Below are 226969 nucleotides of genomic sequence, written 5' to 3' on the forward strand. Positions count from 1 at the left end.
ACGTCGATCACGACGAGCGGCAGCTCGGTCATGACGGCCAGGCCGATGGCCTCGCTCTTGAGGGCCAGGCCCGGGCCGGAGGTGCTGGTGACACCGAGTGCGCCCCCGAGGGAGGCGCCGACCGCTGCGCCGATGGCGGCGATCTCGTCCTCCGCCTGGAATGTGGTCACGCCGAGACCACGGTGCTTGGTCAGCTCGTGCAGGATGTCGGAGGCGGGGGTGATCGGGTACGTCCCGAGGAACACCTCGAGCCCGGACAGCTCACCGGCGGTCACCAGACCGTAGGCCAGCGCGGTGTTACCGGTGATCTGCCGGTACGTGCCGACCGGCAGGTCCGCCTTGGCCACCTCGAACGTCGTCGCGAACGTCTCGGTGGTCTCGCCGTAGTTCCACCCGGCCTGGAAGGCGAGCAGGTTTCCCTGGGCGACCTGCGGCTTCTTGGCGAACTTGGTGCGCAGGAACTCCTCGATCCGCTCCACCGGCCGGTTGTACATCCACGACAGCAGCCCGAGCGCGAACATGTTCTTCGCGCGCTCCCCGTCCTTGCGGCTCAGGCCGGCCGGCTCCACCGCCCCCACCGACAGGCTCGACATCGGGACCTGGTGGACCACGAACTCGTCGAGGCTTCCGTCGTCGAGCGGGTCGGCGGCGTAGCCGACCTTGGACAGGTTGCGCTTGGTGAACTCGTCGGTGTTGACGATGACGGTGCCGCCCCGCGGCAGATCGTCGATGTTCGCCTTCAGTGCCGCCGGGTTCATCGCGACGAGGACGTCCGGTCGATCACCCGCGGTGAGGATGTCGTGGTCCGCGATCTGGATCTGGAACGACGACACCCCCGGCAGGGTGCCCTGGGGCGCCCGGATCTCGGCGGGGAAGTTGGGCTGCGTCGCGAGGTCGTTGCCGAACGCGGCCGCCTCGGAGGTGAAGCGGTCACCGGTCAGCTGCATGCCGTCACCCGAGTCGCCCGCGAAGCGGATGACGACTCGTTCCAGCTTGGTGGTGTTCGCGTCCGTTGTCATGGATTCCTGCCTCTGGTCCGCATTCTGCCCCTACGGGGCTTCCTTCACGAGTTGCTTGGCCAGCGAATCGAAGATCACCTCGGTCGAGCCCTCGTAGATCCGCATGGGACGCGCCTCCCGGTAGAGGCGTTCGAGCTTGCCGCCGCGCACGAGCCCGAAACGACCCATGATCTGCACCGACCGGTCGACGACGCGAGCTGCCGCCTCGGTCGCCCCGACCTTCGCCATCGACGACAGGTGCAGATTGGCGCGGGCATCGCGGGCCGAGGCGGCGGCCGCGCGGTAGGTCAGCGAGCGGGCCATCTCGATGTCGGTCCAGCAGGAGGCGAGGTGCTCGGGCACCGACCCCAGGCGCGCGAGGCTGACACCGAAGCCCTCCCGGGACTTGGCATGGGCGACGGCCTCGTCCAGCGCGGCCTGGGCCACGCCGACGGCGGCGCCGGCCACGGACACGCGGAACGTGGCGAGGGTGGCGAGGACGAGCGCGAAGCCCTTGCCCGGTTCCCCGATGCGGTTGCCGACCGGGACCTCGACGTTCTCGAGGATGACGTCGCTGAGCACGTGGGGCGCGATGATCTGGTGGGGGTGCTCGATGCGCAGGCCGGGCGCGCCGGCCGGGACCAGCACGAGGGAGTATCCGTCGCCCTCGCGGGCGAGGATGCTGTAGAAGTCAGCGTCGCCGCCGTTGGTGATGAAGGACTTGTGGCCGTCGACGACGAGCTTGCCGTCGCGCTCGACGACGGTGGTGCTGAGGGCCTTGAGATCGGATCCGACGTGCGGCTCGGTCAGGCCGAGCGCGGCTACCGCCTCGAGCCGGGCCACCTTGGGCAGCCACTCCGCCTTGAGTTCCTCGGACCCGCCGACACTGATGCAGTAGCTGCCGATGCCCTGCATGCCGAACATGGAGTCGAGGTGGGCGGACTCGGCGGCGAGGGCCTCGCGCACAATGGTCACCGCGAGGGAATCGACCTTCTCGAAGCGGCCACCGTAGGCGGCCGGCACGACGACCTCGGTGAGACGGGACGCGGTCAGCCGCTTGCGGACGTCCGGGTCGAAGCTGTCCGCCTCGTCGGCACGCGCGGCGATGTCGGCACACTCGGCTGCGAGGGCGCGAGCTTCCCGCTGGAGGTCGAGGTATCGCTGCGGCAGGGCGAACAGGTCCTGCTGGTCGTCACTCACCTTGTACTCCGTTCTGGCGATGCGTCCGCTCACCGGAGGCGCCACGGCGCTGTGACTCGGTGCGGTCTCGGCCATTGTCGTGAACTGGATCACTATCCGCTAATCTATGATCACAATAGCAAGGAATTGGGTACCGTCAACCAGGACCAGCGGAGGAATTCGATGACCGATTCAACGACCGGCCGGACCCGCCCGGGGTTCGACCCCACGCGCGCGTTCGATCTCACCGACCGCACCGCGATCGTCACCGGCGGCAGCCGGGGCCTCGGCCGCGCCATGGCGTTCGGGCTGGCCCGGGCCGGCTGCGACGTCGTCATCGCCAGCCGTGACCTGGCCTCGTGCCAGGCCACCGCCGACGAGATCACCGAGGAGACCGGCCGCAAGACGCTCGCGCACTCGTTCCACGTCGGCAGGTGGGAGTCGATCGAGGAACTCGTGGACGCGGCCTACGACCACTTCGGGAAGATCGACGTACTGATCAACAATGCGGGCATGTCCCCGCTGTACGACAGCCTCGACACCGTCAGCGAAACGCTGTTCGACAAGGTCGTCGGAGTGAACCTCAAGGGTCCGTTCCGGCTCGCGGCACTCGTGGGAACCCGCATGGCGCAGGGCGACGGCGGATCCATTATCAACATTTCCAGTGCCGGGTCCGTCCACCCCAGGCCCGATATCCTGCCCTACGCCGCCGCCAAGGCCGGACTCAACGCCGTTACCATCGGCATGGCGCACGCGTTCGGTCCCACGGTGCGCAGCAACGCGATCATGGCCGGTACCTTCCTCACCGACGTGAGCAACTCCTGGGACATGGAGGCATTCTCGCGGCGGGCGCAGAGCTTCGCCGCCAAGCGCGGCGGCCAGCCCGACGAGATCGTGGGCGCGGCCCTGTACCTCGCGAGCGACGCCTCGAGTTTCACCACCGGTTCCATCGTCACCGTCGACGGCGGCCACCCCTGATCCGCCCGGAAGGACAAGACATGACCACCGCCACCACCGCCGTCACCCAGCAGCGCTTCCAGCTCGCCTACGGCGACTGCGACGCCGTCGGCATCTCGTACTTCGCGATCAACTACCCGTGGATGGAACGGACGTACAGCGTCTGGCTGCACTCGTTCGGCCTCGACAGCCACACGATGCTCGACACTATCGGCGTCTACACCGTGGGCCTGAAGTCGGAGTGCCAGTACCTCACCAGCTGCGAGGTGTTCGACGAATTGACCTGCACGGTCGTCCTCGACCACCTCGGTACCACGTCGTACGCGCTCGGATTCGACTTCCAGCGCGGCGACGAACTCGTCGCGCACGGCAAGATCACGTTCGCCGTGCGAGGCGCGGACGGGAAGAAGGCGCAGATTCCCGAGCGACTGCTCGCCGCCCTCCACACGCTGGAGCCACCGAAATCGGCTTGATCACCGTCGCTTCCGGAAACGGGCGTCCACTCCTCAGGGGTGGGCGCCCGTTCCCGTCGAGAACCCGTTTCACCAATCCATTGACATCATTCAGATCGTATTTATAGTTATCAGCACTTAGTGATCCGGATCACTTCCCCCCTCCGGCCCCAGACCCTCGGCGGAGCGGCACGACCCCGACCGGTGCCTGCCGGCACCGATCCTGCTCGACCCCTCGATTCGACGATCAGGAGATTCCAGAGTGACCGCAGTCGAACCCCGCCCCACCGCCCCCGACATCCTCTCCCCCGAGTTCCTCGCCGACCCCTACCCGTCCCACCGCGTACTGCGCGACCACTACCCCGCCCTGCGCCACGAAGCCACGGAGAGCTACCTCATCAGCCGGTACGCCGACTGCGCCGAGGCCTTCCGCAGCCCGAAGTTCTCCAGCCGCAACTACGAGTGGCAGCTCGAGCCCATCCACGGGCGCACCATCCTGCAGATGGAAGGTCGCGAGCACTCGACGCATCGCGCGCTGCTCAACCCGTTCTTCCGCGGCAACGGACTCGAGAAGTTCATGCCGGCCATCACGCACAACGCGGCCGACCTGATCGGCGGCATCGTCGCCCGCAACGCCGGCGAGCTGCTCGGCGAGGTGGCCGGACAGGGCGAGGCCGAACTCGTCTCCCAGTTCACCAGCCGATTCCCCATCAACGTCATGGTCGACATGCTGGGACTGCCCAAGAGCGACCACGAGCGGTTCCGCACCTGGTACTTCTCCATCATGGCCTACCTCAACAACCTGGCTGGGGACCCCGAGATCAACGCCGCCGCCGAACGTACCCACGTCGAGCTGCGGGAGTACATGCTGCCGATCATCCGCGAACGACGCTCCGGCGACGGCGACGACCTGCTCTCGCGCCTGTGCCGTGCGGAGGTCGACGGCGAGCAGATGTCCGACGAGGAGATCAAGGCCTTCGTCAGCCTGCTCCTCGTCGCCGGTGGTGAGACGACGGACAAGGCCATCGCCAGCATGATCCGCAATCTCATCGACCACCCCGACCAGATGCGGGCCGTCCGCGAGGACCGCAGTCTCGCCGACCGCGTCATCGCCGAGACGCTGCGCTACTCCGGACCTGTCCACATGATCATGCGCCAGACCGAGGACGAGGTGCAGATCGAGGACTCGACCATCCCCGCGGGGGCGACGTGCATCATGATGCTCGCGGCCGCCAACCGCGACGAGCGGCACTTCTCGAACCCGGACGAGTTCGACATCTTCCGAACCGATCTCAACGTCGATCGGGCCTTCAGCGGTGCGGCCAACCACGTGCAGTTCATCCTCGGCCGGCACTTCTGCGTGGGCTCGATGCTCGCGAAGACGGAGATGACCATCGCGCTGAACCTCGTGCTCGACACGATGGACTCGATCGAGTACCAGGACGGCTTCGTCCCGCGCGAGGAAGGCCTGTACACGCGCAGCATCCCGGAGCTCCGCGTGAAGTTCGAACCGACGGGCGCCCTCGGCTGAGACCGGCCACCCCGAGCACAGCCCTCGGCGAGATCCGCGAAACGGCCGGTCGTCCGCATAAGCGAATTACTTACGCGGACGACCGGGACCGTCGCGGATCGGAAGTCCTTACTGCAGGGTGTAGTCCGTCAGTACCCGTCGGCCCGGCGTGAAGGTGGCCGGGATGCGCTGGTAGCCGGTGTTCACGCCCTGTCGCGGGTAGGGCTGCAGCGCGTCGTAGTCGACCTCGTAGTCCGGCATCCGTTCGAGCACCTGGCTGATCAGCGCGTGCGACATGTAGCGGCCGAGATGCGAACCGGCGCAACGGTGCACACCGATACCGAAGGCGGTGTGCCGGTTGGGCCATCGTTCGATGTCGATTTCGTCGGGCTTGTCGAACAGCTCCGTGTCCCGATTGGCGGAAGCCCAGGACAGCAGCACCCGGTCGCCCTTGCGCATGGGGCAGCCGTGGAACTCGACGTCGTGTGTCACGGTGCGGGCGAGCGCCTGGGTCGGCGAGAAGTACCGCAGGAACTCCTCGATGGCGTGATCGAGGAGATCGGGATGGTCGGCCAGCCGCTGCCGCACGTCCTTGTGGCGGCTGAGCCAGACCAGCGAGTTGCTCACCAGGGAGGCGGTGGTGCCGACGCCACCGGAGATGAGCAGGTCGACGATCGCGAAGACGTCGTGATCGTTCATCGGGCTGCCGTCGACCTCCTGCTGGACGAGGTAGCTGATGATGTCGTCCTTCGGGGCCGCGCGTCGTTCCGCGATGGTCTGCTCGATGCGGCCGGCGAGGTACGGGAAGTCGACCTCGACCGCATGGGTGTGTTCGGGGGTACCGGGGATTCCGGCGAGCACCTGGAAGTGGGCATTGGAATAGCGGCGCCACTCCGAGACGTCGAGGCCGAGCCACTCGACCGTGACGATGGAGGGCACCCCGATGACCGACGTCAGGTCGCACTCGCCGCTCTCGATCACGCTGTCGATGAAGCCCGCGACGTGCCGGTCGATCGTGGGCTTCATCTTCTCGACGGCGGCCGGCGCACTGACCGGGTTGACGATCCTGCGGTACTTGCGGAACTCCGGCGGATCGAGCTCGATCGGAATGTGGTCGTGGTGCGGGGTTTTCGGGATCACCACGGACAGTCCCTCCCCGCCGTACTCGCTGCGCGCGGAAGAGAACGTCTCGTCGTCGCGGGCGGCGTCGAAGACCGAGCTGTAGTCGGAGAGCACCCAGTAGCCGCCGTGGGCGGGAGTCCAGCCGATCTTGACGGTTTCCCGGATCTTCCGGTATGACTCGGCCGGGTCGGCCGAGTGCTCGGGGGAGTTGTGGTCGAAGTGGACGACCGGGCAGCGGGCGGGGCTTTCCATCGTGCGTTCCTTCCGAGTCGGGATTCGGCGGCGAGCCGGAGGTCTAGGTCTTGGCGAGCAGCCCGGCGTCGATGGGCAGCACCACGCCGGTCACGTAGCGGGCCTCGTCCGAGGCCAGCCAGACCAAGGCGTTGCTGATGTCGACGGGCTCGACCCAGGGGACGTCGAGCTCGTTGCGCCGGCGGCAGTGGTCGACGATGTCCGCCTGCGTCGGCGATTCAAGGTCGGGGCGGTAGATCCGGTACATGGCGTCGTTCTCGATCATATCCGTGCGGACGGTGCCGGGGTTGAGGGTGTTGACCCGGATTCCGTGCTCCCCCAGCTCGTTGGAGAGGGTGCGCATGAGGCTGACGACCCCGCCCTTGCTGGCGGCGTAGTGCCCCAGATTGCGACTCGCCCGGATCGCCGCGACGGAACTGGTGAGCACGATCGCGCCGCCGGTGCCCTGCTCGATCATGCGGGGGACGACGGCCCGCACGGTGTGGAAGACCCCGGTGAGGTTGACGTCGATGACGTTCTGCCACTCCTCGTCGCTGAGGTGCCAGGTGGGGGTGAAGCTCACGATGCCGGCGTTGGCGCTGACGATGTCGATGTGCCCGAACTCGTCGACGGCGTCGGAGACGAGCAGGTCGAGGGCCGCCTGGTCGCGCACGTCGACGACGCGGGACAGGCAGCGACGGCCCGCGGCCTCGACGAGGCGTCCGGTCTCGGCGAGGTCGTCGGGGGTGGCGAGCGGGTAGGCGACCGTGTCGATGTCCTTGCAGGAGTCGAGGATCACGACGTCGGCGCCTTCCTCCGCAAGGCGGACGGCATTCGAACGTCCCTGCCCCCGTGCGGCGCCCGTGACCAGCGCGACCTTCCCGATTACTCGACCCATTTCCGATCTCCTCTTCTGCTCGGATTGTGACGAAGAGCACCTTAATGCTTATCATCATTATTAGCTAGCGCACCCACTAGGTCCGAAGGTCCCCGATCGTCGGACACCTACGTCCCGCGCCGGAACAGGTTCCGGACCCGCGCGCACAACAGTCAGACGCAACAGCAACTGCTGTCGCGTCTGACCGGAAAGTGCGCGGGTGTTCGGCGGGTCCGCCCGCCGAATGTCACACCGTCGTCGGCTCCATCAGGATGCCGTCGGGTTCGGGCGGGGATCCGGCCGCCCGCGCCGCGGCCCGGCCCGCCCGGTAGCCGAACACCAGTGCCGGACCGAGCGTTCCGCCGGCTCCGCCGTACACCATCCCGGTGGGGGCCGCCATGACGTTGCCCGCGGCGAACAGTCCGGGGATGACGCGATCGTCGACGTCGAGGACCGCGCCGTCGGCGTCGGTGCGCGGGCCGCCCTTCGTGCCGAGCGTGCTGCTGTGGATCTGCACCGCGTGGAAGGGCCCCCGCGCGACCGGCCCCAGGGTGGATTCCACGCCCGGGTACTTGTCCTTGTCACCGACGAACCCGTCGTACACGCTCTCCCCGCGGTGGTACTCGCTGTCGTGGCCCCGGCGCACGTCCTCGTTCCAGTGGGCCACCGTCGACTCGAGCGCGTCCGCGGGGACCTCGATCCGCCGCGCGAGATCGGCGAGGGTGTCGGCACGCACCACCCACTCGGGCACTTCCGTACCCGGCGCGGCCCCGAACGCCCCGTACTTCTCGACATGGTCGGCGTCGAAGATCAGCCAGCAGGGCTGGTTCGGATAGTCGAAGTCGTGGGCGTCGAGATGATGGAACGCGCCGCCGAGGGCGTTGTAGTTGGTCGCCTCGTTGGTGAACCGGCGTCCGTGCCGGTTCACCATGATCGAATGCGGCGCCGTCCGCTCCCGGTGCACGAGCTGAACCGCCTGCGCACCGTTCGCCCGTTGCCCGGGCAGTACCGCGACCGGAGCCCACCAGGCCTCGCGCATGTTGCCGAGCTGCGCGCCGACACGCATCGCCATGCGCAGACCGTCCCCGGTGCACGTGGGGACCGTGGCCGGGTGCGCCAGCGGCCCACGCAGGAAGTCGCGCCGCAGACGCTCGTCCCATTCGAAGCCACCGGTGGCGAGGACGACGCCGTGCTCGGCGCGCACGTCGTGCAGACCGCCCCGCCCCTCGAACCGCACACCCGTGACGCGGCCGGACTCGTCCTGGATCAGCCGCACGCCGCGCTCGCCGGTGTGCACCGCGACGCCCTCGTCGAGACAGCCCTGGAGCAGGGCCGCGACCATGCCACGCCCCAGACCCTCGACACGGTCGTGCTCACGCTGCTCCCGTACGTCGGACGGAAGGTGCCCGGTGCCGCCGCCGATGGGGGTCTCCGCAACCGTCATCCGGCGCGGGACCCCGACGAGCTTGTCCTCCCATCGACCGAGGTCGATGAAGCTGAACAATTCGGGCTCCAGCGAGCGTCCGCCCTCCGGCATGCCGCCCGGCCGCTCGGGGTGGTAGTCGGGATACCCGGCGACGAGGCGCATCTTCAGCGGTGTGGTGTCGAGCCAGTCCAGCAGTTCGGGAACCGTGTCGACGAAGGCCTCGGCGAGTTCGGGCAGGATCATCCCGTGCGACAACGACTCGAGATAGGCGAGGGCCCCCTCGCGCGAGTCGGCGATCCCCGCCTCCCGCGCGTACCGATTGTTCGGCAACCACGCCACGGCGCTCGACAAGCACGTGGTGCCGCCGAGCAGCTCGCCCTTCTCGAACACACCCACCCGGGCTCCGCTCCGGGCAGCCGACAACGCGGCGCACAGTCCGGCGGCGCCGCTGCCGAGCACGACGACGTCGTACCCGTCTGTTTCTTCGTTGTGTTGCATCGCAATCCCTCTCTCGGGTGGTTCAGTCGACGACGGCGGACGGACTCGGCCGGCGCCGTCCGTCCTGCTCGGCGGGACGCGGGGCCTCGGGTGCTGTCGCAGCTGTGAGAACCGTCCCGTAGGCGGTGGTGGGTGTCGCGTACCGGACCTCGAGCCGGCGTTCACCGAAGTACCAGCGGTCGTCCCGTCGGACGTAGCGATCGTGGTACCGGAGGGCGAGGATGCTTTGCACGCCCGCCTGGGCGAACTCGACGTGGCAGGGCACGACGCCGCGTGCTGTGTCCTCGCCGGTGAAGTCCACCGTGCCGGGGTGCGGGGTGTGCACGCTGAGGCCGTCGTAGCCGTCGAGCGCGGACTGCACGTAGGCGACGATCGCGTCCCGGCCGCGCAGCGTCTCGGTGAGACCGCAGAATGCGGCGTCGGGCGCGTACAGGGCGGCCAGCGTCGCCATGTCGTGGTCGTCGACTGCCAGCGCGTACCGCGCCGCCAGCTCCCGGATCTCGAGGACGTCCGCCGTCCGTCGCGGGTGGCGGTCCCGGGGGTCGTGCATGCCGGATCCTTCCGTCGCGGAGTGCATGTCGGGTCCTGCCCCTACTTCACCAGTGCGCCGGCGTCGATCGGCATCGTGATGCCGGTGACGTAGCGGGACTGGGTTCCGGCGAGGAACAGGACGGCGTTGCTGACGTCGTCGGGCTGCACGAACGGGACGTCGAGGGCGTGCATGCCGTGCAGCAGGGGTTCGACCTGTTCACGGGTGGGCTGCGCCTCGTCCGGCAGGAACAGCTTGTAGATCGCATCGTTGAGCAGCATCCGGGTTTCGACGTTGGTCGGCAGGACCGCGTTGACGCGGATGCCCTCGGGGCCGAGTTCGTTGGCGAGGCTGCGCATCACGCCCAGCACGCCGTGCTTGGCAGCCGCATAGTGGACGTTGTTCGGCAGCCCCTTGAGTCCCGCGATGGAACTGATCAGCACGATGCTGCCGCCACGGCCGCCCGCTCGCAGGTGCGGGACGGAGACCTTCACCGTGTTCCACACGCCGGTGAGGTTGATGTCGATCATGTCGCGCCAGATCTCGTCGGTGAGATCCTCGACCGGATAGCTACCGGCGATCCCCGCGTTGGCGACGACGACGTCGAGGCGCCCGAACCGCTCGACGCCCGCCGCCACGGCCTTTGCGACCGCTGCCGAATCCCGCACGTCCGCTTCGGAGGCGACGATCTGCCTCCCCTCGGCCTGCACCAGTCGGACCGTCTCGTCGAGGTCCGCCCGGGTGGCCATGTCGTACGGGGCACCTTGCACCGGCGCGCACAGGTCGAGGGCGATGATGTCGGCGCCTTCCCGGGCGAGGCGCACCGCGTGGTTGCGTCCCTGCCCCCTCGCCGCACCGGTAATGAATGCAACCATGCCGTCGAATCCCACGGTGTAAGCCTTTCCCTCGGTGTTTGGTTCGCATCCCGGACGGCCTGGTCGTGACCTACCGGCGGCGATCACCGGTGGCGCACTGCGCCGGGACTGCGCGAAGACAGCAGCGGAAGAAATCTGTGCATATGATTATGCTCACACCACACCCCGGGGCGTCAACGGCAGAGCCCGGAAAGTTTGCCGGCCGGAGCGACCACTCCGGCCGACAGTCGAGCACCGTTCCCTCAGTTGCGATTTCGCAGATCGTCCGCAGCGCGGGCCTCGCGGCGCCGGCCCGGGGTGAAACGCGCGGGGATGCGCTTCCACCCCGGATTGACCGCCTGATGCGGGAACGGCACCACCTCGTCGTGCAGGATCTCGTAATCCGGCATGCGGACCAGGATCTGGCCGAGCAGCTCGAGCGACAGGGCGCGGGCGATGTGCGCCCCCGCGCACCGGTGCACACCCATCCCGAACGCCGTGTGCCGGTTCGGCCACCGCTCGATGTCCACGGTGTCCGGGTCCTCGAACGCCTTCGGGTCGCGGTTCGCCGACGCCCAGCCGAGGAGCACGCGGTCGCCCGTGCGGAAGTCGTGCCCGCGGAACTCCACGTCCCGGGTGACGGTGCGGGCCAGCGCCTGCGTGGGTGAGAAGACCCGAAGGAATTCCTCGATCGCGCGCGGCAGCTTCTCCGGATGCGCGGCCAGGGTGCGGCGCAGGTCGTGGTGGCGGTCGAGGTACATGAGCGTCTGGCTGACGAGGGAAGCGGTGGTGCCCACGCCGCCGGAGACGAGCAGCTCGGCGATGGCGAACACCTCGTCGTCCGTGACCGGCCGGCCGTCCACCTCCGAGCCCACGAGACGACTGAGCACGTCCTCCCGCGGAGAGGTGCGCCGCTCGGCGATCGCGGCACGCAATTGTGCTTCCATCCAAGGAAACTCGACGGCGATCGCGTGCTCGAACTCCGGTGTTCCCGGTCGGTCCGACAGCGCGGCGTGATGCGCGTGCGCGTACCGTTCCCAGTCCTCGGGAGGCAGACCGAGCCAGTCGATCGTCACCACCGCGGGAACACCGATGACGGTTGCGAAGTCGCACTCGCCGTCCTCGATCACCTCGTCGAGGAACCGCGTCGTGTACTTCTCGATCACCGGCCGCAGGTGCTCGACCGCCGCCGGAGCGGTGAGAGGGTTGATCAGCTTGCGGTACTTCCGATGTTCCGGAGGGTCGAGTTCGACTGGGATGTGGTGGTTCACCGGCGTCTTGGGGATGACGGTGGCCAGGCCCTCGCCCCCGTAGGGGCACCGCGCGGACGAGAAGACCTGATCCTCGCGGGCGGCCTCGAAGACGCCCTCGTAGTCGGTGAGTACCCAGAAGCCCCCGTGCCCGGCGGACCGGATCACCGGTCCCGCTTCCCGCAACCGCCGGTAGGAGGCGACCGTGTCCTCGGCGTGCGACGCCGAGTTGTGGTCGAAGTCGAGTACCGGACAACGTGGTTCGAGGCCGCGATCGTCGTCCGTCATCGTGCTTCTCCTGTCGGGCCGGGGTGCGGGACCGCCGAGTGTTCCATCACGGCACGGGCATCGACCGGCACGATCTCGCGCATACCCGGAACGATGTCCCGGCCGAGATCGTCGAGGTACGCGACGACGTCGTCGGCCGTCATGTCCGGCCACTGGGCCCGGACGATCACCGGATCGACGGGCACCTGCGCCGCGAGCGTGCGCAACTGGTTGAGACAGTCGTCGGCGGTGCCGATGATCGCCTCCTTCGCGGCAACCTGCCGGAACCTGTCGGTGAGAGCGCCGGCATCGCGTGTGGCCAGTTCTCGCTGGGCGTAGGCCAGGAGACGGTCCCGTGCCATGAATTCGAAGCGCCGGAACGCTTCTTCGGTGGTGGCGCCGGGAACGATCTCGCGGCGCAGCGGATGCCGCGCGACCGGGGGCCGTCCGTGCCTGCGCCGGGCCGCCGCGTACACGCCGAACATGCGATGCATGTCCTCGGTCTGCGTCTCCGGTGTCACCGGCCACGCGTCCCCGAGCCGTGCGGACCGTCGGACACCCGAATCCCTCAGCGCGCCGATCCAGATCGGCGGATGCGGGTCCTGCCAGGGGCGGATGTGGGTCTTCACGCCGTCGAGCCGCCAGAACTTGCCGTCGAAATCGACCTCGTCCTGCGTCCACATCATCCGCACGATCTGCAGCGCCTCGTCCATCATGGCGAACCGCTGATCGAAGTCGACACCGAAGGCGGTGAACTCCTCACGCCGGTACCCCGCGCCGGCGCCGACGATGAGATTGCCGCGGGTGAGGATGTCGAGGGTGGCGAGTTCCTCGGCGAGTGCGACCGGATGGAACAGCGGTACCTGCACCACCATCGTGCCGATCTTCACGCCCGGATCCAGTTCGGCCGCGATCCGGGCGAGCGTGGGGATCGGCTGCAGCCAGCGCAGGTTGCCGTAGATGTAATGGTGGCCCATCACGATGTAGCGCACACCGTTGCGTTGCGCCGCCTCGACCTGTCGCAGGAGTCCGTCGAGATGTTCGCGCGGCGACAGCGTGGTGTGCACGTCGCCGAGGATCACACCCAGGTCCATGTCTTCCTCGCTTCCGCAGGCGGCTCGAGAAGCCAGTTCCGCAGCTTCGCCTTGGCGACCTTGTTCAAGGTGGCGCGCGGGAACTCCGGCACCAGATGGATCTGACGGGGCCGTTTGAAGTCGGACAGCAGTTCGGCACACACCCGGTCGATCTCGGCGGGCAGGTCGCCGGGCGCGGCACCGTCCGCGATCACGAACGCGACCGGGACGTCGCCGAGCATGCGGTCCGGTTTCGCCACGACGGCGACCTCCCGGACCCCCGGCACGGTGGCGACCACGCGTTCGACCTCGGCGGCGGCGACGTTCTCCCCACCGACCTTGAGCATGTCCTTGGACCGCTCGACGAACCAGTACTGTCCGGACCGGTCCTGGCGCACCCGGTCGCCGGTGCGGAACCACCCGTCGGTGGTGAAGGCCGCGCGGGTGGCGTCGTCGTCGTGGAGATAGCCCGCGAACAGGGACACCCCCGGTGTACCCCGCACCCACAGCTCCCCCACCGTGCCCGGTTCCACGGGACGACCGTCGGCACCGACGACGGCGACGGCGTATTCGGGCGCCGCACGTCCCATCGTCCCGTCGGAGTCGGGATGCGCCAGTTCGCTGACGACGGGGTGCGAGACGGTTTCCGTCATGCCGAACCAGCCCGTCGTGCGGATTCCGCCGGCCACCGACCGCTTGGCCGCGCTGCCCGACCAGTGCCGGTAGGTGTGGTCGGGCGGGACCGGTGTGCCGGCCAGGGCGCGGAGCATGAACGACACCACCGACGCCCACGTGCACCGGTGCCGGAGGGAGACGTCCCAGAAACGCGACGCGGAGAACTTCGGCGTCAGCACCGCGGTGGCGCCGGCCCACAGCAGTCCCAGGAAGGAGTACCCCAGGGCATTGGTGTGGAACAGCGGCAGGGTGATCAGCCCGACGTCGGTCCCGCGCAGACCGGCGTGGGCGGAATTGACCTGTGCGGCCCACAGGCAGTTGGCGTGTGTCCAGACCACGGCCTTCGGTCGCGCCGTCGTCCCGGAGGTGTACTGGATGCTCGCGGGTGCGAGCGGATCGATGGACACCGGTGCCGGCGCCGCCCCGGCTCCGCAGAGCTGGCCCAGAGCACAGGTCGTCCCGGTCGGCGCCGGGCACACCGCGGACGGGACGGCGAGACTGTCGGTGCCGCCGGACGCGGCGATCCACTCGAGCCCGGGCATGGCGTCCCGAGCGGTCTCCGCCAGACCGGTTCCGGCCAGCGCGGCGCGGGGGGCACAGTGCCGGTCGTAGTAGGCGAGTTCGTCGACGCTGCTGCGGGTGTTGAGGCACACCGCCACCGCTCCGGCCGACACGATCGCTGCCCATCCGACGAGGAAGTCGGGGCAGTTGTCCATCAGCAGCACCACCCGGTCGCCGGGTGCGATGCCGCGTGCCTGCAGTCCGGCCGCGAGCCGATCGACCGCGGCGCCGAATTCCGCGTAGGTCCAGCGCTGCGCCCCGGCGCCGGTATGCGGCTCCCAGACGAGGAAGGTCTTGTCCCGCCGGTCGGTGCGCCACCGGTCGAGCAACCACGGCACCGTGCGGTCGCCGGTGTACGCGCCCGTTGCGCTGCCGGTCGGCAGGCCGTCGAGGATCGGGTATGCGGGCGCCCGCGGGGTCGTCGGCGATTCGGGCGTCATGCCGGCACCTGCCAGTTCAGGTGCTTGACGCGGAAGAACTCGAGGAATCCGTCCTCGCCCATCTCGACGCCGGTGCCACTGCGTTTCGATCCGCCCCACGGCACGTCGGCCCGCATCGGGCCGCCGCCGTTGATCGCGACGGTGCCGGTGTCGAGGCGTCGAGCCACGGCCACCGCCTCCGCGTGGTCACCGAAGACGCTCGCGTTGAGCCCGTACGGCGAGTCGTTGGCGATGGCCACGGCCTCGTCGACATCCCGGTACGGCAGGACCACCGCGACGGGGGCGAACAGTTCCTCCCGGGAGATCTCGGCCGAATTGTCCACGCCCGTCACCAGGGTGGGTGGCAGGAACCAGCCCTTGCCCACCGGCCGCTCGCCACTGACCGCGATGCGGCCCCCGGCGGCGACGGTGCGGTCGAGGCAGCCCAGCACGCGGGCGAGGTGCTCGGCGGAGATCAGCGGACCCACCTCGGTGCGCTCGTCGGACGGGTCGCCGGTCGGCACCCGTTCCTCGATGAATCCGGCGGCCAGATCCAGGAATTCGTCGATCCGATCGTGTGGCACGAGGATGCGCGTGGTGGCACCGCAGCCCTGGCCCGCGTTGCGGCAGAACCGCAGGATCGACGGCCCCACGGCGGTGGCCAGGTCCGCCGACGGGAGCAGGATGTTGGGGGACTTGCCACCGAGCTCGAGGACGACCTTCTTGTGGGTGGCCGCGGCCTGCGCCATCACGGTCGCGCCGACGGCGGAGGATCCGGTGAAGCTCACCATGTCGACGCCGGGGTGCGTGGTGAGCACTTCACCCACGTCCGCTCCGCCCGGCACCAGGTTCAGCACACCCGGCGGCAGACCGGCCTCGGCGGCGAGATGCACGAAGGCCAGCGCGGACAGTGTGCCCCGCGGCGAGGGCAGCAGCACGACGCTGCAGCCGGCGGCGAGCGCGGGTGCCACCTTCCACGAGATCATGTTCAGCGGGTAGTTGTACGGGACGATCGCCGACACCACCCCGATCGGTTCGCGCAGCAGCAGGCTCTCGGACGAGACGGCACCGCGGATGCCGGGCAGCCGCTCCTGGTAACCGCCGCGGGGACCGCGCAGCGCCGCGTCGGCGAACCACCGGAAGTTGATCGCCGGCTGCGCCACCTGCAGGGTGCGAGCCAGACCGACGGGCGATCCGACCTCCCGCACGACCAGCTCGGTGAGCTGATCGGCGTGCTCGTCGATCAGATCCGCCAGCCGCCGCAGGACACCGGCGCGCTGCTCGGGGGAGGCGGCCCGCCATTCCCCGGCATCGAAGCTGCGCCGGGCGGCCGTGATCGCGCTGTCGGCCTGTGCCCGGTCGGCGCCCGTCCACCGGGCCAGCGCCTCCTCGGTGGCGGGATCGACCGATTCGAACGTCGCACCCCGCCCGCTCTCCCATCCGCCCCCGACGTGCACGGACGGACCCTGGGACGCCCGGGCGAACAGATCGTCGATCATCGCTTCTCCTCGCGTCCGGCTACATCGATGTCGAGAATCAGGGACTGGTAGGACTTTCCGTGCGGATCCACCCGAAGGGACTTGGAGACACCACCCGCGAGCGCGCGGGTGAGGACGAAGTTCAGGCAGCAGTTCACCGGAATCTCGTAGCGGATCACCTCACCCTGGACGAGATCACCGAAGGCTTTCGCGACGACGTCCTCGGTGAGCACCGACCGGAGCCACTCGTAGTCGGCGTCGTCGTGCGGGAACACACAGATGTTGCTGGTGTCGCCCTTGTCGCCGGAGCGGCTGTACGCGACGTCACGAAGTTTCATGCGGTGGTCACCTCCACGGACAGGGGGACATCGCTGCGGGGCAGCAGCGCGGGGGTCACGACGATGGCCGGGACGACCGAGGTCACCACCCCGCCTCCGCCCGCGGGACCGAAGTACAGGTATTCGACCTCGTACGCGGCGGCCTTGGCGACGTCGGGATCGAGCGCACGTGCCGCGAGCCGCAGCCGGACCTCGGCCGGCTCGCCGCCGGCGATGCGATCACCGAAGAGGGTGTTCACGCCGTGCAGCTCGATCCGCAGCTCGTCGATCTGCGCCCGGATCGGTTCGAGGCGCCGGCGCACGATCTCCTCGGCGCGGCGGGCGCGGTCGACGCAGCCCGGGCCGCCGTAGGAGATCTCGGCGACGGCCTTGTAGCCGAGGTCGACGCCGACGAGCACCTTGAGGGTGTCGGGGCGGGCGGAGCCGCGGGCGCCGGACAGGCGCACCCGGTCGGGTCCGGCCTGTTCGATCCGGACGTCGCTGAAATCGGCGGTCACGTCGGGCGTGAGATAGCGCGTGGGATCGTGGATCTCGTAGTAGAGCTGGGTGCGGGTGGTGCGCAGGTCGACGGCCCCGCCGGTGCCGTCGAGCTTGGTGACGATCAGCTCGTCGTCGTCGATCTCGGCGAGGGGGAAACTCAGGTTGTGGGGATCGGGGACGACCCGGTAGGGCGGGTCCTCGAAGTTGCCGCCGGTGCTGTGGACGCCGCACTCGAGCAGGTGCCCGGCGAGGGTCGCGGTGCCGACGCGGTCCCAGTCGTCGAGCGCCCATCCGAGCTCGTGGCAGATCGGCCCCACGAACAGGGAGGGGTCGGCAATCCGGCCGCCGAGCACGATCTGGGCGTCCTGCTGCAGGCAGTCGACGACGGGGTCGGCCCCGATGTAGGCGTTGGCGGAGACGATCCGGTCGGCGACGGCCCGGGTGGTGGTGTCGAGTTCGGGGAGTGCGACGTCGGCTTCCGTGACGGCCGCCCGCACGTCGTCGCCGCGGATGATGCCGATCCGGGTCCCTCCGAGCCCCAGGGCGCGGAGGTTCGCGGCGAATTCGGCTGCGGCGGCGTCGGGATTGGCGGCACCGAAGTTGCCGACGACGCGGCCTCCCGATTCGAGGAAGCGGCGCAGGATCGGCACCAGGGCGGAGATGCGCTCGTCCTGCCCGGTCGACGGATCGCGCAGGCGGCGGATCTGGGCCAGGGCCATCGTGCGTTCGGCCAGGCAGTCGAAACCCATGTACTGCACCCGGCCGCTGTCGGCCATGGCAGCCGCCGTCTCGAGGCGGTCGTTGGCGTAGGCCGACCCCGAACCGATACTCAGATGCATTGCTACCTCGTCTCGTTGCGTGCGTCGGCGAATCCGGAGCGCGCGTGTGACCGGAATCCGCGCACGCTGTGTCGTGAGCGGATTCCGGTTCACCGCATCGATGTCGAACCGGGACGGCGGCTCTCAGGGCCGGCCGATCACCCCCGCCTCGGCGAGCGCCGCGAGCTGGTCCCCGGTGAGCCCGAGCCGGTCCGAGAGCACCTCGGCGGTGTGCTCACCGATGGTGGGCACCCCGTCGTAGTCGGGGCCGTCGTAGCTGCCGAGGTGCAGCACCGGTCCCGGCATCAGCACGCCCTTCATGATCTCGTTGCCCGTGATCTCGACGAGGGTGCGTTCCTGGAAGTGCGGGTCGGCGACGACGTCCGCGGCATCGTTCACCGGCGCGCTGACGACCTCGAACTTCTCCAGGGTCTCGAGCACGCTCGCCCGCGGCATCGAGCCGACCCATTCCTTCACCATCGCCTGCACCTCGTCGTTGTGCTCGAGACGCGCGGCGTTGGTGGCGTAGCGGGGATCCTCGATGATCTCGGGCCGTCCCATCGCGGCGAACAGCCGCTTGGCGATGCCCTGGTTGGACGCCGCGATGGACAGGAAGCGCCCGTCCTGGGCCTCGTAGATGCCGCGTGGCGACGCCGCACCGGTCGCGTTGCCGATGCGCTGCTGGATCTCCCCGAGCGCGGTGTAGCGCAGGAACATGTCGCCGATGATGAACATCAGCGGCTCGTACAGCGCGACGTCCACGACGTCGCCCTGCCCGGTGCGTTCCCGCTTGTACAGCGACATTGCCACGCCCATCGCGGCGGACAGCCCGGCGATGGAATCGGCGAACCCGAACGGCGGGGAGGTCGGCGGAGAGTCCGGCCAGCCGTTGACGTGGGCGAACCCGCTGGCCGTCTCGGCGACGGTGCCGAAGCCCGGCAGGCTCCGGTTGGGCCCGGTCTGCCCGAACCCGGACACCCGGGCCAGCACCAACCCCGGATTGTCCGCGCTCAGCACGTCGTAGCCCAGGCCCCACTCCTCGAGCCGGCCGGGACGGAACGACTCGACGACGACGTCGACCTCGGCCGCGAGCCGGCGCACCAGGTCGCGGCCTTCCGGCGAACGCAGGTCGATGCCGAGGGACTTCTTGCCGGCGTTGAGCCGGGAGAAGCCCAGCGACAGCCCCTCCTTCTGCGGAACCCACTGGCGTGCGAAGTCGCCGGTCGTCGGATCCTCGACCTTGACCACCTCGGCACCGAAGTCGCGGAGCATGCGCCCCGCGGTGGGGGCGGCATACATGGTGCCGAGTTCGAGCACCTTGACGCCCGCGAGCGGGCCCGCAGCGGATGCGTTCATCGTCGTCTCTCCTAGCCTTGTCGTCCGATTCGGCCCGGCCGAATGCGATACTGCCGAATGCCCTGCCGGCGAATCAGATCCGCCACTGGATGTGCTTGACCTCGAGGTACTCGCGCATCCCCCACTCGCCGAGTTCACGGCCGACGCCCGAGCGTCCGTAGCCGCCGAACGGGGCGTCCGGGCGCATGGCGCCACCGCCGTTGATCCACACCGTTCCGGCCCGGATCTTCTCGGCCACGCGGCGCGCCTCGACCGGGTCGTCGCACCAGACGTTCGCGGCGAGACCGAAGGGGGTGTCGTTGGCGAGGCGGATGGCCTCCTCGGTGTCCTTGAACGGCAGGATCACCGCGACGGGGCCGAAGATCTCCTCCTGCACCGCACGCGCGTTGTGCGGAAGGTTGCCGAGCAGAACCGGATTGACGAACCAGCCCTTCTCCGGCAGCGGCTTGGTCACCTCGAGCAGCTTCTTGCCGCCCTCGGCCGCCGCGCCGTCGATGAAGCCCTGCACGCGGTTCTGGTGGTCGGGCCGGATCATCGGGCCGATGTTCGTCGCACGGTCCCAGGGGTCGCCGACGACCATCTGGTCGAAAGCCGACGCACCGGCCTCGAGGAACTCGTCGTAGACCGAGTCGTGCACCAGCAGCCGGGCGAGGGCCGCGCAGCCCTGCCCGCCGTTGCGGGACCAGCGCAGGTGCATCTCGACGGCGATCTTCTGCACGTCGACACCGGGCAGCACGATGTTCGGCGACTTGCCGCCGAGCTCGAGGGTCACCCCGGCCAGGTTCGCCGCGGCCTGCTCCATGATCTTGGCGCCCACCCCGTCGGAACCGGTGAAGGACACCCGGTCCACGCCGGGATGCGAGGACAGCCGCTGTCCGACGTCCGCGCCGCCGATGACGACGTTCATCACGCCCGGCGGCAGGCCGGCCTCGCGGATGAGATCGCCCAGGAACAGGGTGGTCAGCGGGGTACGCGGGGACGGCAGCAGCACCACGGTGCAGCCGGCGGCGAGCGCTGCGCCGAACTTGAAGATGGCCAGGTTCAGCGGGTAGTTGTAGCCGGTGATCGCGGCGACGACACCCACCGGCTCGTACACGACGTCGCTCATCGTCGGCACCGGCTTGTCGTACTCGCCGAGATGGACGGTGCGGTCGGTCTTCGCCGCCTCGGCCGCCCACCGCAGGTGCTCGTCGACGGCCATCTTGACCTGCAGGTACTCGGCGAGCGAGACCGGCGTGCCGACCTCGTTGACGATCGAGGGCAGCAGCCGGTCGGCGGCCTTCTCGAGCACGTCGGCGAAGCGGTGGATGTGGCGGGAGCGCTCCTCGCCGCTCAGGGCCGACCACGCCGGGAAGGCGGCGCGGGCGGCGGCGACGGCGTCGTCGACCTGGTCGGTGGAGGCGCCGCCGACGGTGGCGATGACCTCCTCGGTGGCCGGGTTGTAGACGTCCCACGTCTCACCGGCGGGCTCGACCTCCCGGTCGCCGATCAGCAGGGTCCGGGTCTCGGGAACCCAGTCCTTCAAGGGGAATTCGGTTTCGGGCGCTGCAGTCATCTCAGGCACCTTCCTCGGTGGTGGGGCGCTTGGCCATCAGGCCGACGCGCTCGAGCAGGCAGACGAGTTCGTCGCGCTGGTTGAAGCCGCGGTGTTCGAACCACACGATGCCGCTGTCGGTGCGGCTCTCGGATTCACGCTTCTTCAGGATGGTGGTCTCGGCGCGCAGGGTGTCGCCGTGGAAGACCGGATTCGGGAACTTGACCTTGTCGTAGCCGAGGTTCCCGAGGGTGGTCCCCATGGTCAGCTCGGGAACGTGGAACGCGCCGATGAGCGCGACGGTGAACAGGCTGTTCACCACCCGCTGCTTGTGGATCGTCGTCTTGCAGAACTCCTCGTCGAGGTGCAGCGGCTGGATGTTCATCGTCAGCGAGGTGAACATCACGTTGTCCATCTCGGTGACGGTGCGGGTCATCGAGTGCTTGTAGTGCTTCCCGACCTCGAACTCCTCGAAGTACAGACCGCGCATCACCGTTCACCTCTCCGTAGGATCGCCTCGGCTCGGTCGAGCCATTGAATTGCCTTGTCGTAGTGGGCCTTGTCGATGTGCAGGCCGCGGTACCGCAGCGCGCCGACGCCCTCCGCCTCCGCCTTCTCGTAGGCCTCGGCGAGTCCGCGGTAGAACTCCAGATCCTGCTCCGACGGGCTGAACACGTCGTTGACGGTGGCCACGTGGGAGGGGTGGATGGCGATCATCCCGCGGAACCCGAGCTGGCGGCCGCGCACCGCGAACTCGCGCAGCCCGTCCAGGTTCTCGAGATCCTCCCACAGGCCGGTCAGGGCGTGGATGCCGGCCTCCCGGCAGGCCAGCAGCACCCGGCTGCGCAGGTAGAGCGTCTCGTGCCCCTCCGGGGTCCACTCGTAGCCGACCTCGCGGGCGATGTCGGCGTGCTCGGCGGACGGACCGATCATCGCCCCGACGCGCGGCGACGCGGTGGCCACCTCGAGGCAGTTGTGGATGGCGCGCACCGTCTCGACCGGGACGATGTACTCGAGCCCGTCGACGCCGTTTCGCAGCTCGAAGTGGTCGAGCAGGGCGTCGTAGCGCAGGACGTCGGTGGCCTGCTCGATCTTGGGGGCGAAGATTCCGGTCAGTCCGGGCACCACGACCGCCTCGAGATCGGCGCCGGTCAGCCGGGTGGCGAGCGGGTTGACCCGCACGAACAACCCGACTTCCCGGTTCGTTTCACGCACGCGGGCGATGGATTCGGCGACGGTCGCGCGGGCCGCCGCCTTCTCCGCGGCGGGCACCGAGTCCTCGAGGTCGAGCACCACGCAGTCGGCGCCGGCGGCGATCGCCTTGTCCACCCACTTCGGGCGGTGCCCCGGGACGAACAGGATCGAACGATACGGCTGCACGTCGCCCTCCTAGTAGCTTCGCGGCAGGCCCAGCACGTGCTCGGCCGTGTAGTTGAGGACCATCTCCTGGCTGATCGGCGCGATCCGCATGAGGCGGGCCTCCCGGAAGTACCGCTCGACGTGGAACTCCTTGCCGTACCCGAAGCCACCGTGGGTCTGCAGGGCCACGTCCGCGGCGTAGAAGCCGGCCTCGGCGCACAGGAACTTCGCCGCGTTCGCCTCGCGGCCGCACGGCAGTCCCTGGTCGACCATCCACGTCGCCTTGTCCAGGACCGCCTCGGCGGCGTCGAGCCGGATGCGCGCCTCGGCGAGCTGGAACGCGATGCCCTGGTTCTGCCCGATGGGCCGGCCGAAGACCTCGCGCTGCTTGGCGTAGTCGACGCCGCGGCGCAGCGCCGCCTCACCGATACCGAGCGCGGCGTTCGCGGAGATGACCCGTTCGGCGTTGAGGCCGCCGAGGATCGTGCGGAAGCCGTGCCCGACCTCGCCGACGACGTCCTCGTCGGCGACGAACAGCTCGTCGATGAACAGTTCGTTGGTGTCGACGGCGTTGCGGCCCATCTTGGGGATCGGCCGGATCTGCACCTTGCTGCGATCCATCTCCGCGAACATCAGCGTCATGCCGGCGGTGCGCTTGGCGTTCTCGTCGCGGGGGCTGGTGCGGCACAGCAGGAGCATGCGCTCGGCCTCCTGCGCCTTGGTGATCCACACCTTCTTGCCGGACACCAGCCACCCGCCGTCGACCTTCTTGGCGAAGGTGCGGATGTTGGTGGTGTCCGTGCCGGCGTCCGGTTCGGTGACGGCGAACGAGGTGTGCAGCTCACCGGTGACGACGCGCGGCAGGTACTTGCGCTTCATCTCCTCGGAACCGTGGTGGATGATCGGCTCGAACCCGAAGATGCCGATGTGCACCGCGCTGCACCCGCCCATGCCGGCACCGGACGCGGCGATCTCCCGCTCGACGATCGCGGCCTCGGTGACGCCGAGGCCGCCGCCGCCGTACTCCTCGGGGACGGTCAGGCCCATCCAGCCGCCCTCGGCCATGGCGTTGTAGAACTCCCACGGGAACTCGTGGGACTCGTCGTGCTCGGCCCAGTACTCGTCGGGGAACCGCTTGCACAGATCGTGGATCCCCCGCCGGATCTCCTCGTGCGTCTCGTTCTTGCTGTAGTCCATCTCGGTTGCCTTTCCCGGCCGTCAGACCGCAGGAACCGCGGTGCGGTCGCTGTCGGAGACCGCGGTGCGGTCGTAGGTGTCGGGGGTGATGCCCTCCTCGCGCAGGACCGCCTTGCGGACCTTCTCCGACGGCGTCTTCGGCAGTTCGCCGACGAATCGAAGGTAGCGCGGGATCGCGAAGGCCGGAATCCGGCCGTCGCACCAGGCCAGGATCTCCTCCGGGCCGACGTCACCGGTGCCCACCACCGTCGCGAGGACCTCGTCCTCACCGCCCTCGACGTCGGCGGGGACACCGATCACCGCGCACTCGACGACGGCCGGGTGGCCGAGGACCGCCTGCTCGATCTCGTAGGAGCTGATGTTCTCGCCGCGACGGCGCAACGCGTCCTTGTAGCGGTCGACGAAGTAGAACCAGCCGTCCTCGTCCTTCTTGAGGGCGTCGCCGGTGTGGAACCACAGGTTGCGCCACGCCTCGAGCGTCTTCTCGGGCATGTTGTAGTACCCCATGCTGCACGTCCACGGCTGCACCGGACGCACGAGCAGCTCACCGACCTGGCCGACCTCGACCTCGCGGTCCGTCTCCGGGTCGACCAGGCGGATGTCGAACCACTCCGAGGCGGCGAGTCCCGCCGCGCCGGCCGGCCGGGGCACCCCGTAGGGCGCGACGATCGGTGCGCAGGTCTCCGTGAGCCCGAACGCGTCGACGAACGCCTCGATGCCGTAGCGCTTCTTGAAGTCGTCGACGATCGAGGACGCCGTGGGCGCCGCGTAGACGCAGCGCAGGCGGTTGTCCAGGTCGTTCTCGCGCGGCGGCTGCTTCCACGCGAAGTCCATCATGACGCCGACGAAGTTGGTGACGGTGACGTCGTCGTCGCGCACGTGGTCGATCCAGCGGCTCGCGCTGAACTTCGGCCGCACCACGGCCCGCGCCCCGGCGACAAGTGCGGGATAGACCGCCATGAACTGGGCGTTGCCGTGGAACAGCGGGGTGGTGGTGAGGTAGGTGTCCTCCCGGGTCAGCCGGGTGAAGCACACCACCTCCTGCGCGAAGAAGTACAACTGCGAGTTCGGCATGGCCACGCCCTTGGACGGGCCGGTGGTTCCGGAGGTGAAGAAGATCGCCCCGAGATCCTGGGGCCGGGCCTGCGGCAGCTCCTGCACCGCACCCGATTCCAGCGTCTCCCACGCTTCGGCGTCCCATCCGTGGGCGCGCAGCAGTTCGACGGCGCGGTCCCGGCTTCCGGTGCCCGAGTCGATCACCCAGAACTTCTCGATGCCGCGCGCGTGCTCGGCGATCGTCACGAAGCGTTCGGCGTAGGTGTCGTCGACGACCGCCCACCGTGGCTCGACGGTCACCACCTGGTGACGGAGGAACTCACCCTCGTAGTTGGTGTTGATCGGCACCTCGACGAGCGCGCCGACGGCCGTGGCGAACCAGGAGCGCACGAGCTGGGACGAGTTCTGCGCCATGATGACGACGCGGTCGCCCTGCTGCGCACCGGTCCGGTACCAGGTGCTCGCGATCCGCTCGGCGGAGGAGAGCATCTCGGCGTAGGTGAAGCGCCGGTTCTCTTCCGGCGTGACGAGGAACTCCGAATCCGGCTGGGACGCAGCGTACGTGCGCAGCACGTGGTTGAGTGTCCACTCCTCCGGATCGGTGAAGGTCGGTTTCAGATCGGTGTAGGTCTGCATCAGGACAACTCCCGGTTCGCGGGGATCGCAGTGATCGACGGAACGATTTCCTTGCCGAGCCGGGCGATGGCCGCGATGGTCTCGTCCGCGTCCATCGTCGGCCACTGCGGACGCATCAGCAGCGGATCGACCGGCATGGTGGTCACCAGGTCGGTCAGCTGCGCGACGACCTGCTCGGGATCACCGACGACGGCGTGACTCGACACCGCCTTGGCGAACTCGTTCTCGAGGTCGGTGCCCTTCATGACGTCGAGGCCCTTGTTCGCGTAGGTGAGGTAGCGGCCTTGCGCCACCCGCGCGTATTCCTGCATCGCCTGCTCGCGGGTGTCGGCGACCAGCACGTTGCGCCGCAGCGGCTGGGGGCCGAATTCCTTGCCGCGTTCGGCGAAGAGATCACGGACGACCCGGAAGCGTTCGAGCACTTCCTCTTTCGGGGTCTCCGGGGGCGTCGCGTAGGCGTCACCGTACTTGCCGGCGCGGCGGACACCGCCCATCGCGTGCGCACCGATCCAGATCGGCGGGTGCGGATCCTGCACGGGGAACAGGTGCGGCTTCACACCCTCGAGCTGGAAGTACTTGCCGTGGAAGGTGACCTCTTCTTCCGTCCACAGCTTCTTCATGATCTGCAGCGACTCGTCGAACCGCCCGGCGCGCTGCTTGAACGGGATACCGAGGTAGTCGAATTCCTCGGGCCGGTAGCCGAGCCCGGCACCGAAGATCAACCGGCCCTCGGTGACCACGTCGAGCGTGGCGATCTCCTCGGCCAGCATCACCGGGTGGTACAGCGGCGCGATCATGATCTGGGTGACGAGCTTGACGTTCGGCTCGACGTGCGCGGCGAGGCGGGCGAGCAGCGGGACGGGCTGCAGCCACCGCAGTTCCCCGTAGAGGAAGTGCTGACCGATCGCGATGTATGTGAAGCCGTTCTCCTGCGCCGCATCGACGATGCGCAGGACATCCTTGAACTGCTGTGCGGGGCTCACCGACTTCGGAACGTCGCTGAGCAGCAAGCCGACCTGAACCATGGTCCTGTCCTCCCGGTCGAAGTGGTCGTTACTGAGCGGTGAGTCCGCCGTCGACCGGAATGGTCACGCCGGTGATGTAGCTGGCATCGTCACTGTTGAGGAAGGCGATCACCGAGGCGATCTCCTCCGGCTGCGCGCCCCGGCCCAGCGGGATGGTGGCGACGAAGTCCTTGGTCAGAGCCGAGACATCGGCGCCGGGCTCGCGGCCGAAGAACTGCGAGAGCATCGGGGTGACGACCTGCCCGGGGCAGATGACGTTGACCCGGATGCCGTCCTTCGCGCCGAGCAGGGCGAGGGAGCGGCCGAAGGGGACGAGCGAACCCTTCGTCATCGAGTAGATCGGGCTGAAAGGCGAACCGATGAGTGCCGACGTCGACGACGTGAGCGTCACCGACCCCTTGCCCTCGGCCTTCTTCAGCAGCTCGAACCCGAGCGTCGTGGAGTAGTACGCGCTCTTGACGTTGACCGCGATGTTCTTCTCCCACTGCGCGTCGTCGACGTCGAGGCCGCCCGGGCCGGGCATGCCGACCTGGGCGTGCAGTGCGTGCAGGACTCCGTGGTCGGCGTCGATCTTGCCGAACAGCGAGCGGAGATCGGCGTTGTTCGTCGCGTCCACCCGCATCGGAGTGGCCTGACCGCCCTCGGCCCGGATCTCCTCGGCGACGGTGACCGCCCCGTCCTCGGACAGGTCGGCGACGTACACGTGACCGCCCTCCTGGGCGATGCGATGGCTGATCGCGCGGCCCATGCCCGAACCGCCACCGATGATCGCGGCGATACGTCCCTCGTAACGACCCAGCATTTCGTTCACCTCGTTCTCGATAAGTTCTTCGTTGATGTGCAATGTCAGGCGCGCTGATCGAACGTGCGGCCCAGCAGTTCGGAGACGATCCGGGTGCGCTGCATGGTCGGCGTGCCGCCGGCCAGTGCCCATCCGTGCGAATCGCGGTGCAGCCGCTCGATTCCGAACTCCTCGGTGTACCCGTTGCCGCCGTGCAGCTGGATGGCCATGTCGGTGACGCGCTTGGCCATTTCGTTGGCGGTGCACTTGGCGAGGGAGACCTCGAGCGGATCGGGCAGGCCGTCGGTGATGTTGGCGACCGCGCGGTCGCGGAGCAGGCGAGCGGCCTCGACCTGCAGGACCATGTCGGCCAGCGTCATCTGGACGGACTGGAACTCTACGAGCGGCTTGCCGAACTGGTAGCGCTCCTGCACGTAGGTGATGGTGCGGTCGAGCGCCTCCTGCCCGATGGCCAGGCTCATGGTCGTGTTGCCCAGGCGCTCGATGGTGAACGCGCCGAACAGCTTCCGGAAGCCACCGGCCTCCGCGACGATGTTCTCCTCCGGGACGACCACGTCGTCGTAGAAGATGTCGGCCGAGGGGATCCCCCGGAAGCCCATGAGCTTCTCGCGCGCGCCGTAACTGATGCCGGGCCGGTCGGCCTCGACGAGGACCGCTCCGATGCCCTTGGCGCCGGGGGCGTCGCCCATGCGGCAGTAGGTGAGGTAGACGTCGGCCTCGCTGCCGTTGGAGATCCACCGCTTCATGCCGTTGACCACGACACCCTCGTCGGTGCGCACGGCCTTGGTCGTCATGTCGGTGGCGGCGGAGCCGGCGTCGGGCTCGGAGATGGCGACCGCCATGGTCTTCTCCCCCGCGACGATCTGCGGCAGGAACGTCTTCTTCTGGTGTTCCGTGCCCAGTCGGGCGATGGCCTGAGCCGGTCCGGTGTTGGATTCGAAGATCTGGAAGGCCGCCGGCCGGCAGACCTTGGCGAACTCCTCGATCACCGCCAGGGCGTGGGACAGCGGAGCGCCGGATCCTCCGTATTCCTCCGGCAACGAGATGCCGAGGTACCCCAGCTCACCGAGGAAGCGGCGCTCGTCGTGCGGGAAGGCGGTGCGTTCGAGATCCCACTGCGCAGCCTTCGGTGCGTAGCGCTCCCGGGCTACGGTCGCCGCGGCCGCACGGATGTCCCGGAGCTCGTCGTCGACGTGCGCTTTCGCCATGTCCCCACCTTTCTGTGTTCATCATTAACCTAAAGCGCCCGCCAGATGTGGTCAAGGTCACTCAGTTCGATGACTCACATACTAACCATGATAATGATTAAGAGGCAACGGGTTGTCTCACAGCTTCCTCGCGTCGCGCCCCTTCGCGGAGCGCCGCCCCCTTCCCTGCCGGTACGTCATGATGTGTAATACATCACAATCGTTATCATTATTCAGGGAGGTCACATGACGACCGTCGATCCGCGTCCCGGCACTCTCGAGGAGCTGGCTCACCGCCTCACCCGCCTCGAGGACCGGGCCCGCATCCAGGACCTCGTCGCCGCCTACGCCATCGCGGTGGACGATCACGACATCGAGACGCTGCTGTCGCTGTTCACCGAGGACGGCGAGTTCGAACGGGCCGGCTCCGTCGCCCACGGGCACGAGGAGATCCGCGAGTTCTACGTCGCCGCCATGGACAGGTACAGCCTGACCCTGCACTCCCCGCTCAGCGACCAGATCTGCGTCGAGGGCGACACTGCTCGCGGATTGCTCACGGGCAGAGCCGAACTCGCCCTCGACGGCACTCTCGTGATGGCCGCCTACCGGTACTCCGACGAGTACGTCCGCGACCGGGACCGATGGCTGTTCCGGCGACGGAGCCTGCGGTTCATGTACGCCGTGCCGTTCGAGAAGATGAACGCGGGATTGTGCACGACCGAACGCATCCAGTGGCCCGGCACCCACCCCCAGCGCGCCGACTTCCCCGAAAGCCTGCCCACCTGGTCCACCTACCGGTGAGCCGCGGTGTGATGCACGCCATATCGAGCGCCTGACCGTGGTCTATAGTAACCATCATCATGAATTAGTCCCGCGAGTGGAGGAGAGCCCATGACCCGCGCCGTCATCGTCGATGCCGTCCGGTCCCCCGTCGGCCGGGGCAGAGCGCAGGGCGCGCTGGCCGGCGTGCACCCCAGCGATCTGCTCGGCCAGGTCCTGGCCGGGTTGGTCGCCCGCAACGACCTCGACCCCGGCCTGATCGACGACGTCGTCATCGGCTGCGTCAACCAGTCCGGCGAACAGTCCGCCACACCGGGCCGGCAGGCCCTGCTCGCGGCCGGATTCCCCACCCACGTGCCGTCGGTGACCGTGGAACGCAAATGCGGCTCCGGCCAGCAGGCGATCGACTTCGCGGTCCAGGGCATCGTCGCCGGCGCGTACGACATCGTCGTCGCCGGCGGCGTCGAATCGATGAGCCGGGTCCCGATGGGATCGGCGGCCATGGGCAAGGACCCGCACGGGCCCGCCGTCCGCGAACGCTTCCCCGATCTCGTCCCGCAGGGCATCGCCGCGGAACTCGTCGCGCAGAAGTGGGCCCTGAGCCGCGCCGAACTGGACGAGTACTCGGCCCGCTCGCACGAGCGCGCCGCACATGCGCGTGCCGCCGGATGGTTCGACGATGAGATCGTCCCCGTCACGACGCCCACCGGAGTGGTCACCGCCGACGAGACCATCCGCGAGGGCACCACCGCCGAGCGGCTCGCCGGACTGCCCGCGGCCTTCGGCACCGACACCTGGCGTGAGCGCTTCCCCGACCTGGATTGGAAGGTCACCGCGGGCAACTCCTCGCAGATCTCCGACGGCGCGTCCGCTCTGCTGATCATGTCCGAGGCGAAAGCCGCCGCCCTCGGTCTGCGCCCGCGGGCCGCGATCGTGGCCTCCGCGGTCGTGGGTGACGATCCCACCCTCATGCTCACCGGCCCCATTCCCGCCACCGAGAAGGTCCTCGCCCGGGCCGGACTGTCGGTCGCAGACATCGCCGCCTTCGAGGTCAACGAGGCGTTCGCGTCCGTCCCCCTCGCCTGGCAGCGCGAGATCGGCGCGTCCGACGACGTCCTGAACCCGGTGGGCGGCGCCGTCGCCCTCGGACATCCGCTGGGCGCGTCCGGGGCCCGGCTGGCGACCACGCTGATCGGCCACCTCGAACGCACCGGCGGCCGCTACGGCCTGCAGACGATGTGCGAGGCCGGCGGCATGGCCAACGCAACGATCGTGGAACGGCTCTGAATTCCTCACGAAGACAGGAGAAGTCATGGACATGACCAACGGATCGGCGGTCGTCACCGGCGGGGCCTCCGGCCTCGGCCTGGCCACCGTCAAGCGCTTCGTCGGCCTCGGCGTGCCGACGGTGATCCTCGACCTGCCCACCTCGGACGGGGAGGTCGTCGCCAAGGAACTCGGTGAACTCGCCGTGTTCGCCCCGGCCGACGTCACCGATCCCGACGCAGTGAACCGCGCGCTAGACGCGGCCGAGGAGCGTGCTCCCCTGCGCGCCGTCGTGCACTGCGCCGGCCGCGGCGGCACCGTCCGCGTCGTCGAGAAGGACGGCACCCCCGGCTCGCTCGACATGTACGAGAACCTGATCCGGATCAACCTGATCGGCTCGTTCAACGTGCTGCGCCTGTCGGCCGCCCGGATGGTGAACAACGAACCCGTCGACGGCGAACGCGGCGTCGTCGTCCTCACCGCGTCGGTCGCGGCGTGGGAGGGCCAGATCGGCCAGATCCCCTACGCCTCCGCCAAGGCCGGAGTCGTCGGCATGACCCTCGTCGCCGCCCGTGACCTCGCCCGGAAGCTGGTGCGGGTCAACAGCATCGCCCCCGGCACCTTCGACACGCCGATCCTGTCCCGATTCTCGCAGGAGATCCGCGACGGTCTCGCCGCCCAGACCCCGCACCCCGCCCGTCTCGGGCAGCCCGACGAGTACGCGAAGCTCGCCCTGTCGATCGTGGACAACGCGATGATCAACGGCGAGACGATCCGCATCGACGGCGCGATCCGCATGCAGCCCCGATAGGAGACAGACATGGACACCCCCGTACACGTCGAACAGTCCGACGGCGTGCAGATCATCACGATAAACCGGCCCGAGGTGCGCAATGCGATCGACACCGAGACCGCCGTCGCGATCGCTGCCGCCCTCGAGGAACTCGACGCCCGCGACGACCTCGTCGCCGGCGTCGTCACCGGTGCCGGGAAGACCTTCTGCACCGGCATGGACCTGAAGGCCTTCCTCGCCGGCGAACGCCCCTCCGTCGAGGGTCGCGGCTTCGCGGGCATCACCGAGAAGTCCTCCGACAAGCCGATCATCGCGGCGGTCGAAGGGCACGCCGTCGCAGGCGGTTTCGAGATCGTACTCGCGTGCGACCTCGTCGTCGCGTCGGAGACCGCCGTCTTCGGCCTGCCGGAGGTCAAGCGCGGCCTGCTCGCCGGGGGTGGCGGTCTGCTGCGGTTGCCGCGCAAGGTTCCCCATCAGCTCGCCGTCGAATGGAGCCTCACCGGCGAGTACTTCACGGCGCACACCGCGTACGAGGCGAAGCTGCTCAACCGGCTCGTCCCGGAGGGGCAGGCGCTGACCGAGGCCGTCGCGCTGGCGAAGGCGATCGCGAAGAACGGCCCGCTCGCGGTGCGCGCCACCAAGCAGATCATCGCGCAGGCCCGGGACTGGTCCAACGACGAGGAGTTCGAGCGCATGCGCGAGATCTACGAGCCGGTGCGTTCCTCCGCCGACGCGAAGGAAGGCGCGCTGGCGTTCAAGGAGAAGCGCGAACCGGTCTGGCAGGGACGCTGACCGAACGACACGGGGCCCGGGGATTTCTCCCCGGGCCCCGTTCGTGTTCGTGCCCCGCAGTTGGACCGAATGTCACATCGCGTCGATCAGATCGACGCGATGTGACATTCGGCCACAACAAGAGTCAGGCCGACGGCTTCGACACGACCACCTCACGGCTGCCGTCCCATTCGACGAGCACACCCGGGGTACGCATGTCGTGGCCCTCGAAGGTGATTTCGCCCTGCGCGCCGTCGAACCCTTCCGCGGTGACCTGCTCGAGGCCGCGCTGGATGTCCTCGCGGGACGCGCCGCCGGACGCCTTGATCGCCCGTGCCAGCAGCCAGGCAGCGTCGTACCCCTCGGCCGCGTAGTTCAACGGGTCCTCGTTGTACTTCGCCCGGTACGCCGCGACGAACTCCTGGGACGACGGTGCCGGCTGGTCGAGGGTGAAGTTGGCGGTCCAGAACATGCCGGCTCCGTCGGCGCCCGCCGGGACGAGGTTCTTCGCGCCGGCGCCGGTCTGGCCCAGCACCGGTCCCGTGTAGCCGGCCTGACGCAACTGCCGCATGGCCGTGGCGTTCTGGGCGCCGGTGAGCAGCATCGCCACCGCGTCGGGCCGTTCCCCGGCGATCTTCGTCGCCGAGGACGCGAAGTCCTGGGTGGTGTTCTGCACGGACGTGGTCGAGACGATCTCGTACCCGTGCTCGGACTGCCCCTCGGGAAGGTTCTTCTCCGCCATCTCCGCCAGCGCCGGGTTGGCGGCGTTGAACAGCACGCTGACCCGCTCGACCCCGAGGTCCTCGAGGTGGGCCAGGGAGGTGCCGATGTGTGTGGTCTGCGGCGGCGTCGCGCGGAAGGTGTAGTCGCCGCCGAGCACACCGTCGCTGGCGGATTGGGTGTAGACGGTCGGCAGCTTCGCCCGGTCCACGATCGGGGAGATCGCGATGGCCTGAGCGCTGGAGATGCCACCGAGCAGCGCGCTGACCGACCGGTCCGCCGTCGCCTCGGTCGCCTGGCTCACGGCGGTCTGCGTGTCGCTGGCGGCGTCCCGGCTCTCGAGCACGAGGGTGGAGTCGCCGAGGAATCCACTGCTGTTGACCTGTTCGACGGCGAGTTCGATGCCCCGGAACTGGGGCAGGCCACCGAAGGCGGTCAGACCGGTCTTGTCGGTCACCGAGACGATCTTGATCTCGGCGGGCATCTCGCCGGACCCGACGGTCCCGCCGCCGCCCGACCCGCACGCGGTGGTCAGGGCGAGGCCGGCGACACCGGCGAACGCAGCGACGGCAATACGTTTGTTCTTCATTCTCTTCCGTTCTCGGTTCAGTTGTCGGTTCCGGTCAGCGCGGCTTCACCGAGGAAGGCCAGCACCACCGACGAGTGGTTGCGTGCCTCGTCGACCGGCCCGGAGTACACCGATTCACCGCGGTTGACGACGACGACGTCGTCCGCGATCCGCATGCCGGCATCGGCGTTCTGCTCGACCATGAGAACGCCGATGCCCCGGTCGGCGATGGTGCGCACGCTGGCCATGACCCGGTCGACCACGGCGGGGGCCAGCCCCATGGACGGCTCGTCCATGAGGATGTACTCGGGCTGCGACATGAGGCTGCGGCCGAAGGCGAGCATCTGCTGCTCGCCGCCGCTGAGCAGACCGGCGGGTCCGGACTGCCGCTCCTCCAGAATGGGGAACATCTCGAACACGGTCCGCATCGATTCCTCGCGGGCCTTCTTCGACGCCACCAGGCCACCGATCTTGAGGTTCTCGTGCACGGTGAGCGAGCCGAACACCTTGCGGCCCTCGGGCACCAGCGAGATGCCTCGCTTGAGGATCCGGTGGGCGGGCCATCCCTTGATCGACTCACCGTCGACGAGGACGTCGCCAGAGGTAGGCGTGGTCAGGCCTGCGACGGTGCGCAGGGTGGTGGTCTTGCCGGCGCCGTTGGCACCGAGGACGAGCGTCACCCGGCCCGGCCGCGCGGTGACGGACACCCCGCGTACCGCACTGACCTTGCCGTAGTCGACGTGCAGATCACGAATCTCGATCATCGTTGTCCTGCTTTCCGAGATAGGCCTCGCGCACCGCCGGATCGCGCACCACGTCGGCGGGGGCACCGGAGGCGATGAGCTGTCCGGAGTTCATGGCGAACAGGTGATCGCAGACGTCCACCATCATCTGCACGTCGTGTTCGACGATCAGCTGGGTGAGTCCTTCCGCACGCAGGTCGGACATCAGCCGGCCGATCTCCTCGCGTTCGAAGCGATTCATGCCGGCGGTGGGTTCGTCGAGCAGCAGCAGCTTCGGCGACATCACGATCGCGCGGGCGATCTCGACCCGGCGCTGCAGACCGTACGAGAGCTGACCCGGACGCAGCTTCTCCTTGCCGTCGAGCCCGGTGCGTTCGAGCGCGGTGTGCACGGCCGCCTCGGCGGCGTCGCGCTCGGTGCTGTCGACCCGCCGCCACCACCGTCGCGGTCCTGCGATCAGGTCGTGCCCGAGCTGGACGTTCTCGTGCACGGTGAGATCGTCGAGGAGGCGGACGGTCTGGAAGGTGCGTCCGATGCCGAGCCGGGCCACCTGCTCGGGCCGGACACCGGAGAAGTCCCGGTCCTCGAAGAACATCGATCCGCGGGTCAGGGGCGTGAGCCGGGTGACGGCGCCGAGCAGGGTGCTCTTACCCGAGCCGTTGGGCCCGAGGATTCCGGAGATCAGACCGCGCTCGAGACCGAGGGTGATGCCGTCGACCGCCTTGATGCCACCGAAGTGGACCGCGAGGTCCTCGACGCGCAGCACCTGATCCGGAATCCGCCGGCCGGGAATGCCCTCGTGGGGAACGGCTTCGGTGGTCATCGCGATTCTCCTGTCGGGGCGGAGTGGGCGCCGGTGCCCGCGAGTTCGGCACCGAGTTCGGCGGCGGCCTCGTCGTCGGCGGCGTCGGCGCGACGTTCCGCTTCGGCCTCGTCCTCGAGCGCCGCGCTGTCGCGACGGGCAGTGCGGCGACGGTACAGGTCGGTGACGACGCCGGTGATGCCGCCGGGCATGAAGATCGCGGCGATGGCGACGATGATGCCGTAGACGATGCTCTGGTAGGTGCCCACCTGCTCCAGCATCACCGGCAGCCAGGTGAAGATGAGGGCACCGATGAGCACGCCGAGCCAGGACCGGGAGCCACCGACGATGATGATCGTCAGGGCGAGCACGATCAACGGGAAGCCGATGTTCTCCGGGGCGATGGCCGTCATCATCAGGATGTTCAGGGCGCCACCGAGCGCGCCGAGCACACCACTGATCACGAAGGACATCCGGCGGTAGCGGGCGACGTTGACACCCATGGCCGAGGCGAGTTCCGGGTCTTCGCGGACCGCCTCGATGCGCCGGCCCATGCTGCCGCGCTCGCTGAAGATCATCGCTGCGACGACGACCGCGCAGACGACGGCCAGGTGCGGGACGGAGATCTCCGGGGTGGTGAGCACGCCGAACAGGCCGACCGAGCCACCGGTGAGTTCACCGCCGTTGTGGGCGACGACGGTGACGATCATGACGAACGCGACGGTGGCCATGGCCAGGTACAGGCCGGTGAGACGTTGCAGGATCAGCGAGAGCAGGTATCCGGTGACCGCACAGATCGCGACGATGGCGGCGGTCGCGGAGATCGCGTCGAATCCGTAGTGCAGCACAAAGATCGCGGTTCCGTAGGAACCCATGCCGTAGAACGCGGCGCCGGCGAAGGAGAACACTCCCATCCGGAACTGGATCTGAATGCTCAGGGCGAGCAGCAGGACCGTGAACGTGCTCTGGATGAGGACGATGTTGGAGAAGTAGAAGTCGCTCATACCCGTCGCACCTCCTTCCTTCCGAAGATGCCCTGCGGCCGCAGCAGCAGAACAGCGAGGATGAGGCCGAAGCCGACGGCGTCGACCCAACCGCCCCCGGTGTAGCGGAGCACCAGGACCTCGGAGAACGCGAGCACCATGGCACCGAGTGCGGCGCCGCCGGTACTGCCCACACCACCGAGGATGATGATGGCGAATGCCTTGATGAGCAGGGTTTCACCGCTCTCGGCCGTGATGGCGCCGAGGTTGTAGGTGAGCAGGGCGCCGGCGAGACCGGCGAGACCGCCCGACACCGCCATGGTCAGCAGCGACAGCTGGCGCCGCTTGACGCCCATGAGTTCGGCGGTCTCCGAGTCCACGCCGATGGCCCGCAGGGCGAGACCGTGGCTGGTGTTCTTGAGCCAGAAGGAGATCGCCAGCGTGAGGATCAGGGCGCAACCGAGCACGATCAGCCCCGTGCTCGTCAGTCGCAACCCCCCGATCGTGTAGACCGACGTCTCGTAGGAGCTGCCGACGAAACCGAACGGCTCGCTCAGCGTGCGGAACTGCACGATCGCCACTGGGATGGTGCCGATACCGATACCGCCGATGAGGATCTGCAGTTCGGCCGTCCGCTGGTTCTTGGCCCGGCGCAGGATGGGCTGGAACGCGAAGACGTCGATGGCCGCCGAGAGCGCCGCGCCCACCACGACGGAGATCAGGCAGACGGTGACGAGCCCGAGCCCGACGTGGGAGACGATCTGGGAGGCCACGAACGCGGAGAACATGAAGATCCCGCCGTGGGCGAAGTTGAGGATGTCGATCGTTCCCCAGGAGATGCTCATTCCCAGGCAGAAGAGCAGGTAGATGGAGCCGAGCACGAGTGCGTCGATCACCAGCTGTGACATGACCCCTGCCTTCCTCCGGCCGGGTTGCCCCGGTGACTGTGCGATGTTCCGGTCATTCGTCGAACTCCTTGGTGCACGGGTGCGGTGAGGTCCGCACTATTCCGCCGATTCCTGGCCGTCGAGCAGCACTTCTTCCGTGCCGTTCCATTCGACGAGCACGCCGTCGACGCGCATGTCGTTGCCTTCGAAGCGCACCGGCCCGAGCGCGCCGTCGAAGCCCTCGGCCACGACCTGCTCGAGACCGCGCTGCAGGTCGTCGCGGGACGCACCGCCCGAGTTCTTGGCCGCGTGGGCGAGCATCCAGGTCGCGTCGTAGCCCTCGGCCGCGTAGTTCAGCGGGTTCTCCCCGTTGTACTTGGCGCGGTACGCCTCGACGAACTGCTGGGACGTCTCGTTCTTCTGGTGGAAGCTGAAGTCGGTGGCCCAGTACATTCCCGCTCCCGCGGCACCCGCCGGGGCGAGGTTGCCCGCGCCGGCGGCCGGGTTGCCGACGACGGGGCCGGTGTAGCCCGCCTGGCGCAGCTGCGACATGGCGGTGGAGTTGCCGGCACCGACGAGCAGGACGATCACGGCGTCGGGGTTCTCACCGGCGATCTTCGTTGCGGTGGTACCGAAGTCCTGGGTCGTGGCCTGGACGGAGGTGCTCGACAGGATCCGGTAGCCGTACTTGTCCTGGCCCTCGGGGATCGTCTTCTCGCCGAGTCCGGCGAGCGTGACGTTGCCCGCGTTGTAGAGCACGCTGACGGTCTCGGCGCCCTGCTGCTGCAGGCGCTCGAGTGCCTTGACGAAGTAGGTCTCCATCGGCGCCGTCGCGCGGTAGGTGTAGTCGCCGATGACGACACCCTCGCTGCCGGACTGGGTGAAGATCGTCGGCAGCCCGGCGCGTTCCACGAGCGGGGCGATCGCGACGGCGTGGGCGCTGAGGACCGGGCCGAGCAGGGCGCTGACGCTCTTGTCGGTCAGCGCCTCCGTGGCCTGGCTGACGGCGGTCTGTGTGTCGCTCGCCGAATCGCGCTTCTGCAGAACGATCTTCGAATCCCCCAGGTAGTTCTGGTCGTTGATCTCCTCGATGGCGAGTTCGATGCCCTTGAGCTGACTGTTCCCGACGTAGGCCGTGGTGCCGGTCTGGTCGGTCACGGAGACGACCTTGATCTCGGCCGGTAGATCACCGTCGGCGACGGTGCTGTTCCCCCCGGAACTGCAGGCGGCCGCGAAGAGGACGCCGAACGCGCTCGCAGCGCCGAGCAGGCGGCGCCGGACTTTCCGGTCGACTCGAGACATGTGTGCACCTTCCGGTCGAATGATATGCATCATTAGTCGTGATGCCCGTCACAGTAGAGCCACGTGCGGGAAAAGTCCAGAGTTCGATCCGAACATGCGCAGGAATTATCGGCGGGTGGGGACGGCCACGGGAGGCACGGCGACGGCCGGTGCCCACCGCCCCCGCCCTGCTGCCGCGACGGTCACGCAGAACAGGACGAAGATCGTTACCGCACCGGCGGATCCGTAGGAGTAGCCCCACGCGGACGACAGGGCGCCGGCCACCAGGATCATCACCGCCGCGAAGCCGTACGACGAGCATGCATACAGCGACGTGCTCCTGCCCTGCTCCACCGGCGTCATCCCGGCGGTGAGCAGGATCAGGCCCTGCGCATAGGCGAATCCCTGTCCGATGCCCCACAGGAAGCTGCCGGCCAGCACCGGCCACAACGTGTGCGCGAGGAGCCCGGCAGCGACGAGCACACCGCCGCCGGCGAGCAGGAGCAGGCACAGGCCGGGCCCCGGGGCGCGGCCCACGGCACGGGCGACGTAGGGACCCAGCCAGGCAGTGACGAGCAGGATGATGGCGGCGAGGACACCGATCACCAGTAGCTCGGAGCCGATCCCGTCCCGCAACGCCGACGGCAGCACGCCGACGGCGATACCGCCGACGGTCCAGCCGGCCGCGCCCAATCCGTAAGCGGGTAGCGCGTTCCGGGACGACCCGGGGTCCGCCCGGGGTGGGAGAGGCCCGGGGGGCCGGGTGGGTTCGTCGTGCCGGAGCGCGGAGAGCCGGCGCCTGCTGCGCCACAGGGCGGCGGCGAGCAGCAGTCCCGAGAGCACGAGCGAGACGGCATGCAGCCGGTAGATGAGCACGGTGGGTTCCGGAAGCAGCTGGGCGACGGTGGCCGCGGCGATCAGACCGAGGAACGAGCCGGCGATCGCGCCGGTCGCCGCGAGGGTGCGGCCCGCGTCACCACGCGCCGCGACGGCCAGCGTCGCGGCGGATCCCGTGGCGAGCCCGACGCACGTTCCGGTCAGCGCGCGGCCGACGAAGAGCAGCCAGGCGGTGTCCGCTCCGGACCACAGGGCGACGTCGCCGAGCAGCCCGACGACGAGCGCTCCGGGCAGCACGGCCCACGCGAACCGCCCGAGCGAGGTCCGGCTCACGAGCAGGAACATCGACACCAGGGCGACGAAGTACGTCACGAAGAGGGCGGCCAGCACGAACGGGGACAGGCCCAGATGGTCCTCGTACAACGGGAGGATCGGCCCCGGAATGTTGGATCCGACGACGGCGAAGGTGAAGGCCGCCGCCACTGCGGCACCGAGGAGCACCGAACCCCGGCCGGGACGATCCGCCCGGACCGCGATCATGCCCGTACGGGCAGACTCTTCACCAGCGGGGGATCGTAATCGGTCTTTCCGATCTTGGAAGCGCCGCCCGGAGAGCCGATCTCGACGAAGAAGTCGGCATTGATCTGCGTGTAGTCGGCGCGGTCCTCGGGGACGTCGTCCTCGAAGAAGATGGCCTCGACGGGGCAGACCGGTTCGCACGCGCCGCAGTCGACGCATTCCTCCGGGTTGATGTACATCATCCGGCCGCCCTCGTAGATGCAGTCCACCGGGCACTCTTCGATGCAGGCCTTGTCGAGGACGTCGACACAGGGCTCGGTGACGGTGTAGGTCACGGCGCACTCCTCCGATTCGATGACTGCGTGATTTAAGTCATAATCATATTCATTGATTGATCGGTGTCAATGGGTGTCGGCCTCGAGTGCCTCGACGACCGGCCGGCGACGCATCACCGCGACCCCCGCTCCGCACACGCACGCCAGGAAGAACCCACAGAAGGCGTAAGTCGCGGGACGCAAGCCGATTCCGTCCGCCAGGAACCCCAGACCGAGGATTCCCGACCCGACGGTGGCGTATCCGGCGAGCCACACCATCGACACCACCTCGGCGGTCCGTCCCGCCGGGGCGTACCCGCGCGCGAGGGTGAGTCCGGCGAGCTGCGCCAGGCTCTGGCCCAGACCCGCCGCGATCGCCGCCACGACGATCACGGGCACCGAGGCGGCGCCGACCGCGACGGCGATCAGCACCGCAGCCAGCGCGGACACCGAGAGTCCCACCACCGCGACCCGGTAGATGCTCATCCGCCGGACGAGGAACTGGGCCGAGGCACCGGCACCGAAGACGACGAACGACACCGCCCCGGCCAGGGTGCGACTGTCGTTGCCGAGCAGGTCGGCGATCAGCGCCGGACCGAGGGAGATGAACAGCCCTGCCAGCGCGAAGGGGCTGCCGGCCACGGCCATGGCCAGCACGACGGTGCCCGCGATCTCCCGCGGGATACTCGGCAGCTGCACCCAGCGCCCGCCCACCCTGGCCGAGCGACCGCCGACGGCGGTCAGCGGTATCACTGCTGCCGCCAGCGGAACGATCAATACGAGGAAGACCAGGCGGGTGGGTGCCGGTGCCACGTCGGCCAGCACCCCGGAGAGCAGCGGTCCCACGGCCGACCCGGCGACGGGTGCCGCACTGGCGTACAGCGCGGCGCGGCCTCCGCGGCCGGGGCCGAACGCGTCGGCGATCGCCGCCGATCCCGCCGCGCCGAACGCCCCGGAGGCGAGGCCGATGAAGAACCGGCCCGTCTCGAGCCAGAGCGGCGTGCGGGCCGTCGCGAACACGAGGCAGGCCACGATCGCGAGGCCGAGCGCCGGCAGCAGCACGGCCCGTCGCCCGAACCGGTCCGACGCCCGGCCGCCGAACACCAGCGCCACCACCGATCCGACGATGTAGCTCACGAAGATGAGGCTGACCGTGCTGGGCGGAAACCCCATCTCTCGCTGCCACACCACGTACAGCGGAGCCGGGGCGTTGCTCGCGGCGAACACGAGGAACACCGACGCTGCGATCCACGACGGCCGGGCCACCCGGCGCCTTTCCAGAATCCCGACCGACACGCGGCCTCCCTATTGATATGAATGATTAACCTAGAGAGTGGCACATTCCCGGCCCCCGTGGAGCGAATTGCCGGACCGTACGATGGCGGACTCCGACAGAAAGGTGCCGTACGTGGACCCCGAGGCCGACCCGTCCACACCGCTCGAGTCCTTCACCTCAGCCGTCCGCGCCGGCTGGCATGCTGTCAGCTCGGTGAGCGAACCCGCGCCGGCCGTGCTCGTCGTCCTCACCGCGGCCGTCGCGCTGGCGCTGGTGTCGGTGCGCCCGCTGTGGCTGGTGACCCGGCACGTGATCACCCAGGCCCACGAAGGCTCGCATGCGCTCGTCGCCCGGCTCGTCGGCCGGCGGCTGGCAGGCATCCGCCTGCACAGCGACACCTCGGGTGTGACCGTGTCCTCCGGCAATCCGCGCGGGCCGGGCATGATCGCGACCGCGTTCGCGGGGTACACCGGCCCGGCCGCGCTCGGGTTCGTCGCCGCGACCCTCCTCACCACCGGACGGCCCGCGGCGGTGCTGTGGTCGGTGCTCGCGGCCCTCGCCCTGCTGATCCTGTTGATCCGCAACTTCTTCGGATTCGTCTCGGTTCTCGCGGTCGGCGCGGTGATCGGCATCGCCGCGTACTACGGCGACGAACTGGTGCGCTACACCGTCGCGTACCTGACGACCTGGGTACTGCTGTTCGGTGCCACCCGGCCGGTGCTCGAACTGGCACGCACCCATCGGCGCGGCCGCGGGCAGGGTTCCGACGCAGATCAGCTGCGATGGCTCACCCGCGTACCGACGGCCGTGTGGATCGTGGCGTTCGCGGTCGTCACGCTCGGCACCGCGGCATACGGCACCGCACGGATCGTCGCGGCGCAGGTGCCCTGATCACGGTTCGAGTTCGAGCGCCACGGCCCGCACCGGCGCACCGTCCGCGCCCTGCAGCCGCAGCGGGAGAAGACTGATCAGCGGATCGGGAAAGTCGACGAGTTCGAGGTTGCACAGGTTCTCGCACCCGACGCCGCCGGCCTCGGCGACGAGCCGATGCGCGGAAAAGTCTTCTCCCAGAGCGGAGTCGATGCTCGGGGCATCGAGAGCGATGGTGTGCACGCCGCGTTCGAGCACCCACCGGCACGCATCCTCCGACAGGTAGGGATGCTCGAAATACGTGTCGGTGCCGTAGTGCTCGGCCCAGCCGGTATGCACGAGGACGATGTCGCCGGGCCCCGGTTCCGGCCCGCCGGCGAGGTGCCGCGGCGTCACGGCGGTACGCGGCGGCAGGCCCCGCACGTCCAGGACGACTCCCCGGCCGACGAAGCGGCCGAGGGGAACCTCGTCGATCGGTGCGGCCCCGGCGCGCATGTGCAGCGGCGCGTCGACGTGGGTTCCGGTCTGCGACCCCATCTCGATCCGTAGCAGGTTGTAGCCGTCGCGCTCGAGTGTCGCGTGCGGGCTCAGCACCGGGACGGGGTCTCCGGGATAGACCTGGGTGTCGCCGGAGACGGTTCGGCTCAGGTCGACGATCCGGCGCACGCGCATGCGCCGATGCTAGACCGAGTGCGATCGTGACCGTCGATACGTCGCAGCTCGGGCGCCGGTCCCGGACCGCCGCGCAAGGTGCGTTACCGCGCGGGTCGCAGATGGTGCCGGTCGGCGCGGTCGATGGTCACCGCCGCGACGAGCACACCGACCACGACCCCGACGAGCGTGTCGGCGATCCGGCTCATCGCGATCTCCGGGCCCAGGTTCTCGCCGAGCCCGGTGAGCAGCAGTGCCATCGCGGTCACCGCAACGGACGTCGCGGCATAGTTCTTCATCACGTACAGCTCGGCGACGACCTGCAGCACCACGATCGCCAGCGCGTACGGCCAGTAATCCAGGGACAGCGCGATCAACGCCGCCGCCAGCACGGCGCCCGCGACGTTGCCGAGCAGACGCTGGATCGCCCGCTGCACCGTCTGCCGGTAGTTGACGCCCTGCAACGCGGCCATCGCCCCCATCGTCGCCCACAGCGGGTGGTGCAGACCCGCCGCGGCGGCGAACCAGCCCGCCAGGAGCGAGGCGAGGAGCACCCGGGCGGCGCCGACGAGGATCGCGCGGTCCCGCAACCTTGGGACGCCCTCACGCACGAATCCGACGGGCCGTGCGAGGACGGGTGTTCCGGTCCCGTCGACACGGGGAATGGCGATGTCGCGCCGGACTCTCCGAAGTTCGACCTCGAATCGGGCGAATTCGGCCACCCGATCGGGCACGGCGTCGGACTCGGCCTCGTCGACGACCGTGCCGGCGGCGGCGAGCAGCGCGAGGAGTTCGCGGGTGTGTGCGTCCGCCCGACGGGAGCCGAGCGCGACGACGTCGTGAGCCCGGGAGATCGCGGCGCGGGCGCCCGGCACCGCGCAGTGGCCGTCGCGCTCGATTACCGAGACCGCCGCCAGGGCGCGGGCGACGGCGATTCGCGCGGGCCCGTGCGGGTGATACAGGGCGGGAACCATCGAGATCACCCATCCCACAACCACTCCCACAGACGCGGCAACGACCGCGTCCCGTACGTCCGTGGCGGTGCGCGCGAATCCGGCTGCGCCGGCGGCCGCGAAGACCAGGATGACCGGTCCCGGCCCGGACAGCCGGAAGGCCCCCAGAACCCAGAAGGCGAACCCGGCCGCTACCGAGAGCGCCGCAATCTGCATCCCCATCGGCACCGTGGCCGCGCCGACACCGGCGCCGAGTGCGACGTAGCCGACCACACCGAGTCCGACCATCGCCATCTTTCCGGCCAGTCGCGGATAGGGCTCGTAGCGTCCGAAGGCCGAGGCGAGCGCGCCGAGGGCGGCGAATCCGGCCAGGTGTGGCAGGTGCAGGAGGCCGCCTCCGACGAGCGCGACGAGCACCGCCGATCCCACGCGCAGCGCAGGCGCCACGGTGGCGTCGGCACTGCGGAATTCGAGCGCCTCGCGCCACGCGGCAGGCGACAGCGAATGCGCGAGCGCGGTCGTCGAGTGCCTGAGACGGTTGTGGTCTGGGATCGGGAGGGAGGGGCGCACCTCTCCAGCGTAGATATTTCAGAGATAAAGTAAATGTGAATTGAGTGTGAGACTCCTCGCTAGGATGGACCCATGTCGGACACCGCCCAGCCCGAGGACTTCGTGGACCACGTTCGGCTCGGCTGGGCCGAGACGCACCCCGGCTTCGACACCCGCCCGATCGACGTCATCGGCCGTATCACCCGGATCAGTTCCCTCGCCCTCTCCCAGCTCGACCGGGAACTCGTGCCGAGCGGTGTCACACGTCCCGAGTTCGAAGTGCTGTGCGCGCTGGCGCGCAGCAACACGCCTCTGCGTGCCAGCGAGGTCACGTCGGTCACCGGGTTGAGCGGCGCCTCCACCACCAAGCACGCCGACCGTCTCGTGGGGCTCGGGCTGGTCGAGCGCCGGCGTTTCGAGCGCGACGGCCGCGTCGTCCTGCTCTCCCTCACCGAAGCGGGCCGCGCCGTGGTCGACGCCGAGTTCCCCCGACGCGTCGAACGTGAGCGCCGCATGCTCGACGGCTTCACCGACGACGAACTCGACACCCTCACCGCGCTGCTGCGACGACTCACCCGCGCAGTCGAGGACCACACCCGGCACTGAGGCGGGCCGTCAGGGCATCTCGACCGTCTCGGCACGCTCGATCTCCCCGAGCGCGCGACGCAGGTACACGCCCGGGTCCGCCCGGCGGGCCGCCAGCAGGTCGGCCAGCACGACCAGGCCGGCCTGCAGGTACTCGTCGGGACGAGCCTTCGGTGCGTCGGGATCCGACACCCCGAGGGTGCCGGTGAGCACGGCCACCACCGTGTCCGGGTGCAGCGACGGCAGCCACGCCGCCCCCGTGCGCGCGCTGCGCTCGAACACCGCCTGCACGTCCTCGCCGGCCAGGCCGTCCGGGTGCAGCTCCTCGAGCAGCTCGCGCATCATCGTCGCGTGCACGCCGGCGACCTGCTCGTACGGCAGCGCTACCAACTCGGTCGTCGCGTCCTCCCAGGCCGGGACCGACCGCGTCCGGGCGGCGGCGAGCGCCACGCTGGTGTGCTCCGCGATTTCCCGCGCGAGCTGCGGCCAGTGCGTGGGCCACACGGTGTCCTCCTCGGGTCGCCGATGCTCCCGGCGAGCGCCGGCGCGTCACGACGAGCGTGCCATGCCGCACCGACACGGTCAGCCGACGCGGCGCTGCAGTTCGAGCGCATCCCAGGGCGCGTAGCCCTTGATGTCGTTGTCGAAGTACACGTACACGTCGCGCCCCTCGGAGCGCCAGCCACGGACCCGCGCCGCCCACTCGTCCAAGGTGTCGGGGGCGTACCCGCTCGCGTACAGCTCGGTGTCTCCGTGCAGTCGCACGTAGACGAAATCGGTGGTGGCCTCGGTCAGGAACGGGAACCGCCCGGCCGTGTCGGCGACGACGAGGGCGACGCCGAGCCGGGCCAGCAGTGCCGCCGCGTCCGGGTCCGTGAAGCTCGGGTGCCGCACCTCGAGCGCGTACCGGAGGGGCCGATCCGCCTCGGTTTCCGTCCACGCCCGATCGTCGGGAACCTTCTCGGTGTGGCGCACGGCGAGTGCCGCGGCCTCGGTCGTCGAGGCAGGCAACCGCTCGACGAACGCGGCGAGCCGCTCCGGCTCGAATGCCAAGGAGGGCGGCAGTTGCCACAACACGGGCCCCAGCTTCGGGCCGAGGGCGAGCACCCCGGACGCGAAGAAGTTGGCGAGGGCGTCGTCGACGTCGACGAGGCGCTTCATGTGGGTGACGTACCGGCCGCCCTTGACGGCGAAGACGAACCCGTCCGGTGTCTCGTCCCGCCACCGCAGGAAGCTCGACGGCCGCTGCAGCGCATAGAAGGTGCCGTTGATCTCGATCGATCCGAACCGCTCCGCGGCGTACTCGAGTTCGCGGCGCTGCACCAGCCCCGCCGGGTAGAAGTCACCGCGCCATTCGGCGTACCGCCAGCCGGAGATCCCGATCCGCACCTGAGCCATCGCTCCACGGTAACGCTCGTCACGACTGGGAATCGGATCGTCATTCGGCAGGCGGGGGGAACCGTACGGGCCTACGCTGTGCCCGAACTACGAGACCGCATCCTAGGAGTGGCCGTGTCCGAGAGAGCGTTCACCGCAAACGATCAGTTCAGTCCCCTGTTCAAACAGATGTGGTGGTTGGTGCTGATCCGGGGCATCCTCGCCGTGTTGTTCGGTGTCGTCGCCCTGGTGTGGCCGGGGATCACCGTCTGGGCCCTCGTGGTGGTATTCGGCATCTACGCCATCGTCGACGGCGTCGTACTCGTCTACCACTCGATTCGCGACCGGGCCCGCCTCGACGGCTGGGGCTGGTGGCTCGCGATGGGCCTGGTCTCCATCGCCGCCGGCATCGTCGCCCTCGTCTGGCCCGCGGCCACCGCACTCGTGGTGCTGTACATCATCGCGTTCTACGCGATCCTGTTCGGCGTCACCGGCATCATCGGTGCGCTGAGCTTCCGGAAAGTCCCGAACTCGGGATGGGGATGGTCGCTCTTCGCCGGCATCCTCGCGGTTCTGTTGGGTGTCGTGCTGCTGATCTTCCCCGGCAGCGGGATCATCAGCCTCATCTGGCTGTTGGGTATCTACGCCATCCTCTTCGGCGTGCTGCTGATCGTCGTGGCCTTCCAGGTCCGGAAGGTGGCGAAGGAGGCCGGGCTCGTGTGAGCCCGGCCCCCCGGGGCCGGCGGCGGGACTGTGTCAGGCCGCATCCTTCAGCCGGCCCCACGCATGCCAGCGGTCGATCTCGATCCAGGCACTGACCCGCGGCCGGTTGCGCACCCCGTAGGGCGTGCCGGTGTAGTGCCGCGCGACGCGGTCGATGTCGGTCAGCTCGGGGTCGTCGACGAACTCGACGACCCGTCCCTGGAGGCTCACGTGCGTCACCCAGTCCGCCGGGTCCATCGCGCTCAGGCTGACCCGGGGATCTCGGCGCAGGTGCTCGAGCCGCTTGCGCTCGGCGTCCATGTTCACCAGGATCCGGCCGTTCTCGAACAGGTACCAGGTGGGCACCGACACCGGATGTCCGTCGGCCCGCACCGTACTGATGGTGGCGTAGTTCGGCTGAGCGAGCATCTCGGCGACGGCCTGCGGCAGCGGAGGTCTGGGCACGGCAGTGGTCCTCTCGTCGGAAAGGTCGGGCGGTTCGGTCACGAACCTACGCCGGTTCGGGGCGAAACCGCCCCACGAGGGCGCGAGCGGGTCGACCATGGAGGGGGCACCGAGCCCGGCCGTGGAATGGCCCGACAGCCGAGGAGTCGAGAACATGCCGAAGTACCTGTGGCAGGTCACCTACACCCCCGAGGGCGCGCAGGGTCTGCTCTCCGAGGGTGGTTCCGTCCGTAGTTCCGCCATCACCGAGATGGTCGAGAGTGTCGGTGGCAGCGTCGAGTCCGTGCACTTCGCGCTCGGCGGGCACGACCTCTACGTCATCGGGGACGTGCCCGACGATCTCGCCGCGGCCACGCTCGAGTTCCGCACCCGTGCGTCGGGTATCGCGCGTTCCGTGCCGATCCGGCTGCTCACCCCTCAGGAGATGGACGACGCGGTGCATCGCAACGCCGCGTACCGGACGCCGGGGCACTGAGCGGGACCGAGCGGGACGCTCGCTGACGGTCGGATCGCCGGGTCAGAGCAGGTCGAGGAACAGACGCGCGGCGGTGGAGGACGGGGCCGGGTCGCGGCACACCAGCGCCAGTGTGCGGTGCGGCGGCCCGGGCCGCAGTCTGATGCGGTGCAGGCCGCTGCGTCGCGCGATCGGTTCGGGGATGACCGCGACCCCGAGACCGTGGCGGACGAGATCGAGCAGGCGGTCCATGTCCCCGACGCGGAACGTCACGTCGCGGTGCACGCCCGCGCGGACGAACAGCGCATCCACGGTGGTCTGCAGTCCGGTGCCGGCCTCGAATTCGATGAACGGGTACGGCTGCAGCCCGGCCGGATCGGTCTTCGCGACGGCGGCCAGCCGGTGGCCGGGTGCGACCACGGCGACCAGTTCTTCGGTGTAGGTGCGCAACGCGACGAGCCCGGGCGGCAGCGGACGCGCGTCGAGGGCCACGAACGCCAGGTCCAGTTCTGCCGTGACGAGGGCGTCGAACAGTTCGGTGGTGGTCGCCTCTCGCAGGGCCACTTCGATACCCGGGTGGGCGCGGTGCAATTGCGCGAGCAGGGACGGCAGGTCCGCGGCCCGGAATGTCTGCACGGTACCCACCGCGAGGGTGCCGGTCGCACCGCTTTCCAGTCTCGCCACGGCTGCGCGGGCATCCGCGGCCTCGCGTAGCAGCCGCTGCGCGTAGGGATAGAGGGTTCTGCCCGCCGCGGTCGGGAGCACCGACCGGGTGGTGCGCTCGAACAGCGACGCCCCGAGTTCGTGCTCGAGCGCGCGCACGGACGCACTGAGCGCCGACTGCGACAGGTGCACCGACTCGGCGGCCCGGGTGAAGTGCCCGTGCTCGGCGACGGCCACGAAGTGCCGCAACTGCCGTAGTTCCATTCATCGACTCTATCGCTCGGATTCATCGATTCATCCCGTTGGACACATCAATGCCGGGGCTCGCAGGATCGGTGCCATGCAGTCCCCGTCCACCGGCGCCCCGACCGCCGACACCGCGACCACGCGCATGCCCCGCCGGCTCGTCGTCGCGATGGCCTTGGCCTCCGGCCTGGTTGTGGCCAACAGCTACTACGCCCAGCCGCTCGTCGGCGCCGTCGCCGACAGCCTCGACGCCTCCACCACACAGGTCGGATGGGTGGTCACCGCGGGCCAGATCGGGTACGCCGTCGGTCTGGCGCTGCTGGTGCCGCTGGGCGACATGGTCGAACGGCGGCGGCTGCTGCGACGCATGCTCGTGCTCACCGCCGCCGGCCTGCTGGTCATGGCCTGGGCACCGAGTTGGCAGATCCTCGCAGTCACGGCCGTGCTCGTCAGCACCGGATCGGTCGTCGGCCAGATCCTCGTCCCGTTCGCCGCATCTCTGGCCCGGGACGACGAACGCGGACGTGTGATCGGAAACGTGATGACCGGCCTGCTGCTCGGCATTCTCCTCTCCCGCGTCGTGGCGGGCCTGGTGGCCGAGATCGCCGGGTGGCGAGCGGTGTTCGTGCTGGCCGCGGTGCTGATGCTCTGCACCGTGCTGCTGGTGCGGACCCTTCCGGTCCTGCCCCCGGCGACCACCGCCGGCTACCGCACGGTGCTCGCCTCGGTGGTGCACTTGATCCGCGACGAACCGGTACTGCGCAGCCGGATCGCCTACGGTGCCCTGACCTACGCCTCGTTCGGAGTGTTCTGGACCAGCGTCGGCTTCCTGCTCGCCGGGCCGGGGTACGGGTGGTCCGAGGCCCGCATCGGGATCTTCACCCTCGTCGGGGTCGCCGGCGCGCTGGCAGCACGGACGGCCGGCATCTTCGCCGACCGCGGCTACGCCCGCCGGCAGACGGGGCTGTTCGTCGCGGTCACCGCGGTCAGCTTCGTGTTCCTCGCCTTCGGCGAACACCACGTGCCGGCACTCGCGGTGGGCGTCGCCCTGCTGGACCTGGGTATCCAGGGAACGCACATCAGCAACCAGAGCCTGATCCAGCCGTTGCGGCCCGACGCCCGCAGCCGCCTCAACACCGCGTACATGACGTCCTACTTTCTGGCCGGCGCCCTCGGCAGCGCGCTGTCCACGGCCGCCTACCTCACCGGCGGATGGCTCGCGGTGTGCGTCCTCGGAGCGGTCTTCCCCACTGCGGGTTTCGCCCTCTTCGCCGGGGAACACCTGATGCAGCACCGGCGCACCCCGGCCGCGGAGACACGCGGTGACGGAGACACGCGGTGACGGAGACCCGACGGAGGTACGGAGGCAATCGGGTCCGGACGCGTGAGACTGTGCCTCGCAACGTGATCCGTCGCCCTCGGTGGGCAGCCTTCAGCTCGAGGCGGGACGATCGCTCAGTACCAGCCGGCACACGTCCTCGACGTTGCGCAGCGCCTCGGCGAATCTGATGCGATCCGTCGTCCACAGGACCAGCGAATTGAGCATGGTGCTGCCGATCGCCAGCGAGGCCAGCCGTGCCCGCTCGGCCGGAATTCCCTCCATCGCTTCGAGGACGGCCGAGCGGTTGACCGCCGACCGCTCGACCAGTGTCTCCACCACATACGGATCCCTGCAGGTCTGCAGCTCGACCTCCAGGCGGGCGAAGTACGGGCCCCGTTGGAACGCCTTCATCTGCCGCACGTACAACCGGACGACGCGCTCCACCACATCCCCCGCCCGGGCGTCGCGGTCGGGGCGGCGCCGGCGCTCGGCGGCGAGCCGCTGCGACAGGCGGTCGTTCCATGCCGCCATCGCGGCGGCGAGCAGTTGCGGCTTGGCCGGGAAGTATCGGTACAGAGTGCCGAGCGCCACCCCGGAACGCTCGGCCACGTCCCGCATCTGGATGCTGTCGGGACTCGTCTCCTCGAGCATCTCGACGACGGTCTCGGTGATCCGGCTGCGTCGCCGCAGTTGTGCGGGGGTCATGTCGTCCGGGCTCATGGGGACACCGGCGGCTGCGGAACTCACCTGCGCAGACTAGCGCGGCTCCGCGGCAGCGACGACAGGGTCACAGAGGGCGGGCCGGTCGGTCACCGTAGCGGCGTCGAGCGCCCGTGTGAAGCGTCGGTAGAGCGAGCATGATCCCGCCCCCAGGTCCCGGTCAGCGGAATAGAATCACGTTCTTTTATTCGTCGTCGTATACATGGAATATGCAGCTGAGCCACTTCTGTATCGGCGAGGAGGGACCGATCCCTTCCTCGACAGAAAAAGAATCTGATTCTATTGTGCCGACCGAGCGGCAGGATCGGTCGCCGCGGGGTGGACCACGCTGCAGGAACAGTCCGCACCTGCGCGGACCCGTCGCACCGGCCCGTGGGACCGGCATCCATCGAAACGAGGAGACGTTGTGAGCGACACCGACCTGACCGGCCGCACGGCCGTGGTGACGGGAGCCGGGTCCGGCCTGGGCCGGGCCGAGGCGCTCGCACTCGCCGAACGGGGCGCAGCCGTCGTCGTCAACGACATCGGAGCTGCTGCACACACCGTCGCCGCCGAGATCGAGGCGCGCGGCGGCAGGGCGATCGCCGTCGAAGGTGACGTCGGGGCCTGGTCGATCGGCGACCGCCTCGTCGACGCGGCTGTCGAACAGTTCGGCAGCCTCGACGTCGTGGTGAACAACGCGGGCATCATCCGCGACGCGATGCTGGTCAACATGACCGAGGAGAAGTGGGACGAGGTGATCCGCGTGCATCTGAAGGGGCACGCGGCGCTGACCACCGCGGCGGCGAGATACTGGCGTACGGAGTCGAAATCGTCGGGCGCCCCGGTGTACGGGCGGCTGATCAACACCACCTCGGAGGCGTTCCTCTTCGGCGGGGCGGGGCAATCGAACTACGCCGCCGCCAAGTCCGGAATCGTCGCTCTCACCCTGGCAGCCGCGCACGGACTTTCCCGGTACGGGGTGACCGCCAACGCGATCGCGCCGAGGGCGCGCACGGAGATGACCGCGCACGTCTTCGACGAAGACCCGTCCGGATCGGCCGTCGACATCCTGGCCCCCGAGCGGGTGGCGACCTTCGTGGCCTACCTGGCGTGTCCGGCGGCGAGCCGCGTGAACGGTCAGGTCTTCGTCGTCTACGGCGACATGGTGGCGCTGATGGCTCCCCCGACGGTGGAGAATCGATTCACCGCCGGCTCCGGGGTCTTCACCCTCGACGAACTCGACGCGCAGGTCTCCGGGTACTTCGCCGACCGCCCCGCCGACCGGACGTTCTCCGCCCGCAGCGTCGCAGCCCTGGACACCACCGGCGTGCGTACCAAGCTCTCGTGACGGCACCGATCGTCATCCGGCGGCGCCGCCGCGCCGGCCCGCGTAGCGCACCAAGCAAGTGCTAGGTAACGTGAGCCGAAGGAGGTCAGACCTTGACTGTGATGCGTAGTGACTCGATTCCGGTGTCGGACATGCCGCGTGAGCAGCGCCCCAGCGTGGCGGAGCGGTTCACCCAGATCCTCGACGTGTTCACATCCGGTCCCGACCGGATGTTCCTCGAGGAGATCACGGCCGCCACCGGACTGCCCCGCTCGACCGTCTTCCGCCTGCTGACCCAGCTCGTCGACCTCCACTGGGTCGAACACGACTCCCGCGGATACGGACCCGGGCTGCGGATGCAGACGATGGCCCGGCCCCGGGACTACTCACAGCTGCGCGCCGCGGCCGCGGGGATGCTCAACGACCTGCAGATCGGCACCGGCGGGGTCGCGCACCTGACGGTGCTGGAAGGCTCGTCCGTGTACTTTCTCGACCGGATCGGGGGCGCGGCCAGCGCGGGCATCCCTTCCCAGGTCGCGGCCCGGCTGCCGGCCGAGAGCACCGTCAGTGGACGGGCACTGCTCGCCGGCCTCGAGCCGGAGCGGGTCGACGCTCTCATGACGGCCGGGCCGCACGTCCGGTCCCGCGCCGATCTGTCGGCACTGCACGACCGTCTGAACCGGGTGCGCCAGCGGCAGGGCCTCGCGTTCGTGCCCGGCCACTCGTGCCCCATGTCCATCAGCGCGGTCGCCGCACCGGTCGTCGGCCCCGACGGCGTCGTGGGCGCGATCTCGGTGGCGTGCCGCGGAACGGTCGAACTCGCCCACATCGCACCGATGGTCTGGGCCGCCGCACGCCGCACCTCGCGGATGCTCACCCCCGGCCGCTCCGGTTCCACCGCGCGGACCCGCCTGGCGCACCGAACACGTGTGGGTGTCGCGAACTAGAACGCGACGGCGCGCCGGACGTCGTCCGGCGCGCCGCGAATTCACTTTTCCTGCATGCTGTTCCGTCGACGGAACCGGTCATTCCTCGACGCGGACGAACACTCCCCGCGCCTCGACCGTGCGCTCACCGCGGCATTCGATCCAGCCCTCGGCGACGGTCTTCCGGCCCTCGGTCTCGACGATCCGCGAATACAGATCCAGCGGCTCGTCGAGCGGCGTGCGGCGCAGGTAGCGCAGGTCGAGCGACGCCGTCAGCGAACGGCTGCCCCGGGCCTGCATGAGGGTGCCGAGCATGCAGTCCAGCAGGTGAGCGCTGAACCCGCCGTGCACGCTGTCGGGCGGACCCTCGTGCAGGGCGTTCGCGACCAGCCGGGCCCGCGCCTCGTCCGCGCCGAAGTGGATCTCGAGCGGAATGCCCATCGGGTTGTGGGTGAACAGCGCCCACGGCTCGCGCCCACCCGTGTCCCGGGACCGCGACGGACCGTCGAACGGGGGACGCAGCACCCGCGAGCGCGGTCGCACGCCGAGGGTCTCGGCCAGTTCGGCGATCGTTGCGCGGGCGGCGCGGACGGTCTCGGCGTCCGCCGTCGTGGTCGCCGCGGCCAGCATCAGCGCGCGAGTCGCGGCGACGAGTTCCGCGGACGCCTCCCGCAGGTCCGCGGGCACATCGATGGTGCGGGTCATCGGGAGTCCTCTCCGGCGATCCGGCGCGTGAGCGCCGGGCCGATGCCGGCGTCGGTGACGAGCGTCGGGCGCCCGGGATGCGTCATGCGGGTGCCCCGATCCTGGGTGCAGACCCGAGGACGTCGCCCAGCTCGGCCGCGGTGGCGTCCGCACCGCCGAGGCTGAAGCACAGCTGCCGTCCCCACAGGAAGTAGCGGTGGATCGGGTAGTCCACGTCCGCTCCGATACCGCCGTGCAGGTGCTGCGTCGCGTGCACCACCCGCAGACCGCCTCGCGACGCCCACCATTTGGCGACGAGGACCGCGGATTCGGCCTCCTGCTCCCGTCCGGCGTCGAGCAGCCACGCCGCCCGCCGGGTGGTGAGCCGGATCGCCTCGGTGTCGAGGTAGGCGTCGGCGGCGCGCACCGCCACGGCCTGATTGGTCGACAGCGGCCGACCGAACTGGACTCGCTGCGAGGTGTATTCGGCCGTCGTCTGCAGCGCCTGCGCGCACACGCCCAGCTGCACCGCCGCGAGCGCGAGCTGGATCCGGCGGCGCACCCAGGCGACCGTCTCCGCGCCGTCGCCCGGCAGACGATCGGCCGCGGGCACGACGACGTCGTCGAACCGGAGGTTGGCGAAGCTGCCGCGGTCGGTGGCGGCGACCGGTTCCACCGTGACGCCGTCCGCCCCGGTCGGTATCACTGCGACGGCGAGCGATCCGTCGTCGCACCGGACCGGCACGGTCGTGGCGGCGGCCACGGCCGCGGCGGGCACGCCGGCGACGGTTCCGCTGACGACCAGGTCGTCGCCCTTGCTCACCGCCGACAACGAGGTGAGTTCACCGTAGGGTGCGTCGAACGCGGCGACGACCGGTCGGGAGCCGTCCACGATGCCGGGCACCAGCCGTTCGACCTGCTCGGCCGTGCCGAACCGAACGATCGCCGACGCGGCCGCCGTCACCGACCACAGCGGCACCGGCGCCACGTGCCGGCCCTGCTGCTCGAGCACGGTGATCAGGCCGAGCAGACCCATCCCGGCGCCACCGGACTCCTCCGGCACCGCGATGCCGAGCAGACCGGCGTCGGCCAGGGCGCTCCACAGCTTCGCGTCGAAGCCGCCCTCGTTCTTCTCCACCTCGACGACCCGCTCGACCGGCGCGAGCTGCCGGAAGAGCTGGGACGCCAGGTCCTGCACACTCGTCAGGCCCTCGTCGAGTTCGAAATCCATGTCAGCTCCTCGTGCTGGTGGGGGCGTCGGTGCGGCGACGGGCGGCGAGCGTCATGCCGAGGCACTTGGCGGCGACGATCTCGCGCATCACTTCGTTGGTGCCGCCGCCGAAGGTGTTGTTCTGGGCTCTGCGCGCCAGGGTTTCGACGCGCCCCTCGACGACGGCTCCGGGGCTGCCGGGCCGCAGCAGGCCACGGACGCCGAGGATCTCCTGCATCTTGCCGTAGGCGGTGACGACCGCCTCCGTCCCGAAGATCTTGGCAGCGGCGGAGTCTCCGCCGCCGAGCGTGTTCGCAGCGACGTCCGCGACGAGCCGGAGGTTGACGAGATCGGCGGCGCTGAGCAGTGCGTACGTCTCCGCCAGATTGGTGCGCACCCAGGGCAGGTCGTAGACGGTCCCGGCGCCCAGGGGCTCGGACTGCGCCCAGGCGAGCACGGCGTCGTACAGCTCGTTCGCGATGCCACCGCGGGCCGCGAGCGCGACCCGCTCGTGGTTGAGCTGGTTGGTGATCAGGCCCCAGCCCTGGTTCAGCTCGCCCACGACGTTGGTCAGCGGCACGCGGACGTCGTCGTAGTAGGTGGCGGAGGTGCTGATGCCACCGACGGTGTGGATCTCGGTCACCGAGAACCCGGGCGCCGACGTCGGTACCAGCACCACCGAGATGCCCTGGTGCCGCGGCGCGTCCGGGTCGGTGCGGACGGCCAGCCAGATCCAGTCCGCGTAGACGCCGGCGCTGGTGAAGATCTTGTTGCCGTTGATGACCAGTTCGTCGCCCTCGATGCGGGCGCGGGTCTGCAGCGAGGCGAGGTCGGTGCCCGCGTTCGGCTCGGTGTAGCCGATCGCGAAGATGAGTTCACCGGCCAGGATCGGCGGCAGGAAGAAGTCCTTCTGCGCCTGGGTCCCGTGCTTCATCAGCGCCGGCGCGACGGTGTTGAGAGTGACCAGCGACAGCGGTGCGCCGGCGCGGATCACCTCGTCGTAGAACACGTACAGGGCCTCGGGATCCTCTCCCCGCCCGCCGTATTCGGTGGGCCAGCCGAGACCGAGCCACCCGTCGCGGCCCATCCGTCGCAGGATGCGGTCGAACACGGGTCCGCCCTCGGTCTGGTCGACGAGGGCGCGCCGGTCGTCGTCGTCGATGATCTCGGCGAAGTAGTTGCGTAATTCGGTGCGGAGCCGACGTGAATCGTCGGACAGTTCCGGGTGCATAGCCCCTCCAGGTGGATGTGGTGTGGTCGGTGTCAGCGCGGCAGTCCCAGCACGCGACGGGCGATCACGTTCAGCTGGATCTCGATGGTGCCGCCGCCGAAGAGCACCGCGGGCAGACCGAGGTGGTCGAGCATGTGTCCGTCGTCGTCGGCGGCGCCGAGCGGACCGAGCAGCGAGACCAGCCCGCGCGAGCCGTCGCGTTGGGCGAGGGCACTGAAGACCTTCTGCACGCTGATCTCCGCCCCGGCGTCGAGACCGGACAACCGGCGCAGCACGCTGCGCAGGTTCATCGCCGACAGGGCCATCTCACGGCCGGTGTTGCGGCCGAGGACGCGCAGTGCTTCGTCGCGGGCGGCGGCGTAGCGGCCCGACTCGACGACGTCGCGCACCCGTGCGGCCGCACCGTGCGCGAGCTGTGCGCCCATGCTGAGCCGTTCGTTGGCGAGGGTGGTCACCGCGAGACGCCAGCCCTGCCCCGGTTCCGAGACCAGGCAGTCGTCGGGGACGAAGACGTCGTCGAAGAACACCTCGTTGAACTCCGCCCGCCCGGTCGCCTGCCGCAGCGGTCGCACGTCGAGCCCGTCGCTGCGCATGTCGACGAGGAAGTACGAGATGCCCTCGTGCTTGGGCGCATCGGGGTCGGTGCGAGCCAGGCAGATGCCCCAATCCGCCTCGTGCGCCATCGAATTCCACACCTTCTGTCCGGTGAGGACCCAGCCGCCGGCCACCTTGCGGGCGCGGGTGGACAGCCCGGCGAGGTCCGAGCCGGCGCCCGGCTCGCTGAACAGCTGGCACCAGACGATCTCGCCGCGCAGGGTGGGGATGACGAAACGCCGCTGCTGGTCCTCGGTGCCGTGCCGCAACAGGGTGGGCAGGGCCCACTCGCCGATGACGGTGGTCGGCAGTTCGAGGCCGCGGCGCGCGAATTCGTCTGCGATCACGGCCTGTTCCTGCGGTCCGGCCGCGAGGCCGTACGGCCGGGGATAGTGCGGCGCGACAAGTCCGGCCTCGGCGAGCCGGGCACGACGTGCCCCGCCGCGTGCCGGCGCCCAGCCGTCGCTGCGCACCGCATCGTCCGGCAGTGCCCGTACTTCGTCGAGGACGGCACCGACCTGCGCACGCAGCTCCGGTAGCGCATCGGCTTCGACGAAGGAGAAGTCGCGCTCGCCGGACAGCGCGAGCTCACCGAGCCGGCGCGCCCAGACGTCCTCCGGACCGGCGACGGAGGCGATCGACAGTGCCCGTCGCCAGTACAGGTGCGCGTCGTGTTCCCAGGTGAATCCGATACCGCCGAGCAGGGTGACGCATTCGAGCACCACGTCCACGGCCGCCGGGACGGCCGTCAGCCCCGCCTGCGCTGCCGCGAGACGCTGCTGCTCCCGGTCCTGCCCGACCGACCGGGCGGCGTCCCACGCCGCCGCACGGGCGATCTCGCTGCGCACCAGCATCATCGCGGCCTTGTGCTGCACGGCCTGGAAGCTGCCCACGGGTCGGCCGAACTGGTGGCGGTTACAGACGTGGTCGACGGCGGTGTCCAGCGCCCACGCCGCGATTCCGGCGGCCTCGGCGCCGAGCACGGTGTTGACGATCAGCTGCACGTCGTCGTCGGCGATCGCCGGGAGCAGGTGCTCGGGTGTGATCGCCGCTGCGGACAGTCGCAGTCGTCCCACCGATCGGGTGAGGTCCACGCCGTCGGCGGTCTCGATCTCCCCGGCGGTGGGTGGGAGCCGGAACCACACGGGTGCGCCGTCGGCGGTGGCGCGCACGATCACCTCGTCGGCGCCCGGCAACCCGAGCACCGGCTCGGAGACACCGGTGACCGTCCATCCCTGTCCCGACGCGGTCGCGACGAGGCCGGGGGTGGTGACGGCGGCGCCGGTCGCGCCCTCGGCGAACCGCCGCAGCAGGTCCGCGACGAGACCCTCGGGCGGGAGGGTGGCGACCAACGCCCCGGCCAGCACGGTCGGAACCCACGGGCCGGGAACGAGGGCGCGGCCGAACTGCTCGGCCACGACCGCGAGTTCCGGCAGTCCCGCCGCACCGCCGCCGTGCTCCTCGGGCAGGTGCAGGGCGTGCAGGCCCTGCGCGACGCACGCATCCCAGAGCTCCGGCCGCTTGCCGGCCGCCAGGTCGGCGAACGCGGCGCGGGTGCGCTCGATCGGGGCGTGCCGACGGGCGAGCCCCGCGACGGCGTCAGCGAGGTCGCGGTGGTCGGCGTCGAGTGCAATGGCCATGACCTACATCCGTTCCAGGATCATGCACGTGGTGGCGGCGGACGCGCAGATGGCGATCATCGCGACCTGCCGGTCCCGCCGTTCGAGCTCGTCGATTGCGGTGGCCAGCAGCCGGATTCCCGTCGCGCCGGCCGGGTGACCGAGGGCGATGGCACCGCCGCCGACGTTGAGCACGTCCGGGTCGATCTTGTGCACCTCGGCGAACGACATCGGCACGGCCGCGAAGGCTTCGTTGACCTCGAACAGGTCCACGTCGGCGACCGTCATCCCGGTGCGGTCGAACAACGTCTGCGCCGCGGCCACCGGACCGTCGAGCATGAACTCGGTGTCGCCGCCGATGACGCACTGCGCGAGCAGCCGGGCCCGCGGTGCCGCGCCGAGTTCTCGTGCCCTGTCCTCGGACATCAGGATTGCGGCGCTCGCCCCGTCGGACACCTGCGACGAGGTGCCGGCGGTGTGCAGGCCGCCCTCGATCGTGGGACGCAACCGCGCGAGCGCCTCCGGGCTGGTCTCGCGCAGTCCCTGGTCCCGGGCGACGGTGGTGCCGCCGTCGCCCGGGACGGCGACGGGGATGATCTGCCGGTCGAACCACCCGGCGTCCCAGGCCGCGCGCGCCCGCTGCTGCGACCGCAGGCCGAACGCGTCGAGGTCCTCACGGGAGAAGCCGCGGTGCCGGGCGATGCGGTCGGCCGCGGTGTACTGGTCGGGGGTGTCCACCGACCACGACGCCGGTCGCGGGGTGCCGGCGCCGGTGCCGACCTTGTAGGTGAGCGGGACGCGCGACATCAGTTCCACGCCGCACGCCATGCCGACCTCGAGGGTGCCGAGCGCGATCTGCCCGGCGACGAGATGCACCGCCTGCAGCGCGGTGCCGCACTGGGCGTCGATGGTGGTGGTCCCGGTGTGGGAGGGCAGACCGGCATGCATCCACGCGGTGCGGGTGATGTTGCCGAACTGCTCGCCGATCGGGGTGACACACCCGCCGACGGCCTGCTCGACGAGGGCGGCGTCGAGGCCGAGCCGGTCGAGCACGCCGCGTTGCGCGAGACCGAGCAGCTCGGCGGCGTGCAGGCCGGAGATCCAGCCGTCGCGCTTGCCGAAGGGAGTGCGTGCGGCATCGACGATCACGGGTTTCATGCGGGTACCTCCGGTCGGGTCCACTGTCGGTTGCCGAGCCCGAATTCGTCGACGAGGCCGAGACCGTCGGAGCTGCGGCCGGTGAAACGGGACGACACGGCGATCACCGCCACTTCGCGGCGAACGCGTGGATCGCGTCGGTCACGCGGGTGACTTCCTCATCGGACAGCCCGTGGCTCATGCCGAGCGTCATGCCGCGCTCGAACACCGCATCGGCCTCGGGCAGGCCTTCGTCCGGCACGCGGTGCTCGACGCCGGCCATCATGGGATGGCGGGTGATGTTGCCGCTCCACACGGTTCGCGTGTCGATGCCCTGCGCTTCGACGAACTCCTGCAGGTCGCTGCGGGAGAACGGGGCGTCGGCGGTGACCGTGACGGGATAGCACAGCCAGGCGGTGTCGAGGCCGTCGGTTTCGACCGGCGTGCGGAAGAATTCGGGGTAGGCACCGTATGCGGCGGTGAATTCCGCGAAGGTCTTGCGGCGCCGCTCGTAGTTCTGCGCGAGCTTGTTCAGCTGCACGACGCCGTAGGCGGCGCCGAGTTCGGACGGTTCGAAGTTCCACGGCAGCAGATCGAAGATGAAGTCGTTGTCGTAGTCGACCCCGTCCAGGTCCTCCCGGAAGACGCGTCCACCGCCGTTGCCGAACAGGTTCGGCTCGGAGCGACGTCCCCAGCGGCGCAGCAGAAGTGCACGATCACGGGTCTGTTCGTCGTCCATCATGACCATGCCGCCGGTGCCGGCACACGTGATGATGTGGGCCATGGAGAAACTGGTGACGCTCAGGTCGGCGCGCGCACCGGTAGGGGTGCCGTGCAGCCGTGCGCCGAGGGTGTCGCAGGTGTCCTCGACGACCTTCAGGCCGTGCCGGTCGGCGACGGCCCGGATCGCGTCCCAGTCGGGGCAGTTGCCGGCGAGGTTCGGGATGAGCACGGCGCTGGTGCGGTCGGTGACCATCGCCTCGATCTTGGCGACGTCGACATTGAACGTGTCCGGTTCGACGTCGACGAAGACCGGTGTCAGGCCGGCACGCACGAGGGGCGCGACGTCGGTGGAGAAGGTCAGCGGCGAGGTGATGACCTCGCTGCCCTTCGGCAGGTCGAGCAGCTCGACGGCGAGGTACAGGCCGGAGGATCCGGAGTTGCACATCACGCCGTACTGCTTCCCGGACAGCTCGGGGATACGGCGTTCGAGCTCGAAGACGTTCTTGCCGATGCGCAGCCCCTGATGGCCGCTGCGCAGGACGTCGACCACCGCTCGGATTTCGTCCTCGCCGTGGGTGGCGCGGGCATAGGTGATGCGTTCGGTCATGTTCGGACTTCCTCTGAATGGGTGGTCGGTCAGTTGTCGGTGGAGAGCACGAGTGCGCTGTGCGGCACCGGGGAGCCGCCCGTGACCAGGACGTTCGCCACGTCCTTGCCGGGCTGGTTCACCGACGTGCCGCGGATCAGGCGCACGCCCTCGGCGATTCCGTTGACGCCGTGGATGTATCCCTCGCCGAGTTGGCCGCCGTGGGTGTTGACGGGCAGGCGGCCGCCGAGTTCGAGGTTGCCGTCCGCGATGAAGTCCTTGGCCTCGCCGCGGCCGCAGAACCCGTACTCCTCGAGTTGCAGCAACACCATCGGAGTGAACGCGTCGTAGAGGATCGCGGCGTCGATGTCGTCCGGATCGATACCGGCCTGATCCCACAGCTGCCGTGCCACCAGCTCGACCTCGGGCATCTCGTCGATGTCCTCGCGGTAGTAGCTGCTCATGGAGATCTGCTGGGGTCCGACGCCTTGCGCGGCGGCGGAGACGACGGCCGGCGGGTGCGGCAGGTCGCGGGCCCGCTCGGTGCTGACGATGACCAGGGCCTGACCGCCGTCGCTCTCCTGGCAGCAGTCGAGGAGCCGCAACGGATCGGCGATCATCCGGGAGTTCTGGTGGTCGTCGAGGGTGATGGGCCGCTCGTAGAACCAGGCCCTGGGGTTGACGGCGGCATGCTTGCGCGAGAGCACGGAGATGCGGCCGAAGTCGGCGCTGGTCGCACCGTACTTGTGCATGTAGCGCCGGGCGAGGAACGCCTCCTGCTGGGCGGGAGTGAGCAGCCCGTAGGGATTGATCCAGTTGCGGTATTCCTGGTCGGTGTTGGCCGTGTAGGCGAACGGCGGCGGCCCGGCGCCGAACCGGGTGCCGGAGCGTTCGTTGAAGGCCCGGTAGACGACCACGACGTCGGCGACGCCGCTCGCGACGGCGAGCGCGGCCTGCTGCACGGGTGCGCACGCGCCACCGCCACCGTGCGGGATGCGGCTGAAGAACTTCAATTCGGGGATGCCGAGTGCGCGTGCGACCGCGATCTCCGGGTTGGTCTCCATCGTGAACAGCGCGAAGCCGTCCACCTCCTCGACGCCGATCTGCGCGTCCTCGAGTGCGGCGAGCACGCTCTCGCAGGCCAGCTGCCATTCGCTGCGCCCGGAGTTCTTGGAGAACTCGGTGGCGCCGATACCGGCGATCGCTGCCTTGCGGGCGAAGCCCCCGCCGGGAATTGTCCTGCCGCTCATCGTGTCTGTCCTTCGTACGGTGCGACGGTGACCTCGGCGGTCACGTGCGTTCCTCGGGCGTTGCGGCCGAGCACCTCGACGGTGACGGCGCCGGCGTCGACGCGGGTCACCGTCCCGGTCAGACGCATGGTGTCGCCGGGAAAGTTGGGGACGCCCAGCCGCAGTGCGACGCGGCGGATGCGGGCGGTCGGCCCGGCCCAGTCGGTGATGTACCGGTCGACGAATCCGTTCGTCGAGTTGATGCTCATGAAGATGTCGGGCGTGCCGCGCTTTTCGGCTGCGCCCGGATCGTGGTGCACGTCCTCGAAATCCTGGGAGGCGATCGCGGTGGCGACGATGGTGCTGCGATCGAGCGGTAGGTCCAGTACCGGCAGTTCGGTGCCGACGGACACGGCCGGCAGGCTCATGCGGCACCTCCGCCCGGCAGGCGCAGCTGCGGCAGGATCTCGCCGTGTGCGTGCTCGGCGAAGCCGACCTCGAGCTCCATGCCGATCCGCAGCCGGTCGTGCTCGACCCCAGCGATGTCGGCGACGATCCGGATGCCCTCCTCGAGGTCGATCAGCCCGACCGCGAGGGGATAGTCGAAGGACGGGTCCTTCGGGTGGTGGATCACGGTCCAGCTGTGCAGGGTGCCCCGCCGCGACGACTCGACGGTGTCCCACTTGAAGGAACGGCATTTCGGGCACGCCGGTCCCGGCGGATGCCGGAGTGCGCCGCAGTCGCTGCAGCGCTGGATCTCGAGCCGGCCCTCGCGGGCGGCGGCGAACCAGAATTCGTTGTCCTGGGTGACAGTCAGCCTGGGAACGGCCGTCATCACGCCTCCTCGGTGGTGTTCGGGTCGAAGCGGAGCAACCGGAATCGCTCCTCGACGAGCAGTTCGCCGTGCTGGTTCTCGTAGCGCTTGTGCAGGGTGACGAAGCAGCCGCGGCCAAGGCCGGTGCGTTTGACCGGGGAGATCGACTCGATGGTGAAGTGCGCGGTGACGTGGTCGCCCGGGACGAGTTCGCGGTGGTAGTCCTGCTCGACGTTGGTGGCGACCACGGAGGTGAAGCCGTGCCGGTCCAGCAGTGTCATCAGTTCGGAGTAGGCGAAGTCCTCGGTCCGCCCTTCGGCACGCAGCCGCTGCACCTCACGCCAGCGCCGGTAGCCGGCCATCACCCACGTCGAGATCATCGCGGGCGGGCACACCACGTCCGGTCGTCCGGTGGCGCGGGCCGCGTCCCGGTCGACGTAGACGGGGTTGCAGTCGTCGTGGGCCTCGACCCAGTTCCGGATCATCGCCTCACCGACGGCGTACCGGGCCACCCGGGCGGGCTCGGCCTCCCGCCCGACGTACTGTTCGAACTCCCGTTCCAACTCCTGTTCCAGCGTCGGCACGTCCGCACCACCTTTCTTGAGCAAGCGCTTGGTGCAGTACGGTAGGCGCGGGTGCCCCGCCGGAACTGCCCGTTCCCACTCAGTTGGAACGGACGGCAGAAAACTCGAGCCGAACGGGCGAAACGGAAGGAGAAGTGGCCATGACGTCGGACCGACGCGACGAGATCATGCGGCTCGCGGCCGAACTCTTCGCAACCAAGGGGATCGCCCCCACCACGGTCCGCGACATCGGCGAACGCGCGGGAGTGTTCTCCGGCAGCCTCTACCACTTCTTCACATCGAAGAATGCGATCGTCGCCGAGATCCTCAGCGGCTTCATGGCCGACATCGACCAGCGCTTCCGGCGCGTGGTGGAGACATCGACGAGTGCCCGCGAGACGGTGCGCGGCCTGATTCGGCAAACTCTCGCCGTGATCGAGGAACATCCCCACCCGACCGCGATCTACCAGCAGAACCGGCAGTACCTGCGCGACAACGGCCTGCTCGACGTCGTCGACGCGCCGTCACGCACGGTGCGCGACTACTGGCTCACCGCCCTCGCCGCTGGTGTCGCCGACGGCAGCTTCCGCTCCGACATTCCCGCCGAGGTCTTCTACCGCACCGTGCGGGACACACTGTGGGCGAGCATGCACTGGCCGGGACGCGACGACTACACGACGGACGAGTTCACCGACCTGCTCGTCGCGCTGTTCTTCGGGGGCTTCGCCGAGGAGAAATGACGCCGTGTTCGCGGGCGTGGTGCTACGCCCCGTCGGGCCGGGCCGACGGCGCCGGCGTCCCCGCCTGGGCATCCAGGAGCGCGTCGATGCTGCCGTCTCCCAGCCCGAGTTCCGCCAGCACCTCGCGGGTGTGCTGCCCGTGCTGCGGCGCCGGGCGCGCCCCGGTGTACGCCCCGTCCCAGCGCAACGGGGAGCGCGCCGTCGGTACCGCACCGACGCCGGGCTGTTCGACGCGCTCGATGACGGCATACTCGCGGGCGGCCACCTCGTCCATGGTCCGGTACGGCGCCCACAGCACCCGGCTGCCGGACAGTTCCTTCTCGATCTCGGCGAGCGTGCGCGCCGCGAACCACGGACGCAGGATCGCAGTGATCTCGTCCCGCGCGGCGTAGCGGTCGCCCTCGTCGGCGAATCGGAGCCCGCGATGCCGTTCGAGCGCCGCGAACACCTCGGCGGTGCCGGTGACCTCGACGAGCCCCCGCCACTGGCCGGCGGTGAGGCCGACGACCATCACGGCACGGCCGTCGGCGGTGGCGAAATCCGACCCATAGCTGCCGTAGAGCGCGTTGCCCTGCCGCTCCCGGCCGGCCCCGCGGTCCTCTGCCTCGGCCAGCCAGCCCATGCTCGCGACCGCGGACACGGCGACGTCCTCGAGGGCGAGTTCGAGGTAGGCGCCCTCGCCCGTGCGGTCGCGCCGCCGCAGCGCGGCGACGATGCCCAGGGCCGCCTGCACCCCGGTGAGCAGGTCCCAGGCCGGTAGCACGTGGTTCACCGGGACGGTCCCGTCGACGGGTCCGGCCATCAGGGGCAGGCCGACCGCGGCGTTGACGGTGTAGTCCACGGCGGGCGAGCCGTCGGCGTTGCCGGCGATGTGCAGGTGGATCAGGTCGGGCCGGCGCGCGGTGAGCACGTCGTGTGCGAGCCAGGACGCGCGAGCCGCGTTCTCGAGCACGATGCCCGCCTCGGCGATCAGGTCGGTGACGACGGCGCGGCCGTCGTCGCTGCGCAGATCCACCGCGACGGACCGTTTGGCCTGGTTCAGGCCCGTCCAGTACAGGCTGGCTCCCGACTCCGCGAGGGGCCAGCGACCACCGTCGACCGCGCCGCCGATCGGGTCCACGCGGATCACATCCGCGCCGAGTTCGGCGAGGATGCGCCCGGCGGTCGGGCCGGCGACGAAGCTGGACAGGTCGACGACGCGGACCCCGTCGAGCGGCCGGGTCGTCATGCGACCCGCTCGAAGATCGCCGTCAACCCTTGCCCACCGCCGATGCACATCGTCTCGAGGCCGTATCGTGCTCCGCGGCGGTCGAGTTCGCGCAGCAGCGTGGCGAGGATGCGCACGCCTGTCGCCCCCACCGGGTGACCGAGCGAGATCCCCGAGCCGTTGACGTTGGTCCGCTCGAAATCGGCTGCCGTGAAGCCCCACTCGCGGGTCACCGCGAGCGCCTGGGCGGCGAACGCCTCGTTGAGTTCGACGAGGTCGATGTCGGCGAGCGTGAGACCGGCCCGCTTCAAAGCCTTCTCCGTCGAGGGCACCGGTCCGATGCCCATTTCGGCCGGGGCGACGCCGGCCACCGCCCATGTGACCAGCCGGCCCAGCGGTCGCAGCCCGAGCCGCTCCGCGTGGGCGCGGGTCGTGACGAGACACGCTGCGGCACCGTCGTTCTGACCGCTGGCGTTGCCGGCGGTCACCGTCGCCTCCGGGTCCTGTGCCGCCATGATCGGCCGCAGCTTCGCGAGGGTGTCGACGGTGGTGTCGGCCCGCGGGTGCTCGTCCCGGTCGACGACGCGGTCGTCGCCCCTGCGCTGAGGCACCGACACCGGCACGATCTCCTCCGCGAACACCCCGGAATCGATCGCCGCCACCGCACGCCGGTGCGACTCGACCGCCAGCTCGTCCTGTTCGCGACGACCGATCCCGTACTTGCGGCGCAGGTTCTCCGCGGTCTCGAGCATCCCGCCCGGGACGGGATGGTTGCGCCCACCGGCGGTGACGCGGCCACGGGCGAGCCGGTCGTGCAGCGCGGCCGGCGCGCCCTTGGCGCCCCACCGCATCGATTCGGTGTAGTACTCGGCGCGGCTCATGGATTCGACGCCGCCGGCGATCACGACGTCGGCCACGCCCGTCTGCACGCGCATCGCGGCGTCGAGCACGGCCTGCAGCCCGGAGCCACACCGCCGGTCGAGTTGCAGGCCCGGCACCGTCACCGGCAGGCCCGCGTCGAGCGCGGCGACGCGGCCGATCGCGGGGGCCTCCCCGTTGGGGTAGCACTGCCCGAAGATCACGTCGTCCACCGACTCCGGGTCGATCCCGGTGCGGGACAGCAGCTCCGAGATCACGCGGGCGGCGAGGTCGGTGGCGGGCACGTCGACGAACACCCCACCGTACCGGCCGACGGGCGTGCGCAGGGGTTCGCAGATCACCACGTCGCCGGCGGTCGCATCAGTTGTGGTCATGTCGGAAGTCCCTTTCCCGGTCGGTCCAGTCCTGCGCCCACTCGCGCAGCTCCACGGCACGGATCTTGGTGCCGTTGCCGCCCACCGTCGTGGGCATCGCCTCGATGACGTGAATCGCCGCAGGCACCTTGAACGCGGCGAGCGTCTCGGCACACCATGCCTTCAGCGACGCCGCATCGAAGTCGGTCGGGTCGTCGTCGGTGGGGACGACGAAGCCCACGGCTCGGGTGTAGCCGCCGTCGCCGGTGATGCCGACGACCTTGGCCGTCCGCACCCCGGGGTGCTCGGCCAGCCGGTGTTCGATCTCGGCGGGGTCCACGAGAAATCCCCGCAGCCGCAGCACGTCTCCCATCCGGCACACGTAGGTGTAGCCGCCGTCGCCGGTCGCGACGGCGAGATCGCCGCTGCGGAACCAGCCGTCGGCGGTGAACGCGCGCGCGGCGGCGTCCGGGTTGCCGAGGTACGCGTCGACGACGTTGGGGCCACGCAGTTGCAGCTCGCCCTGCTCGCCGTCCGGCAGCACCCGGTCGTCGAGCGGGTCGGCGATACGCACCCGGATCGCCGGATCGACCGGCCGGCCGCCGCCGTTCCAGCGCACCGCCTCCGGGTCGTCGTCCGACCAGAGCAGGGTCAGCGCGAACACCTCGGACGAGCCGAACACCCCCGAGGTGTGGGCGGCGAACTCGTCACGGGCCCAGCGGGCGATCTCGTGGGAACGGCCGAGGAAGTCGGCGATGCCGAGCCACTTCAGCGCGGACAGGTCGGCGCGCACCTCGCCGTGCCACGTGTCGTACAGGCGCCCGAACAGGTCGTCGCCGCCCACCACGTGCGTGACGTGCACGTGCTCCATGCGGCGCAGCGTCGCCGCCGCGTCGAAGACCGGTTCCATGAGGAGCGTGGCGCCACCGGCGAGGGCGGCCATCGCGGTGCTGTAGCCGAACACGCCGGACACCGGCAGCACGCACAGCGCGACGTCGCCGGGGACGACCCGCATGACCGCGGCGTCCGCGCGGGCATGCCGCACCACCGCGGAGTCCCGGTGCGCCGCGAGTTTCGGGGTGCCGGTGGAGCCGGAGGTGGTGAACGCGACGGCCAGCGGATCCGCCGGATCGTCCTCCGCCCCGGCCGGGGTGGGTAGGGCGGTGTCCGGGGTGCCCGGCGCGCGCACCCCCCGGGTGTCGCCGCTGCCCGCCCACCAGCAGCCCGCACCGAGATCGAACCCCGTGGGATCGCCGGCGTCGCTGCCGGGGCCGCCCACGACGGCGACCGCGGGGGGCGGCACCGTCGCGGTGCCCGCCGCGTCGCGCAGGGTGCCGAACAGGTCGAGCCCGTGGAAGCCCGCCGCGACGGCAACGACCGCGGGCCGCGCGGCCGTGAGGATGTGGGCCACCTCCCCGGTGTTGTAGCGGGTGTTGACCCCGATGACGTGGGCACCGAGCGCGGCGGCCGCGAACTGCCAGACGAGCGCGTCGGACCAGTTGGGGAGCAGGACGGCGACGCACCGGCCGCGTTCGACGCCGACGGCCTCGAGTTCGGACCGCAGTGCCTGTGCGCGGCGGCGCAGCTCGGCCCGGCTGCAGGGCAGCAGCCGGCCGTCGGCGGCGTCGTAGGTGGCCACGGCGTCCGGATCTGCGGCGACGAGGTCGTCGAGGAAGGGGGCGAGCCCCGCGGTGGTCGTAGCGGTCACGACAGCACCTCCGCGGTGGCGGCTCGCAGGTCGGTCAGCCACGAATCGGCGAGGCCGGCGAAGTCGTCGACCTCCTCCATCGGGTAGTGACCGATGCCGTCGAGCCGGGTGAACCGGGCGCGTCCGGGAGAGATCTCGTTGATCCGTTCGGCGAGGTCCGCGACGGCATCCGCCTCGAGCCACGGGTCGTCCGATCCGACGACGAGGTGCAGGGGGCAGGTCAACTGCGACAGGCGGTCGCGGACGTCGTGGGTGCCCCAGCCGATGAGGTCGGACGAGGAGATCTCGGGGTCCTCCCGCTTGTGCATGAGGGCGATCCGGTGCGCCGTGTCGGCGGATACCGAGCGCCCGACGGAGGCGAGGGTGCCGAGGTAGGTGCGTTCGGCACGCGACGGCCCGGCGACGTCCTCGAGTTCGCGCCGCAAGCCGGCGACGTTGACCCGGCCCGGAGCGGCCTCGGCCTCCATCGCGACGGCGCCGGCGAGCGGCCGGTCCGGCCGGGTGGCGAGTTCGAGGGTCAGCTTGCCTCCGATGGAGCAGCCGAGCACGTACGGCCGGTGCACGTCGAGCGCGTCGAGGAGGGCGCCGAGCCAGTCGCCGTAGGTGGTGAGGCTGGTGACCGGTCCGGCCGGGGCCGGTTCGGAGCGGCCGTGGCCGGGCAGGTCGGGTACGAGGACGCGGTAGCCGCGGACGGCGAGGTCACGGGCGACGTGCCGCCACTGCACCCCGCTCTGGCCGGCGGTGTGGAGGCACAGCACGGTGGGCAGCGGGTCGGCGGCGGGAGTCCCGTCGGGGGTGACGATCTCGACGAATCCGAGGGCTCCGTCGATGTCCAGGTAGCGGGCCTCGATCATGAGCGGGCCTTTCTCGCGACGGCACGGGCGTGGCCGATGATCAGGTTCAGCGGCTTGGTGAGCCGGAGGTACTCGTATCCGTCTCCGGTGGCGGAGAATTCGCCACCGATCGCGCGGCGCATGAAGTCGTCGCGCTCACCGAGGATCAGGTCGGCCCACAGGTGGTCCGGTGCGACGAACGTGAAGGTGGCTCCGTGCGGGGTGCGGCGGGTGACGTCGACGATTCGGCCACGGTAGATCCGCAGGTGCACCTCGCGGTCGCCGCTGCGCAGGCCGACGGTGCCGTCCCAGGTGGCCAGCGACGACGCGAAGGCCGGATCCTCGGTGAGGCTGTCGCGCAACAACTCTCCCCACGCGGGGGTGCAGAACTCGAGTTCGGTGGCGGTCGCGGCGGGCGAGTCGAGCTGCCAGGTCTCGGTCCCCTCCTCGCGGACGGCGCCGGTGGCGTCGAGCACGCGGACGAACCGCTCGGCGGTGGTGCCCGCGACGCGGGTGACGACGGCCTCCGACCGGATCCGGTCCACCGCCGTGACCGGCGCGATCGCCGTCCAGCGCAATCCCGTGCGGTGTGCGGCCGGCACACGCGGGGTGAGCAGCTCGGCGGCCACGGTGCCGAGGGCGAGCGTGCCGCTGGAGAGGACGATTCCGGACTCGCAAAGCAGCTCGGAGGCCATCCGGACGGGACTGGCGGCGCGATCGCCGACGCGGACGGTGTGCGAGGTGGTCACGGTGGTGCTCATGCGGTTTCCGGCCTTCCGAGCAGCTCGTCGGAGATGATGCGCATCTGGATCTCGCTGGTTCCTTCGAAGATCTTCGTCAGGCGGGCGTCGCGCCAATGTCGTTCGACCTGGAAGTCGGTGGTGTAGCCGGCGCCGCCGTGGATCTGCACCGCCTCGCTGGTGACCTGCTCGGCCATCTCGGTGGCGACGAGCTTGCACATCGACGCCTCGAGCGAGCAGCGGCGTCCGGTGTCGATGTCGGTGGCGACGGAGTACATGAGCTGGCGCGCCGCCTCGATGTCGGCTGCCATCTTCGCGATCTTGAACCGCAGGTGCTGGAAGTCGCCGATGGGACGGCCGAACTGGCGCCGGGTGTGCACGTAGGCGATCGAGTCCTCGAGGGCTGCGCGGGCAAGGCCGATCGCGCGGGCGGCGGTGTGGGCCCGGCCGACCTCGAGCCCGGAGACGGCGAGGTAGAAGCCTTTTCCTTCCTCGCCGAGCATCTTGTCGGCGGGGATGCGGAAGTTGTCGAACGACAGTTCCCAGGTGCTCCAGCCGAAGTAGCCGATCTTGCGGACCTTGGTGCCCGAGATCCCCTCCGGGAAGACGCCGCGCTGCTTCTCGACGAGGAACGCGCTGATTCCCCGGTGCGGCTTGGCCGGATCCTTGCGCGGATCGGTGCGGGCGAACAGCACGAGGTAGTCGGCCTCGTCGGCGTAGGTACACCACATCTTCGTGCCGTTGACGACCCATTCGTCGCCGTCGCGGACGGCCCGGCAGGAGATGTTGGCGACGTCGGAGCCGGCCTCCGCCTCGGACAGCGCGTACGCGCCGAGGTATTCGCCACGGGCCACCTTCGGCAGCAGGGCGGCCTCCTGCGCGGGGGTGAAGCCGCCGCCCATGCCGTTACCGCGGGCGAGCAGCCCCGACACGCTCATCCAGGCCCGGGACAGTTCCTCGGCCACCAGGCAGTACTCGAACACGCCGAGGCCGAGGCCGCCGTGCTCCTCGGGGATCATGATGCCGAAGAACCCGATCTCGGCCATCTCCTTCTTCAGCGAGTCGGGGATGGTGCCCTGGACCGGGTCGAGTTCGTTGGCGACGGGCAGCACCTTCGTCATGGCGAAGTCGCGGGCGAGGTCGCGGATGGCGAGGCGCTCTTCGGTGAGGTACCGCGGGGTGTCGGTGCGCGGCTGCGACGGCCGGTGGGTCATTGGGGACTCCCTCGATGAACCAGTATCTGGTCATTAACGCTTGTTCACCCAGTAGAGCATGACGCCGCCCACACGTCAACGGCCGGTTCAGGACGGGCGGTAGCCGAGCAGATTGAGGGCGTAGCGGCCGTAGTCGTCGGCCACCTCGGTAGCGCTCAGCGGTCCGTCGGGCCGGAACCACAGCGGGATCCCGGCACACATCGTCAGGACGGCGGTCACCGCCTGGTGCACGTGCGGGACCTCGAATATTCCCAGTTCAACGCCTTTTTCCGCGATGTCGACGAACAGCTGCTCCTGGGCGTCGCGCGAGCCCACGACCCGCTTGCGGTCCACCTCCCCCAGGTACCGCAGCTCGGTGTTCGCCACCAGGCACTCGCGCGGGTTGCGGGCGGTGAACAGCGCATGCGCCACCACGGCCGTGCGCCATTGCTCGGCGGGATCGGGACCGGCCTTGCGCAGGGCGGTACGCGTGGCGGTGAACTGCTCGTCGCTGGCCGCGCGGAGGATCTCGACGAGCAGTTCCGACTTGTTCTCGAAGTGGTTGTAGACATTGGCGGCGCTGCAACCAGCACGATTGGCGATCGTACGCATCGTCGCACCGTGGAAACCAGCCGCGAAGAACTCGTCGAGCGCCGCGTCGAGGATCCGGTCGCGGACGCCCACCAAGGCCGTGCCCGATCGAGTGTTCATGAGGTGCAGGGTAGAGGCCCGGGTCGGGACCAGCAAGAAGTCCGTCTTGACGCTGCCATTGCGCTCCATTTATGGTCCACCTCACATGAACATGCGTTAACCACTTCATCGAAGGACGCGCTGTGACCACCCTCCCCGACATCACGCTCGCCGAGCGGATCGCCCGCCTCGAGGACCTCGAGGCGATCCGCTCGCTCGACGCCCGCTACTGTCGCCATCTCGACGACGGCGACTGGGACGCCCTGATGGACCTGTTCACCGACGACGGCGAGTTCGACGGCCTGTCCCGTCCCCGCGGCAAGGCCGAGATGCGCGAGTTCTTCGCCGGCCTCGCCGCCGGCGGACTCACGACGTTCTGGCACTTCATCACGAACATGGAAATCGACCTCGACGGCGACCGCGCCACCGTGCGGTCGTTCCTGTGGCAGCCCTGCGTCACCGACGGCACCCCCGCGATCGCCGCCGGGCGCTACACCGACGAGGTGGTCAAGGTCGACGGCCGCTGGCGCTACCGCGTCAAGCAGGTCCGCTTCCACTTCTTCGGCCCCCTCGAACAGGGCTGGGACGAGAATCTGTTCGCGCTCGAGACGGCGCGGCGTGCGGCGGTGCGACCGTGACCGAACTGCGCACGCAACCGACCTGGAGCGCGATGCTCGCCCTGCCCGAGGTCGTCGAACTGCGCCGTCGTCGGCGCACCGTCACCAACTCCCTCGGCGGCCTCGCCATCGCCCTCTTCGCGTCCTTCCTCGTCGGCTTCGCCTACTTCCCCCACTTCCTCGGCGAGACCGAACTGCTCGGAGTCCCCCTCTCGCTGTGGGTCGTGTTCTCCCAGTTCGCCGGGACGTGGGTCCTCGTCTACGCCTACTTCCGGCTCACCCGCACCTACATCCAGCCCGCCGCCGACGCGGCCGTCGCGGCCGTCCTCGAGAACCAGGAGCGTGCGGCATGACCGGCGACGCCGACTACCTCGCCATCGCGATCTGCGCGGCGGTGATCTCGCTGACCCTGTGGGTCACGTTCGCCGTGTCCCGGCGGGCCCGCAGCGCCGACGGATTCTTCGCCGCCGGCCGCTCGATCTCGAGCTGGCAGAACGGTTTCGCGATCGCCGGTGAATTCATTTCGGCCGGAAGCTTCCTCGGCACCACCGGCCTGATCTTCTACAAGGGTGTCGACGGTGCGGTCATCCTCTGCACCTCGGTGATCTCGTTCCTGCCCGTGCTGTTCCTGCTCGCGGAGAAGATGCGCAACGTGGGCAAGTACACCCTCGCCGATGTGCTCGTGTTCCGCACCGAGGCACGCAGTGTGCGAGTCGTCGTGGCGCTGAGCACCATCGCCACCGGCACCTTCGTGTTGCTCGCGCAACTCGTCGCGGCCGGGGTGCTGCTCGAGTCGGTCTCCGGTATCCCGTTCTGGCTGTCCGTCATCGTCGCCGGCACCCTCATGGGCATCTACGTCTTCGTCGGCGGCATGCTCGCCACCACCTGGGTGCAGGTCATCAAGTCCACGATCCTGTCGGTCCTCGCGATCGTCGTCGGCCTGGGCATCCTCGCGCAGTTCGGGTTCAGCTTCCCGAAGGTCCTCGACACCGCGACCGATCACGCGGTCGCGGGCGAGGCCGTCCTGTCCCCCGGCCTGATCTTCGGGCAGACCAGCGCACTGAACCTCGTCTCGTACTCGCTGGCGTTCGCGCTCGGCACCGCAGGCATGGCGCACATCCTGATCCGCTTCTTCACCGTCCCCGAGGCGAGCACCGCACGACGCTCGCTGGGCTGGACCGTCGCGCTGTGCAGCATGTTCTACCTGATCGTCATCGTGATGGGCTTCGGCGCCGCCGCACTGCTGGGCGACGGGGGCGCCGATCGCATCGGCGCCGGGGGCAACCTCGCGGCGCCCGTGCTCGTCACCGAACTCGGCGGGGGCGTGGGCACGATCGGCGGCTCGATCGCCCTCGCGATGGTCGCGGCGGTGGCCTTCGCGAGCATCGTCGCCGTCGTCGCCGGCGTGGTGATCTCCGCCGCGGGCACCTTCGCCCGCGACATCTGGCCGGCGCTGACCCGCACGCCGCCGGTGGACGAACTCGACGTCGCGGCCCGCACCCGCGAGGAGAATGCGCAGGCCCGCGTCGCCCGGTTCGGTGCCGTCGCATTCAGTGCCCTCGCGATCGGGCTGACCATGCTGATCGGCGACGACACCAACATCACCTACTTCATGGGCATGGCGTTCATGGTGGCCGGCAGCGCCCACCTGCCGTCGCTGGTGCTCAGCCTGAACTGGCGGCGCTTCAACAGCACCGGCGCCGTGTGGGGAATCCTCACCGGCCTGATCTCGACCGTCGTCAGCCTCATGTTCACCGAGGCGCTGTGGCTCGGCAGCGGGCCGGCACCCCTGACGATCCAGCTGCCGGTGATCGTCACCATGCCGCTCGGCCTGGCCGCGTGTGTCGCCGGTTCGCTGATCGGTGAGAAGCGGCGCGGGCGCACCGCACACGAGGACGAGAAGTTCGCGGAGATGCTCGTGCGCGCCGAGACCGGCATCGGGGCGGAGGTCGCGACCGCCCACTGACGACGACGGGCACCCGCACTCGGCAGATGCGAGTGCGGGTGCCCGTCATGTCAGGGCAGGTCGAACAGCGTCGGATGGTCCTGCTGCGCCTGCTGCGCGAGCACCGCGCCGTGTCTCTCGCACATCTCGCGGGCGATGTGCTCGGGGCACGCGAGTTCACGACCGATCTGTTCCCAGTCCCACCCGGACGCGTGCAGTTCCCAGGCGACGCGGCCGTCTTCGTCCCAGAGTGCCGACATGGGCCGATACTGCTCCCGGAAACCGCGAGCACCAAGGACATCCGACCGCGTGTCGCCGATCGCCGCGATTCGGCGGCGACCCCGCGCCCGAAAGTGCTTCCTGCGCGCGTGAGAACGCGCGCAGGAAGCACCGCGGCGCGCGACGACCCGGCTAATCGAAGGTCATCCCCGCGTCGGCGCCCTGCTGCCTGGTGGTGTTCGCGCCGTCGAGGGATTCGCGGATGATGTCGGCGTGGCCGCTGTGGTGAGCGGTCTCCCGGATGATGTGCAGCAGCACCTTCCGGGCGCTCCACCACTGTCGCTCCGGGGCCCACGGTGCGGTCGGCAGCGGCACCTGCAGGTCGAGGTCCTCGAGGCCGGCGACGAACGTCTCCGTCTCCTCTGCGATCGCCTCGTACCGTTCGAGCAGTCCGGCGACGGTGTCGTCGTCGCGCATGAAGTACTGCTCCATCGCGGACTCCAGGTCGAACTCGGCGGTGTCGTCGAGCGTGCGGATGGTGTCGATCCAGTGCTGTTCGGTGGTCGCGACGTGCCTGAGCAACCCACCCAGGGTCAACTCGCTGACGGTGCTGCGGGTGCGGGCCTGCTCGTCGTCGAGGTTGCGGAGGGTGATCAGGAACGTCTTCCGCTGTTCGGCCAGGATGTCGAGGATGTCGGCGCGTTCCCCGGTCCGCTCGGTCATCTGGTGTCCGCCCTTCGTGAGGTCGATTCTCCTGCTACGACGACGGTAGGCGGGATTGCGGACGACTTCGGTCCTCGATAGCGATCAGGTGGCGAAGAAGACCGCGCCGGTCACCGGGACGAGGGTCAGGAACAGGACCGACAGGACGAACAGCGTGATCGTCAGCTTCCGGTTCCATCCGCCGCGGGTTCCGCTCGCGGCGAGCACGAAGAGCACGAATCCGATGCAGATGGACACGATGCCCACGATCACAGGTGTCTCGATCATCTGCTCATCATCGCGGAGGGCCGCACCCGGCGCCGACGGGGGCGGCGCCGGGGACGGCGACGTCCCCGGCGGCACCTCTGCTCAGCCCGGACAGTGGATGGTCACGTGGCCGCATTTGACGGAGGCGCTCGTGGTTGCGGCGTTCGCGGCGCCCGCGGCGCCGAGGAGGACGGTGAACAAGGTCGCGGCCAGCGCGACGGTGGTGCGAATCCGGATGTTCATGGCAGCCTCCTGGGACGGTGTGGGAAGGTCCTCCATCGTCGGCCGCAGTCCGGGTACTCGACAGGCACCCTGCGGTGCCTGTACGCCCACCCCGACACGCGGCACCGAGCGCAACCTGGCCAGGCGCCTTCGGCCTGCAAGCGGTTGCGCAAAGCTTGACAAAGCGATGTAACCGCTTGCACAGTGGGTGGACCCCACCCCGAGGAGAACCCATGGCGACGCTTCGTGAGGTCGCGGCGCGCGCCGGCGTCTCGACCGCCACGGTCTCCCGCGTGTTCTCCCGACCGGAAGCGGTCAGTCCCGACACCCGCGCGAAGGTCTTCACCGCCGCGGAGGCGCTGTCCTTCACTCCGAACCCCACCGCCCGCTCGCTCGCCCTCGGTCGCACCCACAACCTGGGCTTCCTCGTCCCCGACATCCGCAATCCCGTGTTCGGTCCCGCCGTCGAAACCGCGCAGGACCGGGCGCGCGAGCGCGGCTACTCCCTCTTCGTCGCGGCGGGCGAAGGACGGTCCGCCGACGAGCTCGACCTCGTCCGGGCGATCGCCCGGCAGGTCGACGGACTGGTGCTCATCGCTCCGCGCATGTCCGACACCGACCTCGAGGATCTCGCACGGGTCACCCCCGTCGTGCTCGTCAACCACACCTGCGGGGAGCTGCCCGCCGTGCTGCTGACCTCCGACGAGGGCATGTCCCAGGCGGTGGACCACCTCGCCGACGCCGGGCACACCGCCGTCACGTACCTCGGCGGTCCCGACTACTGGCTCGCCCAACGGCGGCGCCTCACCGCCTTCACCACGGCCTGCGCCGCCCGGGGCATCGCCAGCACCGTGCTCGGTCCCCTCGAACCCGACTTCGTCGTCGCGGGCCGGAACGCGGCGGACGAACTGGTCCGGACCGGCACGACGGCCGTCGTCGCCTACAACGACCAGGCCGCCGTGGGCCTCATGCAGGGCTTCGCCGAGCACGGACTGCGTGCGGGCCGCGACTACTCGGTCGTCGGATTCGACGACTCGTGGCTCTGCGAGATGACCTCGCCGCCGCTGACCACCGTGCATCTGGCATTCGACGACGCCGGCGTGACGGCAATCGATCTGCTGTGCGACGTCCTCGACGGTAAGACCGCACTAGACGCCGGACCCGTGGAACTCGCCACCCACCTCGTCGTGCGTTCGAGCACCGTGACCGCCGGCCTGCCCGTCGGCTGACAGACCGTTCCGGGGCGTTGTTCCGGAACACGCAGAAAGCGAAGGAGATTCGTTCATGACCTCGGTGCTCGTACTCAACGGCCCCAACCTCAACCTGCTCGGCACCCGAGAGCCCGGTGTGTACGGCGCGCAGACCCTCGAGGACGTGGAGACCCTGTGCCGCAACGTCGGCAAGGAACTGGGCGTCGACATCGACTTCCGGCAGTCCAACCACGAAGGCGTCCTGATCGACGCCCTCCACGACGCCGGCGCGGCGGTCGCCCGCGGGGAATCCCTGGGCGTGGTGTTCAACGCGGGTGCCTACACGCACACCTCGGTGGCCCTGCACGACGCGATCAAGGGCGCGCACGTGCCGCTCATCGAGGTGCACATCTCCAACGTCCATGCCCGCGAGGAGTTCCGCCACCACTCCTACATCTCCCCGGTCGCCTCCGGGATCATCGTGGGCCTCGGCGTCGCCGGCTACGAATGGGCACTGCGCGCGCTCGTCGCCCAGCGCACGACCCAGGCGTAACCGGCGCCGTCACCGGTCCTCTCGCGCGCGTGACCCGCAGCGAGCCGTCCGTGCCGATACCACCGGGGCGAACCCGCCCCGGCGCATCGGTCCCCGATTCCGCGCCCGCCCGCACAGGCGGCCGCTGTGGAGGAACCCGACCATGACCCACCCCCGACCCGGAACCAAGCGCGCCAAGGCAATTGCCACGGTGTGCCTGTCCGGCACCCTCGAGGACAAGCTCGTCGCCGCCGCCCACGCCGGCTTCGACGGCATCGAACTGTTCGAACCCGACCTGATCGGCTCCCCGCTCACGCCCGCGGCAGTGCGCGAGCGCTGCGCCGAACTCGGGCTGAGCATTCCGCTGTATCAACCGTTCCGCGACTTCGAGGCCGTCCCGGCCGACATCCACGCCCGCAACATGCGCCGCGCGCGGCACAAGTTCGACGTGATGGAACAACTCGGCACCGACCTCGTGCTGGTGTGCTCGTCGGTCTCGCCACACACCGTCGACGATGTCGACCTCGCCGCCGCGCAACTGCGGGAGCTGGCGGACGCGGCGGCGCAGCGCGGCATGCGGATCGCCTTCGAGGCCCTGGCGTGGGGCCGCCACGTGAACACCTGGCAGCGCTCGTGGGAGATCGTGCGCCGAGCCGATCATCCGGCCCTCGGCCTGTGTCTCGACAGCTTCCACATCTTCTCCCGCACCAAGGACGTTGCCGGGATCGCGGACATCCCGGGCGAGAAGATCTTCTTCCTGCAGCTCTCCGACGCACCGGAGATGGACATGAACGTCCTGCAGTGGAGCCGCCACTACCGGGTGTTCCCTGGCGAGGGCGAGTTCGATCTCGTCGGACTCGTCGCCCACGTCCTCGCCGCCGGCTACACCGGCCCGCTCTCGCTCGAGGTGTTCAACGACGTGTTCCGCCAGTCGGCCCCGGTGCCGACGGCGATCGACGCGATGCGTTCGCTGCTCGATCTGGAATTGCGCCTCGACGGTGACCCCGAACCGGTGCAGGTGCGCGGGCACGCGTTCACGGAGATCGGAACCCCGCCCACCGCCGCGGAACCGGTCCGTGAGGCTCTCGCCGCGCTCGGCTTCACGCACTCGGGACAGCACCACAGCAAGCCGGTGGAGCTGTGGGAACAGGGGGACGCGCGCGTGCTGGTGAACACCTCGAACCCGGCCCACAGTGCGGCCGACGGCGCCGCCGTCACCGCCCTCGGGATCGAGGTCGCGGATGTCGGCGCCGTCTCCCGGCACGCCCACGAGCTGCTGGCACCTCAGCTGGCGCGGGTCGTCGGGCCGGGTGAGGCACCGTTGTCCGCGGTGGTCTCCCCGGACGGCACCGCCCTGTTCCTCTCGGCGGAAGCAGACGGTACCGCCGACTGGCGCAACGACTTCCGCCCCACCGGCACGTCGCCGGCCAGGACGGTGGGCGTGCGATGCACCGAGTACGTCGCACTGACCCAGGCCTACGACCGCTTCGACGAAGCCACCCTGTTCTACCGCTCGGTGCTGGGCCTGAACGATGCCGAGGCGGCCGAATACGCCGGGCCGTTCGGTCTGGTGCGCAGCCGCGTCCTGGCCGCGGACGGTTTCGAGGTCGGCCTCATCGCGCCCGTGCTGCGGCGCGGGGAGTGGGCGCCGGGGGTGCGGCACCCTCAGCACATCGCGTTCGGGGTCGACGATGCGGTGGAAGCGGCACGCACCCTGCATGATTCGGGCGCCCCGGTGCTGGAGATCCCCGCCAACTACTACGACGATCTGGATGCGCGGCTCGCTCCGGATCCGGAACTTCTTGCCGCCCTTCGGGAGTACAACGTGCTCTACGACCGGGACGAGGACGGCGGCGAACTGTTCCAGGTGTTCACCAGGGTCGTCAGCGCGCGGGTGTTCTTCGAGCTGGTGCAGCGGCGCGGCGGCTACCGGGGTCACGGCACCGTCAACGCACCGGTCCGTATGGCCGCGCATGCGGCCGCGCGACGCTGAACGCCGCTACCGGACTTCACCCATCGCCTGCGCCAGCGCCTCCAGGGTCTGGGCGCTCGTGTAGCGCGGCTGCCAGCCGAGCTGTGTCCGGGCCTTCGTCGTGTCCATCACGACGGACGTGCGGCCGGTGTGGATCCACTCGACGAGCGAGGGCAGGAACGGTAGCCGCGCCACCACGGCCGACGCCGCCGTCGCGACCGCGGCGGGGACGCGGACCGGCTGGGCACCGAGCGCGGTCGCGACGTCCGACAGCGACACCACCCCGTCACCGGCGATGTTGTACGCGCCGGGCGGCCCGTCGGACGTCACCGCCGCGCCCACGGCACTCGCCACGTCGTCGTGGTGCACGAGCTGGAGCGGGTGACCCGGGTCCGGGAACAGCGGCGGTGGCAGCGGCAGGGCACCCGCGGCCTTCCGCACGGCTCCGGGCAGGTGCTCGGCGATCTGCCGCCACGGCATGGCGTCGGCCAGGGCGGTCGCGTTCGGTCCCGCGACGATGCACGGCCGCAGCACGAACACCTCGAGATCCGATCCGCGGGTGACCTCGTCGAGGACGCGCTCGAGTTCGGCCTTCTGCTCCGAGTAGTAGTGCTCGTGCGAGCCGCGGGTGGGCACGTCCTCGGTGATCGGGGTCGGATTGTCCGGGTGGTAGCCGTATGCGGCGACGGACGAGGTGTACACGAGGCGTCGTGGCCGGGCCGCGGCGACCGTCGCCTCGAAGACGTTGCGGGTGCCCGCGATGTTGATCCGGTGGCTCTCGGCCCGCGAACCCATGATGACGAACGCCAGGTGCACGACGACGTCGGCCTCCGCGACCAGGGCGTCGACGGCGCCACGGTCGAGGATGTCTCCCTGCCGGTACTCGGTCTTGGTCCACCCCTGCGCGGCGGGGTCGAACGGGCTTCGTGCCATGCCGAGGATCCGGTCGATGCGCGGGTCCTGTTCGAGGGCCGCGACCGCGGCTCTGCCGATCTCGCCGGTGGGTCCGGTGACCGCAACTGTCGTGCCCATGAGAATCCCCTCGCTCGTGCCGTCGCCGGTGCGACCCGTACCGCGTTCCCGGGCCCGTCGGGGAGCAAACCTCCGGTCCGGCGCCTGCTATTAGACTCTCCGCCACCGTGGACAGGGGGCGAATCGTGGGCGACGGCGGATCGACGCAGATCGGCGACGGGGTGTGGGCGTTCGTGCGGGCACCGGGCGGCTGGGGCGAGGCGAACACCGGTCTCGTCGTCGATGCGGGCACGGCGTCACTGGTCGTGGACACTGCCTGGGACACCCGCCTGGCGCGCCGGATCGCAGAGGCGCAGCAGCCGCTGGTGGCGCGGGCACCGATCACCGAGGCCGTCAACACCCACTCCGACGGCGACCACTGGTGGGGCAACGACACGCTGCCCGCGACGACCCGCATCACGACCAGTGCGGCCGCGCTGCGCGGCATGCGCGAGGATCTGCCGCCGGCCGCGGTGGCGACGCTGGCGACGGCGGGCCGGTGGCTGGGCGCGGTGCCCGGCCGGATCGGCGCCGCGGCCGCCTACATGCGCCGGGTGCCGGGCGGCGCCCACCTGCCGTGGCGGTCGCCCCGGCTGCCCGACCACACCTTCGACACCGATCTGCGGCTCGAGGTGGGACAACGTCCGGTGATGCTGGAGCGTCTCGGGCCGTGCCACACCGCCGGAGACGCGATCGTGCACGTGCCGGACGCCGGCGTGGTCTTTGCCGGTGACCTGCTGTTCGTCGGCTCGACGCCGATTCTGTGGCACGGACCGCTGGAGAACTGGATCGCCGCGATCGATCGGCTGCTGGCCCTGGACGCCGACGTCTACGTGCCGGGCCACGGGCCGCTGTGCGGACCGGACGAGATCCGCGAGTTGCGCGCCTACTGGGTGTGGCTCGAGCAGGCCGGCCGGGAACAGTACGCGCGCGGTGCCGGGCCGCTCGAGTCGGCCCGGCAGTTGGTGCGCGACCCCGAATTCGTCCGGTGGGACGACTGGATCCATCCGGAGCGGATCGTCCTGAGCCTGAGCACGCTGTTCCACGGGTGGGGCGGGCATCCCCCGGCGCCGCCCACCGTCGTGCGGCGGGCCGGGGCGTTCGCCGACGCCGAGACGCTGCTGCGTGAGTTGTTTTCGACACGGTGAGGATCCCGTAATCGGTGCGGACGCCGGGGTGTGTCGGCATGGCTACTTCCGGCCCGGCGCCCAGTTCATGCCCCAGCCGTAGGCGCGATCGAGGTCGGACTGGCTGCCGTCGACGTATTCGACGAGCCGCGAGACGCTGATCTCGCGGCCGGTGTTCTGCAGCATCGCGATGGCACAGATCCGTGCGCCGTTGTTCGGCGAGTCGAGACGCACCTCGATCTGCGGCCCGGAGGGCGGGGTGAGGGTGACGACGCCGTCCACGGCAGCCCAGTTGGGGGCGCCCTCGTAGATCATCGCGAAGATCAGGATCCGGCGGAATCGCTCGGGTTGTCCCAGGTCGATTCGCATGGTCTCACCGGCGGAGACGGCACCGGTCCGGTCGTCGCCGTCCAGCGCGACGAACGGAGGTTTCTGCAGCGCACCGAAGCTGTTGCCGAGGGCCTGGACGACACCCTTGGAGCCGTCGGCGAGCTCGTAGAGACAGCCGAGGTCGAGGTCGACGCCGCGGGCCGCCGCGCCGCCGGTGAGCTTGGCGAGGAATCCCTTTTTCGGTGGGGTCGGGGAGCCGGCCTGTGACCAGTTCAGGTTCACCAGGGTGATCCCGCTGCCGGACTTGGCGAGATCGACCGTCGGAGCAGCCTTGGTGAGACTGATCTTGCTCAGGCCGACTCCGCCCTTGCCGTCGCCGGGGTTCTTCGGGGGCCGGGTGTAGTCGATTGCCATGGATGGAACCTTTCCCTGAATACGAAGATGGGAACCTGCGATCACTCGAACCGATCGCAGGTTCCCATCGATGTCGTGCGGTCAGGCGGCGACCGACGCCTTCGTCTCCTGACGATTGCGCCGGATGCTGCTGGCGAACGCGGCGCCGATGAGCGCGACCCCCACCAGGCCCGTGATGATCTCGTTCACGTGATGGCCAATCGAGTACAGCAGGATGAACGCGAGGGCACCGATCGCCCAGTGCGCGCCGTGCTCGAGGTAGCGGTACTCGGACAGGGTGCCCTTGCGGACGAGGAACACCGTGATCGAACGGACGAACATCGCGCCGATGAAACCGAGGCCCAGGGCGATGATGATCGGATCGGAGGTGATTGCGAATGCGCCGATCACGCCGTCGAAGGAGAACGACGCGTCGAGCACCTCGAGGTAGAGGAACAGGAAGAAGCCGGCCTTGCCGGTGGCCTTGGCCAGCTGGCTGGGCCCGCCGGTGGTTTCTTCCTCACCTTCCTCGGGGATGTGGAACATCTCGCCGAGGCCGTTGACGGCGATGTAGGTGATCATGCCGAGTACGCCGGCGATCATCACCGTGGAGACCTTGTCCTCAGGGGCGAGGATCGTGGCGGTCAGCACGAGCAGCACCGACGCGACGACGACCTCGAGTTGGTCGAGCTTGCCGGCCCGCGCGAGCGGACGCTCGAGCCACGCGAGCCACTTGATCTCGCGTTCCTCGAAGATAAAGTTCAGGAACAGCATCAGCAGGAACATGCCGCCGAAGCCGGCGATCTGCGGGTGTGCTTCGGTGATGATGGTCTCGTAGCTGGGGCTGCCGTCGGGGAAGTACGCGGCGTCGTTCGGCGGTGGGTTCAGGGCGAGGTCGAGTGCCTCGACAGGACCGAGGCCGGAAGCGATCCACACGATGAGCAACGGGAAGATCAGCCGCATACCGAACACGGCGATGAGGATGCCGATGGTGAGGAAGATCTTCTGCCAGAACTCGCTCATCCGCTGCAGCACGGTGGCGTTGATGACGGCGTTGTCGAACGAGAGGGAGACCTCGAGGACGCCGAGGATCGCGGCGAGGAACAGTGCCTGGGGTCCGCCGTAGAGGAAGGCGACCACCAGGGACACGACGGTGACGGCAAACGATATGCCGAAGATGCGCAGAACCACGAAGCGTGGCCTTTCTGTCTGGATCGGGCGGTGCAGGGTGGTTACTGCAGCAAACTATCGGTGACCCAAGGAAAGCGGCCCCCGGCGACGAAGCCGGGGGCCGGATCCGGGGTCCGGAGAAACGTCAGACGTTGACGCCGTAGTCACGGGCGATGCCCGCCAGGCCGGAGGCGTATCCCTGGCCGATGGCGCGGAACTTCCACTCCGCACCGTGCCGGTACAGCTCCCCGAAGACCATGGCGGTCTCGGTGGACGCGTCCTCCGAGAGGTCGTAGCGGGCCAGTTCGTTGCCGTTGGCACGGTCGACGACGCGGATGTAGGCGTTGCGGACCTGACCGAAGGACTGGCTGCGGGAGTCGGCGTCGTAGATCGAGACCGGGAAGAAGATGCTCTCGATGTTCGCCGGCACGGCGCTCAGGTCGACGTTGATGACCTCGTCGTCGCCCTCGCCCTCACCGGTGCGGTTGTCGCCGATGTGCTCGATCGAGCCGTCGGGGGACTTGAGGTTGTTGAAGAAGACGAAGTGCTGGTCCGACACGACCTTCTTGTCACCGCCGGTCGCGATCGCGCTGGCGTCGAGGTCGAAGTCGGCACCGGTGGTGGTGCGGATGTCCCAGCCGAGGCCGACGGCCACGGCGGTGAGGTTCGGCGCTTCCTTGGTGAGGGAAACATTGCCGCCCTTGGTCAAGCTGACGCCCATGCGGGGTCCTTTCGATCTGTCGGTCCGGACGAGGTGCCCGGGCGGGCACGCCCGATTTGCGCGTGTCCCACCACCCTAATAGCTGTTCCGCGCCCACGCCCCCGCGCTCCGCACGCACACGGGGCGGAAAGGCGCGGACCAGTACCATTCGGGGCGTGGCGAGCCGATGGACGCGCCGCCTCTTCGGGGGTGGGAGCACCGACGATCCGGTGGCGCTGCGCGCCTACGACGCGATGGTCGCCGCGTTCCTCGACATGGACCGGCGCCAGTCCGTCGCCGAGGCCGGGGTCACGGCCTCGCACGAGCTCACCCCGCAGCGCGGCCTGCGGCGGGAGTGGGAACCCGTCCGTGAAGCGTGCTACCGCGCGGCCGAGACGTACCTGAACCTCTCCCGCACCGAACCGTCCGATCCGCTCGCCCCCGCCCCGGCCTACGAACAGGCCCTGCAGCAGATCGGTCTCGCCACCCGCACCCTCGACCAGTTCTACGAGCGCCACCGTGCGCACCTCGAGCACTCGGTCGCGGTGGCCCGGACCGTCCCGCAGCTCGCCCGGCAGGTCCGTACCGAGGCGCAGGCCGCGGCGGCACTGGTGACCGCGCCCGAGCAGGCGGCCTACGCCGACTACCCGTCCGTGCGGGCCGCGGCGGACACACTCGACGCGGAGATCCGGGCGCTCGATGCGGCCGGGGGAACCGGAGCGGTCCGAACAGCGGCACGCCGGACAGAGGAGGCGGCGACGGCCCTGCGCCGCGCCCTCGCGCAGGCACCGGACCGAGCCGAGTCCGCCCGGAAGGCCGTGGCATCGGTCACAACCCGGCTGTCGGCGGTGCGCACCCGTGCCGAGAGCCTGGCGCCGGCGTTCTCGGCGCTGCTGCGCGAGTTCAACGCCGCCAGCTCCGCCGACCTGGCCGGCAACGAACGCGCCGCCCGCGAGTTCCTCGATCGGGCCGACGCCGACGTGTCCGCTGCGCGAACGGCATCGGCCGCGAACCGGCCCGAACAGGCGCTCGAACTGACCGCGGCGGCCCGGGCATCCCTCACCCAGGCCGAGCGGTACGTCGACGCCGTCACCGACCGGCTGTCGGTCCTCCGCGAGGTCCGCCGTGATCCGGCCGCGAAGGTGGAGCAGGTACGGTTCCGTCTGCGCGACGCGCAACAACTCGCGGTCCAACGGGGGTTGACCGCAGAATGGGGCTCGGTGCTCGACGCGCAGCTCGATCGGATCGACAGGGCAGTCGGTTCGCTCACCGGAGTACACCCCGACTACTGGGCGTACGTTCGGGAGCTCGACGCCGTTTCGCGCTTCATCGCCGGTGTGGTGCAACGAATGAGAGGACGAACGGACGAGGTATGAGTGGGGGATCCTTCACCGACATGCGCACGATGCATCATTTCCACCACCTCGACGACGCGGCCCGGGACACCTTGTTCCTGCATTTGCCGCGACCGTTCTCCGATGCCGACGAGCGTGAACGGCTCGCCGTCGCGCTCGGGGCGACCCTGTACGTGCCCGCCACCCGCACGGATCTCGCCCCCACGATCGCGCGCCGCAGCGGGGAGGGCGTCGCCTCGATGGTGATCGACCTCGAGGACGCCGTCGCCGACCACGAGGTCGAGGACGGCCTGCGCAACGCGGTCGCCACCCTCGACGCACTCGCCGGCACCGCCGCCTCGACGATGCTGCTGTTCGTGCGGGTGCGCACCCCCGACGGTGTCGACCGCATCGCCGACACGCTGGGCCCGGGCGTCGCCGCGCTGACCGGCTTCGTCCTGCCCAAGTTCACCGCGGCCTCGGGGCCGGCGTTCCTCGACGCCGTGGCTGCGGCGTCCGAGCGCCTCGGCAAGCACCTGTACGCGATGCCGGTGCTCGAATCCGCCGAGCTGGTGCACCGGCAGACCCGTGACGGCGAGCTCCAGCAGATCGCCGCGCTCCTGGCCGGGCACCGCGACCGCGTGCTGGCCGTGCGGATCGGCGCCACCGACATGTGCGCCACCTTCGGCATCCGCCGCGACCGCGACCTGACCATCTACGACGTGCGGGTCGTGGTCGACGTCATCGCAGACGTCGTCAACTACCTGGGCCGCACCGACGGCACCGGATTCGTCATCACCGGTCCGGTCTGGGAGTACTTCGCCGATCACGAGCGCATGTTCCGCCCGATGCTGCGGGCCACCCCGTTCGCCGAGCACGACGCGGTGCTGTTCCGGCAGCAGCTCGTCAGCCGGGACCTCGACGGCCTGCTGCGGGAGATCGCCCTGGACCGGGCGAACGGCATCCAGGGCAAGACCGTGATCCACCCCTCGCACGTGGCGGCCGTGCACGCGCTCTCCGCCGTGACGCACGAGGAGTACCACGACGCGGTCGACATCCTCGGCGGTGACGCGGGCGGCGTACAGGCCTCCGGATACCGCAACAAGATGAACGAGCGGCGCCCGCACCGCACCTGGGCGGAGCAGACGTTGCTGCGCGCGTCGGTGTTCGGCGTCACCAACAAGGGAGTGACTTTCGTGGACCTGCTGACGGCACTGGTGGACCGGTGATCACCGGAGTGCGACCGCCCTGGGCGACGGAACGATTCGGGCTCGAGCTGCAGCACCTGGCGTCGGCCACCGGTGACACCGTGCCGGACCTCGTCGTGCCGGGACTGCGCCGCAACCCCCGTCGCGCGCACCTGCTGGTCTCCACGGTCCTCGGCAAGCACCTCCCCACCGAACCGGCCGCGGTGATCGACGCGGGCGACCGGCTCGGTGATCTCGTCGCGGACCTGCTGGGTCCCGCCGCGTCCGATGCGGTGGTCCTCGGTTTCGCCGAAACCGCAACGGGACTGGGCCATTGCGTGGCGAGCCGGCTGCGGGCACGCTGCTACCTGCACTCCACCCGGCGCGACGTGCCCGGCGCCGGCACCTTCGCCGGATTCGAGGAGGGGCACTCGCACGCCACGTCGCACCTGCTCCAGCCGACGTCGCCGGAGCTGTTCGCGAACGACGCGCCGCTGGTCCTGGTGGATGACGAGATCTCCACCGGGGCAACCGCGGTCGACGCCATCCGGTCCCTGCACCGGCACAGTCCCCGCACCCGGTACGTCGTCGCATCGCTGGTGGACATGCGCACCGCCGGACACCGTCGCGCCGTCGCCGAGGCGGCCACCGGGCTCGGCGTCCGCATCGACCACGTGAGCCTGGCGACGGGGCACACCGTCCTCCCCGACGGACTCACCGAGCGGGTGGGCGAGCTACCGGACCCGGACCTGAATCCGGTTGCACCGGAACGCGGAACGTACACCTTCGTCACGCTGCCGTGGCCGGCGGTCGTGCCCGACGGCGGTCGGCACGGGTTCCTGCGCACCGACACCGCGGCCTTCGACACCGCGATCGACCGCGCCACCGACGCCGTGACCACCGCCTTGTCGCCGGGACGGCCGGTCGTCGTCGTGGGTCACGAGGAACTGATGTACCTGCCGCTGCGCCTCGCCGACGCGCTCGCCCGCAGGGGCGTCGCCACACGATTCCAGACCACCACCCGCTCCCCCGCATACGTCCGGGACGTGCCCGGCTACCCCCTGCGTCGCGGATTCACCTTCACCGCACCCGAACCGGACGACGTCCCGCGCTACCTCTACAACGCGCGGTGGCCGGAGGGGGAACGCGCACAGCTGCTGCTCGTGCTCGACGCTCCCGCCGACACCGACCGTCTGCGTGCCGACGGGGGGCTGCTCGACGTGCTGACCGCCGCCGGGGAGGACGTCGTCGTGGCCGTCGTGCCCGCCACCGATCCCGCCGTGCTGCGCGCAGACCGGGAGGGACGATGACGACCCCGTTGACCGGGCCCGGCTTCGGCTCCTACGCCGCGGACGAGGTGAGCTGGCTCCTCAAGGACCTCTCGCACGTCGCGCTCGAGGCCGACGTCGCCGAACGCGAGCGCCGCATCCAGGCGGGCCTCGCCCACTACGCCGAGTCGCTGCCGATCGAATACCAACCCGATGCCGCCTACCGCGAACTGTTCGACAAGGTGCTCGCCGCGACGGCGGGGCGCCTCGCCCACGCCGTCGGTACCGTCACCGAACTGCTGCTCGCCGAACGGGGCCGGGACCTGACGCTCGTATCGCTGGCCCGCGCGGGCACTCCCGTCGGGATCCTGATCCGCCGATGGGCGCAGCGGCACCACGGGCTGAACCTGCCGCACTACGCGGTGTCGATCGTGCGGGGCCGTGGTATCGACTTCGCCGCCCTCGACCACGTGACGGCACGACACGATCCGGCCTCGGTGGTGTTCGTCGACGGCTGGACCGGCAAGGGCGCCATCGCCCGCGAACTCACGGCGGCCCTGGCCGAGTACCGGACCGCGGGCGGCCCGGAGCTTTCCGACGACCTCGCCGTGCTCGCCGACCCCGGGTACTGCGTGCGGACCTACGGCACCCGCGACGACTTCCTCATCGCCTCGGCGTGCCTGAATTCCACTGTATCCGGACTGGTTTCACGCACCGTCCTCAACGACACCCTGATCGGCCCGGGCGAGTTCCACGGCGCCAAGTTCTACGCCGAACTTGCCGGCGAGGACGTCTCGGCGGTCCTCCTCGACACCGTGGCGGCCGAGTTCGGCGACCGGGAGGCCGCGGTCACCGCCGCCGGGAACATCCTGCATTCCGATCGCACCCCCACGTGGGCGGGCTGGGAGTCGGTGGAGAAGGTGCGGGCCGAGTGCGGCATCTCCACTGTCAACTACGTCAAACCCGGTGTCGGCGAGACCACCCGGGTGCTGCTGCGGCGCGTGCCGTGGCGGGTGCTGGTCCGCGAGGCCGACGCCGAGGAGCACGCGCACATCCGGATGCTCGCCGCCGCCCGCGACGTGCCGGTGGACGTGGTTCCCGACCTGGCATATTCGTGCATGGGCCTGATCAAGGATCTGCCGTGACCACCACCCTCGTCGCCACCGATCTCGACCGCACGATGATCTACTCACGCGCCGCGATGGGCGAATCACCTGTCCCCGACGGCGATCTGGTGTGTGTCGAGCACTACGACGGCGCACCCCTGTCGTACGTGACCATCACATCCGCGCAGCGCCTGCGCGACCTCACCGCGGCGGCGGTGGTGGTGCCGACCACCACGCGCACCCCGGAGCAGTTCCGGCGCATCGACCTGCCCGGGGCGCCGTGGCGGTACGCGATCGCCAGCAACGGCGGCATGATCCTCGCCGACGGGGTGCCGGACGCCGGGTGGCGACGAACGGTGGACACGGCCGTGCGCACCGAGGGCGCCGGACTCGACGAGGTCACCGCCGAACTGCGCCGCCGCATCTCCGACGACTGGGTGCACAAGTTCCGGGTCGCCGACGAGCTGTTCTGCTATCTCGTGATCGACGTCGCCGCGCAGCCCGTCGGCTTCCTCGACGAATGGGACCACTGGTGCCGGCGCCGCGGATGGAACGCCTCCCAGCAGGGCCGCAAGCTGTACACGATGCCGTCGGCGGTGTGCAAGAGCCGCGCGGTCGCCGAGGTCCGCCGACGTCTGGTCGACGACGGCACGCTCGTTCCGGACGCCGTCGTACTGGCCGCCGGGGACGGCGCGCTCGATGCCGAGATGCTGACCGCCGCCGATGCCGCGATCCGGCCGCGCCACGGCGAACTCGAGGCGCTGGACTGGCGGCACCCGACGGTGGCGGTGACCCGGCAGGCGGGGATCCGGGCCGGCGAGGAGATCCTCGCCTGGTTCGCCCGATCCGCCCGGATCGAGACGGCTTCGTACAGTGGCAGTGACGCTCAACCATCCCCGAGACAGAGTTTCCAGTAACAGTGAGGACCCCACCCGTGCCCGTATCTCTCGCCAAGGGTCAGAACGGCCCCCTCACCGCCGCCGACGTCGTCGTCTCCCTCGAGCTGACCACCCCGGCCGACCTGTCCGCGCTGCTGGTCAAGGCCGACGGCAAGGTGCGCTCCGACGCCGACTTCGTCTTCTTCAACCAGCCCACCGGGCCCGGGGTGCGGCTCGTGCCCGGCGCACCGGGCCAGGCCGCCTCGCTGGCCGTGTCGCTGAACCAGGTGCCGGCGGACATCGACCAGGTGCGCGCGGTCATCACCCTCGACGACGCGTCGAGCAGCTTCGGCCGTTTCGCCCCGCCGACCGCGCGGGTCGCCGACACCGCGGGCAACGTCCTCTACGAGTACCGAGTCGACGGACTGAGCAGCGAGTCGATCGTGATCGCCCTCGAGCTGTACCGGCGGCAGGGCTCCTGGAAGGTCCGGGCCGTCGGCCAGGGCTACGCGGGCGGATTCGCCGCGCTCGTGACCGACCACGGCGTGAGCGTCGACGACGCGCCGGCCGCTGCCCCGCAACCGGCTCAGCCCGCACCTCCGGCCGCGCCGCCCGTCCCGCCGACCTACTCCACACCGCCGGCTTCCGCCCAGCAGCCCTACCCGCAGCCGGCTCCGCCGCAGCCGTACGTGCAGGCCTCCGCACCGCAGCCGGCGCAGGACGCCCAGCCCGAGGTCAGCCTCACCAAGAGCCGTCCCGTCAGCCTCGTCAAGGGCCAGAAGGTCACCCTCCGCAAGGAGGGCGGCGTGGCCCTGACCCACCTGCGCATGGGGCTGGGCTGGGATCCGGTCGCGAAGCGGGGGCTGTTCGGCAATCGCGCCGCCGACATCGACCTCGACGCGTCGGCCGTGCTGTTCGCCGACCAGAACCTCGTCGACGTCGCGTACTACGGACAGCTGCGGTCGAAGGACGGCTCGATCCAGCACCAGGGCGACAACCTCACGGGCGAGGGCGCCGGCGACGACGAGGTCGTGCTCGTCGACCTCACCCGGGTGCCGGCCCACATCACGACGGTCATGTTCATCGTCACCTCGTACAAGGGCCACACCTTCGAGCAGGTCGCGAACGCCTTCTGCCGGCTGGTGGACGGCACCAACAACGCCGAGCTGGCCCGCTACACCCTGCAGGGCGGTATGCCGTTCACCGGCATGGTGATGGCCAAGGTGTACCGGCAGGGGCAGGACTGGAAGCTCCAGGCCATCGGCGAGGGCATCCAGGCCAAGCACCCCGGTGAGGCCGCGCCGCAACTCGGCCGGTTCCTGGTGTCCTGACGGGGAGCTGCACGGCGCTGGGGCACTGAGCTCCGGGGCCGAACCGGACATCCGCGCGGGGTTGTGCTTCTTGCGCGCGTCCGTCGGTACCCGCGCAAGAAGCACTTCTGCGCGCAGGGACAGTCGCCCGCTGCCGACCCCGACATAGGCACTCGCTATCGGTCGCTGTGGATCTTGGACTTTGTTCCGCCGAGGCGGCGGTGATCGACTGATCGGGCACGGCGGGCCCGGCATCGAGGCGCTCGCCGAACGGAACGAGGAGTGTGATGTGAGCGGTCTGCACCTTCCGCAGCGGGTCCGGCAGCACGCGGCGGAACGGCCGGACGCACTCGCACTGACCTGCGGCGACACCACCGTCACCTTCGCCGAGCTCGACGGGCGCACCAACCGGGTCGCGACCGCCCTGAACGGGCTGGCCCGGCGTGGCGGGCGGATCGGGGCCCTGCTGCGCATGCGACTCGAGGCCGCCGAGACGTTCGTCGCCTGCGGCAAGGCGGGGCTGGTGTTCGTCCCCCTCAACTGGCGACTCACCCCGGCGGAAGCCGCCCGCATCGCCGAGGACGCGGATCTCGACGTGCTCGTCGTCGAGTCCGGGTTCGCCGCGGCAGCCGAGGCGATCCGTGCCGCACTGCCCGGCCTGCCCGTCGTCCTCGTCGACGCCGAACCCGGCGACGATCTGCTGCCGGGGGCCTGGACGTGGCAACGGCTCGGCGACAGCGGCACGGACGACGACCCCGGCCGCGGCGACGACCCGGACACGGTCCTGTTGCAGCTCTACACCTCCGGCACCACCGGCACGCCGAAGGGCGTGCTCATCACCCACCGCAACCTCCACAACGACGCGGAGGGACAGCGCATCTACCACTGGCAGAGCGACTCGGTGGCACTGAACGCGATGCCGCTGTTCCACATCGCCGGCGCCGGCTGGCTGAGCACCTGCCTGTCCGCCGGGGTGCACACCGTCCTGCTCGGCGAGTTCCATCCGCGCACCGTCGCCGCGCTCGTCGAGCAGCACGGCATCACCCACGCGTTCCTGGTGCCCGCGACCGTGCAGATGCTGCTCGACCTGCCCGAACTGGACTCGTTCGACCTGTCGAGCCTGCAGTTGATCTTCTACGGCGCCTCCCCGGTCACCCCGACGATGCTGCGGCGCGCCGTGCACACGCTCGGGTGCGGATTCGTCCAGCGCTACGGGATGACGGAGACGAGCGGCTCCGTCACCGCGCTGCGCGTCGAGGACCACGACCCGACCGGTCCGCGGTCCTACCTGCTGCGCTCGGCGGGCCGCCCCATGCCCGGCGTGGAGCTCGCCATCCGTGACGTCGTGACCGGTGCGGACCTGCCGGTCGGACAGTCCGGCGAGATCGTGTGCCGCTCCCGCCACAACACGTCCGGCTACTGGCGGCGCCCGGAGGAGACCGCGGCGCTGTTCACCGACGACGGGTTCCTGCGCACCGGCGACGCCGGTCACCTCGACGAGGACGGCTACCTGTTCGTCACCGACCGGGTGAAGGACATGATCATCACCGGCGGCGAGAACGTCTACCCGATCGAGGTGGAGTCGGTGCTCGCCGAGCATCCCGCCGTCGCCGAGGTCGCCGTGATCGGAGTGCCCGATCGCAAGTGGGGCGAGGCCGTCACCGCCGTCGTCCGGTTGGCCGACGGTACCGCCGCGCCGGACGAGAACGAACTGGTCGCGTTCACCACCGGCCGGCTCGCGTCCTACAAGAAGCCGCAGCGCGTCCACTTCGTCAGTGAGCTGCCGCGCAACGCCAGTGGCAAGATCCTCAAGCGCACGTTGCGCGATACTCTCGCGGAGGAGGTCTCGTGACCGCGATCGAGGTCGTCGGCGTCGTGCAGCAGGAGGCGTGGCGGCGTGGCGAGCTGCCGCCGGTCGAGCAGGTCCGGCCCGGGCTGTGGTCGATTCCCGTGCCCATGCCGAACAATCCGCTGCGCTACGTGCTGGTCTACGCGTTGGCGCTGCCCGACGGCCTGGCCCTGATCGACGTCGGCTGGGACTCGGAACAGTCCTGGCAGGCCCTCGTCGACGGGATCCGGCAGACCGGGCACGACATCACCGAGGTCCGGTTCGCGGCGATCACCCACCTGCACCCCGACCATTTCGGCCTGGCACCGCGGCTGCGCGAGGTCAGCGGAGCCGCGCTGGCGATGCACGCCGCCGACGCGTCGCTGCTCGGCCACCACACCGCGACGGACCGGGAAGGGTACGCCGCGTCGTGGGCCCGGCAGCTGGCCCGGCTCGGAGCGCCCGAGGAAGTCCGATCGGGCGAGGTCATGGAACTGGTCCGCTTCGGGCCGCGCGAATCACTCGACGTGGTGCTCGACGACGGGACACCCCTCGACCTGCCCGGCTGGGATCTGCGCGCCGTGTGGACGCCCGGCCACACCCCTGGTCACCTGTGCTTCGTCGACGACACCCACGAACTGGTGTTCAGCGGCGACCACATGCTCCCCCGCATCAGCCCCAACATCTCCACCATCCCGGGTGAGCTGCCGAATCCGTTGCACCGCTACCTGCTGTCGCTGCACGCCACCGTCGGCCTGCCCGACGGTGAGGTCTTCCCCGCGCACGAATACCGTTTCCGCGGTGTCGCTTCCCGCGCGCAGGGGCTGCTCGGCCACCACGAGGAACGGCTGGACGAGATCGCCGACGTCGTGTCCCGGCATCCCGGCTCCACGGCATGGGAGGTCTCCACCCGGATCTCGTGGTCCCGGCCGTTCGAGACGATGTCGCCGCGGCTGCGCCGGCTCGCGGTGCGCGAGACCGACGCCCACCTGCTGGTTCTCGCCGACCGGGGAGTGGTCACCGGATGCGGCACCGATCCGGACCGCTGGGCGCCGGCCGTGACCACCCCCGTACGATAAGCGAGTGGACCTTCACCTCATCACCTACTTCGTCGCGGTCGTCGACCGAGGTGGGATCACGAAGGCCGCCCAGTCCCTCTACATTTCGCAGCCGTCGCTGTCGCAGGCCATCCGGACCCTCGAACGTCGGCTCGGCACAACCCTGTTCGACCGCACCGGACGCCGGCTCACACTGACCGAGGACGGACGCCGGCTCGACGTAGCAGCCCGCCGGATCCTCGCCGACGTCGAACGGGCGAAGGCGAAGGTGGCCGCGGTACGCGAACTCGTCTCGGGCCGCGTCGACGTGGTGACGTACTCGTCGTTCTCCTTCGATCCGATGATCGAGCTCGCGCGCCGCTTCCGTGACCGCTACCCGCACATCCTGGTGCGGATCGTCGACGCGGACGGCCCGGGCGGCGTGCACACTGCGCTGCGACGCGGGGAAGCCGAGATCGGGGTGACCGACCTGTCCGTAGAGCACGCCGGCATGATCACCGTGCCGCTGTTCGAACAGGAACTCGTGCTCGCTCTCCACCACGACCTCGCGGCCGGCCTGCCGGACCCGGTCCCGCGCGTCCGTGTGCGGGACGTGCCGCTCGTCGTCGACGTCGGTGATCGCACCAACGCTGCGAAGGCCGGCGAGTTGCTTGCCGAGAACGCCGCCAACGTCGTCGTCGACTGCGCCCACCCGGCGGCGACATGGGAGCTGGTGTGCCTGGGCACCGGCGCCACGGTGGTGCCCCGGCCGGTGGCCGAACAGCAGATGCCCACGGTGACGGTGCGGCCCCTGGAGCCGCCGCTGACCCGGCCGGTCGGGTTGGTGCTGCGTGCGGGTGAGCCGTCGCCGGCCGCGGCGGCGTTCCTCGAGGTCGCCTCGACGCTGCGACAGGGGGCGTAGGACTGTGGATTTCCGGCAGGTGGAGTACTTCCTCGCGGTCGTCGAGAACAACGGCATCAACGGGGCCGCCGCCGCGCTCGGCGTCGCACAGCCGACGGTGTCGCAGGCGCTGCGCAGCCTCGAACGCGAACTCGGCGTCGAGCTGTTCCACCGCATCGGCCGCGGTATGGTCCTCACCGCGGCCGGCCGCAGCCTCGTCGGCCCCAGCCGGCAGATCCTGCGCGACGTGACTGCCGTCGAGGAGTTGCTGACCACGTCCGACGGCGCGGTGGCGGGCCGGCTCGACATCATGGCGTTCCCGTCGCTGTCCGTCGGTCCGCTGGTGGAGCTGATCGCCCGGTTCCGGCGTGAGTATCCGAAAGTGGCGGTGCGGCTGTCGCCGCTGCGCGACGAGGAGCAGGTCGCGTCGTTGATTCGCGACGGCCACTGTGAGTTCGTCGTCGCGCACCTGCCGCTCGAGGGCGGTGACGGGCTCGAGGTGATCGAACTCGGCGAGCAGGAGTACTGGCTGGCGTTTCCGCCGGGATTCGAGGTGCCCGACGGCCCGATCCACCTGTCCGAACTACCGGACATTCCCATGGTGTTCGCGCCGACCGGCGCCTCGATGGTCGACGCGGTGGAATCGGCGCTGCGGGCGGCCGGCGCCCGTCCGGAGATCTCCGTCCTGGTCGGTCAGCGCGAGGTCCGGCTGCCGATGGTGGCGGCCGGACTCGGCGGGTCGATCGTGGACCGGGTGCCGGCCGAGGCCGCCGGGGACCGGGTCGTGGTGCGCGCATGCGAGCCGCGGCTGGCGCGCGCCTACGGCCTCGCCTTCGACCCCGCATCCCTGTCGGCAGTGGGTCAGGCGTTCGTCGACCTGGTGCGTCGGCGCTGACGCGCCGGTGTGTCCTTCGGGCGGCCCTGACAACCCAAAGGACACACCGGCGGCTACGCCGCCTTTTCGAACACCGCGGCCAGGCCCTGGCCGCCGCCGATGCACATCGTCTCGAGGGCGTAGCGGCCGTCGCGGCGGTGCAGCTCGCGGGCGAGCGTTGCCAGCATGCGGCCACCGGTCGCACCGACCGGGTGGCCCAGGGAGATGCCGGACCCGTGGATGTTGGTGCGCTCGAAATCGGCTGCGCCGAACTTCCATTCGCGCGTCACCGCCAGTGCCTGCGCCGCGAAGGCCTCGTTGAGCTCGATCACGTCGACGTCCGCGAGGGTGATGCCGGCCTTGGCGAGGGCCTTCTCCGTGGCCGGGACCGGGCCGATGCCCATGATCTTCGGCGCCACCCCGGCCAGCCCCCAGGACACGACCCGCACCAGCGGGGTCAACCCCAGCTCCGCGGCCTTCGCCGGGGTCGTGACCAGGCACATCGACGCTGCGTCGTTCTGGCCGCTGGCATTGCCGGCGGTGACCGTCGCCTCGGGGTCCTGCTTGCCCATGATCGGCTTCAGCTTCGCCAGCGACTCGACGGTGACGTCCGGGCGGGGATGCTCGTCGGTGTCGATGACCTCGTCGCCGGCGCGGGTGGTGACGGTGACCGGCACGATCTCCTCGGCGAGGATGCCGTTCTTCTGCGCGGCGACGGCGCGGGCATGGGACGACACGGCGAGTTCGTCCTGCTCGAGTCGGCTGATGCCGTAGTCGCGCCGCAGGTTCTCGGCGGTCTCGATCATGCCGCCGGGCACCGGGTAGTGGCGTCCGCCCGCGGTGGCGCGGGCCCGCACCAGGCTGTCGTGCATCTGCACACCGCTGCGGGCACCGCCCCAGCGCATGTCGACGGAGTAGAACGAGGCGTTGCTCATCGATTCGGCGCCGCCGGCGACGACGACGTCGTTGTCACCGTTGCCCACCTGCAGCGCGGCCTGGATCACGGCCTGCAGTCCGGATCCGCAACGACGGTCGATATGCATGCCGGGCACCGTGATCGGCAGGCCGGCGTCGAGCGCGACGACGCGGCCGATGGCAGGGGCCTCGCTGTTTCCGTTGCAGTGACCGAGGATCACGTCCTCGATCGCGTCGGGGGCGACCCCGGTGCGGTCGAGCAGACCCTTCAACGCGGCCACACCGAGGTCTACAGCGTTGAGGGACTTGAACATTCCGCCGTAGCGACCGATGGGGGTGCGGACCGGCTCGCAGATGACGACTTCGCGCATGACGACCTTTCGGGAGAGGTGAGTTCCGGAACTCACATGAATCGACCGCCGGTGACCTCGAGTACCGTGCCGGTCATGTAGGAGGACATGTCGGAGGCGAGGAACAGCGCCACGGACGCGATCTCGGACACCTCGCCCGGTCGGCCCATGGGAATCTCGCTCATCTTCTGATCCCACGCCTTCTGCGGCATGGCCTCGGTCATCGCGGAACGGATCAGACCCGGCTGGATCGCGTTGACGCGCACGCCGTGGTGCGCCATCTCCTTCGCAGCCGCCTTGGTCAGGCCGACGATGCCTGCCTTCGCCGCCGAGTAGTTGGTCTGACCGACCATCCCGACCTTGCCGGAGAGCGACGAGATGTTGACGATGGCGCCGCGCTTGGACTCGCGCATGATCGCCGACGCCTTGCGGGTGCCGTGCCAGGTGCCCTTGAGGTGCACGGCGATCACCAGATCGAAGTCCTCCTCGGTCATGGTGCGCATCGTCGCGTCGCGGGTGATGCCGGCGTTGTTGACGACGACGTCGAGCGAGCCGAACCCGTCGACGGCCTCCGCGAGGAGCGTGTCCCACTCGTCCGCGTTCACGACGTCGCACCGCACCGCGCGGGCCACGTCGCGGCCACCGAGCTTCTCGGCGGCCGCCGTGGCGGCGTCGAGATCGAGGTCGCCGAGGACCACCCGGGCGCCGGCGTCGACGAACTCCTGTGCGATTGCGAAACCGATGCCCTGAGCGCCTCCGGTGACGACGGCGGTTCGGTTCTCCAGCAGTGACATGAGGTTCCTTTCGCACGAGCCCGCCCGGTCCGGGGACGGCGGGAAGGCACCGATGAATCGAGGTCGCGGGCGACGCCCGTCGGCTGATACTCCGAATCATAGCGAGAGGAAAGGTGATTCGACCCCGGTGGATTCATCGACAGTGCCTATGTGGCGATGGGGCGATTCGTATTGGACACCCGCGGTCCCGGAGCCGATGGTGGTTTCATGACAACCTCGACTGCGATGCCGGCCACCGAGGTGGACGACGACGACTTCCAGGAAATCCTCGCCCAGACCCGCGCATTCGTGCGCGGCGTGGTCGTGCCCCGCGAACAGGAGATCGCCGACGCCGACGCGATCCCGGACGACATCCGTAATGCCGCCAAGGAGATGGGCCTGTTCGGCTACGCCATCCCGCAGGAATGGGGCGGTCTGGGCCTGAACCTGATGCAGGACGCCGAACTGGCGATGGAACTGGGCTACACCACCCTGTCGCTGCGTTCGATGTTCGGCACCAACAACGGCATCGCCGGGCAGGTCCTCGTCGGGTTCGGCACCGACGAGCAGAAGCAGCAGTGGCTCGAGAAGATCGCCTCGGGTGACGTCGTGGCCTCGTTCGCCCTCACCGAGCCCGGCGCCGGCTCGAACCCGGCCGGGCTGCGCACCAAGGCCGTGCGCGACGGCGACGACTGGGTGATCACCGGCGAGAAACGCTTCATCACCAACGCCCCGCTCGCGAACCTGTTCGTCGTCTTCGCCCGCACCCGCCCCGCCGACGCGGACGGCACCGGCATCGCGGTGTTCCTCGTACCGGCCGACACGCCCGGGGTGCAGGTGGGCGCCAAGGACGCCAAGATGGGCCAGGAGGGGGCCTGGACGGCGGACGTGCACTTCGACCAGGTGCGGGTGCCGGCCGCGGCGCTGGTCGGCGGCAGCGAGGACGTCGGGTACAAGGCCGCGATGACCTCGCTCGCCCGCGGGCGGGTGCACATCGCGGCCCTGTCGGTGGGGCAGGCCCAGCGTGCGCTGGACGAGTCGGTGGCGTACGCGGCGACCGCGACGCAGGGCGGTGCCGCGATCGGCAGCTTCCAGCTGGTGCAGGCGATGCTCGCCGATCAGCAGACCGGGGTGATGGCCGGGCGGGCGCTGGTGCGCGAGGCGGCGCGGGCGTGGGTGGAGAACACCGACCGGCGGATCGCGCCGTCGGCGGCGAAGCTGTTCTGCACGGAGATGGTCGGCAAGGTCGCCGACCTGGCGGTGCAGATCCACGGCGGCACCGGCTACATGCGGGAGGTGCCGGTCGAGCGGATCTACCGGGACGTGCGGCTGCTGCGCCTGTACGAGGGCACCAGCGAGATCCAGCGCCTGATCATCGGCGGCGGACTCGTCAAGCAGGCCCAGCGCGGCTGACCCGCACCCGTGCGTGGTTCTGGTAGCCAGGGCTGCCAGAACCACGCACGGGCAGCACGACCACGCCGTGCGTGTTTCCGGTAGTCGGTACTACCGAAAACACGCACGGCGATGGTGGTTCAGTGCGTGGCTGCGGACTGCTCGAGGCGCGTCCGCAGGTCCGTCTTGAGGACCTTGCCTGCCGCGGAGGTGGGCAGGGCGTCCACGAGGACGATCTCGCGAATCTTCTTGTAGGGCAGGACCTGCTCGGCGACGAACGCCATCAGCTCGGCCGCGTCGGGATCGGTTTCCGGTAGCGGCACCACGAAGGCGACCGGTTCCTGGCCGACGCTGCCGGCCTCCCGGCCGACCACCGCGGCCGTCGACACCGCCGGATGGGACACCAGAATCTCCTCGAGCTCACGCGGATACACGTTGTAGCCCTTGTAGATCAGCATGTCCTTGGCGCGATCGCAGATGTAGACGTAGCCGTCGGCGTCGCGGTAGGCGATGTCGCCGGTGTCGAGCCAGCCGTCCACGTACTGCTGGGCCGTGATCTCGGGATGGCCGAGATAGCCGTCGGTCACCTGCGGCCCCCGGATCCACAGCTCGCCGCGCTCGCCGTCACCGAGGACGACGCTCGGATCGCCCTGTGCCCGGATCTCGAGCTCGGTGTCGAAGAGGGGCAGGCCCACACTGCCGAGACGGTAGGCCGACCCGACGACCAGCGGCATGGCGGTGACCACGCACGTGCCCTCGGTCAGGCCGTACCCCTCGGCCACACGGGCGTTCGGGAACGCCACCTCCAGCGCCTCGAGCGTGACGTGATCGATCGGCGCCGCACCCGACGACACGACCCGCACCGACGTGGTGTCACGGCGTGCGACGTCCGGATGGGTGGCCAGCGCATGCCACATGGCCGGGCTGCCGGTGATGTAGCTGACGCGGTGCCGCTCGACGAGCTCGAGCATGCGCGCGGGGTCGAATCGGCCCGCGAGCACCTGGGTGAGGCCGCACAGCAGCAGGAACGACGTGTTGATCAGCGCGTGGGCGTGGAACAGCGGGGACACGACGACGGTGGCGCCCTCGCCGGGGATCACCCCGTGCACGTCGAGCCCCTCGATCGGGCGCAGCGCGACCAGCCCGTCACCGGTGGTGACGACCTGGTGGGCGGCCCGCCAACCGCACATCTGGGTCACGTTGGCGACCACGTTGCGGTGCAGCACCCGCACACCCTTGGAGATGCCGGTGGTGCCGCCCGTGTAAGCCAGATGCGCGACGTCCGTTCCGGCGACGTGTGCCGGTGTGAACGCGGTGGGCTGTCCGGAGAGGAAGTCGTCGAACCGCACCACGGCCGCGGACGTGGGCGGTGCGGACACCGGGTCGTCGGATGCCACCACGATCGTCGCGACGGTGGTGCCCGCGGCGGCGCCGAGCAGCACTCCCAACTGCTGCGTCTGGGTGACGGCCGCGACGGCGCCGGTCTCCTCGATCTGCTTGCGCAGACCCGGTTCCGGTTGCAGCGGGTTGACCAGCGTCACGGTAGCCCCGGTGCGTAGCGCGCCGTAGTAGGCGACGAGAAACTCGATGCAGTTGCCCACGTGCATCAGCACCACGTCGCGCGGAGCCACACCGGCCGCCGTCAGCGCGGAGGCGAACTGCGCGGACCGCTCGTCGAGCTCGCGGTACGTGCAGGTCCGCTCGCCGTCGACGACGGCGGGGCGGTCGCCGTACAGGGCGGCCATGCTCGGCGCCCACACACCCATCGTCACGTCCGGGTAGGTCAGGGACAGGGCGGGCACGTCGGTGCTCATCGTCGCCACCTCAGCGCGGGGCCATGCGGATGGCACCGTCGAGTCGGATGGTCTCACCGTTGAGGTAGCCGTTCTCGAGGATGTTGGTGGCCAGCCGGCCGAACTCGTCCGGGCGGCCCAGGCGCGCCGGATTCGGCACGGTCTTCTCGAGCGAGGCCCGCACGTCGTCGCGCAGGCGGGCGAGCAGCGGGGTGTCCATGATGCCCGGCGCGATCGTGTTGACCCGGATGTTCTTGCTCGCCAGGTCGCGGGCGGCGACGACGGTCATGCCGACGATGCCGGCCTTGGACGCCGAGTAGTTGATCTGGCCGATCTGGCCCTCGAACGCCGCGACGGAGGCGGTCATGACGATGGCACCGCGCTCGCCGTCGACCGGTTCGAGTGCGGCCATGCGCTCGGCGCCGAGGCGCAGCGCGTTGAACGACCCGATGAGATTGAGGCGGATCACGAACTCGAAGTCCTCGAGCGAACCGGCCTTGCCGTCCTTCTCCAGGACCCGCATCCTGCGGCCGGCGCCGGCGCAGTGCACGAGCCCGCGCAGACCGCCGCGCTCGTGCGCGACGTCCAGGGCGGCGGCGAACTGCTCGGCGTCGGTGACGTCGGCCGCGGCAAACGTCGCGCCGTCACCGAGGGAGCTCGCGACGTCGGCTCCCGGTGAGCCGGGCAGGTCGATGAGGGTGACGGTGCCGCCGGCGTCGAGGACGCGGCGAGCGGTGGCCAGGCCGAGACCGGAGGCGCCGCCGGTGATCGCGACGGAAAGACCCTTCAGTTCCATATCTTTCGTTCCTTTGCGTGAAGTGCGTGTCAGAGCAGTTCGAGAATGGTGGCGTTGGCCATGCCGCCGGCCTCGCACATCGACTGCAGTCCGTACCGGATACCGTTGTCGCGCATGTGATGTGCCAGTCGAGTCATGAGGACCGCGCCGGATCCGCCGAGCGGGTGTCCCACGGCGATGGCGCCGCCGACGGGGTTCAGGCGCGCGTCGTCGACGCCGGTCTCGGCCTGCCACGCGAGCGGAACCGGTGCGAACGCCTCGTTGATCTCGAAGGCACCGATGTCGTCGAGCGACAGGCCCGAGCGGTCGAGCGCCTTCTGGGTCGCGGGGATGGGTCCGGTGAGCATGATGACCGGGTCGTCGGCGGCGACGACGGCGGTGTGGATGCGCGCCATCGGCGTCCATCCCTGGGCGGCCGCGTACTCGCTGGTGGTGACGAGCAGAGCTCCCGCGCCGTCGGAGATCTGCGAGGAGTTGCCGGCATGGATCACGCCGTCCTCCTTGAAGACCGTCTTGAGCTTGGCGAGCGATTCGACACTGCCGCCGCGGCGGATTCCTTCGTCCGCGGTCAGCCCGGCGATCGGCGCGAGCTGCCCGGTGAAGGCTCCGGCGTCGGTCGCGGCGGCGGAGCGCTCGTGCGAACGCAGCGAGAACTCGTCGAGGACGGTGCGGGACAGGCCCCACTTCTCGGCCATCATCTCGGCGCCCACGCCCTGGCTGAAGCCGTCGACGCCGAACCGGTCGAGCACCTCCTTCGGGAAGTGCTCGCCGTTCTTCGCGGCCGTGCCCATCGGCACCCGGCTCATCACCTCGACGCCGCCGGCGATCACCACGTCGTTCTGACCGGACAGGACGGTGGCGACGGCGAACGAGACCGCCTGCTGGCTCGAACCGCAGGCCCGGGTCAGCGTGGTGGCCGGAACCGTCACGGGCCAGCCGGCGGCGAGCACCGCCGAGCGGGAGACGATGCCGGCCTGCTCGCCGACCTGGCTGACGCAACCGAAGATCACGTCGTCGACGGTGCCCGGATCGAAACCGACCCGCTCGGCCAGCGCCGTCAGCACATGCGCCGACAGGTTCACGGGGTGGATCTCGGACAGGGCGCCGCCCCGGCGTCCGATCGGGGTGCGGACGGCATCGACGATCACGGCATCGCGCATGGGTGGATCCTTTGCAGTAACGGGAGACGACGACCGGCCGGGTGGTGGCCCTCGATATCGAGTCGATCACGCACCCGGCCGGTGGGGAAAGGACATTCGGTGGATGGCTCCGTTAGGCGGAAGCTATGCCTTCGCGGTGGCCTCGGACCGGATGATGGCGCGGTCGCGTTCCGGGTTCGCGAAGATCAGGACGAGGATCGCCGCGACGATGCCCAGCGCACCGATGACCTGGAAGGCGGTGGCGTAGCCCTCGGCCGCGGTGGCGGCGTTGTCGACGAGCACACCGGTGCCGTAGGGGGCGACCAGGCCGCCGACGGCCATGAGCGCGAGGAACACGCCCATCGTGCCGGCGGTCTGCTGCGGCGGGCACAGCTCCGAGATCGCGGCGTTGATCAGGGGGAAGACGATCGCACCGAAGCCGTAGCCGATGGACACGGCCGCGACCGCCAGGCCCGGGGTGCCGATGCTGGGCAGGAACACCAGGACGGAGCCGCAGATCAGGACGCCGATGCCCGGGACGATGATCCGCACGACGCGGGAGCGGTAGCCGCGCTGCGCGAGCCGGTCGGTGACCGAGCCGGACGTGACCATCAGGAACAGGCCGACGATCGACGGCAGGGCGAACATCGAACCGGCCTGCAGGGCGCTGTAGCCGAGCCCCACCTCGAAGTAGGAGGGCAGCCAGGTCAGCACGACGGTGGTGAGCGCGTAGACGACCATGATCAGGACGACGCAGCTGAGGAACGTGCGGGTGAGGAAGATCTTCCTCCACGGCACCGACGGCTCGGTGGAGGCGGCGCCGGTCCCCTTCTTCACGGCCGTCGCGGTGAACGGGCCTTCCTTCCAGCCGGTCAGCCACGACGCCATCCACACGGCCCCGAGGATCGACAGGGTGATCAGGGCGGCGCGCCAGCCCCACTGGACGGTGATGTAGGCGAGGATCGGGGCGAGAGCGATCTTCGCGACCGACGCCGAGCCGGCGAGGAACGCGCCGGGCAGACCGCGCTTGGCCGGGGGATGCCAGGAGTACGCGGCGGTGTGCATGAGGGCGGAGCTGGGGCCCTCGGCCAGGCCGAGCAGCATGCGGGTGACGATCAGCATCACCAGGCTCGCCGAGACGACCAGCGGCAGCATGACCACCGACCAGGCGGCGCCCAGTGCCAGCAGCGCCCACCGCAGGGTGAGGTACTTGTTCAGGGGGCCGGCGAGGAAACCGCCGAGGGTGAAGGTCACGAAGAACAGGGAGCCGACCAGGCCGATCTGGGAGGAGGACAGTCCCAGCTCGCGAGCGAGCGGCTGCGCGATGATGCCCAGCACAGCCTTGTCGGCATAGTTGACGACGTACAGGAAGATCACGAGGCCGGTCATGCCCCACGCCTGCTTGCCGCTGACGAGTGAGGTAGCCCCCTTCGGCGGGGCGCCGTGCGCTGCGTCGTGCGAGATTTCGCCAGTGGTCACCGGAGTGTCCCCTTAATGGCTCGAAGGGATGTGTCGATCGGACGGTGCGTCGTCGATCGAGAGATGTGCACCGATCAGGCGCTCGGGATCCATTCAACGTGGTGTAGGTCACTGAAGCAATGTCCCGTCGGTGAATCGACCGATTGCCGCTGCCTATGGACTTCCAGCGGTTCGAACAGGGCCATTGACGGCCGCTAACCGACCTATAGCCGAACGGTGTTGGTCCTACGTTCCGATAGTGCTGCATATTTGGCCGTACAACTTCGTCGGCGCGTTCCGGGCTCCGACGTCCGGGCGGATGAGGACAGGCGACATGAACCCCACTGCTTCCATCGACGGGCTCCCCTCGTCCACCGCGCCCCTGGCCGGGGTACGGGTCGTCGAGGTCTCGAGTTTCATCGCGGCTCCCCTGTGCGGCATGACGCTGGCGCAGCTCGGCGCCGAGGTCGTGCGCGTCGACCCGATCGGCGGGGCCGCGGACTACCACCGGTGGCCGGTCACCGACGACGGCGAATCGATCTACTGGGCGGGCCTGAACAAGGGCAAGCGTTCGTTCGCCGCCGATTTCCTGGATCCCCAGGCGCACAATCTGATCCGGGATCTGATCACCGACGCCGGGGTGCTCGTCACCAACGCCGCCGGGCGGGACTGGCTGGACTACGACAGCCTCGCCGCGATCCGTCCCGACCTGATCCACGTGCAGGTCCTCGGCCGGGCCGACGGCGGCTCCGGCGTCGACTACACCGTCAACGCCGCCGCGGGCTTCCCGCTCGCGACCGGTCCGGTCGGGCACGCCGGTCCGGTCAATCATCTGCTGCCGGCGTGGGACCTCGCCTGCGGTCTCTACGCCGCACTGTCGGTGGCGTCCGCGGTGCACCGCCGCGAGGTCACCGGCGCCGGCGCGAAGATCGTGCTGCCGCTCGAGGACGTCGCCCTCGCCACCGCCGGCAACCTCGGCTATCTCGCCGAGGCCCAGCTCGGCGGGCCCGAGCGCGACCGGATCGGCAACTCGGTCTACGGCACCTACGGGCGCGACTTCACCACCTGCGACGGCGTGGCCTTCATGGTCGTCGCGCTGACCCCGCGACACTTCCGGGACCTGACCGAGCTGACCGGCACGACTGTCGCCGTGGGCGCGCTCGAATCCGCCCTGGGCGCCGACTTCCGCGACGAGGGCGGCCGCTACCGGCACCGCGAGGTGCTCGACGCACTGTTCGCCGTGTGGTTCCGCGAGCACACCGCGGCCGAGGTCGAGGCCGCCCTCGCGGGCACCTCGATCCTGCACGAGCGGTACCGCACCTTCGCCGAGATCGCGAAAGACCCTCGCGTGACCGCCAACCCGATGTTCCAGTACGTCGACCAGCCCCGTGTCGGCGGGCACCTGGCCCCCAGCCTGCCGATGTCGTTCGACGGCCACCACCCCGCACCCCGTCCGGCGCCCGCCAACGGCGACGACACCGCCGCCGTTCTCGCCGAGCACCTGGGTCTGACGCCCCAGGAGATCGATCGCCTCGCCACCGACGGGACCATCCGGGTGCCCGCCGGAACCCTCCCCGCCCTCGAGAAGGACCTCGCCGTATGACCCGCCTCGCCCAGACCCTCGGCCTGACCGAGTTCCAGACCGAGATCCTCGCCACCGTCCGGCAGTTCGTCGACCGCGAGATCATCCCGAACGCCCAGGAACTCGAACACTCGGACACCTACCCGCAGGACATCGTCGATGCGATGCGGGAGATGGGCCTGTTCGGGCTGATGATCCCCGAGGAGTACGGCGGACTCGGCGAATCCCTGCTCACCTACGCGCTGTGCGTCGAGGAACTCGCCCGCGGCTGGATGAGCGTGTCCGGGGTGATCAACACCCATTTCATCGTCGCCTACATGCTGCGTCAGCACGGCACCGTCGAGCAGAAGAACTACTACCTGCCGAAGATGGCCACCGGCGAGACCCGCGGCGCGTTCTCGATGTCCGAACCGGAACTGGGCTCGGACGTCGCCGCGATCCGCACCAAGGCCAAGCGCGACGCCGACGGCGACTACGTGATCAACGGCCAGAAGATGTGGCTGACCAACGGCGGCAGCTCCACCCTCGTCGCCGCCCTGGTGCGCACCGAGGAAGGCGCCGCCAAGCCGCACGAGAATCTCACCACCTTCCTCGTCGAGAAGCCCGCCGGCTTCGGCGAGGTCGTCCCCGGCGTCACGATCCCGGGCAAGATCGACAAGATGGGCTACAAGGGGATCGACACCACCGAGCTGATCTTCGACAACTACCGTGCGAAGGCCACCGACGTCCTCGGCGGCGCCCCGGGTAAGGGGTTCTACCAGATGATGGACGGCGTCGAGGTCGGCCGCGTCAACGTCTCCGCCCGCGCCTGCGGCGTCGCGATCCGCGCGTTCGAGCTCGCCGCCCGCTACGCCCAGCAGCGCACCACGTTCGGCAAGCCCATCGCCGCGCACCAGGCGATCTCGTTCTCCCTCGCCGAGATGGCCACCAAGGTCGAGGCCGCCCACCTGATGATGGTCAACGCCGCGCGGCTCAAGGACTCCGGCGAGCGCAACGACGTCGCCGCGGGCATGGCGAAATATCTCACCAGCGAGTACTGCTCGGAGGTCACCCAGGCCAGCTTCCGCATCCACGGCGGCTACGGCTACTCCAAGGAGTACGAGATCGAACGGCTCATGCGCGAGGCACCGTTCCTGCTCATCGGCGAGGGCACCAGCGAGATCCAGAAGACGATCATCAGCAAGGGCGTGCTGCGCGAATACGCGTTGTAGTCCCGATTCAGCTGTAGTCCTGATTCATCCGAGACCCGAGGAGACCGACCGTGCAGCGTACGGTGTTCGACGAAGACCACGAAGCGTTCCGCAAGACCGTCCGCGACTTCATCGCGAAGGAAGTCGCCCCCGTCCAACACGAGTGGGAGGCCGACGGCCATCCCCCGCGTGACTTCTACCGTCGCCTCGGCGAACTCGGCATCCTCGGTATCCAGGCACCCGAGGAGTACGGCGGTGGTGGCGAGTCGTCGATCAAGTTCAACGCGGTCGTCGCCGAGGAGGTCGCTGCAGCCGGCGCGTCGTTCGGCTCCTACTCCGTGCACACGAATCTGATCCTGCCGTACCTGATGGAGTACGGCACGGACGAGCAGAAGCAGCGCTGGCTGCCCGGATTCTGTTCCGGCGATCTGATGTTCGCGATCGCCATGACCGAACCAGGCACGGGATCGGACCTCGCGAACATCTCGACGACGGCGAAGCTGTCGGAGGACGGCAGCCACTACGTCGTCAACGGCGCGAAGACGTTCATCACCGGCGGTGTGCTCGCCGACCGCATCCTCACGGTGTGCCGCACGGCCCCGTTCGACCCGGAGAACCGGCGGGCCGGGCTGTCGATCCTCGTCGTCGACACCACCACCGAGGGGTTCGCCGTCGGCCGCAAGATCGAGAAGATCGGCCTCAAGACCTCCGACACCGCGGAACTGTCGTTCACCGACGTCCGGGTGCCGGTGCAGGATCTGCTCGGCGAGGAGGGCAAGGGCTTTTCCTACCTGACGCACAACCTCGCGCAGGAACGTCTGACGATCGCATTCGGCGCATCCGCCACCGCGGCCGCCGCCCTGCAGCACGCACTCGCATACACCAAGGACCGCAAGGTGTTCGGCAAGCCGGTCGCCGCGTTCCAGAACACCAAGTTCGTGCTCGCCGAATGCTCCACCGAGTTGCAGGCCGTGCAGTTGATGGTCGACAACGCCCTCGAGCTGCACGACCGCGGAGAGCTCACCGTGCCGGATGCGGCACGTGCCAAACTGTTCAGCACCGAAGCCGCCGGCCGCATCATCGACAAGTGCCTGCAGCTGCACGGCGGATACGGCTACGTCCTCGAATACCCGATCGCGCGGCTCTACGCGGACACCCGCGTCAGCCGCATCTACGGCGGCACCAGCGAGGTCATGAAGACGATCATCGCCAAGGACCTCGGTCTCTGACCCCACGCACACAGGATCCGTGCGGTGAACCGGAATCCGCCCACGTCACGGCGTGGGCGGATTCCGATGTTCCGAGCGAATTCTGCTGTGCGGCTCAGCTACTCGACGGTCGCGGCGGTTGGGACCCGGCCCAGTACGGCCCCGGCCGCCGTGATCAGTTGCTCGAGCCAGACGTCCGTGCCGACCGCTCGGCGCAGCGGCTCGTTCGGCAACTCGATGCTCACCGGCAGCCCCTCCGGGAGGGCGGACCAGATCGCCCGCAGGTCGATGCCTCCCGACCCCGGCACCAGGCGCTCCTCGCGGGCGTGCCGGATCAGCTCCGCGTGGTCACGCGGGGCGGGAACCGAGCCGTCGCACATCTGGGCATAGTGCAGCCACTCGCGCGGTATCGCGGCCAGGTCCTCGAGCGACGTGACCGAACGCGCGACGTGCAGCGCGTCGACGAGGACGCTGCGGGCCGGGCCGTCGGCCTGCCCGACGATCTCCACCGCGGTCTTCGCGTCGGGAACCGCCGTCCACGGCATGAATTCGAGGCTCGCGACGATGCCGTAGGAGGCGCACAGTTCCGCCAGCCGCGCGTACGAGTCGGTGAGACGGCGGCGGTCGCGGTCGTCGCCGCCGACGAGCACCGCCTTCGCCCCGAGCCGGGCCCCGGCCTCGAGCAGCGGCACGTACGCCGTCGGGTCGAAATCCGGTCCGATCCGGATGATCTCGAGATCGAACACCTCGACCGGAGAATCGTTCAACCGCCGGACGAGCGCGGACAGCGCGGCGTCGTCCTCGTGCAGTGGATAGGCGGTGGTGCCGGGCGCTGCGGGCAGCAGACGCAGTCCGATCGTGTCGAAGCCGTGCCGCTCGGCGAGGTCGACGTGCTTCAGCGGCGGTGTGTCGAGGACGGTGAGGGCGGCGAGGCCGAGTGGGGTGCTCATCGGGTGGCTCCTGTGGTCGAGGCGAGTCGGCGTCCGGTCAGGTAGCCGAAGGTCATTGCCGGGCCCAGATTGATTCCGCCGGAGGGGTAGTGGCCGCCCATCACGCTGGACTGGTCGACACCGACCGCGAACAGCCCGTCGATCGGCCGGTCGTCGCCGTTCAGCACCCGCGACGACGAGTCGGTGACCAGGCCGGCGAACGTGCCGAAACTGCCCGGGACGACCTTGACGGCGTAGAAGGGACCGCGTTCGAGCGGGGCGAGGGACGGGTTCGGCCACGGGTTGTCCGCGTCGCCGGACTTGACGTTGAACGGTGTGGTGCCACGGCCGAATTCGGGATCCTCCCCGACCCGGGCGCTCTCGTTGAACGCGGTGACGGTCTTCTCGAGCCCGTCCGGGTCGACGCCGATCTTCTCCGCGAGGTCGCGGATCGTGCGCCCCTTCGAGAGGTATCCGGATCGTAGGTAGGGCCAGGTGGGGATCGGGAAGGGCTTGGCCATGCCGAGCGGGAAGTACCGCAGGTACTGCTGGTCGGCGATCAGCCAGGAGCACACCTCCTCGCCGTCCGGCACCTGTTCGATCATGGCCAGGGTGTAGTCGTGGTAGCCGAGCGCCTCGTTGACGAAGCGGCGCCCGTCGGCGAGCACCCCGATGACGCCGGGCTTTCCGCGGTCCAGGATGTGCGGGAACACCCCCTGCCTGCCGTTGCGGTAGCGGACCAGGGAGACGGGACAGTACGCCACCGGTGACGCGAGGGAGCGGTCGAGGCGGCCGCCGACGGATTCGCCCAGTGAGATGCCGTCGCCGGTCGTCGTCGGCGGGGTGAGCGTCCAGTGTTCGCGTCCGGTCGGAGTCCGCGGGAACAGCTCTCGTCGCCGGTCGATGTCGTGGGTGAACCCGCCGGTGGCGAGGACGACACCGCGGCGGGCGGACACGGTACGGGCACCGCCGGGACCGTCGATCCGGACTCCGGTGACGCGCCCGGACGGGTCGGTGACGAGTGCGGTGGCGGCGGTGGCGACCCGGATGTCGACGCCGGCGTCGAGGGCGGAGCGCAGCAGCCGGCCCACGAGTGCGGTGCCGTTGACCAGTTGCTGGCCGCGGTGCTCGGTGGCGAGGTCGAGCATGTGGGTCGAGACCCGTCGTGCACAGTGCACGAACGCGCGGCCGGAGCGGGTCGAGTGCAGGAAGGCCTGCAGGTCCGGGCCGGCCATGATGCCCATGCCGAGGAACGAGGTCTCGTACAGCTGCCGTCGCAGCAGCGCGGCGACGTCGGGTCCGAGGCGGCGCAGGCTCACCGGCTTCGGCGCGACGGATCGGTGTCCCGTGCCCGCGCCGGGCGTGTCACCGTGGATGTCGGCGATGGCGGCACCGGGGACGAACTGCAGCGCCGTGTGACGTTCGAAGAATTCGACCATCGCGGGGGCGCCGTCGAGGAAGGCATCCACCTTGGCGGCATCGAACTCGTCCCCGAGCCGGTGTTCGAGGTAGCGGCGCGGTTGCGCGCGGTCCTCGTGCACACCGTCGGCGTGGGCGAACAGGTTCCGCGGTGTCCACATCCATCCACCCGACCAGGCGGTGGCGCCGCCGCACACGTCCGCCTTCTCGACGACGAGCACGGAGGCGCCCCCGTGGGCGGCAGCCACAGCCGCGGACAGCCCGCCGGCACCGGACCCGACGACGACGACGTCGTAGGTGAGGGATTCGGACACTGTGGCGGGGTTCATCGGGGCTCCTTGCCGGATGGGACGAGGGTGGGTGCGGGCGAGAGTTCGACGACTCTGCCGGTGCGGGAGGATTCGTAGATCGCGGCGACGACGGCCAGTGAGGCGCGGGCGTCGCGACCGGTCACCGCGGGCCGGCGACCGGTCAGCACCGCCTCGGCAAAGTCCTGGACCTGCAGGGTGTGGAAGTCGGTGAGCCCGGCGTTGATGTCGCGGACGTCGAGGTTGGCGTCGACAGCCGGCGAATACGGAGACCTCAGCTCCACCTCACCCGGCACGGTCCACAGCTCGTTGACGCCCTCCCGCCCCTCGGGGAACTCGAGGACGCTCGCGATCGCCCCGGTTGCGCCGATCACCGTGACGCGGTTGCCGAGGTTGTGGCCGGCGCCGGTGGTGGCGGTGATCGTCGCGGTGCCGCCGGAGGCGAACGAGACGACGGCCGAGGCAGTGTCCTCGGTTTCGATGTGCTCGCCGTGGAAGCGGGTGCCGACGAACCCGCCGACGCGGACGGGCTCGCCCATGAACCACTGCAGCATGTCGATCTGATGGACGGCCTGCGTCATCAGGACGCCGCCGCCGTCGGTGTCCCACCGCCCGCGCCACGCGTCGGCCGAGTAGTAGCGGGACGGGCGGTGCAGGAGCACCGACACCTCCCCGAGAACGGGCACGCCGAGACGGCCGTCCTCGATCGCCGCCTTGATGCGGCGGGCCGCGGGCCAGAATCGGCGCTGGAACAACACCCCGAAGGTGATGCCCGCGCGGTCGGCGGCCGCGATCATCCGGTCGGCCGCGGCCACGTCCACCGCGATCGGCTTCTCGCACAGCACGTGGATCCCGGCCTCGGCCGCGGCGACGACGATCTGTTCGTGCACGGGGTGCGGGGTGCACACGGTGCAGGCGTCGAGGCCGAGCCCGAACAGCTCGTCCACCGATCCGACGGCGTGAGCGATACCGTGCCGGGCAGCGAAGGCGCGGGCGCGCTCCAGGTCGGGATCGCAGCACGCGACGACCTCGACGCCGGGCACCTGCTGCAGCGCGTGCGCGTGGTTGCCCGCGATCTTTCCGCATCCGACGATGCCTGCGCGGAGGGCCATCAGAAGTGTTCCTCTCGTTCGACGTCCCGGGCTGCGGCTTCGCCACGGTCCAACCGGTTCAGCGCGGCGACGTCCGCTGCCGTGAGTGCCACGTCGACGGCGGCCAGATTCTCGGCCTGGCGCGCCGGATTCGCCGACCGCGCGACCGGCACGGCGCCCTGCGCGAGGTGCCAGGCCAGCACGACCTGCGCACGGGTGCAGCCGATGCGGTCCGCGATCGAGGCGACGGCGGGGGCCGCGAGCACCTCGCCGCGGCCGAGCGGGCTCCACGACTGCGTGAACACGCCGAGTTCGTCGTTCGCGCGGCGGACGGGCAGCCGGGCCAGCGACGGGTCCATCTGGATCTGGTTGACGGCGGGCGCCTCCCCGGTCTCGGCCACCACCTTGTGCAGGTGGTGACCGAGGAAGTTGGACACCCCCACGTAGCGCACGAGCCCGGCGTCGCGGCACTCGAGCATGGCCTCGAACGCCGCGGCATACCGGTCGAACCGCGGCAGCGGCCAGTGGATCAGGAACAGGTCGAGCCGCTCGAGGCCCAGGCGCTCGAGGCTGCGTTCCACGGCGCCGCGGACGTCCCCGGACACATGGTCGCTGCCGCGGAGTTTCGTGGTGACGAACAGGTCCTCGCGGGGCACGCCGCAGGTGGCGAGGGCGGCACCGACGGCGTCCTCGTTTCCGTAGATCGCGGCCGTGTCGATCAGCCGGTAGCCGGCCTCGATGCCGGTGAGCACGGCGCGGGTGGCGTCGGGCCCGACGAGCGGCCAGGTGCCCAGGCCCAGGCGCGGCAGTGCGGTGCGGACGGAATCGGGCGCGGGTGCGGTGGTCTCCGCGCTCATGCGCCGGCTCCCACGCGCGAATCGGCGGCCTCGGTGATCCGGACGGCGACGTCGGCGGCGGTGACGAGCGCGGCCTGGATCGATCCGCCGTCGCCGCTCGCGTCGCCGACGCAGTGCACGCCGAGGCGGGGCTCGAGCCGGCGCAGATCGGCCAGCAGGTCGGTGCGCGGCTCGATGCCGTGCGAGACGAGCAGCTCACCGGGTGCGGCGACGGTGCGTTCGCGCCCGTTCGTCGAGACGACCACGTGCTCGGGTTCGATCCGGGTGACGATCGACGACAGGTGTGTGGTGAGGCGTTCGCTCGCCGCGAGCCGGGGCAGCAGGACGATCTTCGCCCGGCGGCCGACGTCGTGCGCGATCGTCTCCTGGGGGCCGATCAGCACGACCGTCGTCCCGCGCCGGAGCAGATCGTCGGCCACGGCCGCGGCCTCCCGGTCGGCACCGAAGATCGTGATCGCCTCGGGCGCAGGGTCTCCGGAGGCGAGAAACTCCCGCACGTCGCGGATCGACCGGGTGTGGGCACCGGGGATGTCGATCGCGGGTCCGCGTCCGCCGGTGGCGAGCACCACCGCGTCGAAGCCGAGCGGCGCCAGGGTCGCGGCGTCGACCCGAGTGCCGGTGTGGCAGGTGACGTCGAGGTCGGCCAGTTCGTCGCGGTACCAGTCGACGATCCGGTGGTACTCCGGGTACTCGTGCAGCCGGGAGGCCAACGCGAAGTCGCCGCCCAGGGTGTCGCGCTCGTCGTAGAGGTCGACGCTGTGGCCCGCCAGGGCGAGCTCGCGCGCTGCCGCCGTACCGGCCGGGCCGCCGCCCACGACGGCGACCCGCACCGGGGTCCCGGCCGGTTTCGTCGGCTGCTCGAGCTCGCGGCCGACCCAGGGGTTGACCGAACACGGAATCGGCCCTGCGGCAAGGTTGTCGATGCAGAAGTTGCAGGCGATGCAGGGCCGGTAACGACCCCCGTCCAGCGCCCGGTTCGGGAAGTCCGGGTCGGCGTGCAGCGTCCGGGCCAGGCTCACGAAATCGGCGCGGCCGGAGGCGATGATGTGTTCCGCCGTCTCGGGGGTGTTGATCCGGCCGGCGACGCCCACCGGGATGGCGAAGTCGCGGGCATACGGTTCGGCGTAGGGGGCGAGCAGACCGCGCTGCCATTCCCCCGGCTGGATGATCCACTGCCCCGACTCGTAGTTGCCCGCCGAGACGTCGAGGAAGTCCAGCCGGTGCGTGTCGACCGCGTCGATACGCTCGCGGGTCGTCTGCGCATCGAGCCCGCCGTCGACCGCCTCGAACGCCGAGAAGCGCAGTCCCAGAGCGATACCCGGTGCCATGGTGCGGACCGCATCGATGACCCGGTTGAGGAACAGTGCCGGGTCGGCCCACTCGTCGTCGCGGTGGTTGTATGCGGGCGAGAGGAATTGGTGGATGAGATAGCCGTGGCCGCCGTGCAGGGAGATCACGTCGACGCCCGCCTCCGCGCAGCGCGCGGCGGCCTCACCGAAACACTCGACGATGTGCTCGATGTCGTCGCCGTCGAGTTGCTCGGGCATCTCGCCGCCGACCACCGCGCACGGAATCGGGGTGGGGGCCACCGGGACGAACCCGCTGACCGCTCCCTGCGCGGTGCGGCCACCGTGGTTGAGTTCGACCCCGAGCAGCGCGCCGTGCGCGTGCACCGCCTCGGCGAGCCGGGCGATGCCGGGGATGCGGTCGTCGACGTCGACCCCCATCTGCCGGATGCGGCCCTTGCCGTCGGCCCGCACATAGCTCGCCTCGGTGAAGACGAGCGCGGCACCGCCGGCGGCACGTCGTTCGAGATAGGCGATGTAGGCGTCGGTCATCGAGCCGTCGGGTTCGCAGTAGTTGCGTTCCATCGGCGCCGACACGAAGCGGTTGCGCAACCGGACGGGACCCATGTCCAGGGGCCGCGCGAACGCGGGGGTGGTGGTCATCGTGCCTCCTGGTGCGTGGCGAGGACCTGGTTCGACAGCAGCTCGTCGAGGTGACGTCGCATGCGGTCCGCGTCGGGGTCGATGCCGGTCAGCAACGCGAACGTGTCGGCGGCCTGGGCGACGAGCATCTGTCCGCCGTCGAGCACGTCACAGCCGAGAACCGCGGCGGCGGAGATCAGTTCGGTTCGGATCGGCCGGTAGACGATGTCCGCGACCCACAGCCGGGGGTGTAGGGCAGCGACGTCGAACGGCGTTCCCGAGTGGCCGACCATGCCGATCGGCGAGGCGTTGACCACCCCGGTGCACGTGCGCAGGGCGGCCGGGATCGCCTCCACCGGCAGAGCCGTGGCCCGTGTCGAGGGGAAGGCGGCCGACAGTCGTGCGCAGACGTCCGCGGCGCGAACGGTGTCGACGTCGGCGATCCGCAGGTCCGCGACACCCGCGGCGGCGAGCGCGTACGCCACGGCCGAGCCGGCGCCGCCCGCACCGACCAGCACGACCGCATCCAGCGCGGCGGCCGGCAACCCGCGCCGCAGCGCCGTGAGGAATCCGCTGTGGTCCGTGTTGTGGCCGATCAGGCGCCCGTTCCGGACGACGACGGTGTTGACCGCGCCGAGCAGACGGGCGTTGTCGGACAGATCGTCGAGGACCGGCAGGACGACCTGCTTGCACGGGTGGGTGATGTTCAGCCCGGTGCAGCCGTCGGCGACGGCGGAGCGCACCAGGTCCCCGGTGCGTTCGACGGGTACGTTCTCCGCCTCGAGGTCGAGCAGTTCGTAGCGGTAGTCGGTCAGGCCGAGTGCGGCGGCCTCGCGCTCGTGGAGGGCCGGCGACAGGGACGAGGCGATGCCTGCCCCCACGAGCCGGATGCGGTGGCGGGCGGTGGACGGGGTCACGGTTACTCCTACGGGATGGGACGGGCCGTGGCCCCGGCGCCTCGGGCGCCGGGGCTCGGTTGCCGGTCAGACGTCGCTGCGGACGAGTTCCTGCGCCGGTCGCGCCACTGACGCCGGGCGAGACTCGCCCAGGTCCTCGGTGCGGGTGCGGTAGGTCTCCGGCCCGGTGAGGGCGGCGATCGACGACAGCACCGCGAAGCCCAGGCACATCCAGGCGACCGGGGTCCAGTTGCTGGTGTCGCCCGCCGAGAGCAGCTGCGCGACGGCGGGGGTGAATCCAGCGACGAGCAGACCGAGCATGAGGCTCACGGCCATGCCGGTGTAGCGCACCCGCGCCGGGAACTGCTCCGGGAAGTAAGCCGGGTAGACACCGTTCGGCATGGCGTAGAAGAAACCGATCAGAACGATTCCCGAGGCGAACACCATTGGCGTGCTTCCGGTTCCGATGGCGTGGAAGAAGACGAACACCATCGCGCCGGAGCCGAGGGCACCGAACACGAACACCGGCTTGCGGCCGATCCGGTCGGCGAGCAGCCCGGCGACGGGCTGGCTGAGCACCGCCACGAAGTTGGCGGTGGCGATCGCCCACAGCATCGTGGAGCGCTCGAAGCCTTCGACCTGCACGGCGTAGGCGAGCGCGAAGACGTTGACGATCGTGTTGATCATGGCGAACGTGGCGCTGAGGCTGATCCGCACGACGGTGCGCCAGTGCGACCGGAACATCTCGACGACGGGGAGGGCGGCGGTGTCGCCGTTCTCCTGGAGCTCCTCGAACACCTCGGGTTCGTCGAGCTTGCGGCGCAGCCACACCGCGACCACCGTGACGACGATGCTGAGCCAGAACGGCACCCGCCAGCCCCACGAGTAGAGCGCCTCGTCGGGAAGCGACGCCACCGGGATGAACACGAGGCTCGAGATGACGATGCCGAACATGATGCCGCTCATGGTGAACGACGTGAAAAACGAGCGCCGGTTCGCCGGGGCGTGTTCGAGTGTCAGGGACGACGAGCCCGGGGATTCACCGCCGGCCGACAGGCCCTGCAGCAGGCGCAGCAGCACCAGGATCACCGGTGCGGCGATGCCGATCTGTTCGTAGGTGGGCAGGCAGCCGATCACGAACGTGGCGATGCCCATCAGCAGCAGGCAGGCCAGCAGGGCGTTGCGCCGGCCGAACTTGTCGCCCCAGTGCCCCCACAGCACCGCGCCGAGCGGGCGGGCGATGTAGGCGACGCCGAGGGTGCCGATCGACAGCAGCGTCGACGTCGCTCCGTCGCCGGGGAAGAAGATCTTCCCGAAGACGAGCGCTGCGGCGGAGCCGTAGATGAAGAAGTCGTAGTACTCCAGGGTGCTGCCCAGGAAACCGGAGATGGCCGCCCGGCGGGCGTTCTCGTTCGGTCGTCCGTCGGGGCCGGCAGCGTGTGTGTTCGCCATGGCGTTCCTTTCGTCCCAGGATCCGACGGACGCCGAGTCGGCCTTCGGTGATGGCCCTCACAGTCGCCGGAACGGAACGAGCCTGACACGCCGCACTATGCAGCGTCCAACACTGAAAAAGTCTCAGATAAAGACGATTGTCGTCTCAATTGGGGGTGGGAAGGATCTCCTCGGCGACCCGCAAGGCGACTTCGAGCGCCGGGGACACGCGGCGCGGTGACCAGCCGATCCCGTGGTGCATGTAGACGGATTCGTCGGCGAGAGGGACGAAGACCGTGCCCGGCGGCGTGATCGTCGCGATGCTCGACGTCATCAGCGCCACTCCCACACCGGCCGAGACGAGCACCAGGATCATGTACGGGTCGGTGATCTCCTGGACCACGCGCGGGCGGAATCCGGCGTCGAGGCAGGCCCGCATGGCGCTCTCCTGCAGGGCCGACCCCGCCGACAACGGCGTGGTGATGAAGCCGTCGTCCGCGAGGTCGTGCAGGTCGATCTCCGCCTCCCCGGCGAGCGGGTGGTCGGAGGGCAGCACGGCGCCGAACGACTCGCGGCGGATCAGCCGGGTGGCCACCGCCGTGGACTGGACCGGCAGCCCGACGAACGCGAGATCCAATGCGCCGCTTTCCAGTTGGGTGACGGCCTCACGGGTCATGATGCGGCCGACGAGATCGAGTTCGATGTCCGGGTACCGCTGCCGCAGCGCCCGCGTCAGCGGGGGGAGCGAAATATGGTTCAGCACACCGGTGAACCCGATCTTGATGCGGCCGTACACTCCGCCGGCGGACGCGCGCGTGGCCTGTCGTGCCGTCTCGACGCTTTCGAGAATGTGGTAGGCGTGGGGCAGGAAGGCATGCCCCCCGGCCGCGAGAGCGACACTGCGCGTATTGCGTTCGAACAACGGCACACCGAGGTCCTTCTCGAGCTTGCGCACCGTCTGGCTCAGCGGCGACTGCGCCATCTGCAAGCGGGCGGCCGCCCGCCCGAAGTGCAGTTCCTCAGCGACGGCGACGAAGGCCTGAAGCCAGCGGATCTCCATCTCGATCCCTCCGGGGACTTGACGGCTGCGCCTACAGCCGTATATCCAGATCCATACATGGTGCGTCGTCGATTGTTTCGATTTCGCACATGGATTCAGACTACTACCGGCACACCCGCGAGGAGCGAGCGCATGGTGACCTATCCCTCGGGCACGACCGCGCTCGTCACAGGCGGGGCGAGCGGAATCGGTGCGGCCTGCGCGAGGCGGCTGTCCGCCGAAGGCATCCGGGTCGTCACCGCCGACGTCGCGGACGGTGCCGACGAGCACGTCGACGTCACCGATCCCCAGGCCGTCGACCGGCTGCGCGCACGCCTGGGGCGGGTCGACATCCTCGTCAACAGCGCCGGGGTGGTGGGTCCGTCGGCCCCGCTCGTCGACACCGCCCTGACGGACTGGCAGCGGACGTTCCGCATCAACGTCGACGGCACGTTCCTCATGTGCCGCGCCTTCGTGCCCGCCATGATCGACGCCGGCTGGGGCCGGGTGGTGAACCTGGCGAGCATCGCCGCCAAGGACGGCAACCCGAACCAGAGCGCCTACTCCGCGTCCAAGGCCGCGGTGATCGCGCTGACGAAGTCGCTCGGCAAGGAGATCGCGACCACCGGGGTGCTCGCCAACGTGGTTGCGCCCGCGGCGGTGGAGAGCCCGATGAATGCCGGAACGGATCCGGCGATCCTGGCCCGGTCGCAGAGCCTGACGCCGATGGCCCGGATGGGCCGGCCCGACGAGATCGCCGAACTCGTCGCCTGGCTGTCCTCGGACGCGCTGAGCTTCTCGACCGGCGCCGTGTACGACGCGAGCGGCGGCCGCGCGTCGTACTGACGGATGCCGCGTCCAGCGGGAGCTTGTCGTCGGGGCTACTCGGCCGGTGCCGCGGTCACGGTCCGCTCGGCGCGACCGGTTGGCCGACGCCGAGCGGACCGCGCAGCGAACTCCCGCGTCTCAGACCAGCGGCCAGCCGGTGTACTGCTCGGCGATCAGGGTGCGTCCCGCGACGGAGCGGGTGACCGCGTCGAGCTCGGCGTCCTGCCGCTTGTTGTCGAACGGGCTGTTGCCCGGGTGGGTGTGCAGCATCGACGACATCCACCACGAGAAGTGCTGGGCCCGCCACACGCGCGGCAGGACCTCTTCGGTGTAGCCGTCGAGCCGGGCGCGGTCGCCGCGGGCGAGGTACTCGTCCATCGACCGGGCGAGCACGAAGACGTCGGCGACCGCGAGGTTGAGGCCCTTGGCGCCGGTGGGCGGCACGGTGTGCGCGGCGTCGCCGGCGAGGAACAGGTTGCCGTGCTGCATGGGTTCGCACACGAAGCTGCGGAACTGCAGGATCGACTTCTCGAAGATACGGCCGTCCTTGATCTCGGCACCCTCCCCGTCGACCCGGGCGTGCAGTTCGCTCCAGATGCGGTCGTCGGACCAGTTCGCGATGTCGTCGTCCGGATCGACCTGCAGGTAGTGCCGCTGCACATCGGCGGTCCGGGTCGAGACGAGCGCGAAGCCACGCTCGTGCCGCGCGTAGATCAGCTCCTCGGACGAGCGCGGCGCCTCGGCGAGGATGCCGAGCCACGCGAACGGGTACTGACGGAAGTGGTCGGTGCGGATCTGCGGCTCGGGGATGAGACCGCGGGTGCTGGTGCGCGAGCCGTCGCATCCAGCGACGAGCCGGGCATCGAGACGCTGCGGGTTGCCCTGCGGGTCGGTGTAGGTGAGGTAGGGCCGATCGGTGAGGTGATCGTGGACCTGCACGTCGGAGACCCCGAAGCGGATGTCGCCACCGTCGGCGAGGCGGCGCGCGATGAGATCCTTGTTGACCTCGTGCTGTGGGTAGACGGTGACCGCACGGCCGACGAGTTCGTCGAACGCGATGCGGTGTCCTCGGCCGCCGAAACGGAACTCCACGCCGTGGTGCTCGTACCCCTCGGCCTTCAGCCGGTCGCCGACCCCGGTTTCGACCATCAGGTCGACGGTGTTCTGCTCGAGCACGCCCGCACGGATGGTGGCCTCGATGTCCTCCCGGGAGCGCGCCTCGAGCACGACGGACTCGATGCCGCGCAGATGCAGCAGGTGCGACAGCATCAGGCCGGCAGGGCCGGCGCCGACGATCGCGACCTGGGTGCGGGACTCGCTCATGGGAAGACTCCTCGGAAACGGGGACGATCGGTGATGCCCCTCACTGTCCGGGAGGAAGGACCACGTCGTCACCCCCCGCTTTCACTCACCGAAAGACGGCTTTCAGGTCAGCCTGCGGGAGATGCCGCTGGCGGCGGCCCGCATCGCCGGGATCAGCGGCGCGGCATCCGCCTCGACCGACACCACCACCGACACCGCGGCGACGACCCGGCCCGAGCGCTCCCGGATGGGCGCCGCCATCGCCATCGTGCCGACGTTGAGGTACTCACGGGCGATCACGACACCGGTCCGCCGGATGTCGTCGAGCACCCGCCGCAGCCGGGACTCGTCGACGATCGTGGCGGGGGTGAACCGTTCGAGTCCGGCATCGAGCACCTCCTGCAGCAGCTCCGGCCCGCCGTGGGCGAGCAGCACCAACCCACCGCTCGACGCGTGCAGGGGCAGCCGGCCACCGGCCCGGCCGACGACGGGCACGGCACCGCGCGCCGAAAGCCGCTCCACGTACAGGGCCTCGAGTCCCTCGCGGACGACGAGTTGCACGTTCTCCCGCGTCGCGTCGAACAGGTCCTCGAGATAGGGCATCGCCACCTGGCGCAGACCGTGAGCCCGCGGCGCGAGGGCACCGAGTTCCCACACCCGCACCCCGATCTGGTAGCTGCCGTCCGCCCGGCGCTCGAGAGCTCCGGCGTCGACGAGCTGACCGCACAACCGGAACACCGTCGGCAGGGGCAGTCCGGTCCGGCGGCTCAGTTCCGACTGGGTCAGGCGCGGCCGTTCGGCGGTGAACGCGCCCAGCACTGCGAAGGCACGGCCGAGCAGGGACCGGTCGGGAGCATCGGGCACGCATACATTGTGGAGTGTCCGCGCCACCGGGCGCCGAGCCGGAAGGGCGAACCGGCGGCCGAGCGTCTATCGTCTTGCCGCATGCGACTGGTCGAGAAATCGAAACGGGTCATAGAGGCGCACCTGAACAACACCAGTGTCCGGGCACTGTCGGGGTCGATGGTGGCGTACGAGGGCCAGGTGCAGTTCAAGTCGGCCGGGTTCGGCGGGGGCGAGGGCGTGCTGGCCGGACTGCGCCAGCGGGCCACCGGGGAGGGCCTGTCGCTGATGGAGTGCAGCGGCAACGGCGTGGTCTATCTCGCCCACCAGGGTCAGGACGTCACGGTGCTCGAGTTGAACAACGAGACGCTGCAGGTCGAATCGGAGCAGCTGCTCGCCCTGAACGGCAACCTCGGCACGAACGTCACGTTCGCCGGGGTGCGCGGCAACATGAGCGGCCAGGGCCTGTTCACCACGACGGTCACCGGGAGCGGGCAGGTCGCGCTGCTCTCGGCCGGCGGTCCGCTGATCCACCTCGAGGTATCCCCGCAGTATCCGCTCGTCGTCGACCCGGACGCGTTCGTGTGCGCGAAGGGACAGCTGAGCCAGTCGTTCGTCACCGACGTCTCGTGGCGCACGTTCGTCGGGCAGGGCAGCGGCGAGGCGTTCTCGCTGCGGTGGGACGGCATGGGCGTCGTGTCCATCCAGCCGGCGGAGCGGTGAGGGAGAGCATGTTCTCGAAGATCAACGGCAAGGTCGTCAAGGTCGATCTGAACCAGTCCGGTCCGGTCGTCGCCCGCCGCGGGGCGATGCTGTTCTATACGGGCATGGTGCAGTTCGCTCCGCACCAGGTGCCCGGCGCCGGCGGGATGCCGGGCATGGGCGGGATCGCCGGAATGGCGGGACGGATGATGCAGGGCGAGCACGAACGCACGATGCTCGCGCAGGGCAACGGCGTCGTCCACTACGGCTTCCGCGGCCTCGAGGTGCACGTGGTGGACCTGTCCGCCGGCGGTGATCTGCGGGTGGAGGCGTCGCGGCTGCTCGGGTACACCGCGAGCCTGCAGAGTTCGGTGGTGTCGATGTCGGCGCCGCCGGCGGGCGGTGGCGGCGGGGGTGGCGGCTTCCTCGGCGCGCTGCGCAACGCCGCGACGGGCATGGTGACCGGCAGCGGCATGTTCACCACCCAGCTGTCGGGGCGCGGCACCGCGGTGCTGCTCGGGCACGGCGGCTTCCTCGAACTGCAGGTGGGCGGTCCGGCCCCGGTCGTCGTCGACCCGCAGTCGTTCATCGCCGCGTCCGGATCGGTGCGGACGGAACTGAAGTCCGCCATGAGCTGGCGCAACGCCGGCCGCAGCGGCGGCGAGGGTCTTCAGCTCGAATGCACCGGTCAGGGCATCGTCTACGTGCAAGCGTCCGAGGAGAAACTGTGAGCGTCGTCCTCAATCCCTCTCATCTCGTCGGCAGCGACAACCTGCCCGGCAATCACTACGCCTTCTGCATCGACCTGCAGAGCCCGTGGTTCCTGTCCAAGGGCGCGATGATCGCCTACTACGGGCAGGTGCAGTTCACCTCGCTCACGCACGGACTGCAGGGGCAGCTGCTGCAGATGGTCGCGCATCAGTTCTCGGCGCCGCTGTACATGGGTGACTACGTCGTCGCCGAGGGGTACGGGAAGCTGATCCTCGGCGACCGGGGCTACGACATCAACTCCTACGACCTCGACGACGGCAATCTGACCATCCGGGCCGCGAACCTGCTCGCGTTCGAGCCGGGGCTCTCGCTGAACCAGTCGATCGTGCCGGGCTTTCTCACCCTGATCGGGACGGGCAAGTTTCTCGCCTCGTCGAACGGGCCGGTGATGTTCGCCGAGCCGCCCCTGCGGGTCGACCCCGAGGCGCTCGTCGGTTGGGCCGACTGCCCGTCACCGAGCCATCACTACGACGAGGCCTGGGTCAACGGCTTCGTGGCCGCCGGAGCGCGCATGTTCGGCGTGCAGTCCGGGGAGGAACGGCAGTTCGACTTCACGGGCGCGGGGACCGTGCTCATCCAGTCCAGCGAGAAGGTGATCGACGACAGCGCGGTCGTCCGGACCATCGAAGGGCAGCTGCCCGGTCTGACTCCCGGTGGTCTGCAGCGGATCAACCAGGTGGTGGCGTCGCAGTTGCAGTCCCAGCAGCACTGAGCCCGGGCGCCCTGGGTCGGGACTGGGTACTTGCCCGGGGCGCCCACCGCCGGACTGTGACTACCATCACAGGTAAGCCACACCTCATTGAGGTAAGGTTTGGTGAACCTAAGTAGTACGTCCAGGAGGGTCTCGATGATCGTCTGCAGCTGCCACGCTCTCTCGCACCGGCACATCGAGGCCCACATCGCTGCCGGTGCGCGCTGCACACGCGAGATCGGGGCGGCCTGCCGCGCGGGCACCGACTGCGGACGCTGCGTCCGGAATATCTCGGCGATCGTTCGCGCATCCCGCGACCGGGATGAGAGGATCGAACTCGAGACCGCCGTCTAGACCCAATACCCGGCGGTCGATCCGCGTTCGGTCCCCGGGAGGCGCCATGAAGGGCGACAAGAAGGTCATCGAGTACCTCAACGAGCAGCTCACCGCCGAGCTCACGGCGATCAACCAGTACTTCCTGCACTCGAAGATGCAGGACAACAACGGTTGGACGAAGCTCGCCGCGCACACCCGCGCCGAATCCTTCGAGGAGATGCGGCACGCCGAAACCCTCACCGACCGGATCCTGTTCCTCGAGGGCCTGCCCAACTACCAGCGCCTCGGCACGCTGCGGCTCGGTGAGACGGTCAAGGAGATGTTCGAGGCCGACCTGCAGGTCGAGATCGAGGCCCGCGACCGGCTCCGCAAGGGCGCCGAGTACATGCGCTCGGTCCACGACATCACCTCGGCCCGCATCTTCGAGGAGATCCTCGCGAACGAGGAAGAGCACATCGACTACCTGGAGACCCAGCTGGGCCTGCTCGAGCAGCTCGGCGAACCCCTCTACATCTCCGTGCACGTCTCACCGCCGGAGTGAGCGACAAGCGCGTCCCGATCGACAAGCAGACCCGCCCGGTGTACCGGGCGCAGATCGCGGTCGCCCAAGCGATACGCCAGGCCACGGCCGACGCCGGACTCGGGCGTCGGCTCGTGGAGCTGGTGAACATCCGCGTCTCCCAGATCAACGGCTGCGCCTACTGCCTGGACGTGCACGTCCGGGACGCCCTGCGCGAGGGCGAGACCACTCAGCGGCTGGCGGTGTTGCGGGCCTGGCGGGACACCGACCTGTTCAACGAGCAGGAGCAGGCCGCCCTCACCCTCGCCGAATCGATCACCGAGCTGCCCGACAGTCGTACCCAGGACCGGGACTACGCCTTCGCCCGCGCCCGCCTCACCGAGGACCAGCTCTCCGCGATCGCGTGGGTGGCCGTGGCGATGAACACGTTCAACCGGGTCTCCATCGTCAGCCGGCACCCGGTCCGTCCCCCGCAGGAGTGACGCCGAACTGATTTCCTGAGCAACCATCCGGTTATCCTCGACTGATGACGAAGACCCGGTGGCTCAGCGACGACGAGCAGCGCACCTGGCGCGCCTACCTCGACAGCACCCGTCTGCTGATGAATGCCCTGGACCGGCAGCTCACCCGGGACTCCGGCATGTCCCTCACCGACTACGAACTGCTGGTCGCGCTTTCGGAGGCCCCCGGCCGGCGGCTGCGCATGCGCGCGCTCGCCGACGCCGTCGTGACGACCCGCAGCGGCGTCACCCGCGCGATCAGCCGCCTCGTCGACGCCGGCTGGGTCCGGCGCGTCGAATGCGACGAGGACAAGCGCGGCACGCTGGCCGAACTCACCGACGCCGGCGCCACGAAGCTGGCCCAGGCCAGTCCCGGGCACGTCGAGGCCGTACGCTCCTACGTGTTCGACCTGCTCGGTCCCCAGGACGTGACCCGCTTCGGGGACACGTACACCGCGATGCGCACGCACCTGCTCGAGAACACCTGAACAGCCGGAGGAATGCCATGAGCGAACCGTCCGTCGTTGCCGTCCACAATCCGCAGCAACAGCGTTACGAACTGCGCGACGGCGACAACGTCGTCGGCTACACCCAGTACCACTCCGACGGCGACGTCCAGCTCGTGTTCGACCACACCGAGGTCGACAACGCCTACTCGGGCCGGGGCCTGTCGAGCACGCTCGTGCGATTCGCGCTCGACGACGTCCGCGCCCGCGGGAAGCGCGTCGTGGCGATCTGCCCGTTCGTCGACGGCTTCATCGACAAGCATCCCGAATACAAGGATCTCGCCGACTGAGACCCGACGCCGGGCACCACCGCATGCCGCCCCCGCCGGACTTCACCGCCGTCGCCGCCACCCTGCGACGCGCGGGGTGCGTGTTCGCGGAGGACGAGGCCCGGCTGCTGTTCGACGCCGCCCGGACGCCCGGCGACCTCGCCGACTCGGTTCGCCGGCGCGTGGCCGGCGAACCGCTCGAACACGTTCTCGGCTGGACCGAGTTCCGCGGCCTGCGCATCCACGTGGCCCCCGGGGTCTTCGTCCCGCGCCGGCGCAGCGAGTTCCTCGTCGACCGCGCCGTCGCGCTCGCCGTGCCCGGCGCCGTCGTCGTCGACCTGTGCTGCGGGTCCGGAGCGCTCGGTGCCGCCGTGGCGGCGGCCGTCGCCGAGGTGGAACTGCATGCGGCGGATCTCGATCCGGCGGCGGTGCAGTGCGCGCGCCGCAATCTCGCCGCGCTCGGCGGTCACGTGTACGAGGGCGACCTCTACGACCCGCTGCCCGCGGGGCTGCGCGGGCGCGTCCACCTTCTGCTCGCGAACGTGCCGTACGTCCCGACGTCGGATCTGGCGCTACTGCCCGCCGACGCCCGGGAGCACGAAGCCCGCATCGCTCTCGACGGGGGCGCCGACGGACTCGACGTGCTGCGCAGGGTGGCGGCCGCGGCCGGGCGATGGCTCGCACCGGGCGGGCATCTGCTGGTCGAGTCGAGCGAGCAGCAGGCCGACGGGATCGCCGCATGCTTCGACCGCAGCGGGCTGACCCCGCAGGTGGTACACAGCGACGACGACTTCGCGACCGTCGTCGTCGGCACCGCGCCGCGCTGAACCCGGCTCACCCGGCGCGCACGGCGCGGTTCAGACGGCGCGCACGGCGCGGTTCAGACGGCGCGCACGGCGCGGTTCAGACGGCGCGCACGGCGCGGTTCAGACGGCGCGCACGGCGCGGTGCCTGCGCACGGCGTCGCGGTTCGCGCATCGCGGCGAACAGTACCGCTGCCGCCCGTTCCGGGAGGTGTCCGCGTAGACGTGATCGCACTCGTCGAGGGCGCAGCGGCCGAGTCGGTGCATGCCCCGGCCCACCAGGTGCAGGGCCGTACCGACAGAGATCAGTGCCTCGAGCACCCCGGCGAGCGACTGCTGATCGTCCCGGTAGTGCAGGTGCCAGCCGTCGCCCGCGTGATTCGTCATCCGCGGATATGCAGAAGCGGCGGCCAGCATCTCGTTGACGAGCGCGGCACGCTCGGCGTCACCGGTCGCGTCGACGACGCCACACCAGCGCACGAGCATCGCCTCGACGTCGCGCAGGTCGCCGGCACCGACGGGAAAGTCGATCACCAGGCCCGCTTCGAGGCAGCGGCGCACCAGCGCGTCGACGGTCGCGGGTGGGTCGTTCACCAGATCCGCGGCGAGGCGCACGGCGTATTCGCCGTAAGGGTTGAGATGCATAATGTCATTACATCACGCTGGGTGGCATGCAGACATCCCACAGCCACCACTGGACCGAGGTCTCCCGCCACCCGACGAGCGAAGGCATCGTGCGATACCAGCGCTGCGCGTGCGGCCGCTGGCGCCTGCTCTCGACGCTCTCAGTCCCCGACCCGATCGGCGTGTCCGCAACGGTCCCGGTGACCCGCCGAGCGTGAAACCCGGCGCCTCGCGGAGGACAATCGCCTCCATGACCGAGCGCAAGCGGCCGGACATCACCTTCGAGTCGTGGATCGAACGCCAGATCCGCGTCGCGCAGGAGCGGGGCGACTTCGACAACCTGCGCGGAGCGGGCAAGCCGATTCCGCACCGCAGCGACGACGAGCTGTGGTGGGTCAAGGACTACCTGCGCCGGGAAGGACTCTCGACCGAGGCCCTGTTGCCACCGCCGCTGCAGCTGCGCAAGGAGGTCGAGCGGCTGCGCGACACCGTGCGCGACGTGCCCACCGAGACGGCGGTGCGGCAGATCGTCCGGGAGCTGAACCGGCGAATCGTGGACTGCCTGCGCGCACCGAGCGGTCCCCTGGTTCCCATCCACCGAGTCGACCCGGAGGAGGTGGTCCGGCAGTGGGCCACAGATCGGGCGGAGCTGCGGTCGCAACGGGCCGAGCGGGCTGCGGCGGCGGCCGCAGCGCTGCGTGAGTACACCGCCGAGCCGCCGCGTCGACGCTGGTGGCACCGCATCCTGGGGATCCAGCCCGCCGGAACCTGACGACGCGCGGGACAGCCTTCTTCGGAGCCGCACAGCCGCGCACTTCGCAGCCGTACGCGACAGCGATCGTCGGTGCGTATGTCGATTCGTGTCGCGGGTACGAGTCCCGATCCCGACACGTTGCCAGCAGACTGCCAGGAACGTCCCAAGATCCCTCGAGCGTCACCGGCTGTACTGGTCCCGTTCGCATCGCGTTCCCCGCAGCGCAGTTCGCCGACGAGAGGCCGGGTTCCATGACAGTGTTCGACCGATTCCGCACGTCCACCCCGCAGGACATGCCCCCGACCGACGCCGTTCCCACCGCACCGACGGGCTACCGGCAGACCGCCGGTAGCCTGCATGCCTTCAACCGCTACGAGATCAAGTACTTCGTCGACGAACTGAAGGTTCCCGACCTGCGCCGGGAACTCGCGGCACGGATGGACACCGATCCGTATTCACCCCACGGCGGGTACCCAGTCACCTCGCTCTACTACGACACGCCGGACCTGCGGTTCTACTGGGAGAAGATCGAGGGCCTGAGATTCCGGCGAAAACTGCGGATGCGTCTGTACGGCAACCCTTCCGAATGCACCGACGACACGCCGGTGCACATCGAGGTCAAGCAGCGCGTCAACCGGGTCACCCAGAAGCGGCGCATCGCGATGCCGTACGGGACGGCGCAGCGCTGGCTCGACGGACGGCAGGAGATCGGCTGTGATCCCCCGCAGCGTCCGTTCGTCCACGAGGTGACGACGTTGATCGGCAACCTCGACCTGCGACCGATCGTGACCACGGGATATCTGCGGGAGGCGTTCGTCGGCCGCGAGGCCGACCTCGGCCTCCGAGTGACGATCGACCACAAGGTGCACGGCCGCGACCGCGATTTCGGCTTCGCGTCGGGAGCGCAGAACCGGTTCGTCGTGCCGCCGAAACTCGCGATCGTCGAACTCAAGGCCAACGAGCGCGTTCCGTACTGGGCGACCGATCTCACTGCCCGCATGGACATGTCGGTCGTCCGCGTCTCGAAGTACTGCCAGTCCGTCGAGGCGTTCGGTCTCGCGCCCCGTTCCCGGTTCGGCGCTCCCGGACTCGTTCTGCCGCAAGGCTTCGACGGCCGTGTGCCGACCGGCCTCCTCGAGACCACGACGACGGTGCCCTGACCTGCCGCCCTGTTCCCGTCCCTACACCGAACCAGGACTCTCATGAATTTCGACCTGCAAGACCTCAGCGGGACGTTCACCACGTTCGACATCATCGTGTCGCTGTCACTGTCGTTCGTCCTCGCCTCGATCATCGGCTGGGTCTACCGGCACACCCACAAGAACGTCTCCTACAGCCAGTCCTACGTGCAGACCCTGGTACTGGTCGGCATGGTGATCGCGCTGATCATGCTGGTCGTCGGCTCCAACATCGCCCGCGCGTTCGCACTCGTCGGCGCCCTGTCGGTGGTTCGGTTCCGCAACGCCATCAAGGAAACTCGCGATGTGGGCTTCATCTTCCTGGTGATGGCCGTCGGCATGACCACCGGCACCCGCTTCTACCTGCTGGCGATCGCCGCGACGATCGCGATCTGCCTGGTGCTGCTGATCATGAGCAAGTTCAACTGGTTCGAGCTCGACGTCCGGCGCCAGGTCGTCAAGGTGCAGGTACCGCCGGAGCAGCAGTACAGCGCGATGGTCGAAGACGTGCTCGTCCGGTACTGCACCGAGTTCGAGCTGGTCTCCACCGAATCCGTCCGCTCCGGGGCGCTGACCGAGTTGTACTACACCGCGCAGCTGAAGAAGGACGCGAAGCCGAACGACCTGATCTCGGCCCTGAGCGCGGTCAACACCGGTCAGCGGGTGACGGTCCTGACCGGCTACGACCAGACGGACATCTGATGGGCGGGACGCCGACCGGCGGACAGCCGCCACCGCGACGACGGCTCCGGCACCGGATCCCGGTGTCGTTACGACAGCACTGGAAACTTCTGGCGGTGTTCGTCGCGTTCGTGACGATCCTGGCGACCGTGTTCGGGGCGACCCGCATCCGGCCGTACCTCACCGGCGACCCGACGATCATCGCCTCGGAGATCACCGACAACATCACCGGCACGGTGGACCTGTTCGACGCCTCTGTTCCGCACGAACTCTCGGTCGAGATCACCGACGCGGAGTACGACGAGATGATCACCGCTTTCCAGAGCACCGGCGAGAAGAAGTGGGTCACCGCCGACGTCACCCTCGACGGCACGCTGATCACCGACGTCTCGGTACGATTGAAGGGCAACTCCACCCTGATGGGATTGCGCGGCACCGATACTCGCGTCGGCGGTCAGGGCGTCGCACCACCGGCGGGGCTGGAGCTGCCCGAAGGATTCGAGCCGCCGGCCACGGGCGGCATGTCGCAGGCGACCGCGGACGATCCGACGTCGCTGCCGCTGCTCGTCAGCTTCGACGAGAACGCCGACGGCCGCGCCTACCAGGGCATGACCGAGATCTCGGTGCGCCCCGGTTCGCCCGTGCTCAACGAGGCGATGGCCCTGTCGCTGACCGCGGAGACCGAGCAGCCGACACAGCGTTACGCGTACACGGTCTATTCGGTCAACGGCAGCGCCACCACCACGCGCCTGCTGCTCGAACATCCCGACGACACCTATGCGAACTCCCTGTTCGACTCCGACGGCTATCTGTACAAGGCGGATGCGTCGTCGCGGTTCGAGTATGTCGGCGACGACCAGTCGGACTACGCCGACCAGTTCGAGCAGATCAACGCGGTCGGGACGGGGAACCTGCAGCCGATCGTCCGCTTCCTGGAATGGCTGGATTCGGCGGGCGACGAGGAGTTCGATGCACACCTGTCGGAGTGGGTGGACGTGGACTCGTTCGCGCGGTACGTCGCCACACAGAATCTGCTCGTCAACGGCGACGACATGAGCGGGCCGGGCCAGAACTACTACCTCTGGTACGACCTCGGGACGGGCAGGCTCTCCGTCGTGTCGTGGGACCTGAACCTGGCCATGCAAGGTGATGCCACGACCGGCCCGCACGACACCGTCTCGATGGGCCCCGGAGCGAGGGGCGGCGCCGGGCAGGACGGCCGCGGTACCCCACCCGCCGGCGTCGGCGCGGTGGCTCAGCCGCGCGCGATGCCCTCGGACGCAGCCGCGCCCCCGGGAGATGGCCGGATGCAGTCCGGCAATGCGCTGAAGACACGGTTTCTCGGATCCGATGCCTTCACCGGCGTCTACGAGGACGCCTACCGGGAACTGTACGACCAGATGTACGGCAGCGGACGCGCTCTCGAGATACTCGACACCCTGGTCGCGACCGTTCCGGTGAGCGACGGGCTCCCGGCCGATTCCCTGCGATCGAGTGCAGACTCGATGCGGTCCTGGATCGAGCAGCGCACCGCTGCGCTCGCGGAGCTGCGTGACAGTTGAGCTGCGTGACTGCTGAGCTGCGTGACTGCTGAGCTGCGTGAGTGGGGACCGGCCGAGGCATGAGAGGCGGGCCGCGCGGTGCGGCCCGGTTTCACAGCCGGACCTCAGGAAGGTCTCAGCGACGGCCCAGTCCGTGCCGGCATTCTGGAGACGGCAGAATCGATCGCGAACCTGTTCGCGGGGAAAGGAATCGTCATAGCCGCTTCAGCTCCGACGGTCTCCCGCCTGGCACATCCGTCCGGGCGCGACACCGGTGCCGTCTTCCTGATGGTCGGTGGCATTCCCGGAGCGGGTAAGAGCACCCTGCTTCGCCGGATCGAGCACGACATCCCGGGTCTGACCGTTCTCGATCCCGAACGCCGTGCCGAAGGCCTCGCCGCCGCGCTTCCGCCGGACCTGCCGTATCGCCGGTATCGGCCACTCGTCCATCTCATGCACACCCTCGACGTGGTGCGCACTCTGCTGGCCGGACCGCACCGGAGCGAAGGGCCTGTGGCCGTTCACGACACCGCCACACGCAGCCGCCGACGCGACTGGACGGCTCGCCTGGCGCGGCGGCGAGGCTGGACGCCGGTGCTCGTCTTCCTCGACGTACCCCGCGATGTCGCGCAAGCCGGGCAGCACGCTCGCGGGCGCGTTGTGAACGAGTCGTCGTTCGCGCGGCACTGGCATCGATGGACCGTTCTGCGATCGCACCTCACCGACGAGGACGACGCCACGGCCGGGAGCCCGTGGGACCAGGTCGTCGTCACCACCCGCGACAATGCGAAGAGCCGAGTGTTCGACGTGCTGACACAGGACGAAACGGTCCCCTGCGGGCTCGGCGGCGGATCTCCGGTACCGCAGTGACATCGACACCCCGGTGACCGGTGTCTCCGACGCCCCGACCGGGGCGTACCGGACTACTCTTCGTCGGAGATCGATGATCGGCGATCCGAGGGGTGGCTCATGGCAGGTGCGATCGGGCAGTCCCTGCCGATTGCGGTCGGCCTGCTGCTGGCGGCGATGCCGATGGTGATGCTGTCGGTGCTCTTGGTCACCAAGCGGCCGCTGCGCGTCTCCTACGCCTTCGTCGGCGGCTGGTTCGCGGGTCTGCTCGTGGTAGGCGCCGTGGTCATCGCGGTGGCGGATGTGATCATGCTGTCCGACGAGCCCACCTGGTGGGCCGCTGCTGCGAAACTCGTGCTGGGAGTCGTGCTGGTCCTCCTGGCCGTCCGGAAGTGGTACTCGCGGCCGCAGCCGGGCGAGGAATCCACCGTGCCCGGATGGATGGCGGCCGCGCAGACCATGACCGCTCGACGGGCACTGGCTCTCGGATTTCTGCTTGCAGCGGCGAATCCGAAGAACCTCGCCCTGGTCGCAGCCGGCGCAGTGGTCATCGCGGACGCGACTGCGCGCGTGCACGAACAGATCGTGGCGCTGATCGTCTTCGCGGTCGTAGCCAGTCTGGGGGTGGCTGCCCCGCCCGTGGTGCGCGGCGTGTTCGCCGACCGTGCCGACCGGGCGCTCGCGGTCACCGACGAGTGGATGACCCGCCACCACACGGTGATCATGGCGGCAGTACTTCTGATCCTCGGCCTGATCCTGATCGGCAACGGGATCGCCGGGCTGTGAATCGGACGGCGGAGAAGCGCGGCCGACGAATCTATCGGTAGTTATGGTCGACTATGGAAATCTTCAGATAAGTCGCCATAAGTCTCTATACTCGGCTCGTGGACCTCGAGCTCAATCCGTTCAAGCCCGGCTCCGGCCTGCGGCCGCCGGCGCTCGAGGGGCGTGACGAGCAGATCGGGGCGTTCGAACTCCTCGTCGCCCGCAGCAAGCGGCAGATCTACGACCGCGGACTTATTCTGTCGGGTCTGCGGGGGGTCGGGAAGACGACCCTGCTCAACGCTCTCGTCGAGCACGCCGACCGGCAGGGGTGGCTGACGATCGCCCTCGAGGCGCGACCCAGCGAGGCCGGCACCAGCGCGGTCCGCGCCAAGCTCTCCCAGGAGCTGACCGTCGGACTGCGCCGTTACAGCCGCAAGCACCGGATCCAGCATGCGATCGACCCGCTCATCGACCTCGCCCGGGGTTTCTCGCTCGGTCTCGGCCTCGGACCGGCCACCGCGAGCTTCTCCCTCGACCAGCGTCCGGCGGCGACCGGGGACATCGACCTCGACCTCGAGGAACTCGTCGAGGCGATCACCGCCGAACTCCGGCCGAGATCCAGTGCCTTCGGATTGTTCGTCGACGAGATGCAGGACCTCGACTCCGACCTGCTGTCGGCGTTGCTCGCCGTCCAGCACCGGGCGAGCCAGCGGGAATGGCCGTTCTTCCTCGTCGGCGCCGGACTGCCCAATCTTCCCGCGGTCCTGGCCGGCAACCGCTCGTACGCGGAGCGTCAGTTCCTCTACAGCACCATCGGCCCCCTCTCGCCGGTCGCCGCCGCCGACGCCCTGCGGATCCCGGTGCACCGCCAGGGCGGGGACTTCACCGACGACGCCCTCGCCGTGCTCGTCCAGGCCAGCGGAGGCTATCCTTACTTCCTCCAGGAGTTCGGGAAGGCAATCTGGAACATCGCTCCGCACAGCCCCTTCCAGCTCGAGGATGCCGAGCTCGCCGTCGAGGTGGGCCGCCGTCACCTCGACGAGGGATTCTTCCCGTCGCGCTGGAACCGGGCCACCGACCGTGAGCGCCGGTATCTCACCGCACTCGCCGCGGCCGGCGAGGAGGCACCCCGGTCCGGAAAGGTCGCCCAGCTGATGGGCTCGACGGCCACCGGTGTCAGCGACGTCCGCAACTCGGCCATCCGCAAGGGCCTGATCTGGGCGCCGGAGCACGGTCGCATCGCCTTCACCGTCCCGGGTATGGCCGACTTCATCCGCCGCCAGCCGGCGGAGTAACCGGGTCACCGGCCCCGCTCGGCCACCATCCGGTCCACGGCGCGCACGCTGAGTACCTGGTCCAGCGCCATGGAGGCGCAGCCGATCATCCCGGAGCGATCGCCGTGCGACCACGGCAGGATCTGCAGGGCACGGGTGGCGACGGACACCGCATCGCGATAGAGGGTCTCGCGCAGTCCGGCGACAAACACGTCGTAGGCCTCGGCCATGTCGCCGCCGACGACGAGCACCGCCGGGTCGAGGAGGTTGACGGCGCCGGCGATGACCTCGCCGATCCGCCGGCCGCTGTCGCGAATCATGCGGCGCGCCTCCGCATCTCCGCCGACGGCGAGGGCCACGACGTCGCGGATGTGGGTCACGTCCCGGCCCTGCTCCTGCAGGTCACGGACCAGCGCCCAGCCCCCGGCGATCGCCTCGACGCAGCCGACGTCGCCGCAGCGGCACAGGACGCCCTGCGCCGCAGCGGTCTTGGTGTGCCCGATCTCGCCGGCCGCGCCCACCGCGCCGCGCTGCAGCACCCCGCCCGACACGATGCCCGCCCCGAGGCCCGTGGATGCCTTGATGAGGAGCATATCGTCGAACTGCCTTCGCTCGCCCAGCCTTTCGGCGAGAACCATGACGTTCGCGTCGTTGTCGACGAACACCGGTGCGTCGCCGAGGTCCGCCAGGAACGGCTGCAACTCGACACCGTCCCAGCCGGCCATCATCGGCGAATCCAGGCTGCAGCCGCGGACCGTGTCCACGGTGCCCGGCAGGCTCACCCCGATACCGACGGTGCGGGGGGCGCCGGGACCGAGCGCGTCACGCAGGTCGGCGAGGTGCGCGGCCACCTTCGGCATCAGCTCACCCGGGCTCGCCCCGATCTCCTGCTCGAGGTCCTCGGTGCGGAGCAGTTCCCCGGCGAGATCGCAGACGGCGAGCTGGGTGCGGCTGCGGCCGATCGCGACGACGAGCACGATGCCCGCCCCCGCCCCGAAGGTGAGGGTGAGGGGCGGGCGCCCCCCGGTCGAGGGCCCCTCCTCCGTTTCGACGACGAGGCCGAGGTCCTGGAGCGCCGCGACCCGGGCCGCGACGGCGGTGCGGGAGAGCCCGGTGTGGTGCCCGATCTCGCTTCGGGTGGTCGCGGCGCCGGCACGGACGAGGGCGAAAACCTCGCCCGCTGTGGCGGGCGCGCTGGAGGATCGGCTCATATCGCCATTGAACCAAGGAAACGCACTCGAGAGCGCCTGGCGCCGCGGCAGGACGCCGCACCCCGGCGAACTTTGTTCTTAGAAATGCGTAAGTTTGTTGTTTCAGTGCGGAAGATGCTCTACGGTTGCGAGTGACAGCCCTCACCCCCTCATTCGGGAGGACAAGCCATGTCACCCGCCGCCCCCTGTACCGTCGTCGTCTTCGGCGGCACCGGCGATCTCGCCGTCCGTAAGCTCCTGCCCGCCCTCTACCTGCGCGATCGGGACGGCCAGCTGCCACCCGGCAGCCGGATCGTCGGCGCCGCACGCGCCGGCCTCGACACCGACGGCTACCGCGACAAGATTCGCGGCGAGCTCGCGCGCTTCGTGCCCGCTCCCCTGCTGGACGTCGGCACTCTCACCCGGTTCCTGGACCGCCTCGACTACGTGAGCCTCGACTTCGCAGGCGGGGACGACTGGTCCGCCCTGCACGACGTCCTGACCCCGGACTCCGTGCGCGTGTTCTACCTCGCCTGTGCTCCTTCGCTGTTCGGGCCGATCTCCCATCACCTCGCCCGGCACGGACTCGTCGAACCGACCTCGCGGGTGGTGCTCGAGAAGCCCATCGGCCGCGACCTCGCCTCCGCCCGCGCGATCAACGACGCGGTCGGCGAGGTGTTCGACGAGTCGCAGATCTTCCGCATCGACCACTACCTCGGCAAGGAGAGCGTCCAGAACCTGCTGGTCACCCGGTTCGCCAACACCCTGCTCGAGCCGCTGTGGAACTCGACGTGGATCGACCACGTCCAGATCACCGTCTCCGAATCCCTCGGCGTGGGCACCCGCGGCGGCTACTACGACACCTCCGGCGCGCTGCGCGACATGCTGCAGAACCACCTGCTGCAGGTGTTGTGCCTGGTGGCGATGGAACCGCCGACGATCGTCGACCGCGAAACGGTGCGCGACGAGAAACTGAAGGTGCTGCAGGCACTGCGGCCGATGACGGCCGACGACGTCGAAAGATTCACGGTGACCGGCCAGTACGGCCCGGGACTCGTCGACGGCGGTGCCGTGCCCGGGTATCGCGACGAGGTGGAGAACCCGGACAGCCGCACCGAGACCTTCGTCGCGGTGCGCGCGGAGGTGCGCAACTGGCGCTGGGCCGGCGTGCCGTTCTACCTTCGCACCGGTAAGCGCCTCGAGAAGCGCAGCTCCGAGATCGTGGTGCAGTTCAAGGACGTTCCGCACCCGATGTTCCCCCGCGCCGAAGGCGCCACCGAACCCAATCGCCTGGTGATCCGGCTGCAGCCCGACGAGGGCATCTGCCTGCACATGACCGCCAAGGAACCCGGACCCGGCGGGATCCGCCTGCGCCCGGTGTCCCTGGATCTGAACTACGTCGACGCGTTCGACCGGCCCTCCCCCGACGCGTACGAGCGGCTGCTGATGGACGTGGTGCGGGGCGACCCGACCCTGTTCATGCGGCGCGACGAGGTCGAGACCGCATGGGCGTGGGTCGAACCGATCCTGCAGACCTGGGACCGCACCGGCCGGATGCCGCGCCGCTACCCGGCGGGGACGTCCGGCCCCACCGACGCGACCACCCTCATCGAGCGCGACGGACGCGCCTGGTACGAAGGAACTTCCGTATGAGCCATCCCGTTCTGGACCGGGTCACCGACCGCATCGTCCGGCGCAGCCGGGCCGAGCGCGCCGCCTACCTCGAGCGGCTGCGCGCCGCCGCCGACAAGGGGCCGGCCCGCGGACGTCTCGCGTGCGCCAACCTGGCCCACGGATTCGCCGCCGCCGAACCTGCCGACAAGTCCGCGCTGCGCGGGCTGGTGAAGCCGAACATCGCGATCGTCTCCTCCTACAACGACATGCTCTCCGCGCACCGGCCTTTCGAGGACTACCCGGCACGGCTGAAGGCCGCGGTCCTCGAGGCCGGGGGCATCGCGCAGTTCGCCGGTGGCGTCCCGGCCATGTGCGACGGCATCACCCAGGGCCGCGACGGCATGCAGCTGTCGCTGTTCAGCCGCGACGTCATCGCGATGTCCACCGCAATCGCGTTGTCGCACGACATGTTCGACGGCGCCCTCATGCTCGGCGTCTGCGACAAGATCGTCCCCGGCATGCTGATCGGCGCGCTCGGCTTCGGGCACCTGCCTACGGTGTTCGTCCCGGCCGGGCCGATGACGTCGGGGCTGCCCAACGGCGAGAAGGCCCGGGTGCGGCAACTCTACGCGGAGGGCCGCGCCGGACGTGAAGACCTGCTCGAGGCCGAGGCCGCGTCCTACCACGGCGCCGGCACCTGCACGTTCTTCGGCACCGCCAACTCCAATCAGCTGCTGATGGAGGTGATGGGCCTGCACCTGCCGGGCGCGAGCTTCGTCAACCCCGGCACCGAACTGCGGGACGCGCTCACCGCCGAGGCCGCGCGCCGCGTCACCGGCCTGACCGCCCTCGGCTCCGACTTCACCCCGGTCGGTGAGGTCGTCGACGAGCGGGCCGTCGTCAACGGCTGCGTCGCACTCCTCGCGACCGGCGGGTCCACCAACCACACGATGCACCTGGTAGCGATCGCCCGGGCCGCCGGCATCACTCTCACGTGGCGCGACCTGGCGGACCTGTCGGCCGTCGTGCCGCTGCTCGCCCGGATCTACCCCAACGGTGCGGCCGACGTGAACCACTTCCACGCCGCCGGCGGGCTCGGTGTCGTGGTCTCGGAGCTGCTCTCGGCAGGCCTGCTGCACGACGACGTCACCACCGTCGCCGGGCCCGGTCTGCACCGGTACACGCAGGAGCCGCGGCTGCGGGACGGAAAGCTGCGGTGGGCGGCCGGGCCGTCCGCGAGCCTGGACCGCACCGTGCTGCGCGACGTCGCGGGGCCGTTCGCCGTCGACGGCGGGCTCAAGGTGCTCGACGGCAACCTCGGCGAGGCCGTGCTCAAGGTGTCCGCGGTCGCCCCCGAGCACCACGTCGTCACCGCCCCGGCCCGGGTGTTCGACGACCAGGCGGACTTCCTCACGGCGTTCGAAGCCGGCGAACTCGACCGCGACGTCGTGGCCGTGCTGCGCTACCAGGGCCCGCGCGCGAACGGGATGCCCGAGTTGCACAAGCTCACCCCCGCGCTGGGGGTGCTGCAGGACCGCGGGCGCCGGGTCGCGCTGGTGACCGACGGCCGGATGTCGGGTGCGTCCGGCAAGGTGCCCGCCGCCATCCACGTCACGCCCGAGGCCGCGGCCGGGGGTCCGCTCGCCCGCGTCCGCGACGACGACCTGATCACCGTCGACGCCGTCGCCGGCTCGCTGCGCGTGCACCTGTCCGACGCCACACTCGCCGATCGCGTGGCGACCGGCCACGCCCCCACCGACGACGCCTGGACCGGCACGGGCCGGGAGCTGTTCGCGGGCCTGCGGGCGACCGTGGGCCCGGCCACCCACGGCGCCAGCGTCTTTCGACCCGAATTCGTGTGAAGGAGTCCCCGATGAGCCTGCTGGACGTGACCCCTGTCGTGCCCGTCGTCGTGATCGACGATGCCGCGGACGCAGTCCCGATCGCCCGTGCCCTCGCCGACGGTGGCGTGCCGATGATCGAGCTGACCCTGCGCACCCCGTGCGCCCTCGAGGCGATCGAGCGGATCGCCGCCGAGGTCCCCGACATCACCGTCGGTGCCGGCACGATCGTCGAACCCGGACAGGCCGCGCAGGCAGCGGCGGCCGGTGCGCGCTTCCTGGTGTCACCGGGCGCGACGGAATCGCTGCTGAAAGCCATGACCGACACCGGACTGCCGCACCTGCCGGGAGCGGCGACCGTCTCGGAGGTGCTGGTGCTCCTCGAACGCGGCTACCGCGAGATGAAGTTCTTCCCCGCGGAGGCCGCGGGCGGCACCCGGTTCCTCGCGTCCGTCCATTCCCCCGTGCCTGCGGCCCGGTTCTGCCCCACCGGCGGAATCTCGGTCGCGACGGCCCCCGACTACCTCGCACTGCCCAATGTGGGTTGTGTGGGGGGCTCGTGGCTCACCCCCGCCGATGCGGTGCAGACCCGGGACTGGGCCCGGATCACCCGCCTCGCGCAGGTGACCGCGAGACTGCGCCAGGCCGAGGCGTAGGCGGACCGGGCTCGCCTCCGCCTCGCTCGGATGCGGCGGGGGCGAGTCCTCGACGTCGCCGCATCCGCAGGCTCGATCGTCGTACGCGACCGTCGCGACGCGTGCGGACGACCGCGCAGGTCGCGGATGGTCCCGGCCGTCCGGAGCGAACGGACGGTCGCGGGCCGGTACCCTGAGCGGATGCGTGAGGACACCGAACATCCCGGCTCGCAGTCGTCGCTGCGTTCGGCCAATCAGCAACGGGTGGTTCGGGTTCTGCAGTCGGGCGGGGAGCTCACCCAGGCGGAGATCGCCCGGCGCACCGGTCTGGCCCCGGCGACGGTGTCGAATCTGGTTCGGGAACTGACCACCGGCGGGCTGGTGGAGGTGGCCGCGGCGGAGCGTCCGGGCCAGCGGGGACGGGCCGTCAAGCTCACCCGGTCGGCGGGCCTGGCCGTCGGAATCGACTTCGGGCACCGGCATCTCACCGTCGCCGTCGCCGACCTGTCGCACGAGATCCTCGCCGAGAAGCGGGTCGAGCTGGCGACCGGGCACCGCGCCGAGGACGGAATAGAAAGAGCCGGAGCACTTCTCGACGACGCTCTCGTCGAACTCGGGTGTGGCCGCGACGCTGTGGCGGCCGTCGGCATGGGACTGCCCGCACCGGTCGAGTCCGCCACGCACCGTATCGGCGGGCCGTCCATCCTGCCGGGCTGGGTCGGCGTCGACCCGGCCGCCCTGGCCGCCGACCGGCTCGCGCTTCCCGTCCATGTCGACAACGACGCCAACCTCGGCGCACTGGCCGAACACATCTGGGGCGCCGGGCGCGGCATGGACGACCTGGCCTACATCAAGCTGTCCGACGGCGTCGGCGCCGGACTGGTCCTGGACGGGCGGCTCTACCGTGGCCGCGCCGGCACGGCCGGGGAGATCGGCCACACGTCCCTCGACGAGTTCGGCCAGGTGTGCCGGTGCGGCAACCGCGGCTGCCTCGAGACGATGGTGGCCTCGCATGTGGTGATCGGGCTGCTCGAGCCGAGCCGGGGACCCGGCCTGACGATCGCGGACGTGGTGGCACTCGCCGAGGCCGGCGACGCCGGGTGCGCCCGGGTGCTCGCGGACACCGGCCGTCACGTCGGGGTCGCGGCGGCGGGCCTGTGCAACCTGCTCAATCCGCAGCTGATCCTGATCGGCGGCGAACTCGCCCTGGCGGGAGAGTTGCTGCTCGAGCCGCTGCGCCGCGCGATCGAGCGGTATGCGGTGCCCAGCGCCGCGCGCACCGTGCAGGTGCGCACCGCGGCCCTCGGGGCCCGCGCCCAGGTGCTCGGGGCGGTCGCCCTGGGCCTGCGGGCGGCCAACCCGCACTGATGATCGACTCCGACGATTTCTTCTCGCTCCAGGTCGCTATTTAAGTTCACATTCGAACATAGAAGATCATCGAGAAGGATTTGTTCGTTCACTTCTTGACGACAGAGCCGTCTTCGCCCTACTGTGGTCCAGCACACAGTTCGCGTGACCGCCGCCACTCGCCTCCCGGAACGGGACCGCCGCGGCCGGTTCCCGCCGCCTACGAGGAGTCCCATGAGCAACCACGTCGCGCTCCCGACCGTCCCCGACACCGGGCCGGACACCGCCGGCGCCGCGGTGCCGGTCCGCATCGCCGTCATCGCCGCGCTCGGCGGCCTGTTGTTCGGCTTCGACAGCGCCGTCATCAACGGCGCCGTCTCGGCCATCGAATCCCGGTTCGCCGTCTCGTCCGCCGTCCTCGGTTTCGCCGTCGCCTCGGCCCTGCTCGGCGCGGCCGGCGGCGCCGTCCTCGCCGGTCGCATCGCGGACCGCTACGGCCGCCTCACCACGATGCAGGTCGCCGCCGCGATGTTCCTGGTCAGCGCGTTCGGCACCGGATTCGCCTTCAACGTCGAAACTCTCGTCCTGTTCCGGATCGTCGGCGGCGTCGGCGTCGGACTCGCCTCCGTCATCGCCCCCGCCTACATCGCCGAGATTTCCCCCGCCCGGGTACGCGGCCGCCTCGGATCGCTGCAGCAACTCGCGATCGTCGTCGGCATCTTCTCCGCCCTGCTCGTCGACTATGCACTCGCCGCTCTCGCCGGCGGCTCCCGCGAGGAACTGTGGTTCGGGCTCGAGGCGTGGCGCTGGATGTTCCTGTCCATGGCCGTCCCCGCCCTCGTGTACGGATTCCTGACCCTCACCATCCCGGAATCGCCGCGCTATCTCGTCGCGAAGGGCCGCATCGGCGAGGCCCGCGGCATCCTCGGCATGCTGCTCGGCGAGCAGGGCATCGACCTGCGCATCGAATCGATCCGCGCCACCCTCGGCCACGAGCACACCCCGTCGCTGCGCGACCTGCGAGGACCCGCGCTGGGCCTGCTGCCCATCGTGTGGATCGGCATCGGACTGTCGGTGTTCCAGCAGTTCGTCGGTATCAACGTGATCTTCTACTACTCCAGCATCCTCTGGCAGGCAGTGGGATTCGATGAGAGCAGCTCCCTCGTCATCACCGTCGTCACCTCGGTCGTCAACATCGCCACCACCCTCGTGGCCATCGCATTCGTCGACCGCGTCGGACGCCGGCCCCTGCTGATCATCGGCTCGGCGGGCATGGCCGTCACCCTCGCCACGATGGCCGTCGTCTTCGCCACCGCCTCGACCACCGTCGTCGACGGTGTGACCACCCCGCACCTGACCGGACTGCAGGGACCGATCGCGCTGATCGCCGCGAACCTGTTCGTCGTCGCCTTCGGCATGTCGTGGGGACCGGTCGTGTGGGTCCTGCTCGGCGAGGCCTTCCCCAACCGGATCCGCGCGGCGGCACTGTCGCTCGCCGCCGGCGCGCAGTGGGCGGCCAACTGGGTCATCACCGTCTCCTTCCCCGCCATGAAGGAACTGTCGCTGGGGATGTCGTACGGCTTCTACGCCGTGTGCGCGGTGCTGTCGCTGCTGTTCGTCCTGCGCTGGGTGAAAGAGACCAAGGGCCGCGAGCTCGAGGACATGGACGTCGCCTGAACCCGTCCGGCAACTGAAGTCAGGGAGAGAACAGACATGGCACTGACCATCGGAATCGACGTGGGCGGCACCAAGGTTGCCGCCGGCGTGGTCGACGAACACGGCACTCTGCACGCCCGGCTCCGCCGCGCCACGCCGTCGGACGACCCTGCCCGCACCGAGGACGTCGTCGCCGACGTCGTGCGCGAACTCCGCGCCGCGCACGACGTGTGCGCGGTGGGGATCGGCGCCGCCGGGTTCGTCGCCTCCGATCGTCGTACCGTACTGTTCGCCCCCAACCTCGCGTGGCGCGGCGAACCGCTCGGGGCGGCCGTCGAGGCCGCGTGCGGGCTGCCGACCGTCGTCGAGAACGACGCCAACGCCGCCGCCTGGGGCGAGGCGCGCTTCGGCGCGGGCCGCGGCGCCCGCACCGCGATCGTGCTCACCGTCGGCACGGGCATCGGTGGCGGACTGATCATCGACGGCGCCCTGCACCGCGGATCCTCCGGGCTCGCTGCGGAACTCGGCCACCTCAACGTCGAACCGCACGGGCGTCGCTGCGGGTGCGGGAACCACGGCTGCTGGGAGCGGTACGCCAGCGGGCGGGCCCTGGTGCGGGAGGCGCAGGAGATCGCGAGCGTCTCGCCCGCGCTCGCCGGCCGGCTGCTCGAGCTGGCCGGCGGGCGTGCCGAGCAGATCACCGGGCACCACGTCACCACCGCCGCCCGCGAGGGCGACGCCGCCGCGCTCGAGTGCTTCCGCACGATCGGCACGTGGCTCGGGCACGGCATGGCCGACCTCGCGGCGTTCCTCGACCCGGAGGTCTTCGTCCTCGGCGGCGGAGTGTGCGAGGCCGGGGAGCTGCTGCGCGGCCCCGCCGTCGCCACGTTCGCCCAGCGGCTGACCGGACGCGGGCACCGCCCGGCCGCGCCGGTGCGCCTGGCCGAACTCGGCCCCGACGCCGGGATCGTCGGCGCCGCGGACCTGGCCCGGCACCGCACGGACGACACCCCGCGCCTCGAGGTCGTGGCCGTCGCCTGACCGCCGAGCTGCTCGGTCCCCGCCCGCAGTGCCCGGGGATCGGAAAACGCACCTCGGCAGCGGCGCTGCCATAGGCTCGCACCATGACGGCAACGGCGGCGATCGGCTCACCGGCGGAGCTGACGCGGGCACTGGACACGACCGGGTACCTCGCCGACGACGGGCTCGCGACGGTGGCGTTCCTGGCGCTGCGCATGGGCCGCCCGCTGTTCTGCGAGGGGGAACCCGGCACCGGCAAGACGTCGCTGGCCGTCGCCCTCGCCGACGCGCTGGGCCTGCCGCTGATCCGGTTGCAGTGCCACGAGGGCATCGACGCGTCCCAGGCCCTCTACGACTGGGACTTTCCCCGGCAGCTGCTGCACCTGCGCACCCTCGAGGCCGCGAGCGGCGGCCGCCTCGAGGCCGAGGAGGCGGAGCGCTCGCTGTACACCGAGCGGTTCCTGCTCGCGCGGCCCCTGCTGCAGGCGCTCACCGACGCGCCGTGCGTGCTGCTCGTCGACGAGATCGACCGGGCCGATGACGAATTCGAAGCCTTCCTGCTGCAGGTGCTCGACGAGAACGCCGTCACCATCCCCGAACTCGGACAGGTGCGGGCGCAGACGCCGCCGCTCGTGGTGCTCACCTCGAACCGCACCCGCGAGGTGCACGACGCCCTCAAACGCCGCTGCCTGTACCACTGGCTCGAACACCCCGACCTCGCGCGGGAAGTGGAGATCCTGCGCCGCCGCATCCCGGGCATCGACGAACACCTCGCGGCGCAGGTCGCCCACGCCGTGCAGGCCATGCGCGGGATGGACCTGCTCAAACCACCCGGGGTCGCGGAGTCGCTGGACTGGGCACGAGCGCTGCGGGAACTCGACCGCGACGTGCTCGACGCGACGACCGCGGCCGCGACCCTCGGTGCCGTCCTGAAGTACCGGGAGGACCTCGACCGGGTGGTCCGCACCGGGCTCGACCGGCTCCTGACGGGGTGACAGCGGCGATGACGACGACCACCGACGCCGGGGGTTCCCTCGTCGGACTCACCGGCTTCACCCGCGCCCTCGCCGCGGCCGGCCTGTCCGTCGCCTCGGACGCCACCGTGGCCTACCTGCGCGCCCTGCGCGAGATCGACCTCGGCGACCGCCGTCAGGTGTACTGGGCCGGGCGCGCCACCCTGTGCCACGACCCCGACGACATCCCCCGCTACGACCTCGCGTTCGAGAGCTGGTTCGGCGGAACGGCACCCGACGTGACGTCGCCGCGCACCCGCACTCCGCGCCGGGCCCGCATCGCGGGCCTCACGCCCTCGGGAGGCGACGAGACCGCCGGCGGCGGCCCCGAACTGCGGGTCGCGGCGGACGACACCGACGTGCTCCGCCGGCGCGACATCGCGGAACTGACCGACGCCGAGCGGGCACACCTCGCGGAACTGATCGCGACGCTGCATCCGCGGCCGCCCACCCGTCCGGCGATGCGGCTGCGCCCGTCGCGCCGGGGCCGCATCGACCCGCACCGCACGGTGCGCCGGATGCTCGCGGCCGGAGGCGAACCCGTCCGGCCGAGCCGGCACGGCAGGGCGACCCGGGCGCGCCGGGTGGTGCTGCTGCTCGACGTCTCCGGCTCGATGAGCCCGTACGCGGACGCGCTGCTGCGGTTCGCGCACGTGGTGACCCGCGCCGATCCCGCCCACACCGAGGTGTTCTCCCTCGGCACCCGCCTCACGCGGCTCTCGCGCGCGCTGCGGGCCCGCGACCCGGAACGCGCCCTCGCCGCGGCGGGCCGGGCGGTCCCCGACTGGGCGGGCGGTACCCGGCTCGGCGAGACCCTGCGGGCTTTCCTGAACCGGTGGGGCCGGCGCGGCCTCGCGCGCGGCGCCGTCGTGGTGATCTTCTCGGACGGGTGGGAACGCGGCGATCCGGCCCTGCTCGCCGAGCAGCTCGCCCAGCTGCGGCGGCTCGCCCACGCCGTCCTGTGGGTCAATCCGCACGCCGGGGCAGCCGGGTACGAGCCCGTGCAGTCCGGCATCGCGGCCGCCCTGCCGCATCTCGACCGTCTGCTCGCGGGGCACAGCCTCGCGACGCTGCAGGAACTGCTGGAGGAGGTCCACCGTGCGTGAAGTTCTCGACGAACTCGAACGTCGCTACCGGGCCGGTGACACCGTCGCCCTCGGAACCGTGGTCTCGACGTTCCGGTCCGCGCCCCGCGCACCGGGCGCCGCGATGCTCGTCGCCGGGGACGGCACGGTGACCGGCAGCGTCTCCGGCGGTTGCGTGGAAGGCGCCGTGTACGAGCTCGGGCAGCAGGTGCTCGACGACGGTGTGCCCGTGTTGCAGCGGTACGGCGTGTCCGACGACGACGCCTTCGCCGTCGGCCTCACGTGCGGCGGCATCATCGACGTGTTCGTCGAACGGGTGGATGCCGCCGCGTTTCCCGAGCTGGGTGAAGTCGTCGCGTCGATGCGGGCCGAGGAGGCCGTCGCGGTCGCCACCGTCACCGAACATCCCGATCCGGCATGGGTGGGGCGTCGCCTGGCGGTGTGGCCGGATCGCGCGCGCGGGTCGCTGGGGTCGGCGCGGGCGGACGACGCCGTCGCCGACGACGCGCGGGGTCTGCTCGCCGCGGGCCGGACCGCGACGCTGCACTACGGGCCCGACGGGCAGCGCCGGGGCGAGGGCATGTCGGTGTTCGTCCACTCCTTCCAGCCGCCGCCGCGGTTGCTGGTGTTCGGCGCCATCGATTTCGCGGCCGCCATGGCGCAGCTCGGCTCGTTCCTCGGCTACCGCGTGACGGTGTGCGACGCCCGGGGCGTGTTCACCACCGCCGCCCGGTTCCCCGCCGCCGACGAGGTGGTCGTGGACTGGCCGCACCGCTACCTCGCCGCCGAGGCGGCCGCGGGGCGCGTGGACTCGCGCACCGTGGTCACGGTGCTCACCCACGACCCGAAGTTCGACGTGCCGCTGCTCGAGGTGGCGTTGCGGCTCGACCTGGCCTACGTGGGCGCGATGGGCTCGCGGCGCACGCACGAGGACCGGTCGGCGCGCCTGCGTGAAGCGGGGATGACGGAGGACGAGCTCGCGCGGCTGTGCTCTCCCATCGGGCTGGATCTCGGGGCGCGCACACCGGAGGAGACCGCGGTGTCGATCGCGGCCGAGATCATCGCGCTGAAATGGGGCGGCCGCGGCGAGCACCTCGCCCGCACCGCGGGCCCGATCCACACCCACGAGGACACCGCAGTGCCGGGTCAGTAGGGGCGCGGCGGTCAGTTCTCAGTGACCACCCGGAACTGCTCGAGCGAGGTGTCGGTCGCGTCGGGAATCGTCATCCCGGCGTTCACGCCGCTGCGCAGGTAGTCGACGACGGCGTCGTCGAGGCGCTCCCCCGGCACGACGGCGGGAATGCCCGGTGGGTAGGGGGTGATCTGCTCGGCCGCAATGCGCCCGGCGGCACTGCTCGCATCGACCATCTCCGCCTTGCCGAAGAACGCGTCGCGTGGCGACATCACCGAGTCGAGCTGCAGTTCCCCGGGACTCGGCAGATACATCTGCGGCGGCGGATCGAACGACTCCGCGGCCTGCGACAGCGACTCGAGCGCCGAGACGAGCCGATCGGTGGTGCTCTCGTCGTCGGCCATGGACAAGGTCGCCAGGATGCGCCGGTGATCGGTCATGCCGAGATCGAGCCGGCAGTGCTCGCGCAGCCAGTCGCTGCACTGGTAGCCGGAGACGCCGAGTTCGCTCACGTCGATCAGGACCTGGAGGAGATCCAGGTCGTGTGAGGCCTCCTCGCCGAGCAGGCGGTCCTCGAGGACGGTGAGGCCGTCGATCCCGGCGATCCGCTCGCGGGTCCGCCGGGCCAGTTGCAGGGCGTCGCCGAGCAGTTCGGTGCCGTGCTCGACCATCTGCCGGCGCCACCCGTCGATCGCCGAGTAGATCATCACGTTCGGGCTCGTCGTCATCAGCAGATCGGCGCAGGCCGACAGGTGCGCGCCGTCCACCAGGTCGCGCTGCAGGTGATAGACCGATCCCTGCTCGAAGCCGGCACCCATCTTGTGGACACTGACGACGCAGATGTCGGCGCCGGCGTCCATCGCCCAGGTGGGCAGGTCGTCGTGGAACGGCAGGTGCGCACCCCACGCCTCGTCGACGATGAGGGGCTTGCCCCGCTCGTGACAGACCTTCGCGATGCCCTCGATGTCGGCGCACGTGCCGTAGGGACTGGGACTGACGATCAGCGCGCCGGCCGCGTCCGGGTACTTCTCCCACGTCTCTCGCACCTGTTCCGGCGACGGCGGATGGGAGAAGTGCATATCCTCGTCCCAGCGGGGCGTGATCCAGCGGGGCGTGACGCCGCTGAAGATCAGACCGGCCACGATCGACTTGTGCGAGTCCCGGCCGACGAGCAGTCCCCCCGGATCGTTGCCCGCCACCGCCATCATCGCGGCCTTCACCGACAGCGAGCTGCCACAGGTGGAGAAGAACGCCTGCTGCGCTCCGACCGCCTCGGCCATGAGCTGCTCCGCCCGCGACAGGTAGCCATTGCGCGACCTCCGGTCGTCGAGGCCTCCGGAGGCGAGCACGTCCGAGCGGAACGGATCGAGCCCGAGCACTTTCGTCACCCGCGGGTCGGCGCCGCGGCCCTGCCGGTGGCCGGGCGGGGAGAATCCGTAGCGGTCGAGTCGGTGGTACTGATCCAGCGCATCCAGCATGGGAGTTTCGGACTGGTCCATGCCCGACGGGTACCCCGCGCGCGCTCCCGCGACGCGACTCAGCTCCGCGAATCGTTCCCGACGCGGAACCGGGCCCGGTAGCACTCGGCCGCCTCGTCGAGCAGCTCGTCGGACAGGCGTGCCAGCGGGCGGGCGCGCACGACGAGCGGTTCGTGGTCCGGCCCCTCGCCGACCACCGTGCCGGTCAGCAGCCACGCGAATCGGCCGCTCTCGCGGCCCAGCTCGGCGTACTTGCGGATCCGGCGCGCCACCCAGTCGACGGCGGGCCGGGGCCACCACGGCTCCGGGACGATCGTGGTCACCGACAAGCCGGGCAGTGTCACGTCGGCCTCGTAGTCCTTGCTCGGGCCCTTCCGCGCATCGCTGTCCGGACCCTTCGAGTACCGCAGGTAGATCTCGGAGTCGTGGGACATCACCAGGTCCGTCAGTTCCGCCAGGCTGCCGACGACGGGCAGTTCCCGTCCGGCGTCTCGCTCGACGATCTCCTCCACCGCGGTCACCTCTCACCTCCGCCTGTCGCTCTCCGACGAACGTGTCCGTGCGAATTCCCTCGGCCCGGCCGCCGCAAACGCGGGAACAAGGTTGATCCGCCACCGATTCGGCGAATCGGCGTGTTCGGTAGTCACCGTTGGAGCACAGTGTCAGTGAACACTTCTCGACGATCTTGGATCCCGGATGTTCCCGGCATTGGAGGCCCGATGCGCATCACTGTCACCGTCGACGGGACGGCCTACACGGACGAGGTGGAACCGAGGCTGCTGCTCGTGCACTACCTGCGCGAGCGGCTCGGCAAGGTCGGCACCGTGGTCGGCTGCGACACCAGCAACTGCGGCGCCTGCACCGTGCATCTCGACGGCCGCAGCGTCAAGTCCTGCTCGGTGCTCGCCGTGCAGGCCGACGGTTCGGAGGTCACCACCGTCGAAGGCCTGTCCCGCGACGGCGTGCTGCACCCCGTCCAGCAGGCGTTCCACGACAACCACGCCCTGCAGTGCGGCTACTGCACGCCCGGCATGATCATGTCGACTATCGACCTGCTCGAGGAGAACCCCGATCCCGACGAGCAGGAGGTGCGGCTCGGCCTCGAGGGCAACCTGTGCCGCTGCACCGGTTACCAGAACATCGTGAAGGCGGCGCTGGACGCGGCGCAGAAGGCCCGCGCCGCCGAACTGCAGACCGACGCGGCGGCGGGAGGCGGACGATGACCAGTACCGTCGAACCGGAGATCGGCCAGGCGCGGCGGCGCAAGGAGGACGAGCATCTCGTCACCGGACGCACCCGCTGGACCGACAATCTCGTCCTGCCGGGGATGCTGCACATGGCGATCCTGCGCAGCCCGTTCGCCCACGCCCGCATCACGTCGATCGACACGTCGGAAGCCCGGCAGCGGCCCGGCGTGGTGGCGGTGCTCACCGGTGCGGACGCCTCGCCGGAGCAGGGCAGCCTGCCGTGTGCGTGGGTGATCACCCCCGACATGAAGATCCCGCCCGCGCCGGCGCTGGCGGTGGACACGGTCAACTTCGCCGGGGAGGCCGTCGCCGTCGTCGTCGCGCGCAGCGCCTACGAGGCCCACGACGCCCTCGAGGCGATCGACGTCGACTACGACGATCTGCCCGTGGTCCTCGACCTGGCGGACGCGGCCCGCGACGGCGCCGACCTCGTGCATCCGGACCTCGGCACCAACGTCAGCGCGACGTGGACGTTCGATTCCGCCGAGGCCGGCACCGGAGGCGACGTCGAGCAGACCATCCGGGACGCCGAGGTGGTCGTCGAGCGCACGTTCCGGCAGCAGCGGCTCATCCCGGCATTCATGGAACCCCGTTCCGTGGTCGTCGACCCGACCGGGCCGCAGATCACGGTGTGGTCGGCCACGCAGGTCCCGCACATCCTCAAGATCATGCTGGCGATGACGCTCGGCATCCCCGAGCACAAGCTGCGGGTGATCGCCCCGGACGTCGGCGGTGGCTTCGGCGGCAAACTGCAGGTGACGCCGGAGGAGTTGCTCGCCCTGCTCGTCGCGCGCCGGCTCGGGAAACCGGTGAAGTACACCGAGACCCGCAGCGAGTCGATGGTCGCGGCGCATCACGGCCGCGACCAGATCCAGAAGCTCACCCTCGCCGCGCGCCGCGACGGCACCGTCGTCGGCCTGAAGGTCGAGCTGCTGGCCGACATGGGTGCCTACCTGCGGCTGGTCACCCCCGGCGTGCCGATCCTGGGCGCGTTCATGTTCAACGGCATCTACAAATTCGGCGCCTACCACTTCACGTGCACAAACGTGTTCACGAACAAGGTGCCCACCGACGCCTACCGCGGCGCGGGCCGGCCCGAGGCGACGTTCGGGATCGAACGGATCATGGACGAGCTCGCCGCCGAGCTGTCGATGGATCCGCTCGAGCTGCGCGCGAAGAACTGGATCCGGCACGAGGAGTTCCCGTTCGACACCGTCGCGGGCCTGACCTACGACTCCGGCAACTACGAGGCCGCCACCGCGAAGGCCCGCGATCTGTTCCACTACGACGAGCTGCGCCGTGAGCAGGAGGAACGTCGCGGCCGGAACGATCCGGTGCAGCTCGGCATCGGGGTGTCGACCTTCACCGAGATGTGCGGCCTGGCGCCGTCGCGGGTACTCGGCTCGCTCAACTACGGGGCGGGCGGCTGGGAGCACGCCGCGATCCGGATGCTGCCCACCGGCCGGGTCGAGGTGGTCACCGGTTCGTCGTCGCACGGGCAGGGGCACGAGACGGCGTGGAGCCAGATCGTCGCCGACCGGCTCGGTGTGCCGTTCGAGGACGTCGAGGTGCTGCACGGTGATACGCAGAGCTCCCCGCGCGGACTGGACACCTACGGATCCCGGTCGCTGGCCGTCGGCGGCGTGGCGGTCGTCAAGGCCGCGGAGAAGGTGATCGCGAAGGCCAGACCGATCGCGGCGCACATGATGGAGTGCTCGGAGGACGACCTCGAGTTCGCCGAAGGCCGGTTTCGGGTGAGGGGCACCGAGAAGGCCGTGGGCATGAGCGACATCGCGCTCGCGGTGTTCACCGCCGCGGACCTGCCCGAGGGCATCGAACCCAACCTCGACTCCGAGGCCACCTACGACCCGGACAACTTCTCGTTCCCGCACGGTACGCACCTGTGTGCCGCCGAGGTGGACACCGAGACCGGCCAGGTGCGTATCCGCTCGTACGTGTGCGTCGACGACGTCGGGCACGTCGTCAACCCGCTCATCGTGGAGGGGCAGGTGCACGGGGGTCTCGCCCAGGGCATCGCGCAGGCCCTCTACGAGGAGGCCGTGCACGACGAGTCCGGCACCCTGCTCAGCGGCTCGTTCGCCGAATACCTGCTGCCGTCCGCTGCGGACCTGCCGACGTTCACCACCGACCGCACCGAGACCCCGGCGGTGGGAAACCCGCTCGGTGTCAAGGGAGTCGGCGAGGCCGGCACGATCGCCTCCACCCCCGCGGTGGTCAACGCCGTCCTCGACGCCGTGCGTCACCTCGGCGTACGGGACATCGAGATGCCGTGCACGCCGATGCGGGTGTGGCACGCCGTCGAATCAGCCCGGAACTCGGCTCAGGGAGGCGCCCGATGATCCCGTCGACGTTCGACTACGTCGCGCCCACCACCGTCGACGAGGCCGTCGCCGCCCTCGCCTCGGCGGGGGAGGACGCCAAGATCATCGCCGGCGGGCAGTCCCTGATGCCGGTGCTGCGGCTGCGGCTGGCGGCCCCCACCACGCTCGTCGACATCGGACGGATCCCGGAGTTGCGGGGTGTCCGCGAGGACGGCGGCGACCTCGTGATCGGTGCGATGACCACGCACCACGATGTGATCCACGATCCGCTCGTGCGGGAGCACGCCCGGTTGCTCGCCGAGGCCACGAGCACGGTGGCCGACCCGCAGATCCGGCACCGGGGCACTCTCGGCGGGGCACTGGCCCACGCCGATCCCGCCGGGGATCTCGGCGCGCCGGTGCTCGCGCTCGAGGCGACCCTCGTCGCGGCCGGACCGTCGGGGCGGCGCAGCATCCCCGCCGCGGACTTCTTCGACGACTACTTCACCACCACCCTGCAGCCCGAGGAGATCCTCGTCGAGGTGCGGATCCCCAAGCGCACGGGGTGGGCGGCGCGGTACGAGAAGTTCAACCGTGTGGCGCACGCCTGGTCGATCGTCGCGGTCGCCGCCACCGTGCAGACCGACGGCGGCACGATCCGGCAGGCCCGGGTGGCGCTGACCAACATGGCGGCCGTGCCGGTCCGCGCGCACGCCGTCGAGCAGGCACTCGTCGGGCAGCCCGCGACGGCCGACACCATCCGGGCCGCTGCCGAGCAGGCCACCGAGGGCACCTCCCCCATGAGCGACGGCAACGCCGACGCCGACTACCGTCGCCAACTCGCGCGGGTGCTCACGCGCCGTGCGGTGTCGACGGCAGCGGACATCGCCTGAGCAAGCACTGTTGCCTGAACAAGCACTGGAGACGACCCATGCAACTCGAACACCACATGTCCGTGCCGGCACCCGTCGAGGAGGTGTGGACGGCCCTGCTGGATCCGGAGAAGGTGGCACCCTGCATGCCCGGGGCCACCCTCACCGGCGTCGACGGCAACACCTTCACCGGCACCGTGAAGATCAAGATGGGGCCGGTGCAACTGCTGTACAAGGGCACCGGGAAGTTCGTCGAGACCGACGAACAGGCCCGTCGTGCCGTGATGGAGGCCGCCGCGAAGGATTCCCGCGGCAACGGCACCGTGAACGCGACGTTCACGATCACGCTCACCGGCGACGGCGACCGTACCGAGGGCACCGTCGTGACGGACCTGTCCATCACGGGCAAGCCCGCCCAGTTCGGCCGGGGCATGATCTCCGACGTCGGCGGCAAGATCATCGAGCAGTTCACGGCGTGCCTGGCGGACAAGCTCGGCGGCCCACCCGCCGCACCGGCCCCGGTCCCCGCCCCGGAAGCGGCCGCGGAAGCCGTCGCGCCCGCCGCCCCGGCAGGACCGCCCCCGGAAGCCGCCCTGGCCACCCCGGTGACGCCCGCACCCCAGCCCAGCGAGGCCGCACCCCTGGACCTGATGCAGTACGCCCGCGGGTCCGTCCTGAAACGGGTCGGCCCGGCGGTCGCCGTGTCGGCGGTGGCGGCGCTGGTCGTCTACCTGGTCCTGCGGCAGCGCCGGCAGCGCCGGCAACGCCGTCGCACCCCGGTGGGCCGGGCGGCACCTCGCAGGGCCGGATGCCGATCGCGGGGTGCGTCGCGTCGGCGGGCGCAGGTCCGGATACGGCGGGGGTGAAGAGCGGCGATCGCTCACCCGGAATGAAACCGGATCCCCCGAAGGTTGGATCCGGGGTGACCGATTCGACGAAGGCAGAGAACACGACACAGACTCCCCCGCTCGGCCGTTTCGGCGTCTGGCGGCACGCGACCGGCCTCCCACCGGAGACCGGAGCCGAGATCGAGAAACTCGGTTACGGCACCATCTGGATCGGCGGCTCACCGCCCGCCGACCTCGAGGTGGCCGAACGTCTCCTCGACGCCACCGAGAACATCGTCGTGGCCACCGGCATCGTCAACATCTGGACCGCTCCCGCCGACGAGATCGCCGCCTCCTACCACCGGCTCGAGGAACGCCACCCCGGCCGCTTCCTGCTCGGGATCGGCGTCGGCCACCCCGAGGCGCACGGTGAGACGTACCGCAAGCCGTACACGGCACTGGTCGAATACCTGGACGTGCTCGACCGCGAGGGCGTACCCGAGGCGCGGCGGGTGCTCGCCGCGCTGGGACCGAAGGTGCTGAAGCTGTCCGCAGACCGGTCCGCCGGGGCCCATCCGTACCTCACCACCCCCGAGCACACCCGCGAGGCGCGCGATGTCCTCGGCCCGGACGTCGTGCTCGCCCCCGAGCAGAAGATCGTGCTGTCCACCGACGTCGCCACGGCCCGCACCATCGGCCGCAAGGCCGTGGCCAACCCGTATCTGAAACTGCGCAACTATCGGGCGAATCTGGAACGCACCGGCTTCACCGCCGAGGAACTCGACAACGACGGCACCGACCGGGTCGTCGACGCGCTCGTCGCGCACGGCGACGCGGAGTACATCGCGACCCGGCTACGAGAGCACCTCGACGCCGGGGCGGACCACGTCGCGGTGCAGGCCCTGCCGATGCGCGACGACCCGGTGCCGGCCCTGCGCGAGGTGGCCGCGGCCCTCGGGCTCTGACGTCCGGACGGGACCGCGCCGGCCGGTGCGGTCCCGTCGTCCGCGGCGGGAGCGGTGCGGCGCCGGTTCACCGGTCCCCGCTCCGGATCCGGACGCAGCAGAATCCCGGTTCCGGGGCGAGTTCTGTGTCGAGCTCGGCAGTGTCGAGACCGGCAGCCCCGAGCCCGGCGACGACCGCCTCGACCAGAGCGAGGTTCATGCCACAGACCAGGTCCCGGTGTTCGCCGGCCAGCCGGTCGAAGGGGCAGTTCGCCAACCGGATCTGCCCGTCGCCGGACAGGCGCGGCTCGTAGCCGTGCCGGGCGAGCACCCGCGCCACGCCCTCGAGGCCGGCCGGTGCCTCGACATCGTCTCCGTTCGCGGGGCCGTCCGCCGGGGCCGGCTCCGCCGCGATCCGCCGTCCCCGCTCGGCGGCGGCGGTCCGCACCGCGTCCGCGACGGGCACCGACTCACGCATCGATCGCTCGATGGCAGTTGCCAGAATCTCCCCCGCCAGGTCGTAGCGACGCTCGGGCAGGGAGATCGACAATTCCTGCGACGAGCGCCGGTAGAGCTTCGACGGCCGTCCTGCGCCCGGGCCGGTCCGTCCCGAAAGCCGTCGGAACTCCGTCTCGAGCAGACCGTCGGCGACGAGCCGGTCGAGATGGAATTTCGCCGTATGCACCGGCACCCCCACCGCGGCCGCCGCCTCCTCGCGCCCGACCGCGCCCGCCTGCGCGACGACGTACCGGTAGAGCGAGCGCCGGACCGGGTCCGCCAGCGCCCCGATCCCCGCAGCCTGCTCCGCAAACTCGTCCTGCACGCTCGCTCTCCTTCTAAAAGAGAAACTTCTTGACGTAATCTACGTCACAGATCTAAAATAGATACTACCCTCTTTTAGAAGTCAGGAGACTTCGATGAGCCCCTCACCTCTCTCCCCTGCCACGTCCCCTCGCACCCGCATCGACGCCGACGCCGGAGCCCGCCAGGCATTCGTCCTTCTGCGGACCGTCTTCACGGTCGCTCCGATCGCCTTCGGTCTCGACAAGTTCACGAACCTGCTCACCGACTGGGAGCGCTATCTCGCCCCGTGGATCGACGACATCGTCCCCGGCACCGCCCACCAGGCCATGCTCGCGGTAGGAGTGGTCGAGATCCTCGCCGGCATCCTCGTCGCGATCCGACCTGCGATCGGCGGCTACGTCGTCGCCGCATGGCTGCTCGGCATCATCGTCGATCTGGTCACCCTGGGCGGCTACCTCGACATCGCATTGCGCGACGTCGGACTGGCGGTCGCCGCCCTCGCCCTCGCCCGGCTGGCCACCGCCCCGGCCGCCCGGCGCAGAGTCACCGCCGGCACCCCGTGAATTCGAGCGGCGGGTCCACGGCGGACGCCGACCGTGGACCCGCCGCTCCCGCACCCGAAGGTGAAATGCCATGGACTGGGCCGGATGGGCACTCTTCGGATCGCTGGCCACCACCGTCCTGACGGCGGTCATGATCGCCGCCCAACTGGCGGGTTTCAGCCGACTGGACCTGCCGTTGGTGCTCGGCACGGCCGTCACTCCCGACCCGGACCGTGCCCGGGTGGTCGGCTTCTTCGTCCACCTCGCGATCGGCCAGGGTTTCGCGCTCGGGTACGCCGCCACCTTCGCGCTTCTCCATCAGGCGACGTGGTGGCTCGGCATGATGCTCGGCCTGCTGCACGGCGTCGTCGCCTTGACGGTCCTGCTGCCGCTGTTGCCGGGCGTACATCCACGCATGGCTTCCCGGCGAGCCGGTCCGCGCAGCACCGCGGTCCTCGAACCGCCCGGCCTGCTCGGCCTGAACTACGGTGCCCAAACTCCGGCCGTCGCCGTCGTCGCACATCTCGTCTACGGCATCGCACTCGGACTGTTGTTGCAGGTGTCCTGAAGTGACCTCCACGGCAAGCGCTTTCGATCGGATCAGGGACGACGCGGCCGTGCCGTCCCGGATCGAGGACTACGGCCTGCTCGGCGACACTCGCACTGCAGCGCTGGTCTCCGACGACGGATCGCTCGACTGGCTCTGCGTGCCGCGCTTCGACGGAGATCCCGTCTTCGGCCGGCTCGTCGGCGGGGCGCAGGCCGGACGGTTCCGGCTCGGGCCCGAGGGTCCTGCCCCCGTCGTCCGGCGCCGCTACCGGACACACACCGCGACGCTGGAGACCACCTGGGATCTCGGCAACGCCCGGCTCACCCTGCGCGAGGCGATGATCGCGGAGGTGGCCGGGCGGCTGCTACCGACGACGGTCCTGGTGCGACAACTCTCCGCCGAGGGCGAATTTGCCCGCGCAGTAGTCGATTTCGATCCCATGCTCGGTGAACGGCACCGTTCTCCCAACGTGCGGCGGCGCGGCCGCGATCTCGTGTGCGAGTGGGGCTCGCTCGCCCTGTCGCTTGCATGCGATTCCGAAACCCCGATCACGCCGGGCCGGCCGGCCTCGATCACCGTGACCCCCGGGCATCCGGTCACCTTCGTCCTGGCCGTGGCCCACCGCGAGCCGCTGATCCACCTCGCTCCCGACGCCGCCTGGGGCCTCGTGGCCGAGGACGAGGCCCGCTGGCGGACGTGGACGGCCGAGATCGCCCACGACCTGCCCCACCGGGAGGCCGTCGTGCGAAGCCTGCTGACGCTGCGTCTGCTCACCTATTCCCCTTCCGGCGCACCCGTCGCCGCGCCGACGACGTCGCTGCCCGAACGGCCCGGGGGCATCCGAAACTGGGACTACCGCTACGCCTGGCCGCGCGACGCCGGCATCGGCGTCGCAGCCTTCCTGGGAGTGGGCAAGGTCGACGAGGCACGCGGGTTCCTCGGGTGGCTCCTGCACGCGAGCCGTCTGCAGCGACCCCACCTGCCGGTCCTGTTCACACTCGACGGCCGTCCCGGACCCGCCGAACGCACGCTGGCGGGATGGCCCGGCTTCGCCGGCAGCGCCCCCGTGCGGTTCGGCAACGACGCGGCCGACCAGCACCAACTCGACGGCTACGGCTGGGTCGTCGACGCGGCGTGGGGGTTCGTCCGGTCCGGCCGCCCGCTGTATTCCGAAACCTGGCGCATGGTGCGTGGATTCACCGATCATGTCTGCGAACGGTGGGCCGAGCCGGATGCCGGCATCTGGGAGATCCGTGGCGACGCCGCCCACCATGTGCACTCGAAGATGATGGCCTGGCTGGCCCTCGACCGTGCCCTGCGCATCGCCGAGACCCATCGCCTGCCCGCCCGTCGCCGCCGGCGCTGGCGCGCGGTGCGGGACGCCGTCGCCGCAGAGGTGCGCGATCGCGGTTTCGACCGGCTCGGAGACCGCTACACCCGCACCTACGGCTCCCGCGACGTCGATGCCGCCCTGCTCGTGCTTCCCGTTCTGGGTATCGACGACCCGGACTCGCACCGGGTGCGGGGCACGATCGACGCGATCCGGCGCGAGCTGTCGGCCGGAGGCCCGCTGCTGTACCGGTATCCGCCCGGACAGGACGGACTGCCCGGAGGCGAGGGCGCATTCCTGCCGTGCTCCTTCTGGCTGGCCCAGGCACTGGCTCTCACCGGCCGGCGGGCGGAAGCCGAGGAGCTGTTCGAAACCCTGCTGCGGCACACCGGCGCCCTCGGCCTTCTTCCGGAAGAGGTGGATCCCGCCACCGGCGCCTTCCTCGGCAACTATCCGCAGGCGCTCACGCATGCCGCGGTCGTGCAGGCCGCCCTCGCCCTCCGGACCGTCCGATGAGCGGGACCGCCGGGACCTTCTCTCCCCGGCGCCGATGTGGAACAGTTTTCTCATGGCGATCCGCACGCTCGCCGCAGTCACGACAGCGGTGAGTGCCTTCGTCCTGTATCGCCGGTGGCACCGGCGCTGGGGAGCGACGACTGCCGAGTGCGCCGGCCCGATGCCCGGAGACGACATCCTCTCCTCGGCCGCGTTCAGCGCGACCCGCGCCCTCACGATCGACGCGCCGGCCGAGTGCGTGTGGCCGTGGATCGTCCAGGTCGGCTACAACCGGGCCGGCTTCTACTCCTACGACCGTCTCGACAACCTGGGGCGGCCCAGCGCGACGACGATCGATCCGCGTCTGCAGTGCGTCGAGGTCGGCGACGTGGCGGCGCCGATGGCGAGTCCGGCCACGGCGGCGACGTCCTTCCGGGTGCACTCCTTCGATCCGGGGCGCTACCTGGTGTGGGCGAAGCCGGATTCGACGTGGTCGTGGCGCCTCGATCCCGTCGACGGCGGGCGACGGACCCGGCTCGTGAGCCGGTTGCAGGCCGCCTACCGGCCCACACCGTCGCTGCCGCTCACCGTCGCACTGATGGAACTGGCCGATTTTCCGATGATGCGCAGGATGCTGCTCGGCATCCGGGAGCGCGCCGAGCGCCTCGCGGCCCGCGAGTCCGCTCGTTCCTGGCAGGTTCGGGAGGACACATGACTCACACGACCGGCGACCTCGGCATGCTGCGGGCCGCGATGGAGGGGCCGGTGCTCGGACCCGGCGATCCGGACTACGACGAGGCCCGCAAGGTGTGGAACGCCGATATCGACCGCCGTCCGGCCGCGATCGCACAGTGCCGGAGTACCGCCGATGTTCAGGCGGCGATCGCCTATGCGACCGGGCACGGACTGGAGCTGGCTGTGCGCGCGGGCGCCCACAGCACCGCAGGCGCGTCGGTCGTCGACGACGGCCTGGTGATCGACCTCGGATCGATGGATCACGTCGTCGTCGACCCGGAGCGCAGACGGGCGCGGGTCGGTGGCGGCGCCCTGCTGCGTGATCTCGATGCCGCCACACAGGCCCACGGACTCGCCGTCCCGGCCGGGCTGATCAGTCACACGGGCGTCGCGGGACTCACGCTGGGGGGAGGAATGGGCTGGCTCACGCGGCAGGCCGGATTGACCATAGACAACCTCGAATCGGCCGAGGTGGTCACCTCCGACGGCCGGATCCTGCGCGCCGCCGAGGACGAGAATGCGGACCTGTTCTGGGCCATCCGGGGCGGCGGCGGAAACTTCGGTGTGGTGACGGAATTCGAGTTCCGCCTGCACGAGGCCGGTCCCGTCGTGCAATTCGGACTCCTGTTCTGGGGCCTGGATCAGGGCACCGAGGTGCTGCGGCTCGCCCGGGAGGTGATCGGTACGCTGCCGCGCGAGCTGAACATCGTGATCGCCGGCGTGAACGCCCCACCGGCCCCGTTCGTGCCCGAGCAGTACCATCTGCAGCCCGGCTATGCCCTTCTGGTCACCGGTTTCGGAGCAGCGCAGACGCACGAGGACGCGCTGACGCGAATTCGGCGCGCTCTGCCACCACTGTTCGAGTTCGTCACGCCGATGCCCTATCTCGACGTGCAACAACTGCTCGACGAGAGCAACGCGTGGGGCTTCCACTGCTACGACAAGGGCTGCTACCTCGAAGCTCTCTCCGACGACGTCATCGAGACCGTGGTCGAGTTCGTGCCGCAGAAGACTTCGCCTCTGTCGCTCCTGTTGTTCTACCGGCTGGACGAGGCGTACTGCGAGACCGGGGAGGACGACACCGCCTTCGGGGGCGGACGGACGCCACGCTTCGCCGTCTTCATCGTCGGCGTCTGTCCCGATCCCGCACTGCTGCCACCGGAGCGAGCCTGGGCCCGGTCCCTGTGGGATGCCCTGCGCCCGTATTCGGTCGGCATCGGCGCGTACGTCAACTCCATGACCGAATTCGAGCAGGACCGGGTGCGCGCCACCTACGGTCCGGACAAGTACGCGCGATTGGCCGAGATCAAGGCGAAGTACGATCCGCACAACGTCTTTCACCGGAATGCGAACATCGTTCCCGGCGTACGTCACGCGTGACACCGGGTGGACGTCCCGGCCGGATGCGACCGGACGACTACGCTCCCGTGGACCGATACGGATCGGTGATCTCCCGGCTCACCGCTACCGACGTCGAATGGTCGGTCGGCGAGGGGCCGGAGATCCGGGGACCGATCTCCGCGATCCTGTTGCTGCTCACCGGCCGTCGCGCGGCGCTGCCCCGGTTGTCCGGCCCGGGTGTGGACGATCTGCGGGCACGGGTGGCGACCGGGTGATCCGGGTTCAGGACGAGCCGTCTCGCTCCCACGCCGCGGCGATCTCCGGGTATCCCGCCGCGATCTCGTCGAGCCGTTCGTCCGAGGCGGTCTCGATCTCGGCACGGTGCCGCTGCGCCGCCACGAGGGATCCGTCGAACTCCCCCGATGTCGGCACCGGACTCTGTTCACCGGGACCCGGGGCACTCGTCTCCAGGGCACCGATGATCTCGTCGAGCCGCTGAGCCACGAACCTGCGCTTGTCGTTGTGTGTCTCCATACGAACCGGCATACCCGGCTCGCTGCGCGTCACACCGCCGGTTCGGCTCACCGAGTCCCGGCCTCCCCGGCGGCGGACAGGTCGACCTTCGCGGGTATCACGAGCCGGTGCGGAGAGTCTGCGCCCTCGGCGACGAGCGAGGCGTGCGTCGGCGGATCCGACGGCACGTGCGCCGGGCGGCGACGTTCGAATTCGGCGCGCAGCACGGGCACGACGTCCCGGCCGAGGATCTCGATCTGCTCGAGCACCACGTCGAGGGGCAGGCCGGCGTGGTCCATGAGGAACAGCTGCCGCTGGTAGTCGCCCGCATAGTCGGCGAAGCCGAGGGTGCGCTCGATCACCTGCTCGGGGGTGCCGACGGTGAGCGGGGTGGTGGCGGAGAAGTCCTCGAGCGACGGTCCGTGACCGTAGACGGGGGCGTTGTCGAAGTACGGACGGAAGACGCGCTTGGCCTTCTCCTCGGTCTCGGCCATGAACACCTGGCCGCCCAGCCCGACGATCGCCTGGTCGGCGGCACCGTGTCCGTACTGCTCGAACCGGGTGCGGTAGAGGCCGATCATCTGCTGGATGTGTTCGCGGTTCCAGAAGATGTTGTTGTGGAAGAAGCCGTCGCCGTAGAACGCGGCCTGCTCGGCGATCTCCGGCGAGCGGATCGAGCCGTGCCACACGAACGGCGGGGTGTCGTCGAGGGGCCATGGGGTGGAGGTGTAGCCGCGCAGCGGGGTGCGGAACGTGCCTTCCCACTCGAGATCCTTCTCCCGCCAGAGCCGGCGCAGCAGGTGGTAGTTCTCGATCGCGAGCGGAATGCCCTGGCGGATGTCCTTGCCGAACCACGGGTAGACCGGGCCGGTGTTGCCCCGGCCCATCATGAGGTCGACGCGGCCGCCGGACAGGTGCTGCAGCATCGCGAAGTCCTCGGCGATCTTGACCGGATCGTTCGTCGTGATCAGCGTGGTCGCGGTCGAGAGGATCAGTTTCTCGGTCTTCGCCGCGATCCAGCCGAGCATGGTGGTCGGCGACGACGGGACGAAGGGCGGGTTGTGGTGCTCACCGCTCGCAAAGACGTCGAGCCCGACCTCCTCGGCCTTCAGCGCGATCTCCGTCATGGCGACGATCCGCTCGTGCTCGGTGGGGACGCGGCCCGTGGTGGGATCGCGGGTGACGTCGCCGATGGTGAAGATGCCGAACTGCACGGGTGCCTCCGTCTAATCGTTGATTACTCAACTATACGAACGGTGGGGGCTCGCCGGTATTCCCCCTCCGCTCGTTCCGTCCCCCGCCTGCACCTCGACGGTGCATGATCGGCGTCATGATCCGCACACTCGCGGTCGCCGGTCTCCTGGTGCTGGGCAGCAGTGTCGTCGCGAGTCCGCCGGCCTCCGCCGACGAGCCGACGGGACCGTCGCAGAGCACCTTCGGCGCCGCGCTCGCCTACTCGCTCGCGCATCCCGGTGTCGTCCCGGCCGGGACGAACGACTTCGACTGCGTGCCTGTGCCGGAGCACCCCGAGCCGGTGGTACTCGTCCACGGTTTCCTCGAGAACTCCTACGCCAACTGGGCCGGATTGGCACCGGCCCTGAAGACCGAGGGGTACTGCGTGTTCGCGCTCGACTACGGGGCAGCGCCGGGCGAGCCGTTCAAGGCGCGCGAGCCGATCCCGGACGCCGCCGGCGAACTGGCGACGTTCGTCGATACCGTCCTGGCCGAAACCGGGGCGGAGCGGGTGTCCATCGTCGGTCACTCCAAGGGCGGCGCCGTCCCCCGGTGGTACGTGCGGTTCCTCGGCGGGGCGGACAGGACCAGCCGGATCGTCGGGCTGGCGCCGGCGAACTATCCGTCGCTCGGACCGCCGTCCGTCGCGCAGGACGCCGTGCTCGCCGCGCTCAACGCCGGCAGCGACACCGTCGAAGGGGTTTCGTACACGGTCGTCGCCACCAGATACGACCAGGTGATCATCCCCTACACAGCGTCGTTCCTCACCGGACCCGGCGCCCAGAACATCCTGCTGCAGGACGTGTGCCCGGCGAACACCGCCGACCACGTCTCGATCCCCTACGATCCCGTCGCCGAGCAGCTCGTGCTGGCCGCGCTGGACCCGTCCGCAGACCGGCCGATCGTGTGCTGACCACGGCCGCTACCCGCCGGGCAGGCGCCGCGTTCCGCCGATCACAAGCGTGATCTCGACGTCGACGTCGCGCAGACCGGCCTCGTCCAGGGCGTCACGCAGCGTCGCCGGGTCCGCCTCCGGAGGCGGGCCAAGCGCCTCGATCCAGAGCACGGACTGCCGGAATCCGATGTCGGTGATCGCCCAGCCCTGCTCCTGGGCCCACCGCTCGGCGACCGGAGCGACGTCGGCCTTCAGCGTCTCCTGCCGGATCACCCGGGCGCTGGACAGACCCAGCGGCACCGCGACGACCACCACCGCGGCCACCACCGTGAGCAGGCTGAGGCCGCGCAGGTCCCCGACCTCGCGACCGGCGCGCCGCGCCGCCCCGCGCACACCCGAGAACAGGAAGACCAGCGTGCCGGTGGCGACGATCGCCGCGACGTTCGTGGCGAACAGCAACAGCGCCCCACCGGCCTGCCGCGGCGCGTCGGACTCGAGGGTCAGGCCTACCACCGCGAGCGGCGGCACCAGCGAGATGGCGATCGCCACCCCGGGCAGGGCGTCGGACACATCGCGCCGCACCAATGCGAACGCCCCGACCGCGCCCGTGGCCAGGGCCGCGACGAGGTCGATCAGCCGCGGTGCGACCCGGCCTGCCACCTGGCTGTTGTTCTCGGCGAGCACATCCAGAGGGTCGAGCAGGCCCACCGCGTATCCGGTCGCCACCACCGCGGCCGCTCCCGCCGCGACGAGCAACGCGGAGGCGACCAGATTGCGATGGTCGTTGAGCACCACCGCCAGGGCCGTCCCGACGATCGGCGTCATCAACGGAGCGACGATCATGGCGCCGATGACGGTGGCGGTGGAGTCCGCGACGACGCCCGCCGAGGCAATGACCGAGGCCAGCACGAGCAGGGTCCAGAACGTCGCGCGCCGCGACCGTGGCCGGGCGTCCTCGGACAGGAACAGCGTCGCGGTCATCCGCTCGATGTCCTCGGTGGTGAGTCTCACGGAAGCCTCCCGGGTGCGTCGTGTCGCGAGTGCATCACAGCAGACGCCGGGCGCCCGCGCGATCGGGACACCGGTCCCTTCCGTCCGGGACACCGGTCGCGACACGATGTCCCGCACCGGACGGAGGAGGACGCACGCGGTGACGACGGACGAGGCGGTGACGACGGACAAGGCGGCGACACGACCCTCGACGCTGATCGCTGCCCTCCCGCACCGCTACCGCGCCGTGCTGCACCTGCGCATCGCGTGTGGCCTGTCGATCACCGACACGGCTCGTGCCCTGAACACCGATGCCGCCTCCGTCCGGCTCGCTCAGCACCACGCCCTGAACCTGCTCCGGCACCAGCTCGGGCACTCCCGGAACATGTCGGACCCCCGGCGCACACTGATCACAGAACCGGGGACCACCTCGCCCGGACGTACCGAGGAGGAGCGAGTGTCATGGACACGGGGTGTGGGGCCTTCTTCAGCTGGACCTCACGACGGGTGACGTTGCCGCGCTGCCTGCGTGCCGTCGCGGCGGGAACGCAGCAGTCCGGGCTGACTCTCGATCGGCGGCTCGCCTCGGACACCGTCCGCGGCCGCCTGCTGGCCTATCACGATGCCGACGACGACGCCGACTACGTTGCCCTGCTCATCGGCGACGTGGCCGGATCGGACGACGTGCCCGTTCGGATCGTCGACGAGGAACGGCTCCTGATGGAAGGTGCGCGCAGCACCGAGCCGGCGGAGATTCTCGTGGGCACCTCCGACGACCGCGACCCGGACGCCGAGTGGCGCGAACTCGACCGGCAGCTGTGCCTGGGCGGCCCGGTGCGTTCCATGCTCGCGCATTCCGGTGCGCGCTCGGTCACCGTGGACTGGTGCGCGGTGGCGGCCGCGTAACTCGTGCAGAAAGGCTTGACCTCGAGTCGACTCGAGGTTGAACGATGGGCGACGTCAGTTCATCGGCCCTTCCGGAGGACATCATGAGTGTTGTCAAGCCCCTCGATCACACCGCCACGGCGACCCTGCCCGCCTTCTCGCTGAGTCGTCCGACGGCGGTGCTCGTCCCGGTCGTCGTGGCACTCGTCGTCAACGTCGCGCTGTGGCTCGTCGGTCTCGCCGCCGGCGGCACGTTCGAGCTCACCAACGGCGACACCGTCGAAAGCGCCGCCCCGGGTGGCGTTCTCGTCATGACCGTCGTCCCACTCACCGTGGGCCTGGGTCTCGCGGCGTTGCTCAGCTTGCGCTGGTTCGGCATCATCCGCGTCGCCGAGGTGGTCGGCGCGGTGGCCGCGCTCGGCACCATCGCGTCGACGATCGTCGCCGATTTCGACGCGCCGAGCACGATCACCCTGTCACTGATGCACGTGGTGATCGCGATCGTCGTCGTCGCAGGGCTCGAGGCGATGCGCAATCGCATTGCAGCCCAGCGGTAACCACCGGGCGACGCATCCGTCCCGGAGGTCCCGGTTCGAGGGATCTCCGGGACGTCGCCGCCCGGTCAGTTGAGCCGCGCGATCCTGCCACTGAGAACCGTGGCGAACGCGCACCACACCGCGTAGGGGCCGAGCGCGGCCCCCGCCGCCGGCTTCGCGAGCGCGGCGCGGCGCGCCAGGTCGGCGCTGCTCACCGCGAGCGCGCCGGCGACCACCGTCGCCGGAACGAGCCGGTGCGCCTTGAAGAACACCCACGACCAGGACGCGTTGAGCATGAGGTTCGCTGCGAGGGCCGCCCGGTAGTAGGTGGCTTCGTCGACCCGCGCCTCCGATTCGAGTTCGTCGATCGCCACCGCGGAACTCACCGCGATGTCGGCGTACAGCGCCGTCCACACGACGGGGAAGACCGCGCTCGGCGGCTGGAACGACGGCTTGCGCAGCCGCCGGTACCAGCGCGTGTCCACGTCTCGCGAGGCAATCGATCCAGCCACTGCTGTCGCAGCGGTCGCCGCGGTCGTTCCGAGCAACGTGCGGCCGAACATGCTCGACATACCTGCTCTCCTTCTCTCGCCGCCGGCGAGGTCGTCACATCGCGTGGTCGGGGATCTGGGGGAAGGGCCGCTCCGGATGCGGAGGCGAGGGCTCGGGATCCGGTTCGGGCGGGAACGGCGGTTGCGGCTCCGGTGGAGTCGGCACCGGATTCGGTTCCGGCGGGAACGGGGACGGCGGCGGGGGCGTCGGCGGGATCGGCGGGGCCGGCTCGGGCGAGCCCGGCTCGGTATCCGGGTCCGGTGTGGTCAGGTCCGGTGTAGTCAGGCAGGGGGTGGTCATGGCCGGTCCCTTCCGATCATCGACGAACGGTGTTCCGGGCATACCCGGAGCCGCGGCCCCGCAATCCCCCGGTGCGGCGATGACAGACGCACCGCACTCACCGGCGGCCACGGACCGCCTTGTACACGAAGTCTGCAACAAGGACCGCGGGGATGCCCAGCAGCGCGACGCCCAGAGCCTCCAACGGGGGGACTGCATGGCCCAGCACGTCGGCGACCGGGACGACTCCCAGGAAGACGACGAGGGCGACGAGCTCGACGAGAACGGCCCACAGCAGCAACCGGTTCGAGCCCCACCCGAGTTGCCACGGCGGCCGGGTCGCGCTGCGGCAGGCGAACGCGGTACCCACCTGTCCCAGGACGACCGCGGCGAACGCGGCACCGGAGGCAGCGAGAAGTGCCGTCCCGGTGGGAAATTCGCCACCTGGGCGCCAGCCCGCGACGAGCAGCGCGACTAGGAACGCACTCATCTCGACGATCGCTTCGGTCGGGCCGAGCACCCCGAACACCCGGACCAGCAGGGTCCGGTCGACGAGGTGCCGGCGCTCCGGTGGCCGCTTCAGCGTGTTCCGGCTCGGCGGTTCGCCGCCGAGGGCCAGCGCCGGCAACAGATCGGTGCCGATGTCGATGCACAGGATCTGCAGCACCCCCAGGGCGAGCGGGAACTGCCCGCCCGACAGCCCCCACAGCGCGAACGGCGTCAGTTCCGCGACGTTGGAGGTCAGGTGGTAACTGAGGAAGCGGCGGATGTTGGCATAGGTGGCCCGGCCCTGTTCGACCGCGGTGAGGATGGTTGCGAAGTCGTCGTCGAGCAGCACCAGGTCCGCGGCCTCGCGGGCGACGTCGGTGCCGCTCTCTCCCATCGCCACCCCGATGTCGGCCTGCCGCAGGGCCGGCCCGTCGTTGACGCCGTCGCCGGTCATCGCGACGACGTGCCCGCGGTCCTGCAGGGCCTTCGCGACGCGCAACTTCTGCTCCGGGGAGACCCGGCTGATCACGACGCCGTCGCGATCGAGGAGGGCACCGAGCAGCTGATCGTCGTCCGGCAGATCCTTGCCCTGCACCACCTTGCCCTCAGGCCCGAGCAGACCGATCTCGCGGGCGATGGCGCGGGCCGTCTCCGGGTGGTCACCGGTGAGCATCGCGACCTTGATGCCGGCGCCGCGGGCGGCCCGCAGCGCGGCCGGGACGGCGATCCGCGGGGGATCCTCCATGCCCAGCAGGCCCAGGAGTTCGAGGTCGCGTTCGGCGAGATCGGGGTCGGTGACCGCGCCGGGGTCGGTCAGGGTCCGGCGGGCGACGGCGAGCACCCGCAGTCCCCGCGACGCCATGTCCGCGAGCGCTTCCTCCGCGCGGTCGATCAGCTCACCCGTCTCGGCGCAGCGGGGGAGCACCGCGTCGGGTGCGCCCTTGAGGAGCAGTCGCCCGTCCACGATCACCGATTCCCGGCGGCGTCGGGGGTCGAACACGAACCGGCGGGTGACCGGTCCCGGCTGCACGTCGGGGCCGGCGAGACGAGCCGCGAACGCGGCGATCGCGGCCTCCATCGGGTCACCCACCGCCCGCCACTCGTCGTCGAGGGTGATTCCGCCCTTCGACGCGGCGGCACCGGCGAGACCCGCGGTCGCGGCGGCCGCCACCGCGGGCTCCGGGCCGGTCACCTCGCCGGTGGGCGCATACCCCTCCCCGCGCACCGTGACCGTCCCGGCCGGGGTCCAGGCCTCGACGACGTTCATCCGGTTCTGGGTGAGCGTGCCGGTCTTGTCGGTGCAGACGAACGTCGTCGCACCGAGGGTCTCGACGGCCTCGAGGTTGCGCACCAGCGCGTTGTCCTTCGCCATGCGCTGCGCCCCCATCGCCAGCGACAGCGTCACCGTGGGCAGCAGTCCCTCGGGCACCAGAGCGACGGTGATTCCCACCGCGAAGAGGAAGGCGTCCCGCCAGGAGATCCCTACCAAGAGCGACACGGCGAAGAACACCGTACCGACGCCGACGGAACCGAAGGCGAGCGTGCGAACGATCCGCTGGATCTCCAGATCGAGCGGACCGGGTGGGCGCCGCACCGAGGTGGTCAGGGCGGCGATGCCGGCGAGGCGGGTGTGCGCACCCATCGCGGTCACGACGCCCTCGGATTCGCCCTCGGCGACGAACGTGCCCGCGAACACGACCGCGCCGGCTTCGTGGAGTACCGGTTCGCTCTCCCCGGTGAGGGTGGATTCGTCGAACGTGCAGCGGCCCGCGACCACGAGGGTCAGATCGGCCGGGACGCGGTCACCGCCGGTGAGCACGACGACGTCGCCGACCACCAGGTCGCGGGCGTCGACCGTGCGCAGCGCCCCGTCCCGGCGCACCACGATGGTGGTGGGCAACAGCTCGCCGAGACGTTCGGCGGCCTTCTCCGCGCGTTCCTGCTGGACGAAGGCGAAGATGCCGTTGACGACGATCACCACGATCACGGCGATGCCCAGCTCCGGCATGCCCGCGACGAACGCGAGCGCCGAGGCGAACCACAACAGCAGCGCGAAGAAGTGCGTCAGCTGCGCGACCAGCCTGCGCCACCACGGCACCCGTCGCGCGGCGGGGAGCTGGTTCGGGCCGTCGCGGGTCAGCCGCGCGGCGGCCTCGCCACCGGTGAGGCCGTCGCCGGGGAGCACCTGCGGACCGGGATGTGCCTGCACGCCGCCTCCTCGCCCACCCGGATGCGTCACCGCAACCGGGTCGGCCCCGTCGCGGCAGGCCCAGCGTATCGACAGGGAGGCGGTCGCGGACGCGACTGCGCCCCACCGGCACGACGGCCGGTGGGGCGCAGTGGACGAGCCGTCAGGCGTGCTCGAGGCGGATGCCCTTGGTCTCCCTCATGAAGATGCAGGCAACTCCGGTCAGCACGCACAGAACCATGATGTACACGCTGAACGCCCACCCGATACCCCGGCCGATCAGCAGCTGGTTCAGGTACGGGGCGGTGCCGCCGAACACCGCGACCGAGAACGAGTACGCGAAGCCGATCGCCTGGGTCCGCAGCCGGGTGGGGAAGCTCTCCGACAGCGTCGCCGACAGCACCGACGCGGGAACGGACACCACGAGCAGCGCGACCGTCGTCGCGACGAGCAGGGTCCATCCGGCCGAGGAGATCATCATCGTCAGCGGCAGCTGCAGCACGAGCATCAGGCCGGCGAACGCGAACAGCATGGGACGGCGGCCGATCCGGTCCGACAGCATGCCCCAGAAGGGCAGGGAGATCAGCGCGATCGACTGGGCGATCACCGACATCCAGTAGGCCACGTCGGGATCCATGCCCTGCTGGGTGATGGCGTAGGTGGAGACGTACGACGTCCAGGTGTAGTGCGCGGCGGTGATGCCGGAGGTCATGCCGATCATGAGCAGGATCGCGCGGACGACGGTCTTGCGCGGAATACGCGGCTGGTCGTCCTGCTGGGCGTCGAACACGTCGCTCTCGTCCATGCTGCGGCGCAGGTACAGGGCGACCAGCGCCAGGCAGGCGCCGATGAGGAACGGGATACGCCAACCCCATTCGGCGACAGCGCTTTCGGAGAGCGACGAGGTGACCACGCCGCCGATGCTGTAGGCGAGGACCGAGCCGCCGAAGATCGCGATGAAGGCGACGCTGCCCCACATGCCGCGACGATGCGGCGGGGCGATCTCGCCGACGTACGAGTAGGCGGTGGCCGATTCACCACCGTGGGCGAAGCCCTGCATGATCCGCGCGGCGAGCAGGATCAGCGACGCCCAGGCACCGATGGACTCGTAGGTGGGCATGATGCCGATGACGAGGCTGCCCGCCGCCATCATGAGCATCGTGGTGACGAGGACGAACTTGCGGCCCCGCCGGTCGGCGATGCGGCCGAACACGATGCCACCGAGGGGACGCATGAGGAAGCCGACGGCGAAGACCGCGAGCGTCGACAGCAGCGCGGAGATCGGATCGGAGTTGTTGAACATCACCGCGGCGATGAACGGGGCGAAGACCGCGTAGGCGCTCCACTCGTACCACTCGAGTACGTTGCCGACCGCGCTGGCGAACAGCGATTTCTTTTTCGAGGCCAGGGTGGGCGCGGTGTCGACCGCATCCCGGGGGTTCCGGACGTCGGTGTTCACGTCGTGTCTCTTTTCGTTCGCGGGAGCAGTGGCCGAATGTCACATCGGGTCGATGTGACCGAACCCGTGTGACATTCGGTCGGTAGGAGGTCGGTAGGAGGGGGTCGGGCCAGGGGCGGATCGTCAGGTGGTCGGGGTGGGGATCGTGCGGTCGCGCAGGTCGCTGCGCCGGATCTTGCCGGTCTGGGTCTTGGGGAGGTTCTCGACGATGTGGACCCGCCGGGGCCGCTTGTAGGCGGCGAGGCGGTCGCGGACGAAGTCCACGAGTTCGCCCTCGGTGGCGTGGGCGTCGCGTTCGAGCGACACGAACGCCACCACGGATTCGCCCTGGTAGTCGTCGGGCTGACCGACGACGGCGGCCTCGTGCACGGCGGGGTGCTCGTAGAGGGCGTCCTCGACCTCGCGCGGCCACACCTTGTAGCCGGAGACGTTGATCTGGTCCTTCAGCCGGTCCACCAGATAGACCCAGCCGTGCCGATCGATGATCGCGCCGTCGCCGGTGCGCAGCCGTCCGCCGGGCAGGGTGGAGGCGGATGCCTCGGGCTTGCGCCAGTACCCCGAGATCACCTGCGGGCCGGCCAGTTCCAGCTCCCCCTGCGTGCCGGGTTCGACGACGGCACCGTCCGCGTCGACGACGCGCGCATCGATCAGGGGCAGCGGGACGCCGATCGCGAGGGTGCCGCTGGCGGGGTCCACGGGTGCCCGCCGTCCGGGGGGCACCGCGATGACGCCGGAGGAGGTCTCGGTCATGCCGTACGCGTTGTGGATGTACTTGCCGAACTTCGCTTCGAACTTCTCCACGGTCGCGGGCGGGATCGGTGCGCCGCCGGAGTAGAGGGTCTTGACCGACGCGAAGTGGCGGGCGTCGGCGCCGGGGGTTTCGTACAGGGCGTTGAACACCGTGATCGAGCCGATCGTGAACGTGACCTTGTGCTCGACGAGGGCCTCGAGCGCGACCTCGGCATTGAAGCGGTTGGCGAAGACCAGGGTGGTTCGGTGCACCAGCGCCAGCGTGGCGTTGATGACGGCGCCGGTGATGTGGAACAGGGGGGCGACGGCGAACACCACGTCGCCGTCGGTGAGGCCGACGAAGGAGCCGAAGGTGGTGGCCACGGCCAGCACATTGGCGTGGGAGTTCATCGCGCCCTTCGGCGGTCCGGTGGTTCCCGAGGTGTAGGCGAGCAACGCGACGTCGTCGCCGGTGATCTCGACGGGCGACGGCCGCCGGCCCCGGTACTGCTCGATCAGCTCGACGAGGTCGCCGTCGGGCGCGGCCACGGCACGGTCCGTCGTCGGGAAGACCCGCGCGTCGTCGCGGCTCTGGAAGTCCAGGTCGCTGGTGCTGACGATCCAGCGCACCGAGCTGTCGCGCACGGTGTCCGCGGTCTCCGCGACGGCGGTGTCGGCGCACACCATGCCGACGATCTCGGCGTCGTCGACGAGGCGGCGCAGCTCGGCTCTGCGGTACATGGGGTTGAGCACGAGCGCCGCGGCGCCGAGTTTCCACAACGCGAGCAGGGTCAGCGCGTACTGGGGGACGTTCTGCAGGTAGATGCCCACGCGGTCGCCGCGCTGCACCCCTCGGGCAGCGAAGGCGACGGCGAGAGCGTCGGAGAGCTCGTCGGTCTCGCGGGCGGTCAGCACACCGTCGAAGTAGGCGATGGCCTTGCCGTCGGGATCGGCGTCCACACGGGCGCGCCACGCGTCCACCAGGGAGACGAACGGCACCACCGGCTCGGGGGCGAGTCCGTTCGGGTAGAGCGCGGTCCAGGGGCGCATCTCGGACGTCACGACGCAGTTCCTTCCACTCGACTGCGGGGCCTTCCACCACCACGACCGATCGCTCGGTCGGTAAGCGGTCTGTCAGTAGTGTCCTGGGCCACACAACCGCATGTCAAATCGGACAGGCCACACCCGTCGCGGCCGCAGCCGCGCCCTGGCCTGGGCATTCCCGGAGTGGGAGAATCGGAGGTCGAACGACCACCGGCGCGCGACGCGACGAGCGGTCGGAAATCGTCGGTGGGCGGTCGAGAACCGCACGTCGGTGCGAGCGGACACGGCTGACGGAAGGCCGAGACGATGGACGACGTGGACACCCGGCACGCGCAGGTCCTGCTCGAATGGGACGGCGGCCGCGCCGGCTACGACCCCGGAACGACAGTGCGCATCGGCCGGGACCGATCGATGGACGTCACGCTCGAGCACCCCGTGGTCTCCCGCGAACACGCGCTCTTGCAGTGGGAGGACGGCTGGTATCTCGTCGACTCCGGCAGCAAGAACGGGCTCTTCGTCGACGGCCGCCGGGTCGAGCGGATCCGCGTCACCGGAACTGTCGTCGCCCGGATCGGCGACCGCGCCGAGGGACCGGACGTCCGGATCTCCGTCGCCGAACCCGAGGCGACCCGTGAACGCAGAGGGGGCCTGCTCGACCAGCTGACCGCGGTCCGGGCCGGCGAGACCCGCGGCGCGCGACGCCGGCCCCGGCGCGCGCCCCGCACCGGCGACGTGTCGATCGGCCGGGCCGCCGACAATGCCATCGTCGTCGACGACGTCCTGGCCTCCCGCCATCACGCGGCCCTGCGCACCGGGCCGACCGGTCTCGAGATCGAGGACCTCGGCAGCGTCAACGGCACGTTCGTCGCCGGCACCCGGATCGACCACGCAGTCCTCGCCGAGGGCGACGTCGTGACGATCGGCAACACCGACCTCGTCGTCCACGACGGCACCCTCGTCCCGCGGGAGAAGACGGCGGCTGCCACCACCGACGGCCTGCGCGTGCGCGCCGTCGGGCTGACCATCGACGGGAGCCGGCGCCTGCTGCACGACGTCACCCTGGCCGCGCCGCCCGGCACGCTCACCGCCGTCATCGGCCCCTCCGGCGCCGGCAAGTCCACCGTGGCCAAGATCGTCTCCGGCACCGGCAGCCCCACCGATGGGGTCGTGGAGTTCGACGGCCACAGCGTGCACGCCGAATACCAGGCGCTGCGCTCCCGGATCGGCCTCGTTCCCCAGGACGACGTGCTTCACCGGCAGCTCACCGTCTGTGAGGCCCTCGGCTACGCCGCCGAACTACGGCTGCCACCGGACACCACCCGTGCCGACCGCGACGAGGTGATCGCCCGGGTACTCGGCGAACTCCAGCTCACCGAGCACGCCGGCACCCGGGTCGACCGCCTCTCGGGCGGGCAGCGCAAACGCGCGTCGGTCGCCCTCGAACTGCTCACCGGACCGTCGCTGCTGATCCTCGACGAACCCACCTCCGGCCTCGACCCGGCGCTCGACCGGCAGATCATGACCACGCTGCGCCGCCTCGCCGACTCCGGCCGGGTCGTCCTCGTCATCACCCACTCGCTGTCCTACCTCGAACTGTGTGATCAGGTGCTGCTGCTCGCGCCCGGGGGAAAGACCGCCTATGTCGGGCCGCCCGGCGAGGTGGGACCCGCGCTGGGCAGCTCCGACTGGGCGGAGATCTTCGCCCGCGTCGCCGCCGAACCCGATGCGGTGTACGCCGAGCACCTCGCCCGCAGTGCGACCGTCGACCACCCACCCGCCGCCGCGCCCGGCCCGCTGGGCCGGCCCGCCCACACCTCCCGTCGCCGGCAGCTGAGCACCGTCGCGCGGCGGCAGATGCGGCTGATCCGCGCGGACCGCGGCTACCTGATCTTCCTGTCGTTGCTGCCGTTCATCCTCGGCGGGCTGTCGATCCTGGTGCCGGGTAGCGACGGATTCGGTCCGCCCAGCCCGGGCGCCGAACCCGGCGAACTGGCGTTCATCCTCATCCTGCTGATCCTCGGGGCCTGTTTCATGGGCTCCTCGCTCACCGTCCGGGACCTCGTCGGCGAACGGATGATCTACCACCGCGAACGCGCCGCCGGGCTCGCACCGTCGGCGTACCTGATCGCGAAGATCGTGGTGTTCTGCGCCGCCGCGATCGTGCAGTCGTTCGTGCTCGTCCTCGTCGTCCTGATCGGCAAGGGCAGCCCCGGCACCGGAAGCGTGATCCCTTCCGGCAGTGTCGAACTCGTCGTCGACATCGCCCTGACCACATGTGCGTGCGTGGTGGTCGGCCTGGCCCTGTCGGCCGTCGCCCGGTCCGGCGAACAGGTGATGCCGCTGCTCGTCGTGACGGTCATGGTGCAGCTCGTGCTCAGCGGCGGCCTGATCCCCATCACCGGGCGTGCCGTGCTCGCCCAGCTGTCGTGGCTGTCGCCGTCGCGGTGGGGCTACGCCGCGACCGCCTCGACCACCGACCTGCGTGCCAAGGACCCGACCGCCGAGGCCGACGTGCTGTGGCAGCACGCGACGTCGTGGTGGCTGCTCTCGGCCGGGATGCTGCTCCTCCTCGGGATCGTCTACGCGACGTTCACCTACACGCGGCTGCGGCTGCGCGCCCGGTGAGCGCAGTGCCGGTGCGTCACACGAGGACCAGCGCGGCGGCGACCGCAAAATCGAGCACGGCACAGAATTCGGCGAAGGACCGGTCCACCGTGCTCCGCAACCGATGGTGGACGAGATCCCACACGCCGTGCAGGAACCATCCCGCCGCGACGAGGTACCGGGCGAGATCCGGATCGACCGCTAGCGCCACCAGACCGAGCGCCCCGAACGCGGCCATGCCGGCCACCTGGACGAGGAACCGGCGATCGCGCAGCCGTCCGCGCACCGCACCCACGACGACCACGACCGCTGCCGCGGCGCCGATCAGCGCCGTCGACGGCACCACGTCCAGCGCCCGCAGCACGAACCACGCCGCGTAGGAGACCAGGAACACCACCCACACCGCACGCGGCCGGCCCAGCACGGCCGTCACGAGATACAGGAACGGCAGCAGCATCATCATCTCGGTGAGCACGTCGACGCTCGCCTCGGCGGGCGTGCCGAACAGCGCGAACGCCAGCGCCGCCACCGTCGGCCAGCGCTGCAGGAGCAGGGCCGGGCCGGCGGAGCGGCGCGGTGCGGGGTGGGCCGTGGTGACGATCGTCGTCGAATCCATGTCATCTCCCGGGAGCAGTGGTGAGCGGATCCCTCCACGATCGGCGGCCGGATCCGGCCGGACGAGGCCCGATCTCGGACAGGTCCGGAAATTTGGGATCCCTGTCCGCCGGACACACCGCGATCGGCCCGTTCCGGGGGTTACGGTCGACGGTGTGGACGAACGACTCGTGGTGGTCGTCGGCTACGACGGGGCGGAGTTGCTCGACATCGCCTGCGTGACGACGACGTTCGCGGCGGCGAACCGGTTCGGTGCCGCCCCGCCGTACCGCGTCGAGCTGGCCAGCCCCGGCGGGGCCGCGATCACCTGCGACACCGGACTGGTGCTGGCCGGGCAGCGACGGCTCGAACGACTCGTCGGAGCACTCGACACCCTCGTGGTCTCCGGCGGCTTCGGGCACGTCGACGTGGCCGACGACGCCCGGTTCGTCGGCCACGTGCGCCGCCTGGCGCGGGACAGCCGCCGGGTGGCGTCCGTGTGCACGGGCGCCTCCGTCCTCGCGGCCGCGGGCCTGCTCGACGGCCGCCGCGCCACCACCCACTGGGCGTTCGCCGCTCACCTCGCCGCGCGATACCCGCAGGTGCAGGTGGATCCGACACCCATCTTCGTGCGCGACGGCCACGTCGCGACCGCCGCCGGGGTGACCAGCGCCCTGGACCTCACCCTCGCGTTCGTCGAGGAGGACCACGGCCCCGACCTCGCCCGCCACGTCTCCCGCGCCCTGGTCACCTACCTGCAGCGACCGGGAAACCAGGCCCAGATGAGCCTGTTCACCACGGTGCCCGAACCGGAGGACCGCGGCATGCGGCGCCTCGTCGACCACATCACCACCCACCTCGGCGGCGACCTGTCGGCCGCGGCGCTCGCCGCACGGGCCGGGATGAGCGAGCGGCATCTCACCCGGGTGTTCCTGCACCACGTGCACGACACCCCGGCCCGCTACGTCCGCCGGGTCCGGCTCGAGGCCGCCGCGGTCCTGCTCACCACCACGTCGCTGCCGGTCACGGCGATCGCGGCCCGCTGCGGATTCGGCACCACCGAGACGCTGCGGCAGGCGTTCACCCGGCGCTACGGGGCGTCACCGGCGGCATTCCGCGCCGGTCACTCCCGCACTGCCGCCCGGCACACCGTCGGCTGAACGGGCCCCGGGACCCTGATGCACCTCCGCCGGGCACTCGTCGCTGCGCCCACGAAGCCGGCTCGCGAAGGTCGGCAGGCCTGGCGGCAGCGTCGTACGGTGGCCTCATGAAGTGGTCGAAAGCCCTCGGACTTCCCGCCGCGGCGATGGCCGCGGTCGCCTCGTACGACCTGCTGCAGCGACGCCACGCGCTGCTGCGCAACTTCCCCGTCGTCGGGCACGGCCGCTACCTGCTCGAAGCGGTCGGTCCCGAGTTGCGGCAGTACATCACCACTGGAAACGACGAGGAGCGTCCCTTCACGCGCGATCAGCGCCGCTGGGTGTACACGTCGTCGAAGCTCGTGAACAACACCTTCGGTTTCGGCACCGACAACGACGTCGAATACACCGACGGTTACACGATCATCAAACACCGCACGTTCTCCGAGACCCCGCCGTCGGCGGCGCCGCACGCCGGGGAGGAGCTGCAGATCCCGTCGGCGAAGATCCTTGGCGGCGCCCGCGGACGAGCGAAGGCGTTCCGGCCGCAGTCGATCGTCAACGTCTCGGCCATGAGCTTCGGCTCGCTGAGCGGGGCCGCCGTCACGGCCCTCAACCGCGGCGCCGCCGCCAGCGGGTGCCTGCACAACACCGGCGAGGGCGGCCTGTCGCGCTACCACCGCAACGGGGCAGACCTGATCTTCCAGATCGGCACCGCGTACTTCGGTTGCCGCGACGCGGAGGGCCGGTTCGACCTGGCCCGGCTGAAGGCCGTCGTCGAGTCGGCACCGGTGCGGGCGATCGAGATCAAACTGAGCCAGGGCGCCAAGCCGGGCCTCGGCGGCCTGCTGCCCGGGGCGAAGGTGACGCCCGAGATCGCCGAGATCCGCGGCATCCCGGAGGGTCGCGACTGTGTCAGCCCGTCGCGGCACGCCACGTTCCACGACGTCGACAGCATGCTCGACTGGATCGAGCTGCTCGCCCACGAGACCGGGCTGCCGGTCGGCATCAAGTCGGCGGTCGGCGACATGGTGTTCTGGCAGCACCTCGTCGACGCGATGTGCAACTCCGACCGTGGCGTCGACTTCGTGACGATCGACGGCGGCGAGGGCGGCACGGGTGCGGCGCCGCTCGTGTTCACCGACGCTGTCTCGCTGCCCTTCCGCAGCGGCTTCGCCCGGGTCTACAAGCTGTTCGCGGAGGCCGGTCTCAGCGACGACGTGACGTTCATCGGCGCCGGCAAGCTCGGACTGCCCGACAACGCGGTGGTGGCGATGGCCCTCGGCTGCGACATGGTCAACATCGCGCGGGAGCCGATGCTCGCGATCGGCTGCATCCAGGCCCAGAAGTGCCACACCGACCGGTGCCCGACGGGCGTCGCCACCCAGAACCCGTGGCTGGAGCGGGGACTCGACGTCGAGCTGAAGTCGGTGCGCGCCGCCAACTACATCCGGGCGCTGCGCCGGGACATGTTCAAGCTGGCCGAGGCCTGCGGCGTCGCGCATCCCGGTCTCATCACCCCGACCGACATCGAGGTGGCGGACGGCAACCGTCGCGCGATCACCCTCGCGGAGATGTACGGCTACCAGCCCGGCTGGGGTCTGCCCGGCGGGTCGGACCGGGAGGAGATCACGCGGCTGATGCTCGGGGTCGCCGCGGCCGAGGGCGGCGAGGGCTCCCCGGGCGCGCGGACGACGCCCTGACACCGGCACTGTCCAGATTCCGGACAGTTCGGGACGCCGACCCCACTTCACGCTGGAGCACGACCACTCGCGACCCCATCGAACCCGCCGGGAGGCAGATCGTGATCGACAAGATGTACGCCACCGTGCTCACCGTCGGCGGTGTCGTGTTCGCCGGCTGCCTGCTCCTCGGCGAGGCCGTGGACGCGGTGGGCGGCGGGAGCAGCGGTCGCGTCATCGGACTGCGCGCGCTTCCGGACGACACAGTCGGACAGGCCGAGCGCCTCTGCTAGAGTCTGCCGCGTGTCCGCTACCGCCGTGCCTCGCGTCCGCCATGAACTGGCGCTGATCGCTGTCGGCGTGCGCGCGGTCGCCGACGTCGACTGTCGTCGCTGACTCCCGTCACCAACCCTTGCGGCATCGTTGCCGCCCCCGGTTGCCGAGGAGTCGCGTCGCCCCGTCCGGCGTGACATTCGTCGGTCCGACTCGTTCGGGTCCACGTCTCCACCACATTCGTCCGTCCTGCGGAGCGTCTCCTCGAACCGGTGTGTCCGGCCCTCCCCCGGTCTCGCACAGAGACACTCCTGCAGGAAAGGCATCACCTCATGAAGAGACGTTCGGGTCTGTTCGTCACCGCCCTCGCCGCCCTCGGCGCGACCGTGCTGACCGCGTGCTCCGGCGGATCCAGCGACACCGTGGGCGGAGGTGAGAGCAGCGGCGACGGCTCCGGCGGCACGATCAACCTGTACGCGTACGCCGTGCCGAAGCCCGGATTCGACAAGCTGATCCCCGCCTTCCAGGCCACCGAGGAGGGTGCGGGCGTCGAGTTCCAGCAGTCCTACGGCGCCTCCGGCGATCAGTCCCGGAAGGTCAAGGACGGCGCAGAGGCGGACTTCGTCAACTTCTCCGTCGAGCCGGACATCACCCGTCTCGTCGACGCCGGGCTCGTCGAGGCCGATTGGAACTCCGTTCCGTACAACGGAATTCCCTTCGGGTCGGTGGTGACGATCGTGGTGCGCGAGGGCAACCCCAAAAACATCACCGACTGGGACGACCTGCTCCAGCCCGGCCTCGAGGTCGTCACGCCCAACCCGTTCAGTTCCGGCTCGGCCAAGTGGAACCTGCTCGCCCCCTACGCGGCGAAGAGCGACGGCGGCGCGAACCCGCAGGCGGGTCTGGACTACGTCACCACACTCGTGAACGAGCACGTCAAGATCCAGCCCAAGTCCGGTCGCGAGGCCACCGAGGCGTTCCTGCAGGGCTCCGGCGACGTGCTGCTCAGCTACGAGAACGAGGCGCTGTTCATCGAGCGCAACGGCGACCCGGTCGAGCACGTCACCCCACCCACCACCTTCAAGATCGAGAATCCGGCTGCAGTGCTCACGAATTCGAAGAACGCCGAGAAGGCACGGGCGTTCGCGGACTTCCTCTACACCCCGCAGGCACAGCGCCTGTGGGCGGAGGCGGGCTTCCGGCCCGTCGACCCTGCGGTGGCGGAGGAGTTCGCGGCCGACTTCCCGCAGCCGGCGAAGCTGTGGACGATCGCGGACCTGGGCGGCTGGAAGGCTGTCGACGAGCAGCTGTTCAAGGCCGAGACCGGCTCGATCGCCGTGATCTACGACAACGCCACGAAGTAGAGCCCGGACAGTGAGTATCACCGACAGCGCCACCGGGGTGGGACCGATGCCGGCTCCCGCCCCGGCGCCGCGCCGCCGCACTCCGCTGCGCGCAGCCACCGGCACGGTCGGACCGCTCGGCATCGGAGTGTCCGTGCTGTGGCTGTCCGTCATCGTTCTGTTGCCGCTCGCGGCGCTGACCGCCGACGCGTTCGCCGACGGCCCGAGTGGCTTCTGGAACGCCGTCACCGCCCCGGCCGCGCTGGCGACGCTGCGGATCACCGTGGTCGTCTCCGCGATCGTCGCGGTCGTCAACGTGGTCATGGGCACCCTCATCGCGTGGGTACTGGTGCGCGACGAGTTCCCGGGCAAGAAGTTCGTCAATGCCCTGATCGACCTGCCCTTCGCGCTGCCCACCATCGTGGCGAGCATCGTGCTCCTGGCGCTGTACGGGCCGGAGAGCCCGATCGGGATCCATCTCAACGCCTCCCAGCCGGGGCTCGTCGTCGCGCTGGCATTCGTGACGCTGCCGTTCGTGGTGCGTTCGGTGCAGCCGGTGCTCCTCGAAGCGGACCGAGAGGTGGAAGAGGCCGCGGCGTCCCTCGGCGCGAACAACCTGACCGTCTTCCGGTCCGTGGTACTGCCCGTGCTGACCCCGGCTGTCGTCAGCGGTGCCGGGCTCGCGTTCGCCCGCGCCCTCGGCGAATACGGATCGATCGTGCTCATCGGCGGCAACATCCCGTACGAGACCCAGGTGGCGTCGCAGTACATCCAGCAGCAGATCGAGATCGACCGCCCGGTGAACGCTGCCGCGGTGTCCGTGGCGCTGCTGCTCATCGCCTTCGTCGTGCTGTTCGTGCTGCGCCTGGCAGCCGGACGCAGACTGCGCCGGGAGGAGGAGGACCGATGAAGGTCTCCCCGTGGACGCGAATCTCGCTGCGGACGATCGCACTCGGCTACCTGTTGGTCCTGCTGCTCGTTCCGATCGGGGTGATCCTCTACCGCACATTCGAGAACGGTGTGGGTGCGTTCCTCCAGTCGATCAGCACGCCCGCGGCGATCTCGGCGTTGAACCTGTCGCTGCTGATCGTCGCCATCGTGGTGCCCGTCAACGTCGTGTTCGGTGTCGTCGTCGCACTTGCGCTCGTGCGCGGCCGGTTCCGCGGTCGCGGGCTGCTGCAAGCCGTGGTGGACCTACCGTTCGCCGTCTCACCGATCGTCGTCGGTGTCGCCCTGATCATGCTGTGGGGTGCCGGCGGGTGGTTCGGAGGTGTCGAATCCCTCGGATTCAAGGTGATATTCGGGCTACCCGGCATGGTGATCGCGACGATCTTCGTCACCTTGCCGTTCGTCGTGCGCGAGGTCGAACCGGTGCTCCACGAGATCGGCCAGGAACAGGAGCAGGCCGCTGCGACACTCGGCGCGAACGGCTGGCAGACGTTCCGGCGCATCACCCTGCCCTCGATCCGGTGGGGCCTGACGTACGGCGTGGTCCTCACTGTCGCCCGCGCGCTCGGCGAGTTCGGGGCCGTCATCATGGTCTCGTCCGGCTTCCCCGGCGTGTCCCAGACCCTGACGTTGCTGGTGCACTCCCGCTACATCGACGACCACAACACCTTCGGCGCCTACTGCGCCGCGACCCTGCTCATGGCCATCGCCGTGATCGTGCTGCTGCTGATGACCCTGCTCGACCGCAAGAGGAGTACCAGATGATCACCGTCACGGGCGCACGAAAGAACTACGGCGACTTCGCGGCCCTCGACGACGTCGACATCGAGATCCCGTCCGGATCGCTCACCGCGCTGCTCGGACCCTCCGGCTCGGGTAAGTCGACGCTGCTGCGGTCCATCGCCGGACTGGAAACCCTCGATGACGGCATCGTGCGCATCGGCGGCGACGACGTGACCGGCGTGACCCCGCAGAAGCGGGACATCGGTTTCGTCTTCCAGCACTACGCGGCGTTCAAGCACATGACCGTCCGCGAGAACGTCGCGTTCGGATTGAAGATCCGTAAGCGGCCCAAGACCGAAATCAGCCGTCGCGTCGACGAACTGCTCGGCATCGTCGGGCTCGACGGGTTCCAGCAACGCTATCCGGCACAGCTGTCCGGCGGCCAGCGCCAGCGCATGGCCCTGGCCCGCGCCCTCGCCGTCGATCCCAAGGTGCTGCTGCTCGACGAACCGTTCGGCGCGCTCGACGCCAAGGTGCGCGCCGACCTGCGCACGTGGCTGCGGCGCTTGCACGACGAGGTGCACGTGACCACCGTGCTGGTCACCCATGATCAGGAGGAAGCGCTCGACGTCGCCGACCGAATCGCCGTGATGAACCGGGGCCGCATCGAGCAGGTCGGAACCCCGCAGGACCTGTACGACCGGCCCGCGAACGATTTCGTGATGTCGTTCCTGGGCAATGTCTCCAAGCTGAACGGAAAGCTGGTGCGGCCGCACGACATCCGTCTCGGCCGCGAATTCGATTCGGCCCGGGACGCGGACGCCACCGGGTCCGTGGGTGTCACCCGCGCGACGGTGGAGCGGGTCGTGCACCTCGGGTTCGAGGTCCGCGTCGAGCTGCGCAACTCCGCGACCGGTGAGGACTTCACCGCGCAGGTCACCCGCGGTGACGCACGCGCTCTCGGTCTCGCACCCGGCGAGACCGTCTATGCACGCGCGACCGAGGAACCGGCGCTGCCGGAGACGACGCGGGTGCCGATCGGCTAGCCCCACGCCCGCCCACCGCTGCTGCACACGACCGAATGTCACACGGGTTCGAGTAGATCGAACCCGTGTGACATTCGGTCGTTCAGGGGTGCAGTATCCCGCGGACTGCTCGGGTCCGGAGCCGGGTTCGAATCAATCGGATCGGAATCCGTGACGAGCAGGACCCCGCCGGGCGAGAGTGGTGTCCACGCGCCCCGCCCTCCCGGTGTGCACGCCGATCACTCACCCGAGATCCGTGAAAGGTACTACCCGATGAACGCTTTCCCCGGTGGGTCGGCGTGAGCGCGCCGACCGGGATCCGTCCCGCGCCGGCGAGCACCGCCGAGCCCGACGACGCAGGGTTGGTCGTCGCCCCCGCCCGCCACCCGCTGCGCTGGCTGGTCGCCGCCCTCGCCCTCGTCCTGGTGGCGCAGTTCGTGCACGGCCTGGCTACCAACCCGGGCTGGGACTGGGCGACGTTCGCTCGGTACTTCACCGCACAGTCCGTGCTCTCGGCCCTGGTGGTGACCATCGAACTCACCGTGTGGGGAACGGTTCTCGGATTCGGGCTCGGCGTGCTGCTCGCCGTCGGCAGGCTGTCGAGGAATCCCGTCCTGCAGGTGATCTCCTGGGTGTACATCTGGGCATTCCGATCCATCCCGCTCATCGTGCAGCTGCTGTTCTGGTTCAATATCGCGTACCTGTACCGAACGCTGTCGCTGGGTGTCCCGTTCGGACCGTCGTTCTTCGAGTTCGAGGTCACCGGCGTGATCTCCGGCTTCACCGCCGCGGTGATCGGCCTGGCGCTGCATCAGGCCGCCTACTCGGCGGAGATCATCCGCGCCGGCGTCATCTCCGTGGACCACGGCCAGATCGAAGCGGCGCAGGCGCTGGGCATCCCTCGTCGCCGGCAGTTCTTCAAGATCGTTCTGCCGCAGGCCATGCGATCGATTCTGCCCAACGCCGCCAACGAGGTCATCAGCCTGTTCAAGGGCACCTCGATCGTCTCCACGATGGCGATCGCCGAGCTGTTCTACCAGGTGCAGGTCGTCTTCGGCCGCAACGGCCGGGTCGTGCCCCTGCTCATGGTGGCCACCGTCTGGTACATCGTGCTCACCACCGCATTGTCGATCGTCCAGTACTACGTGGAGCGGCACTACGCGCGCGGCTCGTCCCGCGCCCTCCCGCTCACCCCCTGGCAGAAGACCGTCGGCAAGTTCCGCGAGATCCGTGACTCGGGTATCGCCGCACCCCGGGGAGCCACCCGATGACCACGCCGGTCGACCCCACCACGTATGCCGTCGACGTCCGGGGCGTGCACAAGTCGTTCGGATCCCTCGAGGTCCTGAGGGGTGTGGACCTGAAAGTCCGCAAGGGCGAGGTCACGGTGATCCTCGGCCCCTCCGGCTCCGGCAAGTCCACCCTGCTGCGCACCCTCAACCACCTCGAGAAGGTCGACCGCGGCACGGTCCGTATCGACGGCGAACTCGTCGGCTACCGCCGCCGGGGCGGCAAGCTGCACGAGTTGCGAGAGAAGGACATCCTCCGTCAACGGTCGCGTATCGGATTCGTGTTCCAGAACTTCAACCTCTTCCCGCACCTGACCGTGCTCGAGAACGTGGTCGAGGCGCCGATCTCCGCGCAGCGCCGCGACCGCACCGAGGTCGAGACGCTCGCCCGGGAACTGCTCGACCGGGTCGGTGTCGGCGACAAGATCCACGACTACCCCAAACAGCTGTCCGGTGGGCAGCAGCAGCGCGTCGCCATCGCCCGCGCACTCGCGCTGCGCCCGGCCGTGATCCTGTTCGACGAGCCGACCTCCGCGCTCGACCCCGAACTGGTCGGCGAGGTGCTCGAGGTGATCCGCGACCTGGCCCGCGACGGCGCGACCCTCGTGATCGTCACCCACGAGATCGGCTTCGCGCGTGAGGTTGCCGACACCGTCGTGTTCATGGACGGCGGCGTCGTCGTCGAACAGGGGCCGCCCGCGCAGGTTCTCGACCGACCCACCCAGGAACGCACCCGCGCCTTCCTGTCCAAAGTCCTCTGAAGTCCTCCCGAAAGGCAATGATGTCCGCGTTCACCCGACGCACGAGGCTGGTCGCCTCGGCCCTGACCGCCGTCGCCCTGCTGTCGGTCGCCGCCTGCAGCTCCGGCAGCGGCACCGACGAGCCCGACGCGGCCACCTCTTCCGGCTACAACCTCACCGCCGACCAGAACCGCATCACCACCGACTCCGTACCCGAAATCGCCGCCAAGGTCCCGCAGTCCATCCGCGACCGCGGCACTCTCATCGTCACAGGGTCCGCCGGCACCGCACCCCCGCTGCGGTTCTATGCCGACGACGACAAGACCATCATCGGGTCCGAGACCGACTTCGCACATCTCCTCGGCGACGTTCTCGACCTCGACGTCGAGCTCACCGCCGCGGACTGGGCACAGAACTTCGTGCGCGTCGACTCCGGTGAAGCGGACGTGTTCATCTCCAATGTCACCGTCACGGAGGAACGCAAGGAGAAGTACGACTTCTCCACCTACCGTCTCGACAACCTCGCCTTCGAGGTGAAGAAGGACAGCGGGATCGAGGTGAAGGATCCGAAGGATGTCGCGGGTCTGAAAGTCGGCGTGAGCTCCGGCACCAACCAGGAGGCGCTGCTCGTCGAGTGGAACGAGCAGAACGTCGCCGCGGGCCTCGAGCCCACCGAAATCCTCTACTTCCAGAACGCCACCGACTACTACCTCGCACTCGGCTCCGGCCGCATCGACGCCTACTTCGGACCCAATCCGTCCGCGTCGTTCCACGTCATCCAGGCCGGGGAGACCGAGATCGCCGGCACGTTCTCCGGCGCGGGTGCGGACCTGCAGGGCGAGATCGCGGTCCTGACCAAGAAGGACAACGGCCTGATCGAGGCGATCAACGAGGCGCTCAACCACGTCATCGAGAACGGCACCTACCAGCAGGTGCTCGACCGATGGGGTATCGCGAACGAGGCCGTCGCGACCTCGGTGATCAATCCTCCGGGCCTGCCGAAGAAGCAGTAGCCGGACGACAGCCAGGGGAGGGACAGCAATGAGTCAGGTGGAGCGCCGGGCCGACATCGTGATCGTCGGGGGCGGCGTCATCGGGTCGGCGGCGGCGTGGCGCCTGGCCGCCCGCGGGAAGGCGGTGATCCTGCTCGAACAGTTCGAGCCGGGTCACCGTCGCGGCGCCTCGCACGGCAGTTCCCGCATCTACCGGCAGGCCTACGACGGCGAGTTCTACACGGCCCTCGCCGGCCGTGCCCTGCCGCTCTGGCGGCACCTGCAGGACACCACGGGCACGGAGGTACTGACCCTCACCGGCGCGGTCGACCACGGACTGCCCGCCGTCGTCGAGGCACGTGCCCAGTCGCTGGCCGTCCTCGGCGTCCGGCACGAGGTCCTCGAGCCGCGCGCCGCGGAACGTCGTTGGCCGGGAATACGTTTCGACACAACCGTCGTGCATCATCCCGAGGCGGGACGGCTGCACGCCGACCGGGCGGTCGCCGCATTCCAGGAGGCCGCGGCGCAGGCCGGGGCCGACATACGGCACAGGACCGTGGTCGAAAGCCTGCACAGTCACGGAAACGGCGTCGACGTGGTCACCCCGGACGCGGTGGTGCGCGCCCGGCACGTCGTCGTCGCGGCCGGCGCGTGGTCGCACCGGTTGCTCACCCGGGCTTCGGATCCAGCGCCTCTCCTCCCAGCGATGCGCACCACGCAGGAGCAGCCCGCACACTTCGTTCCCGTCACGGGGCCCGACTGGCCGAGCTTCGTGCATCACCCTGGCGCGTTGCTCACGACGGCCGGCATCTACGGGCTCGGCTCCGAGGAGGGCATCAAGATCGGCGAGCACGGCACCGGACCCGAAGTGACGCCCGAGACGAGAACCTTCCGGGTCGACCCCGCCGGCGTCGCGCGGCTCGCCACCTACGCTGCCCGATGGCTGCCCGGCGTCGACCCGGGCAGCGCCGTGGCCGACACCTGCCTGTACACCAGCACACCCGACAGCAACTTCGTCGTGGACCGCATCGGCGCCGTCGTCGTGGCCGCGGGCTTCTCCGGGCACGGCTTCAAGTTCGCCCCCGCGATCGGCGAGCTGATCGCAGGTCTCGTCGAGGGCACGACCGTCGCACCGGAGCCGTTCCGGTTCGGCACCCGCGAGGCGGTGACCGCGCGATGACCACCGCCCGCCACATCCAGGTCTGCACCGTGCGGCAGGACGACCCGCTGGCCGCCCCGCTGCTCGCCGAACTCGCCGTCGAATACAGCACCCGCTACGAACGTCCGCTCGACGAGCAGATCCATACCCTCACCACCCACCCGGCCGACGAGTTCGCCGAACCCGACGGCACGTTGCTGGTGCTCGTCGAGGACGGCGAACCTGTCGCCGGTGGCGCGTTCCGGCGCTACGACGCGACCACCGCTGAGCTCAAGCGCATTTGGACGTCGAAAAAGCACCGGCGGCGCGGACTCGGCAGACTCGTGCTGGAGGAACTCGAGGCCGAGGCGGCCCGGAGGGGGTACGCCCGCATCTACCTGACCACTGGGTGGCGTCAACCCGAGGCAGTCGCGCTGTACCTGGCCGCGGGATACACCGCCCTGTTCGATCCCGGCCGACCGGCCGAGGAGATCGGGCCGCACCCCTTCGAGAAGATGCTGATCCGGTTGCGGACGGACTGAACCGCGCCGAGCGGCTCGAGGCAATGCACGAATCGGACGTCCACAGCCGTCGCGACGGGTGTGGACGTCCGATTCTCGTGTGGTTGGCTGCGGCGCGGTCTCCTCCGCCGCAAGTCTTTTCGTTCACGGTGAGTGCAACGGTTCAGGAACCGGGGCCGTGCGTCCTATCCTCGGCGGGAACCATCAAGAGCGACCGAGAAACCCTGATCGCCCGCCGGCTCGGTCCCCGGCCCGAAATCCTCCCATCAGGCCCGGCAGCATCGCGAGCCCGCGGTGCTGCCGGTGCGTCCCGCGGCCGGACACCCCGGTGGCCGGACACCCGTGTGACGCCACCGATCCCCGCCGCACACCGCCCAGGAGTCTCGCCGATGACCTCGACAGCACCCGTCCACCTCGCCGTCGCTCTCGACGGCGCCGGCTGGCATCCCGCCGCCTGGCGTGAAGAGAATTCCCGTCCCGACGAATTGAGCTCGTCCGTGTACTGGACCGATCTCGTCACCACGGCAGAGCGTGGACTGCTGGACTTCGTCACGATCGAGGATTCCCTTGCCGTACCGTCGAACCCGTACACGAGTGAGGACCCCGACGCGGTGGACCGGGTACGGGTCCGGCTCGATGCGCACCTGATCGCCGCGCGGGTTGCACCGTCGACCCGGCACATCGGGCTGATCCCGACGATCACCACCACGCACACCGAACCGTTCCACGTGTCCAAGGCGCTGGCCACCCTCGACTACACATCGCACGGCCGCGCCGGCTGGCAGGTCAAGGTGTCCTCCTCCGCGCAGGAGGCCGCACACTTCGGCCGGCGCGACATCCCCGGACTCGACAAGCGCAACCGGCAGGCGCTCGCCGAGAATCGCCTGCCCGAGTTCGTCCACGACCTGTTCGACGAGGCCGCCGACGCCGTCGAGGTCGTTCGGCGGCTATGGGACAGCTGGGAGGACGATGCGGAGCTCCGCGACGTGAGGACGCGACGGTTCATCGACCGCGACAAGCTGCACTACATCGACTTCGAAGGCCGGTTCTTCCACGTTCGGGGGCCGTCGATCACCCCCCGACCGCCGCAGGGACAGCCGGTGGTCGCACTGCTGGCCCACCGCGACCTTCCGTACGAACTGGCTTCGCGGCAGGCAGATCTGGTGTTCGTCACCCCGTCGGACACCCGCCGTGTGCGTGACCTCGTCGACGAGGTCACGGCGGCGGGCGTGCGGGTCGGGCGGGTCGGTGAACCGCTGCGGGTGTATGCGGACCTCGTGGTCTTCCTCGACACACCGCGCGAGAGCGGAGCCGAGCGGCTCCGGCGTCTCGACGCACTCGCGGGCAGCGCCTTCGACTCGGATGCACTCGTGTTCACCGGGTCGGCGGCCGAACTCGCCGACCGGATCGGTGAGTGGCGTCGACAGGGTATCGACGGCTTCCGGCTCCGACCCGGGGTGGCAGTCGACGACCTCGACGTCATCGTCGACGTGCTCGTCCCGATCCTGCAACAGCGCGAGTTGTTCCGCTCCGAATACCCCGGCACGTCCCTGCGCGGACTTCTGGATCTGTCGACCGACGTTCCCAACCGCTACGCCGTCACCACGGCCGGAACCGAAGGACACGACCGATGAGCACACGCAAGCAGGTCATCCTCGGGGCCTACCTCGGCGGTGTCAATCACCACACCGCATGGTGGGATCCCCGGGCAGGCAGCCAGATCGAGTTCTCGACCTTCGAGCACACCGCCCGTACCGCCGAGCGCGGCAAGTTCGACTTCTTCTTCCTCGCCGAGGGCCTCGTGCTGCGCGAGCGCGCGGGCCGGATCTTCGATCAGGACATCATCGGCCGGCCCGACACCTTCACGGTCCTCGCGTCGCTGGCCGCCGTCACGGACCACCTCGGCCTGGCCGCCACCATCAACGCGACCTTCAACGAGCCGTACGAGCTGGCTCGGCAGATCGCCTCTCTCGATCACCTCTCCGGCGGCCGGGCCGCGTGGAACGTGGTCACCTCCTTCGATGCCTTCACCGGGCGCAACTTCCGCCGCGGCGGCTTCCTGGATCGCTCCCAACGGTACGAGCGCGCGGACGAGAACCTGACGCTCATCCGTCAACTCTGGGATTCGTGGCGTAGCGACGACATCGTCGCCGACAAGGCCGGCGGCCGGTTCCTGCGTCGACCCGACGCCGGCACCTTCGCATACCACGGCAACCACTTCGACGTGCACGGCAGGTTCACGGTTCCGCGCAGCCCCCAAGGACGCCCGGTGATCCTCCAGGCCGGGGTGTCCCCGCAGGGCCGGGACTTCGCTGCCGCGAACGCCGATGCCATCTTCTCCCCGTACGGGAAACTGCCCGAGGCCACGGATTTCTACCGAGATGTCAAGGCCCGGGCGATCGCTGCCGGCCGCTCCGCCGACGACATCAAGATCCTGCCGTCGGCGAGCTTCGTGATCGGGGACACCGAGGCCGAGGCCGTCGAGAAGTACCACGAGATCCGTAACCAGCAGGTCACCGGGCAGACCGCCCTGATCCTGCTCGAGCAGATCTGGAATCGGGATCTGTCCGAATACGATCCGGAGGGCCCGCTGCCGGACATCGATCCCGACCCCGACGCCGAGTCGATCATCCAGGGACGGGCCTTCGTCCACCAGGACCGGTTCGAGACCGTCGCACGGCTCCGCGCGATCGCGGAGGAGAAGAAGCTGACCCTGCGAGAGGTCGTGATCGACCAGTTCGAGCGCGGACCCCTCGTCGGTACCGCGGCACGGATCGCCGAGCAGATCGACGCCTTCGTGCAGAACGACGGCTCAGACGGGTTCATCCTCGGATCCCACCTCGTGCCCTGGGGACTCGACGACTTCGTCGACGAGGTGGTGCCCCTGCTACAGGACCGTGGTGTCCTCCGCGCCGAGTACACCGGAACCACGCTGCGGCACAACCTCGGGCTGCGGGTACCGGCCGATCCGGTGGCGGTCGGCGGTTAGCCCCCCTCCCGCGTGACACTCACCGATCGGGCGCAGACGCCCCAACAGACGACGTCGGTGGTGCCGGTCTGTGCGGCCGCCGGCTTCACCACCCTGCTCGATTCGTCGGTGCTGAACGTCGGCCTCCCCGCCCTGCGGACCGGTCTCGACGCGGGCGTTTCACAGGTGCAGTGGATCCTGGCCGCATACTCGCTCAGCTTCGGTCTTGCGCTGGTCCCGGCAGGCCGGCTCGGCGATGTGGCCGGCCGGCGGCGGCTGTTCCTCGCGGGCATGACCCTCTTCGCGGTCATGGGAGTGTGCGGAGCTGTCGCGTCCGACCCCTGGACGGTCGTCGCCGCACGGGCCGGTCAGGGGGCCGGGGCCGGCCTGATCAGCGCGCAGGTGCTCGGGATCCTGGCCGAGAACTACACCGGCCCGGCGCGCGCTCGGGCACTGGCCGCCTACAGCACCGCCGGGGGCCTCGCCGGGCTGTGCGGTCCGCTCGTCGGGGGGCTGGTGCTCGGCGCTGCGTCCGGGGAGTACGGGTGGCGCGTTCTGCTGATTCTCAACGTGCCGTGCGCACTCGTCACACTCGTGCTGGCTGCACGCCGCCTGCCCCCGGATCGGGGACGACCGTCGGCCCGCAGCGGGGTCGATGCCGGGGCCTCGCACTCCTCGCGGCGGCCACGACGCTGGTCATGCTGCCCGTGGTCTCCGATCCGGGTCCGGTGGGTGCGGTGTTCGTCGTCGGGGGAGCGGCGGTCTCACTCGCCACCTTCCTGTGGTGGGAACGCCGTGTCGCCGCGCGCGGCGGCAAGCCCGTGCTGCTTCCCGAACTGACCGGATCCGGCGGATACGTCCTCGGCACCTTGGTCGCACTGTTCTGGTTCGGTGCGGTGCTGTCCCTGAACACCGTCGTGAGCCTGTATCTCATCGAGGGGCGCGGCTATGCCGCTGTCCAAGCAGCCGCCGTGCTGTCCGCCGCTGCCGCCGCGATGGCCGTCGCCTCTGCCATGGGGTGGCGGGTCGCCGCGCGATACGGCCGGGTGACGGTCGTCGTGGTGGTGGCAGCCGAGATCGCCGTCGTCGGTGGCTACGCCGCCGCTGTGCAGCACGAGGCCACGATGCCGGTGTTCGTGGCGCTGGCCGCTCTGTCGGGCCTCTCGGGTGGATTCGTGGATGCACCCAACCGGGCGCTGACGCTCGAGTCGTCACCGGAGGGCGGTCACGGTGTCGCGGCCGGGTTCCTGCAACTGTCACAGCGGTTGTCCGCGACGGTCGCCCTCGCCGCGGTGTCCGGCCTGTATCTGTCGGCGCTGGCGACGGACGGGGACGACTTCGCCGGTGCCGCGTCGGCCGGCCTCGCGGTGTGCGCCGCCATGCTCTCGGTGTCGCTGCTCTGTGCGCTCGCCGACCGGCGCCGTCGTGCCGGCGTCGGGTTTCGATCACTGTGAGCGAAAGGGTTCTCCGAACTCGTTCGCAACGCGTACGGTCACCGGGAACCATCCAGAGCGACCGAGAGACCCGGCTCGAGGACGTCGCAGCAACCCCCTGCCACCGCAGGTGAGGGTGCTACCGCCGGGAACGATGGAGGAGAAGACATGGCAGGCGAGGGGTTCGTGGGTGCGTGGGCGCGCCTGCACGTCGACCTGTGCCGTCAGTGCTCGGGCCTCTGTCGCCCACGGTCCTGTCGCGCCTGAGCGGCGCCTTCCAGTCGAAGAACTACGACCGTCTGCCCGGCCGGTGGCATCGCGAAGCGCGGTGCCACCGGCGCCTCACGAGATCATGGAGTTCCCCGGTGCCTGTTCCGTTCACCTCTGCCGCCCGACGTCGCGCCGTCGCGGGCGCCACCGCCGCAATCCTCGCCGGTGGGCTCGCCGCGTGCGGCACCGACACGGCGGGCACTTCCTCCGGTGGCGGCACCCCGCAGCCCGGCGGCACCCTGCGCTACGGCCTGTCCCAGGCCCCCACGTGTGCCGATCCCGCGCAGGCCGGCAGCAACCAGACCATCTACGTCACCCGTCAAATCGTCGACTCGCTCACCGATCAGGACCCCGGGACCGGTGAACTGAAGCCGTGGCTCGCCGAAAGCTGGGAGGTGAACGGGAACGCCTCGGCGTTCACGTTCCGGCTGAAGGACGGCGTGACATTCAGTGACGGCACCCCGTTCACCGCGGAGTCGGTGAAGAAGAACTTCGACGCGATCGTCCAGACCCTCACCGGCGCCAAGGCAGCGCTGGCGGCGAGCTACCTGTCGGGGTACACCGGCACCACGGTGCTCGATCCGCTCACCGCCCAGGTGTCCTTCGCCGGTCCGAACGCGCAGTTCCTGCAGGCGTCGTCGACGCTGCAGCTCGGCTTCCTGTCCGACAGCGACGTCGCGAAGTCCGCGGAGGAACGCTGCGCCGGCAACCTGTCCGGCACCGGTCCCTTCGTCTACGAGGACTACCAGCAGGACAAGTCCGCCACGCTGGTCAAGCGCACCGGATACGCGTGGGGATCCGACGTGTTCGCGCACGACGGCGAGGCCTACCTCGATCGCATCGAGTTCACGATCGTCCCGGAGTCCGGTGTACGCACCGGCAGCCTCGCATCCGGCCAGCTCGACGCGATCAGCGATGCGCTGCCGCAGGACGCTTCCCAGATCGAAGGCAGCGGCGGACGGATCCTCACCACACCGAACCCGGGTGTTCCGTTCGGTTTCCAGCCGAACGTCACCCGTGGCGTCCTGACCGATCCGGCGGTGCGCGCCGCGATCGTGCCGGCCCTCGACCGCCAGGAACTCGTCGACACCGTCCTCGGCCCTGATTTCCGGCCCGCGACCAGCACCCTCGCCTCCCGCACCCCTGGCTACGTCGCGCTCGACGACGTCGCCTACGACCCGGAGAAGGCGAAGTCGATCCTCGACGCCGCCGGCTGGGTTCCCGGCCCGGACGGCATCCGTGCCAAGGACGGCAACCGCCTGTCCTTCTCGGTGTTGTTCAGTTCGGTGTTCGCCGGCAACCAGGCAATCCTCGAGCTCGTGCAGCAGCAGCTGCGCGGGGTCGGTATCGACCTGCAGCTCGACCTGGTCTCCACCCCGGAAGCCACTGCCCGGCAGGGTGCGAAGGACTTCGACGCCACCTACTACAACAGCACGCGCGCCGACGGCGACATCCTGCGCACCACGTTCGGACTCGACGGGCGCAACCTCAACAACCGCGGCCCGATCCCGGCACTGGACGAGGTCCTGTCTGCGCAGCTGCGCACCACCGACCCGGCCGAACGCGGCGAGCTGAGCGAGCAGGCACAGCAGCTCGTCCTCGACAACGGCCTGTGGCTGCCGACCGTGGAGCTGTCCCAGGCCATCGGTGCGGCGGGGGCGGTGCAGGACCTGAAGTTCGAGGCCTCCGCCCGGTTGCAGTTCTTCGACACCTGGCTGAGCGAGTAGACCATGGCCAGGTATCTCGGCTCCCGGCTCGTGCAGGCGCTGCTGGTGCTGTGGGCGGCGTTCACCGTCTCGTTCGGCGTGCTGTACCTGCTGCCGTCCGACCCGGTGAGCATCGCGGTCGACGGCGCCGGCAGCGGCACACCGGTGGATGCGGCCGCTGTCGCGCAACTGCAGGAGCGGTACGGGCTCGACCGGCCGTTGTCGGGGCAGTACCTCACTGCGCTGAGCAACGCCGTCCGGGGGGACTTCGGCATCTCGATCGTCACGGGACAACCCGTGACCGAAGCGATCGCCGCCGCCGTACCCAGCACCCTGGCCCTGGCCGCGGTCGCCCTGGCGCTCGCCGTGCTCCTCGGCACCTCGATCGCGTTCGTCGCCACGTACACGCGCGCCCGGTGGCTGCGCAGCACGCTGTTCTCACTGCCGCCGCTCGGTGTCGCGGTTCCGACCTTCTGGGTGGGACTGCTTCTGCTCCAGCTCTTCTCGTTCCGGATGAAGCTGCTTCCGGCATTCGGCGACCAGGGCATCGAGCATCTGGTGCTGCCCGCGATCACCCTCGCGCTCCCCACCGGGGCGGTGATCGCGCAGGTCCTCGCCGCGAGCCTGCAGACCACATGGCGGCAACCGTTCGTCGAAGCAGCTCGCGCCAAGGGCGCGTCCCGGTGGCGCATCCAGACCCGGCACACACTGCGGCTGTCCAGCATCCCCGCATTCACCATCGCCGGGGTGACGGTCGGCAACCTGTTGGCGGGGTCCGTGGTCGTCGAGACGGTGTTCTCCCGCGCCGGTGTCGGTCGACTGACCCAGACTTCGGTTCTGGCGCAGGATATTCCCGTAGTCCAGGGCATCGTGGTCTTCAGCGCGGTGATCTTCGTGCTCGTCAACCTCGCGGTGGACCTGGTCTATCCGCTCATCGATCCGCGCATCGCCGACGGCCGTCGCGGCGGCGGTTCGCCCTCGCATCCGACGCCCGCCGAGTTGACCACCGAACTCACCGGCTTCGCGGTGGAGGAGGAGAGGAAGGCTCATGTCTGACGTCCTGATCCGGGAACCGGTCGCCGCATCCGCGCAGGCCGCGGCCGGGCCACACGGACCGTCCCGGCTCCGGGGAGCGACGAGCGCCCTGCGCCGCTACGGGATTCTCGTGGTCTCGACGACTGTGCTGTTCCTCGCCGTCGGCTTCGCTCTGTTCCCTTCGGTCTTCGCGTCCGGTGATCCGCTGCAGGGCGTCCCGGCCGACAAGTTGCAGGGGCCGTCCGCGGCGCACTGGTTCGGCACCGACAACATCGGGCGCGACGTGTACACCCGGGTCGTGCACGGTGCGGGCCTGTCCCTGACCGCGACGCTCGTCGCCGTCGGAATCGCTCTCGTCGTCGGCTCGCTCGTCGGGTTGCTCTCCGGTGCGGTCGGCGGAGCGGTCGACGGGCTACTCATGCGGGTCGTCGATGTTCTGCTGTCCATCCCCGCACTGCTGCTGTCCCTGGCGCTCGTCACCGCCCTCGGATTCGGCACCATGAACGTGGCGATCGCGGTCGGCGTCGGGCTCGTCGCGAACTTCGCCCGCGTCATGCGGTCGGAGGTCCTGCGCGTGCGCCGCGCCCTGTACGTCGAGGCGGCGTTCGCATGCGGTGCCCGCTGGCACACCGTCCTGCGCCGGCACGTGCTGCGCAACTCGTACGCCCCCGTCGTCGCGCTCGCGGCGGTCGAGTTCGGCATGGCCGTGCTCGCCGTGTCGTCGCTGAGCTTCCTCGGCTTCGGCGCGGTGCCGCCCACCCCGGAATGGGGATCGTTGATCTCCGAAGGCAGGAACTACCTGGCCACTGCCTGGTGGATGACGACACTGCCCGGCCTGGTCATCGTGGCGGTCGTCCTGTCGGCGCACCGCCTCGGTCACGCCATCGAAGAACGGAGCACTCGATGACCGCGCCCCTGCTGGACGTACGCGACCTGCGGGTCGAGTACGGCAGCCGTCGCGACCCGGTCACCGCGGTGGACGGAGTCGGCTTCACGCTTTCCCGGGGTGAGGTCGTCGCGGTGGTCGGCGAGTCCGGTTCCGGCAAGTCGACGACCGCACATGCGATCCTCGGCCTGCTGTCGGGTAGCGGCCGGATCACCGGCGGTACCGTCACGTTCGACGGGCAGCGACTGGACTCCCTGCCCGAACGCGCCTTCGAGAAGGTGCGCGGTGCCCGCATCGGACTCGTGCCACAGGACCCCACCACGTCCCTGAACCCGGTCGTCCGCATCGGTGACCAGGTCGCCGAGGTCCTGCGTATCCACGGTCTCGCCGACCGGCGCACCGCGAAGATCGACGCGCGGCGCATCCTCGCGGAAGCCGGGCTCGACGATCCCGAACTCCGTGCCAGGCAGTACCCGCAGGACCTGTCCGGCGGGCAGCGGCAGCGCGTGCTCATAGGCATCGCGCTCGCATGCCGGCCGGACCTCGTCGTCGCCGACGAACCGACCAGCGCCCTCGACGTCACCGTGCAGCGGCGCATCCTCGACCACCTCGACAGCCGCATCGCCGAGACCGGTACCGCGGTCCTGCTCATCACCCACGACCTCGGCGTCGCCGCCGACCGCGCCGACCGCATCGTCGTGATGAGCCAGGGCCGGATCGTCGAGGCCGGCCCGGCCCGGCAGATCCTCGAGAACCCCCGGCACGAGTACACCCGGGCGCTCGTCGCCGCCGCACCGAGCCTCGCCGGCACCGCGGCCCGGCCCGGCCGCGGACCCACGGAACCCCTGCTCACTGTGTCCGGGGTCTCGAGGACCTTCCGCATCGACCGGCGCACGTCGCTCGAGGCGGTCCGCGACGTCTCCTTCTCGGTTCCGCGCGGTCGCACCCTGTCCCTGGTCGGCGAGTCCGGTTCCGGCAAGTCCACGGTGTCCCGCATCGCGATCCGACTGGAATCCGCCACCTCCGGGCAGGTCCGGTTCGACGGGCGGGACATCACCGCACTGCGCGGCCGGGACCTGCGCGAGCTCCGCCGCCGGGTGCAGATCGTCCACCAGAACCCCTATGCGGCCCTCAATCCCAAGCTCCGCATCCGCGACGTCGTCGCCGAACCGCTCGAAGCCTTCGGCATCGGCACGAAAAGCGAGCGCGCCGAACGTGTTGCGGAGCTGCTCGGGCAGGTGGCGCTGAGCACAGCACACCTCGAGCGCAGACCCGCGGAACTGTCCGGCGGACAACGACAGCGCGTTGCGATCGCCCGCGCGCTCGCGCTGCACCCGGAACTCCTCGTGCTCGACGAGCCCGTCTCCGCGCTCGACGTGTCGGTCCAGGCGCAGATCCTCGACCTGCTCGCCCGACTGCAGGACGAGCTGGGGCTGAGCTACCTGTTCATCTCCCACGATCTTGCCGTGGTCCGGCAGATCAGCGACACCGTCGCGGTGATGCGGTCCGGCGAAATCGTCGAATCGGGAACCACCGCAGAGATTTTCGACACGCCACAGCACGAGTACACGAAACTGCTGCTCGATGCCATTCCAGGAAAGGTTGGGCATGCCCGATAGTTCACAGTTGTTGCTCGCCCTCGAATTCAGCGGAACCGGCACGCATCCGCATTCGTGGCGTCGCACGGATTCCCGCGCGGAGGACGTGTTCACCGCCCGCTACTGGGCGGATCTCGTGGGCCGTGCGGACCGTGCCGGCGTCGACCTGGCCTTCATCCCGGACTCGTTCGGTATCGACTCCGGTGCAGACACCGTGCGCGGCCGGCTCGAAGCGGTCGGCGTCGCCGCGCGCCTGTCCGCCGTCACCGCGCGGATCGGGCTGATCCCCACCGCGACGGTGACCCACACGGAACCGTTCCACGTGGCCAAGGCCGTACAAACCCTCGACCACACCACGGCCGGTCGTGCGGGGTGGCAGGTCGCCGTCTCGGAGGGCGAGGACCGGGCCGCCCTGTTCGGCCGCAAGGGCACCCAGGACACCGGCTCACTGTGGGCCGAGGCCGCCGAAGCCGCCGAGGTCGCGGCCCGCCTGTGGGACAGCTGGGAGGACGACGCCGAGATCCGCGACGTCGCCACCGGCCGGTTCGTCGACCGGGACAAGCTGCACTACATCGACTTCGTCGGCGAGCACTTCTCCGTCAAAGGTCCGTCGATCACGCCCCGGTCACCCCAGGGCCGGCCCCTCGTCGCGGTTGCGGTAGCGGACGAGAAGTCGTTCGAGTTCGCCTCGGAACGGGCCGATCTCGTGCGTATCGAGGCCGCCGACCTCAGGTCCGCCGCGAACCTGGTCGAGCGCCTGCGCGCGCAGGCCGGTGATCGGCGACCGGCGGTGCTGCTCGACATCGACGTGCTGCTCGCCGCGGACGACGTCACCGCCGCCGCGGACCTGGCCCAGCTCGAGAACTGGGCCGGCGCTGCCTACACGCCGGAGTCGCTGTTCTACCTCGGCGGCCCGGCCGGGCTGCTCGCACTCCTCGGGGACGTGGACGGCCTGGACGGCGTGGTGCTACGTCCGCTGGCCCTCGCCGGTACGGTCGCGGCGCTCACCGAACGGGTCCTGCCGGTGTTGCGGCCACAGGTCCCGACGTCCACCGGAACCCTGCGGGACCGTCTCGGCCTGCCGCGCCCCGCCAACCGCTACGCCACCGCCTGAGGAGGACGAGCACCATGCCGCAGAACACCGTTCGAAAACAAGTCCACCTGGCCGCGCACTTCCCGGGCGTCAACAACACGACCGTGTGGGCGGATCCCGAATCGAAGAGCCAGATCGACTTCGAGTCCTTCCTGCACCTGGCCCGGACCGCAGAACGCGGACTGTTCGACTTCTTCTTCCTGGCCGAGGGACTGCGGCTGCGCGAACACCGCGGCCGCATCCACGATCTCGACGTCGTCGGTCGGCCCGACACCCTCACAGTTCTCGAGGCCCTCGCCGGTGCGACGACCCACCTCGGGCTCGCGGGCACGATCAACACCACCTTCAACGAGCCGTACGAACTGGCCAAGCAGTTCGCCACCCTCGACCATCTGTCCGACGGCCGCGCCGCGTGGAACCTCGTCACCTCCTCCGACGCCTTCACCGGCGAGAACTTCCGGCGTGGCGGCTATCTCGACCACTCGCAGCGCTACGTCCGCGCCCACGAGATCGTCGACGTCACCCGGCGGCTGTGGGACGGCTGGCGACCCGGAGCACCGGTCGTCGACCGCGAAAACGGCATCTTCGCGGCGGATTCCGACATCGCTCCGTTCGACATCCACACCACGCAGTTCGACATCTCCGGGCGGTTCGAGGTGCCACGCAGCCCGCAGGGACACCCGGTGCTCCTGCAGGCCGGCGACTCGGACGAGGGCCGCGAATTCGGCGCCGCCAAGGCCGACGCCATCTTCACCGGCCACGGCACCCTCGAGGAGGGCCACGCCTTCTACGCCGACGTCAAGGGTCGCCTCGCGAAGTACGGGCGCAGCCACGCCGACCTGAAGGTCCTGCCGGCTGCGACGTTCGTCCTCGGCGACTCCGCGGAGGATGCGGCCGAGCGGGCCCGCCACATCCGGCTGCAGCAGGTGAGCCCGCAGACCGCGATCGCGTTCCTCGAGCAGGTGTGGGGCCGCGACCTGTCCGGGTACGACCCCGAGGGGCCGCTGCCGGACGTCGAACCGGAGGACAACCTGAACATCACGCGCGGCCGCGTCCGCCACGCCAAGGATCCGCGCGCCGTCGCGCTGGCCTGGCGGGAGAAAGCCGAGGCCGAGCAGCTCAGCATCCGCGAACTGATCATCGAGGTCACCGCGCGGCAGCAGTTCGTCGGCACGCCCGAACACGTCGCCGCCGAGATCGACCGCTATGTGCAGACCGACGCGAGCGACGGCTTCATCCTGGTTCCGCACCTCACCCCCGGCGGCCTCGACGAATTCGTCGACAAGGTCGTGCCGCTGCTGCAGGAACGCGGCAGTTTCCGCACCGAGTACGAGGGCACCACCCTGCGCAGTCACCTCGACCTGCGCCACCCGCACGAGATCGACGAAGGAGTCCAGGCATCGTGACCACCACACTCGACCGAGAGACGTTCACCGAGGACTGGCGGAGCTGGCACGCAGCCCGTGAGGAGGCGCTGCGCAGCCCGGACGGCTGGCTCAGCCTGACCGGGCTGTACTGGCTGGACACCGAGCCCACGATCCTCGACGAGGTGCCCGGAACGTGGCGGGTGGACGGCGAGCGCGTGCTCCTCGAATCCGACGGCGGAACCGAGGTGCACGAGCCGATCGAGGGCGCACCCGGTGTCCGGGTCGCGGCCGGCGACGGCTACGCCGAGATCATCCGCCGCACCGGCCGGTTCGCCGTCCGCATCCACGACCCGAAATCGCCGGCTCTGGCGGCCTTCACCGGAATCCCTGCGTACGAGCCCGCGCCGGAGTGGGTGCTGCAGGGCCGTTTCGAGCCCTTCGATCAGGTGCGGACCGTCACCACCGGCGCCGTCGTCGACGGCCTCGAGCACCACCACAGCGCGGCCGGACTGATCCGCTTCAGCCACGACGGCTCCGAGCACCGCCTCGTCGCGTTCGGTGACGGCTCGGGTCCACTGCGCGTGCTGTTCACCGACGGGACCAGCGGCGTGACGACCTACCCGGCCGCGCGGATCCTCGAGGTCGCCGCGCCGACCGCCGACGGCTCGGTCACGCTCGACTTCACCCGGGCTGCCAACCTGCCGTGCGCGTTCACCGACGCGGCGACGTGCCCTATCGCCCCGGCGGAGAACCGGCTGCCGTTCGCCGTCGAGGCCGGCGAACGCACTCCGCGCGACGAGGAGGCCCGGTGACGACCGCATCGAATCCGGTGCCGCTCTCGGTCCTCGACCTCTCCCCCGTCAGCGAGGGATCCACCACGGCGCAGGCGTTGCACAACACCGTCGACCTGGCCCGGAGGACGGAAGGGTGGGGGTACCGCCGGTATTGGGTGGCCGAGCACCACTTCGTCGCCGTCGCGTCGTCGTCGCCGGCCGTGCTGATCGGCGCAATCGCCGCCGCCACCAGCACCATCCGCGTCGGTGCCGCCGCGGTTCAGCTCGGTCACAACACCGCGGCCGGTGTGGTCGAGGCGTTCGGCACGCTGGACGCGCTGTATCCGGGCAGGATCGACCTGGGACTCGGCCGGTCGGGACAACGCCGGGCGGAGGCGCTTGCGGCCGCCCGGTCCGGGGCGGCCGAAGAGGAATCGCACCGCGCCACCGAGGTGCGCGACGGCCTGGTCATTCCGCCGCCGTACCAGCCCGGGCCGTTGCTGTCCTCTCCGCGCCTGGCCGCCGGGTTCGCCGCGTTGCAGCAACCGGGGGCGCAGGCCCCGGACTTCGACGGGCAGGTGGACGACATCCTCGCTCTGCTGGACGGGACCTATCGCACCGAGGACGGGATCGAGCTGCACGCCAGCCCCGGCGAGGGCGCGGACGTCGAGCTGTGGGTCTTCGGGACCAGTGCGGGGCCGTCGGCGTCGCTGGCCGGACGGCTGGGTCTGCCGTTCGGTGCGAACTACCACGTCAGTCCCGGCACCACCGTCGAGGCGGTCGAGGCGTACCGCGCGGCGTTCCGCCCGTCCCGCTTCCTCGACCGGCCGTACGTGGTGGTGTCCGCCGACGCGGTCGTCGCCGACGACGACGCCACCGCGCGTGACCTGGCGGCCACGTACGGGCACTGGACGCACAGCATCCGGTCCGGCCACGGGGCCGTCCCGTACCCGGACCCGGCCACGTCGGCACCGCTGAGCGACGAGGAGCGCAGCCTCGTCGACGACCGGCTGATCACCCAGTTCGTCGGCGCTCCCGCCACCGTGGCGGAGCGGCTCGAGTCGCTGCAGCGCGTCACCGGGGCGGACGAGCTCGTGGTCACGTCGGTGACGCACCGGCACGAGGACCGGTTGCGTTCGTACGAATTGCTGGCGCGCGAGTGGGGGCTCGCCGCGCTCCGCGCGGCCTGACCCCGGTGGTGAGCCCACCCGCACAGCGGGTTCACCACCGAATCGAGCATTCCCGACCGATTGTGTAGGATATCGCCCATGGCACCCGAGACCGCAGCGACCGTCGTCGCCCGCTGGTGCCGTCGTCACGTCGATCTGGGCCGGACCTCCTCGGGCATCTGTACGGGCTGACCGCTCACAGCCCCTTCCGCCACGTCGCGCCGGAGTACCACCGGAGCGGCGCATTATCCAGGAGAAAATCCTTGTCGCACAACACTATCCGGACCACTGATCGCCCCCTGCGTATCGCCGTCGAGCTTGCCGGACCCGAGGGACCGCACTACTGGGCCGATCTGACCACCGGACGCGCCGACGAACCGGCGCTCGACCTGAGCGCCTCGCCGTCGAACGTGGTCCGGATCCGCGCCGCCGACCTGAGGGAGAGCGCGAAGCTCCGCGAGCGGGCACGCTCCGAAGCCCGCGCCGACGGTCGCGATCCCGACGGCATCAGCGTCCTGGTCGATCTCGAGGTGCTCGTCGCCGAGGAGGCCCGCAGCGCCCGCAGGCAGTATGCGCTGCTCGACAGCCGTCGTCGCGCAGACACCGTGTCCTACATCGGCACCCCGCACGGTCTCGCCGGATTGATCGCCGACATCCACACCACCCGCGTGGCCGACGGCGTGACGCTGCTCCCTCTCGGTGCCGAGTTCACGATCGAGCACATCGTCGACGGTACCCTGCCGTGGCTCGAATCACGTGGCCTGGCAACGCCGTCGCCCGCTGTGGTGGAGGTCCTGCGCCGCTTCAGGACCGGGGACCGCCGTCTCATCCGAGCGTCCTGACCGTCGTTCGAGATGCGGGGCGAGAGTTTCTTCTCTCGCCCCGCCTTTCGTCGTCCGGTCCGCGTGTCCCGCTCGGCAGGCGGCGTCCGGCGAGCACCGGAATTCGAATCGGACCGATTTCAACCGTGGCCCGCGCTCCGTCCCGCCCTTAACCTCGCAACAATGTCCCTCGCATTCCATTGGTTTCTTCCCACCTACGGCGACAGCCGCCTGATCATCGGCGGCGGCCACGGAACGCCCGCCGGGGCGGCCCGCGGTGATCGGCGCGCCACCGTCGGGTACCTGGCGTCGATCGCCCGCGCCGCCGAGGAGTTCGGATTCGTCGGCGCACTCACCCCTACCGGCGCATGGTGCGAGGACGCCTTCCTCACCACGGCAATGGTGGCGCGCGAATCCGAGCGACTCGCCTTCCTCGTGGCGTTCCGCCCGGGACTGATCAGCCCCACCCTCGCCGCGCAGATGGCGGCGACGTTCTCACTGCACGCCCCGGGGCGAATCCTGCTCAATGTGGTAGTGGGCGGCGAGGCCCACGAGCAGCGCGCGTACGGCGACCACCTCGGCAAGGACGAGCGGTACGCCCGAGCGGACGAGTTCCTCTCGATCGTCCGACGGCTGTGGGCCGGCGAGACCGTCACCCACTCCGGCACGCACCTGAACGTCTCGGAAGCCGCGCTGGCCACGCTCCCGAGCCCTGTCCCCCCGCTCTACTTCGGTGGATCGTCCGCCGCCGCGGGCCCGGTGGCCACCGAGCACGCCGACGTCTACCTCACCTGGGGTGAGCCGCCGGCGGCCGTCGCCGAAAAGATCGCATGGATCCGCGAACTCGCCTCCCGGCGCGGGCGCACCATCCGGTTCGGAATCCGCCTGCACGTCATCACCCGGGACACCGCCGCCGATGCATGGGCGCAGGCCGACCGGCTGATCGCGGCACTCGGCCCCGAAACGGTGACCGCGGCACAGGCGGGTCTCGCACGCAGCGAGTCCGAAGGACAACGCCGCATGCTCGCCCTGCACGAGAACAACCGGCGCAGCGGAAATTGGCGCGACGCCCGTAACCTGGAGGTGGCGCCGAACCTGTGGACCGGGGTGGGTCTCGTGCGCGGCGGGGCCGGGACGGCGCTGGTGGGCAGCCATACCGAAGTCGCCGACCGGATCGCCGAATACGCCGCGCTGGGCATCGACGAGTTCGTCCTCTCGGGATACCCGCACCTCGAGGAGTTGTACTGGTTCGGCGAGGGGGTGCTACCGGTCCTGCGGGAACGCGGCTTGTTCACCGGCGGCGCCGGCGGCGCCGTGTCCGGAAGCGTTCCCTTCCTTCCCGCCGGGGTCCGCTGAGATGGGCACTGCCGACGTCGCATCCGGGATCGTCGACGGCGACCACGCGCTCGAGACGGCCACGGTGCTGGGCCGGCGATTCGCCGAGGACGCCACGCTCCGCGACGCAAACCGCGAACTGCCGCGCACCCAGATCCGCGAGTTCGCCGGGTCGGGCCTCGGCGCGGTGACGGTGCCCCGCGCGTACGGCGGGATCGACGTGCCCACCGAGACCCTCGTGGAGATCTTCCGGCTCCTCGCCGAGGCGGATCCGAGTATCGCGCAGATCCCGCAGTCCCACTTCACCTTCCTCGAATTGCTCCGGTCGCAGGGAACCCCGGATCGGCAGGAGTTCTTCTACGGTGAGGTGCGGTCCGGAGCCCTCTTCGCGAATGCGCAGAGCGAACGGGGCCCCCATCCCGTCGACGTGGACACCACGGTGCTCGTCCCGTCCGGTGCGGATTTCACCCTCTCGGGCCGCAAGTTCTACAGCACGGGCGCCCTGTTCGCGGACTGGATCGCCGTGCGCGCCAGTGTGGTCGGCGACGGCAGCACCCCGGCCCGCGGCACTCCGAAGGCCGTGGCGTTCGTGCCCCGCGACGCCGCCGGGCTCACCGTCGTCGACGACTGGGACGGCATGGGGCAGCGCACCACCGCCAGTGGCACCGTCACCCTCGACGGCGTGACGGTGCCCGCCTCGTCGATCGTCCCGTACTCGGGGCTGTTCGACGGCCCCACCACCTACGGAGCTCAGGCACAGATCCTGCACGCCGCGATCGACGTGGGGATCGCGACCGGCGCCCTGCGCGAGGCGGTCGTGCAGGCCGGCCGCGCCCGTCCCCACTTCGAGGCGGGAGTCGACCGCGCGGTGGACGATCCGTTACTGGCTCAGCTCGCCGGCGAGGTGACGGTCACGGTGCGGGCGGCCCAGGCCCTGCTGACCGTCGCGGCCCGCTCGGTGGACTCCGCGCGCGCCGACCTCGACGCCGACACCGCCGCGGCGGCATCGATCGACGTCGCCACCGCGAAGGTCGCCGCGACCCGCGCCGCGCTGGAAGCCGCGAACGCGGTGTTCGAACTGGGCGGCACCCGAAGCGCATCCGGGGCGGCCAACCTGTCCCGCTACTGGCGCGACGCACGCACCCACACCCTGCACGACGCGACGCGCTGGAAGCTGCAGCACATCGGCCGTTGGACGCTGGACGGGACATCTCCACCGCGGCACGGCGTGATCTGAGGCGGCCGCACGCCCGTTCCCCGACGCCAGTATTGAACTCTGGCCGATCGCAACCGGTGCCATCGCGGGCCCGATTGTCCATCGTTGTGTCGACATCGACGCCACACCGAGGAGCATGACAGGTGAGCAGTTCAACGATCCAGACGCCGGCCGTGACCGACGACGAACTCCGGGAGCGCTTCCGGCCGATCTTCGACCGGATCGCCGAGGGAGCCGTCCAGCGCGAGCACGAGCGCCGGCTGCCGTTCCACGAGGTGCAGTGGCTGCGGGAGGCCCGTTTCGGCGCCCTGCGGGTACCGGTCGAGTTCGGCGGCTTCGGTGCCACGGTCCGTCAGCTGTTCGACCTGCTGATCGACCTCGCTGCCGCCGAGTCGAACCTGCCACAGGCGCTGCGCGTGCACTGGAGCTTCGTCGAGGACGAGCGGCTCGCGGGTGACGAACGCGCCCGGCACTGGCTCGCGGCCACTGCGGACGGCACGCTCGTCGGCAACGCCATCACCGAACCGGGGGTCGGTGCCGCCGACCGCTACCGCACGACCCTCACCCGCAAGGGCGGCGACTGGGTCCTCGACGGAACCAAGTACTACAGCACCGGAAGCCTCTACGCCGACCACATCCTCGTCGCCGCGGACCGCGACGGCGAGCGGGTCTCGGTACTGGTGGACGCGCGGCAGGCGGGGGTCGAGCAGACCGACGACTGGGACGGTTTCGGCCAGCGGCTCACCGCGAGCGGTACCACCACCTTCACGGGAGTCGTTGTGCCGGAGGACCGCATCCTCGGGCCCGGCTACGGCGCCCCGGGCCGCACCTACGCGACCGCCTACCTGCAGCTGGTGCAGCTCGCGGTGCTCGCCGGCATCGCCCGGCGCGCCGAGGCCGACGCCGTCGACTGGGTTCGGGCGCGCACCCGCACGTTCACCCACGCCGTGGCCGACCTGCCACGGCACGACCCGCTGGTCCAGCAGGTGATCGGGAAGCTGTCGGCCGCGGCCTTCGGTGCCCGCGCCGCCGTGCTCGCCGTCGCCGACGACCTCGACGTCCTTCTCGACGCGGGCGCCGACGACCCCGAACTGCTCGACCGCGCCGAGGCTTCCGCCGCCCGCGCCCAGTCGGTGGTGATCGGGCTCGTCCTCGACGCGACGGCGCAGCTGTTCGAGGTCGGCGGCGCATCCATCACCTCGTCGGAGGCGGCGCTGGACCGGCACTGGCGCAACGCACGGACCGTCGCGGCGCACAACCCGCTGATCTACAAGCAGCAGGCCGTCGGCGCCCATGTGCTCAACGGAGATCCGCTCCCCTACGCGTGGAGCGCGGGCCGTCGCCCCGGAGTCATCGCGTGACCCGGCACATCCGCTTCAACGCGTTCGACATGAACTGCGTGGCCCACCAGTCCCCCGGACTGTGGCGCCACCCCGCGGACCGGTCGCACCGCTACACCGACCTCGGGTACTGGACCGAACTTGCCCGGCTCCTCGAACGCGGCCTGTTCGACGGCCTGTTCATCGCCGACGTGCTCGGCACGTACGACGTCTACGGCGGCACCGACGAGGCGGCGCTGCGGCAGGGGGCGCAGGTCCCGGTGGCCGATCCGCTCCTGCTCGTCTCCGCGATGGCCGCGGCGACCGAGCATCTCGGCTTCGGCATCACCACCGGAACAGGATTCGAGCATCCCTACCCGTTCGCGCGGCGGCTCTCGACCCTCGACCACCTCACCCGTGGCCGCATCGGATGGAACGTCGTCACCGGATACCTGCCGTCCGCGGCCCGCAACTTCGGCGAGGCCGACCAGCTCGATCACGACACCCGCTACGACCACGCCGACGAGTACCTCGAGGTGCTCTACAAGCTGTGGGAGGGCTCCTGGGAGGACGACGCCGTCGTCCGCGACGCCGAGCGCGGCATCTACATCGACCCGGAGAAGGTGCACCACATCGGGCATCGCGGTCCGCATTTCACGGTGCCCGGCATTCACCTGTCCGAACCGTCACCGCAGCGGTCCCCGGTGATCTATCAGGCCGGGGCGTCGCCGCGCGGCGTGCGCTTCGCGGCGGAGAACGCGGAGGCGATCTTCGTCGGGCCACCGTCCAAGCGGGTCCTGCGCGACACCGTGGCCCGCATCCGGGCCGCGCTCGTCGACGCCGGCCGCGATCCGTACTCCGCGCGGATCTACGCCCTCGCCACGATCGTCACGGACGCCACCGACGAGGCGGCCGCGGCCAAACACGAGGAGTACAAGCGGTACGCCAGCCTCGAAGGCGCGCTGGTGTTCACCTCCGGCTGGATGGGTATCGACCTGTCCCGCTACGACCTCGACGAGCCGATCGGCAACGTCGAGAGCAACGCCATCCGCTCCGCGGTCGCGGCCTTCCAGGAGGCCGACGACGACGGCCGCGAATGGCGCGTCCGCGACATCGCCGAGTGGGCGAGCATCGGCGGACTGGGCCCCCGCTTCGTCGGATCCGGCGAGTCCGTCGCCACCCAATTGCAGGAGTGGGTGGCCGAAACCGGCGTCGACGGGTTCAACCTCGCCTATGCCGTCACGCCCGGCTCGTTCGAGGACGTGATCACCCACGTCGTCCCCGTCCTCCAGGAGCGCGGCGCCTACCCGACGACCTACACCGAGGGAACGCTGCGCCACAAGCTCTTCGGCAAGGGCGACCGTCTCCCCGACGAGCATCGGGGCGCCCGCTACCGGCTCGGCGCGTCCCTCTCGACCGTGACCGACCGCTACCGCGCCTACGTCGGCTGACCCATCACCGCCCATCACGAGGAGATTCCATGACCACCACTCGACGTTCCGTCGCCGTCGTCGGCGCCGGACTGGCCGGGACCACGGCCGCGCTCGGCTTCCTCGATGCCGGATTCGACGTCACCGTCTTCAGCGACCGGGATCGCGAGTCGCTGCGCAACGACGTGCCGGCGACCGGAACGGCCGTCTACTTCGGCAAGTCCCGTGAGTCCGACGCCCGGATCATCGAGGATCTGTACGCCGACGGACCCCATTCGACCGGCATGAGCACGCGCCTGTACTCGGGCGACGGCGACACCCGCACCGAGGTCCTCGAGTTCGACCCGGATTTCCGGTACGTCGCGCAGGGCGTCGACGTCCGGCTGCGGGCGGACGACCGGCTGGGCCGTTTCCTCGACCGGGGTGGCCGGTTCGAGGTGCGCGCGGTGACGCCGGAGAATCTCGATGCGATCGCCGCCGAGCACGACCTGACGCTCGTCGCGACCGGCAAGGGCGGCCTGTCGTCGCTGTTCCCCGTCGACGCCGAGCGCACCGTCTACCGCGAGCCCCAGCGCAACCTGCTGCTGGTGACGCTCCGGGGACTCGGGCACGGTCCGGACACGTGGGGTTACCGCTCCGAGGCGGGGGGCGCCCACAACCTGTTCAACCTGCACACCGAGTACGGCGAGGCATGGCTCGGCCCGTACCTGCACAAGGACGCGGGTCCGACGTGGAGCTTCCTCGGCTTCGCCAAGCCGGGCAGCCCGTGGGTCGAGCGGTTCGAGGCGGTCACCGACGTCCACAGCGCCCGTCGCACCGTCGTCGAGCTGTACCGCGACTACTTCCCGCAGGACGCCCCCGAGGTGGAGAAGCTCGAGGTCATCGAGGCCGATCCGCACTCCTGGCTGCGCGGGTCCGTCACCCCGACGGTGCGGCGGGCGGTGGGCCGCACGGCCGGGGGCCACGTCGTCGCCGCGATCGGCGACACCGCCATCGCGTTCGACCCCATCGCCGGCCAGGGCGCACAGAACACCGTGGTGCAGGTGGCGGCGCTGATCGAGGCGGCACGCGGCCACGAGGGCGAGTTCACCGCCGACTGGCTCACGGATCAGTTCGAAAAGCACTGGGACAACCGCGGTCACGCCGCCGCGGAGGTGACCCGGTTGTTCCTCGGCGATCCGAAGTACGCCGTGCACGCGGAGTTGCTCTTTCCCGCGGCAACCGTGAGTGAGCCGGTGGCCGCCGCGCTGTTCGGGTTCCTGTCCGAACCCGGCACGCTGCTCGGCATCGACACCCGCGACGACGTGCTGGCATTCATCGCCGCGCATGCCGGCGAGCCGGCCGAGGACGTGCTGGCGCGGTTCCAGCCGAGCGGCGGCTTCAGCGCGTCGCCGCTCGCGGGCGCCGCGGTCCAGCCCGCCTGACGACGACCCGGTCCCGACCGTCGCGACCGCTCGCGACGGTTGGGATCGGGTTGATTCCAACGATTGGGTGCGGCAGGTGCGGACGCTTGAATTGGTGCCCATGTCGACCGAACACATCACCCCCGAGATCAAATTCGCCTACTGGGTGCCCAACGTCAGCGGCGGCCTGGTCACCTCGAACATCGAACAGCGGACCAGCTGGGACTACGACTACAACGTCCGGCTCGCCCGCACCGCCGAGAACAACGGCTTCGAGTACGCCCTCAGCCAGGTGCGGTACGAGGCCAGCTACGGTGCGGAGTTCCAGCACGAGTCCACCAGCTTCTCCCTCGCTCTCCTGCTGGCCACCGAGCGCCTGAAGGTGATCGCCGCCGTCCATCCCGGACTGTGGCAGCCGGCGGTGCTCGCCAAACTGGGTGCCACCGCCGACCAGCTCTCCGGCGGCCGGTTCGCTGTCAACGTCGTCAGCGGCTGGTTCAAGGACGAGTTCACCCACCTCGGCGAGCCGTGGCTCGAGCACGACGAACGCTACCGCCGCAGTGCCGAGTTCCTGCAGGCGCTGCGCAAGATCTGGACCGAGGACGATGTCGACTTCCGCGGCGACTTCTACCGCATCCACGACTTCACCCTCGAGCCCAAGCCGGCCAACACGCCCGAGCGACCCAATCCCGAACTGTTCCAGGGCGGTAACTCCACCGCCGCGATCGCCAACGGTGGGCGCTTCGCGGACTGGTACTTCAGCAACGGCAAGGACTACGACGGCATCAGCGAGCAGATCGCCGACCTGCGCGCCGTCGCCCGCGAGCACCAGCGCGAGGTCAAGGTCGGCCTCAACGGGTTCATCATCGCCCGCGACACCGAGAAAGAAGCGCGCGACACTCTCCGCGAGATCATCGAGAAGGCGAACCGCCCGGCGGTCGAGGGCTTCCGCGGCGCCGTGCAGCAGGCCGGTGCGTCCACCGGGGACAAGAAGGGCATGTGGGCCGACTCGACATTCGAGGACCTGGTCCAGTACAACGACGGCTTCCGCACCCAGCTTATCGGCACGCCCGAGCAGATCGCCCACCGCATCGTCGAATACCGCCGGCGCGGAGTCGATCTCATCCTTTCCGGCTTCCTCCACTTCCAGGAGGAGATCGAGTACTTCGGCGAGAAGGTGCTGCCGCTCGTGCGCGAACTCGAGGCCGCCGATCAGGACGACCTCGAGCCCGTGGTCGTCTGACCCGGCCCGCTCACCGCCACGCGGATCGCAGGACAGGCGCCCAGCGCTGGGCGTAGTCCGCGATCCGCGTGTCGGTCGTGTACGTGGAGTCGAGCAGGTACAGACCCGGCGCCGGGGTCGTGGCGCCGAGTTCGACGAGCACCGGCTTGAGCACCAGGTCCGGGGCCAGGGCGTGGGCCGGGCCGGCGCCGAGCATGAGCGGCACGGCGGTGACGTCGCGCAGGCCGTCGCTGGTGGCGAACTGGTCGAGGAACAGCTTGAGGATGCCCGTGTAGGCGGCCTTGAAGGTAGGGCTGGCGAAGACCACGAGGTCCGAGTCGGCGACGGTCTCCACCGCCGCCGTGACGGCATCGTCACCCCAACCGAGCAGACCGGGCCCGAGGGTGATCACGTCGACGGCGTGGTCAGGTGCGGAGCCGGTGAGCTCCGTGGCCAGGAGGGTGGCGGCGTCGAGGGTGCGGGAGCCGGGCTTGGGGTTGCCGGCGACGACGGTGGTCTTCACGCAGGTGCCTTTCCAGGTACATTCAGGGTATCCCGGTGCGGTGCGCTGCCGGGAGGTTCTGGTCGGACCGCGCTCACCATGTGCACAGCTCTATCACCGCGCGGGTGGTGGCGACGTCCGGCCACCGGACCTCGGTGAACAGCCGCCGCAGTAGACCTAGCGTCTCCGATTCGGGGGCGGCCGCCGAAGGGCGACCTGTGGGGAGGTCGTCGTGCCCGGGCGTCATGCGCACCGCCTCGTCAGCAGTTCCGTGATGTGAACGGCCGGGTGCGGGTCGAAGCGGTATCCGCTGCCGCGGACCGTGGAGATGATGCTGCCGAACTGCTGCAATTTGGTCCTGATCCGGGAGACGTGGACATCGACGTTCCGGCCGCGACTGTCCACCTCCCGCACCCCGGTGCCGAGGTCGCGCAGGACGGCCCGGGACACCACGGTCCTCGGGTTGCGGACGAGATAGGCGAGGATCTCGAACTCGCTGTGGCTGAGCAGCACTCGCCGGCCGTCGAGCAGGACGTCGCGGGCGGGAAGGTCGATGATCAACGGGATGGGGGTCGGGCTGAGCACCGTATGGGTGCTCACGCCCGGAACCAGATCCTGGGCGGCCTCGCGAAGGGCGTCGGCGAGCGCCGCCAGGTCACGCGAGGAGTGTGTTCCGATGTCGGGCAGTCGCAGGACGAGAACGAGTTCGGCACCGGCGTCGGTGACTACGTCATTGCGAGTGGCGAGGATTTCCATGTGAGGCTCCGGTCGAGGAGGGGATCCGACGAGCTGACGGGCGATGCGGTGTGGCGACAGCTCGGACACTCGTTCCGGAGACTCGGCAGGCGACTCATGATTCACTCCTCCAATGCGACGGGGCGATGGTAGGCGCCCTCGTGGTAGAGCAACGGAATACTCTTGCCCTCCGCCGGATTCGGGTCCTCGTGCGCACGAACCACGACACCGACGACCAGAGTGCTGTCACCGAGCGGAATCAACCGGTCGACGACAACCCGGAGCCAGACCGGCGTGCCGTGTAGAACGGGTTCACCGGATTCGATTCGCGTCCAGAGCGACTCGTCGGAGAACCGCTCCGACGCGCTGCGCGCGAAGCGCTGCGCGAGATGCTGCTGATGGTCGCCCAACAGGTGGATCACCAACGACTCGGCCGAGCGGACGGCGCCGATGCTCGACGACGTGTCGGTGATGTTGAACGAGACCAGCGGCGGATCGAGGGAGAGCGAAGCGAAGGACGTCGCAGTGAACCCGACCGGGCCGGAGCCGGATTCGAGAGTGACGATCGTGACCCCGGCGGGGTGCCGCCGAAGGGCCGAGCGGTATTCGTCGCTACGGACGCCCGGAACGTGCTCCGATGCGGCGGTGGCGGAGTATTCGAGGGCATTCGACATAGACAGGGACATAGCCGTTCCTTGAAGGAGGTACATACCGAGACGGAGGGAGGAATCGGGAAGATACGTACTCAGGTCAGCAGGCACAGAGACACGAGCGGGTGCGGCACAGGTCCACGTGCCTGCGGCTCCACGCTGTTTCGGTCATAGTGCTCGATCCTCACCTGTCTGCAGTCGATCGTGGCCGTCCCCGACGGTCTTCGTCGGGGCACAGCCGAGGCGGTGCCGGGGTTGCCGGCGCCTCTAGTTCGTCGGGAAACCCCTTTCGCGTAACGCGTCTCGAAGTCGGCGGCGCGATCCCAGCGTACCCGGATCCGTCAGTCGTGCCACGATTCGTCCGGTCCAGCTGCCCGGCAGGCCCTGTCGACGGTAGAAGTCCTCGGCGCGGGTGTCGTACCGAGCGATACCCGCGTCCTGCGCCTCGAGTCGGTAACGGTCTCGGTGGCACACCACGTCGAAACCGAGTCGCGGCTCGACCTCGGCCTTCCCCGCCGGATCGGGGAAGCCGACCGAGAGGCCGACGACCGGGAAAACCCGCTGCGGCAGTTCCAGGACGTCGGCGACGCGCTCGGGCTCGTTGCGGATGCCGCCGATATACGCGGTGCCCAGGCCGATCGATTCCGCCGCGACCACGGCATTCTGCGCGGCCAGGGCCGCGTCGACCACGCCGAGCAGGGTGCCCTCGGCGAAGTCCGCATTGACGAGTTCTCGGCCGTGGACCGTAGCGATGCGCTCCGAGCGTGCGAAGTCTGCGAGCCAGACCAGGAAGAGCGGCGCGCGGCGGACCGCATCCTGATCGCCGGCAAGGGTGGCGAGCGCATCGATCCGCTCGCGGTCGGTGACGGCGACGACGGACCACAGCTGCAGATTGCTCGAGCTGGCCGCGGACGACGCGGCGGCGACGACGGCGCGCAGATGGTCCTCGGGGACGGGACGGTCGAGGAACCGGCGCACCGACCGGTGCGCCAGCCGAGTCGCCAGCACCTCGTTCCAGGGGCCGGCCGTGTCGGCAGCACCGAAGCGTCGTTCGAGGGCATCGCGCCGGTCGAGTGCCTCGGAGCGAGCGACCACCCGATCCGCGCCGGCGCCGGGGTTCGCTGTGAGTGGGTGGGACGTGGTCACGGGTGGAGCCCTTCTGGCCGGTTCCCGGCCGGTCGACGGATCGCTATCGGCTGCCCACCGGCGAATCGGTGGTGAACCCTCTGGCGCGCTCGGTGTCGGATTCGCTCCACAGCGTCGTCGGCGGTACCTCGGCGCGCACCAGCGGTACGACCTCCTCGGCGAATCGACGCAGGGTGTCCTTCTGGCGTTCGAAGTCGAGCACGTGGTTGACGGATACGGATTGGAGGACGTGGCCGAAGCACTCGTGGTAGTCGAAGATCTTCTCGGCCACGCGGTCCGGGGAACCGACAAGGGCCGGACCCCGCTCGACCGCCTCCTCGATCGTGCGGAAGCTGGTGGTCTTGCCGACGGCGTCCGGATCGTGTTTCCTCTTGTCGGCCTGGCGTACCACGCCTTCGTAGATCGGCCGGTACTCCTCGATCGCCTTCTCCGTGGTGTCCGCGAGGAACAACCCGCCCGAACCCGAGCCGACGTAGGCCTTCGCCGGGTCGTGACCGTGTGCGGCGAAGCGCTCGCGGTATCGATCGATCAGGACCTTGTAGTTCTCCCGCGGCTGCAGGGCGTTGGCCGTCACGATCGGGTCTCCCCACTTCGCCGCCAGGTCCACGGCGCGCGCCGACGTGGCAGATCCGTGCCAGATGCGGAACGGCCCGTCGAACGGGCGGGGCAGCGTCGTGACATCGGCGAGTGCCGCTCGGTACGAACCCGACCAGTCGACGTGTTCCTCCCGCAGCAACCGGCGCAGCAGTTCGTAGTTCTCGGTGAGGTAGTCGTACTGCTTGCCGATGTCGAGGCCGAACAGGGGGTACTGGAGCACCTCGTTGCCCTTACCGATGACGATCTCGAGGCGGCCCCGGCTCAGCTGATCGATGGTGCACAGATCCTCGGCGACGCGCACGGGATCGAGCACCGACAGTACGGTCACACCCGTGGACAACAGGATCCGCTCGGTGGCCTGTGCGATGGCACCGAGGACGACGGTCGGGCTGGACGAGAGCACGTCGCCGGCATGACGTTCGCCGACCGAGTAACTGTCGATGCCGAGCTGCTCGGCGAGCACCGCCATCTCGACGACGCGGTTCAGGCGGTCCGCGGGAGCGACGACGTCGCCGGTGACCGGATGCGGAGGGTTGAAGATGATGTCCAGTATCTGGAAGCGCACGAACTACAGAGTCTGCCGTCCCGGTGGGCGTCCGCGAAGGGTTGTCCTCGAGGTGATCGGAACCGTTGCGCCCGGCCGGACACGTCGCCGTCTCGGCATCGGCGTCACGGTAGCCGTGCACCGGGGTGCGGACCAGGATTGCGATCGTCGTGATCCGAAATCGGTGCAGGTCGGACCCGCCCGAAAGGGCGTGGGTTGTCCGAGACCCGTCCAATGGATAGCGTGACCGTCCGGCAGCACCGAGGGCGGATTCCCGCCACGAACGGGCCGCGCCCGCGGCCCATCGGAGGAAAGATGGTCGGCACCAGTCACGCGCAGGTCGTGATCGCATGCGTCGTGGGCACGCACGCCCCGGCGTGTTGTTGTCGCTGACAGCCGTCCCACCGGACGCACCCGCGTCTCCCGATACCGACATCTCCTCCGGCCGCCGGTGCCGCGTTGCCCGTTTCCCGGGCACCCGGCGCTCGACGTGGCCCGAAAGGACTCCCCGCGATGCCTCCCTCGACCACCCTGCCCGTCGTCGACCTCACAGGCCTCGACGGCGATGCCGCCACCCGGGCCGCCCTGCTCGACCGGCTGCGCCGGGTCACGCACGAGGTCGGCTTCTTCCACCTGGCCGGCCACGGCATCGACCCGGCCCTCGCCGACCGGCTGATCGCGGCGGCACGCGCGTTCTTCGCCCTGCCCGACCCCGTGAAGCTGGAGATCGAGAACTCCCACTCACCTCATTTCCGCGGCTACACCCGCGTCGGGGGTGAACGAACCCAGGGATATGTGGACTGGCGCGAGCAACTCGACATCGGCCCCGAACGGGCTCCGGTGGCACAGTTCGACCCCCATCGGCCGTGGGAGGTGCTGCACGGTCCGAACCTGTGGCCCAGCCGGGTGCCGCAGCTGCGGCCGCTCGCGCTGCAGTGGATCGAACAGTCCGGCACGGTCGGCCGTAGACTCCTCCGCGCATGGTCCGAATCCCTTTCCGCACCAGCCGATTTCTTCGAGGGTGCGTTCACGGACCCCGATCCGCTGCTGAAGATCGTGCGTTACCCGGGCCACGACCGATCGATCACCGGACAGGGTGTGGGCAGTCACAAGGACGTGGGAGTTCTCACGTTGCTCTATCCGGAACCCGGAAGCACCGGCTTCCAGGTGGAGATCGACGGTACCTGGGTCGACGTCGAACCCCTGCCCGGACACTTCATCGTCAACATCGGCGAGCTCCTCGAACTGGCCACCGGCGGCTACCTGAAGGCGACGACGCACCGGGTCCTTCCGCCGGCTCCCGGCACCGACCGGGTATCCCTACCGTTCTTCCTCAATCCCGCACTGGATCGGGCGTTGCCGCATGTGCGACTGCCTGGCGCACTCGCCGCCGAGGCCCGCGGCGCCGGTGCGGACGAGCACGGTGACGCCTTGCACGCCGTGTACGGGCTCAACGCACTCAAGTCACGACTGCGGGCACACCCCAACGTCACCGAGCGCCATCACGCCGACCTCTCGAATTCCCCCCTCATCGCCGGCCGGCCCGGCGATGTCGACGAAAGCGAACACTCCGAATGACTCTGCGCCGCAACCTGTCCTTGGTCTCCGCCGTCGCCCTCGCCACCGGACTGGCCGCCTGCTCCGCCTCCGGGACCGGCGAGGACACGCTCGTGATCTCCGCCTCCGCGACACCGCACGTCGAAATCCTGGAACACGTGCGGCAATCCGGTGCGCTCGGTGACGTCGTCCTCGACATCAAGCCCGTAACCGGCGAGGTGGACCCGAACGAGTTGCTCGAAGCCGGTGACGTCGACGCCAACTTCTTCCAGCACCACCCGTACCTCGCCGACTGGCAGCAGCAGAAGGGCGTGGACAACCTCGAGTCGGCCGCCGCCGTACACCTCGAACCGCTCGGCCTGTACTCGAACAAGATCGCCGCGGTCGCGGACCTGAAGAACGGCGACACGATCGCGCTGCCGAAGGACACGACCAATTTCGCGCGCGCGCTCTACCTCCTGGAGTCGGCGGGCCTGCTCGAACTCGACAAGCCGCTGTCCGAAGCGGACATCGCGACGGTCACTGCCGCGAACATCGTCTCGAATCCGAAGAACCTGAGGTTCGTCGAACTCGAACGCGCGCAGCTCGCGCGCACCGTCGACGATCCGGCGATCACGGCCTCGGTCGTCAACTCGAACTACGCGCTCGAAGCGGGGCTCAACCCTGCGGACGACAGCATCGTCCGAGAATCCGTCGACAACAACCCGTTCGAGAACATCCTCGTGGTGCGGTCGGAGGATGCGTCCGATCCCGCCGTCACCGCCCTCGCAGACGCCATCGAGTCGCCCGAGGTCGCTGCCTGGATCGCCGAGAACTACGACGGCGCAGTCGTACCCGTCCACGAGGTCGGGGCGTGATCGTCGTCGACGGACTCACCAAGTCGTACCCTGCAACGGGTAGCACCGGCACGATCGACGCACTCCGCGGAATCGACCTGAAGATCGAGGAGGGAGAAGTCTTCGGCATCGTCGGCCCCAGTGGTTCCGGCAAGTCCACGCTGCTGCGATGCCTGAACCTGCTGGAACGCCCCACGAGCGGACGCATCCTCCTGCGCGGCGAGGACCTCTCGCACCTGTCCGAAGGCCGGCTGCGCGCGTCCCGCCGCCGCATCGGCACCGTCTTCCAGCAGTTCAACCTCCTGCACTCCCGCACCGTCCGCGCGAACGTCGAGTTTCCGCTCGAGGTCGCCGGCGTACGGAGGACGGAGCGCCGGGACCGGGCCGAGATGTTGCTCGAGCTCGTCGGGCTCACCGACAAGCGGGACGCCTTCCCTTCGCAGTTGTCCGGCGGGCAGCAGCAGCGCGTCGGCGTCGCCCGCGCACTCGCCGCGGAGCCCGACGTACTGCTGTGCGACGAGGCGACCAGTGCCCTCGACCCGATCACCACGGAGCAGGTGCTCGATCTGATCGCGGCCGTCAACCGGACCCTCGGCGTCACCATCGTCGTCGTCACCCACGAGCTGTCCGTGGTGCGCCGGATCTGCACGTCCGCGGCTCTGCTGGACGGGGGCCGCATCGTCGAATCCGGTCCCGTGGCCGATCTCGTAGCCGACCCCGGGTCCCGCCTCGGTGATGCGCTGCTGCCGGCGGGTGTCGGCGAGCAGAACGGTGACGTGACCGCGCTCGTCACCGCCCGCGGATCCGCCGTCGCCACGCCGTGGCTGTCCCGGCTCTCCCGCGACGTCGGGGTCGACGTCGCGGTCGTCGGCGGCCGGGTCGACCGTGTCGCCGGTACCGATATCGGCAAGCTGCACGTGCGTTTCGACGGTGACGTGGATCGCGACGCGGTGGACCGATTCTTCGCCACCCTGCCCGACGTCACCGTCGCGTGGACGACCGGCGCCGTGGCGAGAGTAGGGGCATGAACAAACTCAGCTGGTACGACGCCCTGCCCGAGGTGTGGGCCGCCACGCTCGACACCCTCTACATGGTGGGCGTCGCCTTCCTCCTCACCGTCGTGGGCGGGGTGCTCGTGGGTGTTCTGCTGCACGTGACCGCGCCGGACGGGCTGCGCCCGATCCGACCGCTGTATCTCGTTTTGGGGGCCGTGGTCAACGTGTTCCGTTCACTGCCGTTCCTGGTCCTGCTGATCGCGCTGATCGGTGTGACCCGTCTGGTGGTCGGGACTGCGATCGGGCCGACCGCCGCGCTCGTCCCCTTGACGATCGGCGCGATCCCGTTCTTTGCCCGCATCGTCGAGAGCGCGCTGCGAGAGGTTCCGCGTGGGCGGGTGGACGCGGCCCGGGCCATGGGGGCCTCGAACCGGCAGATCGTCACCAAAGTACTTCTTTCCGAATCGCTTTCGTCTCTGATCTCGGGTTCCACCCTCACCGCGGTTCTGCTGGTCGGGTACTCCGCGATGGCCGGGGTCGTCGGCGGCGGCGGGCTCGGCGACTTCGCCATCGTCTACGGGTACCAGCGCTTCAACACCCCGGTCCTGATGGTCGCGGTGGTGGTGTTGGTCGTGCTCGTGCAGGCGCTGCAGACCGCGGGAGACGTCGCGGTGCGGGCGCTCGCACACCGGCGATGAATTTCGCTTCGCGGCGGCGCGGCCGTGCCTACTGCAGCATCAGCTCATATCGAATCGATATGAGGTGATGCCGAAACACCGTCTATCCGCGACGCGCGCCACCCGCCAGGGTGGAGACCATGGCCACCTCTCTCCAGGCGCTCTCGGCTCCGGCCGCGGCACGCCTGCGCGCTCCGCTCCCGGGACTCGCCGTCTGTGCCGCGGCGGCAGCGGTGGCCCTCGTCGCCGCCCGCTTCGTCGGGGGCATCAGCCCCCTGCTGATCGCCATCGTCCTCGGCGCACTCCTGGCCAACACGACCTCCCTCCCGGCGGCCACCGGCCCCGGCCTGGCCGTGGCCTCCCGCCGATTGCTCCGGATCGGGGTCGCGCTCCTCGGGCTGCAACTCCTCGTCACCGACGTGCTCGCCCTCGGCTGGGGCGTGCTCGGCCTCGTCGTGGCCGTGGTGGCCGGCGGCATCGCCGGGACGATGGCACTGGGCAGACTCCTCGGGCTCGACTGGACCCAGCGCCTGCTCGTCGCCTGCGGCTTCTCGATCTGCGGCGCCGCCGCCGTCGCCGCGGTGGACGGGGTCGTCGACGCCCGCAAGCAACACGTGGTCACCTCCGTCGCGCTCGTGGTCGTCTTCGGCACCGCCATGATTCCCGGACTTCCGCTCGCGGCCTCCGCGCTGGGACTCGACACCACCCAGGCCGGCATGTGGGCCGGGGCGGCGATCCACGAGGTGGCGCAGGTCGTCGCCGCGGGCGAAGCCGTGGACACCGGAAGAGCCGGGGCGCTGGGCGCCAGTGCGCTCGCGGTGGCCGTGACCGTGAAGCTCGCCCGGGTCGCGATGCTCGCACCCGTGGTCGCCTGGATCGGGGCGGTGTCGCGCCGCCGTAACCGCGAGCAGACCGAAGTGCGGCGACCGCCGCTGGTGCCGCTGTTCCTCCTCGGCTTCCTCGGCTGCGTCGCCCTGCGGGCCACCGGCCTGCTCCCCGGCCCGGTCCTGGACGTCGCCCGGCTCACGCAGACCGCATTGCTCACGGCCGCCATGTTCGCGCTCGGCACCGGCGTACGGCTCGACGTACTGCGGGGCGTGGGCTGGCGCCCCTTCGCCCTCGCCGCCGCATCCACGGTGTGGGTCTCGGCGATCGCCCTCACGGGAATCCTGCTGCTGGGATAGCGGATACGCTCCGCAGCCGCGCGCCGATCGGACACGGACAACGGTCGTGCCGCACGCGGATGACCGGACGGTTCGCCGCTGGACGCGGTGGCCCGGAGCGACGGCCCGGCCGAAACGGATTTCGTCGGAAGCACTTCGGGCACCGGCGGCCGCTGTTACCGTCGGAGGGATGACAGCGCCGGCGAAGGTGGGCTCCCCGATCCGCGTCGCGATCGCCGCGACCCTGTCCGTCGCGTTGCTCGGCGCCTGCACGTCGTCCGGTGACGACCCGGCGGTCACCGCGGAGTGCATCTCGGTTCCCAACGGCACCCCCCTGTCCGCCGCGCCGCCGGCACCGCCCACAGGTGAGCGGGACCTGGCCACCAACCCCGAGGTCGCCACCGGCTACCGGGACGACATGACGGCCGTGACGACCGCGACGTACGCGGTGTCCACTGCCAACCCGGTCTCGACGGAGGCGGCATGCAAGGTGCTGCGCGACGGCGGCACCGTCGCCGACGCACTGGTCGTCGCGCAGACGGTGCTCGGACTCGTCGAGCCCCAATCGTCGGGGATCGGCGGCGGCGCCTTCCTGCTCTACTACGACGCGGAGTCCGGGCAGGTGCAGGCGTACGACGGCCGCGAGACGGCACCGATGTCGGCCACCGAGAACTACCTGCGCTGGATCAGCGACACCGACCGCACCGAACCCCGGCCCGACGCCCGCGCCAGCGGCCGCTCGATCGGGGTGCCCGGGGTGGTGCGCCTGCTCGAGGAGGTGCACCGCGACCACGGGAGCACCGAGTGGGCCCGGTTGTTCGACCCGGCCGTCGCCCTCGCCGAGGACGGGGTGGTGATCAGCGACCGGATGGCCGCGGCGATCGCCGACGCCGCGCCCGACCTCGCCGTCGACGACGAGGCACGGGCGTACTTCCTGAACCCCGACGGCACACCCAAGACCGCGGGCACCGTCCTGGTCAATCCGGCCATGGCGAAGACGCTCGGCACCATCGCGTCCGACGGAGCCGACGCGTTCTACACCGGAGCGCTCGCCCAGGACATCGTCGACGCCACCGACACCGACACGGGGGGCCGCACCCCCGGGACGATGACCGTCGACGACCTCGCCGGCTACGAGGTGAAGACGCGTACCCCCGTGTGCACGCCCTACCGGGAGCACGAGATCTGCGGCATGCCGAACCCGTCCTCGGGAGGGATCGCCGTCGCGGCGACGATGGGCATTCTGGAGAACTTCGATGTGTCCGCGCTGGGACCGACCGAGGTCGACGAGAACGGGGGCGAGCCGACCGCCGACGCCGTGCACCTGATCTCCGAGGCCGAGCGGCTCGCGTACGCGGACCGCGACAAGTACGTGGCGGACTCGGACTTCGTTCCCCTGCCCGGCAATTCGCCGCAGACCCTGCTCGACGACGACTACCTGCGCGCCCGGGCGGATCTCATCGACCCGGGCCGGAGCATGGGCACGGCACAGCCCGGCGACTTCGGACCGGTGCCCCTGGGCGTTCCGGCACAGGATCGCGAACACGGCACCAGTCACATCTCCATCGCGGACGAATACGGCAACGTGGCCTCGATGACCACGACGATCGAATCGGCGTTCGGCTCGTTCCACATGGTCGACGGTTTCCTGCTGAACAACCAGCTGACGGATTTCGCCGCCGAACCCGTGGACGAGGCCGGGGTCCCGGTGGCCAACCGCGTCGAACCGGGCAAGCGGCCGCGCAGTTCGATGGCACCGACCCTCGTGTTCGACCGCAACCCCGACGGCACCCGCGGCGACGTGCGCATCGTCGTCGGCTCGCCGGGTGGTTCCGTCATCATCCAGTTCGTGGTCAAGACCCTCGTGGGCATGCTCGACTGGGGTCTGGATCCCCAGCAGGCGGTCTCGGCGGTCGCCTTCGGCGCGGCCAACACGCCCGTCACCGGGGTCGGCGGCGAGCATCCGGCGATCGACGGCAGCGACGACGGGGCCCGCGATCCCCTCGTCGCCGAGCTGCGCGCACGAGGTCATCAGGTTGCGGTGCTCCCCCAGTCCAGCGGCCTGAGCGCGCTGCGCCGGGACGAGTCCGGGTGGATCGGCGGCGCGGACCCGCGTCGCGAGGGCGCCGTGATGGGCGACGCCACCGGATAACGATCCGGGGCCCGACTCCGAGCACGAGTCACGACTGGATAACCACCCCGAATTTCGCCGACCTGCGGGAATAAGATCGACAACCATCGATCGCCGTCACGGCGGGTGGGAACGGATGGATCGGGGTGCCCGGATGCGGATCGCGGACGTGCTGCGGAACAAGGGCCCGGTGGTGGCCACGATAGAGCCGGACCGCTCCGTCGAGGAGATGATCGGTACGCTCGCCCGCCACAACGTCGGCGCCCTCGTGGTGGTGGAGGGCGACGCCGTGATCGGCATCGTCTCCGAGCGCGACGTCGTGCGCCGGCTCCACCAGCACGGCCCCGCCCTGCTCGCCGCCCGCGTCCGGGACATCATGAGCACGACGGTGTCCACCTGCCTGCCCACCGACACGGTGGACAGCCTCGCCGAGACCATGACCGAACGCCGGATCCGGCACCTGCCCGTCGTGGTGGACGGCCGCATGGTGGGCATCGTCAGCATCGGCGACGTCGTGAAGAGCCGGATCGACGAACTGCAGTGCGAACGCGACCAGCTCGAGTCGTACATCGAGCACGGCTGAACCCGGGCACGACAATTTCAGGGGGATTCTCCGGGTGATCCCGGATTCGCTCCAGCGTGCGCCGGGCGACAGTGGACCCCATGGCGAAACGTCCGGGGCAGCGGTGGCGGCAGGCGACGGTGTGGCTGCACGTGGTCACGTCCGTGGGATGGATGAGCCAGGCCCTCGCGCTGCTCGTCCTGCTGACGCTGAGCAGCACCGCGGTGGATCCCGCGGTGCGGGTGGCCGGCACGACGATGGCGCAGCACCTCGACAGCTCGCTGCTCGTCCCGCTGGCCAACGCGTCGGCGTTCACGGGCTTCCTGCTCGCGGCGGCGACGCCGTGGGGCTTCCTGCGCTACTGGTGGGTCGCGATCAAGTTCGTCCTCACCGTGGTCCAGGTGAACCTCGGGATCTTCCTGCTGTCGGCGGGCCTGAACAGTTCGGTGGACGCCGCCCGCGACGGCGCGTCCGGACCGGCGGGGCCGATGATCGCGGGTACCGCTCTGATGGTCGGGGCGCTCGCCTTCCAGGCGTGGTTGTCGGTCGCGAAACCCTGGGCCCGTACCCCGTGGACGGCCGGGAAGGCGAAACTGCCCACCGCGCCGCCGTGGGTCTTCACGATGGCGACGGGCGCAGTGGCCGCCGATCTGGCCGTCGCGGTGCTGCTGGGCCATCCACTGCCCGCCTTCTCCGCGGTGGCCCTGGTCGTCGCGTCGACGACCAGGGCCAGGACGATCCGCGAGGCGAGCCTTCGACCGGCCTACGGCTGAGGCACCGGCGTGGTGGTCGTCGCGGTGGTGGTGGCCGCCGGCGTCGTGGTCTCGGCGGCACTCGACTCCGTCGTCGTGGACTCGACGGGCGGCAGCGGCTCGACGACCGGGGACTGCACTGCAGGGGACGGAACCGGGGACGTCGTGGTCGCCGTCGGAGCGGGAGCCGCCGCCTGGGCGGGCGCGGGGGCCTGGACGGGCGCCGGCGACGCCGCCGTCGTGGTGGTCGCGGCCGGGGTCCGCGAGGTGGTCGTCGGGGCGGTCGTGGTGGCCTCGGCGGCGGCCTTCTCCGCGTCCTCGTCCACCGTCGGCGGGATCGGCGCCGGATCGATCGGCTTCGACGAGACGACCAGCTTCGGGGCGGTCGACTCGGCCTCGGCCTTGTCGAGCTCGCCGCTCTCGGCCTGCTTCGCCAGGTGCGTCAGCCAGGCTGCCGCGTACTGCGCCGAGGTCAGGGGCTTTCCGTTCTCGGGGTCGGAGTCGCGCCAGTAGTCGAAGTGGTGCCCGGTATCGGGACCGAGGGTCTGCTGGTACGGGTCGCTCAGCGCCACCTCGAGGGTGTTCTCGTTGTCGGCGAGGAACCCGATGACCTCGTTGCGGAGCTTCGCCGGCAGGTAGGCCAGGTCGATCAGCTCACCGGAGCTGATCTCCTCGTCCGTGCCGTCCGAGGCGACATCGCGGGTGGCCGGCTCGTAGGACGGATCCGACACCTTGATGAGCACGTCGAGGAACGTCTCGTCGCTCTGCATCCAGTTCTCCTGCGACTGGATGTCGGCGAAGGCGGCCATTGCGATCCGCCCGAGGACCGTGGCGACGTCCAGCGCGGTCTGCGGCGTGAGGCCGTCGCGCTCGAGTGCGTCGACGTTCAGCTGCCGGCCCACGTTCACTGCGAGCTGCAGCAGGGCGATGTTCTCCGGAGCGGAACAGGTGAGGTCGCCCTCCGAGCAGAACGACGCCACCTTGCCGTCCAGCGCCCCGAAGCTTCCCGAGGTGCCCGGCAGCGAACCGCTGCCCGACGCGCTGTCGCGGCCCGACTGGTAGGCGAGGTCGAACCCGTCCGGGTTGCGGAACTCGTCCTCCGCACCGGGGAACGGTCCCTCGCCCGCCTGACGACCGGCGTCGGCCAGGATGACCACACCGACGACCGAATCCGGATCGACGATCTCGTACGACCCGTCCTCGGCGGCCTCCTGGTTGCCGATCTCCATCGCCACCCGGCGCGCCACATCGGCGCCCTCGCTGTACCCGACGACGGCGAACTTCGTGTCGGGGCATGCCTCGCGGATCGCCTGCATCACAGTCTGGGCGTTGTCCACGCCGGTCTCGACGGCGTCGTCGTACGACGACATGTCCGCCGGGTACTCGACGTACACCGCGGAGTACGAGCCCTCCGGCACGTCGTCGCGCGGGGCATTGACGACCTCGTCGACCCAGGGGCTGCTGAAGTCGGTGGACGAGGCCGCGGGCAGGGGGTTGCCGTCGGCGTCGAGGAGCATCGCATGCGTGCCGGGACGCGGGCTGTCATTGCGCCCGCCGACCGCGATGCTGACCATGTCGTGGCACTCGGTGACCGAGGCGGTCAGCGTCGTCGGGGCCGTCGACGGGGCCGACGGTTCCGAGACGGCGATCGCTACCACCGCCGCCGCCCCGAGCGCCACGGGTGCCACCGCAGCCGCGACAATCCGCTTGTTTCGCACCGCCCAGTCGAGTGCCATGGTCCCACCCCATCCGATCTCGATCCGTGTCGACGACCCCGGTTGCGGTGTCGACGCGTCGGACGGAACGTCGCTCGGGACCTCGGTCGTGTTACACGTCCGTATCGCGGGAGTGGCCCCTGCCCCCGCGTCGTTTCGCTGGGGCAGCACCTCCGTCCGGGCCGCCTGTCCTGCGGCAACAGCCTGTGCACCGATGCGCGCGCGAGTAGGCTGCCGCTCATGGCCGAACTGTCCGCCGAGGTGCGGGCTCTGCTCGGGGCGCGGAACATGGCACACGTCGCGACGCTCATGCCCGACGGCTCACCGCATGTCTCTCCCGTGTGGATTGCGGTCGAAGGTGATCGCTTGGCGATCTTCTCCGCTCGCGAGAACCAGAAGGTCGCCAATCTACGCCGTGACGGCCGCGTCGCCGTGTCCGTCTGCGACGAGCACAACCCCTATCGGTCGGTCGTCGTCCGCGGCCGGGTCGTCGAGGAACTCCAGGGCGACGAAGCGGTGGAGATCATGGACCGGATGAGCAACCGCTACGTCGGCACCGACTTCCCGATGCGCTCGGCGATCGTCTCGCTCATCGAACCCGAGCGAGTTCACCTGCAGGAACTGCCGTTCCGGCATCCCACCGGCACCTGAGCCACACCATCCGAGGCCGCCCGGGCGCGCCCGTCGCCCACCATCCGGGATTCGCGCACTGCACCACTGCAGCGCATTCCGCTCCGTCCCGTCGTTCCGGAGATCGCCTTTCACCCTCGCGCCCCAGGCTGAGCCTGTCTGATCCACCTCGGGACCGCCGACACAATGGTCGTTTTCACTGAGTGAAATAGCTTCTGCCTGATCATTTTTCCCGATCGAGCTTGTCTCGCAGGGGAGTTGACGTACCGCAGTGCACACAGTCACAATCCGAACGATCACTCGGTTACGAACAGGTGTGCACTATGCGAACAAGCTCGGACGGGACCGCCACCGAGGCGGCCCGACACACGACCCGCTCCGCGCGACTCGTCATCGCGCTGTGCTGGGTCGCGGTACTCCTCGACGGCTTCGACCTCGTCGTTCTCGGTGCGGTGAACCCGGCGCTGCTGGACTACCCGGATTGGGACGTCGACGCCGGCAGCCTCACGGTCATCTCGACCGCCGGCCTGGTCGGCATGACACTCGGAGCCCTGGCCATCGGCACCCTGACCGACGTCCTCGGCCGGCGACGCACCCTCATCTTCTCCGTCACCGCCTTCTCGGTACTGACGCTCGCATGCGCGTTCGCGACGTCACCGGAGATGCTCGGCGTCCTGCGCTTCCTCGCGGGCCTCGGCCTCGGCGGGGCACTGCCCACCGCGTTGGCGATCGTCGCCGAATTCATGCCCGGCAAGAAGGGATCCGCGTCGACCACCGTCATGACCGGCTACCACGTCGGCGCCGTGGCGACCGCGCTGCTCGCTCTCGTCCTGCTGGAGAGCTCCGGGTGGCGTGCGATGTTCGTCGCGGGCACGCTGCCGGCGTTCGTTCTCGTCCCCCTGATGTTCCGCTACCTGCCCGAGTCGCCCGCGTACCTGTCCGCGCGAGGCCGGCACGACGAAGCCGAGCGCATCGCTGCCGACTACGGACTTCCGTCCACGGATGTCGTGCCATCCGATGCCGACCACACCCCGGCCACCGCGAAGCCGGCGTCGCCGGTGCGGGCCCTGTTCTCGCCGCAGTTGCTACGCACCAGCGTGTCCATCTGGGTCACTTCCTTCATGGGGCTGCTCCTGGTGTACGGCCTCAACACCTGGCTGCCGACGATCATGCGGGAAGCCGGCTACGACCTCGGTGCGTCGCTGTCGCTGCTGCTCGTGCTCAACGCCGGTGCCGTCGCGGGCCTGCTGGTCGCCGGCCGCGTCGCCGACCGGATCGGCGCCCGCACCGCGGGCCTCGCGTGGTTCACCCTCGCCGCGCTGTTCCTCGCGACGCTCAGCATCAACCTCGCCTACGGCGTCTACGTGCTGGTGTTCCTTGCCGGCTGCTTCGTCTTCAGTTCCCAGGTGCTCGTCTACGCCTTCACCAGCGCGGCCTACCCCGCCGAGGCACGCGCCACGGCGCTCGGCTGGTCCGCCGGCGTGGGCCGCATCGGCGCCATCTGCGGTCCGATCCTCGGCGGTGCGCTCCTGCAGGCCGGCATCGCCTACCCCTGGGGCTTCTACGCCTTCGCCGCCGTCGGCGTACTCGGCGCCGTCGCACTGTCGACGAGCCGGCCGGTGCGGTAGCGCTCGAAACTTGCCCACCGATTCGGAACTTGCCGCGTGAATTGCTTGGGCAAGTTCCGAATCGGCGCGCGAATCCCGTCGGACGTCGGCAGGGCCGCGAGGCGGACCGCTCAGCCCCGCGCCATGTCCACGAAGCGCGACAGGTGCAGCTGGTGCGCGACGGTGATCGTGGCCGTCGGACCGTTACGGTGCTTGCCGAGGATTAGATCCGCCTCACCGCCACGCGGGTCGTCACGTTCGAATGCGTCGGGCCGGTGCAGCAGAATCACCATGTCGGCATCCTGTTCGAGCGATCCCGACTCGCGAAGGTCGGAGACCATGGGCTTCTTGTCGGTGCGCTGCTCGGGACCGCGGTTGAGCTGACAGATCGCGACCACCGGGACCTCGAGCTCCTTCGCGAGAAGCTTGAGGCTACGCGAGAATTCGGAGACCTCCTGCTGACGGGACTCGACCTTCTTACCGGAGGTCATCAGCTGCAGGTAGTCGACGACGATCAGCCGGATGTCGTGTTTCTGCTTGAGGCGCCGCGCCTTTGCGCGGATCTCCATCATGGTCAGGTTGGGGGAGTCGTCGATGAACAGGGGCGCTTCGCTGATCTCGCTCATCCGCCGGGCGAGGCGCGTCCAGTCGTCGTCGGTCATCCGGCCCGAACGCATGTCGCCGAGCTTGATCTTCGCCTCGGCGGAGAGCAGCCGCATGACGATCTCGGTCTTGCCCATCTCGA

Annotated in this window: 220 protein-coding genes, 1 pseudogene and 1 riboswitch (2 of these 222 cut by a window edge); of the genes and pseudogenes, 120 read left to right on the forward strand and 101 right to left on the reverse strand. The window is 70.0% G+C overall.

What is annotated here, in order from left to right:
- Positions 1–1019 carry the 5' portion of a 2-oxoacid:acceptor oxidoreductase subunit alpha gene (locus ACM26Y_RS23510; protein WP_416062106.1) on the reverse strand. It extends 919 nt beyond the left edge of the window, so only the first 1019 of its 1938 coding nucleotides appear in the window; the start codon lies at positions 1017–1019; its stop codon lies beyond the left edge, outside the window.
- Between the two features lie 30 nt (positions 1020–1049).
- Positions 1050–2198, reverse strand: coding sequence for an acyl-CoA dehydrogenase family protein (locus tag ACM26Y_RS23515; protein WP_081005313.1), 1149 nt, complete (start codon positions 2196–2198; stop codon positions 1050–1052).
- A gap of 162 nt (positions 2199–2360) precedes the next feature.
- On the opposite strand from ACM26Y_RS23515, the gene ACM26Y_RS23520 reads away from it, so the two are divergent.
- From ACM26Y_RS23520 to ACM26Y_RS23530, 3 genes are all read left to right on the forward strand, one after another.
- Positions 2361–3155 carry an SDR family NAD(P)-dependent oxidoreductase gene (locus tag ACM26Y_RS23520; protein ID WP_003938443.1) on the forward strand — a complete coding sequence of 265 codons (795 nt, stop codon included), beginning with the start codon at positions 2361–2363 and terminating at the stop codon, positions 3153–3155.
- Positions 3156–3175: 20 nt separating this feature from the next.
- A complete protein-coding gene (locus ACM26Y_RS23525; RefSeq protein ID WP_248957373.1) occupies positions 3176–3607 on the forward strand; it encodes an acyl-CoA thioesterase in 432 nt (143 codons plus the stop codon).
- Between the two features lie 241 nt (positions 3608–3848).
- Positions 3849–5117 (forward strand): cytochrome P450, encoded by a 1269-nt coding sequence (locus ACM26Y_RS23530; RefSeq protein WP_003938445.1) that lies wholly within the window; start codon positions 3849–3851, stop codon positions 5115–5117.
- A 108-nt stretch (positions 5118–5225) separates the two neighbouring features.
- Here ACM26Y_RS23530 and ACM26Y_RS23535 read toward each other — a convergent pair whose 3' ends face one another.
- From ACM26Y_RS23535 to ACM26Y_RS23630, 20 genes are all read right to left on the reverse strand, one after another.
- On the reverse strand, positions 5226–6470 hold the full coding sequence (locus ACM26Y_RS23535) for a cytochrome P450 (protein WP_003938446.1): 1245 nt from the start codon (positions 6468–6470) through the stop codon (positions 5226–5228).
- A gap of 43 nt (positions 6471–6513) precedes the next feature.
- Positions 6514–7347 (reverse strand): mycofactocin-coupled SDR family oxidoreductase, encoded by an 834-nt coding sequence (locus ACM26Y_RS23540; RefSeq protein WP_416062107.1) that lies wholly within the window; start codon positions 7345–7347, stop codon positions 6514–6516.
- Between the two features lie 226 nt (positions 7348–7573).
- Positions 7574–9250, reverse strand: a complete 1677-nt coding sequence (locus tag ACM26Y_RS23545; RefSeq protein WP_301914141.1) for an FAD-dependent oxidoreductase — start codon at positions 9248–9250, stop codon at positions 7574–7576.
- Positions 9251–9272: 22 nt separating this feature from the next.
- Positions 9273–9800, reverse strand: a complete 528-nt coding sequence (locus ACM26Y_RS23550; RefSeq protein ID WP_054374260.1) for a nuclear transport factor 2 family protein — start codon at positions 9798–9800, stop codon at positions 9273–9275.
- Between the two features lie 41 nt (positions 9801–9841).
- A complete protein-coding gene (locus ACM26Y_RS23555) occupies positions 9842–10669 on the reverse strand; it encodes a mycofactocin-coupled SDR family oxidoreductase (RefSeq protein ID WP_416062108.1) in 828 nt (275 codons plus the stop codon).
- Between the two features lie 227 nt (positions 10670–10896).
- Positions 10897–12171, reverse strand: a complete 1275-nt coding sequence (locus tag ACM26Y_RS23560; RefSeq protein ID WP_416062109.1) for a cytochrome P450 — start codon at positions 12169–12171, stop codon at positions 10897–10899.
- Positions 12168–13244 carry an LLM class flavin-dependent oxidoreductase gene (locus tag ACM26Y_RS23565; protein ID WP_416062110.1) on the reverse strand — a complete coding sequence of 359 codons (1077 nt, stop codon included), beginning with the start codon at positions 13242–13244 and terminating at the stop codon, positions 12168–12170. Before ACM26Y_RS23565 ends, ACM26Y_RS23560 begins: the two co-directional genes overlap by 4 nt.
- Positions 13229–14899: an AMP-binding protein gene (locus tag ACM26Y_RS23570; RefSeq protein ID WP_416062111.1), complete on the reverse strand. Its 1671-nt coding sequence runs from the start codon at positions 14897–14899 to the stop codon at positions 13229–13231. Before ACM26Y_RS23570 ends, ACM26Y_RS23565 begins: the two co-directional genes overlap by 16 nt.
- The gene (locus ACM26Y_RS23575) at positions 14896–16377 is read right to left on the reverse strand and encodes an aldehyde dehydrogenase family protein (protein ID WP_416062112.1); all 1482 of its coding nucleotides are present in this window, start codon (positions 16375–16377) and stop codon (positions 14896–14898) included. Before ACM26Y_RS23575 ends, ACM26Y_RS23570 begins: the two co-directional genes overlap by 4 nt.
- Positions 16374–16694, reverse strand: coding sequence for a hypothetical protein (locus tag ACM26Y_RS23580; RefSeq protein ID WP_054374251.1), 321 nt, complete (start codon positions 16692–16694; stop codon positions 16374–16376). Before ACM26Y_RS23580 ends, ACM26Y_RS23575 begins: the two co-directional genes overlap by 4 nt.
- Positions 16691–18013 carry an acyclic terpene utilization AtuA family protein gene (locus ACM26Y_RS23585; RefSeq protein WP_040271084.1) on the reverse strand — a complete coding sequence of 441 codons (1323 nt, stop codon included), beginning with the start codon at positions 18011–18013 and terminating at the stop codon, positions 16691–16693. The genes ACM26Y_RS23580 and ACM26Y_RS23585 overlap by 4 nt, the downstream gene beginning before the upstream one ends.
- A gap of 123 nt (positions 18014–18136) precedes the next feature.
- Entirely contained in the window at positions 18137–19348 is a 1212-nt protein-coding gene (locus tag ACM26Y_RS23590; RefSeq protein ID WP_054374250.1) for a CaiB/BaiF CoA transferase family protein, read from the reverse strand.
- Positions 19349–19421: 73 nt separating this feature from the next.
- A complete protein-coding gene (locus ACM26Y_RS23595) occupies positions 19422–20903 on the reverse strand; it encodes an aldehyde dehydrogenase family protein (RefSeq protein ID WP_054374249.1) in 1482 nt (493 codons plus the stop codon).
- 1 nt (position 20904) lies between these two features.
- Positions 20905–21372, reverse strand: a complete 468-nt coding sequence (locus ACM26Y_RS23600; RefSeq protein WP_003938466.1) for a MaoC family dehydratase — start codon at positions 21370–21372, stop codon at positions 20905–20907.
- The gene (locus tag ACM26Y_RS23605; RefSeq protein ID WP_308072083.1) at positions 21372–22262 is read right to left on the reverse strand and encodes a CoA ester lyase; all 891 of its coding nucleotides are present in this window, start codon (positions 22260–22262) and stop codon (positions 21372–21374) included. Before ACM26Y_RS23605 ends, ACM26Y_RS23600 begins: the two co-directional genes overlap by 1 nt.
- Before the next feature lie 9 nt (positions 22263–22271).
- Entirely contained in the window at positions 22272–23438 is a 1167-nt protein-coding gene (locus tag ACM26Y_RS23610) for an acyl-CoA dehydrogenase family protein (RefSeq protein WP_165035805.1), read from the reverse strand.
- Between the two features lie 21 nt (positions 23439–23459).
- Entirely contained in the window at positions 23460–25130 is a 1671-nt protein-coding gene (locus ACM26Y_RS23615; RefSeq protein WP_416062113.1) for an AMP-binding protein, read from the reverse strand.
- A complete protein-coding gene (locus ACM26Y_RS23620; RefSeq protein WP_003938470.1) occupies positions 25130–26155 on the reverse strand; it encodes an LLM class flavin-dependent oxidoreductase in 1026 nt (341 codons plus the stop codon). Before ACM26Y_RS23620 ends, ACM26Y_RS23615 begins: the two co-directional genes overlap by 1 nt.
- Positions 26156–26183: 28 nt before the next feature.
- On the reverse strand, positions 26184–26957 hold the full coding sequence (locus tag ACM26Y_RS23625; RefSeq protein WP_235157548.1) for an SDR family NAD(P)-dependent oxidoreductase: 774 nt from the start codon (positions 26955–26957) through the stop codon (positions 26184–26186).
- 44 nt (positions 26958–27001) lie between these two features.
- A complete protein-coding gene (locus ACM26Y_RS23630) occupies positions 27002–28165 on the reverse strand; it encodes an acyl-CoA dehydrogenase family protein (RefSeq protein ID WP_054374247.1) in 1164 nt (387 codons plus the stop codon).
- 225 nt (positions 28166–28390) lie between these two features.
- Between ACM26Y_RS23630 and ACM26Y_RS23635 the strand changes: the two genes are divergently transcribed.
- The 4 genes from ACM26Y_RS23635 to ACM26Y_RS23650 all read left to right on the forward strand — a co-directional run bounded on the left by ACM26Y_RS23635 (position 28391) and on the right by ACM26Y_RS23650 (position 31775).
- A complete protein-coding gene (locus tag ACM26Y_RS23635; protein WP_003938473.1) occupies positions 28391–28945 on the forward strand; it encodes a nuclear transport factor 2 family protein in 555 nt (184 codons plus the stop codon).
- 90 nt (positions 28946–29035) lie between these two features.
- Positions 29036–30211 carry a thiolase family protein gene (locus tag ACM26Y_RS23640; protein ID WP_416062114.1) on the forward strand — a complete coding sequence of 392 codons (1176 nt, stop codon included), beginning with the start codon at positions 29036–29038 and terminating at the stop codon, positions 30209–30211.
- Positions 30212–30236: 25 nt separating this feature from the next.
- Positions 30237–31001 (forward strand): SDR family NAD(P)-dependent oxidoreductase, encoded by a 765-nt coding sequence (locus tag ACM26Y_RS23645; protein WP_003938475.1) that lies wholly within the window; start codon positions 30237–30239, stop codon positions 30999–31001.
- 9 nt (positions 31002–31010) lie between these two features.
- Entirely contained in the window at positions 31011–31775 is a 765-nt protein-coding gene (locus ACM26Y_RS23650) for a crotonase/enoyl-CoA hydratase family protein (RefSeq protein ID WP_003938476.1), read from the forward strand.
- A gap of 124 nt (positions 31776–31899) precedes the next feature.
- On the opposite strand, the gene ACM26Y_RS23655 is transcribed toward ACM26Y_RS23650, so the two are convergent.
- From ACM26Y_RS23655 to ACM26Y_RS23695, 9 genes are all read right to left on the reverse strand, one after another.
- The gene (locus tag ACM26Y_RS23655) at positions 31900–33063 is read right to left on the reverse strand and encodes an ABC transporter substrate-binding protein (RefSeq protein WP_371382630.1); all 1164 of its coding nucleotides are present in this window, start codon (positions 33061–33063) and stop codon (positions 31900–31902) included.
- A gap of 17 nt (positions 33064–33080) precedes the next feature.
- The gene (locus tag ACM26Y_RS23660; protein ID WP_003938478.1) at positions 33081–33806 is read right to left on the reverse strand and encodes an ABC transporter ATP-binding protein; all 726 of its coding nucleotides are present in this window, start codon (positions 33804–33806) and stop codon (positions 33081–33083) included.
- Complete coding sequence (locus ACM26Y_RS23665) at positions 33790–34608, reverse strand: ABC transporter ATP-binding protein (protein ID WP_416062115.1); 819 nt, start codon at positions 34606–34608, stop codon at positions 33790–33792. The genes ACM26Y_RS23660 and ACM26Y_RS23665 overlap by 17 nt, the downstream gene beginning before the upstream one ends.
- On the reverse strand, positions 34605–35591 hold the full coding sequence (locus ACM26Y_RS23670) for a branched-chain amino acid ABC transporter permease (RefSeq protein WP_003938480.1): 987 nt from the start codon (positions 35589–35591) through the stop codon (positions 34605–34607). The genes ACM26Y_RS23665 and ACM26Y_RS23670 overlap by 4 nt, the downstream gene beginning before the upstream one ends.
- Positions 35588–36478, reverse strand: a complete 891-nt coding sequence (locus ACM26Y_RS23675) for a branched-chain amino acid ABC transporter permease (protein ID WP_416062116.1) — start codon at positions 36476–36478, stop codon at positions 35588–35590. Before ACM26Y_RS23675 ends, ACM26Y_RS23670 begins: the two co-directional genes overlap by 4 nt.
- A gap of 96 nt (positions 36479–36574) precedes the next feature.
- The gene (locus ACM26Y_RS23680) at positions 36575–37759 is read right to left on the reverse strand and encodes an ABC transporter substrate-binding protein (protein WP_054372608.1); all 1185 of its coding nucleotides are present in this window, start codon (positions 37757–37759) and stop codon (positions 36575–36577) included.
- Positions 37760–37864: 105 nt separating this feature from the next.
- Positions 37865–39115, reverse strand: a complete 1251-nt coding sequence (locus tag ACM26Y_RS23685; protein ID WP_416062117.1) for a quinolone resistance protein norA — start codon at positions 39113–39115, stop codon at positions 37865–37867.
- The gene (fdxA, locus tag ACM26Y_RS23690; RefSeq protein ID WP_289382593.1) at positions 39112–39429 is read right to left on the reverse strand and encodes a ferredoxin; all 318 of its coding nucleotides are present in this window, start codon (positions 39427–39429) and stop codon (positions 39112–39114) included. Before fdxA ends, ACM26Y_RS23685 begins: the two co-directional genes overlap by 4 nt.
- A 66-nt stretch (positions 39430–39495) precedes the next feature.
- Positions 39496–40704 (reverse strand): MFS transporter, encoded by a 1209-nt coding sequence (locus ACM26Y_RS23695; RefSeq protein ID WP_416062118.1) that lies wholly within the window; start codon positions 40702–40704, stop codon positions 39496–39498.
- Between the two features lie 112 nt (positions 40705–40816).
- Here ACM26Y_RS23695 and ACM26Y_RS23700 point away from each other — a divergent pair, with 112 nt between their 5' ends.
- Positions 40817–41575: a M50 family metallopeptidase gene (locus ACM26Y_RS23700; protein ID WP_040783722.1), complete on the forward strand. Its 759-nt coding sequence runs from the start codon at positions 40817–40819 to the stop codon at positions 41573–41575.
- Here ACM26Y_RS23700 and ACM26Y_RS23705 read toward each other — a convergent pair whose 3' ends face one another.
- The gene (locus ACM26Y_RS23705; protein ID WP_416062119.1) at positions 41576–42226 is read right to left on the reverse strand and encodes a cyclase family protein; all 651 of its coding nucleotides are present in this window, start codon (positions 42224–42226) and stop codon (positions 41576–41578) included.
- An 83-nt stretch (positions 42227–42309) separates the two neighbouring features.
- Entirely contained in the window at positions 42310–43728 is a 1419-nt protein-coding gene (locus tag ACM26Y_RS23710) for an FUSC family protein (RefSeq protein ID WP_416062120.1), read from the reverse strand.
- Positions 43729–43800: 72 nt separating this feature from the next.
- Here ACM26Y_RS23710 and ACM26Y_RS23715 point away from each other — a divergent pair, with 72 nt between their 5' ends.
- Entirely contained in the window at positions 43801–44313 is a 513-nt protein-coding gene (locus ACM26Y_RS23715; RefSeq protein WP_003938489.1) for a MarR family winged helix-turn-helix transcriptional regulator, read from the forward strand.
- 9 nt (positions 44314–44322) lie between these two features.
- Here the strand turns inward: ACM26Y_RS23715 and ACM26Y_RS23720 are convergent, their stop codons facing one another.
- Positions 44323–44796 carry a hypothetical protein gene (locus tag ACM26Y_RS23720; protein WP_416062121.1) on the reverse strand — a complete coding sequence of 158 codons (474 nt, stop codon included), beginning with the start codon at positions 44794–44796 and terminating at the stop codon, positions 44323–44325.
- A 78-nt stretch (positions 44797–44874) separates the two neighbouring features.
- Positions 44875–45690 (reverse strand): DUF72 domain-containing protein, encoded by an 816-nt coding sequence (locus ACM26Y_RS23725; RefSeq protein ID WP_289378031.1) that lies wholly within the window; start codon positions 45688–45690, stop codon positions 44875–44877.
- Between the two features lie 108 nt (positions 45691–45798).
- Between ACM26Y_RS23725 and ACM26Y_RS23730 the strand changes: the two genes are divergently transcribed.
- On the forward strand, positions 45799–46392 hold the full coding sequence (locus ACM26Y_RS23730; RefSeq protein WP_059174542.1) for an HdeD family acid-resistance protein: 594 nt from the start codon (positions 45799–45801) through the stop codon (positions 46390–46392).
- Positions 46393–46425: 33 nt separating this feature from the next.
- Here ACM26Y_RS23730 and ACM26Y_RS23735 read toward each other — a convergent pair whose 3' ends face one another.
- A complete protein-coding gene (locus ACM26Y_RS23735; RefSeq protein ID WP_003938747.1) occupies positions 46426–46836 on the reverse strand; it encodes a TIGR03618 family F420-dependent PPOX class oxidoreductase in 411 nt (136 codons plus the stop codon).
- Between the two features lie 154 nt (positions 46837–46990).
- Between ACM26Y_RS23735 and ACM26Y_RS23740 the strand changes: the two genes are divergently transcribed.
- A complete protein-coding gene (locus tag ACM26Y_RS23740; RefSeq protein WP_003938748.1) occupies positions 46991–47311 on the forward strand; it encodes a GYD domain-containing protein in 321 nt (106 codons plus the stop codon).
- Between the two features lie 42 nt (positions 47312–47353).
- On the opposite strand, the gene ACM26Y_RS23745 is transcribed toward ACM26Y_RS23740, so the two are convergent.
- Positions 47354–48217, reverse strand: a complete 864-nt coding sequence (locus tag ACM26Y_RS23745; protein ID WP_416062122.1) for a LysR family transcriptional regulator — start codon at positions 48215–48217, stop codon at positions 47354–47356.
- 76 nt (positions 48218–48293) lie between these two features.
- On the opposite strand from ACM26Y_RS23745, the gene ACM26Y_RS23750 reads away from it, so the two are divergent.
- Complete coding sequence (locus tag ACM26Y_RS23750; RefSeq protein ID WP_416062123.1) at positions 48294–49541, forward strand: MFS transporter; 1248 nt, start codon at positions 48294–48296, stop codon at positions 49539–49541.
- Positions 49542–49631: 90 nt separating this feature from the next.
- Here the strand turns inward: ACM26Y_RS23750 and ACM26Y_RS23755 are convergent, their stop codons facing one another.
- Positions 49632–50225: a TetR family transcriptional regulator gene (locus ACM26Y_RS23755; RefSeq protein WP_003938751.1), complete on the reverse strand. Its 594-nt coding sequence runs from the start codon at positions 50223–50225 to the stop codon at positions 49632–49634.
- A gap of 421 nt (positions 50226–50646) precedes the next feature.
- Between ACM26Y_RS23755 and ACM26Y_RS23760 the strand changes: the two genes are divergently transcribed.
- Together ACM26Y_RS23760 and ACM26Y_RS23765 are read left to right on the forward strand one after the other, a co-directional pair.
- Entirely contained in the window at positions 50647–51570 is a 924-nt protein-coding gene (locus ACM26Y_RS23760; protein ID WP_416062124.1) for an SDR family NAD(P)-dependent oxidoreductase, read from the forward strand.
- A gap of 101 nt (positions 51571–51671) precedes the next feature.
- Complete coding sequence (locus tag ACM26Y_RS23765) at positions 51672–52496, forward strand: IclR family transcriptional regulator (RefSeq protein WP_003938753.1); 825 nt, start codon at positions 51672–51674, stop codon at positions 52494–52496.
- Positions 52497–52574: 78 nt separating this feature from the next.
- On the opposite strand, the gene ACM26Y_RS23770 is transcribed toward ACM26Y_RS23765, so the two are convergent.
- The 10 genes from ACM26Y_RS23770 to ACM26Y_RS23815 all read right to left on the reverse strand — a co-directional run bounded on the left by ACM26Y_RS23770 (position 52575) and on the right by ACM26Y_RS23815 (position 62886).
- Positions 52575–53180, reverse strand: a complete 606-nt coding sequence (locus tag ACM26Y_RS23770; protein WP_289378027.1) for a PaaI family thioesterase — start codon at positions 53178–53180, stop codon at positions 52575–52577.
- Between the two features lie 82 nt (positions 53181–53262).
- Positions 53263–54390 (reverse strand): acyl-CoA dehydrogenase family protein, encoded by a 1128-nt coding sequence (locus tag ACM26Y_RS23775; RefSeq protein WP_416062125.1) that lies wholly within the window; start codon positions 54388–54390, stop codon positions 53263–53265.
- Position 54391: 1 nt separating this feature from the next.
- The gene (locus ACM26Y_RS23780; protein ID WP_003938756.1) at positions 54392–55600 is read right to left on the reverse strand and encodes an acyl-CoA dehydrogenase family protein; all 1209 of its coding nucleotides are present in this window, start codon (positions 55598–55600) and stop codon (positions 54392–54394) included.
- Positions 55601–55632: 32 nt separating this feature from the next.
- Positions 55633–57834: an acyl-CoA dehydrogenase gene (locus tag ACM26Y_RS23785; protein WP_416062126.1), complete on the reverse strand. Its 2202-nt coding sequence runs from the start codon at positions 57832–57834 to the stop codon at positions 55633–55635.
- Positions 57835–57837: 3 nt separating this feature from the next.
- Positions 57838–58971, reverse strand: coding sequence for a steroid 3-ketoacyl-CoA thiolase (locus ACM26Y_RS23790; protein ID WP_416062127.1), 1134 nt, complete (start codon positions 58969–58971; stop codon positions 57838–57840).
- 103 nt (positions 58972–59074) lie between these two features.
- Positions 59075–60280: a DegT/DnrJ/EryC1/StrS family aminotransferase gene (locus ACM26Y_RS23795; RefSeq protein ID WP_054372626.1), complete on the reverse strand. Its 1206-nt coding sequence runs from the start codon at positions 60278–60280 to the stop codon at positions 59075–59077.
- Positions 60281–60309: 29 nt separating this feature from the next.
- Positions 60310–61509 (reverse strand): lipid-transfer protein, encoded by a 1200-nt coding sequence (locus tag ACM26Y_RS23800; RefSeq protein WP_054372627.1) that lies wholly within the window; start codon positions 61507–61509, stop codon positions 60310–60312.
- Positions 61506–61916, reverse strand: a complete 411-nt coding sequence (locus ACM26Y_RS23805) for a MaoC/PaaZ C-terminal domain-containing protein (RefSeq protein WP_003938761.1) — start codon at positions 61914–61916, stop codon at positions 61506–61508. The genes ACM26Y_RS23800 and ACM26Y_RS23805 overlap by 4 nt, the downstream gene beginning before the upstream one ends.
- Complete coding sequence (locus tag ACM26Y_RS23810; protein ID WP_003938762.1) at positions 61913–62323, reverse strand: Zn-ribbon domain-containing OB-fold protein; 411 nt, start codon at positions 62321–62323, stop codon at positions 61913–61915. Before ACM26Y_RS23810 ends, ACM26Y_RS23805 begins: the two co-directional genes overlap by 4 nt.
- Positions 62323–62886, reverse strand: a complete 564-nt coding sequence (locus ACM26Y_RS23815; RefSeq protein ID WP_416062128.1) for a MaoC family dehydratase N-terminal domain-containing protein — start codon at positions 62884–62886, stop codon at positions 62323–62325. Before ACM26Y_RS23815 ends, ACM26Y_RS23810 begins: the two co-directional genes overlap by 1 nt.
- A gap of 140 nt (positions 62887–63026) precedes the next feature.
- Here ACM26Y_RS23815 and ACM26Y_RS23820 point away from each other — a divergent pair, with 140 nt between their 5' ends.
- Complete coding sequence (locus ACM26Y_RS23820; protein WP_054372629.1) at positions 63027–63605, forward strand: TetR/AcrR family transcriptional regulator; 579 nt, start codon at positions 63027–63029, stop codon at positions 63603–63605.
- Positions 63606–63627: 22 nt separating this feature from the next.
- Here the strand turns inward: ACM26Y_RS23820 and ACM26Y_RS23825 are convergent, their stop codons facing one another.
- From ACM26Y_RS23825 to ACM26Y_RS23855, 7 genes are all read right to left on the reverse strand, one after another.
- Positions 63628–64833 (reverse strand): CoA transferase, encoded by a 1206-nt coding sequence (locus tag ACM26Y_RS23825; protein ID WP_416062129.1) that lies wholly within the window; start codon positions 64831–64833, stop codon positions 63628–63630.
- On the reverse strand, positions 64830–66065 hold the full coding sequence (locus ACM26Y_RS23830) for an acetyl-CoA C-acetyltransferase (protein WP_003938766.1): 1236 nt from the start codon (positions 66063–66065) through the stop codon (positions 64830–64832). Before ACM26Y_RS23830 ends, ACM26Y_RS23825 begins: the two co-directional genes overlap by 4 nt.
- Entirely contained in the window at positions 66052–67752 is a 1701-nt protein-coding gene (locus ACM26Y_RS23835) for an AMP-binding protein (RefSeq protein ID WP_416062130.1), read from the reverse strand. Before ACM26Y_RS23835 ends, ACM26Y_RS23830 begins: the two co-directional genes overlap by 14 nt.
- Positions 67749–68606 carry an alpha/beta fold hydrolase gene (locus tag ACM26Y_RS23840; RefSeq protein WP_054372632.1) on the reverse strand — a complete coding sequence of 286 codons (858 nt, stop codon included), beginning with the start codon at positions 68604–68606 and terminating at the stop codon, positions 67749–67751. The genes ACM26Y_RS23835 and ACM26Y_RS23840 overlap by 4 nt, the downstream gene beginning before the upstream one ends.
- Positions 68603–69346 (reverse strand): hypothetical protein, encoded by a 744-nt coding sequence (locus ACM26Y_RS23845; protein WP_416062131.1) that lies wholly within the window; start codon positions 69344–69346, stop codon positions 68603–68605. The genes ACM26Y_RS23840 and ACM26Y_RS23845 overlap by 4 nt, the downstream gene beginning before the upstream one ends.
- On the reverse strand, positions 69343–70539 hold the full coding sequence (locus ACM26Y_RS23850; protein ID WP_003938770.1) for an acyl-CoA dehydrogenase family protein: 1197 nt from the start codon (positions 70537–70539) through the stop codon (positions 69343–69345). Before ACM26Y_RS23850 ends, ACM26Y_RS23845 begins: the two co-directional genes overlap by 4 nt.
- Before the next feature lie 87 nt (positions 70540–70626).
- On the reverse strand, positions 70627–71229 hold the full coding sequence (locus ACM26Y_RS23855) for a TetR/AcrR family transcriptional regulator (protein WP_416062132.1): 603 nt from the start codon (positions 71227–71229) through the stop codon (positions 70627–70629).
- Positions 71230–71351: 122 nt separating this feature from the next.
- Here ACM26Y_RS23855 and ACM26Y_RS23860 point away from each other — a divergent pair, with 122 nt between their 5' ends.
- From ACM26Y_RS23860 to ACM26Y_RS23870, 3 genes are read left to right on the forward strand one after another with little or no spacing between them, the layout of a single operon-like run.
- Complete coding sequence (locus ACM26Y_RS23860) at positions 71352–71846, forward strand: nuclear transport factor 2 family protein (RefSeq protein ID WP_003938772.1); 495 nt, start codon at positions 71352–71354, stop codon at positions 71844–71846.
- A complete protein-coding gene (locus tag ACM26Y_RS23865; RefSeq protein WP_003938773.1) occupies positions 71843–72178 on the forward strand; it encodes a DUF485 domain-containing protein in 336 nt (111 codons plus the stop codon). The genes ACM26Y_RS23860 and ACM26Y_RS23865 overlap by 4 nt, the downstream gene beginning before the upstream one ends.
- Entirely contained in the window at positions 72175–73791 is a 1617-nt protein-coding gene (locus ACM26Y_RS23870) for a cation acetate symporter (protein ID WP_289378016.1), read from the forward strand. Before ACM26Y_RS23865 ends, ACM26Y_RS23870 begins: the two co-directional genes overlap by 4 nt.
- Positions 73792–73841: 50 nt before the next feature.
- On the opposite strand, the gene ACM26Y_RS23875 is transcribed toward ACM26Y_RS23870, so the two are convergent.
- The 4 genes from ACM26Y_RS23875 to ACM26Y_RS23890 all read right to left on the reverse strand — a co-directional run bounded on the left by ACM26Y_RS23875 (position 73842) and on the right by ACM26Y_RS23890 (position 75201).
- Positions 73842–74030: a hypothetical protein gene (locus ACM26Y_RS23875; protein WP_416062133.1), complete on the reverse strand. Its 189-nt coding sequence runs from the start codon at positions 74028–74030 to the stop codon at positions 73842–73844.
- A gap of 151 nt (positions 74031–74181) precedes the next feature.
- Complete coding sequence (locus ACM26Y_RS23880; protein WP_416062134.1) at positions 74182–74712, reverse strand: DinB family protein; 531 nt, start codon at positions 74710–74712, stop codon at positions 74182–74184.
- 84 nt (positions 74713–74796) lie between these two features.
- On the reverse strand, positions 74797–74979 hold the full coding sequence (locus tag ACM26Y_RS23885; protein ID WP_003938777.1) for a hypothetical protein: 183 nt from the start codon (positions 74977–74979) through the stop codon (positions 74797–74799).
- An 81-nt stretch (positions 74980–75060) separates the two neighbouring features.
- Entirely contained in the window at positions 75061–75201 is a 141-nt protein-coding gene (locus tag ACM26Y_RS23890) for a hypothetical protein (protein ID WP_160320133.1), read from the reverse strand.
- A 212-nt stretch (positions 75202–75413) separates the two neighbouring features.
- Between ACM26Y_RS23890 and ACM26Y_RS23895 the strand changes: the two genes are divergently transcribed.
- From ACM26Y_RS23895 to ACM26Y_RS23905, 3 genes are all read left to right on the forward strand, one after another.
- Complete coding sequence (locus tag ACM26Y_RS23895) at positions 75414–76409, forward strand: LacI family DNA-binding transcriptional regulator (RefSeq protein ID WP_416062135.1); 996 nt, start codon at positions 75414–75416, stop codon at positions 76407–76409.
- A 55-nt stretch (positions 76410–76464) separates the two neighbouring features.
- Positions 76465–76923 carry a type II 3-dehydroquinate dehydratase gene (gene aroQ, locus ACM26Y_RS23900; protein WP_003938779.1) on the forward strand — a complete coding sequence of 153 codons (459 nt, stop codon included), beginning with the start codon at positions 76465–76467 and terminating at the stop codon, positions 76921–76923.
- A 142-nt stretch (positions 76924–77065) separates the two neighbouring features.
- Positions 77066–78895, forward strand: a complete 1830-nt coding sequence (locus ACM26Y_RS23905) for a TIM barrel protein (protein ID WP_416062136.1) — start codon at positions 77066–77068, stop codon at positions 78893–78895.
- A gap of 6 nt (positions 78896–78901) precedes the next feature.
- Here ACM26Y_RS23905 and ACM26Y_RS23910 read toward each other — a convergent pair whose 3' ends face one another.
- Entirely contained in the window at positions 78902–79906 is a 1005-nt protein-coding gene (locus ACM26Y_RS23910; protein ID WP_003938781.1) for an NAD-dependent epimerase/dehydratase family protein, read from the reverse strand.
- A 125-nt stretch (positions 79907–80031) separates the two neighbouring features.
- Here ACM26Y_RS23910 and ACM26Y_RS23915 point away from each other — a divergent pair, with 125 nt between their 5' ends.
- Positions 80032–81033, forward strand: coding sequence for an MBL fold metallo-hydrolase (locus ACM26Y_RS23915; protein ID WP_416063743.1), 1002 nt, complete (start codon positions 80032–80034; stop codon positions 81031–81033).
- Between the two features lie 42 nt (positions 81034–81075).
- Here the strand turns inward: ACM26Y_RS23915 and ACM26Y_RS23920 are convergent, their stop codons facing one another.
- The 3 genes from ACM26Y_RS23920 to ACM26Y_RS23930 all read right to left on the reverse strand — a co-directional run bounded on the left by ACM26Y_RS23920 (position 81076) and on the right by ACM26Y_RS23930 (position 83626).
- Positions 81076–81756 (reverse strand): TerD family protein, encoded by a 681-nt coding sequence (locus tag ACM26Y_RS23920; RefSeq protein ID WP_416062137.1) that lies wholly within the window; start codon positions 81754–81756, stop codon positions 81076–81078.
- Between the two features lie 81 nt (positions 81757–81837).
- Complete coding sequence (locus tag ACM26Y_RS23925) at positions 81838–82926, reverse strand: DUF475 domain-containing protein (protein ID WP_003938784.1); 1089 nt, start codon at positions 82924–82926, stop codon at positions 81838–81840.
- A gap of 124 nt (positions 82927–83050) precedes the next feature.
- On the reverse strand, positions 83051–83626 hold the full coding sequence (locus ACM26Y_RS23930; protein ID WP_003938785.1) for a TerD family protein: 576 nt from the start codon (positions 83624–83626) through the stop codon (positions 83051–83053).
- A gap of 233 nt (positions 83627–83859) precedes the next feature.
- Here ACM26Y_RS23930 and ACM26Y_RS23935 point away from each other — a divergent pair, with 233 nt between their 5' ends.
- From ACM26Y_RS23935 to ACM26Y_RS23980, 10 genes are all read left to right on the forward strand, one after another.
- Positions 83860–84981 carry a hypothetical protein gene (locus ACM26Y_RS23935; RefSeq protein ID WP_416063744.1) on the forward strand — a complete coding sequence of 374 codons (1122 nt, stop codon included), beginning with the start codon at positions 83860–83862 and terminating at the stop codon, positions 84979–84981.
- Positions 84978–86168 carry an HpcH/HpaI aldolase/citrate lyase family protein gene (locus tag ACM26Y_RS23940; RefSeq protein ID WP_416062138.1) on the forward strand — a complete coding sequence of 397 codons (1191 nt, stop codon included), beginning with the start codon at positions 84978–84980 and terminating at the stop codon, positions 86166–86168. The genes ACM26Y_RS23935 and ACM26Y_RS23940 overlap by 4 nt, the downstream gene beginning before the upstream one ends.
- On the forward strand, positions 86165–87436 hold the full coding sequence (locus ACM26Y_RS23945) for a phosphoribosyltransferase family protein (protein ID WP_416062139.1): 1272 nt from the start codon (positions 86165–86167) through the stop codon (positions 87434–87436). Before ACM26Y_RS23940 ends, ACM26Y_RS23945 begins: the two co-directional genes overlap by 4 nt.
- The gene (locus ACM26Y_RS23950; protein WP_416062140.1) at positions 87433–88539 is read left to right on the forward strand and encodes a cysteine protease StiP family protein; all 1107 of its coding nucleotides are present in this window, start codon (positions 87433–87435) and stop codon (positions 88537–88539) included. The genes ACM26Y_RS23945 and ACM26Y_RS23950 overlap by 4 nt, the downstream gene beginning before the upstream one ends.
- A gap of 35 nt (positions 88540–88574) precedes the next feature.
- The gene (locus tag ACM26Y_RS23955; RefSeq protein ID WP_416063745.1) at positions 88575–89417 is read left to right on the forward strand and encodes an HAD family hydrolase; all 843 of its coding nucleotides are present in this window, start codon (positions 88575–88577) and stop codon (positions 89415–89417) included.
- 17 nt (positions 89418–89434) lie between these two features.
- A complete protein-coding gene (locus ACM26Y_RS23960) occupies positions 89435–90709 on the forward strand; it encodes a TerD family protein (protein ID WP_416062141.1) in 1275 nt (424 codons plus the stop codon).
- A 268-nt stretch (positions 90710–90977) separates the two neighbouring features.
- The gene (locus ACM26Y_RS23965; RefSeq protein WP_416062142.1) at positions 90978–92540 is read left to right on the forward strand and encodes a long-chain-fatty-acid--CoA ligase; all 1563 of its coding nucleotides are present in this window, start codon (positions 90978–90980) and stop codon (positions 92538–92540) included.
- Complete coding sequence (locus ACM26Y_RS23970) at positions 92537–93595, forward strand: MBL fold metallo-hydrolase (RefSeq protein WP_416062143.1); 1059 nt, start codon at positions 92537–92539, stop codon at positions 93593–93595. Before ACM26Y_RS23965 ends, ACM26Y_RS23970 begins: the two co-directional genes overlap by 4 nt.
- Positions 93596–93599: 4 nt before the next feature.
- Positions 93600–94475: a LysR family transcriptional regulator gene (locus tag ACM26Y_RS23975; protein WP_003938578.1), complete on the forward strand. Its 876-nt coding sequence runs from the start codon at positions 93600–93602 to the stop codon at positions 94473–94475.
- Between the two features lie 4 nt (positions 94476–94479).
- Positions 94480–95349, forward strand: coding sequence for a LysR family transcriptional regulator (locus ACM26Y_RS23980; protein ID WP_054372650.1), 870 nt, complete (start codon positions 94480–94482; stop codon positions 95347–95349).
- Between the two features lie 53 nt (positions 95350–95402).
- On the opposite strand, the gene ACM26Y_RS23985 is transcribed toward ACM26Y_RS23980, so the two are convergent.
- Complete coding sequence (locus tag ACM26Y_RS23985) at positions 95403–96614, reverse strand: acetyl-CoA C-acetyltransferase (protein WP_416062144.1); 1212 nt, start codon at positions 96612–96614, stop codon at positions 95403–95405.
- A gap of 32 nt (positions 96615–96646) precedes the next feature.
- Positions 96647–97387: a 3-oxoacyl-ACP reductase FabG gene (fabG, locus tag ACM26Y_RS23990; RefSeq protein ID WP_003938575.1), complete on the reverse strand. Its 741-nt coding sequence runs from the start codon at positions 97385–97387 to the stop codon at positions 96647–96649.
- Positions 97388–97594: 207 nt separating this feature from the next.
- On the opposite strand from fabG, the gene ACM26Y_RS23995 reads away from it, so the two are divergent.
- Positions 97595–98779 carry an acyl-CoA dehydrogenase family protein gene (locus ACM26Y_RS23995; protein ID WP_416062145.1) on the forward strand — a complete coding sequence of 395 codons (1185 nt, stop codon included), beginning with the start codon at positions 97595–97597 and terminating at the stop codon, positions 98777–98779.
- Between the two features lie 119 nt (positions 98780–98898).
- Here the strand turns inward: ACM26Y_RS23995 and ACM26Y_RS24000 are convergent, their stop codons facing one another.
- The 4 genes from ACM26Y_RS24000 to ACM26Y_RS24015 all read right to left on the reverse strand — a co-directional run bounded on the left by ACM26Y_RS24000 (position 98899) and on the right by ACM26Y_RS24015 (position 103965).
- Positions 98899–100572 (reverse strand): class I adenylate-forming enzyme family protein, encoded by a 1674-nt coding sequence (locus ACM26Y_RS24000; RefSeq protein ID WP_416062146.1) that lies wholly within the window; start codon positions 100570–100572, stop codon positions 98899–98901.
- Between the two features lie 10 nt (positions 100573–100582).
- Positions 100583–101347 carry an SDR family NAD(P)-dependent oxidoreductase gene (locus ACM26Y_RS24005; protein WP_054373524.1) on the reverse strand — a complete coding sequence of 255 codons (765 nt, stop codon included), beginning with the start codon at positions 101345–101347 and terminating at the stop codon, positions 100583–100585.
- Positions 101348–101376: 29 nt separating this feature from the next.
- Complete coding sequence (locus ACM26Y_RS24010) at positions 101377–102507, reverse strand: thiolase family protein (protein WP_416062147.1); 1131 nt, start codon at positions 102505–102507, stop codon at positions 101377–101379.
- Positions 102508–102630: 123 nt separating this feature from the next.
- On the reverse strand, positions 102631–103965 hold the full coding sequence (locus ACM26Y_RS24015) for an MFS transporter (RefSeq protein ID WP_416062148.1): 1335 nt from the start codon (positions 103963–103965) through the stop codon (positions 102631–102633).
- Positions 103966–104278: 313 nt separating this feature from the next.
- Here ACM26Y_RS24015 and ACM26Y_RS24020 point away from each other — a divergent pair, with 313 nt between their 5' ends.
- From ACM26Y_RS24020 to ACM26Y_RS24030, 3 genes are read left to right on the forward strand one after another with little or no spacing between them, the layout of a single operon-like run.
- Positions 104279–105547: a CoA transferase gene (locus ACM26Y_RS24020; RefSeq protein ID WP_416062149.1), complete on the forward strand. Its 1269-nt coding sequence runs from the start codon at positions 104279–104281 to the stop codon at positions 105545–105547.
- Positions 105544–106737 carry an acyl-CoA dehydrogenase family protein gene (locus tag ACM26Y_RS24025; protein WP_371382661.1) on the forward strand — a complete coding sequence of 398 codons (1194 nt, stop codon included), beginning with the start codon at positions 105544–105546 and terminating at the stop codon, positions 106735–106737. The genes ACM26Y_RS24020 and ACM26Y_RS24025 overlap by 4 nt, the downstream gene beginning before the upstream one ends.
- A 50-nt stretch (positions 106738–106787) precedes the next feature.
- On the forward strand, positions 106788–107945 hold the full coding sequence (locus ACM26Y_RS24030; RefSeq protein ID WP_416062150.1) for an acyl-CoA dehydrogenase family protein: 1158 nt from the start codon (positions 106788–106790) through the stop codon (positions 107943–107945).
- Between the two features lie 98 nt (positions 107946–108043).
- Here ACM26Y_RS24030 and ACM26Y_RS24035 read toward each other — a convergent pair whose 3' ends face one another.
- The 8 genes from ACM26Y_RS24035 to ACM26Y_RS24070 form a co-directional block, all read right to left on the reverse strand.
- A complete protein-coding gene (locus ACM26Y_RS24035; RefSeq protein ID WP_416062151.1) occupies positions 108044–108874 on the reverse strand; it encodes a sugar phosphate isomerase/epimerase family protein in 831 nt (276 codons plus the stop codon).
- The gene (locus ACM26Y_RS24040) at positions 108871–110601 is read right to left on the reverse strand and encodes an FAD-dependent oxidoreductase (protein WP_416062152.1); all 1731 of its coding nucleotides are present in this window, start codon (positions 110599–110601) and stop codon (positions 108871–108873) included. The genes ACM26Y_RS24035 and ACM26Y_RS24040 overlap by 4 nt, the downstream gene beginning before the upstream one ends.
- Positions 110598–111692, reverse strand: a complete 1095-nt coding sequence (locus tag ACM26Y_RS24045; RefSeq protein WP_119700166.1) for a Gfo/Idh/MocA family protein — start codon at positions 111690–111692, stop codon at positions 110598–110600. Before ACM26Y_RS24045 ends, ACM26Y_RS24040 begins: the two co-directional genes overlap by 4 nt.
- The gene (locus ACM26Y_RS24050; RefSeq protein WP_416062153.1) at positions 111692–112528 is read right to left on the reverse strand and encodes an aldo/keto reductase; all 837 of its coding nucleotides are present in this window, start codon (positions 112526–112528) and stop codon (positions 111692–111694) included. The genes ACM26Y_RS24045 and ACM26Y_RS24050 overlap by 1 nt, the downstream gene beginning before the upstream one ends.
- On the reverse strand, positions 112525–114477 hold the full coding sequence (locus tag ACM26Y_RS24055; protein WP_017680124.1) for an FAD-dependent oxidoreductase: 1953 nt from the start codon (positions 114475–114477) through the stop codon (positions 112525–112527). Before ACM26Y_RS24055 ends, ACM26Y_RS24050 begins: the two co-directional genes overlap by 4 nt.
- On the reverse strand, positions 114474–115373 hold the full coding sequence (locus tag ACM26Y_RS24060; RefSeq protein WP_416062154.1) for a shikimate dehydrogenase: 900 nt from the start codon (positions 115371–115373) through the stop codon (positions 114474–114476). Before ACM26Y_RS24060 ends, ACM26Y_RS24055 begins: the two co-directional genes overlap by 4 nt.
- A gap of 66 nt (positions 115374–115439) precedes the next feature.
- On the reverse strand, positions 115440–116804 hold the full coding sequence (locus tag ACM26Y_RS24065) for an MFS transporter (RefSeq protein ID WP_416062155.1): 1365 nt from the start codon (positions 116802–116804) through the stop codon (positions 115440–115442).
- A gap of 145 nt (positions 116805–116949) precedes the next feature.
- The gene (locus ACM26Y_RS24070; protein ID WP_003938731.1) at positions 116950–117843 is read right to left on the reverse strand and encodes a LysR family transcriptional regulator; all 894 of its coding nucleotides are present in this window, start codon (positions 117841–117843) and stop codon (positions 116950–116952) included.
- 132 nt (positions 117844–117975) lie between these two features.
- Between ACM26Y_RS24070 and ACM26Y_RS24075 the strand changes: the two genes are divergently transcribed.
- A complete protein-coding gene (locus ACM26Y_RS24075) occupies positions 117976–118668 on the forward strand; it encodes an SDR family NAD(P)-dependent oxidoreductase (protein WP_003938730.1) in 693 nt (230 codons plus the stop codon).
- A gap of 120 nt (positions 118669–118788) precedes the next feature.
- Here the strand turns inward: ACM26Y_RS24075 and ACM26Y_RS24080 are convergent, their stop codons facing one another.
- Both ACM26Y_RS24080 and ACM26Y_RS24085 read right to left on the reverse strand, forming a co-directional pair.
- The gene (locus tag ACM26Y_RS24080; RefSeq protein WP_289379872.1) at positions 118789–119973 is read right to left on the reverse strand and encodes a 4-hydroxybenzoate 3-monooxygenase; all 1185 of its coding nucleotides are present in this window, start codon (positions 119971–119973) and stop codon (positions 118789–118791) included.
- A 102-nt stretch (positions 119974–120075) separates the two neighbouring features.
- Positions 120076–120816 (reverse strand): IclR family transcriptional regulator, encoded by a 741-nt coding sequence (locus ACM26Y_RS24085; RefSeq protein WP_119700171.1) that lies wholly within the window; start codon positions 120814–120816, stop codon positions 120076–120078.
- An 81-nt stretch (positions 120817–120897) separates the two neighbouring features.
- Between ACM26Y_RS24085 and ACM26Y_RS24090 the strand changes: the two genes are divergently transcribed.
- The 9 genes from ACM26Y_RS24090 (at position 120898) to ACM26Y_RS24130 (ending at position 125917) form a co-directional block, all read left to right on the forward strand.
- Positions 120898–121518 (forward strand): AIM24 family protein, encoded by a 621-nt coding sequence (locus ACM26Y_RS24090; protein WP_003938727.1) that lies wholly within the window; start codon positions 120898–120900, stop codon positions 121516–121518.
- Between the two features lie 8 nt (positions 121519–121526).
- On the forward strand, positions 121527–122228 hold the full coding sequence (locus ACM26Y_RS24095) for an AIM24 family protein (protein ID WP_003938726.1): 702 nt from the start codon (positions 121527–121529) through the stop codon (positions 122226–122228).
- Entirely contained in the window at positions 122177–122980 is an 804-nt protein-coding gene (locus tag ACM26Y_RS24100) for an AIM24 family protein (protein ID WP_371382668.1), read from the forward strand. The genes ACM26Y_RS24095 and ACM26Y_RS24100 overlap by 52 nt, the downstream gene beginning before the upstream one ends.
- A 135-nt stretch (positions 122981–123115) precedes the next feature.
- Complete coding sequence (locus tag ACM26Y_RS24105) at positions 123116–123313, forward strand: bacterioferritin-associated ferredoxin (protein WP_003938724.1); 198 nt, start codon at positions 123116–123118, stop codon at positions 123311–123313.
- A gap of 46 nt (positions 123314–123359) precedes the next feature.
- The gene (gene bfr / locus ACM26Y_RS24110) at positions 123360–123836 is read left to right on the forward strand and encodes a bacterioferritin (RefSeq protein WP_003938723.1); all 477 of its coding nucleotides are present in this window, start codon (positions 123360–123362) and stop codon (positions 123834–123836) included.
- Positions 123833–124297, forward strand: a complete 465-nt coding sequence (locus tag ACM26Y_RS24115) for a carboxymuconolactone decarboxylase family protein (protein ID WP_003938722.1) — start codon at positions 123833–123835, stop codon at positions 124295–124297. The genes bfr and ACM26Y_RS24115 overlap by 4 nt, the downstream gene beginning before the upstream one ends.
- Positions 124298–124341: 44 nt before the next feature.
- Positions 124342–124803 (forward strand): MarR family winged helix-turn-helix transcriptional regulator, encoded by a 462-nt coding sequence (locus tag ACM26Y_RS24120; protein ID WP_054373541.1) that lies wholly within the window; start codon positions 124342–124344, stop codon positions 124801–124803.
- Positions 124804–124820: 17 nt separating this feature from the next.
- Positions 124821–125111, forward strand: coding sequence for a GNAT family N-acetyltransferase (locus ACM26Y_RS24125; protein WP_416062156.1), 291 nt, complete (start codon positions 124821–124823; stop codon positions 125109–125111).
- Positions 125112–125134: 23 nt separating this feature from the next.
- Positions 125135–125917 carry a putative protein N(5)-glutamine methyltransferase gene (locus ACM26Y_RS24130; RefSeq protein ID WP_416062157.1) on the forward strand — a complete coding sequence of 261 codons (783 nt, stop codon included), beginning with the start codon at positions 125135–125137 and terminating at the stop codon, positions 125915–125917.
- A gap of 99 nt (positions 125918–126016) precedes the next feature.
- Here ACM26Y_RS24130 and ACM26Y_RS24135 read toward each other — a convergent pair whose 3' ends face one another.
- Positions 126017–126538: a CGNR zinc finger domain-containing protein gene (locus ACM26Y_RS24135; RefSeq protein ID WP_416062158.1), complete on the reverse strand. Its 522-nt coding sequence runs from the start codon at positions 126536–126538 to the stop codon at positions 126017–126019.
- A 26-nt stretch (positions 126539–126564) separates the two neighbouring features.
- Here ACM26Y_RS24135 and ACM26Y_RS24140 point away from each other — a divergent pair, with 26 nt between their 5' ends.
- The 8 genes from ACM26Y_RS24140 (at position 126565) to ACM26Y_RS24175 (ending at position 133580) form a co-directional block, all read left to right on the forward strand.
- Positions 126565–126735: a hypothetical protein gene (locus ACM26Y_RS24140; RefSeq protein ID WP_191902546.1), complete on the forward strand. Its 171-nt coding sequence runs from the start codon at positions 126565–126567 to the stop codon at positions 126733–126735.
- Between the two features lie 32 nt (positions 126736–126767).
- Positions 126768–127289, forward strand: a complete 522-nt coding sequence (locus ACM26Y_RS24145) for a DUF1992 domain-containing protein (RefSeq protein WP_416062159.1) — start codon at positions 126768–126770, stop codon at positions 127287–127289.
- Positions 127290–127522: 233 nt separating this feature from the next.
- A complete protein-coding gene (locus ACM26Y_RS24150; protein WP_416062160.1) occupies positions 127523–128431 on the forward strand; it encodes a polyphosphate polymerase domain-containing protein in 909 nt (302 codons plus the stop codon).
- A gap of 42 nt (positions 128432–128473) precedes the next feature.
- A complete protein-coding gene (locus ACM26Y_RS24155) occupies positions 128474–129151 on the forward strand; it encodes a DUF4956 domain-containing protein (protein WP_017680137.1) in 678 nt (225 codons plus the stop codon).
- Between the two features lie 95 nt (positions 129152–129246).
- A complete protein-coding gene (locus tag ACM26Y_RS24160; RefSeq protein ID WP_416062161.1) occupies positions 129247–130692 on the forward strand; it encodes a CotH kinase family protein in 1446 nt (481 codons plus the stop codon).
- Positions 130693–130959: 267 nt separating this feature from the next.
- Positions 130960–131541, forward strand: a complete 582-nt coding sequence (locus tag ACM26Y_RS24165) for an AAA family ATPase (RefSeq protein ID WP_416062162.1) — start codon at positions 130960–130962, stop codon at positions 131539–131541.
- Between the two features lie 99 nt (positions 131542–131640).
- A complete protein-coding gene (locus tag ACM26Y_RS24170) occupies positions 131641–132306 on the forward strand; it encodes a GAP family protein (protein WP_017680141.1) in 666 nt (221 codons plus the stop codon).
- Between the two features lie 98 nt (positions 132307–132404).
- A complete protein-coding gene (locus tag ACM26Y_RS24175; protein ID WP_416062163.1) occupies positions 132405–133580 on the forward strand; it encodes an ATP-binding protein in 1176 nt (391 codons plus the stop codon).
- A gap of 5 nt (positions 133581–133585) precedes the next feature.
- Here ACM26Y_RS24175 and ACM26Y_RS24180 read toward each other — a convergent pair whose 3' ends face one another.
- On the reverse strand, positions 133586–134770 hold the full coding sequence (locus tag ACM26Y_RS24180; RefSeq protein ID WP_017680143.1) for an ROK family protein: 1185 nt from the start codon (positions 134768–134770) through the stop codon (positions 133586–133588).
- 168 nt (positions 134771–134938) lie between these two features.
- Between ACM26Y_RS24180 and zwf the strand changes: the two genes are divergently transcribed.
- The 9 genes from zwf to ACM26Y_RS24225 all read left to right on the forward strand — a co-directional run bounded on the left by zwf (position 134939) and on the right by ACM26Y_RS24225 (position 146113).
- Positions 134939–136402, forward strand: a complete 1464-nt coding sequence (gene zwf / locus ACM26Y_RS24185) for a glucose-6-phosphate dehydrogenase (protein WP_416062164.1) — start codon at positions 134939–134941, stop codon at positions 136400–136402.
- Positions 136399–138225, forward strand: coding sequence for a phosphogluconate dehydratase (edd, locus tag ACM26Y_RS24190; protein WP_003938707.1), 1827 nt, complete (start codon positions 136399–136401; stop codon positions 138223–138225). Before zwf ends, edd begins: the two co-directional genes overlap by 4 nt.
- 11 nt (positions 138226–138236) lie before the next feature.
- Positions 138237–138860 (forward strand): bifunctional 4-hydroxy-2-oxoglutarate aldolase/2-dehydro-3-deoxy-phosphogluconate aldolase, encoded by a 624-nt coding sequence (gene eda, locus ACM26Y_RS24195; protein WP_003938706.1) that lies wholly within the window; start codon positions 138237–138239, stop codon positions 138858–138860.
- A gap of 180 nt (positions 138861–139040) precedes the next feature.
- Positions 139041–140207, forward strand: a complete 1167-nt coding sequence (locus ACM26Y_RS24200) for an ROK family transcriptional regulator (protein WP_416062165.1) — start codon at positions 139041–139043, stop codon at positions 140205–140207.
- 213 nt (positions 140208–140420) lie between these two features.
- Positions 140421–141863 carry a sugar porter family MFS transporter gene (locus tag ACM26Y_RS24205; protein WP_416062166.1) on the forward strand — a complete coding sequence of 481 codons (1443 nt, stop codon included), beginning with the start codon at positions 140421–140423 and terminating at the stop codon, positions 141861–141863.
- A gap of 36 nt (positions 141864–141899) precedes the next feature.
- Positions 141900–142883 (forward strand): ROK family glucokinase, encoded by a 984-nt coding sequence (locus ACM26Y_RS24210; protein WP_416062167.1) that lies wholly within the window; start codon positions 141900–141902, stop codon positions 142881–142883.
- A gap of 83 nt (positions 142884–142966) precedes the next feature.
- Positions 142967–143857, forward strand: a complete 891-nt coding sequence (locus ACM26Y_RS24215) for an AAA family ATPase (RefSeq protein WP_003938702.1) — start codon at positions 142967–142969, stop codon at positions 143855–143857.
- 8 nt (positions 143858–143865) lie between these two features.
- Positions 143866–144981 (forward strand): vWA domain-containing protein, encoded by a 1116-nt coding sequence (locus ACM26Y_RS24220; protein WP_017680148.1) that lies wholly within the window; start codon positions 143866–143868, stop codon positions 144979–144981.
- On the forward strand, positions 144974–146113 hold the full coding sequence (locus ACM26Y_RS24225) for an XdhC family protein (RefSeq protein ID WP_416062168.1): 1140 nt from the start codon (positions 144974–144976) through the stop codon (positions 146111–146113). Before ACM26Y_RS24220 ends, ACM26Y_RS24225 begins: the two co-directional genes overlap by 8 nt.
- An 11-nt stretch (positions 146114–146124) precedes the next feature.
- Here ACM26Y_RS24225 and ACM26Y_RS24230 read toward each other — a convergent pair whose 3' ends face one another.
- Positions 146125–147591: an aminotransferase class I/II-fold pyridoxal phosphate-dependent enzyme gene (locus ACM26Y_RS24230; protein ID WP_416062169.1), complete on the reverse strand. Its 1467-nt coding sequence runs from the start codon at positions 147589–147591 to the stop codon at positions 146125–146127.
- A 38-nt stretch (positions 147592–147629) separates the two neighbouring features.
- Entirely contained in the window at positions 147630–148091 is a 462-nt protein-coding gene (locus ACM26Y_RS24235) for a DUF6098 family protein (protein ID WP_416062170.1), read from the reverse strand.
- 198 nt (positions 148092–148289) lie between these two features.
- Between ACM26Y_RS24235 and ACM26Y_RS24240 the strand changes: the two genes are divergently transcribed.
- The 5 genes and pseudogenes from ACM26Y_RS24240 (at position 148290) to ACM26Y_RS24260 (ending at position 153802) form a co-directional block, all read left to right on the forward strand.
- Entirely contained in the window at positions 148290–148793 is a 504-nt protein-coding gene (locus ACM26Y_RS24240; protein WP_003938697.1) for a (2Fe-2S)-binding protein, read from the forward strand.
- The gene (locus tag ACM26Y_RS24245; RefSeq protein ID WP_416062171.1) at positions 148790–151177 is read left to right on the forward strand and encodes a xanthine dehydrogenase family protein molybdopterin-binding subunit; all 2388 of its coding nucleotides are present in this window, start codon (positions 148790–148792) and stop codon (positions 151175–151177) included. Before ACM26Y_RS24240 ends, ACM26Y_RS24245 begins: the two co-directional genes overlap by 4 nt.
- The gene (locus ACM26Y_RS24250; RefSeq protein WP_416062172.1) at positions 151174–152031 is read left to right on the forward strand and encodes an FAD binding domain-containing protein; all 858 of its coding nucleotides are present in this window, start codon (positions 151174–151176) and stop codon (positions 152029–152031) included. The genes ACM26Y_RS24245 and ACM26Y_RS24250 overlap by 4 nt, the downstream gene beginning before the upstream one ends.
- Before the next feature lie 38 nt (positions 152032–152069).
- Positions 152070–152762 (forward strand): annotated as a pseudogene (locus tag ACM26Y_RS24255) (SRPBCC family protein); the annotation flags it as partial.
- A 137-nt stretch (positions 152763–152899) separates the two neighbouring features.
- On the forward strand, positions 152900–153802 hold the full coding sequence (locus ACM26Y_RS24260) for an LLM class F420-dependent oxidoreductase (protein WP_416062173.1): 903 nt from the start codon (positions 152900–152902) through the stop codon (positions 153800–153802).
- A gap of 67 nt (positions 153803–153869) precedes the next feature.
- On the opposite strand, the gene ACM26Y_RS24265 is transcribed toward ACM26Y_RS24260, so the two are convergent.
- Complete coding sequence (locus ACM26Y_RS24265; protein ID WP_416062174.1) at positions 153870–154604, reverse strand: helix-turn-helix transcriptional regulator; 735 nt, start codon at positions 154602–154604, stop codon at positions 153870–153872.
- Between the two features lie 94 nt (positions 154605–154698).
- Here ACM26Y_RS24265 and ACM26Y_RS24270 point away from each other — a divergent pair, with 94 nt between their 5' ends.
- From ACM26Y_RS24270 to ACM26Y_RS24295, 6 genes are all read left to right on the forward strand, one after another.
- Positions 154699–155148, forward strand: coding sequence for a hypothetical protein (locus tag ACM26Y_RS24270; protein ID WP_003938687.1), 450 nt, complete (start codon positions 154699–154701; stop codon positions 155146–155148).
- 70 nt (positions 155149–155218) lie between these two features.
- Positions 155219–155695: a hypothetical protein gene (locus ACM26Y_RS24275; RefSeq protein WP_124259007.1), complete on the forward strand. Its 477-nt coding sequence runs from the start codon at positions 155219–155221 to the stop codon at positions 155693–155695.
- A 1-nt stretch (position 155696) separates the two neighbouring features.
- Positions 155697–157523 (forward strand): glycoside hydrolase family 15 protein, encoded by a 1827-nt coding sequence (locus tag ACM26Y_RS24280; protein ID WP_416062175.1) that lies wholly within the window; start codon positions 155697–155699, stop codon positions 157521–157523.
- A 52-nt stretch (positions 157524–157575) separates the two neighbouring features.
- Positions 157576–158217 carry a hypothetical protein gene (locus ACM26Y_RS24285; RefSeq protein ID WP_052455305.1) on the forward strand — a complete coding sequence of 214 codons (642 nt, stop codon included), beginning with the start codon at positions 157576–157578 and terminating at the stop codon, positions 158215–158217.
- The gene (locus tag ACM26Y_RS24290) at positions 158214–159617 is read left to right on the forward strand and encodes an FAD-binding oxidoreductase (protein WP_416062176.1); all 1404 of its coding nucleotides are present in this window, start codon (positions 158214–158216) and stop codon (positions 159615–159617) included. The genes ACM26Y_RS24285 and ACM26Y_RS24290 overlap by 4 nt, the downstream gene beginning before the upstream one ends.
- Positions 159618–159664: 47 nt before the next feature.
- Positions 159665–159853 carry a hypothetical protein gene (locus tag ACM26Y_RS24295; protein ID WP_416062177.1) on the forward strand — a complete coding sequence of 63 codons (189 nt, stop codon included), beginning with the start codon at positions 159665–159667 and terminating at the stop codon, positions 159851–159853.
- Positions 159854–159860: 7 nt separating this feature from the next.
- On the opposite strand, the gene ACM26Y_RS24300 is transcribed toward ACM26Y_RS24295, so the two are convergent.
- A complete protein-coding gene (locus tag ACM26Y_RS24300) occupies positions 159861–160112 on the reverse strand; it encodes a hypothetical protein (RefSeq protein WP_003938681.1) in 252 nt (83 codons plus the stop codon).
- Between the two features lie 47 nt (positions 160113–160159).
- Positions 160160–161305 (reverse strand): LLM class flavin-dependent oxidoreductase, encoded by a 1146-nt coding sequence (locus ACM26Y_RS24305; RefSeq protein ID WP_010594175.1) that lies wholly within the window; start codon positions 161303–161305, stop codon positions 160160–160162.
- 104 nt (positions 161306–161409) lie between these two features.
- Between ACM26Y_RS24305 and ACM26Y_RS24310 the strand changes: the two genes are divergently transcribed.
- Positions 161410–162237, forward strand: coding sequence for an esterase/lipase family protein (locus ACM26Y_RS24310; protein WP_416062178.1), 828 nt, complete (start codon positions 161410–161412; stop codon positions 162235–162237).
- A gap of 9 nt (positions 162238–162246) precedes the next feature.
- Here ACM26Y_RS24310 and ACM26Y_RS24315 read toward each other — a convergent pair whose 3' ends face one another.
- The gene (locus ACM26Y_RS24315; protein ID WP_029540012.1) at positions 162247–163230 is read right to left on the reverse strand and encodes a DUF389 domain-containing protein; all 984 of its coding nucleotides are present in this window, start codon (positions 163228–163230) and stop codon (positions 162247–162249) included.
- 441 nt (positions 163231–163671) lie between these two features.
- On the opposite strand from ACM26Y_RS24315, the gene ACM26Y_RS24320 reads away from it, so the two are divergent.
- A complete protein-coding gene (locus tag ACM26Y_RS24320) occupies positions 163672–164115 on the forward strand; it encodes a hypothetical protein (protein ID WP_289379433.1) in 444 nt (147 codons plus the stop codon).
- Between the two features lie 83 nt (positions 164116–164198).
- On the forward strand, positions 164199–164651 hold the full coding sequence (locus ACM26Y_RS24325; RefSeq protein WP_289379434.1) for a DUF6069 family protein: 453 nt from the start codon (positions 164199–164201) through the stop codon (positions 164649–164651).
- Positions 164652–164716: 65 nt separating this feature from the next.
- Here the strand turns inward: ACM26Y_RS24325 and ACM26Y_RS24330 are convergent, their stop codons facing one another.
- From ACM26Y_RS24330 to ACM26Y_RS24350, 5 genes are all read right to left on the reverse strand, one after another.
- Positions 164717–165202: a TspO/MBR family protein gene (locus ACM26Y_RS24330; protein WP_416062179.1), complete on the reverse strand. Its 486-nt coding sequence runs from the start codon at positions 165200–165202 to the stop codon at positions 164717–164719.
- A 34-nt stretch (positions 165203–165236) separates the two neighbouring features.
- Positions 165237–165482 carry a hypothetical protein gene (locus ACM26Y_RS24335; protein WP_152975371.1) on the reverse strand — a complete coding sequence of 82 codons (246 nt, stop codon included), beginning with the start codon at positions 165480–165482 and terminating at the stop codon, positions 165237–165239.
- A gap of 97 nt (positions 165483–165579) precedes the next feature.
- Positions 165580–168159, reverse strand: coding sequence for a cation-translocating P-type ATPase (locus tag ACM26Y_RS24340; protein ID WP_416062180.1), 2580 nt, complete (start codon positions 168157–168159; stop codon positions 165580–165582).
- 142 nt (positions 168160–168301) lie between these two features.
- Positions 168302–169597 carry an MFS transporter gene (locus ACM26Y_RS24345; RefSeq protein WP_416062181.1) on the reverse strand — a complete coding sequence of 432 codons (1296 nt, stop codon included), beginning with the start codon at positions 169595–169597 and terminating at the stop codon, positions 168302–168304.
- A 123-nt stretch (positions 169598–169720) separates the two neighbouring features.
- Positions 169721–171388 (reverse strand): class I adenylate-forming enzyme family protein, encoded by a 1668-nt coding sequence (locus ACM26Y_RS24350; protein WP_416062182.1) that lies wholly within the window; start codon positions 171386–171388, stop codon positions 169721–169723.
- Positions 171389–171676: 288 nt separating this feature from the next.
- Here ACM26Y_RS24350 and ACM26Y_RS24355 point away from each other — a divergent pair, with 288 nt between their 5' ends.
- Positions 171677–173995, forward strand: a complete 2319-nt coding sequence (locus ACM26Y_RS24355; RefSeq protein WP_416062183.1) for an FHA domain-containing protein — start codon at positions 171677–171679, stop codon at positions 173993–173995.
- Between the two features lie 16 nt (positions 173996–174011).
- Here the strand turns inward: ACM26Y_RS24355 and ACM26Y_RS24360 are convergent, their stop codons facing one another.
- Positions 174012–174590, reverse strand: a complete 579-nt coding sequence (locus tag ACM26Y_RS24360) for a hypothetical protein (RefSeq protein WP_416062184.1) — start codon at positions 174588–174590, stop codon at positions 174012–174014.
- Between the two features lie 154 nt (positions 174591–174744).
- Between ACM26Y_RS24360 and ACM26Y_RS24365 the strand changes: the two genes are divergently transcribed.
- From ACM26Y_RS24365 to sfnG, 32 genes are all read left to right on the forward strand, one after another.
- Positions 174745–175728: a GlxA family transcriptional regulator gene (locus tag ACM26Y_RS24365; RefSeq protein WP_416062185.1), complete on the forward strand. Its 984-nt coding sequence runs from the start codon at positions 174745–174747 to the stop codon at positions 175726–175728.
- A gap of 107 nt (positions 175729–175835) precedes the next feature.
- Complete coding sequence (locus ACM26Y_RS24370) at positions 175836–177410, forward strand: FMN-binding glutamate synthase family protein (RefSeq protein ID WP_416062186.1); 1575 nt, start codon at positions 175836–175838, stop codon at positions 177408–177410.
- 101 nt (positions 177411–177511) lie between these two features.
- Positions 177512–177682, forward strand: coding sequence for a hypothetical protein (locus ACM26Y_RS24375; protein WP_371382720.1), 171 nt, complete (start codon positions 177512–177514; stop codon positions 177680–177682).
- A 25-nt stretch (positions 177683–177707) separates the two neighbouring features.
- Positions 177708–177785, forward strand: a complete 78-nt coding sequence (locus tag ACM26Y_RS24380) for an Ms4533A family Cys-rich leader peptide (protein WP_368681482.1) — start codon at positions 177708–177710, stop codon at positions 177783–177785.
- A 209-nt stretch (positions 177786–177994) separates the two neighbouring features.
- Positions 177995–179026 carry a sulfate ABC transporter substrate-binding protein gene (locus ACM26Y_RS24385; protein ID WP_416062187.1) on the forward strand — a complete coding sequence of 344 codons (1032 nt, stop codon included), beginning with the start codon at positions 177995–177997 and terminating at the stop codon, positions 179024–179026.
- Between the two features lie 46 nt (positions 179027–179072).
- On the forward strand, positions 179073–179915 hold the full coding sequence (gene cysT / locus ACM26Y_RS24390) for a sulfate ABC transporter permease subunit CysT (RefSeq protein ID WP_416063746.1): 843 nt from the start codon (positions 179073–179075) through the stop codon (positions 179913–179915).
- A complete protein-coding gene (cysW, locus tag ACM26Y_RS24395; protein ID WP_010594194.1) occupies positions 179912–180718 on the forward strand; it encodes a sulfate ABC transporter permease subunit CysW in 807 nt (268 codons plus the stop codon). The genes cysT and cysW overlap by 4 nt, the downstream gene beginning before the upstream one ends.
- Positions 180715–181722, forward strand: a complete 1008-nt coding sequence (locus tag ACM26Y_RS24400; protein WP_416062188.1) for a sulfate/molybdate ABC transporter ATP-binding protein — start codon at positions 180715–180717, stop codon at positions 181720–181722. Before cysW ends, ACM26Y_RS24400 begins: the two co-directional genes overlap by 4 nt.
- 278 nt (positions 181723–182000) lie before the next feature.
- Positions 182001–182972 carry an amino acid ABC transporter permease gene (locus tag ACM26Y_RS24405; protein WP_416062189.1) on the forward strand — a complete coding sequence of 324 codons (972 nt, stop codon included), beginning with the start codon at positions 182001–182003 and terminating at the stop codon, positions 182970–182972.
- On the forward strand, positions 182969–183751 hold the full coding sequence (locus tag ACM26Y_RS24410; protein WP_416062190.1) for an amino acid ABC transporter ATP-binding protein: 783 nt from the start codon (positions 182969–182971) through the stop codon (positions 183749–183751). The genes ACM26Y_RS24405 and ACM26Y_RS24410 overlap by 4 nt, the downstream gene beginning before the upstream one ends.
- A 17-nt stretch (positions 183752–183768) precedes the next feature.
- Entirely contained in the window at positions 183769–184743 is a 975-nt protein-coding gene (locus tag ACM26Y_RS24415; protein ID WP_416062191.1) for an ABC transporter substrate-binding protein, read from the forward strand.
- A gap of 28 nt (positions 184744–184771) precedes the next feature.
- Entirely contained in the window at positions 184772–185902 is a 1131-nt protein-coding gene (locus tag ACM26Y_RS24420) for an FAD-dependent oxidoreductase (RefSeq protein WP_416062192.1), read from the forward strand.
- Positions 185899–186402, forward strand: coding sequence for a GNAT family N-acetyltransferase (locus ACM26Y_RS24425; RefSeq protein WP_054371826.1), 504 nt, complete (start codon positions 185899–185901; stop codon positions 186400–186402). Before ACM26Y_RS24420 ends, ACM26Y_RS24425 begins: the two co-directional genes overlap by 4 nt.
- Positions 186403–186770: 368 nt before the next feature.
- Positions 186771–188015 (forward strand): LLM class flavin-dependent oxidoreductase, encoded by a 1245-nt coding sequence (locus tag ACM26Y_RS24430; RefSeq protein ID WP_416062193.1) that lies wholly within the window; start codon positions 186771–186773, stop codon positions 188013–188015.
- Entirely contained in the window at positions 188012–189370 is a 1359-nt protein-coding gene (locus ACM26Y_RS24435) for an NtaA/DmoA family FMN-dependent monooxygenase (protein WP_416062194.1), read from the forward strand. The genes ACM26Y_RS24430 and ACM26Y_RS24435 overlap by 4 nt, the downstream gene beginning before the upstream one ends.
- A 12-nt stretch (positions 189371–189382) precedes the next feature.
- Positions 189383–190189, forward strand: a complete 807-nt coding sequence (locus ACM26Y_RS24440) for an MFS transporter (RefSeq protein ID WP_416062195.1) — start codon at positions 189383–189385, stop codon at positions 190187–190189.
- Positions 190171–190803 (forward strand): MFS transporter, encoded by a 633-nt coding sequence (locus ACM26Y_RS24445; protein ID WP_416062196.1) that lies wholly within the window; start codon positions 190171–190173, stop codon positions 190801–190803. Before ACM26Y_RS24440 ends, ACM26Y_RS24445 begins: the two co-directional genes overlap by 19 nt.
- Before the next feature lie 45 nt (positions 190804–190848).
- A riboswitch (SAM riboswitch) is annotated at positions 190849–190943 on the forward strand.
- 204 nt (positions 190944–191147) lie between these two features.
- Positions 191148–192779, forward strand: coding sequence for an ABC transporter substrate-binding protein (locus ACM26Y_RS24450; RefSeq protein WP_054371823.1), 1632 nt, complete (start codon positions 191148–191150; stop codon positions 192777–192779).
- Positions 192780–192782: 3 nt separating this feature from the next.
- Positions 192783–193814: an ABC transporter permease gene (locus ACM26Y_RS24455; RefSeq protein WP_416062197.1), complete on the forward strand. Its 1032-nt coding sequence runs from the start codon at positions 192783–192785 to the stop codon at positions 193812–193814.
- Entirely contained in the window at positions 193807–194700 is an 894-nt protein-coding gene (locus tag ACM26Y_RS24460) for an ABC transporter permease (protein WP_054371821.1), read from the forward strand. Before ACM26Y_RS24455 ends, ACM26Y_RS24460 begins: the two co-directional genes overlap by 8 nt.
- Positions 194697–196298, forward strand: a complete 1602-nt coding sequence (locus ACM26Y_RS24465; protein ID WP_416062198.1) for a dipeptide ABC transporter ATP-binding protein — start codon at positions 194697–194699, stop codon at positions 196296–196298. Before ACM26Y_RS24460 ends, ACM26Y_RS24465 begins: the two co-directional genes overlap by 4 nt.
- Positions 196288–197391 carry an LLM class flavin-dependent oxidoreductase gene (locus ACM26Y_RS24470; RefSeq protein WP_416062199.1) on the forward strand — a complete coding sequence of 368 codons (1104 nt, stop codon included), beginning with the start codon at positions 196288–196290 and terminating at the stop codon, positions 197389–197391. The genes ACM26Y_RS24465 and ACM26Y_RS24470 overlap by 11 nt, the downstream gene beginning before the upstream one ends.
- Before the next feature lie 14 nt (positions 197392–197405).
- Positions 197406–198776: an NtaA/DmoA family FMN-dependent monooxygenase gene (locus ACM26Y_RS24475; RefSeq protein ID WP_416062200.1), complete on the forward strand. Its 1371-nt coding sequence runs from the start codon at positions 197406–197408 to the stop codon at positions 198774–198776.
- Positions 198773–199549, forward strand: a complete 777-nt coding sequence (locus ACM26Y_RS24480; protein ID WP_416062201.1) for a DUF1684 domain-containing protein — start codon at positions 198773–198775, stop codon at positions 199547–199549. Before ACM26Y_RS24475 ends, ACM26Y_RS24480 begins: the two co-directional genes overlap by 4 nt.
- Positions 199546–200700: an LLM class flavin-dependent oxidoreductase gene (locus ACM26Y_RS24485; RefSeq protein ID WP_065923300.1), complete on the forward strand. Its 1155-nt coding sequence runs from the start codon at positions 199546–199548 to the stop codon at positions 200698–200700. Before ACM26Y_RS24480 ends, ACM26Y_RS24485 begins: the two co-directional genes overlap by 4 nt.
- 242 nt (positions 200701–200942) lie before the next feature.
- Positions 200943–201521, forward strand: coding sequence for a hypothetical protein (locus ACM26Y_RS24490; protein WP_416062202.1), 579 nt, complete (start codon positions 200943–200945; stop codon positions 201519–201521).
- Positions 201522–201683: 162 nt separating this feature from the next.
- A complete protein-coding gene (locus tag ACM26Y_RS24495; protein WP_416062203.1) occupies positions 201684–202856 on the forward strand; it encodes an LLM class flavin-dependent oxidoreductase in 1173 nt (390 codons plus the stop codon).
- A gap of 1 nt (position 202857) precedes the next feature.
- Positions 202858–204072, forward strand: a complete 1215-nt coding sequence (locus ACM26Y_RS24500; RefSeq protein ID WP_416062204.1) for an SfnB family sulfur acquisition oxidoreductase — start codon at positions 202858–202860, stop codon at positions 204070–204072.
- 122 nt (positions 204073–204194) lie between these two features.
- On the forward strand, positions 204195–205412 hold the full coding sequence (locus tag ACM26Y_RS24505; protein WP_416062205.1) for an acyl-CoA dehydrogenase family protein: 1218 nt from the start codon (positions 204195–204197) through the stop codon (positions 205410–205412).
- Positions 205409–206821 carry an LLM class flavin-dependent oxidoreductase gene (locus tag ACM26Y_RS24510; protein ID WP_416062206.1) on the forward strand — a complete coding sequence of 471 codons (1413 nt, stop codon included), beginning with the start codon at positions 205409–205411 and terminating at the stop codon, positions 206819–206821. The genes ACM26Y_RS24505 and ACM26Y_RS24510 overlap by 4 nt, the downstream gene beginning before the upstream one ends.
- Before the next feature lie 29 nt (positions 206822–206850).
- The gene (locus ACM26Y_RS24515) at positions 206851–208224 is read left to right on the forward strand and encodes a styrene monooxygenase/indole monooxygenase family protein (protein WP_416062207.1); all 1374 of its coding nucleotides are present in this window, start codon (positions 206851–206853) and stop codon (positions 208222–208224) included.
- 100 nt (positions 208225–208324) lie between these two features.
- The gene (gene sfnG, locus ACM26Y_RS24520) at positions 208325–209446 is read left to right on the forward strand and encodes a dimethylsulfone monooxygenase SfnG (RefSeq protein ID WP_416062208.1); all 1122 of its coding nucleotides are present in this window, start codon (positions 208325–208327) and stop codon (positions 209444–209446) included.
- 10 nt (positions 209447–209456) lie between these two features.
- Here sfnG and ACM26Y_RS24525 read toward each other — a convergent pair whose 3' ends face one another.
- The 6 genes from ACM26Y_RS24525 to ACM26Y_RS24550 form a co-directional block, all read right to left on the reverse strand.
- Positions 209457–209948 carry an NADPH-dependent FMN reductase gene (locus ACM26Y_RS24525; RefSeq protein ID WP_416062209.1) on the reverse strand — a complete coding sequence of 164 codons (492 nt, stop codon included), beginning with the start codon at positions 209946–209948 and terminating at the stop codon, positions 209457–209459.
- A 222-nt stretch (positions 209949–210170) separates the two neighbouring features.
- Positions 210171–210683 (reverse strand): winged helix-turn-helix domain-containing protein, encoded by a 513-nt coding sequence (locus tag ACM26Y_RS24530; RefSeq protein ID WP_040272936.1) that lies wholly within the window; start codon positions 210681–210683, stop codon positions 210171–210173.
- 101 nt (positions 210684–210784) lie between these two features.
- Positions 210785–211348: a flavin reductase family protein gene (locus tag ACM26Y_RS24535; protein ID WP_416062210.1), complete on the reverse strand. Its 564-nt coding sequence runs from the start codon at positions 211346–211348 to the stop codon at positions 210785–210787.
- Between the two features lie 64 nt (positions 211349–211412).
- Positions 211413–211484 (reverse strand): putative leader peptide, encoded by a 72-nt coding sequence (locus ACM26Y_RS24540; protein WP_416063747.1) that lies wholly within the window; start codon positions 211482–211484, stop codon positions 211413–211415.
- A gap of 95 nt (positions 211485–211579) precedes the next feature.
- On the reverse strand, positions 211580–212407 hold the full coding sequence (locus ACM26Y_RS24545; protein ID WP_416063748.1) for an NADPH-dependent oxidoreductase: 828 nt from the start codon (positions 212405–212407) through the stop codon (positions 211580–211582).
- 94 nt (positions 212408–212501) lie between these two features.
- A complete protein-coding gene (locus tag ACM26Y_RS24550) occupies positions 212502–213620 on the reverse strand; it encodes an LLM class flavin-dependent oxidoreductase (protein ID WP_416062211.1) in 1119 nt (372 codons plus the stop codon).
- Positions 213621–214112: 492 nt separating this feature from the next.
- Between ACM26Y_RS24550 and ACM26Y_RS24555 the strand changes: the two genes are divergently transcribed.
- The 8 genes from ACM26Y_RS24555 to ACM26Y_RS24590 all read left to right on the forward strand — a co-directional run bounded on the left by ACM26Y_RS24555 (position 214113) and on the right by ACM26Y_RS24590 (position 222293).
- Positions 214113–215177 (forward strand): isopenicillin N synthase family dioxygenase, encoded by a 1065-nt coding sequence (locus tag ACM26Y_RS24555; RefSeq protein WP_416062212.1) that lies wholly within the window; start codon positions 214113–214115, stop codon positions 215175–215177.
- A complete protein-coding gene (locus tag ACM26Y_RS24560; RefSeq protein ID WP_416062213.1) occupies positions 215174–216013 on the forward strand; it encodes a MetQ/NlpA family ABC transporter substrate-binding protein in 840 nt (279 codons plus the stop codon). Before ACM26Y_RS24555 ends, ACM26Y_RS24560 begins: the two co-directional genes overlap by 4 nt.
- Positions 216010–217020, forward strand: a complete 1011-nt coding sequence (locus tag ACM26Y_RS24565) for a methionine ABC transporter ATP-binding protein (RefSeq protein WP_010596240.1) — start codon at positions 216010–216012, stop codon at positions 217018–217020. The genes ACM26Y_RS24560 and ACM26Y_RS24565 overlap by 4 nt, the downstream gene beginning before the upstream one ends.
- Complete coding sequence (locus ACM26Y_RS24570) at positions 217017–217685, forward strand: methionine ABC transporter permease (protein WP_416062214.1); 669 nt, start codon at positions 217017–217019, stop codon at positions 217683–217685. The genes ACM26Y_RS24565 and ACM26Y_RS24570 overlap by 4 nt, the downstream gene beginning before the upstream one ends.
- A gap of 119 nt (positions 217686–217804) precedes the next feature.
- Entirely contained in the window at positions 217805–218848 is a 1044-nt protein-coding gene (locus ACM26Y_RS24575; RefSeq protein WP_416062215.1) for a YeiH family protein, read from the forward strand.
- A 169-nt stretch (positions 218849–219017) separates the two neighbouring features.
- On the forward strand, positions 219018–220979 hold the full coding sequence (ggt, locus tag ACM26Y_RS24580) for a gamma-glutamyltransferase (protein ID WP_416062216.1): 1962 nt from the start codon (positions 219018–219020) through the stop codon (positions 220977–220979).
- A gap of 133 nt (positions 220980–221112) precedes the next feature.
- A complete protein-coding gene (locus ACM26Y_RS24585; RefSeq protein ID WP_416063749.1) occupies positions 221113–221541 on the forward strand; it encodes a CBS domain-containing protein in 429 nt (142 codons plus the stop codon).
- 80 nt (positions 221542–221621) lie between these two features.
- Positions 221622–222293 carry a hypothetical protein gene (locus ACM26Y_RS24590; RefSeq protein WP_054371800.1) on the forward strand — a complete coding sequence of 224 codons (672 nt, stop codon included), beginning with the start codon at positions 221622–221624 and terminating at the stop codon, positions 222291–222293.
- On the opposite strand, the gene ACM26Y_RS24595 is transcribed toward ACM26Y_RS24590, so the two are convergent.
- Complete coding sequence (locus ACM26Y_RS24595) at positions 222284–224008, reverse strand: cutinase family protein (protein WP_416062217.1); 1725 nt, start codon at positions 224006–224008, stop codon at positions 222284–222286. The two genes, ACM26Y_RS24590 and ACM26Y_RS24595, sit on opposite strands and share 10 nt — an antisense overlap.
- Positions 224009–224227: 219 nt before the next feature.
- Here ACM26Y_RS24595 and ACM26Y_RS24600 point away from each other — a divergent pair, with 219 nt between their 5' ends.
- Together ACM26Y_RS24600 and ACM26Y_RS24605 are read left to right on the forward strand one after the other, a co-directional pair.
- Entirely contained in the window at positions 224228–224638 is a 411-nt protein-coding gene (locus tag ACM26Y_RS24600) for a TIGR03618 family F420-dependent PPOX class oxidoreductase (protein ID WP_416062218.1), read from the forward strand.
- 302 nt (positions 224639–224940) lie between these two features.
- On the forward strand, positions 224941–226245 hold the full coding sequence (locus ACM26Y_RS24605) for an MFS transporter (protein ID WP_416062219.1): 1305 nt from the start codon (positions 224941–224943) through the stop codon (positions 226243–226245).
- A gap of 110 nt (positions 226246–226355) precedes the next feature.
- On the opposite strand, the gene dnaB is transcribed toward ACM26Y_RS24605, so the two are convergent.
- Positions 226356–226969, reverse strand: partial view of a replicative DNA helicase gene (gene dnaB, locus ACM26Y_RS24610; protein WP_416062220.1) — the 3' end only. The gene runs 1597 nt beyond the window's last position; 614 of the gene's 2211 nt are visible here — the last part of the coding sequence; its start codon lies off the right edge, out of view; its stop codon occupies positions 226356–226358.

The sequence above is a fragment of the Rhodococcus indonesiensis genome (assembly GCF_047782815.1).
GTDB lineage: Bacteria > Actinomycetota > Actinomycetes > Mycobacteriales > Mycobacteriaceae > Rhodococcus > Rhodococcus indonesiensis.

Bases quoted from the DNA above. Each gene is read 5' to 3' on its own strand.
- cysT (WP_416063746.1), top strand. From the start codon at position 179,073: ATGCCGGCTCCCGCCCCGGCGCCGCGCCGCCGCACTCCGCTGCGCGCA.
- edd (WP_003938707.1), top strand. From the start codon at position 136,399: ATGAGCCATCCCGTTCTGGACCGGGTCACCGACCGCATCGTCCGGCGC.
- ACM26Y_RS24410 (WP_416062190.1), top strand. From the start codon at position 182,969: ATGACCACGCCGGTCGACCCCACCACGTATGCCGTCGACGTCCGGGGC.
- ACM26Y_RS23940 (WP_416062138.1), top strand. From the start codon at position 84,978: ATGAGTGGGGGATCCTTCACCGACATGCGCACGATGCATCATTTCCAC.
- ACM26Y_RS24370 (WP_416062186.1), top strand. From the start codon at position 175,836: ATGAAGTGGTCGAAAGCCCTCGGACTTCCCGCCGCGGCGATGGCCGCG.
- ACM26Y_RS24000 (WP_416062146.1), bottom strand. From the start codon at position 100,572: ATGAGCACCGACGTGCCCGCCCTGTCCCTGACCTACCCGGACGTGACG.
- ACM26Y_RS24245 (WP_416062171.1), top strand. From the start codon at position 148,790: ATGACCAGTACCGTCGAACCGGAGATCGGCCAGGCGCGGCGGCGCAAG.
- ACM26Y_RS24605 (WP_416062219.1), top strand. From the start codon at position 224,941: ATGCGAACAAGCTCGGACGGGACCGCCACCGAGGCGGCCCGACACACG.
- ACM26Y_RS23630 (WP_054374247.1), bottom strand. From the start codon at position 28,165: ATGGCGAAAGCGCACGTCGACGACGAGCTCCGGGACATCCGTGCGGCC.
- ACM26Y_RS24425 (WP_054371826.1), top strand. From the start codon at position 185,899: ATGACCACCGCCCGCCACATCCAGGTCTGCACCGTGCGGCAGGACGAC.
- ACM26Y_RS24290 (WP_416062176.1), top strand. From the start codon at position 158,214: ATGACTCACACGACCGGCGACCTCGGCATGCTGCGGGCCGCGATGGAG.
- ACM26Y_RS24200 (WP_416062165.1), top strand. From the start codon at position 139,041: ATGCGTGAGGACACCGAACATCCCGGCTCGCAGTCGTCGCTGCGTTCG.
- ACM26Y_RS23885 (WP_003938777.1), bottom strand. From the start codon at position 74,979: ATGATCGAGACACCTGTGATCGTGGGCATCGTGTCCATCTGCATCGGA.
- aroQ (WP_003938779.1), top strand. From the start codon at position 76,465: ATGACCTCGGTGCTCGTACTCAACGGCCCCAACCTCAACCTGCTCGGC.
- ACM26Y_RS24360 (WP_416062184.1), bottom strand. From the start codon at position 174,590: ATGGATTCGACGACGATCGTCACCACGGCCCACCCCGCACCGCGCCGC.
- ACM26Y_RS24330 (WP_416062179.1), bottom strand. From the start codon at position 165,202: ATGTCGAGCATGTTCGGCCGCACGTTGCTCGGAACGACCGCGGCGACC.
- ACM26Y_RS24435 (WP_416062194.1), top strand. From the start codon at position 188,012: ATGAGCACACGCAAGCAGGTCATCCTCGGGGCCTACCTCGGCGGTGTC.
- ACM26Y_RS24080 (WP_289379872.1), bottom strand. From the start codon at position 119,973: ATGAGCGAGTCCCGCACCCAGGTCGCGATCGTCGGCGCCGGCCCTGCC.
- ACM26Y_RS23830 (WP_003938766.1), bottom strand. From the start codon at position 66,065: ATGACCACAACTGATGCGACCGCCGGCGACGTGGTGATCTGCGAACCC.
- ACM26Y_RS23880 (WP_416062134.1), bottom strand. From the start codon at position 74,712: ATGACCGAGCGGACCGGGGAACGCGCCGACATCCTCGACATCCTGGCC.
- ACM26Y_RS23890 (WP_160320133.1), bottom strand. From the start codon at position 75,201: ATGAACATCCGGATTCGCACCACCGTCGCGCTGGCCGCGACCTTGTTC.
- ACM26Y_RS24025 (WP_371382661.1), top strand. From the start codon at position 105,544: ATGACCCGCCTCGCCCAGACCCTCGGCCTGACCGAGTTCCAGACCGAG.
- ACM26Y_RS23765 (WP_003938753.1), top strand. From the start codon at position 51,672: ATGCGTAGTGACTCGATTCCGGTGTCGGACATGCCGCGTGAGCAGCGC.
- ACM26Y_RS24205 (WP_416062166.1), top strand. From the start codon at position 140,421: ATGAGCAACCACGTCGCGCTCCCGACCGTCCCCGACACCGGGCCGGAC.
- ACM26Y_RS24065 (WP_416062155.1), bottom strand. From the start codon at position 116,804: ATGGCGAACACACACGCTGCCGGCCCCGACGGACGACCGAACGAGAAC.
- eda (WP_003938706.1), top strand. From the start codon at position 138,237: ATGAGCCTGCTGGACGTGACCCCTGTCGTGCCCGTCGTCGTGATCGAC.
- ACM26Y_RS24210 (WP_416062167.1), top strand. From the start codon at position 141,900: ATGGCACTGACCATCGGAATCGACGTGGGCGGCACCAAGGTTGCCGCC.
- ACM26Y_RS24420 (WP_416062192.1), top strand. From the start codon at position 184,772: ATGAGTCAGGTGGAGCGCCGGGCCGACATCGTGATCGTCGGGGGCGGC.
- ACM26Y_RS23870 (WP_289378016.1), top strand. From the start codon at position 72,175: ATGACCGGCGACGCCGACTACCTCGCCATCGCGATCTGCGCGGCGGTG.
- ACM26Y_RS24500 (WP_416062204.1), top strand. From the start codon at position 202,858: ATGGGCACTGCCGACGTCGCATCCGGGATCGTCGACGGCGACCACGCG.
- ACM26Y_RS23955 (WP_416063745.1), top strand. From the start codon at position 88,575: ATGATCTACTCACGCGCCGCGATGGGCGAATCACCTGTCCCCGACGGC.
- ACM26Y_RS23930 (WP_003938785.1), bottom strand. From the start codon at position 83,626: ATGGGCGTCAGCTTGACCAAGGGCGGCAATGTTTCCCTCACCAAGGAA.
- ACM26Y_RS24215 (WP_003938702.1), top strand. From the start codon at position 142,967: ATGACGGCAACGGCGGCGATCGGCTCACCGGCGGAGCTGACGCGGGCA.
- ACM26Y_RS24070 (WP_003938731.1), bottom strand. From the start codon at position 117,843: ATGGAGATCCGCTGGCTTCAGGCCTTCGTCGCCGTCGCTGAGGAACTG.
- ACM26Y_RS23610 (WP_165035805.1), bottom strand. From the start codon at position 23,438: ATGGACTACAGCAAGAACGAGACGCACGAGGAGATCCGGCGGGGGATC.
- ACM26Y_RS24495 (WP_416062203.1), top strand. From the start codon at position 201,684: ATGTCCCTCGCATTCCATTGGTTTCTTCCCACCTACGGCGACAGCCGC.
- ACM26Y_RS23550 (WP_054374260.1), bottom strand. From the start codon at position 9,800: ATGCACGACCCCCGGGACCGCCACCCGCGACGGACGGCGGACGTCCTC.
- ACM26Y_RS23570 (WP_416062111.1), bottom strand. From the start codon at position 14,899: ATGACGCCCGAATCGCCGACGACCCCGCGGGCGCCCGCATACCCGATC.
- ACM26Y_RS23585 (WP_040271084.1), bottom strand. From the start codon at position 18,013: ATGCATCTGAGTATCGGTTCGGGGTCGGCCTACGCCAACGACCGCCTC.
- ACM26Y_RS23950 (WP_416062140.1), top strand. From the start codon at position 87,433: ATGACGACCCCGTTGACCGGGCCCGGCTTCGGCTCCTACGCCGCGGAC.
- ACM26Y_RS23705 (WP_416062119.1), bottom strand. From the start codon at position 42,226: ATGCGCGTGCGCCGGATCGTCGACCTGAGCCGAACCGTCTCCGGCGAC.
- zwf (WP_416062164.1), top strand. From the start codon at position 134,939: ATGTCACCCGCCGCCCCCTGTACCGTCGTCGTCTTCGGCGGCACCGGC.
- ACM26Y_RS23645 (WP_003938475.1), top strand. From the start codon at position 30,237: ATGGACATGACCAACGGATCGGCGGTCGTCACCGGCGGGGCCTCCGGC.
- ACM26Y_RS24250 (WP_416062172.1), top strand. From the start codon at position 151,174: ATGATCCCGTCGACGTTCGACTACGTCGCGCCCACCACCGTCGACGAG.
- ACM26Y_RS24260 (WP_416062173.1), top strand. From the start codon at position 152,900: ATGAAACCGGATCCCCCGAAGGTTGGATCCGGGGTGACCGATTCGACG.
- ACM26Y_RS24090 (WP_003938727.1), top strand. From the start codon at position 120,898: ATGCGACTGGTCGAGAAATCGAAACGGGTCATAGAGGCGCACCTGAAC.
- ACM26Y_RS24460 (WP_054371821.1), top strand. From the start codon at position 193,807: ATGTCTGACGTCCTGATCCGGGAACCGGTCGCCGCATCCGCGCAGGCC.
- ACM26Y_RS23995 (WP_416062145.1), top strand. From the start codon at position 97,595: ATGACAACCTCGACTGCGATGCCGGCCACCGAGGTGGACGACGACGAC.
- ACM26Y_RS24010 (WP_416062147.1), bottom strand. From the start codon at position 102,507: ATGCGCGATGCCGTGATCGTCGATGCCGTCCGCACCCCGATCGGACGC.
- ACM26Y_RS24595 (WP_416062217.1), bottom strand. From the start codon at position 224,008: ATGGCACTCGACTGGGCGGTGCGAAACAAGCGGATTGTCGCGGCTGCG.
- ACM26Y_RS24270 (WP_003938687.1), top strand. From the start codon at position 154,699: ATGAGCCCCTCACCTCTCTCCCCTGCCACGTCCCCTCGCACCCGCATC.
- ACM26Y_RS24585 (WP_416063749.1), top strand. From the start codon at position 221,113: ATGCGGATCGCGGACGTGCTGCGGAACAAGGGCCCGGTGGTGGCCACG.
- ACM26Y_RS24005 (WP_054373524.1), bottom strand. From the start codon at position 101,347: ATGGAACTGAAGGGTCTTTCCGTCGCGATCACCGGCGGCGCCTCCGGT.
- ACM26Y_RS23895 (WP_416062135.1), top strand. From the start codon at position 75,414: ATGGCGACGCTTCGTGAGGTCGCGGCGCGCGCCGGCGTCTCGACCGCC.
- ACM26Y_RS23825 (WP_416062129.1), bottom strand. From the start codon at position 64,833: ATGACGACCCGGCCGCTCGACGGGGTCCGCGTCGTCGACCTGTCCAGC.
- ACM26Y_RS23725 (WP_289378031.1), bottom strand. From the start codon at position 45,690: ATGGCTCAGGTGCGGATCGGGATCTCCGGCTGGCGGTACGCCGAATGG.
- ACM26Y_RS23775 (WP_416062125.1), bottom strand. From the start codon at position 54,390: ATGGATTTCGAACTCGACGAGGGCCTGACGAGTGTGCAGGACCTGGCG.
- ACM26Y_RS24075 (WP_003938730.1), top strand. From the start codon at position 117,976: ATGGTGACCTATCCCTCGGGCACGACCGCGCTCGTCACAGGCGGGGCG.
- fabG (WP_003938575.1), bottom strand. From the start codon at position 97,387: ATGTCACTGCTGGAGAACCGAACCGCCGTCGTCACCGGAGGCGCTCAG.
- ACM26Y_RS23820 (WP_054372629.1), top strand. From the start codon at position 63,027: ATGACGTCGGACCGACGCGACGAGATCATGCGGCTCGCGGCCGAACTC.
- ACM26Y_RS24150 (WP_416062160.1), top strand. From the start codon at position 127,523: ATGACAGTGTTCGACCGATTCCGCACGTCCACCCCGCAGGACATGCCC.
- ACM26Y_RS23635 (WP_003938473.1), top strand. From the start codon at position 28,391: ATGACGACCGTCGATCCGCGTCCCGGCACTCTCGAGGAGCTGGCTCAC.
- ACM26Y_RS24470 (WP_416062199.1), top strand. From the start codon at position 196,288: ATGCCCGATAGTTCACAGTTGTTGCTCGCCCTCGAATTCAGCGGAACC.
- ACM26Y_RS24155 (WP_017680137.1), top strand. From the start codon at position 128,474: ATGAATTTCGACCTGCAAGACCTCAGCGGGACGTTCACCACGTTCGAC.
- ACM26Y_RS24120 (WP_054373541.1), top strand. From the start codon at position 124,342: ATGACGAAGACCCGGTGGCTCAGCGACGACGAGCAGCGCACCTGGCGC.
- ACM26Y_RS24355 (WP_416062183.1), top strand. From the start codon at position 171,677: ATGGACGACGTGGACACCCGGCACGCGCAGGTCCTGCTCGAATGGGAC.
- ACM26Y_RS24335 (WP_152975371.1), bottom strand. From the start codon at position 165,482: ATGACCACCCCCTGCCTGACTACACCGGACCTGACCACACCGGACCCG.
- ACM26Y_RS24530 (WP_040272936.1), bottom strand. From the start codon at position 210,683: ATGGAAATCCTCGCCACTCGCAATGACGTAGTCACCGACGCCGGTGCC.
- ACM26Y_RS24415 (WP_416062191.1), top strand. From the start codon at position 183,769: ATGATGTCCGCGTTCACCCGACGCACGAGGCTGGTCGCCTCGGCCCTG.
- ACM26Y_RS23755 (WP_003938751.1), bottom strand. From the start codon at position 50,225: ATGACCCCCGCACAACTGCGGCGACGCAGCCGGATCACCGAGACCGTC.
- ACM26Y_RS24320 (WP_289379433.1), top strand. From the start codon at position 163,672: ATGGACACGGGGTGTGGGGCCTTCTTCAGCTGGACCTCACGACGGGTG.
- ACM26Y_RS23560 (WP_416062109.1), bottom strand. From the start codon at position 12,171: ATGACGGACGACGATCGCGGCCTCGAACCACGTTGTCCGGTACTCGAC.
- ACM26Y_RS24125 (WP_416062156.1), top strand. From the start codon at position 124,821: ATGAGCGAACCGTCCGTCGTTGCCGTCCACAATCCGCAGCAACAGCGT.
- ACM26Y_RS24105 (WP_003938724.1), top strand. From the start codon at position 123,116: ATGATCGTCTGCAGCTGCCACGCTCTCTCGCACCGGCACATCGAGGCC.
- ACM26Y_RS23905 (WP_416062136.1), top strand. From the start codon at position 77,066: ATGACCCACCCCCGACCCGGAACCAAGCGCGCCAAGGCAATTGCCACG.
- ACM26Y_RS24040 (WP_416062152.1), bottom strand. From the start codon at position 110,601: ATGAACCCCGCCACAGTGTCCGAATCCCTCACCTACGACGTCGTCGTC.
- ACM26Y_RS23750 (WP_416062123.1), top strand. From the start codon at position 48,294: ATGCAGTCCCCGTCCACCGGCGCCCCGACCGCCGACACCGCGACCACG.
- ACM26Y_RS24165 (WP_416062162.1), top strand. From the start codon at position 130,960: ATGGTCGGTGGCATTCCCGGAGCGGGTAAGAGCACCCTGCTTCGCCGG.
- ACM26Y_RS23910 (WP_003938781.1), bottom strand. From the start codon at position 79,906: ATGGGCACGACAGTTGCGGTCACCGGACCCACCGGCGAGATCGGCAGA.
- ACM26Y_RS24515 (WP_416062207.1), top strand. From the start codon at position 206,851: ATGACCACCACTCGACGTTCCGTCGCCGTCGTCGGCGCCGGACTGGCC.
- ACM26Y_RS23545 (WP_301914141.1), bottom strand. From the start codon at position 9,250: ATGCAACACAACGAAGAAACAGACGGGTACGACGTCGTCGTGCTCGGC.
- ACM26Y_RS24310 (WP_416062178.1), top strand. From the start codon at position 161,410: ATGATCGGCGTCATGATCCGCACACTCGCGGTCGCCGGTCTCCTGGTG.
- ACM26Y_RS24050 (WP_416062153.1), bottom strand. From the start codon at position 112,528: ATGAGCGCGGAGACCACCGCACCCGCGCCCGATTCCGTCCGCACCGCA.
- ACM26Y_RS24535 (WP_416062210.1), bottom strand. From the start codon at position 211,348: ATGTCCCTGTCTATGTCGAATGCCCTCGAATACTCCGCCACCGCCGCA.
- ACM26Y_RS24130 (WP_416062157.1), top strand. From the start codon at position 125,135: ATGCCGCCCCCGCCGGACTTCACCGCCGTCGCCGCCACCCTGCGACGC.
- ACM26Y_RS23805 (WP_003938761.1), bottom strand. From the start codon at position 61,916: ATGAGCCTGCCGGCCGTGTCCGTCGGCACCGAACTGCCGGTACTGGAC.
- ACM26Y_RS23850 (WP_003938770.1), bottom strand. From the start codon at position 70,539: ATGACCCACCGGCCGTCGCAGCCGCGCACCGACACCCCGCGGTACCTC.
- ACM26Y_RS23935 (WP_416063744.1), top strand. From the start codon at position 83,860: ATGGTCGCCGCGTTCCTCGACATGGACCGGCGCCAGTCCGTCGCCGAG.
- ACM26Y_RS24555 (WP_416062212.1), top strand. From the start codon at position 214,113: ATGCCTCCCTCGACCACCCTGCCCGTCGTCGACCTCACAGGCCTCGAC.
- ACM26Y_RS23780 (WP_003938756.1), bottom strand. From the start codon at position 55,600: ATGCACCCGGAACTGTCCGACGATTCACGTCGGCTCCGCACCGAATTA.
- ACM26Y_RS24325 (WP_289379434.1), top strand. From the start codon at position 164,199: ATGAGTGTTGTCAAGCCCCTCGATCACACCGCCACGGCGACCCTGCCC.
- ACM26Y_RS23790 (WP_416062127.1), bottom strand. From the start codon at position 58,971: ATGAAACCCGTGATCGTCGATGCCGCACGCACTCCCTTCGGCAAGCGC.
- ACM26Y_RS24035 (WP_416062151.1), bottom strand. From the start codon at position 108,874: ATGAGCACCCCACTCGGCCTCGCCGCCCTCACCGTCCTCGACACACCG.
- ACM26Y_RS24575 (WP_416062215.1), top strand. From the start codon at position 217,805: ATGGCCACCTCTCTCCAGGCGCTCTCGGCTCCGGCCGCGGCACGCCTG.
- ACM26Y_RS23680 (WP_054372608.1), bottom strand. From the start codon at position 37,759: ATGTCTCGAGTCGACCGGAAAGTCCGGCGCCGCCTGCTCGGCGCTGCG.
- ACM26Y_RS23840 (WP_054372632.1), bottom strand. From the start codon at position 68,606: ATGATCGAGGCCCGCTACCTGGACATCGACGGAGCCCTCGGATTCGTC.
- ACM26Y_RS23795 (WP_054372626.1), bottom strand. From the start codon at position 60,280: ATGACCGAACGCATCACCTATGCCCGCGCCACCCACGGCGAGGACGAA.
- ACM26Y_RS23770 (WP_289378027.1), bottom strand. From the start codon at position 53,180: ATGACCCGCACCATCGATGTGCCCGCGGACCTGCGGGAGGCGTCCGCG.
- ACM26Y_RS24430 (WP_416062193.1), top strand. From the start codon at position 186,771: ATGACCTCGACAGCACCCGTCCACCTCGCCGTCGCTCTCGACGGCGCC.
- ACM26Y_RS23800 (WP_054372627.1), bottom strand. From the start codon at position 61,509: ATGAGCGGCAGGACAATTCCCGGCGGGGGCTTCGCCCGCAAGGCAGCG.
- ACM26Y_RS24590 (WP_054371800.1), top strand. From the start codon at position 221,622: ATGGCGAAACGTCCGGGGCAGCGGTGGCGGCAGGCGACGGTGTGGCTG.
- ACM26Y_RS24055 (WP_017680124.1), bottom strand. From the start codon at position 114,477: ATGACCACCACCCCCGCGTTCGCGCGGCCCCTGGACATGGGTCCCGTC.
- ACM26Y_RS23540 (WP_416062107.1), bottom strand. From the start codon at position 7,347: ATGGGTCGAGTAATCGGGAAGGTCGCGCTGGTCACGGGCGCCGCACGG.
- ACM26Y_RS24475 (WP_416062200.1), top strand. From the start codon at position 197,406: ATGCCGCAGAACACCGTTCGAAAACAAGTCCACCTGGCCGCGCACTTC.
- ACM26Y_RS23715 (WP_003938489.1), top strand. From the start codon at position 43,801: ATGTCGGACACCGCCCAGCCCGAGGACTTCGTGGACCACGTTCGGCTC.
- ACM26Y_RS23615 (WP_416062113.1), bottom strand. From the start codon at position 25,130: ATGCAGACCTACACCGATCTGAAACCGACCTTCACCGATCCGGAGGAG.
- ACM26Y_RS23665 (WP_416062115.1), bottom strand. From the start codon at position 34,608: ATGACCACCGAAGCCGTTCCCCACGAGGGCATTCCCGGCCGGCGGATT.
- ACM26Y_RS23745 (WP_416062122.1), bottom strand. From the start codon at position 48,217: ATGGAACTACGGCAGTTGCGGCACTTCGTGGCCGTCGCCGAGCACGGG.
- ACM26Y_RS23785 (WP_416062126.1), bottom strand. From the start codon at position 57,834: ATGGCCATTGCACTCGACGCCGACCACCGCGACCTCGCTGACGCCGTC.
- ACM26Y_RS23685 (WP_416062117.1), bottom strand. From the start codon at position 39,115: ATGATCGCGGTCCGGGCGGATCGTCCCGGCCGGGGTTCGGTGCTCCTC.
- ACM26Y_RS24240 (WP_003938697.1), top strand. From the start codon at position 148,290: ATGCGCATCACTGTCACCGTCGACGGGACGGCCTACACGGACGAGGTG.
- ACM26Y_RS23620 (WP_003938470.1), bottom strand. From the start codon at position 26,155: ATGGTTCAGGTCGGCTTGCTGCTCAGCGACGTTCCGAAGTCGGTGAGC.
- ACM26Y_RS23670 (WP_003938480.1), bottom strand. From the start codon at position 35,591: ATGAGCGACTTCTACTTCTCCAACATCGTCCTCATCCAGAGCACGTTC.
- ACM26Y_RS24140 (WP_191902546.1), top strand. From the start codon at position 126,565: ATGCAGACATCCCACAGCCACCACTGGACCGAGGTCTCCCGCCACCCG.
- ACM26Y_RS24220 (WP_017680148.1), top strand. From the start codon at position 143,866: ATGACGACGACCACCGACGCCGGGGGTTCCCTCGTCGGACTCACCGGC.
- ACM26Y_RS23845 (WP_416062131.1), bottom strand. From the start codon at position 69,346: ATGAGCACCACCGTGACCACCTCGCACACCGTCCGCGTCGGCGATCGC.
- ACM26Y_RS23660 (WP_003938478.1), bottom strand. From the start codon at position 33,806: ATGATCGAGATTCGTGATCTGCACGTCGACTACGGCAAGGTCAGTGCG.
- ACM26Y_RS23740 (WP_003938748.1), top strand. From the start codon at position 46,991: ATGCCGAAGTACCTGTGGCAGGTCACCTACACCCCCGAGGGCGCGCAG.
- ggt (WP_416062216.1), top strand. From the start codon at position 219,018: ATGACAGCGCCGGCGAAGGTGGGCTCCCCGATCCGCGTCGCGATCGCC.
- ACM26Y_RS23600 (WP_003938466.1), bottom strand. From the start codon at position 21,372: ATGCGCGGTCTGTACTTCGAGGAGTTCGAGGTCGGGAAGCACTACAAG.
- ACM26Y_RS23525 (WP_248957373.1), top strand. From the start codon at position 3,176: ATGACCACCGCCACCACCGCCGTCACCCAGCAGCGCTTCCAGCTCGCC.
- ACM26Y_RS24275 (WP_124259007.1), top strand. From the start codon at position 155,219: ATGGACTGGGCCGGATGGGCACTCTTCGGATCGCTGGCCACCACCGTC.
- ACM26Y_RS24465 (WP_416062198.1), top strand. From the start codon at position 194,697: ATGACCGCGCCCCTGCTGGACGTACGCGACCTGCGGGTCGAGTACGGC.
- ACM26Y_RS23520 (WP_003938443.1), top strand. From the start codon at position 2,361: ATGACCGATTCAACGACCGGCCGGACCCGCCCGGGGTTCGACCCCACG.
- ACM26Y_RS23565 (WP_416062110.1), bottom strand. From the start codon at position 13,244: ATGGACCTGGGTGTGATCCTCGGCGACGTGCACACCACGCTGTCGCCG.
- ACM26Y_RS24100 (WP_371382668.1), top strand. From the start codon at position 122,177: ATGCACCGGTCAGGGCATCGTCTACGTGCAAGCGTCCGAGGAGAAACT.
- ACM26Y_RS24300 (WP_003938681.1), bottom strand. From the start codon at position 160,112: ATGGAGACACACAACGACAAGCGCAGGTTCGTGGCTCAGCGGCTCGAC.
- ACM26Y_RS23810 (WP_003938762.1), bottom strand. From the start codon at position 62,323: ATGACGGCCGTTCCCAGGCTGACTGTCACCCAGGACAACGAATTCTGG.
- ACM26Y_RS23625 (WP_235157548.1), bottom strand. From the start codon at position 26,957: ATGCTGGGTCGTTACGAGGGACGTATCGCCGCGATCATCGGTGGCGGT.
- ACM26Y_RS24045 (WP_119700166.1), bottom strand. From the start codon at position 111,692: ATGGCCCTCCGCGCAGGCATCGTCGGATGCGGAAAGATCGCGGGCAAC.
- ACM26Y_RS24145 (WP_416062159.1), top strand. From the start codon at position 126,768: ATGACCGAGCGCAAGCGGCCGGACATCACCTTCGAGTCGTGGATCGAA.
- sfnG (WP_416062208.1), top strand. From the start codon at position 208,325: ATGTCGACCGAACACATCACCCCCGAGATCAAATTCGCCTACTGGGTG.
- ACM26Y_RS23650 (WP_003938476.1), top strand. From the start codon at position 31,011: ATGGACACCCCCGTACACGTCGAACAGTCCGACGGCGTGCAGATCATC.
- ACM26Y_RS24230 (WP_416062169.1), bottom strand. From the start codon at position 147,591: ATGGACCAGTCCGAAACTCCCATGCTGGATGCGCTGGATCAGTACCAC.
- cysW (WP_010594194.1), top strand. From the start codon at position 179,912: ATGAAGGTCTCCCCGTGGACGCGAATCTCGCTGCGGACGATCGCACTC.
- ACM26Y_RS24385 (WP_416062187.1), top strand. From the start codon at position 177,995: ATGAAGAGACGTTCGGGTCTGTTCGTCACCGCCCTCGCCGCCCTCGGC.
- ACM26Y_RS24095 (WP_003938726.1), top strand. From the start codon at position 121,527: ATGTTCTCGAAGATCAACGGCAAGGTCGTCAAGGTCGATCTGAACCAG.
- ACM26Y_RS23590 (WP_054374250.1), bottom strand. From the start codon at position 19,348: ATGAACGCATCCGCTGCGGGCCCGCTCGCGGGCGTCAAGGTGCTCGAA.
- ACM26Y_RS23920 (WP_416062137.1), bottom strand. From the start codon at position 81,756: ATGGCAATCGACTACACCCGGCCCCCGAAGAACCCCGGCGACGGCAAG.
- ACM26Y_RS24570 (WP_416062214.1), top strand. From the start codon at position 217,017: ATGAACAAACTCAGCTGGTACGACGCCCTGCCCGAGGTGTGGGCCGCC.
- ACM26Y_RS23985 (WP_416062144.1), bottom strand. From the start codon at position 96,614: ATGCGCGAAGTCGTCATCTGCGAGCCGGTCCGCACCCCCATCGGTCGC.
- ACM26Y_RS24020 (WP_416062149.1), top strand. From the start codon at position 104,279: ATGAACCCCACTGCTTCCATCGACGGGCTCCCCTCGTCCACCGCGCCC.
- ACM26Y_RS24455 (WP_416062197.1), top strand. From the start codon at position 192,783: ATGGCCAGGTATCTCGGCTCCCGGCTCGTGCAGGCGCTGCTGGTGCTG.
- ACM26Y_RS23875 (WP_416062133.1), bottom strand. From the start codon at position 74,030: ATGTCGGCACTCTGGGACGAAGACGGCCGCGTCGCCTGGGAACTGCAC.
- ACM26Y_RS23675 (WP_416062116.1), bottom strand. From the start codon at position 36,478: ATGTCACAGCTGGTGATCGACGCACTCGTGCTCGGCTCCATCTACCTG.
- ACM26Y_RS23595 (WP_054374249.1), bottom strand. From the start codon at position 20,903: ATGACTGCAGCGCCCGAAACCGAATTCCCCTTGAAGGACTGGGTTCCC.
- ACM26Y_RS24285 (WP_052455305.1), top strand. From the start codon at position 157,576: ATGGCGATCCGCACGCTCGCCGCAGTCACGACAGCGGTGAGTGCCTTC.
- ACM26Y_RS23855 (WP_416062132.1), bottom strand. From the start codon at position 71,229: ATGAACACTCGATCGGGCACGGCCTTGGTGGGCGTCCGCGACCGGATC.
- ACM26Y_RS23575 (WP_416062112.1), bottom strand. From the start codon at position 16,377: ATGATCGACGATCTGTTCGCCCGGGCGTCCCAGGGTCCGTCCGTGCAC.
- ACM26Y_RS23535 (WP_003938446.1), bottom strand. From the start codon at position 6,470: ATGGAAAGCCCCGCCCGCTGCCCGGTCGTCCACTTCGACCACAACTCC.
- ACM26Y_RS24560 (WP_416062213.1), top strand. From the start codon at position 215,174: ATGACTCTGCGCCGCAACCTGTCCTTGGTCTCCGCCGTCGCCCTCGCC.
- bfr (WP_003938723.1), top strand. From the start codon at position 123,360: ATGAAGGGCGACAAGAAGGTCATCGAGTACCTCAACGAGCAGCTCACC.
- ACM26Y_RS24180 (WP_017680143.1), bottom strand. From the start codon at position 134,770: ATGAGCCGATCCTCCAGCGCGCCCGCCACAGCGGGCGAGGTTTTCGCC.
- ACM26Y_RS24600 (WP_416062218.1), top strand. From the start codon at position 224,228: ATGGCCGAACTGTCCGCCGAGGTGCGGGCTCTGCTCGGGGCGCGGAAC.
- ACM26Y_RS23580 (WP_054374251.1), bottom strand. From the start codon at position 16,694: ATGAAACTTCGTGACGTCGCGTACAGCCGCTCCGGCGACAAGGGCGAC.
- ACM26Y_RS23655 (WP_371382630.1), bottom strand. From the start codon at position 33,063: ATGAAGAACAAACGTATTGCCGTCGCTGCGTTCGCCGGTGTCGCCGGC.
- ACM26Y_RS24170 (WP_017680141.1), top strand. From the start codon at position 131,641: ATGGCAGGTGCGATCGGGCAGTCCCTGCCGATTGCGGTCGGCCTGCTG.
- ACM26Y_RS24400 (WP_416062188.1), top strand. From the start codon at position 180,715: ATGATCACCGTCACGGGCGCACGAAAGAACTACGGCGACTTCGCGGCC.
- ACM26Y_RS23640 (WP_416062114.1), top strand. From the start codon at position 29,036: ATGACCCGCGCCGTCATCGTCGATGCCGTCCGGTCCCCCGTCGGCCGG.
- ACM26Y_RS24135 (WP_416062158.1), bottom strand. From the start codon at position 126,538: ATGCATCTCAACCCTTACGGCGAATACGCCGTGCGCCTCGCCGCGGAT.